At 41.0% G+C, this 191,116-nt stretch carries 189 protein-coding genes, 8 tRNA genes, 1 rRNA gene and 4 pseudogenes (1 of these 202 only partly in view); 50 read left to right on the plus strand and 152 right to left on the minus strand.

Features of this window, described 5'->3' with window-relative positions; all coding sequences use genetic code 11:
- On the plus strand, positions 1-29 hold the 3' end of the coding sequence (locus tag ACZYRN_RS13445) for a hypothetical protein (protein WP_488912112.1). It extends 196 nt beyond the left edge of the window; 29 of the gene's 225 nt are visible here — the last part of the coding sequence; the start codon falls outside the window, past its left edge; its stop codon occupies positions 27-29.
- A 15-nt stretch (positions 30-44) separates the two neighbouring features.
- Here the strand turns inward: ACZYRN_RS13445 and ACZYRN_RS13450 are convergent, their stop codons facing one another.
- The 6 genes from ACZYRN_RS13450 to ACZYRN_RS13475 all read right to left on the minus strand — a co-directional run bounded on the left by ACZYRN_RS13450 (position 45) and on the right by ACZYRN_RS13475 (position 4,713).
- Positions 45-1,022 (minus strand): bile acid:sodium symporter family protein, encoded by a 978-nt coding sequence (locus tag ACZYRN_RS13450; protein ID WP_488912113.1) that lies wholly within the window; start codon positions 1,020-1,022, stop codon positions 45-47.
- Between the two features lie 92 nt (positions 1,023-1,114).
- Positions 1,115-1,726, minus strand: a complete 612-nt coding sequence (gene wrbA / locus ACZYRN_RS13455; protein WP_488912114.1) for an NAD(P)H:quinone oxidoreductase — start codon at positions 1,724-1,726, stop codon at positions 1,115-1,117.
- Positions 1,727-1,861: 135 nt separating this feature from the next.
- The gene (locus ACZYRN_RS13460) at positions 1,862-2,260 is read right to left on the minus strand and encodes a DoxX family protein (RefSeq protein WP_488912115.1); all 399 of its coding nucleotides are present in this window, start codon (positions 2,258-2,260) and stop codon (positions 1,862-1,864) included.
- Between the two features lie 56 nt (positions 2,261-2,316).
- A complete protein-coding gene (locus ACZYRN_RS13465) occupies positions 2,317-3,258 on the minus strand; it encodes a ring-cleaving dioxygenase (RefSeq protein ID WP_488912116.1) in 942 nt (313 codons plus the stop codon).
- Positions 3,259-3,319: 61 nt separating this feature from the next.
- Positions 3,320-3,745 (minus strand): MarR family winged helix-turn-helix transcriptional regulator, encoded by a 426-nt coding sequence (locus ACZYRN_RS13470; RefSeq protein WP_488912117.1) that lies wholly within the window; start codon positions 3,743-3,745, stop codon positions 3,320-3,322.
- A 431-nt stretch (positions 3,746-4,176) separates the two neighbouring features.
- Positions 4,177-4,713: a GNAT family N-acetyltransferase gene (locus ACZYRN_RS13475; RefSeq protein ID WP_488912118.1), complete on the minus strand. Its 537-nt coding sequence runs from the start codon at positions 4,711-4,713 to the stop codon at positions 4,177-4,179.
- Positions 4,714-4,927: 214 nt separating this feature from the next.
- On the opposite strand from ACZYRN_RS13475, the gene ACZYRN_RS13480 reads away from it, so the two are divergent.
- Positions 4,928-5,968 (plus strand): potassium channel family protein, encoded by a 1,041-nt coding sequence (locus tag ACZYRN_RS13480; RefSeq protein WP_488912119.1) that lies wholly within the window; start codon positions 4,928-4,930, stop codon positions 5,966-5,968.
- Here the strand turns inward: ACZYRN_RS13480 and ACZYRN_RS13485 are convergent.
- The 5 genes from ACZYRN_RS13485 to ACZYRN_RS13505 form a co-directional block, all read right to left on the minus strand.
- Entirely contained in the window at positions 5,941-6,738 is a 798-nt protein-coding gene (locus tag ACZYRN_RS13485; RefSeq protein ID WP_488912120.1) for a DUF2705 family protein, read from the minus strand. The two genes, ACZYRN_RS13480 and ACZYRN_RS13485, sit on opposite strands and share 28 nt — an antisense overlap.
- Complete coding sequence (locus ACZYRN_RS13490) at positions 6,735-7,625, minus strand: ABC transporter ATP-binding protein (RefSeq protein WP_488912122.1); 891 nt, start codon at positions 7,623-7,625, stop codon at positions 6,735-6,737. The genes ACZYRN_RS13485 and ACZYRN_RS13490 overlap by 4 nt, the downstream gene beginning before the upstream one ends.
- 223 nt (positions 7,626-7,848) lie before the next feature.
- The gene (locus ACZYRN_RS13495) at positions 7,849-9,300 is read right to left on the minus strand and encodes a nicotinate phosphoribosyltransferase (protein ID WP_488912123.1); all 1,452 of its coding nucleotides are present in this window, start codon (positions 9,298-9,300) and stop codon (positions 7,849-7,851) included.
- Positions 9,301-9,855 carry a cysteine hydrolase family protein gene (locus tag ACZYRN_RS13500; protein WP_488912124.1) on the minus strand — a complete coding sequence of 185 codons (555 nt, stop codon included), beginning with the start codon at positions 9,853-9,855 and terminating at the stop codon, positions 9,301-9,303.
- 21 nt (positions 9,856-9,876) lie between these two features.
- Positions 9,877-10,641, minus strand: a complete 765-nt coding sequence (locus tag ACZYRN_RS13505) for an NUDIX domain-containing protein (protein WP_488912126.1) — start codon at positions 10,639-10,641, stop codon at positions 9,877-9,879.
- Between the two features lie 455 nt (positions 10,642-11,096).
- Here ACZYRN_RS13505 and ACZYRN_RS13510 point away from each other — a divergent pair, with 455 nt between their 5' ends.
- Complete coding sequence (locus tag ACZYRN_RS13510) at positions 11,097-12,047, plus strand: LacI family DNA-binding transcriptional regulator (RefSeq protein WP_488912128.1); 951 nt, start codon at positions 11,097-11,099, stop codon at positions 12,045-12,047.
- 123 nt (positions 12,048-12,170) lie between these two features.
- Here ACZYRN_RS13510 and ACZYRN_RS13515 read toward each other — a convergent pair whose 3' ends face one another.
- The 3 genes from ACZYRN_RS13515 to crcB all read right to left on the minus strand — a co-directional run bounded on the left by ACZYRN_RS13515 (position 12,171) and on the right by crcB (position 13,749).
- Positions 12,171-12,995 (minus strand): aldo/keto reductase, encoded by an 825-nt coding sequence (locus tag ACZYRN_RS13515; RefSeq protein WP_488912129.1) that lies wholly within the window; start codon positions 12,993-12,995, stop codon positions 12,171-12,173.
- 77 nt (positions 12,996-13,072) lie between these two features.
- A complete protein-coding gene (locus ACZYRN_RS13520; RefSeq protein ID WP_488912130.1) occupies positions 13,073-13,384 on the minus strand; it encodes a fluoride efflux transporter FluC in 312 nt (103 codons plus the stop codon).
- A complete protein-coding gene (crcB, locus tag ACZYRN_RS13525; protein ID WP_488912131.1) occupies positions 13,381-13,749 on the minus strand; it encodes a fluoride efflux transporter CrcB in 369 nt (122 codons plus the stop codon). Before crcB ends, ACZYRN_RS13520 begins: the two co-directional genes overlap by 4 nt.
- A gap of 118 nt (positions 13,750-13,867) precedes the next feature.
- On the opposite strand from crcB, the gene ACZYRN_RS13530 reads away from it, so the two are divergent.
- The gene (locus ACZYRN_RS13530; RefSeq protein WP_488912132.1) at positions 13,868-14,746 is read left to right on the plus strand and encodes a DMT family transporter; all 879 of its coding nucleotides are present in this window, start codon (positions 13,868-13,870) and stop codon (positions 14,744-14,746) included.
- 15 nt (positions 14,747-14,761) lie between these two features.
- On the opposite strand, the gene ACZYRN_RS13535 is transcribed toward ACZYRN_RS13530, so the two are convergent.
- On the minus strand, positions 14,762-15,502 hold the full coding sequence (locus ACZYRN_RS13535; protein ID WP_488912133.1) for a YwaF family protein: 741 nt from the start codon (positions 15,500-15,502) through the stop codon (positions 14,762-14,764).
- Positions 15,503-15,890: 388 nt separating this feature from the next.
- Between ACZYRN_RS13535 and ACZYRN_RS13540 the strand changes: the two genes are divergently transcribed.
- From ACZYRN_RS13540 to ACZYRN_RS13555, 4 genes are all read left to right on the plus strand, one after another.
- The gene (locus tag ACZYRN_RS13540; protein ID WP_488912134.1) at positions 15,891-17,168 is read left to right on the plus strand and encodes an ammonium transporter; all 1,278 of its coding nucleotides are present in this window, start codon (positions 15,891-15,893) and stop codon (positions 17,166-17,168) included.
- Between the two features lie 63 nt (positions 17,169-17,231).
- Positions 17,232-18,212 (plus strand): DUF294 nucleotidyltransferase-like domain-containing protein, encoded by a 981-nt coding sequence (locus tag ACZYRN_RS13545; RefSeq protein ID WP_488912135.1) that lies wholly within the window; start codon positions 17,232-17,234, stop codon positions 18,210-18,212.
- A 6-nt stretch (positions 18,213-18,218) separates the two neighbouring features.
- Entirely contained in the window at positions 18,219-18,920 is a 702-nt protein-coding gene (locus ACZYRN_RS13550) for an exonuclease domain-containing protein (RefSeq protein ID WP_488912136.1), read from the plus strand.
- 88 nt (positions 18,921-19,008) lie between these two features.
- Positions 19,009-20,907, plus strand: a complete 1,899-nt coding sequence (locus tag ACZYRN_RS13555) for a DUF2207 domain-containing protein (RefSeq protein ID WP_488912137.1) — start codon at positions 19,009-19,011, stop codon at positions 20,905-20,907.
- A 98-nt stretch (positions 20,908-21,005) separates the two neighbouring features.
- Here the strand turns inward: ACZYRN_RS13555 and ACZYRN_RS13560 are convergent, their stop codons facing one another.
- The 9 genes from ACZYRN_RS13560 to ACZYRN_RS13600 all read right to left on the minus strand — a co-directional run bounded on the left by ACZYRN_RS13560 (position 21,006) and on the right by ACZYRN_RS13600 (position 30,570).
- Positions 21,006-22,220, minus strand: a complete 1,215-nt coding sequence (locus tag ACZYRN_RS13560) for a multidrug effflux MFS transporter (protein WP_488912139.1) — start codon at positions 22,218-22,220, stop codon at positions 21,006-21,008.
- A 134-nt stretch (positions 22,221-22,354) separates the two neighbouring features.
- Entirely contained in the window at positions 22,355-22,867 is a 513-nt protein-coding gene (locus ACZYRN_RS13565; RefSeq protein ID WP_488912300.1) for an isoprenylcysteine carboxyl methyltransferase family protein, read from the minus strand.
- Positions 22,868-22,884: 17 nt separating this feature from the next.
- Positions 22,885-23,973: a type III polyketide synthase gene (locus ACZYRN_RS13570; RefSeq protein WP_488912141.1), complete on the minus strand. Its 1,089-nt coding sequence runs from the start codon at positions 23,971-23,973 to the stop codon at positions 22,885-22,887.
- 220 nt (positions 23,974-24,193) lie between these two features.
- On the minus strand, positions 24,194-25,528 hold the full coding sequence (locus ACZYRN_RS13575) for an RNA-guided endonuclease InsQ/TnpB family protein (protein WP_488912143.1): 1,335 nt from the start codon (positions 25,526-25,528) through the stop codon (positions 24,194-24,196).
- 328 nt (positions 25,529-25,856) lie between these two features.
- Positions 25,857-26,015, minus strand: a complete 159-nt coding sequence (locus tag ACZYRN_RS13580; protein WP_488912144.1) for a hypothetical protein — start codon at positions 26,013-26,015, stop codon at positions 25,857-25,859.
- Positions 26,016-26,138: 123 nt separating this feature from the next.
- Positions 26,139-28,040: an ABC transporter permease gene (locus ACZYRN_RS13585; RefSeq protein WP_488912145.1), complete on the minus strand. Its 1,902-nt coding sequence runs from the start codon at positions 28,038-28,040 to the stop codon at positions 26,139-26,141.
- Entirely contained in the window at positions 28,027-28,791 is a 765-nt protein-coding gene (locus tag ACZYRN_RS13590; RefSeq protein WP_488912146.1) for an ABC transporter ATP-binding protein, read from the minus strand. Before ACZYRN_RS13590 ends, ACZYRN_RS13585 begins: the two co-directional genes overlap by 14 nt.
- Positions 28,792-28,882: 91 nt before the next feature.
- Complete coding sequence (locus ACZYRN_RS13595) at positions 28,883-29,893, minus strand: sensor histidine kinase (RefSeq protein WP_488912147.1); 1,011 nt, start codon at positions 29,891-29,893, stop codon at positions 28,883-28,885.
- Positions 29,890-30,570 carry a response regulator transcription factor gene (locus tag ACZYRN_RS13600; protein ID WP_488912148.1) on the minus strand — a complete coding sequence of 227 codons (681 nt, stop codon included), beginning with the start codon at positions 30,568-30,570 and terminating at the stop codon, positions 29,890-29,892. The genes ACZYRN_RS13595 and ACZYRN_RS13600 overlap by 4 nt, the downstream gene beginning before the upstream one ends.
- A 218-nt stretch (positions 30,571-30,788) precedes the next feature.
- On the opposite strand from ACZYRN_RS13600, the gene ACZYRN_RS13605 reads away from it, so the two are divergent.
- Positions 30,789-31,598: an alpha/beta fold hydrolase gene (locus ACZYRN_RS13605; protein ID WP_488912149.1), complete on the plus strand. Its 810-nt coding sequence runs from the start codon at positions 30,789-30,791 to the stop codon at positions 31,596-31,598.
- Positions 31,599-31,755: 157 nt separating this feature from the next.
- Here ACZYRN_RS13605 and rbsK (ACZYRN_RS13610) read toward each other — a convergent pair whose 3' ends face one another.
- The 10 genes from rbsK (ACZYRN_RS13610) to ACZYRN_RS13655 form a co-directional block, all read right to left on the minus strand.
- Positions 31,756-32,652: a ribokinase gene (rbsK, locus tag ACZYRN_RS13610; RefSeq protein WP_488912150.1), complete on the minus strand. Its 897-nt coding sequence runs from the start codon at positions 32,650-32,652 to the stop codon at positions 31,756-31,758.
- A gap of 212 nt (positions 32,653-32,864) precedes the next feature.
- A complete protein-coding gene (locus tag ACZYRN_RS13615) occupies positions 32,865-33,623 on the minus strand; it encodes an inositol monophosphatase family protein (protein WP_488912151.1) in 759 nt (252 codons plus the stop codon).
- A 102-nt stretch (positions 33,624-33,725) separates the two neighbouring features.
- Positions 33,726-34,382, minus strand: a complete 657-nt coding sequence (locus ACZYRN_RS13620; protein ID WP_488912152.1) for an ABC transporter ATP-binding protein — start codon at positions 34,380-34,382, stop codon at positions 33,726-33,728.
- Positions 34,382-35,359, minus strand: coding sequence for an ABC transporter permease (locus tag ACZYRN_RS13625; protein WP_488912153.1), 978 nt, complete (start codon positions 35,357-35,359; stop codon positions 34,382-34,384). The genes ACZYRN_RS13620 and ACZYRN_RS13625 overlap by 1 nt, the downstream gene beginning before the upstream one ends.
- A gap of 69 nt (positions 35,360-35,428) precedes the next feature.
- Complete coding sequence (locus tag ACZYRN_RS13630) at positions 35,429-36,808, minus strand: sensor histidine kinase (RefSeq protein WP_488912301.1); 1,380 nt, start codon at positions 36,806-36,808, stop codon at positions 35,429-35,431.
- The gene (locus ACZYRN_RS13635; RefSeq protein ID WP_488912154.1) at positions 36,808-37,482 is read right to left on the minus strand and encodes a response regulator transcription factor; all 675 of its coding nucleotides are present in this window, start codon (positions 37,480-37,482) and stop codon (positions 36,808-36,810) included. The genes ACZYRN_RS13630 and ACZYRN_RS13635 overlap by 1 nt, the downstream gene beginning before the upstream one ends.
- 84 nt (positions 37,483-37,566) lie before the next feature.
- Entirely contained in the window at positions 37,567-38,583 is a 1,017-nt protein-coding gene (gene moaA, locus ACZYRN_RS13640) for a GTP 3',8-cyclase MoaA (RefSeq protein ID WP_488912155.1), read from the minus strand.
- Positions 38,584-38,608: 25 nt separating this feature from the next.
- Positions 38,609-38,842: a molybdopterin converting factor subunit 1 gene (moaD, locus tag ACZYRN_RS13645; RefSeq protein ID WP_488912156.1), complete on the minus strand. Its 234-nt coding sequence runs from the start codon at positions 38,840-38,842 to the stop codon at positions 38,609-38,611.
- A gap of 2 nt (positions 38,843-38,844) precedes the next feature.
- Positions 38,845-39,294 (minus strand): molybdenum cofactor biosynthesis protein MoaE, encoded by a 450-nt coding sequence (locus ACZYRN_RS13650; RefSeq protein WP_488912157.1) that lies wholly within the window; start codon positions 39,292-39,294, stop codon positions 38,845-38,847.
- Positions 39,279-40,538: a molybdopterin molybdotransferase MoeA gene (locus tag ACZYRN_RS13655; RefSeq protein ID WP_488912158.1), complete on the minus strand. Its 1,260-nt coding sequence runs from the start codon at positions 40,536-40,538 to the stop codon at positions 39,279-39,281. Before ACZYRN_RS13655 ends, ACZYRN_RS13650 begins: the two co-directional genes overlap by 16 nt.
- Before the next feature lie 69 nt (positions 40,539-40,607).
- Between ACZYRN_RS13655 and moaC the strand changes: the two genes are divergently transcribed.
- Positions 40,608-41,102 carry a cyclic pyranopterin monophosphate synthase MoaC gene (gene moaC, locus ACZYRN_RS13660; RefSeq protein ID WP_488912159.1) on the plus strand — a complete coding sequence of 165 codons (495 nt, stop codon included), beginning with the start codon at positions 40,608-40,610 and terminating at the stop codon, positions 41,100-41,102.
- Positions 41,103-41,163: 61 nt separating this feature from the next.
- On the opposite strand, the gene ACZYRN_RS13665 is transcribed toward moaC, so the two are convergent.
- From ACZYRN_RS13665 to ACZYRN_RS13675, 3 genes are all read right to left on the minus strand, one after another.
- A complete protein-coding gene (locus ACZYRN_RS13665; protein WP_488912160.1) occupies positions 41,164-41,664 on the minus strand; it encodes a MogA/MoaB family molybdenum cofactor biosynthesis protein in 501 nt (166 codons plus the stop codon).
- A 19-nt stretch (positions 41,665-41,683) separates the two neighbouring features.
- A complete protein-coding gene (locus ACZYRN_RS13670; protein ID WP_488912302.1) occupies positions 41,684-42,703 on the minus strand; it encodes a ThiF family adenylyltransferase in 1,020 nt (339 codons plus the stop codon).
- Positions 42,704-43,136: 433 nt separating this feature from the next.
- Positions 43,137-43,307, minus strand: coding sequence for a hypothetical protein (locus ACZYRN_RS13675; protein ID WP_488912161.1), 171 nt, complete (start codon positions 43,305-43,307; stop codon positions 43,137-43,139).
- 992 nt (positions 43,308-44,299) lie between these two features.
- Here ACZYRN_RS13675 and iscB point away from each other — a divergent pair.
- Entirely contained in the window at positions 44,300-45,574 is a 1,275-nt protein-coding gene (gene iscB / locus ACZYRN_RS13680) for an RNA-guided endonuclease IscB (protein ID WP_488912162.1), read from the plus strand.
- A 129-nt stretch (positions 45,575-45,703) separates the two neighbouring features.
- Here iscB and ACZYRN_RS13685 read toward each other — a convergent pair whose 3' ends face one another.
- From ACZYRN_RS13685 to ACZYRN_RS13720, 8 genes are all read right to left on the minus strand, one after another.
- A complete protein-coding gene (locus tag ACZYRN_RS13685; RefSeq protein WP_488912303.1) occupies positions 45,704-46,162 on the minus strand; it encodes a nucleoside deaminase in 459 nt (152 codons plus the stop codon).
- 178 nt (positions 46,163-46,340) lie between these two features.
- A complete protein-coding gene (locus tag ACZYRN_RS13690) occupies positions 46,341-46,634 on the minus strand; it encodes a DUF2325 domain-containing protein (protein ID WP_488912164.1) in 294 nt (97 codons plus the stop codon).
- 83 nt (positions 46,635-46,717) lie between these two features.
- The gene (locus ACZYRN_RS13695) at positions 46,718-47,791 is read right to left on the minus strand and encodes a sulfate/molybdate ABC transporter ATP-binding protein (RefSeq protein ID WP_488912165.1); all 1,074 of its coding nucleotides are present in this window, start codon (positions 47,789-47,791) and stop codon (positions 46,718-46,720) included.
- Positions 47,792-47,809: 18 nt separating this feature from the next.
- Positions 47,810-48,673 (minus strand): sulfate ABC transporter permease subunit CysW, encoded by an 864-nt coding sequence (cysW, locus tag ACZYRN_RS13700; RefSeq protein WP_488912166.1) that lies wholly within the window; start codon positions 48,671-48,673, stop codon positions 47,810-47,812.
- Positions 48,674-48,685: 12 nt separating this feature from the next.
- A complete protein-coding gene (gene cysT / locus ACZYRN_RS13705) occupies positions 48,686-49,519 on the minus strand; it encodes a sulfate ABC transporter permease subunit CysT (protein WP_488912167.1) in 834 nt (277 codons plus the stop codon).
- Between the two features lie 76 nt (positions 49,520-49,595).
- Complete coding sequence (locus tag ACZYRN_RS13710) at positions 49,596-50,657, minus strand: sulfate ABC transporter substrate-binding protein (RefSeq protein WP_488912168.1); 1,062 nt, start codon at positions 50,655-50,657, stop codon at positions 49,596-49,598.
- A gap of 105 nt (positions 50,658-50,762) precedes the next feature.
- Positions 50,763-50,954, minus strand: coding sequence for a YezD family protein (locus tag ACZYRN_RS13715; protein ID WP_488912169.1), 192 nt, complete (start codon positions 50,952-50,954; stop codon positions 50,763-50,765).
- A 246-nt stretch (positions 50,955-51,200) separates the two neighbouring features.
- Positions 51,201-51,626, minus strand: a complete 426-nt coding sequence (locus ACZYRN_RS13720) for an RrF2 family transcriptional regulator (protein ID WP_488912170.1) — start codon at positions 51,624-51,626, stop codon at positions 51,201-51,203.
- 327 nt (positions 51,627-51,953) lie between these two features.
- Here ACZYRN_RS13720 and ACZYRN_RS13725 point away from each other — a divergent pair, with 327 nt between their 5' ends.
- Positions 51,954-53,288, plus strand: coding sequence for an RNA-guided endonuclease InsQ/TnpB family protein (locus ACZYRN_RS13725; RefSeq protein ID WP_488912171.1), 1,335 nt, complete (start codon positions 51,954-51,956; stop codon positions 53,286-53,288).
- Positions 53,289-53,413: 125 nt separating this feature from the next.
- Here the strand turns inward: ACZYRN_RS13725 and ACZYRN_RS13730 are convergent, their stop codons facing one another.
- From ACZYRN_RS13730 to ACZYRN_RS13740, 3 genes are read right to left on the minus strand one after another with little or no spacing between them, the layout of a single operon-like run.
- Complete coding sequence (locus tag ACZYRN_RS13730; RefSeq protein WP_488912172.1) at positions 53,414-54,040, minus strand: flavodoxin family protein; 627 nt, start codon at positions 54,038-54,040, stop codon at positions 53,414-53,416.
- A gap of 57 nt (positions 54,041-54,097) precedes the next feature.
- A complete protein-coding gene (locus ACZYRN_RS13735) occupies positions 54,098-54,448 on the minus strand; it encodes a GIY-YIG nuclease family protein (RefSeq protein ID WP_488912173.1) in 351 nt (116 codons plus the stop codon).
- A 14-nt stretch (positions 54,449-54,462) separates the two neighbouring features.
- Positions 54,463-55,209, minus strand: coding sequence for a DUF2087 domain-containing protein (locus tag ACZYRN_RS13740; protein ID WP_488912174.1), 747 nt, complete (start codon positions 55,207-55,209; stop codon positions 54,463-54,465).
- Between the two features lie 250 nt (positions 55,210-55,459).
- Between ACZYRN_RS13740 and ACZYRN_RS13745 the strand changes: the two genes are divergently transcribed.
- Positions 55,460-56,431, plus strand: a complete 972-nt coding sequence (locus ACZYRN_RS13745) for a carbohydrate kinase family protein (RefSeq protein WP_488912175.1) — start codon at positions 55,460-55,462, stop codon at positions 56,429-56,431.
- Between the two features lie 26 nt (positions 56,432-56,457).
- On the opposite strand, the gene ACZYRN_RS13750 is transcribed toward ACZYRN_RS13745, so the two are convergent.
- On the minus strand, positions 56,458-57,471 hold the full coding sequence (locus ACZYRN_RS13750; RefSeq protein WP_488912176.1) for an MBL fold metallo-hydrolase: 1,014 nt from the start codon (positions 57,469-57,471) through the stop codon (positions 56,458-56,460).
- Positions 57,472-57,822: 351 nt separating this feature from the next.
- Here ACZYRN_RS13750 and murB point away from each other — a divergent pair, with 351 nt between their 5' ends.
- Positions 57,823-58,734 (plus strand): UDP-N-acetylmuramate dehydrogenase, encoded by a 912-nt coding sequence (gene murB, locus ACZYRN_RS13755; protein WP_488912304.1) that lies wholly within the window; start codon positions 57,823-57,825, stop codon positions 58,732-58,734.
- Between the two features lie 127 nt (positions 58,735-58,861).
- Here the strand turns inward: murB and ACZYRN_RS13760 are convergent, their stop codons facing one another.
- Both ACZYRN_RS13760 and ACZYRN_RS13765 read right to left on the minus strand, forming a co-directional pair.
- Entirely contained in the window at positions 58,862-59,779 is a 918-nt protein-coding gene (locus ACZYRN_RS13760) for an MBL fold metallo-hydrolase (RefSeq protein ID WP_488912177.1), read from the minus strand.
- Between the two features lie 30 nt (positions 59,780-59,809).
- Positions 59,810-60,412 carry a Crp/Fnr family transcriptional regulator gene (locus ACZYRN_RS13765; protein ID WP_488912178.1) on the minus strand — a complete coding sequence of 201 codons (603 nt, stop codon included), beginning with the start codon at positions 60,410-60,412 and terminating at the stop codon, positions 59,810-59,812.
- 218 nt (positions 60,413-60,630) lie between these two features.
- Between ACZYRN_RS13765 and ACZYRN_RS13770 the strand changes: the two genes are divergently transcribed.
- From ACZYRN_RS13770 to ACZYRN_RS13780, 3 genes are read left to right on the plus strand one after another with little or no spacing between them, the layout of a single operon-like run.
- Entirely contained in the window at positions 60,631-61,476 is an 846-nt protein-coding gene (locus ACZYRN_RS13770) for an ABC transporter ATP-binding protein (protein ID WP_488912179.1), read from the plus strand.
- Positions 61,409-62,197, plus strand: coding sequence for an ABC transporter permease (locus tag ACZYRN_RS13775; protein WP_488912180.1), 789 nt, complete (start codon positions 61,409-61,411; stop codon positions 62,195-62,197). The genes ACZYRN_RS13770 and ACZYRN_RS13775 overlap by 68 nt, the downstream gene beginning before the upstream one ends.
- 18 nt (positions 62,198-62,215) lie before the next feature.
- A complete protein-coding gene (locus ACZYRN_RS13780) occupies positions 62,216-63,232 on the plus strand; it encodes an aliphatic sulfonate ABC transporter substrate-binding protein (RefSeq protein WP_488912181.1) in 1,017 nt (338 codons plus the stop codon).
- 243 nt (positions 63,233-63,475) lie between these two features.
- Here ACZYRN_RS13780 and ACZYRN_RS13785 read toward each other — a convergent pair.
- Positions 63,476-63,889, minus strand: a pseudogene (locus tag ACZYRN_RS13785) (cation transporting ATPase C-terminal domain-containing protein); the annotation flags it as partial.
- 36 nt (positions 63,890-63,925) lie between these two features.
- On the opposite strand from ACZYRN_RS13785, the gene ACZYRN_RS13790 reads away from it, so the two are divergent.
- Both ACZYRN_RS13790 and ACZYRN_RS13795 read left to right on the plus strand, forming a co-directional pair.
- Positions 63,926-64,435, plus strand: coding sequence for a LysR family transcriptional regulator substrate-binding protein (locus tag ACZYRN_RS13790; RefSeq protein WP_488912182.1), 510 nt, complete (start codon positions 63,926-63,928; stop codon positions 64,433-64,435).
- Positions 64,436-64,704: 269 nt separating this feature from the next.
- Positions 64,705-65,595 (plus strand): DMT family transporter, encoded by an 891-nt coding sequence (locus tag ACZYRN_RS13795; protein ID WP_488912183.1) that lies wholly within the window; start codon positions 64,705-64,707, stop codon positions 65,593-65,595.
- On the opposite strand, the pseudogene ACZYRN_RS13800 reads toward ACZYRN_RS13795, so the two are convergent.
- The 3 genes and pseudogenes from ACZYRN_RS13800 to ACZYRN_RS13810 form a co-directional block, all read right to left on the minus strand.
- Positions 65,552-65,665: pseudogene (locus tag ACZYRN_RS13800) on the minus strand (radical SAM protein); the annotation flags it as partial. The gene ACZYRN_RS13795 and the pseudogene ACZYRN_RS13800 overlap by 44 nt on opposite strands.
- Before the next feature lie 3 nt (positions 65,666-65,668).
- Positions 65,669-66,205, minus strand: coding sequence for a methylated-DNA--[protein]-cysteine S-methyltransferase (locus ACZYRN_RS13805; protein WP_488912184.1), 537 nt, complete (start codon positions 66,203-66,205; stop codon positions 65,669-65,671).
- A gap of 7 nt (positions 66,206-66,212) precedes the next feature.
- Complete coding sequence (locus tag ACZYRN_RS13810; protein WP_488912306.1) at positions 66,213-66,791, minus strand: bifunctional transcriptional activator/DNA repair enzyme AdaA; 579 nt, start codon at positions 66,789-66,791, stop codon at positions 66,213-66,215.
- 205 nt (positions 66,792-66,996) lie between these two features.
- Between ACZYRN_RS13810 and ACZYRN_RS13815 the strand changes: the two are divergent.
- Positions 66,997-67,634 (plus strand): annotated as a pseudogene (locus ACZYRN_RS13815) (DNA-3-methyladenine glycosylase family protein).
- Between the two features lie 166 nt (positions 67,635-67,800).
- Here ACZYRN_RS13815 and rbsK (ACZYRN_RS13820) read toward each other — a convergent pair.
- The 7 genes from rbsK (ACZYRN_RS13820) to ACZYRN_RS13850 all read right to left on the minus strand — a co-directional run bounded on the left by rbsK (ACZYRN_RS13820) (position 67,801) and on the right by ACZYRN_RS13850 (position 75,006).
- Positions 67,801-68,682, minus strand: coding sequence for a ribokinase (rbsK, locus tag ACZYRN_RS13820; RefSeq protein WP_488912185.1), 882 nt, complete (start codon positions 68,680-68,682; stop codon positions 67,801-67,803).
- A gap of 38 nt (positions 68,683-68,720) precedes the next feature.
- A complete protein-coding gene (locus tag ACZYRN_RS13825) occupies positions 68,721-69,314 on the minus strand; it encodes an XTP/dITP diphosphatase (protein ID WP_488912186.1) in 594 nt (197 codons plus the stop codon).
- 27 nt (positions 69,315-69,341) lie between these two features.
- Positions 69,342-70,271: a nucleoside hydrolase gene (locus ACZYRN_RS13830; protein ID WP_488912187.1), complete on the minus strand. Its 930-nt coding sequence runs from the start codon at positions 70,269-70,271 to the stop codon at positions 69,342-69,344.
- A 23-nt stretch (positions 70,272-70,294) separates the two neighbouring features.
- Positions 70,295-71,476 (minus strand): NupC/NupG family nucleoside CNT transporter, encoded by a 1,182-nt coding sequence (locus tag ACZYRN_RS13835; RefSeq protein WP_488912188.1) that lies wholly within the window; start codon positions 71,474-71,476, stop codon positions 70,295-70,297.
- Positions 71,477-71,628: 152 nt separating this feature from the next.
- Positions 71,629-72,546 (minus strand): pseudouridine-5'-phosphate glycosidase, encoded by a 918-nt coding sequence (locus tag ACZYRN_RS13840; protein WP_488912189.1) that lies wholly within the window; start codon positions 72,544-72,546, stop codon positions 71,629-71,631.
- Complete coding sequence (locus ACZYRN_RS13845; RefSeq protein ID WP_488912307.1) at positions 72,547-73,641, minus strand: carbohydrate kinase; 1,095 nt, start codon at positions 73,639-73,641, stop codon at positions 72,547-72,549.
- A gap of 465 nt (positions 73,642-74,106) precedes the next feature.
- A complete protein-coding gene (locus tag ACZYRN_RS13850) occupies positions 74,107-75,006 on the minus strand; it encodes an EamA family transporter (protein WP_488912309.1) in 900 nt (299 codons plus the stop codon).
- A 552-nt stretch (positions 75,007-75,558) separates the two neighbouring features.
- On the opposite strand from ACZYRN_RS13850, the gene ACZYRN_RS13855 reads away from it, so the two are divergent.
- Positions 75,559-76,650 carry a carbohydrate kinase gene (locus ACZYRN_RS13855; RefSeq protein ID WP_488912190.1) on the plus strand — a complete coding sequence of 364 codons (1,092 nt, stop codon included), beginning with the start codon at positions 75,559-75,561 and terminating at the stop codon, positions 76,648-76,650.
- Between the two features lie 454 nt (positions 76,651-77,104).
- Here ACZYRN_RS13855 and ACZYRN_RS13860 read toward each other — a convergent pair whose 3' ends face one another.
- From ACZYRN_RS13860 to ACZYRN_RS13895, 8 genes are all read right to left on the minus strand, one after another.
- Positions 77,105-77,878 carry a DeoR/GlpR family DNA-binding transcription regulator gene (locus ACZYRN_RS13860; protein WP_488912191.1) on the minus strand — a complete coding sequence of 258 codons (774 nt, stop codon included), beginning with the start codon at positions 77,876-77,878 and terminating at the stop codon, positions 77,105-77,107.
- The gene (locus ACZYRN_RS13865) at positions 77,871-79,058 is read right to left on the minus strand and encodes a saccharopine dehydrogenase family protein (RefSeq protein ID WP_488912192.1); all 1,188 of its coding nucleotides are present in this window, start codon (positions 79,056-79,058) and stop codon (positions 77,871-77,873) included. Before ACZYRN_RS13865 ends, ACZYRN_RS13860 begins: the two co-directional genes overlap by 8 nt.
- Positions 79,055-80,158 carry a 2-aminoethylphosphonate--pyruvate transaminase gene (locus tag ACZYRN_RS13870; RefSeq protein WP_488912193.1) on the minus strand — a complete coding sequence of 368 codons (1,104 nt, stop codon included), beginning with the start codon at positions 80,156-80,158 and terminating at the stop codon, positions 79,055-79,057. Before ACZYRN_RS13870 ends, ACZYRN_RS13865 begins: the two co-directional genes overlap by 4 nt.
- A complete protein-coding gene (phnX, locus tag ACZYRN_RS13875) occupies positions 80,137-80,949 on the minus strand; it encodes a phosphonoacetaldehyde hydrolase (RefSeq protein ID WP_488912194.1) in 813 nt (270 codons plus the stop codon). Before phnX ends, ACZYRN_RS13870 begins: the two co-directional genes overlap by 22 nt.
- The gene (locus ACZYRN_RS13880; protein WP_488912195.1) at positions 80,949-82,682 is read right to left on the minus strand and encodes an ABC transporter permease subunit; all 1,734 of its coding nucleotides are present in this window, start codon (positions 82,680-82,682) and stop codon (positions 80,949-80,951) included. Before ACZYRN_RS13880 ends, phnX begins: the two co-directional genes overlap by 1 nt.
- Positions 82,679-83,683: an ABC transporter ATP-binding protein gene (locus tag ACZYRN_RS13885; RefSeq protein ID WP_488912196.1), complete on the minus strand. Its 1,005-nt coding sequence runs from the start codon at positions 83,681-83,683 to the stop codon at positions 82,679-82,681. The genes ACZYRN_RS13880 and ACZYRN_RS13885 overlap by 4 nt, the downstream gene beginning before the upstream one ends.
- 13 nt (positions 83,684-83,696) lie before the next feature.
- A complete protein-coding gene (locus tag ACZYRN_RS13890) occupies positions 83,697-84,758 on the minus strand; it encodes a putative 2-aminoethylphosphonate ABC transporter substrate-binding protein (RefSeq protein ID WP_488912197.1) in 1,062 nt (353 codons plus the stop codon).
- A 286-nt stretch (positions 84,759-85,044) separates the two neighbouring features.
- The gene (locus ACZYRN_RS13895; RefSeq protein ID WP_488912198.1) at positions 85,045-85,455 is read right to left on the minus strand and encodes an Rrf2 family transcriptional regulator; all 411 of its coding nucleotides are present in this window, start codon (positions 85,453-85,455) and stop codon (positions 85,045-85,047) included.
- 140 nt (positions 85,456-85,595) lie between these two features.
- Between ACZYRN_RS13895 and ACZYRN_RS13900 the strand changes: the two genes are divergently transcribed.
- Complete coding sequence (locus ACZYRN_RS13900; RefSeq protein WP_488912199.1) at positions 85,596-86,231, plus strand: NAD(P)-dependent oxidoreductase; 636 nt, start codon at positions 85,596-85,598, stop codon at positions 86,229-86,231.
- A 36-nt stretch (positions 86,232-86,267) separates the two neighbouring features.
- Here ACZYRN_RS13900 and ACZYRN_RS13905 read toward each other — a convergent pair.
- The 15 genes and pseudogenes from ACZYRN_RS13905 to ACZYRN_RS13975 all read right to left on the minus strand — a co-directional run.
- Positions 86,268-86,458, minus strand: a pseudogene (locus ACZYRN_RS13905) (acetyl-CoA C-acyltransferase); the annotation flags it as partial.
- Between the two features lie 112 nt (positions 86,459-86,570).
- Entirely contained in the window at positions 86,571-87,641 is a 1,071-nt protein-coding gene (locus ACZYRN_RS13910; RefSeq protein ID WP_488912310.1) for a toxic anion resistance protein, read from the minus strand.
- 5 nt (positions 87,642-87,646) lie between these two features.
- Positions 87,647-89,254 carry a YceG family protein gene (locus tag ACZYRN_RS13915; RefSeq protein ID WP_488912311.1) on the minus strand — a complete coding sequence of 536 codons (1,608 nt, stop codon included), beginning with the start codon at positions 89,252-89,254 and terminating at the stop codon, positions 87,647-87,649.
- A gap of 74 nt (positions 89,255-89,328) precedes the next feature.
- Entirely contained in the window at positions 89,329-90,138 is an 810-nt protein-coding gene (locus tag ACZYRN_RS13920; RefSeq protein ID WP_488912200.1) for an HAD family hydrolase, read from the minus strand.
- Positions 90,135-91,235 carry a cysteine protease StiP family protein gene (locus tag ACZYRN_RS13925; protein ID WP_488912312.1) on the minus strand — a complete coding sequence of 367 codons (1,101 nt, stop codon included), beginning with the start codon at positions 91,233-91,235 and terminating at the stop codon, positions 90,135-90,137. Before ACZYRN_RS13925 ends, ACZYRN_RS13920 begins: the two co-directional genes overlap by 4 nt.
- Positions 91,236-91,264: 29 nt before the next feature.
- Positions 91,265-92,641 (minus strand): phosphoribosyltransferase family protein, encoded by a 1,377-nt coding sequence (locus ACZYRN_RS13930; RefSeq protein ID WP_488912201.1) that lies wholly within the window; start codon positions 92,639-92,641, stop codon positions 91,265-91,267.
- Positions 92,592-93,791 carry an HpcH/HpaI aldolase/citrate lyase family protein gene (locus tag ACZYRN_RS13935; protein ID WP_488912202.1) on the minus strand — a complete coding sequence of 400 codons (1,200 nt, stop codon included), beginning with the start codon at positions 93,789-93,791 and terminating at the stop codon, positions 92,592-92,594. Before ACZYRN_RS13935 ends, ACZYRN_RS13930 begins: the two co-directional genes overlap by 50 nt.
- Positions 93,792-94,003: 212 nt before the next feature.
- A complete protein-coding gene (locus ACZYRN_RS13940; RefSeq protein ID WP_488912203.1) occupies positions 94,004-94,582 on the minus strand; it encodes a TerD family protein in 579 nt (192 codons plus the stop codon).
- Between the two features lie 35 nt (positions 94,583-94,617).
- Positions 94,618-95,196, minus strand: a complete 579-nt coding sequence (locus ACZYRN_RS13945; RefSeq protein ID WP_488912204.1) for a TerD family protein — start codon at positions 95,194-95,196, stop codon at positions 94,618-94,620.
- 34 nt (positions 95,197-95,230) lie between these two features.
- Positions 95,231-95,833: a TerD family protein gene (locus tag ACZYRN_RS13950; protein WP_488912205.1), complete on the minus strand. Its 603-nt coding sequence runs from the start codon at positions 95,831-95,833 to the stop codon at positions 95,231-95,233.
- 224 nt (positions 95,834-96,057) lie between these two features.
- Positions 96,058-96,999, minus strand: a complete 942-nt coding sequence (locus tag ACZYRN_RS13955) for a carbon-nitrogen hydrolase family protein (protein ID WP_488912206.1) — start codon at positions 96,997-96,999, stop codon at positions 96,058-96,060.
- Complete coding sequence (hisC, locus tag ACZYRN_RS13960) at positions 96,996-98,102, minus strand: histidinol-phosphate transaminase (RefSeq protein ID WP_488912208.1); 1,107 nt, start codon at positions 98,100-98,102, stop codon at positions 96,996-96,998. Before hisC ends, ACZYRN_RS13955 begins: the two co-directional genes overlap by 4 nt.
- 222 nt (positions 98,103-98,324) lie before the next feature.
- Positions 98,325-98,627: a hypothetical protein gene (locus tag ACZYRN_RS13965; protein ID WP_488912209.1), complete on the minus strand. Its 303-nt coding sequence runs from the start codon at positions 98,625-98,627 to the stop codon at positions 98,325-98,327.
- A 136-nt stretch (positions 98,628-98,763) separates the two neighbouring features.
- Positions 98,764-100,221, minus strand: a complete 1,458-nt coding sequence (pdxR, locus tag ACZYRN_RS13970) for a MocR-like pyridoxine biosynthesis transcription factor PdxR (RefSeq protein WP_488912210.1) — start codon at positions 100,219-100,221, stop codon at positions 98,764-98,766.
- Positions 100,222-100,235: 14 nt separating this feature from the next.
- On the minus strand, positions 100,236-100,433 hold the full coding sequence (locus tag ACZYRN_RS13975) for a hypothetical protein (RefSeq protein WP_488912211.1): 198 nt from the start codon (positions 100,431-100,433) through the stop codon (positions 100,236-100,238).
- Between the two features lie 497 nt (positions 100,434-100,930).
- On the opposite strand from ACZYRN_RS13975, the gene chrA reads away from it, so the two are divergent.
- The gene (gene chrA, locus ACZYRN_RS13980; RefSeq protein ID WP_488912212.1) at positions 100,931-102,115 is read left to right on the plus strand and encodes a chromate efflux transporter; all 1,185 of its coding nucleotides are present in this window, start codon (positions 100,931-100,933) and stop codon (positions 102,113-102,115) included.
- 42 nt (positions 102,116-102,157) lie between these two features.
- Here the strand turns inward: chrA and ACZYRN_RS13985 are convergent, their stop codons facing one another.
- Positions 102,158-102,382, minus strand: coding sequence for a YczF family membrane protein (locus ACZYRN_RS13985; protein ID WP_488912213.1), 225 nt, complete (start codon positions 102,380-102,382; stop codon positions 102,158-102,160).
- Between the two features lie 123 nt (positions 102,383-102,505).
- Between ACZYRN_RS13985 and ACZYRN_RS13990 the strand changes: the two genes are divergently transcribed.
- The 4 genes from ACZYRN_RS13990 to ACZYRN_RS14005 all read left to right on the plus strand — a co-directional run bounded on the left by ACZYRN_RS13990 (position 102,506) and on the right by ACZYRN_RS14005 (position 107,725).
- Entirely contained in the window at positions 102,506-104,134 is a 1,629-nt protein-coding gene (locus ACZYRN_RS13990; protein ID WP_488912214.1) for a spore germination protein, read from the plus strand.
- Between the two features lie 16 nt (positions 104,135-104,150).
- Positions 104,151-105,350, plus strand: a complete 1,200-nt coding sequence (locus tag ACZYRN_RS13995) for a Ger(x)C family spore germination protein (protein WP_488912215.1) — start codon at positions 104,151-104,153, stop codon at positions 105,348-105,350.
- Between the two features lie 7 nt (positions 105,351-105,357).
- Positions 105,358-106,455, plus strand: a complete 1,098-nt coding sequence (locus ACZYRN_RS14000; RefSeq protein WP_488912216.1) for a GerAB/ArcD/ProY family transporter — start codon at positions 105,358-105,360, stop codon at positions 106,453-106,455.
- 172 nt (positions 106,456-106,627) lie between these two features.
- Positions 106,628-107,725: a GerAB/ArcD/ProY family transporter gene (locus ACZYRN_RS14005; RefSeq protein WP_488912217.1), complete on the plus strand. Its 1,098-nt coding sequence runs from the start codon at positions 106,628-106,630 to the stop codon at positions 107,723-107,725.
- 236 nt (positions 107,726-107,961) lie between these two features.
- Here ACZYRN_RS14005 and ACZYRN_RS14010 read toward each other — a convergent pair whose 3' ends face one another.
- The 4 genes from ACZYRN_RS14010 to ACZYRN_RS14025 all read right to left on the minus strand — a co-directional run bounded on the left by ACZYRN_RS14010 (position 107,962) and on the right by ACZYRN_RS14025 (position 111,228).
- Complete coding sequence (locus tag ACZYRN_RS14010; RefSeq protein WP_488912218.1) at positions 107,962-108,297, minus strand: YflT domain-containing protein; 336 nt, start codon at positions 108,295-108,297, stop codon at positions 107,962-107,964.
- Between the two features lie 82 nt (positions 108,298-108,379).
- A complete protein-coding gene (locus ACZYRN_RS14015) occupies positions 108,380-108,745 on the minus strand; it encodes a hypothetical protein (RefSeq protein WP_488912219.1) in 366 nt (121 codons plus the stop codon).
- A 407-nt stretch (positions 108,746-109,152) separates the two neighbouring features.
- Positions 109,153-109,875 (minus strand): glycerophosphodiester phosphodiesterase, encoded by a 723-nt coding sequence (locus tag ACZYRN_RS14020; protein ID WP_488912220.1) that lies wholly within the window; start codon positions 109,873-109,875, stop codon positions 109,153-109,155.
- A 156-nt stretch (positions 109,876-110,031) separates the two neighbouring features.
- On the minus strand, positions 110,032-111,228 hold the full coding sequence (locus tag ACZYRN_RS14025; protein WP_488912221.1) for a class I SAM-dependent rRNA methyltransferase: 1,197 nt from the start codon (positions 111,226-111,228) through the stop codon (positions 110,032-110,034).
- Between the two features lie 115 nt (positions 111,229-111,343).
- On the opposite strand from ACZYRN_RS14025, the gene ACZYRN_RS14030 reads away from it, so the two are divergent.
- Positions 111,344-112,648 (plus strand): purine/pyrimidine permease, encoded by a 1,305-nt coding sequence (locus tag ACZYRN_RS14030; protein ID WP_488912222.1) that lies wholly within the window; start codon positions 111,344-111,346, stop codon positions 112,646-112,648.
- An 83-nt stretch (positions 112,649-112,731) separates the two neighbouring features.
- Here ACZYRN_RS14030 and ACZYRN_RS14035 read toward each other — a convergent pair whose 3' ends face one another.
- The 8 genes from ACZYRN_RS14035 to ACZYRN_RS14070 form a co-directional block, all read right to left on the minus strand.
- Positions 112,732-114,888 carry a type IA DNA topoisomerase gene (locus tag ACZYRN_RS14035; protein ID WP_488912223.1) on the minus strand — a complete coding sequence of 719 codons (2,157 nt, stop codon included), beginning with the start codon at positions 114,886-114,888 and terminating at the stop codon, positions 112,732-112,734.
- Between the two features lie 180 nt (positions 114,889-115,068).
- On the minus strand, positions 115,069-116,184 hold the full coding sequence (locus tag ACZYRN_RS14040) for an RNA-guided endonuclease InsQ/TnpB family protein (RefSeq protein WP_488912313.1): 1,116 nt from the start codon (positions 116,182-116,184) through the stop codon (positions 115,069-115,071).
- Positions 116,185-116,199: 15 nt separating this feature from the next.
- Complete coding sequence (gene tnpA, locus ACZYRN_RS14045) at positions 116,200-116,598, minus strand: IS200/IS605 family transposase (protein ID WP_488912225.1); 399 nt, start codon at positions 116,596-116,598, stop codon at positions 116,200-116,202.
- Positions 116,599-116,722: 124 nt separating this feature from the next.
- A complete protein-coding gene (locus ACZYRN_RS14050; RefSeq protein ID WP_488912226.1) occupies positions 116,723-116,929 on the minus strand; it encodes a hypothetical protein in 207 nt (68 codons plus the stop codon).
- A gap of 67 nt (positions 116,930-116,996) precedes the next feature.
- Positions 116,997-117,569 (minus strand): TetR-like C-terminal domain-containing protein, encoded by a 573-nt coding sequence (locus ACZYRN_RS14055; RefSeq protein WP_488912227.1) that lies wholly within the window; start codon positions 117,567-117,569, stop codon positions 116,997-116,999.
- Positions 117,570-117,579: 10 nt separating this feature from the next.
- On the minus strand, positions 117,580-118,287 hold the full coding sequence (locus tag ACZYRN_RS14060) for an MBL fold metallo-hydrolase (protein ID WP_488912228.1): 708 nt from the start codon (positions 118,285-118,287) through the stop codon (positions 117,580-117,582).
- A 126-nt stretch (positions 118,288-118,413) separates the two neighbouring features.
- Complete coding sequence (locus ACZYRN_RS14065; protein WP_488912229.1) at positions 118,414-119,805, minus strand: N-acetylmuramoyl-L-alanine amidase; 1,392 nt, start codon at positions 119,803-119,805, stop codon at positions 118,414-118,416.
- A gap of 127 nt (positions 119,806-119,932) precedes the next feature.
- Positions 119,933-120,844 carry a catalase family peroxidase gene (locus ACZYRN_RS14070; RefSeq protein WP_488912230.1) on the minus strand — a complete coding sequence of 304 codons (912 nt, stop codon included), beginning with the start codon at positions 120,842-120,844 and terminating at the stop codon, positions 119,933-119,935.
- A 214-nt stretch (positions 120,845-121,058) separates the two neighbouring features.
- Here ACZYRN_RS14070 and corA point away from each other — a divergent pair, with 214 nt between their 5' ends.
- The 3 genes from corA to ACZYRN_RS14085 all read left to right on the plus strand — a co-directional run bounded on the left by corA (position 121,059) and on the right by ACZYRN_RS14085 (position 123,413).
- Positions 121,059-122,003 carry a magnesium/cobalt transporter CorA gene (corA, locus tag ACZYRN_RS14075; RefSeq protein ID WP_488912232.1) on the plus strand — a complete coding sequence of 315 codons (945 nt, stop codon included), beginning with the start codon at positions 121,059-121,061 and terminating at the stop codon, positions 122,001-122,003.
- A gap of 103 nt (positions 122,004-122,106) precedes the next feature.
- Complete coding sequence (locus tag ACZYRN_RS14080) at positions 122,107-122,562, plus strand: hypothetical protein (RefSeq protein WP_488912233.1); 456 nt, start codon at positions 122,107-122,109, stop codon at positions 122,560-122,562.
- A 107-nt stretch (positions 122,563-122,669) separates the two neighbouring features.
- On the plus strand, positions 122,670-123,413 hold the full coding sequence (locus tag ACZYRN_RS14085) for a YqjF family protein (RefSeq protein ID WP_488912234.1): 744 nt from the start codon (positions 122,670-122,672) through the stop codon (positions 123,411-123,413).
- Between the two features lie 10 nt (positions 123,414-123,423).
- On the opposite strand, the gene ACZYRN_RS14090 is transcribed toward ACZYRN_RS14085, so the two are convergent.
- Entirely contained in the window at positions 123,424-124,395 is a 972-nt protein-coding gene (locus ACZYRN_RS14090) for a Gfo/Idh/MocA family protein (protein ID WP_488912235.1), read from the minus strand.
- A gap of 147 nt (positions 124,396-124,542) precedes the next feature.
- Between ACZYRN_RS14090 and ACZYRN_RS14095 the strand changes: the two genes are divergently transcribed.
- Positions 124,543-125,661, plus strand: coding sequence for a zinc-dependent alcohol dehydrogenase (locus tag ACZYRN_RS14095; RefSeq protein ID WP_488912315.1), 1,119 nt, complete (start codon positions 124,543-124,545; stop codon positions 125,659-125,661).
- A gap of 73 nt (positions 125,662-125,734) precedes the next feature.
- Here the strand turns inward: ACZYRN_RS14095 and ACZYRN_RS14100 are convergent, their stop codons facing one another.
- The 4 genes from ACZYRN_RS14100 to ACZYRN_RS14115 form a co-directional block, all read right to left on the minus strand.
- Positions 125,735-127,075 carry a VWA domain-containing protein gene (locus tag ACZYRN_RS14100; protein ID WP_488912316.1) on the minus strand — a complete coding sequence of 447 codons (1,341 nt, stop codon included), beginning with the start codon at positions 127,073-127,075 and terminating at the stop codon, positions 125,735-125,737.
- A gap of 183 nt (positions 127,076-127,258) precedes the next feature.
- On the minus strand, positions 127,259-127,933 hold the full coding sequence (locus ACZYRN_RS14105; RefSeq protein ID WP_488912236.1) for a DUF2642 domain-containing protein: 675 nt from the start codon (positions 127,931-127,933) through the stop codon (positions 127,259-127,261).
- A gap of 71 nt (positions 127,934-128,004) precedes the next feature.
- Positions 128,005-129,135: a DUF2642 domain-containing protein gene (locus tag ACZYRN_RS14110; RefSeq protein ID WP_488912237.1), complete on the minus strand. Its 1,131-nt coding sequence runs from the start codon at positions 129,133-129,135 to the stop codon at positions 128,005-128,007.
- Positions 129,136-129,283: 148 nt separating this feature from the next.
- Entirely contained in the window at positions 129,284-129,790 is a 507-nt protein-coding gene (locus tag ACZYRN_RS14115; protein WP_488912238.1) for a hypothetical protein, read from the minus strand.
- A 280-nt stretch (positions 129,791-130,070) separates the two neighbouring features.
- Here ACZYRN_RS14115 and ACZYRN_RS14120 point away from each other — a divergent pair, with 280 nt between their 5' ends.
- Together ACZYRN_RS14120 and ACZYRN_RS14125 are read left to right on the plus strand one after the other, a co-directional pair.
- On the plus strand, positions 130,071-130,865 hold the full coding sequence (locus ACZYRN_RS14120) for a TIGR00266 family protein (RefSeq protein WP_488912239.1): 795 nt from the start codon (positions 130,071-130,073) through the stop codon (positions 130,863-130,865).
- Between the two features lie 324 nt (positions 130,866-131,189).
- Positions 131,190-132,143: an L-lactate dehydrogenase gene (locus ACZYRN_RS14125; RefSeq protein ID WP_488912240.1), complete on the plus strand. Its 954-nt coding sequence runs from the start codon at positions 131,190-131,192 to the stop codon at positions 132,141-132,143.
- A 73-nt stretch (positions 132,144-132,216) separates the two neighbouring features.
- Here ACZYRN_RS14125 and ACZYRN_RS14130 read toward each other — a convergent pair whose 3' ends face one another.
- Entirely contained in the window at positions 132,217-132,426 is a 210-nt protein-coding gene (locus ACZYRN_RS14130; protein ID WP_488912241.1) for a YwbE family protein, read from the minus strand.
- A gap of 259 nt (positions 132,427-132,685) precedes the next feature.
- On the opposite strand from ACZYRN_RS14130, the gene ACZYRN_RS14135 reads away from it, so the two are divergent.
- Together ACZYRN_RS14135 and ACZYRN_RS14140 are read left to right on the plus strand one after the other, a co-directional pair.
- On the plus strand, positions 132,686-133,786 hold the full coding sequence (locus tag ACZYRN_RS14135; protein WP_488912242.1) for an SLAC1 family transporter: 1,101 nt from the start codon (positions 132,686-132,688) through the stop codon (positions 133,784-133,786).
- Between the two features lie 133 nt (positions 133,787-133,919).
- The gene (locus tag ACZYRN_RS14140; protein ID WP_488912243.1) at positions 133,920-135,026 is read left to right on the plus strand and encodes a CAP domain-containing protein; all 1,107 of its coding nucleotides are present in this window, start codon (positions 133,920-133,922) and stop codon (positions 135,024-135,026) included.
- Between the two features lie 142 nt (positions 135,027-135,168).
- Here ACZYRN_RS14140 and ACZYRN_RS14145 read toward each other — a convergent pair whose 3' ends face one another.
- The 7 genes from ACZYRN_RS14145 to ade all read right to left on the minus strand — a co-directional run bounded on the left by ACZYRN_RS14145 (position 135,169) and on the right by ade (position 142,816).
- Positions 135,169-135,369 carry a cold-shock protein gene (locus ACZYRN_RS14145; RefSeq protein ID WP_018395257.1) on the minus strand — a complete coding sequence of 67 codons (201 nt, stop codon included), beginning with the start codon at positions 135,367-135,369 and terminating at the stop codon, positions 135,169-135,171.
- 225 nt (positions 135,370-135,594) lie between these two features.
- A complete protein-coding gene (locus ACZYRN_RS14150) occupies positions 135,595-136,419 on the minus strand; it encodes an STAS domain-containing protein (protein ID WP_488912244.1) in 825 nt (274 codons plus the stop codon).
- Positions 136,420-136,743: 324 nt separating this feature from the next.
- Positions 136,744-137,931, minus strand: a complete 1,188-nt coding sequence (locus ACZYRN_RS14155) for an acyl-CoA dehydrogenase family protein (RefSeq protein ID WP_488912245.1) — start codon at positions 137,929-137,931, stop codon at positions 136,744-136,746.
- A 331-nt stretch (positions 137,932-138,262) separates the two neighbouring features.
- Entirely contained in the window at positions 138,263-139,384 is a 1,122-nt protein-coding gene (gene ssuD / locus ACZYRN_RS14160) for an FMNH2-dependent alkanesulfonate monooxygenase (protein WP_488912246.1), read from the minus strand.
- Between the two features lie 33 nt (positions 139,385-139,417).
- Positions 139,418-140,602: an acyl-CoA dehydrogenase family protein gene (locus tag ACZYRN_RS14165; RefSeq protein ID WP_488912247.1), complete on the minus strand. Its 1,185-nt coding sequence runs from the start codon at positions 140,600-140,602 to the stop codon at positions 139,418-139,420.
- Between the two features lie 157 nt (positions 140,603-140,759).
- On the minus strand, positions 140,760-141,044 hold the full coding sequence (locus ACZYRN_RS14170; protein ID WP_488912317.1) for an MGMT family protein: 285 nt from the start codon (positions 141,042-141,044) through the stop codon (positions 140,760-140,762).
- 47 nt (positions 141,045-141,091) lie between these two features.
- Positions 141,092-142,816, minus strand: a complete 1,725-nt coding sequence (gene ade / locus ACZYRN_RS14175; protein WP_488912248.1) for an adenine deaminase — start codon at positions 142,814-142,816, stop codon at positions 141,092-141,094.
- 355 nt (positions 142,817-143,171) lie between these two features.
- Here ade and ACZYRN_RS14180 point away from each other — a divergent pair, with 355 nt between their 5' ends.
- Together ACZYRN_RS14180 and ACZYRN_RS14185 are read left to right on the plus strand one after the other, a co-directional pair.
- On the plus strand, positions 143,172-144,305 hold the full coding sequence (locus ACZYRN_RS14180) for an MFS transporter (RefSeq protein ID WP_488912249.1): 1,134 nt from the start codon (positions 143,172-143,174) through the stop codon (positions 144,303-144,305).
- A 135-nt stretch (positions 144,306-144,440) separates the two neighbouring features.
- Positions 144,441-144,833 (plus strand): thiol-disulfide oxidoreductase DCC family protein, encoded by a 393-nt coding sequence (locus ACZYRN_RS14185; protein WP_488912250.1) that lies wholly within the window; start codon positions 144,441-144,443, stop codon positions 144,831-144,833.
- A 142-nt stretch (positions 144,834-144,975) separates the two neighbouring features.
- On the opposite strand, the gene brnQ is transcribed toward ACZYRN_RS14185, so the two are convergent.
- Together brnQ and ACZYRN_RS14195 are read right to left on the minus strand one after the other, a co-directional pair.
- Positions 144,976-146,304, minus strand: coding sequence for a branched-chain amino acid transport system II carrier protein (gene brnQ, locus ACZYRN_RS14190; protein WP_488912252.1), 1,329 nt, complete (start codon positions 146,302-146,304; stop codon positions 144,976-144,978).
- 294 nt (positions 146,305-146,598) lie between these two features.
- Entirely contained in the window at positions 146,599-146,838 is a 240-nt protein-coding gene (locus tag ACZYRN_RS14195; protein WP_488912253.1) for a hypothetical protein, read from the minus strand.
- A gap of 225 nt (positions 146,839-147,063) precedes the next feature.
- Here ACZYRN_RS14195 and ACZYRN_RS14200 point away from each other — a divergent pair, with 225 nt between their 5' ends.
- A complete protein-coding gene (locus ACZYRN_RS14200) occupies positions 147,064-147,366 on the plus strand; it encodes a DUF3817 domain-containing protein (protein ID WP_488912254.1) in 303 nt (100 codons plus the stop codon).
- A 148-nt stretch (positions 147,367-147,514) separates the two neighbouring features.
- Complete coding sequence (locus tag ACZYRN_RS14205; RefSeq protein WP_488912255.1) at positions 147,515-148,036, plus strand: type 1 glutamine amidotransferase domain-containing protein; 522 nt, start codon at positions 147,515-147,517, stop codon at positions 148,034-148,036.
- A gap of 51 nt (positions 148,037-148,087) precedes the next feature.
- Here the strand turns inward: ACZYRN_RS14205 and ACZYRN_RS14210 are convergent, their stop codons facing one another.
- The 3 genes from ACZYRN_RS14210 to ACZYRN_RS14220 form a co-directional block, all read right to left on the minus strand.
- Positions 148,088-148,927 (minus strand): carbohydrate ABC transporter permease, encoded by an 840-nt coding sequence (locus ACZYRN_RS14210; RefSeq protein ID WP_488912256.1) that lies wholly within the window; start codon positions 148,925-148,927, stop codon positions 148,088-148,090.
- On the minus strand, positions 148,928-150,103 hold the full coding sequence (locus tag ACZYRN_RS14215; RefSeq protein WP_488912257.1) for an ABC transporter ATP-binding protein: 1,176 nt from the start codon (positions 150,101-150,103) through the stop codon (positions 148,928-148,930).
- A gap of 208 nt (positions 150,104-150,311) precedes the next feature.
- The gene (locus ACZYRN_RS14220) at positions 150,312-151,640 is read right to left on the minus strand and encodes an FAD-dependent oxidoreductase (protein WP_488912258.1); all 1,329 of its coding nucleotides are present in this window, start codon (positions 151,638-151,640) and stop codon (positions 150,312-150,314) included.
- 169 nt (positions 151,641-151,809) lie between these two features.
- Here ACZYRN_RS14220 and ACZYRN_RS14225 point away from each other — a divergent pair, with 169 nt between their 5' ends.
- Complete coding sequence (locus ACZYRN_RS14225; protein WP_488912259.1) at positions 151,810-152,085, plus strand: YiaA/YiaB family inner membrane protein; 276 nt, start codon at positions 151,810-151,812, stop codon at positions 152,083-152,085.
- Between the two features lie 290 nt (positions 152,086-152,375).
- On the opposite strand, the gene ACZYRN_RS14230 is transcribed toward ACZYRN_RS14225, so the two are convergent.
- From ACZYRN_RS14230 to ACZYRN_RS14250, 5 genes are all read right to left on the minus strand, one after another.
- Positions 152,376-153,014 carry a superoxide dismutase family protein gene (locus ACZYRN_RS14230; RefSeq protein WP_488912260.1) on the minus strand — a complete coding sequence of 213 codons (639 nt, stop codon included), beginning with the start codon at positions 153,012-153,014 and terminating at the stop codon, positions 152,376-152,378.
- Between the two features lie 136 nt (positions 153,015-153,150).
- Complete coding sequence (locus ACZYRN_RS14235; RefSeq protein WP_488912261.1) at positions 153,151-155,745, minus strand: YfhO family protein; 2,595 nt, start codon at positions 155,743-155,745, stop codon at positions 153,151-153,153.
- Positions 155,746-155,750: 5 nt separating this feature from the next.
- Entirely contained in the window at positions 155,751-156,140 is a 390-nt protein-coding gene (locus ACZYRN_RS14240) for a GtrA family protein (RefSeq protein ID WP_488912262.1), read from the minus strand.
- Entirely contained in the window at positions 156,079-157,080 is a 1,002-nt protein-coding gene (locus tag ACZYRN_RS14245; RefSeq protein WP_488912318.1) for a glycosyltransferase family 2 protein, read from the minus strand. The genes ACZYRN_RS14240 and ACZYRN_RS14245 overlap by 62 nt, the downstream gene beginning before the upstream one ends.
- A 447-nt stretch (positions 157,081-157,527) precedes the next feature.
- Positions 157,528-158,292 carry a MerR family transcriptional regulator gene (locus tag ACZYRN_RS14250; protein WP_488912263.1) on the minus strand — a complete coding sequence of 255 codons (765 nt, stop codon included), beginning with the start codon at positions 158,290-158,292 and terminating at the stop codon, positions 157,528-157,530.
- Between the two features lie 246 nt (positions 158,293-158,538).
- Here ACZYRN_RS14250 and ACZYRN_RS14255 point away from each other — a divergent pair, with 246 nt between their 5' ends.
- Positions 158,539-160,272 carry an ABC transporter ATP-binding protein gene (locus tag ACZYRN_RS14255; RefSeq protein WP_488912264.1) on the plus strand — a complete coding sequence of 578 codons (1,734 nt, stop codon included), beginning with the start codon at positions 158,539-158,541 and terminating at the stop codon, positions 160,270-160,272.
- 112 nt (positions 160,273-160,384) lie between these two features.
- On the opposite strand, the gene ACZYRN_RS14260 is transcribed toward ACZYRN_RS14255, so the two are convergent.
- From ACZYRN_RS14260 to ACZYRN_RS14275, 4 genes are all read right to left on the minus strand, one after another.
- Positions 160,385-161,839, minus strand: a complete 1,455-nt coding sequence (locus tag ACZYRN_RS14260) for an MDR family MFS transporter (RefSeq protein WP_488912265.1) — start codon at positions 161,837-161,839, stop codon at positions 160,385-160,387.
- A 481-nt stretch (positions 161,840-162,320) separates the two neighbouring features.
- Positions 162,321-162,971 carry a TetR/AcrR family transcriptional regulator gene (locus ACZYRN_RS14265; protein WP_488912266.1) on the minus strand — a complete coding sequence of 217 codons (651 nt, stop codon included), beginning with the start codon at positions 162,969-162,971 and terminating at the stop codon, positions 162,321-162,323.
- 18 nt (positions 162,972-162,989) lie between these two features.
- Positions 162,990-164,018, minus strand: a complete 1,029-nt coding sequence (locus ACZYRN_RS14270; protein WP_488912267.1) for an ABC transporter permease — start codon at positions 164,016-164,018, stop codon at positions 162,990-162,992.
- 1 nt (position 164,019) lies between these two features.
- Positions 164,020-164,745 carry an ABC transporter ATP-binding protein gene (locus tag ACZYRN_RS14275; RefSeq protein ID WP_488912268.1) on the minus strand — a complete coding sequence of 242 codons (726 nt, stop codon included), beginning with the start codon at positions 164,743-164,745 and terminating at the stop codon, positions 164,020-164,022.
- Positions 164,746-164,967: 222 nt separating this feature from the next.
- Between ACZYRN_RS14275 and ACZYRN_RS14280 the strand changes: the two genes are divergently transcribed.
- Positions 164,968-165,408: a YtoQ family protein gene (locus tag ACZYRN_RS14280; protein ID WP_488912269.1), complete on the plus strand. Its 441-nt coding sequence runs from the start codon at positions 164,968-164,970 to the stop codon at positions 165,406-165,408.
- A 103-nt stretch (positions 165,409-165,511) separates the two neighbouring features.
- A complete protein-coding gene (locus tag ACZYRN_RS14285; RefSeq protein WP_488912270.1) occupies positions 165,512-166,285 on the plus strand; it encodes a TatD family hydrolase in 774 nt (257 codons plus the stop codon).
- Between the two features lie 93 nt (positions 166,286-166,378).
- On the opposite strand, the gene ACZYRN_RS14290 is transcribed toward ACZYRN_RS14285, so the two are convergent.
- The 5 genes from ACZYRN_RS14290 to tnpB all read right to left on the minus strand — a co-directional run bounded on the left by ACZYRN_RS14290 (position 166,379) and on the right by tnpB (position 172,853).
- Entirely contained in the window at positions 166,379-167,131 is a 753-nt protein-coding gene (locus tag ACZYRN_RS14290) for an EcsC family protein (protein ID WP_488912271.1), read from the minus strand.
- Positions 167,132-167,279: 148 nt separating this feature from the next.
- The gene (locus tag ACZYRN_RS14295; protein WP_488912272.1) at positions 167,280-169,136 is read right to left on the minus strand and encodes an ABC transporter ATP-binding protein; all 1,857 of its coding nucleotides are present in this window, start codon (positions 169,134-169,136) and stop codon (positions 167,280-167,282) included.
- The gene (locus tag ACZYRN_RS14300) at positions 169,133-170,857 is read right to left on the minus strand and encodes an ABC transporter ATP-binding protein (RefSeq protein ID WP_488912273.1); all 1,725 of its coding nucleotides are present in this window, start codon (positions 170,855-170,857) and stop codon (positions 169,133-169,135) included. Before ACZYRN_RS14300 ends, ACZYRN_RS14295 begins: the two co-directional genes overlap by 4 nt.
- Entirely contained in the window at positions 170,854-171,261 is a 408-nt protein-coding gene (locus ACZYRN_RS14305; protein ID WP_488912274.1) for a MarR family winged helix-turn-helix transcriptional regulator, read from the minus strand. The genes ACZYRN_RS14300 and ACZYRN_RS14305 overlap by 4 nt, the downstream gene beginning before the upstream one ends.
- Positions 171,262-171,704: 443 nt before the next feature.
- Positions 171,705-172,853, minus strand: coding sequence for an IS200/IS605 family element RNA-guided endonuclease TnpB (gene tnpB, locus ACZYRN_RS14310; RefSeq protein WP_488912319.1), 1,149 nt, complete (start codon positions 172,851-172,853; stop codon positions 171,705-171,707).
- Between the two features lie 60 nt (positions 172,854-172,913).
- Here tnpB and ACZYRN_RS14315 point away from each other — a divergent pair, with 60 nt between their 5' ends.
- Entirely contained in the window at positions 172,914-173,066 is a 153-nt protein-coding gene (locus ACZYRN_RS14315; RefSeq protein WP_488912275.1) for a hypothetical protein, read from the plus strand.
- An 87-nt stretch (positions 173,067-173,153) separates the two neighbouring features.
- Here ACZYRN_RS14315 and ACZYRN_RS14320 read toward each other — a convergent pair whose 3' ends face one another.
- The gene (locus ACZYRN_RS14320) at positions 173,154-174,041 is read right to left on the minus strand and encodes a LysR family transcriptional regulator (RefSeq protein WP_488912276.1); all 888 of its coding nucleotides are present in this window, start codon (positions 174,039-174,041) and stop codon (positions 173,154-173,156) included.
- A gap of 135 nt (positions 174,042-174,176) precedes the next feature.
- Here ACZYRN_RS14320 and ACZYRN_RS14325 point away from each other — a divergent pair, with 135 nt between their 5' ends.
- A complete protein-coding gene (locus ACZYRN_RS14325) occupies positions 174,177-175,145 on the plus strand; it encodes a DMT family transporter (RefSeq protein ID WP_488912277.1) in 969 nt (322 codons plus the stop codon).
- Between the two features lie 211 nt (positions 175,146-175,356).
- On the opposite strand, the gene ACZYRN_RS14330 is transcribed toward ACZYRN_RS14325, so the two are convergent.
- Positions 175,357-175,674: a thioredoxin family protein gene (locus tag ACZYRN_RS14330; protein WP_488912278.1), complete on the minus strand. Its 318-nt coding sequence runs from the start codon at positions 175,672-175,674 to the stop codon at positions 175,357-175,359.
- 94 nt (positions 175,675-175,768) lie between these two features.
- The gene (gene ypfJ / locus ACZYRN_RS14335) at positions 175,769-176,599 is read right to left on the minus strand and encodes a KPN_02809 family neutral zinc metallopeptidase (RefSeq protein WP_488912279.1); all 831 of its coding nucleotides are present in this window, start codon (positions 176,597-176,599) and stop codon (positions 175,769-175,771) included.
- A gap of 222 nt (positions 176,600-176,821) precedes the next feature.
- Between ypfJ and ACZYRN_RS14340 the strand changes: the two genes are divergently transcribed.
- Both ACZYRN_RS14340 and ACZYRN_RS14345 read left to right on the plus strand, forming a co-directional pair.
- A complete protein-coding gene (locus ACZYRN_RS14340; RefSeq protein ID WP_488912281.1) occupies positions 176,822-177,403 on the plus strand; it encodes an LOG family protein in 582 nt (193 codons plus the stop codon).
- Between the two features lie 157 nt (positions 177,404-177,560).
- A complete protein-coding gene (locus ACZYRN_RS14345; protein WP_488912282.1) occupies positions 177,561-178,622 on the plus strand; it encodes an S-layer homology domain-containing protein in 1,062 nt (353 codons plus the stop codon).
- A gap of 204 nt (positions 178,623-178,826) precedes the next feature.
- Here ACZYRN_RS14345 and ACZYRN_RS14350 read toward each other — a convergent pair whose 3' ends face one another.
- Together ACZYRN_RS14350 and ACZYRN_RS14355 are read right to left on the minus strand one after the other, a co-directional pair.
- Positions 178,827-179,168 carry a zinc ribbon domain-containing protein YjdM gene (locus tag ACZYRN_RS14350; protein ID WP_488912283.1) on the minus strand — a complete coding sequence of 114 codons (342 nt, stop codon included), beginning with the start codon at positions 179,166-179,168 and terminating at the stop codon, positions 178,827-178,829.
- A 198-nt stretch (positions 179,169-179,366) separates the two neighbouring features.
- A complete protein-coding gene (locus tag ACZYRN_RS14355; RefSeq protein ID WP_488912284.1) occupies positions 179,367-180,479 on the minus strand; it encodes an RNA-guided endonuclease TnpB family protein in 1,113 nt (370 codons plus the stop codon).
- 85 nt (positions 180,480-180,564) lie between these two features.
- Here ACZYRN_RS14355 and ACZYRN_RS14360 point away from each other — a divergent pair, with 85 nt between their 5' ends.
- The gene (locus ACZYRN_RS14360; protein WP_488912285.1) at positions 180,565-180,705 is read left to right on the plus strand and encodes a ribbon-helix-helix domain-containing protein; all 141 of its coding nucleotides are present in this window, start codon (positions 180,565-180,567) and stop codon (positions 180,703-180,705) included.
- A gap of 389 nt (positions 180,706-181,094) precedes the next feature.
- Here ACZYRN_RS14360 and ACZYRN_RS14365 read toward each other — a convergent pair whose 3' ends face one another.
- From ACZYRN_RS14365 to sigW, 8 genes are all read right to left on the minus strand, one after another.
- Positions 181,095-181,466 carry an iron chaperone gene (locus ACZYRN_RS14365; RefSeq protein WP_488912286.1) on the minus strand — a complete coding sequence of 124 codons (372 nt, stop codon included), beginning with the start codon at positions 181,464-181,466 and terminating at the stop codon, positions 181,095-181,097.
- Positions 181,467-181,611: 145 nt separating this feature from the next.
- On the minus strand, positions 181,612-181,764 hold the full coding sequence (locus ACZYRN_RS14370; protein WP_488912287.1) for a hypothetical protein: 153 nt from the start codon (positions 181,762-181,764) through the stop codon (positions 181,612-181,614).
- Between the two features lie 453 nt (positions 181,765-182,217).
- Positions 182,218-184,020 (minus strand): glutamine--fructose-6-phosphate transaminase (isomerizing), encoded by a 1,803-nt coding sequence (gene glmS / locus ACZYRN_RS14375; protein ID WP_488912289.1) that lies wholly within the window; start codon positions 184,018-184,020, stop codon positions 182,218-182,220.
- A gap of 683 nt (positions 184,021-184,703) precedes the next feature.
- A complete protein-coding gene (glmM, locus tag ACZYRN_RS14380; protein ID WP_488912290.1) occupies positions 184,704-186,050 on the minus strand; it encodes a phosphoglucosamine mutase in 1,347 nt (448 codons plus the stop codon).
- A gap of 34 nt (positions 186,051-186,084) precedes the next feature.
- A complete protein-coding gene (locus tag ACZYRN_RS14385; RefSeq protein ID WP_488912291.1) occupies positions 186,085-187,047 on the minus strand; it encodes a CdaR family protein in 963 nt (320 codons plus the stop codon).
- Entirely contained in the window at positions 187,040-187,879 is an 840-nt protein-coding gene (gene cdaA, locus ACZYRN_RS14390; RefSeq protein ID WP_488912292.1) for a diadenylate cyclase CdaA, read from the minus strand. The genes ACZYRN_RS14385 and cdaA overlap by 8 nt, the downstream gene beginning before the upstream one ends.
- A gap of 113 nt (positions 187,880-187,992) precedes the next feature.
- A complete protein-coding gene (locus ACZYRN_RS14395; protein ID WP_488912293.1) occupies positions 187,993-188,589 on the minus strand; it encodes a zf-HC2 domain-containing protein in 597 nt (198 codons plus the stop codon).
- 19 nt (positions 188,590-188,608) lie between these two features.
- Positions 188,609-189,172 (minus strand): RNA polymerase sigma factor SigW, encoded by a 564-nt coding sequence (sigW, locus tag ACZYRN_RS14400; RefSeq protein WP_488912294.1) that lies wholly within the window; start codon positions 189,170-189,172, stop codon positions 188,609-188,611.
- Between the two features lie 158 nt (positions 189,173-189,330).
- Between sigW and ACZYRN_RS14405 the strand changes: the two genes are divergently transcribed.
- On the plus strand, positions 189,331-189,480 hold the full coding sequence (locus ACZYRN_RS14405; protein ID WP_488912295.1) for a Spo0E family sporulation regulatory protein-aspartic acid phosphatase: 150 nt from the start codon (positions 189,331-189,333) through the stop codon (positions 189,478-189,480).
- Between the two features lie 490 nt (positions 189,481-189,970).
- Here ACZYRN_RS14405 and ACZYRN_RS14410 read toward each other — a convergent pair.
- The 9 genes from ACZYRN_RS14410 to rrf form a co-directional block, all read right to left on the minus strand.
- A tRNA-Lys gene (locus ACZYRN_RS14410) sits at positions 189,971-190,043 on the minus strand.
- Between the two features lie 4 nt (positions 190,044-190,047).
- Positions 190,048-190,122, minus strand: a tRNA-Gln gene (locus tag ACZYRN_RS14415).
- A 68-nt stretch (positions 190,123-190,190) separates the two neighbouring features.
- Positions 190,191-190,274, minus strand: a tRNA-Tyr gene (locus ACZYRN_RS14420).
- A 32-nt stretch (positions 190,275-190,306) separates the two neighbouring features.
- Positions 190,307-190,382, minus strand: a tRNA-Thr gene (locus ACZYRN_RS14425).
- Positions 190,383-190,394: 12 nt separating this feature from the next.
- Positions 190,395-190,470 (minus strand) — tRNA-Val (locus tag ACZYRN_RS14430).
- A 6-nt stretch (positions 190,471-190,476) separates the two neighbouring features.
- Positions 190,477-190,548, minus strand: a tRNA-Glu gene (locus ACZYRN_RS14435).
- 37 nt (positions 190,549-190,585) lie between these two features.
- Positions 190,586-190,658, minus strand: a tRNA-Thr gene (locus ACZYRN_RS14440).
- A 7-nt stretch (positions 190,659-190,665) separates the two neighbouring features.
- Positions 190,666-190,740: transfer RNA gene (locus ACZYRN_RS14445), tRNA-Asn, on the minus strand.
- A 19-nt stretch (positions 190,741-190,759) separates the two neighbouring features.
- Positions 190,760-190,875: ribosomal RNA gene (gene rrf, locus ACZYRN_RS14450) — 5S ribosomal RNA — on the minus strand.
- Between the last annotated feature and the right edge of the window lie 241 nt (positions 190,876-191,116).

Here is a 191,116-nt window from a genome sequence, read left to right on the forward strand (position 1 = left end):
AAAGACAGGAAGCAAAACGAAAAAAATAAAGAAACGCCTGTCCATTATGAGGATAGGCGTTTTTGCTTAGATTTCTTGAATACTTTTTTTTCATACACGAGCGTGATTAAATAACCATGAAAAGCAGCAAGTAATTGTTGGAACAACATACAAACGATGACGGGAACTGCGACTTTTGGCGGAAAAAAGTTAACAGCAATGACCGCACCGGCACTAAAATTACGCATGCCGCTTGTATAAACGATGGCAACTGTATTTTCTTTGTTTTGTTTAAATACATATGCAATTCCCCATGAAAATAAATAAACAGATAATACAATAAGAAAGATCGTCACCAAAATCCCCAAAATTTCTAAATCGATATTTTTCACATAGGGAGCAATAACGGAACTATTGATTGCCACAACGACCGGCAATGATAGTTTTGAAAATGGCGATAATTTCTGGCCAATGCGGCTTGCCCTTTCCGCCTTTAGCCATTGATTGACACCCATCCCCACTAGTGATGGAATGACAATCATCCAGAAAAGTCCGTTCATCACATCCATAAAGCTCATTTCAACGTTACTTCCAACTAAAACAGATAAACTGAACGGTACGATAATAGGCGACAGCATCGTATCAATTAAAATAACCGCCAGCGACAGCGGTACACTTCCTTTATACATCGTTACCCAGATCATACTCGTAATCCCCGTTGGAATGACAAGGGCTAGAGTAATTCCGGTTACGGTCAATGGATCATGTGGAAAAATGAGCTGCCCAACAACGAGCGCCCACACCGGTGCAACAATATGCAATGTCACAAGTGCTATTACAATTGGAAACGGATGGGTCATCGTATGATGAAGCATATTAAAATTTGAATTCACACTGCCCGCAAACGTCATAAAAGCAAATAGCCATGGGACAATAAACACCCACGAATGCAAGTATTCGGCAGCGATGATCCCTGTTACGACACTAATCGGTGTCAAAATAGGCATCCATTTCCCGAGCAATGCATTCAATAATTGCAGCATAAATAAGAACTCCATTCAACTTTTTAAAAACATTGTATCATTTTGTCGACAAAAAAAGCGAACCGGCCTAACACCGGTTCACCGTTATCCACTTATTGATTCCCTTTTTTTACCCATTCCGCTACTGTCGCTGTCCGCTTTGCTTGATGTTTAACAGCAGCCTGTACATCTTCTACCATTTTGCCATTTTGGTCAACACTTACACTTGTACCATACGGATTGCCGCCAGCCGCAAATGTTGCCGGGTCTGTGTAACCAGGTGACGCAACGAGCGCCCCCCAATGATGCATTGTTGTATAAAGAGCCAAAATCGTTGCTTCTTGACCGCCATGCGCATTTTGTGCGGAGGTCATCGCGCTAACTACTTTATTTGCAAGCTTTCCGTGGAACCAAAGGCCGCCTGTTGTATCTAAAAATTGTTTTACTTGTCCTGGCATATTACCGAATCGTGTTGGTACGCTGAAAATAATGGCATCTGCCCATTCAAGATCATTCAGTGTTACTTCAGGAACACTTTTCGTTTCCTCTACATGCGCCTTCCAGGCTGGATTTGAATCAATCGCTGATTGTGGAGCCGTTTCAGGTACTTTTAATACTTTCACTTCAGCACCTGCCGCTTTTGCTCCTTCTTCTGCCCATTTCGCCAGTTGATAATTCGTTCCTGTTGAACTGTAATAAACCACCGCTAATTTTACATTTTCCATCGTTTGTTCCTCCTCATGATTAGATGATTTTCCAAATAATTTACTTAAAAACCCCATTTACTTCACCGCCGATTTGTTTTTGAAAATTTGCCTTACTTATTATGCTCATTTTTCTGAAGAAACAACCTTTTTTGATTAGTCTTTTCTTATTAGTCGGCCAAGAGAATACTGCTTACTGCCATTGATCGCAAGGTATAAGGCAATAGCCAATAATGCCACATCTAATTCATATCCCGCCATTTGCCCATTACCAAGAAACCCGACAGCCAATTTTACTTTCAACGTAGCACCGATCAAAAGCAACGCCAACAAAGCTGACACAATTTTCGTTCCAAATCCTACGATTAAGGCCATACCGCCGACCAATTCAATGATCGCTACAACGTAAGCAAATCCTCCCGGAATGCCGATACTGTCAAACCACCCTGCAGTATTTTCAATTCCCCCTTGAAACTTTACTAAACCATGAACAAAAAAGATAATCCCTAATACAACCCGTAAGATAAGGGCTCCAGCTTCTGTTTTTACTGACATTAAACATTTCTCCATTTCAGTTTTATTTATGATTTTTTCAAGCGTACTGAAATATATCAGCCGTTAAGTTCCCTAACTTCTACAGGGATCATCGTTTTCTCAAGCTTCTCTCTATGAATTTCATATTGCGCGGGCAGTTTTAAGTTCTCACCCATTGTGTCCCGCGGCTCATCATGAGCAAATCCCGGTGGGTCTGTCGCAATTTCAAATAAAATTTCTCCACGTTCTCTGAAATAAATGGCATTAAAATAATTTCTGTCTCGTACAGGCGTCACTCCATACCCATGCTGCTCAACGTGTTTTTTCCACGCTAATTGATCTTCGTCATCATCAGCACGCCAGGCGATATGATGAACGGTGCCGGTACCCATTTGACCACGGCCGCTTCGTGTTGTCTTTACGTCAATCACATTGCCGATATCTCCAGAAGAGCGAAAACGAACCAAATCCCCTTCTTGACCAATCAACTCCAGTCCCATTACTTTTTCCAACATTGCAGCTGTCTGTTCAGGCTGCGCAGAGAATAATGTAGCACCGCCAAATCCTTTAATCGCTACTTCCGGTGTCACACCGCCAAATGCCCACTCGCTTCTTTCTCCTGCTGCCCGTTCAACGATTTCCAAATGAAGACCATGAGGATCATCAAATTGTAAATACTGTTCACCAAAACGTTCTGTTTTTATGAATGAAACATTAAATTTTGCCAACCGCTTTTCCCAAAACTGAGTGGCTCCTTCCGGGACAACATACGATGTGACGCCTACCTGTCCATCGCCGATCGCTCCACGACGAGCACCGACCCATGGGAAAAATGTAATAATAGTTCCCGGCTTTCCACCATGATCACCGAAATAAAGATGATAGGTCCCTGGATCATCAAAATTGACCGTTTTTTTCACTAAACGAAGGCCTAAAACACCGGCGTAAAAATCAACATTTTCCTGTGGATGACCAACAATCGCTGTAATGTGGTGAATACCTACTGTTTTTTTAGTCACCTTTCTCCTCCTATTCCTTAAATTCATATATTTTTAATTCAAGATACATAAGCAAAAAAAATTATTTTTTGCTTGCATGAATCCCTATTTTCTTTAATAATTGAGTGACTTTTTCTAGCTCTTCTTCTGACAACTCTTCAAAAATTGAATCAACAGTTTTTACGTGCTCAGGAAATACTTCATCTATAAACTTTTTTCCTGAATGAGTAATTACGGCATAGGTGACACGGCGATCTTTCGGGCAATCTTTCCGAACAATCAGCCCCTTTTGTTCCAGTTTGTCGACGACATACGTAATACTGCCGCTTGAAAGCAATATCTTTTTGCCGATATGCTGAATGGGCTGATCGCCTTTATGGTATAAAAGTTCAAGTACCGCAAATTCTGTTGTATTTAACCCATACGCTTTAATATCTTTTCGCAATACATCCTGAACCGACTGTGAGGCACGCATTAACACGACTAACGCCTTTAATCTAGCATTCATTTTCTATCACTTCCAGTTCTTTATCTCAATTTAAATAATCTTTAATTCAAGATAATAATATCATGTCTTATTTCATCTGTCAATAGAAAAAGCAGCGCGTCATATTGACTCGCTGTTTTCCCTATTGGCTGTGTTCAACACCATCTTTTTGATTTATCTTCTTTTTTACACCTATTCAACGTACCATTCTCGTAAGCATGACGACAAATAGAAGCGTAACTCCTTCTCTTGGAGCAAAGATGGTCTGGGAATTTCTCATGTCAGCCATCGTTGCTTTTTTACTGACTGGCGAGTGAGCTCGGAGCATTACAACCTACCTCACTCGTCTCAGCACTTCCGTTCACCATTGTAAACGACTTGAAAAGGCAGTGAAAAAAGACCAAACTTAAGACCTAAAAGACCGAAAAAACACATCGCTTTTCAGTCTTTTTTTAATTTGTGTACTCAACCAGCCAGCAGTCATCTTTCTTTCCTTCATGCAATGTATGTTCAGGAAGAAGCTTCACTTTTTTAAATCCGCACTTTTCATAACAACGAATCGCTCGCTCATTCCACGACTGCGGATTCATGACAATTTTTTGTGCTTGCTCTTCTTTTGCTAAATATTCAACGATCGCTTTGACAAGCACTTTTCCGATCCCTTTATTCCAATGGTTGACTTCTCCGATTAATTGATCGGTTCCGTATATAACAGATTCGTCATCTGCATAGCCATATAGTTCTCTTTTTTGTTTACATAGCGGATAATACTGCGCATAGCCAATTTCATCACCATCAAATTCGATAATACAACGAGTGATATCTTGTTCATCGTTATAAAAATGCGCTTTCACTTTTTCTAAATCAAACGAGTTGTCACGCCCTTCATAAAATTCCAAGACGATTGGGTCAGACAACCATTTCACCAGCAGATCCTGATCCTTTTCTTCCAACGCGCGAACTTTCAGTTTCCCTTTTTGAAACAGCATGTCAATTTCCCCCCTGTTTCATATTGTCCTTATCATAAAAATACATAATATTCAGACAAAAGTAAACTAATTCGCACGACAGGAATAAAGGATATTCGCTATTCTTTGCAGAAATCAAGCTAATAAATTAGATTGAATTGATGAAGTTTGTCTAACAAAAGATTGAATATTGCGAAAAATTGTTTCATATGAAACATTTGGAGGTGAAGACTTTATGATTTTCTTCCGCAAAGTATTTTTCAAAGCCATTCATATGAGCAGCTGGACCTTATTTTTTGCTACATTTACGCTCATTTTGTTCAGTAGTTTTTTCATGTATTATATCGAACCGGAAACATTTAGCTCACCATTTGAAGGGTTATGGTGGACAATGACAACAGTCGTAACAGTTGGCTATGGAGATGTCTCGCCTGCTACACTCTCTGGCAAACTCTTTGCGATGTTTTTATACGTTATTGGCATTGGCTTGATGACAGTGTTGATTGGAAAAATTATTGACACATTAAGTGTCCGAAAACGGATGAAGGAGGAAGGACGATTGCACATTACACGTGAAAATCATATTTTACTTATTAACTGGACGAACCGGGCGAAAATTGCGTTAAACGAATTGCTTGAATCCTTCCCTGATGTTCAGGCTGTCATTATTGATGAAACGACTGAAAAAATTCCTTTTCTACATGAACGTGTTGATTTCGTGAAAGGCCCACCGGCAGCGGAGCCAACATTTATACAGGCCAATTTATTAAAAGCAAAATCGGTGATGATTTTTTCTCCAGATGACGCACCTAACTCATCAACTGCCGATGGGTTAACACTGCTCATTGCTTCAAGTGTGGAAGCAACAGCGAAAAAACACGGTCAAAACATATATACGATCTGCGAGGTAGCTGACTCTAAACATATTAGCGCCTTTACTCATGCCAATGTTGAAGAATTTATTACACCGAATGATACAGCAGCCCATCTCGCTGCACGCTCCATACTATTTAATGGTTCGAGCGAAATTATTCGTCAGCTGACAAGCAACGACGGACATGATTTGTATCATATTCCGAAACAGCCAGATTGGACGACATACCGTGATGCAAAAAAGGCACTCGCTGAAAAAGGCATTCTTCTCGTTGCGAATCACCAAGACTTATCTTTGATGTCTAAGCTCGATGAATCTATTCCAAACGACGCGCGATTGTTTATCATTTGTGATGACGAAGCCTATAACCGTCTTCAAACCGATAAATCTTTTCGTTTATAAATGACATAGGCAATCAAGACGCATATAACGATAATGCAAACCATAAGACTAGCATACAGCGGCTGTATAGCCGCGTGCTCGATAATGTAAGCCGAATCCACGTATTCAAATGGTGTCACATATTTCAGCAGCTCGAACTTTTCTGCAATACTCTGTATGATATCGAAAAAGTATGAGAGAAGCACAATCGACAGTGAAATTGATGTGACTGCTCGGCTTTTTCGCATGATTGCTGAGAGGGCAAACGCAAGTGCCGCAAACGTCAAATGAAGCAAAAATGGTGCAAACGAGATCATAAAAAAGATCTTCATATCTATTGTTTCGTCTCCCGCATAGCGGAACCCGGCATAATTGATTACAGACAAGACAGCATTGAACAAAAGTAAATTTGTGAAAACAGCGAGTGCTTTTTCCGCTACAACCTGTCCTCTGCTAACCGGTTTTGAAAGCAAAAACTCAACTGTTTTCTCGCTCTCTTCTTTTACGATCATGCTCCCCGCCATCATCGTTGCGTAAATGCTGCCGAACAACGTGACAAATAGATATCCTTCAATCGCATAAAATCCAAGTGGTGTATCAAAGCCAAGCGATTCTATATTAAATGCTTTTAACATCGCTTCCGGGTATAGTTTCATCAAATCGTCCAGCTGTTCTTTATTGGCCGCAAACTGCGGATACACACTCATCATTAAAAATGACATGCCACCGAGTGCAATGATCCAGATCCATAATGCTTTCTGTGCTTGCCTTACTTCACGCTTGTAAATCACGATTCCACACCGCCTTTCTCATAATAATGAATAAACACTTCTTCAAGCGAAGGTTCTTCAATGAGAATGTCATCAAATGGCACCGTTTTTAATTGATCGAGCAGAACCCGGCTTGATCCACTGTATAAAAAACGAATGCCATTCGGGGTGCGTTCTTTCTGCAGCATTCCTTCGATGTTCACATTTGCTTTGTTTGCATCACGAAAATGCAGAGAGACATTTTTAAATTGATTTTTACGTATGTCTTCCATATTTTCAACTTTAATGAGGCGCCCTTCTTTTATAATGGCGACACGGTCACATAGTTTCTGCACTTCGCTTAAATAGTGAGAAGAAAAGAATATCGTCGCCCCCTTGTCTTTTGCTTCCCGAAGCAAATCAAAAAAAACATTTTGCATAAGTGGATCAAGACCCGATGTTGGTTCATCTAAAATAAGCACCCTCGGCTCGTGCAGCATCGCTTGAATAATGCCAACTTTTTTTCGATTGCCGAATGACAAATCTTCAATTTTCCGACTTGTGTCAAGCTCCAGCCGATCAGCCAAATACGATGCGTTCCTGGCATAGTCTTTTTTATAAAATCCACTGCAATACACAAATAACTCTTTCACTTTCATGTCTTCATAATAATGCACTTCAGATGGCAAGTAACCGGTGAACTTCCGTATTTTCCGTGAGTCTTTTACCACATCACGTCCCATAATGACCGCATTTCCTTTTGTCGGGTAAATGAAATTAAGCAGCATCCGGATCGCTGTACTCTTACCTGCACCATTCGGTCCGATAAAACCGAAAATCTCCCCTTCCTCCACTGAAAATGTGACATCTTCAATTCCGCGGTTTTTCCCATAATATTTTGTCAGCCCATTCAGCTCAATAATCGCCATATGTATCCTCCATTCTTTTATCCTATAGCCTATATTCGACAAAATGCCTAAATACCCTGTCATTCTGTCTAATCTCTAAGCTGTGTCTATTGGCACAGATGATTTGATTTATTATCAGGCTTGATGATTATCTAGTAACATCCTAAAAGAGTACAAAAAAGCTCTCTTCTCAAAAATAGAAGAAGCTGTCTGAAGTCAGTAATTAACTTCAGACAGCTTCTTCCTATCTTTCGGACTGCGGCAGCATTTCTTCAATTTTGCGCATTTTATGATCCCAGCATGCTGGACTTAAATCAACCGGATACTGCTCTGGATTAACCGGACGCTTGTATTCATCCCAAAAAACTTCCAGACCCTTTTTAACGTGCTGACGAATATCTTCAAGCGAAGGCAGCTCATATACTCGTTTTCCGTTTAGAAAAATATCTTCATGTAAATTGCGCGCCGTAAAATTCGTTACAAATTTGCTAATATACGTGTGAAGCGGATGAAACATTTTCAACTTTTCTTCCTTTTGCGGATCTTCGTTTTCTAACGCAATATAATCGCCTTCCGCCCGGCCGCTCGCATTATTAATGATACGGTAGACATTCTTTTTGCCTGGTGTCGTCACTTTTTCTGGATTACCGGAAATTTTAATCGTATCGACCATTTCACCTTGCTCATTTTCAATTGAAACAAGTTTAAATACAGCTCCAAGCGCTGGCTGATCAAATGCAGTAATGAGCTTCGTCCCAATTCCCCAACCGTCAATTTTTGCTCCTTGGGCGTTTAAACTCATAATCGTTTCTTCATCAAGATCGTTGGAGGCCATAATTTGCGCATCTGGAAATCCCGCTTCATCTAACATTTTCCGCGCTTTTTTTGATAAATAGGCAAGATCGCCGCTGTCAAGTCGGATACCTTTAAAATTAATTTTTTGACCAAATTCTTCTGCTACGCGGATGGCATTTGGTACACCAGAGCGCAGTGTATCATACGTATCCACAAGGAACACACAATCGCGGTGTGTTTCCGCATATTTTGTAAAGGCCACATATTCATCCTGATACGCCTGCACCATTGCATGAGCATGTGTTCCCGATACCGGAATTCCAAATAATTTACCCGCACGAACATTACTTGTTCCTGCAAAACCCGTGATATACGCCGCCCGAGCCCCCCAAACCGCAGCTTCTGTTTCATGTGCTCTCCTTGTCCCGAATTCACTTGCGATTCCGTTCCCGATTACTTGCATCATCCGAGATGCTTTTGTCGCAATAAGCGTTTGATAATTAATAACATTCAAAAGAAGCGTTTCAAGCAACTGTGCCTGCGCAAGCGGCGCTTCAATGCGCATCATCGGTTCATTGCCGAATACAATTTCTCCTTCCCGCATGGATCGAATCGTACCTGTGAATGTCATATTTTCTAAAAACTCAAGAAAGTCTTCCTGATAACCTGCCGAACGCAAATATTCAATATCACTTTCTGTAAAACCAAATTGCTCAATGAACGATACAACTCGTTCAAGGCCGGCAAACACCCCGTATCCATTACCGAAAGGCAGTTTCCGAAAATAAATATCGAATACGGAATTGCGATTATATGTACCGTCACGCCAGTACGTTTCTGCCATATTAATTTGATATAAATCTGTATGCAGCATAAAACTATCATCAATGTACGTCTTCATTTATTCTTCCCCCTTTTTCGCTCCGAGCGTATTTGTAAAGTGGCCTAGTGCCCATGCGTGACCCGCTTCGTTAAATGAAGCAACGGCCTTTTCATGTATGACAATTTCGTATCCTTTGTTATACGCGTCAACGGCTGTATGCAAGATGCAAATGTCTGTGCAAACTCCAACAAGATGCACTTCCGTAATTCCTCGGGCGCGCAGCTTCATATCAAGATCAGTACCCGCAAAAGCAGAGTAGCGCGTTTTATCCACATAATACACGTTGTCACGGTCTTGATTTTTCTCATACACATCTTTCAGCTTTCCGTACAGACTGCGTCCTGTTGTACCGCGAATATTATGCGGGGGAAATAACGTTGTTTCTGGATGATACGGATCATTTTCCTCATGAACATCTACCGCAAAGACAACGTAATCCCCATTTCCGATAAACTGTTCCGTCAGCCGGACAATTTCACCTTCCAATGCTTGGCCTTTTTCCCCGCATGTCAATTTCCCGTCTGGGGCAACAAAATCATAGGTGTAATCAATATTGAGAAGTGCTCGTTTCATTTGAAACCCATCCCTTCCTTTTTACCCATAAATGGATTCAATCATCTCTATTTCATTAAATGTGTAAAGACGTGACGGCCGGTATGAATGACGTGTCGTTTTTTTCGGCTGTCCCGATTCATCCAATACTAACTCAATAAATGGCAGTTTCGGTGCTCTCGCGAAAAAGACCGGATCAGAAGAAATTTTCGGATCCTTTGTTACTGTCAATAGCACCCGCTGCAATTCAGATAGTGTAAACTCTTTCGGCAAAAAGTTCTTCGCTGCCGTTGTTTGGATCATTTCTGAACGGATCATCGCCAGTGCATCTGTAATAATATCACGATGATCAAACGCTAAATCCAGTTTTAATACGTCTTCGATGCTGAATAATCGGACGTCCGCCGCATCATCAGCGGCACGCCGGCTGGCAAGTGCTGATTCCGGTACAATGGCATAAAATGCATTCGAAATAATCCAGCCGCGCGGATCACGACCCGGTGTATCATAAACACCAAAATGACGAATGTGAAGCCCTTCAACTCCCGTTTCCTCCACTAACTCCCGTGCAGCAGCTTGGATGCCCGTTTCGTCCGGCTGAATAAAGCCGCCTGGAATCGCCCATTTGCCTCCTTCGAAATTCGGACGGCCCTCACTGTCTATTTCGGCACGTTGAATGAGCATCATATGAAGCGTCATATTCGGCGGTGCTTTTTCTTCTTTTTTTTCGGACAGAATCGTGAAAACGGCAATATCTGCTGTATAGCCATCCGGTGTCCGATATTTTGAGGAATCATAATCGTTCATTGGCCCCTCCTACTAATTATTAATTTTATAATTACTAATTATATGCGAAAATATTGTATTTTGCAAGTAATCTTTAAAAATAGTTGCACTCAGCCGATCGGTCATCATTATGATTTTTGTTCCCTTTCAAAAAATTCCTCAAACTGCTGTATCTTAACTTCTTCTCCGCCCGCTGTCAATGCAGCACTGGCTGCCACCACTTCAACTATGCTAAGTACTAACAACATAAAAACCCCCAACATATTTGCCACTCCCTCTTTTGTTTTTTAAACTATAAAGTATGAAACGCATTTCAGAGCAAGTACTTTTTTAAGGATCTGTTATGGAACATCGTTGATTTTGGGCTTATTTTAGCTCTAGCTTGAAGAAATCGCGGTTTCGGATGAAATGTGCCAAAAATCGTTTAATCAGCAATAGGGTTTGTTTAACATCATTTTTTAAAAAGAGGGATGACAATGGGAAATATTCACGATATTGCCCGGATCGCCGGGGTGTCACCTGCTACAGTTTCGCGCGTCTTGAATAACCACCCTTATGTAAGTGAAGAAAAAAGACTGGCAGTACTCAACGCTGCCGAACAGCTTCACTACGAAAAAAATATTAATGCCGTTCATTTATCACGTGGAAAAACGGAGACAATCGGCATCATTTTGCCATTTATAAGCCATCCTTACTTCGGAACCATTTTAAATGGCATAGCATCCGCTGCTGAAAAAAGTGGCTTTAAATTAATGATTGTGCAGACGAATTATGGCATTGCTCAAGAACTTAGTGCACTTAACATGCTGAAATTAAAGCAGGTAGATGGGATTATCATAATATCGCGGGAGTGTCCGATTGAACGAGTAGAAGACTACAGCGCCTATGGAAATATCGTCTTATGCGAAGCTGGTTCCAGTGAACAGATGTCATCTGTTTTTGTGAATCAATATGAAGCGTTCAAAGAAGCTATTTCTTTTTTTATTGAAAGAGGGCATTCAAAAATTGGCTACACCGTCTTCCGAATAAATGGAAAAAGCAGTCAAGCTCGTAAAAAAGCGTATGAAGAAATATTCGGGCATGTGCAAGATAAGTGGATTTTTGATCAAGCGTTGACGATTGAAGATGGCAAACGTGTCGCTGGTGAATGGGCTGCACTCGATGAACGCCCTTCTGCCATGCTGATCACAAATGATTTGGTTGCGGCAGGATTTATACTAGAGTGTAAGCGATTAGGCTTTAATGTGCCGGAAGATGTAGCCGTCATCGGATTTGACAATCATGCTATCGCTGCTCCGCTCGGCATTACGACGATCGAACTTCCCCTGGAACAGCTCGGAACAATCGCTTTTCAGCTGGCCATTTCAGAGGATACTGTTTCACATCGTGAAATAGCACATAAATTAATCGAACGAAACAGTGTGTGAACGCGAGAACGTTTTAATAAGCTTAGTTAGATCACCCAAGTGTTACTAAATTCCAACCGGTGCGAACGATAGCGGCTTTTCAATCATGAAAAAAGCTGCCGAAAAAAATTCCGGCAGCCTTCTTTATTTACCTTTAAATTCAGCTGGCACTGGGCCTGTTCGTTCACTGCGGTCAAGGGCTGTAATTTGATCCATATCCTCTTGCGCCAATTCAAAATCGAAGACATCAATGTTTTCTTCAATGCGGGATGGTGTCACCGATTTTGGAATGACGATGGAGTCGTTTTGCAAATGCCAGCGCAAAATAACTTGTGCGGGTGTTTTGCCATGTTTTTTTGCAATCGACTGCACGGCTTCATTTTCCAAAACAACGCCGCCCCGCATAAGCGGACCCCATGATTCTACATATATATCATTCTCTCGGCAGAATGCTTTCAATTCTTTTTGAACAAGATGCGGATGGCATTCGATCTGATTCAAAACGGGCTTCACTTCGCATTCATTCAATAAACGCTGCAAATGATCAATATTAAAATTACATACGCCGATTGCTTTTACACGCCCGTCTGCATACAGTTTTTCAAGCGCTTTGTACGTATCTACATAGGTATCTTCAGTTGGCATCGGCCAGTGAATCAAATACAAATCAAGATAATCAAGACCAAGCTTCTCCATGCTTTCATCAAAAGCTTTCAGCGTATTCTCATACCCATGATCGCTATTCCATACTTTTGTTGTAATGAATAACTCTTCACGCGGTACACCGCATTCCCGGATCGCTTTGCCCACACCGCGTTCATTTTTATAAAAGGCTGCCGTATCGATTGAACGGTAACCCGCTTCAATCGCTTTTAAAACCGCCGGCGTCGCTTCCTCATCTTCCACCTTGTATACGCCGTATCCAAGCTGCGGCATTTTCACTCCGTTATTTAACGTAACCATTTGCATTTCCCTGCATCCTTTCTATCGTTTACTTTACTTAGAAAGTATAGCACAGCATACGTTTCTCTTTCCTTAATGACAGCTTACAGACTGACCCAGGAACCGAAGAATCCAGCGGCGCATGTTAGGATAATATAAAAAACTGCTTTTTTCATTTCCATTTTACTTGCTTCCAACATCCACGTTGAAAACGTCGTAAACGCACCGAGAAAGCCTGTTCCACATAGAAGCAGCCTGTTCCCTTCTATCCCTTGTCCAATTAGCTGACCGAGCAAAAAGGCACCACCGACATTCACAAACAGCGTTCCATACGGAAATGATTCTTTATTTAAACGATGTCCAACCCAAAAACGCGCGATTGCCCCGAAAAAACCGCCTATCGCAACGAAAATCATACAAGGCGCCCCTTTCTGTCACCAAGCCGCACAAAAACGAGCCCGCCTATAATACTCAAACAAAGATACAGCCCTCCTTCAACTAGTTTACCGGATTCAAACAACTCAATCGTTTCGACACTAAATGCAGAAAACGTTGTAAAAGAACCAATCACACCGGTGGTGACCGCTTTTTGCACATCCGGTGACACCACATTGCTTAATTTGAACGCGAGAAATGACAATGAAAAACAGCCTATGTAATTAGCTAAAAGCGTCGCAACCGGGAATGAGCCGCTCCACCATAAAGCAGTGAATATGCTGACGCTATACCGCAAAACTGCTCCAATCATGCCGCCGATTCCGACGAGTATGTATATGTTCAAATGAAAGCCTTCTTTCCGTCAATAAGTCTCTTTTATCATTATTTTTAGTAGCAATTTTGTCAAGAAGCACTCATAATTGATTAGGTTGTTTTAGCATGAAAAGAAAGAAGGGAAACACATGCAGCGTTCCATCATACTACCACTTACAATTGCGATTATTGCGATATCGTTTTCAGCAATATTCGTCAAATGGTCAGACGCACCCGCTTCTGTTTTGAGTATGTACCGCATGTGTCTGGCGAGTTTGTTTTTAGTACCAATCGTCTGGACAAAGCGTGCGGACTTTCGAAAAATCACAAAAAAAGACTGGCTTTTATTATGTTTCTCCGGCCTCTTTCTCGCTTTACATTTTGTTCTTTGGTTCGGTTCTCTGAAGCTGACAACGGTCGCAAGTTCGACTATCATTTTGACCCTGCAGCCGATTATATCTCTTATCGGAGGCTTTTTTCTGTTTAAGGAACGCACAACAGCTGCTGCCTTCATAACGATGGGCATCGCCATCATCGGTGCTGTTATGATCGGATGGGGCGATTTCGGCTTAAGCAGTGAAGCGATTTTAGGAGATATTTTATCCTTTTTAAGTGTCATTGCGGTTGTTGGCTACTTATTAATCGGCCAAAGCATCGTCCGAAAAATATCGCACTGGATTTATAGTTTTTGCGTATTTGCCTTTGCATCGATTTTCTTAATTGTGTATAACCTTGGGACAGATGTTGCTTTTGGCGGCTACGACACGCAGGAATGGGGCATTTTTCTATTGCTCGCTATCGTCCCGACAGTGGCTCATGTCATTAATAACTGGCTCTTAAATTACGTTAATGCGACAACCATTTCGATGAGCATACTTGGGGAACCCGTAGGTGCAACACTGCTGGCTGTTCTCTTGCTTGGCGAACATCTCATTGGCTGGCAAATCGCTGGCGGTTTTCTCGTCCTGCTCGGCGTCTTTTGTTTTTTAATGCAGCAAAAGCAAAGAACATACAAAAAAGCGGGGTAAATATACCCCGCTTTTTCAAGCACGGCGGCGGAACGGTTTCTCCACCGGCAAATTTCTTTCTCTTTTCCGTAACAACAGCCAGATCATGATACTTAAACTGAACGCGAGCAGCTCTAATGAGACGATATACCACGGATAGGGGCCGAGCAGATCAAGCAGGCTTGCGCTTTCAGGTTTATGGCTTAAGTACAAATAATTGCCGCCTGTGAGCCAGTTCACGATCATCACAAACGGCATCAATATATTTAAAAACAGCATCGTTTTACCAACGGAATAAATGGACGGTCTGTATCCCTTTACCCACGTAAAATAAAGCGGAATACAGAAAATAAGCAGGTGCGTTATAAAGAAATGAAAAAAGCGAAAATGCGGAAAATCAAAATGTAAATACGGCGTAAAAAGCGCCTGCGATGCACCAAGCAATCCTGTAAACAGCAAAATTTCATACACTAGTTTCTTTTCACTAATTAACAAAATAACAGCTAGGAACAAGCTAATGCTGCACAGTTCCAGTGGGATGGCATGGCTGAGCTGCCAGTTGCCATTCACGACCATCCAGACGTGATACACCGTTTCAAGCAATAACAAGAAAACAGCTGTTCCTATTTCAGCTTTTTTCCATTGTGATGACTTCAGCTGTTCTTTAAAAATATATAGACAACCGACAAGCATCATTAAAATGGCCAGTACAGTAAAATGACTTGCTGAAAACATATTGAAGTCATACTCCCCATAGCTTTCCCCAAACCAGCTCATTCCTGAAACCCCTTTCTGCCGGCTCATACTAAAATAGGCGGCCAGTATCGTTCCTTTTCTATTTTCACAATAATGAACAAAGTACACGTTCGTCGATTTCCAATTTAATTCCAAGTGTACCATATAAGAATAGGACTGGAAGCGTTTTTTTATCTCCTCTATACTTACGTTTTCATTTGACAAATCATACAATAAACTTTTCAGAAAATCTGTCTTTATTTAAAACACTTTTAACAGTTCTGTTTTTTATGTTAGGTTTCATAACATTAAATTAAAAAATATTCAGAAAATGATTGACTAATCTTTACTTACCACATATCATAAATATATGTTATAAAACATAACATTATAAAGTTATTATAAATAACAATCAAAGGAGTTGTTGAAGATGGATGATATGTTGTATTTAATGAATAGTATGTGGGTTATGTTAAGTGCCATTTTAGTTGTTTTTATGGCTGCCGGGTTTATTATGCTGGAGGCAGGGTCAACACGCATGAAAAATGCCGGACACATCGCCGGCAAAACTGTTTTTACATTTGGGCTTGCCTGCCTCGTTTTCTGGGCTGTCGGATTTGCTTTCATCTTCGGGGATAACGCCAACTTTTTCATCGGATTATCGAACTTCTTTTATTCCGGTTATGAACTTGAAAATATGAATTTATCATCCTCCGTCTTCTTCCTATTCCAGATGGCATTTGCAGGAATCGCAGTCACTATTGCACTTGGCGGTTTTGCGGAACGTGCAAAGCTCTCTGTATACGTCCTCTTCACCATTTTATTCTCAGCACTCGTTTATCCAGTTATCGCTCACTGGATCTGGGGCGGCGGTTGGTTGGCTGAGCATGGTAAACAAGATTTTGCCGGCTCGACTGTCGTTCATTTAACAGGGGCGATGGCCGCACTTGCTGCAACCATTTTGCTTAAACCACGTATTGGCCGTTTTAATAAAGATGGTTCTGCTAATGCCATTCATGGTCATAATCAGGTTTTCACATCACTTGGCGTTCTTATTCTTTGGTTTGGCTGGTTCGGTTTTAACGCAGGAAGCACGTTGTCAGTCGATGGTGGTTTCTTCGGATACGTTGCACTGAACACGAATCTTGCTGCTGGTGCCGCTGCTGTTTCAGCCTTAATTATTTCATGGATTGTTCTAGGCAAGTCTGATATTCCAACGATTTTAAACGGTGCACTAGCTGGACTTGTTGCGATTACCGCCTCTTGTGCATTCGTGGATACGTGGGCAGCGGTTGTCATCGGTTTAATCGCTGGTATACTCGTATTCTACAGTGCACGTTTAATTGAAAAATTGGGCATCGATGATCCAATTTTTGCCCTTTCTGTTCATGGTGTTCCAGGTATTTGGGGTACGTTATCAACTGGTCTCTTCGCCACACCTGAACTTGCAACTGTCGGTCAACCTGGTCTTTTCTACGGCGGCGGTTTCACACAGCTCGGCGTACAGGCAATGGGTGTACTCGTCAGTGGCGCTTTCGCTTTTGCGGCATCATTCATTCTTCTTTTCATCATCAAAAAAGCACTTGGCGGACTTCGCGTTTCAGAAGAGGAGGAAATTATGGGCCTTGATATAAGCGAACACGGCAGCTACGGCTATCCAGAAGTGTTCACTGATCATACAAACCAAGCCATATCTGGAGAAAAATAATATAATTCATGCGCAAAGCGGCCTCGCTTTGCGTATTATTAGTTAAAAAGGATGTGTTTAGGTATGACGATGCGTGCTGAAACATACGCAGACATCCGCCTTGCAAAAGACTCAAGTATGGAGCAATACCTTCATTCAACACAGCGGCTAAATGCATTTCACGATGCGATTATGATGAAGGTGTTTTTAACAGCCTTGCAAACACACAAAGAAACATACGGAGCTCCGCCTTGCCTATTCACATTGTTTTTACTCGGCAGTGCTGGTCGGTGTGAACAAGGAACACTTAGCGATCAAGATCACGGCATCATCTATGAGCTTTATACAGAGGATATAGCTCATTATTTTTTAACTCTCGGCCAAACATTTTCAGATGGCTTATACGAGGCAGGCTATCCGTATTGCGAAGGCAAAGTGATGAGTTCGAACCCGATGTGGTGCCGATCGATTGAAGGATGGGATACACAGATTCATTCGTGGATCAAAGAAGAAACACTTGATACAATGCGCTCGCTTCATATGATATGCGATGCGCGTGCGCTTTACGGAGAGAAAACTTATATTTCTTCATTAAAAAAAGAAATATCGGCATTATTGAAAGGTGATCGGCATTTATCGAAACGTTTTTTCGAAAACATTCAATATATGAAAAAATCGGTTGGGCTATTCGGACAGATTTTCACTGAACAAAATGGCCGACATACAGGTGCACTCAATTTAAAACAGGCAGCCTTTTTTCCGTATGTCAATGCAATCCGTGTGCTAGCCGTCAAAGAGGGCATTGAATCTTCCTCCACATTGATGAGAATAAAAGCATTAAAACAAATTCCCGCACATGCAGGCCGAATGGATGAATATGAAGAGGCATACCGGATGCTATTGGACTTTCGGCTTCGTGCTCTCAAAAAGGCACCCGATTATGATAGCTCTCATTACATTCAGATTGATCTGCTCGGACCGGTGCGAAAAAAAGAACTACGCCACATTTTAAAAACAGCAGAGGCACTTCATCATTACGTACAGCGACTTGTAGAAAAAGGATGATCAATCATGGGCTTTAACGATTTTATGAAAAATTTAGGCGGCAACCGATTTACTGGTTTACAGGGTGGCCGACAGGATATGGCGTTTATGCGACGCTTACAGCGAGATTTGCGAACGAAGCAGACAACATCGATTCCGCTTGATGAATTGCAAGTGATTATCTTTGATTTGGAGACAACTGGCTTTCACCCTGATAAAGGGGATCAGATCTTGTCCATCGGTGCCGTGAAAGTGACCGGTTGCAAAGTAGAAGACGAATATTATACACCTGTTCGTTATGAAAAGATTCTTCCTCCTTCTATTAAAGAGCTGACCGGCCTTGATGAAGACGAATTAAAAAAGGCACCCCAGCCCGCTATTGCGCTCGAACATTTTTTTAAATTTAGCGGAGCATCTCCGCTCGTTGCCCATCATGCAAGCCATGAAAAAGCGTTTATGCAGCACGCAAGCCGAAAATACTTTCGCACCTCTTTTTCTCACCGGCTCATCGATACGTCATTTATGTACCGTATTGCCGAACCAGATAACCGATGCGTTCGGCTAGAAGACTGCTGCACACATAATCAAATTGCTGTTACCGGGCGCCATCATGCCCTCGGTGATGCCCGACTGACGGCCGCTTTATGGGCTGTTTATATTGACAAACTACAAAAACTAGGAATTTATACGCTATCACAAGTGTACGAAAGACTCGCTGCCATTCGATAAGCAGCGGGTCTTTTTCATTATCTTTCCTACTCTATGAATCTTTTCTTTTTAAACAACCGTAACATCTTGTATAAGGAGGCGGCTTCTATTGAAAAAACAACTCGCACTTTTCGTTCTTTTTCTCTTTTTATTTGCACCCTCGGTTCACGCCAGGTCCTATTCTATGGATGAAGTAAACATTCGAGCCTGGATTCAACCGGATGGAGACGTACTGATAAATGAAATTTTCCAATATACATTTAATGGAGAATACGGTCGGGTGAGGCGCTCCATTCATAAAGCGGTTCATGACGGTGTGAAATATTTTGAAGCATATGAATTAATGAATACGAGTGCAAAGCCCGGCTTTGTTAGTCAAAATGATTTGCGCGCTTTGCCTGTAGAACAGGAAGACAACACATTTTACGCATCCCTTCCCGCAGCAAACACAACAAAATCAGTATTTTACATTTATGAACTTAAAAACGCCGTCCACTCGTACGATACATACAGCGATCTCACTATTCCTTTTTTCGGAACAGACGAGAATCACGATGAAACATTGAATAATGTCACGATTGATATCGTCTTTCCTGAACAAATAAAATCCTCTCAATATTATGCCTTTTTTCACGATCGGCTCGGAATGGTAGATGAAAAAGGATCAGAAGTGGTCCGTTTTACAACGCCCGCTTCCGTGCTTTATTCGCTGACCGAAGTTCGTGTTTTGTTTCCTTCATCCGTAATGACCGGACAAACAAAAAGGGCCGAACCGATGACAATCATGGAAGCGGTCGATGCGGAAAATACACTCGCCCAATCCTTTTCTGAAAAGGAAGAGCAAAAAGACACCCTCGAGATACTACTGATGGTATTATCCGTAGCTGTTTTCACGGGATTAATCGGCGTCATATTCGTAAAATTTTACAGAGGACGCGGCGATTCATCGTCGCTGATCTACCATGATCCTCTTTATTTGTATATGATTGATCGAGCCGGGAATACGGATCATTATGCCTTTTTAGCCGGACTTTATTCACTTGTTGAAAAAGGAATCGCATCTGTGCAGGTAAGCCGGACGCACAGCCGTTTTTATAAAGATCCAAATTCCCCGGACAATACGTTGCATTTCACATTGACCGGAGATCGAAGGCGATTGTCTGACTGTGAAAAGAAGCTGGTTATGATTCTTTTTAAAAGACGCAACACCTTCACCGTCCATGATTTAGCCGGTGCAACAAAAAATGAAAAAACGCGAAATACTGCTCTTCACAATTACCAGAAAAAAGTGCAGACATTTAAACAGCGCGAACAAGAATGGGTGAATAATGTCATTGATGAGATGAAAGAAGACGGCGTTATGAGTGATCGGCTGCCGCGGTTTTTAAAAGGATGGATACTGCTGGCTGTATTCGGGTTAATGTTATACACGTATATGATTGATTCATTGGAAATGTCTACGATGACTGTCTATGGAACTATCGGATTTGTACTCATGATCACCATCTGGCGAAAGCCCAAAAAACGCTGGCCCGCACCTGTTTTCTTTACATGTTCAATCCTTGGGGCTGCTATGCTGTACGATGTCGATGCAGCATTGTGGCTCGTATTGTTTACATTGCTCAGTGCCGCCCTGTATTTCTTAACACCACGCTTCTTGTTATCAAGCGAGGCTGCTTTTGTGAAAGCAGACATTAGGAAGTTCCGGAAACAACGGAATATGCCGGACAGCTACATCGAAAAATGGACAGTACGGTCACTGCTTCTGCGGGCAAAAAAACCGGTATCGCATAAAATACTGGATACGGAACTCGCAACTGTTGCGCCGCTTACGTTTTTAATCCTATCAGACGAAGAGCCTGTTCGTTACGTTTCAGAAACATGGAAATGGAGCGTACCGCGGGGCAGCAGTTCTTCTTCCTCGGACAGCGGAGGCGGTTTCTTTGGAGATAGCAGTAGTGGAGGGGACAGTGGAGGTGGAGATGGCGGCGGTGGCGGAGGAGACTGATTCTCCTCCGAACAAGGAGCTATTCCTAAAAGTCAATTGATTATTCCCATTAGAAAAGGGGCTTATAATACAGCCCCTCTTATTGTAAACACTCGATCTCAAGTTCTTCGCCGGCACAGTAAAAAGTATGATGCAACAGCTGCCAGATGACACGATACCATAATCATTCCCATTGGAAGCGGTGTGCCACTGCCAGCAATTCCAGCAAGCGGCGCAACTGTTGCCCCAAAAATATACGGCATTAAACCGAGCAGCGCAGATGCTGCACCAGCCGTCTTTTCTTTCCCTTGCATCGCAAGAGAAAAGCATGCTGTCGCTACAACGCCGACACTTGCCACAGCGAAAAATAACGGGATGAGTACAGCGATTAAATGAGCGTTAACAAGGAGCATTAAAAACATCATACTGCTTCCGCCAAGCGCCATCGATAAACCAGCCACGAGCAATTTAGATTCGTTCACTTTCCCTGCAAGGCGCCCGGTTACTTGCGACGCGATAATAATTCCGACCCCATTTGCGGCAAAACATAAACTGAACTCTTGTGGTGTCAGTCCAAAATAATCTTGCAGAACAAAAGGTGAACCTGAAATGTACGCGAACATTCCACCCATGACAAACCCTTGAGCCAGACAGTAACCCATAAACACTTTATCAATGAGTAATGTTTTAAATGTCATGAGTGTATTTTTTAATCCGCCCGTCGATTTCCGGTCTTCCCGAAGCGTTTCCGGCATCCCAAAAAAAACAGCCATGACCATCATGATACCTATAACCGCAAGTACACCGAAGATGCCCTGCCAGGAAACAAATTCCAATAGTTGTCCACCAACAACAGGGGCGGCAATCGGCGCAACACCATTAATTAGCATTAAAAGCGCAAAAAACTTTGTCAATTCCGGCCCATCGTACATATCACGTACAACAGCGCGCGCGATCACGATTCCAGCTGCAGCAGATGCACCTTGCACGAATCGCATCGCAATCAAGCCCCAGATTGATGGCACAATCATACATAACATAGAGGCAATTGCAAATACAGCAAGACCTGCTAAAAGCGGCCTCCGTCTGCCCTGTACATCACTGAGCGGTCCCATTACAAGCTGACCCGCTGCAAGGCCAATTAAAAAAGCAGTCAAACTAAGCTGGGTCATCGACGCTGTCGTTTGCAAATCATTCGCTAAAATCGGCAATGACGGCAAATACATATCAATCGACAACGGACCAAATGCTGACAATGAACCGAGCAGCAGTGCCATCCATAACCGTTTCGAACGGCTGTGTACTTGTTGCTTTTCCAAAACAGTCTCTCTCATATTTTCCCCTGCCAATCTATTTCTCTGATTTTCCCATCATACCGCATTTGAAGATAGAAGAAAATGCCTGTTTCCAAAGTGCACCTAGTGCATTATGGAAACAGACATTTTATTTTATTCCTCATATCTCGTCTTCAGTCCGTTTTAAATACTTTATGATAATCAGTTGCTTCAATAAGCGCTTTTTCCTCTACCTTAATCCGGATCGATAATATCATCATGTTTAACACTGAAAAGATAAGAGCTGTGTAGTATGCTTGAAAGAGAAGCGGCAAAACGAGAATTTCAACAGCAACAATGAGATAATTCGGATGCCGGATCCACTGGTAAGGTCCTTTCTTTATAACGTTCGCACCTGGTAAAACAATGATTTTCGTATTCCAAAAACGGCCGAGAGAAGCAAGACTCCATATTCTTCCGGCCTGCGCAAGTAAGAAAAAAGACATCCATACTGGCCACCATTCGCTTATTGATCTTTCCAACAAGATCACTTCAGCTGCTAAACTAATAAAAAAGCCCATATGAAGAGAAACAATTAACGGGTAATGCCCCGCACCCACTTCATAGGCTCCCTGTTCACGCATCCACTTTTCATTTCGTTTTGCAATAATCAGTTCAACGAGCCGTTGCAGACAAACGATAGCCATTACGATTGTAAATAGTGTCACGTTTCTTTCCCCCATTCTAAAAGAACCAGCTCCCCGCAAAACCCTGGGCCAAGTGCCGCCATTAATCCGTAATCCCCTTTTCTTACCTCATCTAGCATAAAGCGTTCGAGCACATATAAAACAGTGGGTGAGGACATATTACCAAACTCCGATAAGACGTCTCGAGCATGTCCTGTTTTCTCTTTTGTTAAATGGAGCGTATCTTCATATGCATCAAGCACTTTTTTGCCACCTGGATGGGCAACAAAATGCTCGATTTTGTCAATAGAAAGATTTTGTTTTTGTAAAAATCCGCCGACAAATCCGCCGAGCCAGCTGCGAATGATCGACGGAATATCACGGGAAAAAATAACATGAAGACCGCTGTCTTTCATATCCCACCCCATTACATTTTCCGAATCCGGCATCAATTTCGATTCCGTGCGCAAAATGGATGGCGTAAGCCGCTTTGTCTTCACATTCGCCCTATCACCGGCGATGAGTGCACAAGCAACACCATCAGCGAACAAGGATGTTCCGATTAGATTGCTTTTGGACCGATCATTTCGTTGAAAAGTTAAACTGCATAATTCGACTGAAAGAACGAGCACTTTCGCTTCCGGAAACGCTAAACAGTATTCATATGCCCGGCTGACACCCGCTGCTCCTCCCGCACAGCCAAGACCCCAGATGGGAATCCGCTTTGTATCGGCTGAAAATGGCAGCCGGTTCATAATTCTTGCTTCAATGCTGGGTGTTGCCATACCGGAGCTGGAGATAAAGAAAATAGCATCTATCTCTTCAAAGGACACTGGTTTTTGTAAAAAACGATCGTCTTTTAAACAGCTCTCTACTGCTTTTGCTCCATAATCTGTCGCTAATTTAATATATAAATCGTTCCTTTCCTTTAGACTATGTTTATGACGAAACCATTCAAGGGGCATAGATAAATGGCGCTTCTTAATTTGGCTGTTTTGAAAGACAGGCAGCAGCCGTTCAATATCTTGAAAATCTTCTCGAAATAATTCGTGCACAAAGTCCATCACCTTTTCTTGCATGAGTTCATACGGTGGATGAAATGTGCTGACTGAGACAATTTTCGGCATAAGAAATCCTCTTTTCGTTTTTTACTAGTTTGCCCTGTTTTTTCCCAATTATTCCATTGCTATATTACTATTTGTCTGACCACTCCCACGGCTGAAGCCACGGGGTTCTTTTTCGCAAACATCCCACTTACATTCTTTCATCGAAAGAGGCAGAGGCGGAACTTGGGCGAACAACTCTTGAGAGAAAAACACTCTTTCAAGAGGGCAAGGTCTGTGCCGACTACGCCATCCGACTGGCGATACGTTTTTCTTTTTTCGGTGGATCGTTTCGGTGTTTCGTTTTTTGTCGCTGTTCTTCTAACAAAAAACGTTTATACCAAACGGGCTGCTTGTAGATAACCGATAATAGAGGTTTGACGGCCATGTGGTGTTGTTTACGGGCAATGTTTTGCGCGCCGTTTACATCACGATGGATTTCTGTTTGGTGAACAGAACAAGTGAAATTTCGTCCTTTGGCATGGTGCCGGCCGCCGCAAAACGGACAGTCTTGTGACGTATAGCTTTCTTCTGTTTCTTCCACTTCGATGCCTTTTAATGCTGCTTTATATATTAATTTTTGTTTGATTTTCCCCTGATTCCATAAAGATAGCTGTTGTCTTCGTCTTTTGTTTGCTTTTTGTTTCTTTTGGCTATGTTTCTTTGTGTTTTTTTCGATGCCAGACACATTCCCAATCACAAAATGAGTGACGTGTTCTTCTTCTAAAAACGCCACAATCTCTTTCGTTGTCTTGTGTTCCAATTGTTCAAGCTGATGTTTACTTTTTTGACGGACGCGAATTCTTGCTTGCCGATATTTTTTCCATTGGTTCGATCCTTTTTTGCAGCGAGACATTTTCTTGTTCAAATCGGCTAATGCCTTGGCACGGAATTGAGTAAGACTGCGCATCGCACGTCCGGACACTAATAAGGCTTTATCTTCCGTTGCCACCGTAACCGCATGAATTTCCCCTAAATCCCCGCCTGCCGCTTTAAAAGCATAGGCAGAAATGTCTTTCTTTGGCACGGAAACCGAATAACAAAACCAATACGCCCCGTTTCTCCACACGATTTCCGCATAATTGCACGTTTCAAGGTTTTCTTCGGATCGATTTGGAATAACAACGGCCTTATTTTTCTTCAGAACCTTTTCCGTCCACTTTTTCTTTTTCTTTTTCGTCAACAAGTCTGAAAGGGCGTGTCCATACTCTGCTTTTTTAATCGTGATCGTGTCTTTGGAAATGTTCATAGACGCTTTTTTTAACGGGATACAATAATAATATTTTTTTCGCCACGGATAGTTGGCTTTTTTATCCGTTTTTCGCAGCTGTCGGATGGTCTCACGGTTCGCTGCGTATTTATCCGCAATCGCTTGAACGGTTTGAGAATGAAGATCGTAGGTTTGTTTTCGGATGGCTTGAATCTCTGTTTTACTCAGCCACTTTTTACACGTGACATAATAAGAAGTCGCTTCCCGAACAATATCATTCCAAACAGAAGCGGCTTCCCGCTGCATGATCCTTAATTCATCGTATACATGTTGATCATAAGGAATTCGAAAGGAATGTGTGACAAACATAGTGGTGCCCCTTCCTCGCTTGATATGCTCATCATAACAGAATATATGTTCTATACACAAGAGATAAGCGTTGAAAAAACAAAAAATTAGAACGATTAATATGTCAAAAGACACACCTCGTTCGACCTCACTCTCATCCCATGTCTAAAGACGATGGGCTTTTCCGTTCGGAAAATCTGTAAAGCGGCAATTCAGGCACGAAAAAATTCGAGAAAAAGCTACTATCTCTCTCTTTATCCACGCTATTCCATTAAATTGATTTCCTCGTCAACTTCTCTCTGTTTATAAGAAATGCACGCTCATCATTTGAAATGCCAGCCAGTCGATATTAAACGTGTTTAAATATCTGCAACAATCGTGTGTCGCCAGATATTTCATCCGTCTGCCGGTCAATCTCTTTAAATGTATACATAGAAAAAATACGAGTCGATGCCATCGCTGCGATTAGGACAGCTACCAAGATGATTAACTTTGACTTAATTTTCATTGTTTCCCCCATAATTACTATTTTTGACCTCTTTATAGTAATTATGGTTTCCCATTAAAGTCAATCATTTATTTAATACAAAGAAACACCTTCAAAAGAATTATTTTGAAGATGCCTCTGTGTTTATAAAACTTCTTTCATTATTTTCCGGTAGTAGCCTATCGTAAACGCCGCGAAAATAGCATAAATAGCAGCGTATACGATAAAAGCAACTGTTGCTGGCAATAAAATGCTTGTTGAAAATAAGAAAGTTGATGCTGATTTAATTGCAAAAATACCGTGCAGAATACCAATGGCGAGCGGCAACCCGAAAATAAATAGCTGCTTCCATACAATGCTGTTCATCATATCCGGAATGGAAAAACCGAGCTGGCGCAGTGTGCGGAATGTCTGTCTTTCCTGTTCGGCTTCCGTCATTTGGCGGAAATACAGAATACTGCCTGTTGTTATTAGGAAAACAAGACCGAGAAAACCGGTAATAAAGATCATCAGTCCATTCGCTTCAAATTGCTGTGCCAGTCTGTCGTAGTAAACAACCTGCCGTTCCTCTTCCGGCACTACTTTTTTATAAATGGCTGTTGCTTTTTCACTGCCTTCTTCCTCAAGTGTGAACACCTGGTACGATACTACTTGTGCACCTGACGCTAATTTTTCATAAGTGGTGCGATCAACTGCCAGCTGATAAAAACTCGTATCGGTATTCACGGCAAGTTTTTCTTCGACTTCTTTAATCGTAATATCCAGCTCATTATTCGGCATTTTAAGCGTGACATCATATCCGATATTCGACCCAAACATGTCACTATTGGCAAATGAATCAAATAAAACCGCACCGCCTGCCGGATCTACAATTGTCATCCCTGCCTGCTCAAGTGAATCATTTGAAAAAACAGATGCTTTTAAATCAGCCCAATAAGCGCTCGCCTGACTGGGCAACTTTACTACATCGACAGGAAGTTCCACAGAGGTTAGTTCTTTCTGTTCAAAAGAGAGGCCAGCTTTCGTTAATTCATTTTCAAATGAAGAAGCCAATTCTGCTTGGTCTTGAAAAGCAAAATCGTATGGAAACATGCTTCGCGTCGAATTTTCAACAGAGTAATAAAGGGAATACGCGACGCCGATCATGCCTAATGTCATGGCAGACAACGTTGTAATAAGCGTCAATGAACGCGCATTGCTTTTCATCCGATGCATAATCGACGCAGTGGAAAGCGTATCGCGAAACGCCAAGTGACCATCTTTTCGTTTTCTCCATAAGTAGAGAAGCCATCCGACTGTTGCGCGGAAAAAGAAAAATGTACCGAGAATGGTTGAACCGAGCACGGTAAAGGCATTTAAAATAAAATAGCTGTTCACCATACGCCCTGAATACCAGTAGCCAAATACAATCAACACAATGCCGAGCACACCAAATAGCAACTGACTAATTTTACCCGGTTGTTTCGGCAATTCGGTTGTCCGTCTTGCGGTAAACAAATCAATCAATGTACTTTTATACACAATCCGCAATGATTGAAGGGATGTCACCGCAACGAGAACAATAAAAACGATAGCGGTTTGCACAATCGCTGGAATGGAAATCGATAATTCTATAAATGCTTCTTTTCCCATCAGCTTGACGAGCAAAAGCAAAAAACCGCGCGAAACGATGATGCCTGTTGCAATCCCGACTAAAAGTGCACCTGTGCCAAGCAACATATTTTCAATCATGAGCATGCGGGCAACTCCGCCTTTTGTTAGCCCAATCAACTGATACAACCCGATTTCGTTGCTGCGCCGTTTCAAGAAAATGGAATTGGCATACAAAACAAACACTGCAACAATAGCCAGCAGCAAGTACGCGGCCACTTTAAAAGACTGATCCAAGCGAAGCGATAACTCTGCTCCTTTTAAGACCGACTCATCATGCTGAAGCGTAGCAAACACGAAATACAGCATGACGCTGAAAATGAACGAGAAAAAGTACAAATAATAATGTTGTATATTTTTTCGCATGCTGCGCCGGACGAGGTCAAACAGCGTCATAGCCGTCACCTCCGAGTGCACTTTGCACGCGCATAATGTCCCCGAAGAAATCTTTCCGCTCCTTATCTCCACGATACAATTCCGTATACAACAGTCCGTCTTTTAAAAAGACAACGCGGCTGCAGTAACTCGATGCGACCGGATCATGTGTCACCATCATAATGGTCACATTCCGCTCCCGATTAATCCCTTCCAAGTTGCCAAGAAGCGAGGAGGCTGATTTTGAATCAAGCGCTCCGGTGGGCTCATCCGCAAAAACAAGTGACGGATTGTTAATAAGTGCCCGCGCCGCAGATGTACGCTGCTTTTGGCCGCCGGAAATTTCATTCGGGTATTTATCCGACAATTCCATAATACCTAGCGCTTTCGCAATATCAATGAACCGGTGCTCTGATTCCATCCTGTTTTGCTTTCCAAGTGACAGCGGCAATAAAATATTTTCTTTCACTGTTAACGTATCTAACAAATTATAATCTTGAAAAATAAAACCGAGTTTCTCACGGCGAAAGTTGGACAACTCACGGTCTTTCATATTTGCAATGTCCGAGCCGCCAATTTCGATTACGCCTTCTGTCGGCCGGTCAATCGATGCCAGCACATTTAAAAGCGTTGTTTTCCCGGCACCCGACGGCCCCATAATACCGACAAATTCTCCCGCACGTACGTTGAGATCAATACCTTTCAACACTTGATACACTTGATTTCTCGACCCAAATGATTTTCTCACCTGTTTTGCCTCTAAAATGTTCATCATGTGTCCTCCCTGTTTTCTTCTGCTTTCATCATACATCGCAGCTATACTCCCAATCGTTCGATTCACATGACAAAACAGGGAGTGAATGTTACATTTTCGTCACGTCATCAAAAGGATTTCTTAGGAAATAAGTAATCGTCACAGTTGTCCCCTTTTTAGATTCAACGTGAATATGGTGACCCAATTTTTCCGCGACCACAGCCGCCAAGTACAAACCGAGTCCGGTCGCCGCATTCGATTTCCTTCCGGCGTCACCGGTAAACCCTTTTTCAAACACTCTCGGCAAATCAGCGGGATTGATTCCGCGGCCTTCATCGGTGATGCGGAGCAAGATATGTCCATTTTCACCATCCACACCTTCAATATGAATCATTCCGTCCACCGGGCTATATTTAACAGCATTCGAGAGAACTTGCCTGATTAAAAAACGGCACCACTTTGGGTCGGTTGTGACGGTTTTATCCATACTAACTAAGTGAATTTCAATATTTTTTTCAATGCACCATTTTGCGAGTTCCTGTATTTCTAGCACAACCATCGACTCCAATGTAACGTCTTTTAACATAAAATCGTGCTGCAACTCCGGCAAGCGGGCGATATGCAGCTGCTGATCAACGAGTGCATGAATACGGACCCATTGATCAAGTACACCATCAAGCTCCGGTTTCTCGTCTAAAATTAATTTCATCGCCGTCAATGGTGTTTTTACTTCATGTACCCAGGAGGTGACATAATCAAGATGATCTGCCTGCTCCGCTTTTAACTGTGAAAGCTGTGTCTGCAAGGAGCGGGAGGCATGGAGAATGGCTTCCCGTGCAATATTCTCTGCTCCCGAATCAGCTTCCGGGACCGCTTCATTCCAGTCACGCACCTCATGTGTCTGCATCATCTTTAACGAACGGAAAAAGGCCGTTTCGACCATATAGCGCCACGTTAAAAAAAGAAAAAATAACAGTAACTGGAATCCGTTCCAGTAAACAAGTGATGCTGTTTCAATAATTATTCCGTCATCCAGTAAAATAAGAGCGTCTCCTGCCGCAATCCATATGATAAAAAAGAAAATCCAGCTCATCCGATCCTTTAAAAACACCTTAATCATGAAAGTGTCACAGCCATGTAGCCCTGTCCTTTTTTCGTGATGATTGATTCTTCCAACCCAATACCGGCCAGCTTTTGCCGTAATCTTGTTACGTTCACCGTCAGCGTATTGTCATTCACAAATTGTGCGTCATCCCAAAGTTTCTTCATTAACGTTTCTCTTGAAATAATGCTGTCACGTGAGTCAACGAGTACTGTTAAAATAAACAATTCATTTTTCGTTAAATCCACTTCTTTTCCATCATGACGGATCGTTCCTTTTTTCAAATCAATCACCGCCCCGTTCCACTGCAGTGCATCCGCCGGCTCATCGCCATATGCATACACCCGCCGGAGCAGTGCCTGCACTTTTGCGACGAGCACATCCATGTGGAACGGCTTTTGTATGTAATCATCCGCACCCATTTGCATCGCCATTACCATGTCCATCGGATGATCCCTTGATGACAAAAACAGAACCGGAACCGTCGACAACGCCCGAATTTCCCGGCACCAATGAAAGCCATCAAAAGCAGGCAGCTGTATGTCGACAATAACTAAATGAGGTTCTTCCTTTATAAATGTCGCCATCACATCTTGAAAAGACGCAGGCAGTACGGTTTGAAACGACCATTGTCCAAATCTTGCTTCCATCTGTCTAGCAATCGTCAGATCATCCTCAATGATCATAATTTTCATTGCCCTCACACCTGTCTTTCTTCCATATTATGAGATCATCTTATCATACGTTTTCCATCGAAAAGAAAAAAAGCCCCTGAGAAAATATCATCAGCTTATGTGCATTCATTATATAAAATTAGCAATTGATCATTGGAAAACATTTTTTCCGGAAAAGTTATTTACCTTATCCAAAGTGAATAACTTTCTAAATGATAACTTTTTAAGGGGGGATTCGAGTGGGCTATTACTTAAGAGTTGAACCCGATGTGAATATTTATGTAGAAGATGTGAATCGGGAAAGTGAGAAAACAATCTTATTTATACATGGCTGGCCGGCAAATCATAAACTGTTTGAATATCAGTTTGACCACCTGCCTTCTCTCGGCTATCGATGCATCGGTATAGACTTGAGAGGGTTTGGCAACTCCGATAAACCGTCGAGCGGCTACTCTTACGATCGGCTAGCCGATGATGTGCGGGCAGTAGTGGATGAACTTTATTTACAAAACTTCACACTCGCGGGCCATTCTGTAGGTGGAGCGATTTCCGTACGTTATATGGCACGTCACAACGGGTATGGGGTCTCCAAACTCGCTTTAATCGCCGCTGCAGCGCCTAGCTTTACGGTACGTCCTGATTTCCCGTACGGACTCTCAAAAGAAGCAGTCACGAACATCATTCAGAATACGTATAACGACCGTCCTAAAATGCTTCAAGATTTTACAGACGAATTTTTCTTCCAGCATATCACCCGGCCTTTCTCTGATTGGTTCTTCCAAATGGGCTTACAGGCTGCCGGCTGGTCTACCGCAGCAGTTGCGGCTTCGCTTAGGGACGAGAGCTTATTCTCTGATCTCGGACAAATACGTGTACCGACTGTCATTCTTCATGGTGTTCATGACAAGGTTTGTGTGTATCCTCTTGCCGTAGCACAAAATAAAGAAATTAAAAATTCCAAGCTTGTTCCGTTCGAAAAAAGCGGTCATGGCTTAGTCTGGGAAGAACGCGAAAAATTGAATCAAGAATTAGCGCAATTTATAGGATAGGGATGAATCTTAAGGTTACTCATTTATTAGATGAAAAGTACTTTCCTGTTACTTAGTACCTTTAGAGAATCACCTTAATGTTATATATCATAGGTTCACAGAGATAATAAAAAATGTATGATTGACCTCATTATCTCTGTGCTGTACTACTTAAATTTTATAGAAGCTCATGGCTTTCTTTAGTTATAAACGCCTCAACCTCTTCTTTCAGAGGCATTCCTGTTTGTGCTCCGAGTTTCATCGTTGATAAAGCAGCCACTGCATTTCCGTATTGACAAGCTGCGCTGAGTCCATATCCTTTGCTTAATGCAACGGCTAAACCACCGTTAAACGCGTCGCCTGCTCCTGTCGTATCCACTACCTTTACTTTATAGGCAGGGATGTTGATTTCCATGCCATTTTCATAAAAAGAAACGCCCTTACTTCCTTTTGTCAAAATCATTTTCTTCTTTAGATCTTTTCCATTTCTTCCTTTTCGTAAAAGCTCTTCCTCATGTTCATTTGGTGTAACATAATCAATCTGTTCAAGAAGACGATTCGGAAGATCTCGAATCGGTGCTGGATTCAAAATAACTGTCACTTGGTTTTCCTTTGCAATCTCAGCCGCCTTTTGCACTCCCTCTAACGGGATTTCCAATTGTAGAATAAGAATATCACTAGCAGCAATGATCTCTCGTTTGGATTCCACAAACGGCGCCGTCACATGATTATTGGCCCCTGGCACCACAATAATGTGATTATCTTGATTGGACACATTGATAGCAGCTGTTCCGGTTGAATCTGTAACCGATTCCACATTGCTTACATCCACACCGTTTTCACTTAAATGTTGAAGAAGATCCTCGCCAAAATGATCCTTGCCGACGCAGCCAATCATTTGGACCTGTGCACCTAGTCTTGCCGCTGCTACAGCTTGATTGGCTCCTTTTCCTCCTGGATTCATTTGAAACTGTTGACCGATAAGCGTTTCACCTTTTTTAGGAAGCCGATCTGCAATTGTTACTAAATCCATATTAATACTTCCGACAACCGTTATTTTTGGTATGTTGGCCATTTCCTATTTCTCTCTCCTTCTCTATGTTAAATACTTCTTAACCAGCTGCACATCTCAGGACAGCCGCTCTCTATTTATCATTGCATTTCTTTACTAAGTCTATTGCTTTATTTCATAATAAAGTAAAAGCTCCTGATCACGTCAGGAGCCTTCTCTTCCGCGATGCTTTGCGGTATTTTAACAATGTTTCGACCATCTTAAGTGCAATGATTTCATTTTGAACCTTCCAGTATGTTTTGCAGACCAGCGATTGCTTGTTTTTGTCCAAATAGTGTATATGGACCGGCTGCTGTCATAACACCACCTGCTTCCGTGACGAGTAACTGTCCGGCTGCTACATCATAAAAGGCAGGACTCATGTAAAGTGCCGCATCAAAACGGCCAGCTGCAATGTACGCTAATGTTACAGCCGCTGTCCCAATAATTCGAACCCGATATACGTCGTTCACTATTTTAGCAAGCAGCTCGAGACGCTGCGTATTTGCTTCTCTATTTCCGTCTTTTGCAAAATCGCTATGGGAAATAATTGATTCGGCAAGACTAACATCACGCACATGAATCCGCTCACCGTCTTTAAACGCACCGCCGCCTTTTGAAGCCCAATAGACTTCATTTAATCCTGGAAACGAAAGAACCCCTACAACTGGATCGTTTTTATATGTTAAGGCAATCGATACACCATATAAAGGAACCCCCATGCTGTAATTAATCGTGCCATCGATCGGATCAATCACCCATTCAAAATCACTATCACCCTCGATTGCCCCTGCTTCTTCACTAAAAATGTGATGATCCGGATAAGCGGCCTGAATGCGTTCAATGATCAGTGCTTCCACTTTTACATCCATTTCTGTTACAAAATCTTTCGCTGCTTTTAACGTCTGCCCGCCCGCTTTACCTTGCTGGGGTAAAATAAACTGACCCGCCTCTTTTCCAAGCTCAATCGCAAATGCTAAATAATCTTTATACATATAATCGCTCCCCATATCTATGTATTCTTCCCTTTCTATCATACAGCATCCAAACAGATGGGTCATTTAAAAAAAGGATCAGTCCCAGACGGACTGATCCTCTCATCTGATTTTCCCGTCTTCAATCCGCACAATACGGTCACATACATCAAGCATTCGTTCATCGTGTGTCACCATGATGGCTGTTTTATTGCGCCGTTTCACTTCATCGGCAATCATTTCAACAACGTCCCGGCCACGTTTTGAATCAAGGCTTGCAGTCGGTTCATCCGCAAGTAAAATGTCTGGATCATTCATCCAGGCCCGGGCAATCGCCACACGCTGCCGCTCGCCGCCTGACAGCTTTTCTGGATAATGACCGGTCCGGTCCGATAACCCAAGCTGTTCCAGCAGCTCATCCGCCTTTTTTTCACCTGCTATCCGTTTTCCCGACAACTCTGCAATCATAAGAAGCTGATCGCGCACTGTTAAATAGGGAATTAAATTAGACGTTTGAAAAATGAAACCGATTTTCTCTAAACGAATACGATGGCGTTCTTTTTCAGACAAATAGCTAAGATCTTCCCCGCCCACCAAAACACGTCCAGACGATGGTGTCAACAAAGCACCCGCAATCGATAAAAAAGTACTTTTCCCCGATCCGGATGGTCCGACGACGGCCACAAATTCGCCTCCTTTCGCTTCAAATGAAATATCGTTCAATGTATTTGTATTTCCGAATGACTTATTTACATGATCCAGTATTAGTTTCTCTCCCATTAAAATGATCCTCCCATCGCGTCAAGCGCATCCACTTTCGCTACTTTATACAACGACAGCAAAGAACCAAGTACCGAGACAGCCAAAAAAAGAAGCGAAGTGCCTGCAGTAAGCGATGGCGTCAAATAAAATGGTAAATCCGTTGGCAAGACAAAAGCGATTCCATAAACGAGCGTAACACTAATGAGTAAGCTCACGATTGAGACGATGATCACCTGGGAAACTATGGTCCGTGCTAGATAGGCGGAATGCGCACCAATCGCCTTTAAAACGCCAAATTGATGCATTTTTTGAATCGTCATGACATAAAAAAATACCGCAAGCACAATTGCTGCAATCATAAACAAAAAGACAATCATCATCATCAATGATCCTTGCTCTTCTTTATAACCAGGAATACTTTGTAACGCTTCTTTTTTTGTCAGCAATTCGACACCATCTACGTGTATACTCTTTGATTGAACGGCCACGGCACTGACAGGCCCTTCTATCACAAAGATCGCAGGCGTATGACTGAATGACTGTCCTTCTGTTAAGCCGGTCACCGTCATCACTTCCCTAGTAATAGAGTCCGTGAATTGATCACCAATTGTCATTTGCAGCGACTGATCTGCGACAACACCTGACTTACCTTCTACAATTCTTGGCATAATCTCACTTTCCGGATTCATCGAAAACACCGTTACATCGACTTTTCCAGTATGCTCAATCGTCATCATCCGAACACCGAACGGTTCGCCGCCAATCGCATCTACCTGTCCAGCCGATAATTCGGAACGATTCAGCCGGTTATCTGCTCCTTCCTGCAAAACAAAATAGTCGGCGTCCATTTTTTGAATCACTGCTGCATTATCAGAAGCAAGCCCATTCGCAAGACCTGTCACAAACAGAACAAGCCACGCCACAAGCACCATAATGAGCCCGATCAGCGTATAACGGAGCTTCGCGTATGTCATTTCTCTAATCGCTAAAAACATCATTTATCCACCTTTCTTTTCTGTCCTGTACACAGTGTAAGAAAGAAAGATGAACGCGATATGAACGGATTATGACAAAATCGGCAGACTGACTGAAAATGTTGTTCCTTCGCCAGCTTTACTTTCTACTCTAATCGATCCATTATGCAAATGAACGATCTTTTGTGCAATCGAAAGACCAAGTCCCGTGCTGCCTTCTTTTCGATTTCGCACTTTATCAGCCCGATAAAAGCGATCAAATATAAAGGGCAGGTCTTCTGGTGCAATTCCATGCCCTGTATCCCCGATCGTAACGATACACATCCATTCCTTTTTCGATACATCAATTGAAATCGTACCGCCCGCTTCCGTATATTTAATACTGTTTGTAATCAGGTTCACCCATACTTGATGAAACAATTTCTCATCTGCTGTAATGGAGGCAGGCGTGATATTCAAACTGAACGCCAGATCCTTTTCCCGCCAGCTCCATTCTGTCATTAAAATAACTTGCTTTAGTTGCGCTGCGACATCGTATGATTTTTTCTCAAGCGTCGTGTCTTCCTTGTCAAGCATGGCGAGAGTCAGCAGCTGCTTGCTTAAGCTGGACATTCGCTGACTTTCTTCTTCAATGATCGTTAAATAACGTTCGCGTTCGGCATCTGATAGCTTTTCAGCCCGAAGTGTTTGAGCGAAACCTTGAATAGAAGCAAGAGGCGATTGTATTTCGTGCGATACGTTTGAAACGAATTCCTGACGCATCTCATCAAGCTGCGATAAACTTTTCGCCATCTTAGCAAAATGATTAGTAAGCGTTCCGATTTCATCTTTCCGCTTTACATTCAAGTCGACATCATACATGCCTTGCGCGATTTTCTTCGTCGCATCGGTCAATGTCACAATGGGTTTGACGATGTAACGCGTACTCATAATCACGAGCACTATACTTATCAGAATCATCAGCAACACGAGCACAGAGAAGAAAAGGCGGAGTTCACCAAACTGCACTTTTGTATTCGGGCGCATAAACAGCGCATATCGATCACCATTTATCATCACCGGTACGCCAATTGTGTTGACTGCTTCATTGTCAAAAAAACCGGTCACAAACGCGTTGCCGGCAAAATGCGAAATGCCATGGTATGTTTCACCAGCTTGAACGCGCCTGATAATGTCTGCACCTAAGTTACGATCGCGAAATGCACCGCCATAGTCATTCCCACCCTGTTCATTAACGAGATAGATTTGGTAACCAAGCGCCCCAATGTGATTCAAATAGTTATCTTTATTTAATGAAGGATTATTCTTTGTAAATGCTGCAATGTTCTGTGCCATTGCCGTTATTTTTTCATCATTATACGGCTTTAAAAATTGTTGATAATACACATTTGAAGCGATAAAGGCGATAAAACTGCTCACGAGCATGACAAAAATTGTTGTCCATACGATACGTAAATAGAGCGTCTTCATCATTGCTTTAACTCCATTTTATATCCTACACCCCTCACGGTTTTGATCAAAAAATCATCGGTTCGCCCTGAAAATCGCTCACGAAGCCGCTTTATATGAACATCTACCGTTCGATCGTCTCCCGAAAAATTGATGCCCCAAATGAGATGAATCAACTCTTCTCTCGTAAAAATCCGTCCCGGAAAACTCGCCAGCTGAGCCAATAATTCAAACTCTTTCATCGGCAGCATCATGAGCTGTCCTCCACACTCTACTTCATAACTGCGCCGGTCAATCGTCGTGCCGTTCATGATGATTTTTTCTTCATTCACCTTTTGATACCGGCGGAGCAACGCCTTTATTCGAAACAGTAATTCCTTTGGAGCAAAAGGTTTCGTCAAATAATCATCCGTTCCGACTGCGTACCCTTTTTCTTTATCCTCAAGCTGATCTTTGGCTGTCAATAAAATGATCGGCACATCATAATGACGCCGAATTTCTTCGCATAACTCATATCCGTTCTTATTTGGCATCATGACGTCGACAATCGCTAGATGAATCGTCTTTTGCTCAAGGAGAAGAGACGCCTTCGCTCCATCGTCTGCTTCAAACACAACATACCCTTCTTCCTGCAGCGATCGCCGGACAAGTTCGCGAATATACACGTCGTCATCCGCTACTAAAATATGAATCATTCGCTCACATCCTTTTTTCATTCATCATAACGCAAACAGCCTGCAGAGAAAAATCTCTACAGGCTATTATCTATTTTCAACTACTTAGCCGCCAATGTACGACATGCCAATCTTCTTTCGGTTCTTCGCCGTCTGCTCTGTCCGTTCATCAGAATAACGATCATGCCGATTTTCCCAAACATCTCTAATGGCAGAGGCAAGTTCTTCATCCGAAGCGCCAGATCGGATGAGCGTCCGGAGATCGTGTCCTGCTGATGCAAACAAACATGTATAAAATTTGCCGTCTGATGATAGCCGCGCTCTCGTACATGAGGAGCAAAACGATTCGGACACCGATGTAATAAACCCGACTTCTGCATCACTGTCTGCATATTGATACCTGCCCGCGACCTCTCCAAAATAGTCTGCTTCTATGGGTACAAGCTGCTCGGTTTCCTGAAGCCGTTCTACTATTTCCTTTTTTGCGACCACTTGACGGAAGCTCCAGCTATTATCATTGCCGACATCCATAAACTCAATAAACCGAAGCGTAATGCCCCGCTCTTTAAAATAAGCCGCCATTGGCACCACTTCCTGGTCATTCACGCCTTTTTGTACAACCATATTGACTTTCACTTGAAAACCAAGTGCCTTCGCATAATCAATATTCTCAAGAATCGGCTCCGGTCCGATGCCCCGTCCATTCATTTTCCCGAATGTTTCTTTAGACAACGAATCGAGGCTTACATTCAATCGTTTTAACCCCGCTTCAAATAGGGCTTGGCCGTGCTGTTTTAACAGCAGTCCATTCGTTGTTAATCCAATATCTTCAAGTCCGTCAATTGCATGTAACATCTGAATGAGTTCCGGCAAATCTCTTCGCAGGAGCGGTTCACCGCCTGTTATCCGAATTTTCTTCACACCAAACGCAACGAATTGTTTTGCCAATCGTGTCATTTCTTCAAATGATAACAGCTCGCTTTTCGGCATGAAAGCGTAATCATCGCCAAAGACTTCTTTCGGCATACAGTATGTGCAGCGAAAATTGCATCGGTCAGTGACTGAAATACGCAAATCGCGCAGCGGTCGCTTTAGCTGATCAGTTACTTGGAGATTCGTCATAGCAATCCATCCCTTTTACTTATCGTTATCCTCCGCTAACTGGTGGAATAAAAGCAACATGGTCCCCTGATTTTACGGATTCAGTTTCCAGTACATACTCCTCGTTCACTGCCACTTGGACAGCCGAAAAATCAAATGCAGGATAGGAATCCGCTGCCCACTTAATAATATCTGCCACTGTTCCTTCTGTCCATTGAATGTCTTCCTCTGCTTTTCCAGCTGCTTCTTTCAACCCTGCAAAATAATGAAGATGAATCATCGTCATTCACTCCCTGGTTTATACGTTTGGTCACCAATCCACTCTTCGCCGTCTTCCCAAATTTCTTTTTTCCAAATAGGGACAACCTTTTTGATTTGTTCAATCGCATATTCATTCGCCTCATAGGCCGCTTTCCGGTGCGGAGATGATACCGCGATCACAACCGCAAGATCTGAAATCATGAGTTCCCCGATCCGGTGAACGATCGCTACACGTGAATTTGGCCATTTATCTTCTATTTCAGCGCCAATTTCCGCTAGTTTCTTCTCCGCCATCGGTACATATGCTTCATATTCTAAATGCATCGTCCGCTTGCCGTTCGTCCATTCGCGCACTGTCCCCGCAAATAAGGTAACTGCACCCGCTTCGGGATGTGTAACATATTCCATATATCGCATCGGTTCAAGCGGTTCGGTCGTCACTTCAAATAGCTTGATCAATCGAGCATCCATGATTCCACTCCTTCTTCTGTTCCAATGAGCAGGACATCGACTTCATCACCTTTTTGAAAGCCTCTTGTTCCACCCCGCAGCACAATAAAGGCATTGCCCCGAGCGATCGATGTCACTGCGTTTGATTTATTAAATCCAGCCGGTTCGATAAAAGAGCCTTTCGGTGTCGATTCATAGACCGCCCGGATAAAACGGTTAAACGGATTCGCTTCTGCAAAATTGGCTGTCAGCACCGCTTTTGTATAGGCCAAATACGGCTTATTATTGCCCATCATCGATAATAGAGCTGGTCTTGCAAACAGTTCAAAGCCGACAAAGCAGGCAGATGGATTTCCGGATAAACCAAATAAGAAAGTATCATTCACATGTGCAACCGTTGTTACGCTTCCTGGGCGCATCATTACTTTATTAAATAATACTTCGGCGCCAAGCCGCTTATATATAGATGGCAAATAATCAAAATCACCCACCGATACACCGCCTGTCGTAATGACAGCGTCACATTCGTGGACTGCTTGTCTCACCATGTTAAAACAAGCATCCTCATCATCCGGCAGTTTGCCAAGTAATCGGCAATCAATCCCCATTCGTTTTAGCTGGGCTGCAATCATCGGCCCGTTTGAATTGCGAATTTTACCTGGTTCGAGCGGTTCATTTACGTCAAGCAGTTCTGTTCCTGTCGCTAAAAGCCCGACGACTGGCTGCTTTGCCACCCGTACATTTGCGTAGCCAAATGTTGCTAGCACTGCAATGACCCCGGGCTGAATAAATGCGCCTGCTTCTACAATGACTTCTCCTTCTTTTGCATCTTCACCTTTTGACGACACGTTTTCCATTGGCACAAACGGCTTACGAATGGTAAACGTTTGCCCGTCAATCACAGTCTGTTCAAGCATGACGATCGCATCCGCACCTTCTGGCAGCGGCGCCCCCGTCATAATTCGAACGGCTTCTCGTTCGCTTAACGTATGTGATGACACCGCACCTGCACCTATGTGATCCACGACGGTAAATTCGATTCGTGATTTTCCAGACGCCCCTTCCGTATCAGCCGATCGCACTGCAAATCCGTCGTAAGGAGAACGATCAAACGGAGGAACGTGGTGGCTTGCTATAACCGGTTCGGCTAAAATGCGCCCATACGCTTCTTCAAGCGGCACCGACTCGCTTTTTACATGTGTCACCCGTTTCATCACTCGATCTACTGCTTCTTTTACTGGAATCGGCTTCCGTTTTTCGACCACGATAAACGCCTCTCTTTCTTTTTCTCATGATATACTACTTTCATAATGCACTTAGAAAGGATGAAACTTATGTCTGAGTTGACTCATTTTAACGAACAAGGACGAGCGAAAATGGTGGACGTATCCGATAAATCAGAAACCGTTCGAACAGCGATCGCGCACTCGTCTATCGAAGTAAATAAAATCATTTACGATCAGATTGCCTCGGGTCGAAATAAAAAAGGGGATGTATTTGCGGTCGCACAGGTTGCTGGTATTATGGCAGCCAAACAAACTTCAACTATTATCCCTATGTGTCACCCTATTCCGCTCACCGGCGTCAACATAACGTTTGAATGGGACATTGACGTCCAAAACAGCCATTATGCTGTGCTGATTCATGCCGAAGCGAAAACAAAAGGCGTCACCGGCGTTGAAATGGAAGCATTAACGGCTGCATCCGCCGCAGCTTTGACAATTTATGATATGTGCAAAGCAGCTGGCAAAGAAATGGTGATCGGTCCAACATTCTTGCTGAAAAAAACCGGCGGAAAAAATGGTGACTACGAACGCGCACGCGATTAAGCGGCGTGTTTTCTTTCATCTCTCTAGTGGCGGATGAAGGCTTGAATCCTGAAGACGGAAATCATTTTTTCACTTCATGAAGCAAATGTGCTGCTTCTGGCAAAATCAGCCGCTTCATAGCTAAATCCACAGCTCCCCGTGATCCTGGAAGCGCAAATAAAAGTTTATCTCCACCGGTTGTTCCAGCTGCTGCCCTTGATAGCATCGCCTTCGTGCCAATATCTTCGGTGAAGCTCAAATAGCGGAAAAGTTCCCCGAATCCTGGAATTTCCTTTTTAAAAAACGGATAGACCGTTTCAATTGTCACATCTCTAAGGGCAATACCCGTCCCACCTGTTACAATAATGAGATCAATCTCGTTATTACAAAGCCATTTTTGTATCCTCTCGGCAATCGCTGTCTGATCATCCGGCACGATGGCGTAATCAATTGTCGTATGCCCGGCCTGTTTGAGCAGCTTTTTTATATGAATACCGCTTTTGTCTGTTTCTTCTGTTCTCGTATCGCTTACAGTTAATACTGCAGCAGAAACAAGTAGTTCATTTGAAAAGTCGACTGACATGGCCCGTTCCCCCACTTTTTCAGCTAAATAATTGATTGTACAGCTTCATCGCTTTGTTTACATCCTGCATATCATGAAAAAAGAGCCGGCCGTTTGCGAATAAGACAATCCTGTTTTCTTCATAGATCATTTGCAAAAAATAAGGTGTCCGTTTCCGCTTAAGATCAAGCCTTTCGGCAATTTGTTCACCGTCATCAAGCGTCAATTGCCGGCCTGCAGCAGGTGTCAGCTGAATCGTATCTCGACCGCATAAAACAGCGGCTTTCGTTTCTTTCGATTGATTTAATGATGGATACGTTCGCTTTTTGCCGCATGACGGGCAGTCTGGTCTCTTCATTTTACGAAGACCAAATTGATTTTGCTCATTCATCCACACATCAACCCGGAGCAGCTCTTTTCGCATCGCCTCCCGATTTCCGGTCAGCCATTTCATCACTTCGGCACATTGATAGGAAGCCGTAATCTGTACAGCAGGTGCAATCACTCCTACCGTATCACATGTTTCCCCGGATGATGGAAGAATCGGGAGAAGACAGCGGAAGCAAGCACCTTGATCTGGAACAAACGGCATGACAACACTTGATCCACCAACACACGCTCCATATACCCACGGAATGCCATATTTCAAGCTTACATCATTGATGGCCAGTCTCGTTTCAAAATTATCTGTTCCATCTACTAGAATATCACTTGTTGCAGCTAGTTTTTCAATGAGCGCAGCATCCGCGTGATCCATCCATACGTCAACTTTCACATCGCTGTTTACCTCTGCAAGCCGCTTCTTCGCCGCCACCACTTTGGGAATCATATCACGCGCATCTTTCTCCGTATAAAGGGGCTGTCTATGCAAGTTAGATGCTTCGACGTAATCCCGGTCAATAATAAGCAGCCTTCCGACACCTGCACGGGCAAGCAAGTCAGCGGAAGCAGAACCGAGCGCGCCGCAGCCAATAATCGACACAGTTGAACCGGCAAGACTTGTTTGTCCCTCAGCCCCAATCGGACGAAATAATTGCTGCTTGTTATACCGGTTTTCCATCTCAATCCCCGCTTTCTTCATCTTTATAATCCGCTTGAACTGCTTTTTTAGCATCCGGTTTCTTCTTTTTACTTTTAGTACCGTTCTATACGCTCATTTTTCAAAAAATTCAAATAGATGTTTCTCTAATTTTAACATACTTGTTTGTTTTTTTTTGATAGTTCTTTGTTCGATTGTCCAAACATCACTTGAAATAACTGGAATAATACATATGTGCAAGTGGCAAAACCTTTTTGTTTCTTTTGCATAAAAAATCATTCGTAAGAGGGCAAAAGGGCTCTTTTACGAATGATTCAAGTAATCGACAAAATCATTGCCCTTTTGTGTACCAGGCTATAGATTAAATATTCAGCTTTAACATACGACAACATGACCTTAACATGACTTATGACTTTAAACTGCAGAAGAACTCGGATACCCCGTCGTTATATTGTTAACCTACCGGTGTAATATCCACTTCTATCGAATGGACCGCACTGCTTTCCCCTACGTCTGTTTTTTGTCCCGAGTTGAGCACATTTACATTGGCACGAGAGCGTTCGTGCTTGAGCCAGTGCCCTTTATACGCCAATGCCACTCCGCGAGGCACAATACTCGAAACCATAAAAATCCTCCCTTTCGTATTATAAAAGCTTATGCCAAAGTCGAATGAAGTGAATAGTAATAGCTTTACAAACAGCTAAAACAAAACTAACATCTTAAGGTTATCGCTTTACAATCTCACTATAATTGTAATATTCGTAATTTTTAATTATTTAAGGCACATAGATTAATCCACTTATTCTACTTTTAGTATACATAACAATGTTGATAGATAAATGATCTAGCCATATAAAAGAATATAAGAGCAAGATAACGTAATTATCTGATTTGTAAACACTGCTTTATCATTTCCCGACAGAAGACCCCACCTCAGAGAATGTGCAGGGCAAAACCTAAGGAGTAGGTAGGAGATGAATGTCGGTAGGCGTAAGTCTAATTTGTTGAATAAATCGAACAAATGTACTACAATAGATTTGTATGTTGTTCTTTGAAAACTGAAGATATAGGGTTGTTGCAGGAAAAACGTCTGCAACGTAAAATCTTCAACGTTCTAATCGCCCTACACGTACCGAATTGGCGAAAACCAAGCTAAAGTAAGGCGTGTGGCGAGTCCAACGTACAAGTTACTCAAAGTGTTCACCGTAGGGACTACGGGTAGAGCCTGCTAAAATAACGGGCGGATACACTCGTGTTCGCAGGAATCCCCCACTTCAAGCGTTAGCTAAGTGGGGGGAGTTCAAAAAGCTAATTTGATCAAAAGCATACAATCAATACAAAAAACAAACCCGTCTCAAAGTCAACTACCCACCACTTAACGACCTTTCAGTCTGTTTGAAGTGGGGGCTTCAAAAGCCTTTAATTGTCTAGCCTACGTTTTTCGCAAACGACGTTGGTCCGGTTATCACACCCTCGGATGATACCCTAGTCCGTTGCTCTGTGCAGGCGCTGTAAAAGCTCTGAATGGGTAGGAGCGGTCAACCTGATTGGGCGGTATAACCGCAAAGCCTTACCAACATTGGCGAAGGGTAACAAACTCTAAGGAGGGAACACGTTATGCTCGTGTTCGTTATGAACAAACATGGTGAAGCATTGATGCCGTGTAAGCCAAGAAAAGCAAGATTGTTACTCAAACAAAAGAAAGCAGAAATCGTATCATACAAGCCGTTTACCATCCAGCTGCTCTATGGAAGCAGTGGCTACAAACAGGATGTACATGTCGGTGTCGATTTAGGGACGAAACATGTCGGCATCGCTATGACGAGTGAAGATCGAGTGCTGATCAAAGGTGAAATCGAGTTACGTCAGGATGTAAAAAGCCTGCTTGACACAAGACAGATTTACAGGCGTTCCAGACGAAACCGAAAAACCCGTTACCGGAAACCGCGTTTTCAGAACCGCACCCGTCCAGCAGGGTGGCTACCGCCAAGCATTCAAAGTCGGATAGAGAATACGTTCTTTTGGATTGACAAGTTCTGTTCGTTTGTACCTAATCCAGTATTGACGATTGAAGTAGGAAAGTTCGATGCTCAAAAGATGATGAATCCCGACATACAGGGAGTGGAGTATCAGCAAGGGCAAACACACGGCTATTACGATGTTCGATATTTTGTGCTGGCAAGAGACCACTATACGTGCCAAGTATGCAAGAAAAAAGGACAAATACTGAACACGCATCATATCATTTATCGTTCTCATGGTGGAACAGATCGGGCAGACAATCTCATTGCGGTTTGCACGGATTGCCATACGTACGATAATCATCAAAAGGGCCAAATTTTATATAAGTGGATGACAGAAGGAAAGAAGCTGCCGCATTATAAAGAAGGCACCTTCATGAATGTATTTCGCAGGCGGGTATTCACCAAGTATCCGGATGCAGCGTTCACATACGGCTCGATCACCACACCGAAAAGAAAAGAACTAGGATTAGAAAAGACTCATGCAAATGATGCGATTGCGATTAGCGGAATACTTGCAATCAAGAAGGATGCCGATGCGTTGTTCAACATCAAACAGTTCCGTAAAAAGAAACGCTCCTTGCATGAAGCAACAGCAAGGAAAGGCCGTAAAACGAAGAATATCACAAGTAAGCGAAACGAGAAGAATACGAAACAGCTCAAAGGTTTTTATCTGAATGACAAAGTGAGATTATTTGGGAGAACAGGCTATATTACTGGATTCACGGGAACAAGCGGTGCGTATGTCAAGACAATTGAAGAGGACTATATCACGGTTCCGGGCAAGAACTACAAACAAGTCGGCCTAAAGGAGTTGACGTTGATTAGTCATAACAGCAATTGGCAGTATGAACAAAAAGCCTCTGTCTAACGCCAGCCGACATTCATCTCCCACTTTCACTGGGCTGCGCCCGTACCATTTAGAAGTGGGAGACTTCTTTCGGAAATCATGTTAAAAATTTGAAAAGCGGGTTTGTTGACGGTTTGAGATTAGTTATTTTTAATACGTGACCTTCTTCGTTGATACAGTCCAGCTTTCAAATGGATCTTTCCGATAATCAAACGGCAGCTTTTTCATCACGATAGATCTTTCATGAATGGGCAAGGCCAGTTCTTCATAAATAAATTGGTCATCAAATCCTATTGCAGCAGCTTCTTCTTTCGTACAAGCATAATAAACCGCATCCGGCCGTGCCCAGTAAATCGCACCGATGCACATCGGGCACGGTTCGCAGCTTGTGTAAATCTCACAGCCTGTCAACTGAAAAGACTCTAGATGCTGGCATGCTTCGCGGATGGCCTGCACCTCTGCATGGGCCGTTGGGTCATTTGAAGCGGTTACCTCATTGCAGCCTTTTCCTATGATCTCTCCGTCTTTAACAACAATGGCGCCAAAAGGGCCGCCATGTCCGGTATCAACATTTTCTTTCGCCAGCTGAATCGCCTTTTTCATCCACATTTCCTGCTTATTCAATTATCCATCGCTCCCTTAAACATTTTCTGTTGAATGAATCATTCGTTCTGCATTACATCATTCCCTTTGTATACTTATCTTAAATCTTTTTGACTTTATTGTGATCTTTTTAATTCAAAACGGCCTTAACGATTTAACGTATAAGGCCGTTTCTTCATTTTATTTAAACTGATTTCACGAATGTCTTTTCTACCTCCTTGTAAATGGAGCTCCATGATCGTTTGGCAAAACAGATAGGAATCGACTGCTCGTTCGCTTTTCGTTTAATAACACTGGAAAGATTATGATTAATATAGTCTGTCAAGATAAGAATGAGTTCGACTTTTGGAGGTATGCTCGTTTTGACCATTTTAGCTTTTCGACCGCTTACATGAATTACTTCATCAAATCCATGATCCTCTAGTTTTTCTGCGAGTTTGTCAATTTTGTCTCCGCCTACAACTAATAATGAAGTCATGTAGATTTCTCCTTTCCTTTTTAAAAATAAAAAACTGCCTATCTTTAAAAGATAAGCAGCTTTCAGTCGCCTGATCAGCTTGTTTATATCGAATAATCTTCTGGAATGAAAACACGAAGCTGGTTTGGTTTAACGAAAACGTCCTCACCTACTTTGAGCTCCAGCTCCCGGTATCGCTCTCTCGTTAATTCCGCTTCTAAAAATTGCTCGGTATCTTCTCGTTTCAACTCGATGTGAACAGACCGGCCGACGGCGTGAACGTGGACAACCTTTGCCTGTACGGCTCCACTGGATGTACCTTCTCTGTCAATGGTTACGTCATGCGGACGAACGTAGCCGACTGCCTGCTGGTTTTCTGCGCTTTCAAAGCCCGGTGCATCCATTTCCACATTTCCATAAAGCAGCTTTCCATTTTGGAGCCTGCCTTGAAATAAATTTACATTTCCCAGGAAGTCATATACAAATGGACTGTTTGGATGATCGTACACCTCTTCCGGACTGCCGATCTGTTCAATTTTCCCTTCATTCATCACAACAATCCGGTCAGCTACATCGAGTGCTTCTTCCTGATCATGTGTCACAAAAATACTGGTAATATGAAAATTATCATGTAATCTTCGCAGCCAGCGCCGCAACTCTTTTCGCACTTTTGCATCAAGCGCGCCGAACGGTTCATCAAGAAGCAGTACTTTCGGTTCAACGGCGAGTGCCCGTGCTAGTGCAACACGCTGCCGCTGTCCACCAGACAGCTGAGACGGATAACGGTCCGCAAACGCGTCAAGCTTTACAAGCCCGAGCAGTTCCTTCACTTTTTCTTCAATCTCTTTTTTCGACGGCCGCTCTTTTTTCGGACGCACTTTCAATCCGTAGGCGACGTTATCAGACACGGTCATATGCTTAAACAACGCATAATGCTGAAATACGAACCCGACTTTTCGCTCTGTCGTACGAATGTGAGTCATGTCTTCTTCACCGAATAAAATGACGCCATTGTCTGCTTCTTCCAGACCCGCGATAATGCGGAGCAGCGATGTTTTTCCTGATCCGGATGGACCGAGCAGCGCCACAAGCTCTCCGGTTTTAATATCAATATTTATATCATTCAGCGCGTTAAATGAGCCGAATGTTTTCGATACTTCCTTTATTTGAATACTCATACGAAAGCCTCTCCTTTCTTATCCGTGCTGACTTGTTTTCCATTCAATGAAATTTTTCAAAATGAGTGTAATGATCGCCAAAATCGACATAAGCGAGGCGACAGCGAACGAAGCGGAAAATTGATATTCATTGTATAAAATTTCAATATGAAGCGGCATCGTATTCGTCAAGCCGCGAATATGTCCGGAAACGACCGAGACGGCGCCAAATTCGCCAACTGCCCGGGCATTACAAAGAATGACCCCATATAATAAGCCCCATTTAATATTCGGCAGTGTGACGAGAAGAAACGTTTTAAACCCACCTGCACCGAGCGTCAAGGATGCTTCTTCTTCCGCTGATCCTTGCGCCTGCATGAGCGGAATCAATTCACGAGCAACAAACGGGAACGTGACGAACAGCGTAGCAAGTACAATACCCGGCACAGCAAAAATAATTTTAATGTCGTGTTCAAATAAAAATTCGCCGAACAAACCGTGTGCGCTAAATAATAAAACGAATACGAGACCTGCAATAACAGGTGAAATGGCGAATGGCAAATCGATAATGGTAATTAAAAGGCTTTTTCCTTTAAAATCAAATTTTGTCACCGCCCACGCAGCGGCTACACCGAAAAGAGCGTTAAGCGGTACCGTCAGCAAGACGACGATCAATGTCAATTTAATTGCTGACAGTGCATCCGGGTCTGTAATGGATGCGAAATAGACACTCGCTCCCTGTTCAAATGCTTTTATAAAGATGGCAATGAGCGGCAAGACGAGAAAGATAAGCAAAAACCCGAGTGCAAGTGCGATAAGCAGGACGCGAATCCAGAGCGGTTCTTCTGCTGTCCGCTTGCCTGTTTTTTTACTGCCATGCTGCATTGGAATATGTCCAGCCATGAAAACCCCTCCTTAATTATGAACAAACTTCCGATTCGTCCACCACTGCAGCCCGTTAATGAACAGAAGCAGGACGAACGAAATGATAAGCATGACCGCCGCAATCGCTGTCGCTCCGGCATAATCATATTGTTCCAGCTTTGTCATAATAATGAGCGGTGTAATTTCTGTTTTCATCGGCATGTTTCCTGCAATGAAAACGACCGAGCCATATTCACCGAGCGCACGTGCAAACGCAAGAGCAAAACCAGTAAGCGCTGCAGGCAAAATCTCTGGAATGATTACCTTAGAGAATGTTTGAATTCGGTTCGCTCCTAAAATGGCAGAAGCCTCTTCCATTTCCTGATCGAGGTTTTGAAGAACAGGCTGTACCATACGTACAACGAATGGCAAACCGATAAATGTTAAAGCGATCGTAATACCAATAGGAGTAAACGCAACTTTAAACGATAAAAACTGACCGATCCAGCCGTTTTCCGTATACAGTGTTGTTAATGCGATACCCGCTACGGCGGTAGGAAGCGCAAACGGTAAATCTACCAGTCCGTCTATTACGCGCTTGCCGGGGAACGAATACCGAACGAGCACCCAGGCAATAAGCACGCCGAATATCACATTTATACAGGCTGCTGCAAACGCGGCTCCAAAGCTTAGTTTGTAAGATGCGACAACACGCGGTTCTGTCACCGTCGCCCAGAAATCCGCCCAGCCCATTGATGAAGTATTAATAAATATCATCGATAGCGGCAGCAAGACGAGCATGCTGACATACAACATCGTAAACCCGAGCGACAGCCCGAATCCCGGTAAAATGCTATGTTTCTTAAATCTCCATTTCTTCGCCATGACATCACCTTCATTTCTATAAATAAACGATACGGTTTAAAAAATAACGGCGGGAACGAACCCCACCGTCTTCGTCTTATTTTGGCTGATAAATTTCATCAAACGTGCCGCCATCATTAAAGTGTGTTTCTTGGGCTTTTTTCCAGCCGCCGAAATCATCGTTAATTGTGACGAGATTAATGTCCGGGAATTGATCAGCGTATTTTTTTAATACTTCTTCGTTACGTGGACGATAGTAGTTTTTCGCGGCGATTTCTTGACCTGTTTCCGTGTACAAGTATTCAAGATACGCCTGTGCGACTTCTTCTGTGCCTTTTTTCTCTACGATTTTATCCACGACTGCAACTGGCGGCTCTGCTAAAATACTAATTGACGGAACAACAATTTCAAATTCGTCTTTTCCAAGTTCGTTCAGTGAAAGAAATGCCTCGTTTTCCCAAGCAATTAGAACATCGCCAATGCCGCGTTCCACAAATGTCGTCGTTGAACCGCGTGCACCTGTATCAAGTACTTCCACATTTTTATAAATATTTCCGACGAATTCTTTTATCTTTGCTTCATCGCCATTAAACTGCTGATCTGCATATGCCCAGGCAGCTAAATAGTTCCAGCGTGCACCGCCCGATGTTTTCGGATTTGGCGTAATAACCGATACGCCTTCCTTCGTTAAATCTTTCCAGTCTTTAATACCTTTTGGATTGTCTTTACGTACTAAGAAAACAATCGTTGACGTGTAAGGAGTTGAGTTATCTTCCAATCTTGTCTGCCAGTCTTCAGCAATTAAATCACGGTTCGCGGCAACTTCATCAATATCCCCAGCAAGAGCCAGTGTCACAACATCTGCTTCCAAACCGTCAATTACTGCCCGGCCTTGTTTCCCGGACCCTCCATGCGATTGCTGGATGGTAACTTCCTGACCTGTTTCTTCTTTCCAATGTGCAGCAAATTCTTTATTAAACTCTTCATATAATTCACGCGTTGGATCATAAGACACGTTCAATATTTCAACCGGTTCTTTTTCGGCAGAAGACGCTGTTTCTCCGCTCCCGCTGCTTTCTTCTGAGCCACAGCCCGCTAAAATAGCCGCTGTCGCTGTAATCGCAACTAAAAATTTGGATGCTGTTTTCTTTTTTTGCATCGTGTAAAACCCCTCTCACCTGTTTGTTTTCATATAAAAAAGGCAGACTTCAATTAACAATCATTTGTTAATCGTGGTCTGCCTTCAGTATGTCTGATCGGCTTTTTATTGAATTCTTATTTGTTTTGGCCTTTCGAATGTCTGGATTTTCTTCAAAGGAAACCGCTGCTTTTCAAGCCTGTCAATTTGTGTAATTTGCGAATCATGTATGACAATTTCCACCGATCCGTATTCAATTCCTTTTAGCGACTGTACAATACGCTCAATCCACTGATCATCAATTCTTTTTTCTGACATGTCGTTCCCCTCCAATTTTTTAATCTTGACTATATCAGTCGACTTTTGCACAAAAAAGGCTCCCAGTAATCTACATTCAAAAAACATTTAGATTGCAAGGAGCCTTCAGTTGTCTGATCGGCGGTCTTTTGTATGTAGTTTTTTTATAACCAAGTATTTAGGTTTGTTTTATTTGATTAATTGGATTATAGCGTATCCGCTCTAACCTGTCTAGACGTTTTTTTCAAAAAATTAAATTTATTTAAATTAGATTGGTACAACCGGCCGCAAGTTGCCTTGAAGTAAATCATCCAGCGTTGTTTGTTCTAATACGTAGGCGATTGTGTCTCTTACAAGTGTCCAGAGCGGTTTCAACAGGCATCCCTCTTCAAGCGGACACGGTTCATATGCTGTAATGCTTGCACATTTCATTGGCGAAAGCGGTCCTTCAATTTCACGAATGACTTCTCCTAAATTAATGTGTTCCGGTAATTCTTTCAGCAAGTACCCGCCTTGAACGCCTCGTTTACTTTCAACATATCCAAGCTTTTTCAGCTGAAGCAAAATCTGCTCAAGGTAACGCACTGTTACAAGCGTCTTTTCAGAAATTTCACTGATCGACATGAGTTCTTTCTTTTGTCCAAGAATGATTAGGGCACGCAGCGCATACTCTCCACGACTAGATACTTTCATGTTGAACCCTCCTCCTCTAAAACCAACTATTTAAATATGATTTATATGAATTATATGCGAACTTATGTATAATTGTCTATACAAAATAAAAAAAGCGATCTACATTTGATCGCTTTTTTCATTCTGTACTCTATTCTATTAAATTACAGATTTTCCGAATGGGAAAGCCCTTTGTCTTTAGACAGGGGATGAGATGGAGGTCGAACGATGTGTGTCTTTTGGCACGTTAATCGTTCGAATTTTTTGTTTTTTCGACACTTATCTCTTGTTTTAGGAACATACATTCTGTTATAATGAACGGACCAAGCGAGGAAGGGGGGCGTCACTATGTTTGTCACACATTCCTTTCAAATTCTTTATGATGAAGAGCTCTATAATGAATTGAGAATGATGCAGCGGGAAGCCGCATCCGTATGGAATGACATCGTTCGAGAAGCGACTTCCTATTCTTTCACGCGTAAAAAGTGGCTGAGTAAAACAGAGATTCAAGCGATTCGAAAACAAACCTACGATCTTCATTCTCAAACCGTTCAAGCGATTGCGGATAAATATGTGGCGAACCGTGAAACGATCCGGCAGCTACGAAAAACGGACAAAAAGGCCAACTATCCGTGGCGTAGAAAGTACTATTATTGTATTCCGTTAAAAAAAGCCTCGATGGACGTTTCTAAAGACACGATCACGATTAAAAAAGTGGAGTATGGATACGCCTTTTCGGACTTGATAACGAAAAAGAAAAAGAATACGTGGACGGAAAAGGTTTCGAAGAAAAACAAGGCCGTTGTTATTCCGAATCGGTCCGACGAAAACCTTGAGAGCTGCAATTATGCGGAAATTGTGTGGCGAAACGGAGCGTATTGGTTTTGTTATTCCGTTCAAGTTCCTGAAAAAGACCTTTCTGCGTATGATTGTAAAGTGGCCGGCGGCGATTTAGGGGAAATCCATGCGGTGACGGTGGCAACGGAGGACAAAGCCTTATTAGTATCCGGACGGGCGATGCGCAGTCTTTCTCAATTTCGCGCCAAGGCATTAGCCGATTTAAGCAAGAAAATGTCCCGCTGTAAAAAAAGATCGAACCAATGGAAAAAATACAAACAAGCCAAAAATCGGATTCGTCAAAAAAGCAAAAACCAACTCCATGAACTGGAACATAAAACAACGAAAGAGATTGTGACCTTTTTAGAAGAAGAGCACGTCACGAATTTTGTGATCGGGCATGTGTCTGGGATCGAAAAAAACACGAAAAAAAACAGCCAAAAGAAACGAAAGACAAACAAAAAACGAAGACAACAGCTTTCTTTGTGGAATCAGGGAAAAATCAAGCAAAAACTCACGTATAAAGCGCAGTTAAAAGGCATCCAAGTAGAAGTAACAGAAGAAACCTATACGTCACAAGACTGTCCGTTTTGCGGGGGAAGGCACCACGCGAATGGACGAAACTTTCGTTGTTCTGTTCACCAAACAGAAATCCATCGTGATGTCAACGGCGCGCAAAACATTGCCCGGAAACAACACCACATGACCGTCAAACCGCTTGTGTCGGTTGTCTACAAGCAGCCCGTTTGGTATAAACGGTTTTTGTCAGAAGAACAGCGACAAAAAACGAAACACCGAAACGATCGACCGAAAAAAGAAAAACGTATCGCCAGTGGGATGGCGTAGTCGGCACAGACCTTGCCCTCTTGAAGGACTGTTTCTCTCTCAAGAGTTGTTCGCCTAAGTTCCGCCTCTGCCTCTTTCGATGAAAGAAGGTACGTGGAATATTTGCGAAAAAGAACCCCATGGCTTCAGCCGTGGGAGTGGTCAGCTTGAGCTGGAATAGGATGGTCTTTAAACATTTTCGCTAAATGCATTGTATTGTACGCCAGCATTTGCACATGTTTTTTCGTGAACTCATTATCCCGGCCGCTTTCCATATAAGAAGGTCCCGGACCCGCTTCTCCAACCCAGTACGTATCTACATTCGGCGGGATGACAAAACCAATGTGCGATAAGCCATATAGAATTGAAGCCGATGCATGCTTGGCTCCATCTTCATTTCCTGTGACGACGACACCGCCCACTTTGTTATAATAAATGGCCTGTCCTTTTTCATTCGTTTCGCTGCTGCTTCCATACAGCCGTTCAATCGCTAGTGTCGCAATACTGCTTTTTTCGCCGAGCCATAAAGGTGTGCCGATAATCACAATGTCTGCTTCCTTCACTTTTTCAAAGACAGCCGGCCACTCATCATCGCCGCCCATATCACCACTGATCCCATAAGCAATGTGATAATCCGCCAGCCTCACAATTTCAGATTCTACTTGCTCCTGTTGAAAAACAGCTTGAACTTCTTTTAAAAGGGCCTCTGTATGTGATGGTTCACCGGAGTCTTTCAAGGAAGCATTCAACATAAGTGCTTTTATATTCATCATCGAATTCCTCCATTTTGCTTTCATACAGTGTCTACCCTTTTTCCAGAAAACTAGTCTTCACTTCACTTTATTATATCCGGTCTCTCCATAAGGCTGTAATTTTTCCAGCCACTTCTCTTCCAGCTTTTCCAGTTCTCTTTTTTCATCAAAAAAGCCATTTTCTTTCTTTTTCAGCACTTCAAGCACGTCAAATTCAAATGAATCCTTTCCAAACTCTTCCCATTCTTTTTGCAGCTCTTTATGTGTGCTTGAACCTGCTTCAAGTTCAAATCTGCGCCCGTTTATTGTTTTTATATTGCGTGTACTCGCAATAAATATCTTACCGTTTACTACATTTTTAATTTGATAAACGCCTGCTTCTATTTTTGTCTCTTTATATTGCTGTTTCAATTCTTTTTTGCGATCCATTATCCGGTCCCCCTTTATTCATTCACCCAGTAGGCGCTGCCATCGGGTTTTCTTTTTAAAAATCCATATTCAATTAAATACCGTCTTACTTTGACATAATCATCAAAAATCGCAGCAATGATTTTATTTACTTCTTTTTCGCCATACATCTGCCCCGCAGAAAACTGTTTAGCTATTTTTCTCATAACAATAAGTCGCTGTTTCTCTTTTGGTGGAAACGTCAGCAGCACACCATCCGGCATAAATTTTGCAATCGTCTTTGCCTGTTCTTCTTCTGTTACATCATAGCGGCTGTCAATCAGCTTTGCTTTTTGATGGGGCGGCACGAGTGCCGGCGCATGAGCATCTTTTTCTTTTAGCAGCTCCATTAGTGCTAAAAACATTTTCGCCTGGCGTTCTTTTTCTTTCAGCACAAAACGATGATTCCGGATCGTCGACGCACTGCCAATTCCCATCTCTTCCTGTACGGCTTTATCACTTTTCCCCTCATAAAAAAGGCGTATTAGTTTATTTTGATGATCCGTTAAGCCAGTCAGTTTTTTATCCATGCTTATAATATAATCAAATACCGATTCATGCGACTGCTCTATATGAAGCCGCATATACCGCTCTGCTTCATATAAGGCTTCTTTCTCCTTATAAATAAGTCCCTTTTCCACCTTCGTTCCGCATAGCAAGCAAAGAAAGTGCTGTTTTTCGTCCACATAGCCCCGTTTTAATTCGTCCAGCGGCGCATTCCAAAAGCGCTCCGAAAGATCCATAAACTAAACACAACCTTTTAAAGTTTAATTATTTATAGATATATTATATATTTGTTTATTTAATGTCAAATTTTCTAAATGATCTTACTTAGAGTTGGTCATACTTTAGGCAAACGTCATTCTTTCTAGTGAAAAATGATTTTCGTAACTTGAATCGTGTATAATTTAGACAAAAGAGAGTCTCTAACAATTGCACGTATTGCTGGATAAACTCGTGTCACAAAATAGATGGATGATTGGAGAATGAGAGATGGGTACGTTATATTCAATTGGTGAAGTATTGATTGATTTTATTCCGCTTCAAAAAGGACGTGCATTGAAAGATGTCATGTCATTTGAGCGTGCTCCCGGCGGCGCGCCGGCGAATGTAGCGGCAGCTGTCGCCAAACTAGGTGGCCGCTCTGCGATGATCACGAAGCTCGGAGCAGATGCATTTGGCGATTTTTTATTAGAAAAATTAGAAGAAACGGGCGTGGATACAAGCCATGTCATTCGCACAAATGAAGCAAATACAGGCCTCGCGTTCGTTTCGCTTCGTGAAGACGGCGAACGTGACTTTTCATTTTACCGAAAACCGTCTGCCGATTTGCTTTTGACCGCGGATGAAGTGGATGAGTCGCTCTTTGAAGCAGGCGATATTTTGCATTTTTGCTCGGTTGATCTAGTTGAAAGCCCAATGAAGCAGGCCCATATAAAAGCGATTCAATCGGCAAAAGAAAGCGGAGCCTTAATCAGCTTCGATCCGAATGTGCGCCTTCCGCTCTGGAATAGCCCACATGCATGCCGAGAAACGATTCTTGCGTTTATTCCTAAAGCACATATCGTGAAAATTTCCGATGAAGAGCTGACTTTTATAACAGGGATAGAGGACGAAGATCAAGCGATCGCATCGCTGTTTGTTGGTGATGTAGAAACGGTTATTTATACGAAAGGGGCTGCCGGTGCAACACTTTATGTACGAGACATAACGATTGATTCCGGCGGTTATTCTGTTGACGTACAGGACACTACTGGAGCCGGTGATGCTTTTATTGGGGCTTTGCTGTATCGTTTAATTGAGGCCGGCACGAATCAGCAAACCTTACAAACTGTGCTTATACGTGATGGACAATCCATTCTATCATTTGCCAACGCGGCCGGAGCGATAACGACAACAGGGAAAGGGGCTATTTCCTCTTTACCTTCAAAAAAACAGATTGATGATATAATGAAAACCCGTTAAGCTGCATTGCTTAACGGGTTTCTGCCTTATTTCCGCTTTTCTGATTGCGTATGTAAAGCAGCCTTTTCACAAGTAGTGTATTGCCACACACCGTCTACCTTTGTTTTCGCAACACGTCCCCTGTGTTCCAAATAGTCCAAGTGGCCAATCACTTCTGACATGACAAGCGAAAATTGATCATAATAAACGTTTTTATAATAGCTTAAAGCAATGTCAGCTGCTGTAGCAGAACCTTCTCCAATAGCTGAAACAAATTTTTCCGCTTTTTTATCCATTCGTCTTAACCGGTTTTGAATCAATGATTTCCCGTTTTCAATTAACGTCCCGTGTCCCGGGAAAACGATACTCATATTTAATTCCAGACATTTTTTCATTGAATTTCTATGCTCGACAAGTGTCATCATTCGATTGCCTGAAGAATCCGGTTCAACTAGCGCATTGCTTGATAGATGGCCAATCAGCAAATCACCACCGAACAGCCACCCTCTTTCCTCATCGTAGAGCGCTATTTGATCCGCGGAATGTCCAGGCGTTTCGATTATACGTAATGACAGACTGGTCAAAATGTCTTCTTCGATCGTGGTTAAACAGGCTTTCAGCGCGTTGTCTTTGTTTTTTTCAATGGCCTCTCGAACAAAACGGGCCTGCCGTTCACCCGCTTCCCCGCATCCCATCTCTTTATACAGCGTTTCAAAGAAATTGGCTCTTCTCTCTAAAAATACTCGATCCCGCTTTAAACGCAAAACAGCTTCCTTGTGAACGTAAACAGGCATTTGCTTGTGTGACACAATTCGATTGACAAGCCCTACATGGTCAATGTGATGATGTGTCAATATAATACCGGTTAAATCACCTAGTGAAAGATTATTTACTTCGAGCGTATGTAGGAGTGCATTCCAGCATGATTCATCGTTCATCCCGGCATCAATCAAATAAAGTGCTTCTCTTTCCTTGATCAAAAAGAAATTCACGCTTTTTAAACTGGAGGCGTTTGAGACGATGACCGGAAAAACAGCCCGCCCATCCCGTTCTATTTTCATTGTTATCCATCCTTTCGCTTTTTCTTGACACATACATATGTACAGACGAACGCATCATCCATATCGCAGAGTACCTCCACCGACACTTTTTCCATTTTCTATAGTCATTATTTTTTTGTTATTACTATGTATTCTTTCATCGATAACGGACCTCTACATCCGTAACGGGTTGTATATAAAAAACGGGAATCCCCTTCTTCCATACTACCATCTCTTTTTTGAAAAGGCTCGTACCGGCGCATAAGCTGTCATAATTGTGTCAAGTCTAATTATTATTCGCCATATAATTAACGAATGGCGCCATATCCTTTATAATAAAGAATGATCACATAAAAAGGATGGTGAGCAGCTATCGATGCGCTGCAGATTGTAAATGAATTAAAAACGAAAATAGATGAACAAACGATTGACTTGTTCTTCCCTTTATGGAAACACACTTATACAAAAACAGGCGGTACGGCAGATATTTTTATTAAGCCAAAACATATACAGGACCTTCAAGCGGTCATCGAATATGCACAGTCAAATCGCGTCCCACTTACTGTTTTAGGAAATGGTTCGAACGTGCTCGTCCGGGATAAGGGGCTACGCGGAATCGTTATTGCACTTGAGCATTTTAATACGATTTCTGTAAAAGGGAACCAAATTATTGCCGGCAGCGGCGCAAAAATTATTGATGTATCACGTATGGCATTAAAGCATCATCTGACTGGCCTCGAGTTTGCCTGTGGGATTCCCGGCTCTGTTGGAGGGGCACTTGTGATGAATGCCGGTGCATATGGCGGCGAAACATCGACCGTTTTAAAAAAAGCGACCGTTTTTTCTCATTCGGGAGAACTTATTACTCTAGAAGAAAAAGACTTTCATTTCGGGTACCGTAAAAGTGTCTTTACCGAGAAAGATTACATTATTGTAGAAGCTGTTTTTGAACTGCAGCCTGGTGAGTATGCAAAAATTAAAGAAGAGATGGATACGTTTACGGCACTTCGCGAAGCAAAACAGCCGCTTGAATACCCATCGTGCGGAAGTGTCTTTAAACGGCCGCCCGGTTATTTTGCCGGTAAATTAATTCAAGACAGCGGCCTTCAAGGGACACGGATTGGGGGTGCCGAAATTTCAACGAAACATGCCGGGTTTATTGTGAATGTGGACGGTGCTTCCTCGACCGATTATTTGAAATTGATTCAGTATGCCCAAGATAAAGTACGGGAAAAATTCGGCGTTGAGCTGGAAACAGAAGTGAAAATTATTGGTGAAGACTAAGATTGATCCGCTTCAAAAGGACACAACTTTTGAAGCGGTTTTTTATTAAACACATAAAAAAGCGGATGTGTTTGAACACTCCGCTGCTTTCACTTAAATACTGATAATCATTCATTTTATAAAAAGTCTACAAATCAAAAGACATTAAATCTCTGCCAACCGTAATTTTCCCTTCATAAATTTCGTTCATTCCCTCAATATACGATTGTTCCCCTTCCTCATTCGCTGTAGGCGCAGGAATATGGTGAGTTAAAACAAGATGCTTTACAGAGGCCTTTTTAGCAATTTCCGCTGCTTCTAATGTTGTCGTATGATATTTAGCTGGATTGGATAGTGCTTTTGCATGATCCGGATTTTGTTCAATTAAATAATCCAACCATTTTTTATTATAAGCTTCATGTATGAGTAAATCGGCATTTTGGCTATGTTTCACCATATTGTCTACAGGGATCGTGTCTCCTGAAATAACAATGGATTTATCGTTGTATTCAAATTTATAAGCGATTGCCGGGTAAACAGGTCTGTGATCCACTTCAAAAGCGGTGACTTTCATTCCGTCTTTTTCGTAAACGACCCCCTCATTCGATTCAAAACAGTTAATATTTGCGCCTTGGTCAGATGAAAGGTTGTAATTAATGCGAAGTGCGACATCAAAATCGAATGAGTCACGCATTTTTTGAATGATTTGTTTAGTCGTCGTCGGACCATATACATTCATAGGTCCTTTACGTCCTTCAAATACATGGTTTTGTGTAATATGCGTTCGCCAGCTAGTAATAAATAAATCGAAAAAACCGCTATTATGATCATAGTGATGGTGAGTAATAAAGACATCTGAAATTCTTTGAGGCATAACCCCTGATTGAATGAGTTGATCTACTACTGCTCCACCGCAATCCACGAGAAATGCTTTGTCGCCTGCTAAAATAACTACTCCTGATTTCGCTCTTCCATAAAATGCTCGAGGCGTACCAGTTCCAAGCAGAATCACTTTCATGTTTTCATGAAACTCTGGTAATAAGTTTTCTTGTGGCTGAATAAACATAATGTCCTCCAATTCAATCTATTCATTTTTCTAAAATAAAGACTCCGATTTAAATATAGTGATTTTTCTTCTCTTATAATCGATCAACCCTTGATCCTTCCACTTATTTAAAATCTCTGTCACAGTCTGTCTGCTGCATCCAATTAAGAATGAGATTTCTTCATGTGTAATGGGTATATTAACAAATAAGCGGCCATCCTCTTCCACAGCTAGTTTTGTTAATAATGAGGCCAGTCGCCATGAAACAGGCTTGCTCATTAATGTTCCAACAAAATTTTGTGTATCTATAAGGCGATGTGCCGTTATAAATGCAATCTGAAGAAGCAGTTCAGAATGTTCCTTACAAAGCGAAAAAAACTGCTGAGAGGTTAACCAGTAAACGTGACAACTGGTTAAGCAACGAGCATATCTTTTACGCTGTGGTAAATGAGCGAGCACTTCTGCTGTAGCAAATATTTCGCCAGCTTGGCGGAGAAACAATGTAACACCCTGTCCCTCTCCACCATCTTGAGAGATTTTAACCCAGCCTTCATCCAAAAAATAAACATGATCTGCCTGCTCATTTACATGAAAGATAAAATCATTCCTTTTATAACTTTTAAATTTACCAAATGATTTAAGGACCGCTTCCACGTCCGCAAAATTAATGGATTCGATCGTCTCACCGCCTTCAGCTAAAATGGATGGTCAAAAGGATGATCTTAGTATATATTCTATAGTGTAGCAAGGACAACATTTTAAAAATGTCGTCTATCCGACAGAAAAAAGGAATATCATTCTTTACTATTAAGAATATTACATAATCCTTATAGATTAACTAGGTTTTATGCGAAGTAAAGGAGCGTGAGAAAATGCCGCAAGTGGCGTTAAGAAACATCAATAAACAATTTCCAAAAGGAAAAAAAGATTCTTTGCGTGTATTGGATCAAATCAATTTAGAGATAGAAAAGGGAGAATTTTTATCTATACTTGGTCCATCGGGTTGTGGGAAATCAACGATTTTAAATTTGATCGCGGGTTTAGAAAAGCAAACATCGGGTGATCTACTGGTTAATGATGCACCCATTAAAGGACCTGGAAAAGATCGGGTAGTCGTATTTCAAGAATCAGGTCTCTTTCCCTGGATGAGCGTATTGGACAATGTTATGTACGGATTGCTGTTGAAAAATTTAAGCAAAGCTGAAGCAAAAGAAAAAGCCATTGAGGGATTAAAAATGGTTCATCTGACAAAGTTTATCCACGCCTATCCTCATGAGCTGTCAGGTGGGATGAAGCAGCGGGTTGCAATTGCAAGAGCGCTTGTGATGGATCCAGATATTTTATTAATGGATGAACCATTTGCTGCCCTGGATGAGCAAACAAGAATGGTTCTTCACAAAGAGCTGGAAACGCTCTGGATAAAGACAGGAAAAACCGTTATTTTTATTACTCATAATATTAGGGAAGCGTTAATACTTTCTGATCGAATTATCTTGATGGGAACAAGGCCAGGCACAATTAAGAAGCAATATAATGTTCAAGCGGCAAGACCCCGTATTTCTTCTGACAGTGTACTAACGCACCTCGAAAGTCAAATATTGAATGAGCTCGAATATGAAATGGAAAAAGTACTAAAGGAGGAAATGGGCAGTGACTACAATCTTAAGAAGGATCATTTTCATCACGATCCTCGTAACGATATGGGAAGTGATATCTAAATCAGGATGGTTCCCCACATTTTTGTGGCCACCGCTTCTGATTCCAATTGAACCAGGAGGCATTACTGTATTTAAAACTTTAATTAGCGGGTTTATGTCAGGACAAATTTTGGAAGCAACCGTTACAACATTAGGACGGTTGATCCTCGGCTTTATCATGGCCATTATATTTGGCTTTATCATCGGCTATCTCATAACCAAATATAAACTTTTAGATGACACGATCGGTTTTTTAGTCACCGCTTTACAGTCAATCCCGAGCATCGTATGGTTCCCGCTCGCAATCGTTTGGTTTGGCTTGGGACTTACATCCATTATGTTTATTGTCACAATAGGTGCTACGTGGACGATGACAGTATCATCTAGTACTGGATTCAAAAATGTGCCTCCTCTTTATTTAAAAGTAGCGAAAACGATGGGCTCTTCAGGATTTCATCTATTTCGTACAGTCGTTCTGCCTGCGTCTGTCCCACATTTAATATCAGGAATGCGCGTAGCCTGGGCTTTTGCTTGGAGAGCCATTATGGCTGGGGAACTGCTCGGCGGAAGCGGAGGACTTGGACAGTTGCTAGATATGGGACGTTCTTTACAATCAATGGATTTAGTATTAAGCATTATGATTATCATCGGTGTGATCGGAACAATTATGGACAACCTTGTTTTCCTCCGTCTGGAACGCACGATAGCAACACGATGGGGAGCACAAGGCAGCAGCATCTAAATATAAGGAGGAAGAGAATTGAAAAAGTTAAAGATAAGTATACTCGCATTTTTAGTGGGAATAAGCGCTGTTTTGGCAGGGTGTGGCAATAACGATACAGCAGAAACCGGGGCCGACACAGTGAGAATCGGCTATTTCCCAAACCTTACTCATATCTCAACGATTGTTGCACTTGAAAAAGGCTTTTTTGAAGAAGAATTAGGAGCCGATGTTACGATCAATACGCAAACCTTTTCGAATGGCGGCTTATTTATGGAAGCAATGTCAACAGATAATATAGATGTAGGCACAGTAGGTCCTACCCCTGCGATGAATAATTATATGAAAAATCCGGCTCATGAAATTTTGGCTGGCGCAGTCAATGCAGGTGCTGTGTTAGTCGTGAGGGAAGATACAGATATTAAAAGCATCAAAGATTTAGATGGAAAAAAAGTAGCCATACCTACTATAGGCAGTACACAAGAGATTATGTTAATGAAAGAATTAAAAGAGGCAGGACTTTCTATAAAGAGCAGTGGTGGTACAGTTGATACACTAGCTCAAGCACCAGCCGATACAGCTACACTGTTTTTACAAAAAGATGTAGACGCTGCAGCTACACAAGAACCTTGGGGTGTTAACTTGGAGACAAATGCAAATGCAAGGGTATTGTTAGATGCCAATGAATTTGCATGGGGGAATGAATCAACCAATACTGTTTTCACAGGAACAAAAAAATTCACTGAAAACAATCCTGAATTAACTAAGAAAATACTGAAAGCCCATGTGAGATCCATTAATTTTATCAACCAAAATCCCGATGAGGCAATTCAGCTATTTATTGACCATATTAAAGAGATTACAGGTAAAGAACTATCATTAGAAGAAGTGACAAAAGCAATGGCACGTACAGTTCCAACTTACGATATTAACGAAGATGTGCTGCAAGAAATGGCAACAATCAGCAAAGATGCGGGCTATGCAACTCAAGACAATATCGATGGGCTTGTAAATACAAAAGCAGTGGAAGAAGTATTGAAAGAAGAAACAAAATAATTTCCCCATAATCATACGTACTTATTAGGAGTCAACTTTTGATTAAGTACGACTAAAAGAAAATGGAACAAAAGGAGCACGGATGTAGTTGTTTATCATTCGTGTTCCTTTTCATTTGTCCTTGGATTCTTTCTAATTGAATTTTATAAAGTGAAACTTCATTCAGTGGGGGTTTTACTGCCCGTTAATCTGCGATAAACATGTTAAAATCCCCTTTTGCTTTACAAACAAAAGGGGTACCCATTAACTATTTTTGTTAAATTGATTTTGAATGAGCTTCATCATTTCCATCAACGTTACAGCGGCTAATGAAAGTCCGGCTGCGATAAGCCATTCATGAAAGCCAAATGACGCCGGAATCATGAAAATATCACGGGCGATGGGCAAAACGGTGATACTATAAAACACGAAACATAGCGTCACAGCTCCAATCACATACTTATTGCTGAAGAGACCCGCACTAAATGCAGTCTGCACATTCGAGCGTGCCGCAAATGTCTGAAGTGTTCGGCCTAAGATTAACGTTGTGAATGCCATCGCGACCCCCATCTCCGCTGATATTTGCAAACCGATATGGTGGGATATGATGACGGCAATTCCAATTAATGTCCCTCTGGTAATGACTGCTTTTAATGTTCCTCCTGAAAAAAATCCCTTCATTTTAAAACCGGTACATCAAAAGAGTTAATGGACATGTTAATTGAATCTCAAATCGACATGGCGCTTTGTAATCAACCGGAACCTCATATTGAGCTGGAGTTTCACCCGCTCGGTCACGAGACCATTGTGCTTTTACTTCCTAAAAGCCACCCTCTTGTGGACAATAAAAATATTAAATTAAACGATTTGAAAGACGAAAAATTTTTGTTCACTCCAGGTACATGCCCGTTCCGGATCCGAATTGAAGAAATGATCACTTCAGAAATAGGCCGTTTGCGCAATAGTGCAACCGAAATAGCCAGCATTACAGTGATTAAATACTTTGTTCAGGCAGGGCTGGGGATCGCCTTAACACCTATTATCGCTGCATTTCCTCCCATTCCCGGGACCGTTATCAAATCTGTAACCGATGTTTCCAAAGGTCCATCACTTGGCATTCTTGTCAAAAGGGATAGCAAATCATTAAGCAGCATGACTCAGGAATTCTTAAAAAACATGAAACAAACATCGATCGTTTATCATTCCGTTTCTGAATCAATCTAAAAACCTAGAGGCCAGCAACGCCTCTAGGTTTGTTTGAATGTTCACCAGCTTCTTTATTCGAATTATTTTCGGGTTTTTATATAACAATTGAGTATTCGTCTTTGTTTTCACTGAGTCGAAAGAAAAACGGACTAAAGAAGAGATTCTTACATTTGGCCGATAACCAGCAGCAATGGCTTTGCCCTCATCGAATAGTGTGCTCTTTACTAGGAATATTGTATCCGTTAAAATAGCGTAGTTGTCATTCATTACAAAAGAAGGTGGTAGTTTTGTTTAAAGTATATGCTTGGTTAACGTTCTGTGTAGCAGTCTGGGGAAGTAATTTTGTCTTTGGTAAAATATTAGTTCAGGATTTTTCATCTGCTATGCTAACCATGTTAAGATTATTATTTATTGTGATCTGCTTACTCATTTACTCTTACTTTAAGAGATCCTTTAAAAGAGTGAATATAAATGAGTTTTTGATGATTGGTATATTAGGTATTGTCGGCGTATTTATAAATCAATGGTCTTTTTTTGAAGGCTTACAAACAGCTGATCCGACAACATCTGCGCTAATTTTAGCTACTACCCCCATATTAACGGGATTTTTAGCAGCTGTTTTTTTGAAAGAAAAATTAACTATACGTATGTGTATAGGTTCTATTGTAGCCATTCTAGGAATTTATTTTGTTGTAACCAAGGGCGGCTCTACATCCTTCCAGTTTGATAAAGGGTTGTTATGGATCATCGTAACAATGGTCACGTTTTCTATTATGATTATCATGACAAGAACATTGTCACTGAAATTAGATTCATTAACGGTCACTTTATATTCAAACGTAACAGGTTTTATAATTTCCATCCCATTTGTCTTCTTGCTAGATAAACCTATTCGTGTTAGTTCAGAATTTCCAACTTGGCTCTTTTTAATTGCTACTGCTATTGTTGTACATGGAATCGCTACATTAGCATGGAATAGCAATATTCGATATGTTGATGCTTCGAAAGCTTCTATGCTTTCAAACTTAGAACCATTTATCGCTATGCTCATGGGAGTAGCTTTACTATCTAAAGCCATTACAAGTATAGAAATCTTAGGCGCACTATTGATTGTTGGAGGTGTCGTATTGTCTACGTTTCAACGAAAAGAGTTATCCAATCCAGTAAAGAACGTGTAATTTTTTCCTTGTACTCGGCCGACTGGTAAGGATCGGTGCTTGAAAATATGAAAATGGTCACCTTGCCTTTTTATTAGACATTAGTCATCCCACCCTTTTGAGCTTCTAATTGAAGCAAATATTGCTTTAAATCCACGCCTCCCCGGTAACCGGTTATCGCTCCATTCTTTCCAATGACACGGTGGCATGGCACGGTGATCAGTACTGGATTCGCACCAATCGCTGTTCCGACGGCTCGAACAGCTTTAGGTTTTTGAATGAGTGCGGCAATATCGGAATACGAATATGTTTTTCCATAAGGAATCTGCTTTAACGCCTCCCAAATTTCTTCCTGAAAGGGTGTTCCTTTTACCTCTACAGGCAGTGAGAACGATTGTCTTGTCCCTGCAAAATACTCGTGCAGTTCCTTTACATATGGCGTTAAAGCTTCTTCATTTTCTACAAGACTCGCTTCTGGAAAATGTTTTTGTATCCAATTTTCAAACTCTTCATATAATTGCCCGGGTGAGCCTATATAACAAAGTCCCTTTTCCGTCTTTGCCATATATAGTTTCCATCGATCGTATTCCAAAATGGACCATTTGACCAGTTTCTCTTTTTTATTTACCATGATTTCCTCACCTCTTCTTCCCGTTTTGCTGATAGGCTTTTCGATAGCTCGATGGTGTGTTTCCCATCTTCTTTTTAAACAGTGTAATGAAATAAGGCGTGTTCAAGAACCCGACAGCCATTCCAATGTTAGCCACAGATTGTTCAGTTGTCCTAAGCGCATGGATTGCTTTTTCAAGACGAACTTGTTGAATATACTCTGTTGGCGAGATACCTTTCACACGCTTAAACAATCGTTGCAAATGATAAGGGCTGCCATGGGAAATATCCGCCAATATATGCAGCGTGAGTGGTTCAGTATAATGTTGATCAATCCATTCAACAATTTGCTCGATCCACTCCTCTGCAGGCAAATGTAAGCCATCGGGTTTACACCGTTTGCATGGCCTGAACTTTTCTTTTAAAGCGATGTAAGCATTTTTAAAGATGCGCACGTTTTTTTGATTCGGTACTCTGGATTTACAAGAAGGACGGCAAAAGATGCCTGTCGTTGTTACACCGTAAAAAAATGTGTCATCATATGCTGCATCACAATCTATAATCGCTTTCCAGTATGCATCAGGAATCTTTGACTTTTTCACTTTCACCACGTGTTCACCTCTATTTTTATTCTACACGTTAGCACTTATAAATAAACAATTCACCAATTAAAAAGCAAGATAACGTAATTGTTTTTCTTAATTATGCGATTAAAATAGAAAGGCTGCGTGATTGAGGAGAAACAAAAGTGAAAGAACAAGATAACTTGATCAAATAATTTCCTAAAAAATACAAAAATAGTCTTCAAACAAATTGATCAGGGGGAGTTGGGAAGATCATATAGATGAATTGGTCATCCATACGCCAAAAGAATTTAGCTTTTCGGAAAACATGCGTTACTTGTCACGCTCTCCAAATGAATGCCTTTTTGAAATCGTTCTTGCTTGGGGGATTCTTGGACAGCAAATCAACCTGACGTATGCCTATACATTCAAACGGCGGCTTGTGGAGATGTTTGGTATACATATTGAATATGATGGAAAGAAATATTGGCTGTTTCCTACACCTGAAGTGATTGCCGATTTAACGGTGGAAGATTTAGCTGATATGAAGATGACGGTCAAGAATAGTGAATATTTAATTGGCGTTGCCGGACTTCTTGTTCGCGGTGACTTACAAAAGAAGCATTGTTGAATGCAAAAGATGTAAAAACGGCCGAGAAAATGCTAACTAAAATCCGGGGAGTCGGTCCTTGGACAGCGAATTATGTATTAATGCGCTGCTACGTTTCCCTGCTGCCTTTCCCTGCTGCCTTTCCGATCGATGATGTAGAGTTGCATAATTCGATGAAATTGGTCTTGGAAACGGAAGCAAAACCGACGAAAGAAGAGATTCTTATATTGTCTACAGCATGGGCCAATTGGGAGTCCTATGCGACTTTTTATTTGTGAAGACTAATTTATTAATAACTGACATTCCATTAGAAAAAACACCTCCAAGTTATTTCAGGTAGCCAATACCCGTTTTTCAACTTGAAGGTGTTTTTATTTGTCTCACTCTATGGGGTCAGTCCCATCATATGAGAGGGTTTTCAATAATCTTAATTAATAATGTTTACTATATTTCTAAATTCAACCTATTTAAAACTCTTTCTAATGAAGGCATACCACTTTGAGCACCTTTTTTCTCAACTGATATAGAAGCACTTGCATTTGCAAATCTTACTGCTTCCTCAATGCTTTTTCCTTCTGTTAATGCAACAGCAAAGCTCCCATTAAAAGTATCACCAGCACCTGTTGTATCAACAGGATTCGTATTAAACCCTTTAATAAATACATGCTTTTTACCGTCATAAAAACGGGCACCTTTATCACCTAAAGTTACAATTAATTTATTGGGATAACGTTCTAATGATTGTTCAATATTTTCACCAAAAATACTAATACATTCAGATTCATTTGGCGTAATATACGTTGCTAAATCAATAAATTCATTTTTAAAATTATCGATTGGTGCAGGATTCAATACAACAGGAATGTCATGGTCCTTACATATTTTCAATGCTGCATGAACTGTATTTGATGGTATTTCTAACTGTATGACTACCATTTCACTTTTAATAATCTCATTTTTAACAAGTTCTATTTCATTGGATGTCAATAGATTATTCGCACCAGGAACGACAATAATTCTATTATCAGCATTGGAAACAATGATTGAAGCGACACCTGTTGTTTCATCGGGAAATAAAAACACATGCTCTGTATTTATGTTTTCTTTTTTTAATGAAGTCAACGCCATCTTGCCATATTCATCAGTACCGCAAGCTCCAATCATTTGAGCTTCCTTCCCTAATCTCGCAATAGATACGACTTGATTTGCACCTTTTCCACCAAAAAAAGTTGAAAAAGAGTTTCCTAGCGTAGTTTCTCCTTTTTTAGGTACGTGATTTGTTTGAACAACTAGGTCCATATTGATGCTTCCAATTACGGTAATCACATTATCACCTCTAGTAAAAGTTTATACAATTATAGAAGTTAGAATAAATCGTATAAATTATTTTTTAACTGTTTTATAGCATTTCCACGATGGCTAATTTTTGATTTTTCGGTTTTAGTTAAATGAGCCATTGTTGTATTGACTTCTGGTAAAAAGAATATTGGATCATAACCAAAACCATTTGTACCAGATGCTTCAAAAGCAATTTCTCCTTCGCACGTTCCCTTAAAAAATACAGGTTCATGGTTTGGTCTTGAAATAGCTAATACACAAATAAACCGACACGTTCTTTTCTCTTTGGGAACGTTTTCAAGTTCATCTAATACTTTTTTTATATTATCAGCATCTGATTTATGATTACCAGCATATCTTGCTGAATATACGCCTGGTGATCCGTTTAATTGATCAATCATCAAACCGCTATCATCAGCTAAAACAGGTTCATTTACCATCTTTGATAACGTTTCTGCTTTAATTCGTGCATTTTCTTCAAATGTACTACCATTTTCTTCAATTTCAATAGAATCTTCTAAACCATCCAACGTTTTTATTTTATAACCTAAATTCGCGAACATCTCTTGAAATTCTGAAGCTTTACCTACGTTATTCGTTGCAATCCAAATAGTTTTCATTAAACTTACTTCCTTCAATATTAGGTTCTAGTATTTTTTAAGTGCTTCAATCATTAGTTCCCAAAAACCTTCTACATCAAGTTCTAACCCAAACTTAGCATTAACTTTTCTACCAGTGACCCCATGTAGATCAATTAACGTCGTTCCTGCAGTAAACTCTCCTTTTGTTTCCACCGTAATGTTTACATCTTTCGTCTTAAACAATTCTGGTGCAACACAGTATGCCACAGTTAATACATCGTGTACTGGCGCCCCATCAAAATCGAACATTTCTTTATATGTTGATGCAAAAAACACTAATAATTCGCCAACTATTTTAGCAACATTGTTATCAATTGTATTCACTTGTTCGATAACTTCTTTTGTTGCTAAGGCTTGATGTGTTATATCTAGTCCCATAACTACTATTGGAATCCCACTATCAAATACTTTTTTTGCAGCTTCTGGATCAGCCCAAATATTAAATTCAGCAGTTGGCGTCCAGTTACCAAATGTTCCACCACCCATAAGTACAATCTCTTCAATATTGTCCTTAATTTCTGGTGCTTTCGATAAAGCTAAAGCAATATTTGTTAATGGTCCTGTTGGAAGAATTGTAACAGGCTCATTTGATTCTTTTACAAGTCTTATGATTGTATCAAAACCATGTTCCTCACTCCAGCTGCGAGAAGGTTCAGGCAACTCTGGACCATCTAAACCTGAGTCTCCATGAATACCAGGGGCAGTTTCTCGTAATCGAACCAATGGCTCACTCGCCCCTTTTGAAACAACAACATCTGTTAATGAAACTAAATCACAAATTTTTAATGCATTATTAGTCGTTTTTTCGATTTCTGCATTTCCTGAAACCGTTGTTATTCCTAAAATCTCTAATTCCGGTTGTACAGCAGCTAATATAATTGCAATTGCGTCATCGTGTCCTGGATCACAATCCATAATAATTTTTCTTTTAGTCATCCTATTTCACCTCTATATAATATTTACATGACAAGACCCATGATTGTGCCTGAAATGACAGATGCTAATGTCGCACCTAACAATAATTTTAAAGAAAATTTTGCAACATGATTCCCTTGTTTTTCACTGATTGACTTGATTGAACCAGCAACAATTCCCACAGTTCCAAAGTTTGCAAAACTAACTAAATAAACAGATACAATTGCAATTGTTTTATCGGAAAGATGGTTTGAGATCTCACCAAAATTCAGCATTGCAACAAATTCATTTGTTATAAGTTTTGTAGCCATAATTCCACCTGCTTGTACAGTTTCAGCCCATGGGACACCCATTAAGAAAGCGATTGGTGCAAAAATATAACCAATAACTGTTTGGAATGAAATGTGAAATACGCCTAAGAAAATCACATTTATCAATTCCATCAAGGAAATAAATCCTAATAGCATAGCGGCAACAATAATAACAATTTTAAATCCATCCATTACACTTTCTCCAACCATTTGGAAGAATGGAAGTCTTTCTTTTTCTTCAATTTCAATTAAATCTTCACTATCGTCTAAATCATATGGGTTTATAATGTTAGCAACGATAAGTGCACTAAAAATGTTCAATACAACAGCTGTTACAACATACTTTGGCTCTAACATTGTCATATAAGACCCAACCATCGCCATACTTATTGCACTCATTGCTGAAGTACAAATTGTGTAAAGTCTTTTTTGTGATAATAGGGGAATTTGTTTGATAATTGTTAAGAACACTTCTGGTTGTCCAAGTGCAGCTGTAGATATAGCAAAATAGCTTTCTAGTTTTCCCATTCCAGTTATTTTACTTAAAATTAAACCTAAATATTTGATTATGAATGGCAATACTTTTATATAATTAAGTATCCCTATTAAAACTGATATAAAAACAAGCGGTAATAAAACTGCAAGGAAAAATGAAAATCCCCCTTCATTCAACATACCACCAAATACAAATTCGATTCCTGAATTAGCAATCTTCATTAAATTTTCAAAAAACAAGCCCACTTTAGTAATTGCAATTAGACCTATACTAGTATTCATCATGAAGTACACTAATATGATTTGCACAGCCAACATGATAAGAATACGTTTATACTTAATTTGTTTTCTATTATTACTAACTAAAAATCCAATACCAAACACTAGCAAAAGTCCTGTTAGTAAGAATATAAAATTCATGTGAACCCCCCCTTTTGTTGTTAGCGTTTACATTACTTTGGGAAAAACAACTCCTATAAAGTCTAATTATGTCAATACTGTAGAAAACAATATTTTGAGAAATTTAACTTTATAGAAGTTGAGTTTACGCTAATTACAAGCTAATTTTCATCTTATTTCGTTTTATTGTTGAAACTAACTGCAATTTGACTTCCTACTTTAGCATTGTGTTTTACTAATTCAATATTGGCATCAAGGCTTTTTCCGCCAGTTAATTCTTTAATTTTTCCTAGCAAGAATGGTGTACTATCTTTACCAATAATATGATTTTCTTCTGCTTCTTTGATTGCTTGAACGATAATTCCATTGATATAGTCTTCATCCATAGCATGTTCTTCTGGGATTGGGTTAGTGATTACAGCTCCACCTTTAAGGTTTAATTCCCATTTCGTTTTTAATGTTTCAGCAATTACATCGATGGAATCAGTAGAGAAGTTTAATTGATGCTCACTTCTTCTTGTGTAGAATGCTGGCAGGACCTCAGTTTCATATCCAATGACAGGAACCCCTTTTGTTTCAAGGTATTCTAGAGTAAGACCTAAATCTAGGATTGATTTAGCACCTGCGCAAATGACAGCTACATCTGTTTGAGCTAATTCATCAAGGTCAGCTGAAATATCCATCGTAGTTTCGGCACCTTTATGAACGCCACCGATACCGCCTGTTACAAAGATTTTGATATCTGCTAATTCAGCACAAATCATTGTTGTTGCAACAGTCGTTGCACCTAGTTGTTTTGTAGCAATAATTTGAGCTAAATCACGTCTTGATACTTTTGCAACACCTGAACTTTTACCAAACAACTCTAATTCATCATCTGTTAAACCAACTTTTATTTTCCCATCAATGATCGCAATTGTTGCTGGAACAGCACCGTTATCACGAACAATTTGTTCAACTTCACGGGCCATTTTTACGTTTTGAGGATAAGGCATACCATGAGAAATAATAGTAGATTCTAATGCAACGATTGCTTTTCCTTCCTCTTTTGCTTGTTGTACCTCTGCCGATAATTCAATATACTTTTTCATTTAAATTGCCTCCATATCTAATGTAAATTGTTTTTGTGATAATTCTTGTCTAACTGTATACTTTGACATAATTGTTTTGTGGGCATTAACCATGCCAGCTTTAATAATGTAATCAAATTCTTTCTTTTGCAGCCAAGAATAAATAACTCCTGAGCAAAATGAATCCCCTGCACCTGTAACATCAACAACCATTGGTGTTTCGACAGCCGGAAAATAACGAGTCTCGCCGTTTTCTAAACCTGACATTACACCTTTTGATCCATTCGTTACAATTACATTTTTGACCCCTAACTCTAACCACTTCTTAACTGAATCTTCCCAATCTTTCTCATCATTGATTTTAATATTCATAAAAGTTTCTGTTTCATCTTTATTAACGATGAGCCAACTCACTGCATTCAACGTTTTCGGAAGCCTGTTCATTTTTGGAGACGAGACAGGGATAATAACTAATGGAATATTATATTTAGATGTGAAAGAACAAAGAAAATCAATTGTTTCACTCGGACAATTCAAATCCACTACGATACATTTAGCTTTTCTAAGAATATTACTGTTTTTTATCATCAACTCAGGAGTAATATTTTCAAAAACGTCCATGTCTGCTAACGCAATTGATAAATCCCCATTCTTATCTAAAACGGCTGTATAGGAACCCGTTGATGAATTTTCAAATCGAGCAATATGTTCTAAATTCATAAAAGGTGACGATAAATCATAAATCTCTTGCCATTCTGAATCGTAGCCACTTGTTGAAATTAATGTAACTTCCTCACCTAATCTGCCTAAGTTTTCAGCAATATTTCTTGCTACTCCTCCAACTGATGTAGAGGATTTTACTGGATTAGACGTTTCATTAGTAATTTCACACTTCGCATAGAATTTTCTATCTACGTTAGCTCCCCCTATGCAAATAATAGGGCTTGTTTCATTTAAAACATAAGCCTTGCCCAGAACATACTCTTTTTTGATTAGTTCGGAAATAGTATTAGCAATTGCCGACATTGATAGTCCTACAATTTCTGATAACTCCTGTTGAGAAATAAATGGATTTTCTCTAATCATGCCTAAAATTAATTCTTCATTTCCATTAATATCATTGTTCATTTTTACACCTCACTCTCGAAACAAATGTTTATTAATTAAACATAAGTTTAGTATACGCTTTCAATCCGGATTGTCAATAGTATTTTAAATAAAAGTTAAACCATTATTTGGAAATTTATTAACTTTATTGATGGCAACATCACCCCAACCAATATAAGATCCATATCAAATACCCGTACTAAATTTTCACTTTCATGTAATAACAAAACAGAAACTGTAACAATAAATAGTCACTCAATAGCACTTAAAATTGATGCTGATCCTGAACCAATTTTTGATACAGCAATCGGGAATAATACTACTGGTATAATCAATCCTAAAGTTGAGCCTAAACAAAAAAATGCCTCATCCGCTTTATCTTTTGGATGAGGCATTGTCTATGAGCAATATTTTCATTTAATGTATTTTTAAAATTCATCAAACATCATCAAGCATGTAAGATTGATTTTTTGCTTATTGTTGTGCAACTTTATTTTTAGTTAACAATATATTTCTATTTAGTATTGTTGGTAAACTTATACCGAGAATAATGGTTACAATACCTACTATTTGCAGCGTAGTAACAGTTTCACTTAGTAATATGACTGACACCATTACCGCGATTGGCAATTCAATAGCACTCAAGATTGATGTCATACCTAATCCAACTTTAGGAACTGCTATAGTGAATAAGAAAACCGGAATAATCATCCCAAATAACCCCAATGCCAAACCATACATCCAAAGTCCTTCGTTAAACAAAGTCCCATTCCAAATAATTTCTGGAGACTGAAAACCAGCCGACATCATAAAAGCAGTGAAAGAAACAATTACTAACCGATTAGAGGTTGTCATACTTGTAGTTGCCTTACCATTAACAAATAAAAATAGGGAATAACAAAGAGCGGCCGCTAACCCCCATAACCACCCTTGAAAAGGTATTTGAGATAAATCAACATCAATCAAACCAGCTGCTGGTATGGATCCCATAACCAAGATTATTATAGAAAAAAATTCAATTCGACTGGGAAGTTGGCGTTTTGTTATACAAGAAATCAACATGCCTATCCATGTAAATTGAAACAGTAGTACAACTGCTAATGAAGCAGGTAAATAGTTCAAAGACTGACCGTATACAATATTTGTTAACCCCGTTAAAACGCCTGCAAAGATAAGAATTTTAACTCCATTAAAGCTTAATTTCGCTCTATTTGTAAGAAGGTAAATACACACAGCAATGCAAAAACCGATAAAAAATTGACTTGTAACGGCTTCCGAAGCCGAAAAATCACTATGCATCGCTAGTTTTATAATGGTTGAAACTACACCATAACTACTAGCTGCTATAACTACCAACAGGGGGTACAGATACATTTTCATCATTCTACTTCCTCCTATAATTTATAATTATTATGATTTTTCAAAATTTGTATGGCAAAAAAATCATAGTCTCCAATATAAATCACAGATAGACTTTTTTGCAATCTATTTTTTGTTTATAATAGATTTGACTATATTATCTGTCTGTAATATTTAGGTCTCGTACAATGTATCTATCACTAGTAAAGAGAATAATAAAAAAATTTAAAAATTTTATAGTTTAAGCGGAATTTTAGCACGTTAGGAGCAGTACTATTTGAATTGAAAGCAAAGAAATGAGATGGCTCAAGAGTATGAATTATCCTGAAAGTATTTTAGTTGTATAATAAATTGGGGAGCAAGAGTAAAAAACGAGAATTTTGTACGCTAAGCAATTTTGTTTCCTTAGCATACGAACTATCGGTTTTCTTTATAAACAAACAGAAGGAAAAAGTTATTATTATCACCAATCTATAAAAATAATATCAAAATTGTCTATACTATTAAGCGTTTACAAACATTTGTTTATGCGTTAAACTATTGTTTAAAGAGAGATGAGGTTGTTTAATGGATAAGGAGAAACAAATTTTATATTACATAAGAATGAATCCTTTCATTTCACAGCAAGAATTATCAAGTAAAGTTGGTTTATCACGACCTGCTGTTGCTAATTATATTGCTAACCTGACGAGACGCGGTGAAATTAAAGGACGTGGCTATATTCTCCAAGAAGAATCCTCGATCGTATGTATCGGAGGAGCAAACACAGACCGAAAAGCGCGAACAAATCAGAAGGTGCGTTTATATTCATCCAATCCAGTAAAAATTACTGAAGTTTGTGGCGGTGTAGCACGTAACTTTGCCGAAAATTTAAGTCGGCTTGGCTGTAGCACTTCTCTTATGACTTGTGTCGGTGACGACAAAGAAGGTAACTGGATACTGAAGCAAACAAAAGGTCAAGGAGTTGATGTTAGTCAAGTATGGGTGTTCCCAACTGAACGTACAGGGACTTTTACCACCTTGTTAGATATTAATGGTGAAAGTATTGTCTCCATGGCTGATATGAATATATACGAAAAAATAACAACTTCCATGATTGACGAAAAATGGTCCTATATTGTTGCCTCAAAAGCTGTTTTTTTGGATACGAATATTCCTAAGGAATGTATCAGTTATTTAATTAAACGCTGCAAAGATGAAAACATCCCTATTTACATTGACCCTGTATCTTCAGCCAAAGCTCGAAAACTTCCTTTACGTCTTGATGGTGTAGAACTGCTGATGCCTAACCGAGAAGAAGCAGAGATGCTTGCTGAAATAAAAATCGACTCAATCAAAGATTGTCAATCAGCATGTGAAAAAATTAGACAGCGTGGTGTTCGAAAAGTTATTATCACGCTTGGTGATCAGGGGGTTTATTATTTCTCTACTGAGGAATCTGGGCATTTGCCTCCTTTCAAAGCTGATGTTGTTGATGTCACAGGGGCTGGTGACGCATTTGCCTCATGTGCAATATATGGAATCATGAACGAAGAATCGCTATTTAGTGCCTGCCAATTAGGGCTTGCTGGTGCTGCTCTTACCCTTCAAACTGAAGAATCTATATCATCATTTTTAAAACCTGAAAAACTTCATGAAATAGTACAGGAATTTTCGTGATGAAATCATATTTGACTTTTACCGAAGAAATATTTCCTTTTTGTTGCTTTAGAAATGATTATCTCTCATAAAATACCAAATCCATAAAATATTATTCCCCCCTTTCGTTGAAAGAAGCATCTGCTCGCCGGTAGATGCTTCTTTTTTTGATATGTTATGTATTCAAATCAGCTTTATATAGAAGACTTGAAGTTTTAACGAAAGAATTTTAAATGATAGTAACATTCACATATTTTTTCGCCGTCATGCCACCCTCTTGATAATGTTTTACTGCATAATTCATTCCAGCATGCTTTCCATGGTATTCCCTTCAATCGTTTAATAAACACACTGCTGTATGAAAATTGGTTCGCGGTCACACACTGTTGTTCATGATAATCCCCTTTTCTCCATCGTCATGCCTGTATCATAATCAAAGCAAAAAACTCCGGTGATCTCTCACCGGAGTTTTTATTTATGACCGCGCAACCACCCAGTTATCATTCGACCAGCTGCCTTCTGCCGGACGGTCGGTGACAATGAAATCCACCTGCTGCAAAGGCGCGATACAATGCGTGGCCCGCATGTTCATTTTTGAGTGATCCGCGAGCGCATAACTCATTTCCGCCTGCTCCATATACATCTGGCCGAGCACGGCTTTGTCGCTGTCGTAGCAGGAAAGGCCAAATTCCGGATGAACCCCATCAACGGCAATAAACGCTTTGTCGGCATGAAGTTCCCGTACCACTTTCGTCGTCAAGCTGCCGGCCGTCCGCCAGTGATCTTTTTGTACGAGTCCACCGAGGAAAATGATGTCGCCTTCAAAACCCGTCTGCATTAACCGGTTGGCGAGCGGAAACGATGTGGTCATCACAGCGATCTCTTTAAACCGGCTCAGCCCGTCTGCCATTTGCAAAGTTGTTGTTCCTTCATCGATAAACACAACATCGCCCTCTAAAATAAATGAGACGGCCTGTTCGGCGATAAGCTGCTTTTCCAGCCGGTTTTTCGTTTCCCGGTTTAAAATCGGCGGCTCCTCTTTTTCACTGAGACGGACCGCACCACCATATACCTTTTTTAGTTTGTGGTCTTTTTCCAGTTCATCCAAATAGCGGCGGACCGTTTCTGTCGACACGATAAATTCTTCGGCAAGATCCGAAACCCGCACACTTCCATATTCCGTGACGTACTCCATAATCTTTAATTTCCGTTCTTCCGCCAGCATCGGCGCCCACCTGCCTTTATACATACAATTCTTCAGGCAAAGCAGCTTTCTTTTCGATATGAACATGAATGCCGCGTTTTTCAAACAACGGGAAAAATAATTCTGGATGGGCGCCAAATGCCTCTTCCGGCGTCAGCACACCCGTTTCCCCCACGTCGCCTTTCGCTATACGTTCCGCCGCCACTGCAAACGGAATCGCCACATTACGCGTATACGCACGCAGCCCTTCCCAACCCGGCACGGACCCATCGCTTTTCGGGTGCGTATGCGTCAGCTCATAACAAACCGCCTCGCCATCTTTTTCCCCAATCACTTCTACATGAAGCGCATAACCGTATAGTTCAGTCGACTGTCCTTCTTCCGACTGAAGCAAATATGCACTAATGATATCCATTATACCCTCTTCTGCGCCGCCGACACTTACTTTTTCATTTCGTAAAATGCCATACTCATATAGCGCACGCACGAGACGCATATTTTGCTCCGGCCATGTGCCGCGTGTTTCAATTAACTGAACGCCTTTTTCTTTCAATGCTTTGGCGAGCGTCGCCGTTTCGGAATGTGGAATAATATACTGTACCGTATGACCGTATGGCTCCGGCAGCTGAATATCACGTGGACGGGCAAACGGCTTTACCTGAACAAATTCCCCGTTTTCAAACACGACACGCCCCGGCAGCTCTGGGTCATATTCATACGTCGTCGTTTCCGCAATGGATTTGGAAAATGCAATCGGCCGGAACGACCCGTGGCTCACCCGGACGGACTGCACCGAATCCAGACGATTCGCTGCGTACATTGCCATCATTTGAGTCAGGCCCGGCGTCATTCCGAAGCCCGGCAGCATTGTTTTTCCGTTTGCTTTAAACGTCTCTTCATAGGCAAACTCTTCCCCGAATCCATTCAAATTAATCCCATGGCAGCCCGCCGCTGCAATCAATTTCGTTGTTTGGCCATTCAATTGAATCGTCGTCCCGTCTAGCACAATATCAAACCCGGTCATCTTAGCTATCGTATCTGCTTCGTCAAACACATTTACTTTCACAAACGACACACGCGGATCATTCAGCCACTCTACCACACTGGAGCCTTCTTCTTCATTATAATCGCCAATCACAATTTCTTCGAATGAAGAGTGCTCCACCAAATCAAGAACAGCTTCTCTGCTGATTCTTCCTGCTCCACCTAGACAAAATATTTTCATATACGTATCGCTCCTCTCACAGTCATGTACCTTTTAATAGATTCAAGCAGTCGCTGAATATCCGAAATGTGTATATCGCCAATAATCCCGATCCGGAACGCAGAAAGATCTGTTAATTTTCCTGGGTAAATGACAAATCCATCGGCTTTTAACGCCTTATAAAAAGCGGCAAATGAAAATGTGTGATCTGGATACAAAAACGATACGATAAACGGTGATTGAATCGATTTCGAGACAGCCGTTTTAAAACCAAGTGCTTCCATGCCGGCAATGAGCGTTTCTTGATTTTTACGGTAACGTGCCTCCCGCACCGGGACACCGCCTTCTTCTATGAGTTCAGCGAGCGCCTGAGAAAACGCATGAACCGCATGTGTGGGCGAAGTAAATCGCCATTTCCCACCGTCATTTTCCATCGTTTCGAACTGATCGTACACATCAAGCGAAAGCGACGGTGCACATCCTTTTCGTGATTTTAACAGCGCGCGGTTTGCCAATACAAAACCAAAACCTGGCACACCTTGCAGGCATTTATTTGAACTAGAAACGAGAACATCCATGTTCCAGTCAGTCATTGACATGTCCATGCCGCCAAAGCTCGACATCGCATCAACCATCGTCGTTTTGCCAAACTGTTTCGCAGCACAGCAAATGTCTTGGGCGGGATTCAAAAGCCCCGAAGTCGTTTCCGAATGAACGAACATCACGTGTGTGATTGATGAATCAGTCCGCAGTTTTTCTTCAAATGAAGCAACTTCAAGCGCCATTGTGTCATCTGCCGTCACCGTGCTGTATGGAATATGTAGACGTTCAGCAATTTCCACTATCCGCCGGCCATACGCGCCGTTTACGCCGATGAGCACATGATCTTCTTTTGATATAAACGTACCGATCGCCGCTTCCACTGAAAATGTACCGCTGCCCTGCATCAAAACAGCGGTATACTGATCCCCGCCACCAGCCAGTTCCACGAGCTGGCTGCGAATGCCGCGCGTCAGCTTTTTGTATTCTTCTTCCCACGTACACCAGTCACCCATCATCGCTGTTTTAACGGTATCTGTTGTTGTTAGTGGACCTGGAGTTAAAAGGAGAGAACGGACCATGCTGATTCCTCCTTTTCTGAAAGAGTACGATCAAGTTCGCGAATAAACGCCGGCAGCTCGCCAATGGATAACAGCACCGCATGTGCGCCTGCCGCCATTAGTTTTTCACGTACAGCGGCTTCACGAACGGCGCGTTCGCCTTCTGTCAGCTGTGATACTTCCTCTATTGATAAGCCAAGTTCACTTGAGCCATAAATCAGCCCGACTGTCCATGCACCTGCATTCCGGCCTTCTTCCATATCGACGGTCGTGTCGCCCACTTTCACAACCCTGTTCATCGGATACACACCGAGCTTCATCGCCGCATAATACATCATCCATGGATACGGACGGCCTGCATCCACATCATCCGCTGTCACAGTCACATCCGGCTCATAGCCTTTTTCCGCCGCACCCGCACGCACAATGTCGATCATCTCCCGTGTATAGCCTGTTGTCGTCCCAATGACTAATCCCATTTCCCGCAGTGTCTCGACTGCTTCCATCGCACCCGGCACTGGATCCGTGTATTCGCCAAGACTTTCAAACAAACACGCTTCAAACCGCTCATTCAGCTCACGAACATCCGCTTCTGTTGGTTCTCCTTGCCACTGTTTTCGAATCGACGGCATCTCAAGCATCGTCCGGATATGATCGATTTTCGCCATGCCCATCGGCTCGCGTGTTTCATCCATCGTGACCTGAATCCCTTTTTCTTCAAATATTTTCACAAAACTTTCAACCGGCGCCATGCAGCCGTAATCCACTGTCGTTCCCGCCCAATCAAGAAATACACCTTGAATTGTTTTCATCACGCAATCTCTCCTTTTCGTTTTGTTCTTTTTACTGCCATACGCAGCAGCTGTTCATATAGAAAACGCACGACAACATTCACAAGGACAATTAAAAGCCCCATCGCCGCTGCTGCTTCGATATTGCCTGCATCATCCAGACTGACAATCGAAACTGCCGCTGTTTTCGTATCCGGCGTGTACAAGAAAATAACCGCCGAGATCGTGACCATCGAATTGACGAAAAAATACATCACCATTTCCAAAAGCGCCGGTGCACACGATGGTAGTGTGTAATGAAGAAACGTATCGATCCGCGTCAGCCCCAGTGTTTTCGCGGCCTGCTCACATTCCGCATCCAGCTTCTTCAAAGCCGTCCGCGCCGTCATATAGGTAACGGAGAAAAAATGAAGAACTGTCGATACAATCACGATCGCCATCGTTCCATACAACCCGTGCAGCATATTTGGCACCACCAGTCCGAAGAATGACCATTCGGGACGGCTGAAAAACAGCACGTAGCTGATCCCGATCACAAGACCCGGTACCGCCATCGGAAGCAGGCTCATAAAATGACCCATTTTTGCGAGTGCAGCCGGCAGTTCCCCATTTTGAAGCCAGTACGCAAACAAAAAAGCAAAAAGAGTACCGAACACCGCCGTACCAGTCGCTGCAATCAAACTGTTTAAAAAGACTGTAAATCCGTCTCCTGTGTAACTGTTAAACGTGAAATACTCAAGTGAAAACCCGAATGTATACGGCCAAACCGGTGTCACGGACGCCACAATCATCATCAAAAACAAAACCGCAACAACGAGTGCCATGCCGTATGCGAATGAACCGAACAACACATCACGGACCCGATGTATGCCAATCTCAAGCGCTTTTGCTTTTGCATTCAATGAAAACGACGGCTTTCGTGACGCAGCTTGGTCAACCACAAATGCGATCAGTGCCGGTGTCATTAGTAAGATCCCGGCTACTGCGCCGAGCGCAAAATTCTGCTGACCGACGACCTGCTTGTACACATCGGTCGCGAGCACATTGTACTGTCCTCCAACAAGTTTCGGTGCACCGTAATCCGTGAAGCTGAGCGTGAATGCCACCATCCCGGCGCTCACAAACGCGAGCCGAATGCTGGGAATCGTAATGCCGAACAGCCGGCCCGCTGAACTGATCCCCATCGTTTTCGCGGCATCATACAATCCTTGATCCGATTGACGAAGCGCGACGTACATAAGCAAAACGACTTGTGGGAAAGTATACATAACCTCCGCCATCACAATGCCGACTGGGCCATATAATCCGATGTCAACACCCGGAAAGAGACCAAACAAACCGGTCGTCACAACCCCCTGCCGCCCAAATAAATAAATGAGCGCAATCCCGTGCATCATCGTCGGGGCAAAAAGAGGCAGCATCGCAAACCCGAGCAACACGCGCTTCCCTTTCACATTCGTACGCGAAATGGCAAATGCATACACAAACCCAAGCGACAGTGCAAAAACCGTCGTCCAAAGAGCAATCGTCAGCGAATGCTGAAAGCTTGTTAACAAAGTCAGATTGGACAAATAGCTGATTGCCTGGCCAAACCCGGCCCATCTGCCTTCTTCATCTTTGGCCACTTCGAGAAACAACGTCGAAATCGGCATAAAAAGCAGACAGCCAAATGATAAGAAAATAATCGTTAATTGAAGCGGGCGCCACAATGAAACATTTCGCTCCGATATTTTCACGCGAGAAAGTGTCGTCATGCCATCACCACTTCTTTTGAAGGCCGTGCTTCATGGTCATGCATGGATAAATAGACAATCTTCCTTGGACAAATGTTTCGGCTATCCACGACGTTTGCCGGCAAATCCACAATGAGTTTTTCATTAAAAAGTGGCGATGTTCGGTCTGTGACACTCACTTTCAGGCGGTAATATGCGCCTTTAAACATCATGCTGTCCACATATGTCTCCATGCCGGATTGGGCGTCAGCAGCGGAGAAATGCTCGGGACGAATCACGCGTGTTTCTCCTAATTGTTCGATCTGGTTCGACGTTCCGATAAAAGATGCGACGAACGAATCGGCAGGATACCGGTACACATTTTGTGGCGTATCGTACTGGGCAATGCGTCCGTTGTTCATCACCGCAATCCGGTCAGCCATGGTGAGCGCTTCATCCTGATCGTGCGTGACCATAATCGTTGTCATGCCAAATTCGTGATGAATGCGGCGAATTTCCTGTTGTAGCTGGTAGCGCACATTCGCATCAAGCGCCGATAACGGTTCATCAAGAAGAAGAAAATCCGGTTCGATCACAAGCGCGCGCGCCAGTGCCACCCGCTGTTGCTGGCCGCCTGACAATTGCTGCGGTGCCCGGTCTGCGAGTGCCTCAAGTCCGACAAGGTGAAGCATATGCATCGCTTTATCGGTACGCGTCTTTTTTGACAGCTTTTTCGGCTTGAGGGCAAACTCAATGTTTTTGCGCACAGTCATGTTCGGAAACAGCGCATATGACTGAAACACCATGCCAATGTTTCGTGAAGAGGCAGACGAAGCTGTAATATCAGCTCCATCGACGTTCAATCCTCCCGATGTCGGCTGGTCGAGCCCCGCAATGATCCGGAGCAGCGTTGATTTCCCGCATCCGCTCGGTCCTAGTAAGCTGACAAACTCTCCTTTTTTAATGTCGAGATGAATTTCTTCAAGTGCGGTCGTCTGGCCGAATGTTTTCATTACCGATTTAATTTGAAGTGATTTTGCCATCATGATCTCTCCTTTATTCTTCCGGTTCAGCTTTCGTTCCATATTTTGATTCCCACTCTGTTAAAATCGCGTCCCGGTTTTCCGCCGCCCAGTACAAGTCATTTTTTTTATACATCTTTTCTTCTACGTTTTTCGGGAACGATGCCGGCAGCTCAAATTCCTTGTTCATTGTCGTAAATCCATTTGCGTCAAAATATTTTTTCATCACATCTTCTTCTATCGCCCAGTCCAAAAAGGCGTGTGCCGCTTCTTCATTACCAGCATCCTTTTTATTAATTAACGCATTGGCTTCCACTTCCCAGCCGAGTCCTTCTTCCGGCAGGATTACTTCAACCGGCGCGCCGTCTTCTTTCATTTGAACCGCTGTGTACACAAGTGAAATGCCGATCGGATATTCACCTGCCGCTGCCATTTTTGCCGGCTTTGATCCTGAATGCGTATACGTACCGATATTTTTATGAAGCTTGTCCATGTAAGACCAGCCTGCTTCTTCGCCCATCATCTGCAGCCATCCATTGACTGTTAAATAGCCCGTTCCGCTTGACGCCGGGTGAGGCATGACTATAAGTCCTTTATATTCTGGTTTCAGTAAATCTTCATATGTTTTTGGAACCGGCACATTCAGCTTTTTCAATTCTTCCGTATTCACCGCAATCCCCGTCATAAACGCCGTGTTGCCTGTCCATTTAAGAGGTTCATTTTTGTCTTTAAAAGCCGGTTTAATATTTTCCGCACCTGCCGGCGTGTATTCTTTTAACATGTCTTTTTGATCCAATGCCAGTAAACTTGACGCCGCAAGACCCCATACAACATCCGCGCTTGTATTTTCCCCTTCTGCGAGAAGCTTAGCTGTCATAATACCTGTTGAATCACGTACGATTTTGACATCCACCTCTGGATACTTTTCTTCAAAAGAAGCCATATAGTCAGGGATCAATTCTTCTTCCACCGCCGTATACACGGTTAAATCGCCCGACACCCCGCTTTGTGCATCCGCCGGAACACTTTTTTCTCCTGAACAAGCTGATACGAATAATAAACTAGAAAGCACGGAAAACCACATGCGTTTTTTCATTTTTTAAGCTCCTTTTATATTGTTTTGATTGTGATTTCATTGTATCTTGTGATTGTTAATGAAATATTAACGAACGGTTAAGTTATTATTGTGGTTTTATATGGTTTTATGTAGCTTTTTAAATAGTTGCTTGTTTTTATGAAAGGAGGGGCAGGCACAAAAGCAATATTTTGTGACTCATAGGATATGCTAACAAAAGTGTTGCGCCAAGACATCGCATTCTTAGCCTTTGGAAACTCCATTCAATGGGATTTTATGCCCATTAATGCACGCTAAAAAAACCACCTCAATTAAAGAGATGGTTCATCACATCTTTTAGCGATTGATTCGCTAATTCGTTTTCCATTGCCTTTTGCACACGATCAAACGTCACATCAAGCGATGATTGAATATTTTTTCCAACTTCGCAATTCGGATTCGGCTTTTCATGTACCGCAAACAATTCATCTTTCGGCTGTACCGCTTTAAAAATATCGAGTAACGAAATATGAGCAGGATCTTTCGTTAATTCGGAGCCAGTAATCCCTGCCCGCGACGTAAGCAATCCCGCTTTCTTCAGCATACCGCTTATTCGCCGGATGACAACCGGATTCGTATTCACACTGCCTGCAATCCTGTCTGATGAAAGCGGCTCACGTGAATTGGATGCCACAAGCACCATAATATGAATCGCCACGGCGAAACGACTATTCATCATTTTTCTCCACCACCATTTGTCATTATTGTAGTTACAATTAAAATGTCTGTCAAATGAGTTGACAAACGACTTCAAATGTAACTATAATGGTTACATACTAAGTGTAACAAAGTAAGTTACATATGAGGAGGAACTATTTTATGAAAATCGCCATTATCGGAGCTTCAGGAAAAGCAGGAAGCCTTATTTTGAAAGAAGCAAAAGAACGCGGTCATAACGTCACAGCCATTGTCCGCAATGCTGCAAAAATAACAGCTGCGGATATAAATATATTCGAAAAAGACATTTTTGATTTAACAGCTGCGGATGTTCAATCCTTTGACACTGTTGTGAATGCATTTGGTGCTCCTGCCGGACAAGAACACTTACACGTTGAAGCAGGACAAAAATTAATCGATGTGTTAAAAGAAGCACCGAATACAAAATTAGTCGTTGTTGGCGGCGCCGGCAGCTTATTTGTAGACGAAGCCAAAACAGTACGCGTTCTTGAAACACCTGATTTCCCGAAAGAATACTTGCCAACAGCTCAAAATCAAGGAGAAAATCTACTTGATCTGCAAAAGTCAGAGGGAATCCAATGGACATTTATTAGCCCTCCAGCATTCTTTGATCCGGAAGGCAAAAGAACGGGTGCTTACCAATCAGGGAAAGACCATCTTCTTGTGAACGCGGAAGGACAAAGTTATATTAGCTACGCAGACTATGCGATTGCAGTTCTTGATGAAATTGAACATCCGAAACATTTAAATGAGCGTTTTACTGTCGCTTCTAACTAATAAAAAAGGACTCGCCTTTTTCAGGCGAGTCCTTTTTTATTTCTTCACTTCAATCATAATCGCATCGCCTTGCCCGCTGCCGGAGCAAATCGCTGCAATCCCGATGCCTCCGCCGCCGCGGCGCAGTTCATACGCTAACGTTAAAATAATGCGCGCAATTTTCGTACTTGCAAGCACGGCAGCGCGAATGCTTCGTTGATTTCAAACACATCAATGCGGGTTAAGGAAGAAAGCAGACCGCCAAATTTACGAATCGGTGTCCGTGCGCCTTCTATAATAACTGTTTGGACCATTTCCTTCACTTCCGTACGATTTAGTGAAACGGCAAGTCTTCTTCAGTTATTTTCCATAGTTTTTCATTGTATCCTGCAGCTGAGCAATTCTCTTCATGCCATCTTCTCTTGCTTTTTTATTTTCTTCTTCAATCGCTCTCGTTTCATCGAGTCCTTTTACAATTGTATTCCAGCTTTCTTCTATCGTTTCAATTTTGATGCTTGGTCCGCCGGCAAGGCGGGCAATTTCAGTACTCTGGTTTGCAATGTTTTGCGAATTTCGCAGCAGCATTTCATTTGTCCGTTTATCTAATTCACTCATAGAATCCGCTACAAGCTTTTGGCGCTTCGCTGCGACTGCTTGAATAATTCCATTTTTAAAAATCGGGATTGTCGTAATAAAAGCAGAGTTGATTTTCCCGATCAGTTTCGTATTCCCCCGCTGCAATAGACGAATTTGCGGTGCTGTTTGCAGTGCGACCATTCTAGCCATTTCAAGGTCGTATACTCGTTCCTCAAGCGATTGAACAGCATTATTCAACGTATCCAGTTCCATTTGTGCCAGCTGATCACCGCCTGCCGACCGCTTTTCTAAACCCGGAAGAAGACTTTTCAACTCTTCTACTTTTATTTGTCCAGCTACTACATATTTTTCAAGCGCCATGTAATATTGATAGTTTTGCTGATACATTTCATCCATATTATTCGTCGAACGGATCATTTCATCTTTGTATTTAGAGATTTCAATATGAATTTTTTCAATATCTCGACCGAGTGTTTGATATTTGCCAAATATTTTTTCAATCATTTTTTCGCCGCGATTAAACAATTTGCCTAAAAATCCTTTTGGCTCTGCAAAATCATTTTTGTCAAATTGATCCATTGTTTTTCCAAGCTGTTTTAATAAAGTTCCTGAATCGGTGACGCTTGTGGAGCGCATGGATGCCAAAATCCGATCGGAAAATTGAGAAATTTCTACCGCTGGTTCTTTTCCGAATTCCAGGAGACCTGTTTGATTTCGTATATCAATAGAACGGGCTAAATCCAGCACTTCCGGTTCATTACGCAGCTGAAAACGCATGGTTTCTGCTTTATTTTCTGTTATTAGTTCCATTTCATTTTCTCTCATTTCCTGCATCTCACTCATTTCCTCCCCTTTAAAAATTTAGATAGGAATCCGCTTAAAATCGAATTTTCTTTTTGATAGTGTTCAAATGGCAGCTCAAATACCATATCTTCAAGCAGATGGTGATCAAAATATTTTTTATTAATAAATGATTCTAGATCGTTCAAGCCTGGCGGATTATATAAAATAAGATCAAGACCGAATTCGTTTAACAATAAGAGTAAAGCAGCATCTGCTCTGGATAACTGACCATTTTTTTCATTGTTATATAAAATCAATTTCGGTACTTCTTGAGAGTAATCAAATGTCTGCAATAATTGAAGGATTTCTTCCGGTATCGACATCGAGTGCGTAAATAAAAACAGCTGAACATCTTCATTTGTTTCTCCTGATGATTTCTCCATTTTTGGATCATCACATATCCGAGAGATTGCCGCTGCAATTCCTTTTTGCACTCCACCATGCAAGTGACCATATTGCCACCAGTTGCTTTTCACCATTTTTTCTGGATCAAGAATGTTCCGGCCGCCAAGAGCATGCTGATAATGAAACTGATTGTTCGCTTTTTTTTCTTTCATGTAAGGAAATTTTGTAATCGTTAATGTACTTTTTTGAGTGCGCAACCGCTGCATATTTTCCCAGTATTCTTTTCGATTTTTGGAGACGCCTGACACTTTAGCGAACAGCGCAGGAATTTTCACTTCTCCATCTTGTACAGAAAACCCTGGCCGAATAAACGAAGGCTCTTTTGCTAACAAAAAGATTTCATCATAGGTCGTCTTTAGTGTGACAGAAACGGGTAAGTGATCTCGAAATTGCCACGGTTTATAAAAAGAGGAGCCTTCATGGTTTAGCACTTGTTCAATTTCTTTCGACGCACGATAAGCAACCGTTCCCTGCTGCTTCGGTTCCTCTTTTGGAAAAGGTTGTATCTTCATCTTTGAAGGATACTGTACGATAACTGTCTGCTTGTTTTCTGGATCAATCTCTTTGAAGTCATCCTTTCCTTCCGGATGAATGAGTACAACGTCCATTCCTAAAAGAAGCATATAATAAAGAAAATAAATCTGGCTTTTGCTCGCATCCCCGTACCAAACAATATGAGGGACATCTTGTTCCCTATCGAGTTCCTTCACCCATTGATCCAAATGGTTCCATGTCCATTTGATCAAATCAAGAAAAACTCGTCTAAATTCAGGATGGCCAAATGCTCCTGAATGATTGGATTGAAACAGCTGCAACACGTTTATGAGCGCCGAACGAACAAGCCGGTTAAAATCAGGATCTTTTGGGTATTTAGGAAGCAAACGCTCTCCGTCTAAAAAAGCGACAAAACGGTTCACTGAAAGACTTGGTTCATTCTGGATAATATGATAGATGCGCTGCACCGATTGAAAGCGGCCAGGCGGCATTGATTTATCAAGTGTTTCAGACAAAATATATACATTTGGCTGCTGGCTAATAAAATAAAGCGTACTCATATAAGCTGTTTCATCAAAGCCGGCACCGAGTATGCGTGCGGCTACCTGACTATATTGCATGTCGTCCGTTTCTTTTTTATATCCAGGCCGTTCTATAATCGGACAGCCAAGTTGCTCGTTCCAATTTGTTTCATCAATGGGCATGAGAATCGATTTTCTTTTCAACTGCGCTCCCTCCTTTAGTCATCTTTATAAAAAGTAAGGAGTGTGAGCTGGTGTTATGAACGGAATTTGACGGTAGGCTCCAGGCTTTTAGACAGCATTGTTTCAAGTATTTCCTCTGCCGCGATCACGCCTTCTGTTTGTGTCAACGGCAGATGAGCATTCCTTGCAGCTGCTTCCCCATGTTTTGGAATTAAGCCAAATACCGCTTTTTCGACTAAACAGACATCCAGGTTAGAATCTCCTGCTGTAAATACCGTTTTCCTTCCCTCTTTTTCTGAAAGATAGTTCACCGCGTCCCATTTGTTCACAAATCCTGGGATAAAATATACTTTTCTTCCTTGTAAGGAAAAGAACCAGCCGCGCTCCGCTGCCCACTCCGAGTATTCATTCATCCGTTCCGCCGGAGCAAGTTCAGGTTTAATAAGTAAATAGATAAAAAAGTTGTCCACCACTCGAATGGAATCCAGCCAGACAGGATCTGCCGTTTTTTCTATTTTTCTCTTTACTTCTTCTAAAGACGTATGGTTGTTATTAATCTTTTTTTGAACAATTTCTTCCCAATAACGATCTACTTTTCCGTCTTTCAGTATGACACCACCGTTACATGTGATCGCATAGGCGGGCCGAATCTCTTCCTGGAAAAGTGAAATTCGGCTATATTGTTCGACTGTTCTCGTTGTCACCGGGATAAACATCATTTGTTCCGACAGTTCTTTCAAAAGCTGAATGGCCTTTTCTGTCATGTAAGAGATCTCTCTTCCATTATATACTTCCACATTCCGAACAGACAGATCTGTTTGTTTCGGATCGAAAAACTTGTTTGAATAAATGAGTGTGCGATCTAAGTCGCTTGCAAAAATCATTGGTCTCGCTCCAATGGCTTGATTAATCCGCAGCATGTATACGTCATTTCTGTAAATTCCTCCACCGGGACACCCCGTTCTTTCGTTAATTGTAAAATATGTTTCAAGCGCGGGTCTTGCCGATCTTTCACAAGTATTTTCCAAGGCATACGGCGCAACAGAACACGCGTTGTCTCTCCTACACCCGGCTTGATCAGATTAATATCTTCTAGTCCATATTTAGTTTGAATCTGATGAATGGATTTAAGCCCTTCCCAAGTTAAAGAGCGATCGCTTGTTTTCAGCGTTTTTACGGTCTCCTGAATGAGATTCGCCGCTGAATCAAACTCATCTGCAATAACCTCAATGTAATGAGTTGATACATCTTGATCTTGCAGTTCTTTATATACCTTTGCCCCGTGAAAATCTGTTTCGCTTATCCACTGTTTATTCAATATCGTTCGGCTAACAAGCCCTGAAACCGTCGAATTTAAACAGGCATTTGGAATAAGAAAATCTTCTCTCGTGCCATATAAAGAAGAGCAGTAGCCGGGGTCAGCCAGCACAGCTAGTTCATCATCTAATTTTATGCCATGTTTTTTTTCAAAGCCGTGAGTGGAACGTGTTAATTCTTTCGTAATGGCTCCTTTTCCAGTCCATCCATCAATAAACACGAGCTGGCGGCCTGGATGTTGATGAAGCATGTACAGCAATGCATTTTCATCTATCCCTCGTCCACGAATAATGGATACGCTGTAATGAGGCGGCGCAAAACCAAACGTCTTTTTTATATACCGCTTTATTAAAATACCGATTGGCGTACCCGCCCTCGCAAGAGAAACGAGAACAATGTCTCGTCCTTTTTTTTCAATAATAAGCTCCGCAACCGTTCCCACTGCCACCGCTACTTTTTGTTTATATGTATCAAGTGATTCATGAAATAACGCCAAATAGTCTTTTGTCGGCTCGTATTCAACCGGAAGCATCTCCGAATAATGCACGCCTTGCTGAATGGCTCGTTCCCGCTCATCCGTCTTTCTTTCAAGGTTTACGTCTGATAAATCTTTTAATAAAAAGACAACATCTTCTGATGAATAACTTCCTTTGACCATTTGCATGTCTTGTTTAATCACCTGAAAATCCCCTTTCAAATGAAATCAACTACGTGAATGTGCGGTATATGATAAAACTGACGCAAAAGCGATTGTCTTCTTTCCTTACTCGCTGTCCGTTCAAAAAAGAAAAATACTTCGTCATATTGCTGACTCACAATGTTATATGCATATTGAACAATGCCAGGATCATCCGGACTTTCAAACACGAGCCTGTTTTTAATTGGATATCCTTCCTTGTTTAATGGAAAGATGGGGCTTCTCGTTGTCGAGTGGTATGATACGCCTTCTCCCATATAAACAGAAGCTTTCATCGGTAAATGCATAAATTCCCCTGTTCCAAGACAGAGTGTTTTCTTTCCTATCCTTTTCGCTTTCAAATACTGACCTATTTTGCGGCAATAGTCTTCAATCGACTGTCGATGTTCTGAAGATAGCCCGAACCTTCCTGTTAATGCTGAATAAGGTGTATCGTTTTTTACGCCGCGTGAATCAACAGACGAATATGGATAATGCGCAATAGGAGATGGAATATCACGAAGAGGAATCGAATGTTCATTTATTTTTTCAAGTGGTACTTGTTCATCAGCATCTCTTTTTTCTTTTAGATCAGGTGTGCCTTTCACTTCAATTGAACCAGATAAGAGAGAATACGTTTTAATTTGAATTCCCCATCTATCCTCAAAATTCTTTAAACGCTGCCGGTTTTCTTTCGTCCGCCAATCGAGAAGAGAGAGCACCGTGTACTCTTTGCGCGGGTATTTCTTTTGAATCGACGATATAATGTTCAAAGCTGTTTTCCCCGTTGTGATTTCATCATCCACCAGACAAATAGGCTTGTCATGATTAAACAATTCTTCAGGCGCATAACAAAGCTGGTCTGTCGCATGCGAATGCTCTTCTTCAAAATACAGAGTCACTTCTTGATCCACAATCCGCTCCCTCGTAGAATGAATGTACGATGCATTCGTAAAGCAATCAAACACGCCGTGACCAAGTGCGGTCGCCGTTTCCGCAAATCCAATAAACACAACAGGCTCTTTCATTGCCAAGCGCAGCTCTTTTACAACTAAATAAGCCGCTTCTATATTATCCCTTGACCCGTCTTTCAACGCTTCAATAAGCTGCTCTTTTTCAGGCAGCGTTTGACCCATTTCTTCTTCATAATACATCGAGGCGAGCAGCGCAGATGAAATAAATGGGATGCATGGATGAAGCGGAAGATGTTTTCCCAGCACTTTACTCACAAATAAAAAAGAACGTTTTTTATTTATTCTTGCCGCCATTTCATACAGTGATTCCACCGGGATATGATATGGATTCGCCGCTATTCGTATCTCTGCTTCTAAAGAGCCGCTAATGTTATGTGTATACTGGCTCGGATAATAAATCGATGAATGTGTGGTTTTCATGAAACACCCCGTATATGTCTGACTTTATTAACGTTTTTTGTGCCCACTTTAAATGTGGCTTTATTTCATTCATTTTGTTTTGAAACTCACTTTTAAATACGCCCTTTTCACCGTCTGCTTGCCTGACAATACTTACCGCATCCACATATTCTTCTTTCGTTACAACGTGCAATGCCTGTACAGGTAAAAGATGCGTCGGATGAATAATGGTTTTCCCGACTAACCCATTTGCTTTATCAAGCAGTGTTTCTTGAATTAACCCGTCGAAGTTTTTACGAATTAATTCTTTTCTCAGAATAATTCCATCCGAACCAAGCTGTTTCAAGAAGGGGGTCTGACGCAGCTGCGGCTTTAAAATCCGGTTATTTGCTGAAAAATGTTCCCACACTGGACCCGATATAACAAACCCATTTGGTTCCCGGCCGAATATGTTTACGATATCGGTAATCAGTTCATTGACGAGCGAAATTTCATAGACAGTTGTCTGGCTATTTCTTCTAATCCCATACAATCCGCATAAATCCGTAGCCCCGATCCGGATGTTTAATATAAACTCCTTATAATGATCAGCGATTTCTTTTAATCGAAGCAATTCTTCTATACGCTTTTCCTTATAAAGAACGTCTGGTGACTCTAAAATGGGCATTCCATACAAAATGGTTCCTGATTTATCCACGATTGACTGCAGCGTCAAAAGAAAATCTTCTGCGTTTTCTGATGAAAATTTCGGAAAGACGAAACCTGTCAAAGCGGGCAATGAACGATGCAACCGAGCCGCCAATTGGGCCATTTGCTGGGCACTTCTTACTCGAATAAAAATAAGCGGCATTCTATCCTCCGTGAGAAGCCCCTCCTCTAAAGCTGCTGAAATGGTGCTCATATGAGAAATAAGCTGTTCTTCCGCCCTTTCTACTTCTAGATCCCCAACAGCATCTTCCAAACAAATCACAACCGTGGAAAGCTCTTTAAATTTATTATGAATAATTAATTCAGCAATGTCCCCTCTTGTTGCTGGCATATACAAAACCGGGCCGAGGCTGTAGGCAAGCATATGTTTAGGTGAATGTTTGTGAATCACTTTTGGTTTTTGATAGAAAAATCCTTCTAATTGAAACTCGGGTAAATGATGGAAATACTTCAAATTCAGCACCTTCTTACATCAACTTTGTCATTTTTGTAAAAAGAAAGAAGGAGCTGGCCCCTTCTTTCTTTTTTATCCATTCTTTCTCGTTCAGTCCCGTTCATATCGGATGAACAGAGATGTATGTATCTATCATACTTTACTATCTTAATTTATCTCTATTTCTTCTTTTAGCAAAAAAGCCAATAAAAGGATTATAACCTTTTATTGGCCTCTAGCACTTACACTTCCAAACCATAGTTTTGGCAAAGCGACATGAGGCCGCCAGAAAAACCGCTGCCTACCGCACTAAATTTCCAATCGTTCCCGTGTTTGTACAATTCACAAAACACGACAGCTGTTTCAATGGAAAAATCTTCTCCTAAATCAAAGCGAAGCAATTCCTGTCCTGTTGCTTCATCCGCAAGTCGAACAAACGCATTTGACACTTGTCCAAAATTTTGATTGCGCAATTCCGCATCATGAATGGTCACCGCAACGCCAATTCGCTGTACGTAAGAAGGGATTGCAGAAAAGTCGACAATAAGCTGCTCATCATCCCCGTCACCTTCTCCGGTCCGGTTATCTCCTGTATGCACAACCGCTCCACTTGGGTGCTGGAGGTTGTTATAAAAAATGAAATCATGGTCATTTTGACATCGATTGGCTGCATCAACTAGAAACGCTGATGCATCAAGGTCAAATGCTTGACCTCCCGAATATTTATTCGTATCCCAGCCGAGACCAATGACCGCTTTAACGAGACCAGGGTTCGTTTTCGTTAAATCAATTTTTTGGCCTTTTGACAATTTAATCGACACAGTGAAATCACTCCCAAATGTGTGGTATTGCGTGATTAAGCTTGCAAGCCGTAATCGTTAACGAGTGATGCTAACCCGCCTTGGTATCCGCTTCCAATCGCGCTGAATTTCCACTCGCCATTATGTCTGTACAACTCGCCTACAACGACCGCAGTTTCAATCGAGAAATCTTCTCCAAGATCATAACGGATCAGTTCTTCTTTGCTGTCATCACTTACGATACGCACAAAGCTGTTCGATACTTGTCCAAAGTTTTGGCTCCGCTCTTCCGCTTCATGAATCGTGATCGTGAACGCAATTTTTTCAATTGATTGCGGCACGTCTGAAAGATTGATTTTCACTTGCTCGTCGTCTCCGTCGCCTTCGCCTGTCAAGTTGTCCCCTTTGTGAACAACAGAACCATTGCCGCCCTCAAGGTTATTAAAGAAAACAAAGTCTTTTTCACTTTCACATTTGCCCGCTGCATTTAAAAGGAAGACAGATGAATCAAGGTCAAACGATTTGCCGCCATCATATTTATTTGTATCCCAGCCAAGACCGACTGTAATTTTTGATAAACCAGGATTACCTTTTGTTAAATCCACTTTTTGACCTTTACTCAATGAAATTGCCATGTAAAAACCCTTCTTTCTTATTCTTTATTTTGATTTAAGCAAATTTTTGCACGATTTCACTTAGTCCTGCGTCCTGTGTTCCTGTACCAACTGCCGCAAATTTCCAATCTGTTCCATTTCGATAGATTTCAGCAACAAGCAAGCTTGTGGAACCGGAATAATCTTCTGACAAACTGAATTTAAGCAGTTCTTCTTTACTAGCAGAGTTCACGACACGAATAAAGGCATTTTTAACCATACCAAAGTCTTGTTTTCGTGCTTTGCAATCATAAATATTTACAACGAACACAAGTTTATTAACAGAAGCAGGGATTTTTTTCAAATCGATTAAGATTTGTTCGTCATCTCCGTCACCATCGCCTGTTAAGTTATCACCTGTATGTACAATACTTCCACAGCTGCTTTTTAAATTACCAAAGTAAATGAGATTTTCTTTACCGGCAAATTTGTCGTTTTGAAGCATGATCACCGAAGCATCAATGTCAAAGCTTGAACCGCCGCCACCGCTAAACATCCCACGTAATCCGCCCGCTTTTTTCTGTACAGGATCCCAGCCAAGACCAACCATAATTTTTTCTAATCCTGGATTTCCTTTTGTCAAATCAATTCTTTGCCCTTTCTGAAGGACAATAGCCAAATCAATCACTCCTTAACAGTTAGTAAATGGAAAATCCTCCTCATTATTCGGATGACTCCTTCCATCTTCTACAAGCTTTATCATACTACATCCGTCTTCCTCATTACAAAAAAAAGCCTTTCAAAATGTTAAAAATAATTAATATGGCAGACGAGTGTCCATGTCAAAAAGAACCACAACTTATTTTGACGTCGTGGTCTTTCTTATTCTATTCGGTGAAGAAGTTATTTATTCCACTTCACGTTTTTCTGCTTTTCTTCGTTTACTGTCAGCTGAAATATATCCGGCCTTGAATAGTGGCCTGTGACATCAAAATCAAACTGGCTAAGTGCTATGTCCTGCAAATGTATATCTGCTATGATCATGTCTTCACGCCCATAAACAGGTTGTGCTATATAATCACCAAGAGGACCAACAATCGCACTTCCACCTGTACACATTTCCTCAGGAGACGAAGCGAGTTCATCATAGCAAACGAGATCGGACGGATACATATCTTTTGTCACATATTGGTTGCATGATAGGACGAAACAGCGTCCTTCCGCAGCAATGTGACGAATCGTTGACTGCCATAGCTCTCTTGAGTCCGCTGTCGGCGCAATATAAATTTGCACACCTTTCGCATACATCGCTGCCCGTGCAAGCGGCATATAATTTTCCCAGCAAATGAGCGCACCAATTCTCCCATATGGTGTATCGAAAACGGGCAATGTACTTCCATCGCCCTCTCCCCAGACGATTCGCTCCGCTGCAGTCGGCTTCAGCTTCCGATGTTTCCCTAGCATTGTTCCGTCCGGACCGAAAAATAACACTGTACAGTACAGTGTCCCTCCACTCGTTTCTTGGTCCCGTTCAATGACCCCAATTATTAAGTAGACTCCTGCTTTTTGCGCTGCTTCACCAAGTCGATCGGTCGCTTCACCAGGGACTAGAATCGAATTTTCTAAATAGCGCAGCCAATCTTGTCTACCTTCAACAGAACGACTGCCTATTTTCGTACCGAATGAAAGACCGCGTGGGTAAGCAGGAATAAATGCTTCAGGAAATACGACAATTTTCGCGCCTTTTTCAGCAGCTTCTATCGTTAAATCAATCGCCTTTTGCGTTGACGCTATCCCATCCATAATGACTGATGCCGCTTGTACAACAGCTACTTTTACCGTCATACTGCCAATCTCCCTTCATCCAAAATGGTAACCATTTCTTTTATAAATTCGGCATTTTCTTCAAGTGTACCGACTGACACGCGAATATAATCAGGCAGTCCCCAGATTGCCCCATACCGAACAATGATCCCTTTTGCGAGCAGCTTCTCATAAAACTCTTTCGCAGCGGAACCTATTTGAACAAGCACGAAATTACTCATACTTTTACTATAACCGATGTTCATTTTTTCCAATGCTTCATACAATTGTATCCGTCCTTTTTCGTTCACTATTTGCGAGTTTCGTACATGCTCATCATCATTGATTGCAGCCGTTGCCGCTGCCTGTGCAAGAGCATTAACGTTAAACGGTTCTTTCACTTTTAAAATTCGCTGAATAATATCTGCTCGGGCTACACCAAAACCGACTCTTATACCGGCAAGCCCGTAAATTTTCGAAAACGTCTGCAAGGCGATAACCGGATAACCAGATGCAATGTATTCGATTCCATCTGTGTAATCATCAGCTGCGGCATAATGCGAGTATGCCCCGTCAAACACAACGAGTATATGATCCGGCAATTTGTTTAAAAGCTGTTCGAACAGATTCTTCGGCAAATAGGTACCGGTCGGATTATTCGGTGAACAAAGATAAACGATTTTCGTCTGGTCCGTTACCGCATCTAAAATTACGTTAATATCATATTCAAAATCTGGTTCTAGTTTTGCAAGAACTACAGTTGCCCCCATTAAATGAGCACCAAAATCGTATTCGCTAAAAGATGGAGACGGGACAATAATTTCGTCACCATTTTCAAGAAATGTTTCCGATAAGAGCGTGATCAGTTCATCCGCTCCATTTGTAATGATTAACTCGGACGCAGTGACATTCAGTTTGTCGGCAATAGACTGTTTTAAGTGTACAGCGTCCGCATCCGGGTAGCGATTCAACGTTACAAGCTGCTGCATAATCGCTTCAACTGCTCTACTCGAAGGACCGAGTGGATTCTCATTCGATGCCATTTTAATAACACGTTCGAGTCCGAGTTCTATTTGTACTTCCCATATTGGTTTCCCCGGTGAATACGGTTGAATCTTTTCCAATGCTTTTCGTGATTGAATCATTTTCTCTAACTTCCTTTCTAAGAAATTGAAATAATTAATTTCTTCTATCATAATTTTTATTTCAAAAAAGAAACCATCCAATTACGAGGCAATATACCGATCCAATTGAAATCATTCAGGACTCTTCAACAGAACTCAACCTTTTAATGCAAAAAAAAGATAGAGCTGTCCCCCGCGTCAGTTGTTCACTAACTTTTGGGACAGCTCTATCTTGTCTTTTATTTAATACAACCGATTTTTAATCCAGAACCCTTGTGTTGCTGAAGCAAGTTCATTTTCAAAATAGTGCATAATCTGTTCTTTTGCTTCTTCTTCTGTATCGAATCGATTGAATTTCATACGTTCTTTAGCAAATTGTTCACGATTTAAGTAATAAATATGATCCGTTTCAAATACATATTTCTGATCAAGATCTTTTTTCAAACGAAACTTGATCTTCTTTTTCCCAACCATGATTTCCCATTGGCCACATATTTCAAATACGTCTTTTACATAACTAATTTCACTCAATGAATGTATCATCATATAAATTCTCCCTTTGTTGACTGTTTGTTTAAAATATATTACTTGATTCAGTCGATTCTGTAAATAAAAAGAAGAAAATTACATATATTCATAAAGAAATGATCGCTGAAAGAAAAAATAAAGCACCGGCCTTGTATTATGGAACCGGTGATTGGTCATTTTGTTGACAATAGCGAAGTGCTTCTGTAAATCTTGCTATTCCTTCGTTTATAACTCCTGTTTCTTCCCTTCCAAATGTAAAACGAATATAGCCTTTTTCCGAGCCGAAGACACTGCCTGGCACGAATGAAACGCCGCGTTTCATCGATTCCTCCAAAAGCTGATTTTCGTTGACTGATTTTTTTGGCCGACACCAAATATGAATGCCCCCTTCTGGAACAAAATAATCAATCTCTTCTTTTAAATAGCAATCAAAACTTTTGACAATTTCATCCCGACGTTCCTTTAATTCTTGGCGAATCCGATAAACATGCTCATCAAATGACGATGATTTCAAAAATTCATTCGCCGCCCATTGCGGAAAAATACTATGGCCAAAATCGACCTGTTGTTTTGCATCCGCAAGACGCTCGATGACATTTTCTGGTCCGATTACCCAGCCAATCCGGAGCCCCGAGGCAACAATTTTTGATAACGAACTAATATAAAGCACATTTCCGTTTTCATCCATCGCCTTTAGCGTCTTGCTCACTTTCCCATTAAAAGAGGTTAATGAATACGGATCATCTTCAATAATCGGAATACCAAGTTCAGTTGAAATTTCAAGAATTTTTTTTCGTCGGGCCATACTCATTTTCACACCCGTCGGATTATGATAATCTGGATTTAAAAAGATCATGCGGATGCGATGCTTTTTATGCAAGGCAATGACATCGTTAGGATTGATACCGTGCTCATCCACAGGCAACAATAGCGTATGTAAGCCCGCCGATTGGAAAACCGGTAGTGAATAGCAATAAGACGGATCTTCAATCGCAATCGTATCCCCAACTTTAAGCAAACATTGAATAATGAGGTGCAGTGCCTGCTGTGCACCGGACGTAATTAAGATCGACAACGGTGACGTGTGAATGTTTTTGTATTTTTTTACATGTTCTGTAATCGTTTCCCGCAGCGATTCATTCCCTTGCTGATGGTCGTAGCCGAGATGACCGAGAAACGGGATTTCCCCCATGATCGTTTTAAATTGTTCACTCGGCAACAGACTAGGCGATAATTCACCGCTCGATAAATTAATAAGGTGCCGGTTCTGATTTTCGGTACGAATGCGTTGGACGAGCGGCAGATTCGGCAAAAAAGAGCCATCTTCCATATAACGGCCCCAGTTTGGAATACGTTTATGTGATACTCCCCAAATATCGGTGCTGACGCGGGTACCGCTTCCTTTTTTTCGCTCGACAATGCCTAGCGACTGCAGTTCATCATACGCCGCGACGACCGTACTACGGTTCACACCGATCTCTTTCGCAAGAAGACGTTCTGATGGCAGTACACTTTCCGGTGAGAACAGACCGATGGAAATTCCATGTTCAATATAATCCGCAATTTGCTTATATACGGCTTTTTTTGCATTCCGGTCCGGTCTCCATTTCATATGATCACCTTCTTTTATGAAGTAGCCTCTACGATAAACCAAATGGTACCGACGGTGAATACGACAAACATGATCACATAAATAATCGTTAAATTAATGGTATTGCGCTTCGTTGATTCCCCGTATTTTGCCTCTTCCCGTCTCGTTACCAAAAAGGTACCGAATAGTGAAGCAGCTAAAATAATAATGATGATGGCAATCGCTATACTCATTTTTCATCTTCCTTTCCTTGATTATAGTTCCCCTATTAGCGCTCCTTTTTTCTAACAAGCCTGTCACTGACAAAATGCGTAACAAATAGATGGCCAAGGAACACAAACAGTCATACTAACCATCCACTTAATGGCTATATCCTCATCCTTTATCATAGAAAAGATCGACCAAAAAGGGCCATCCAATTTTATGGTATTTTCCCCATCCAATTTAAAAGCCTTTCCTTTATCATAACAGGAAAGGCTTTATTAATTATTACAAATTTTCGAACGGTGCTTCATGAAGACGACACAAGTGGCCATTCTCTTTTATTTTGTAACTATTCTATTAATGTTCTGTAAAGATCCATTGAATCAATTGTATTACATCAGAAACGAATGTTAAAATCAAGGACGACATTTAATAGTGATCATGGCTATAAGATCATGTCGTATTGTTGAAGCGCGTAAAAAAGTGTATGTATGACTCAATGAAATAACTGAATAAGAGGATGATTATGCGAAAAGTAGACTTCAAGAAATTAATAGAAATTTTGATTGTATCAACAAAGCTTGGTTTGACGTCATTTGGCGGACCGATTGCCCATTTAGGTTATTTTCATGAGGAGTATGTGCGAAGACGCAAATGGATGGATGAAAAAAGCTATGCTGATTTAGTAGCGCTCTGTCAGTTTTTACCCGGGCCCGCCAGCAGCCAGGTTGGAATTGGAATTGGTGTTATGCGCGGCGGTGTCATGGGCGGGATCATGGCCTTTATCGGTTTTACCATGCCATCGGTTATTGCACTCATTGTCTTTGCCCTCTTGTTACAAGGGCTTGATATAGGGGATGCCGGATGGATTCACGGGTTAAAAATTGTCGCAGTTGCGGTCGTCGCTCACGCTATTCTTGGTATGGCGCAAAAATTAACACCTGACCTTCAGCGAAAAGCGATTGCACTTGCTGGACTTACGATTACATTGCTTTGGCCGACCGTATTTACACAGGTTGGTGTCATTCTGTTAGCCGGTGTCTTCGGGTTTCTTCTATATAAGGAGGACACGCCAGACAAATCTGTCTCTTTCTCATTTCCGATATCCCGCCGATTAGGTACTTTCTGTCTCGCTCTCTTTTTCGGACTACTTATCGTCCTTCCAATTTTGCGTGAGATAACATCCGTGAGCTGGATCGCAATGTTCGATAGCTTTTATCGTGCTGGTGCACTCGTTTTTGGTGGAGGACACGTCGTTTTGCCGCTTCTCGAACGCGAATTTGTGCCAACAGGCTTGTTACAGGCAGAAGAATTTTTAGTCGGTTACGGGGCAGCACAAGCTGTGCCAGGTCCATTGTTTACATTTGCGGCTTATATCGGTGCCGTTATAAACGGCTGGCAGGGCGGCTTAATGGCAATACTCGCTATTTTCTTGCCAGCTTTTCTGCTCATTTTCGGTGCTCTTCCGTTTTGGGATGCGCTTCGCCACAACCCGAAAATTCAAGGAGCCCTTATGGGTGTTAATGCAGCCGTCGTCGGTATTTTACTTTCAGCGTTTTACACGCCCATATGGACAAGCTCTATTTTAGAGCCGATTGACTTCGTTTTTGCTGCGATCTTGTTCAGTATGCTCGCTTACTGGAAACTGCCGCCTTGGATCGTCGTTGTAACAGGAGCTGTTGGCGGAATGCTTATTTTCTCTATATATTGACTAGAGTAACGTTTAAGGAACAGATCAAATCTGTTCCTTTTTTTATTTATTTCCCTTTCTTTTATGGTGAAAATCAAGAAAAGGGCGTACTAACAGCATCGCAATCAGCACACAAAACGCGATCATTTCCCCTACAGGCATGACGTAAAAAGGATTTATTGTACTTCCAATCGCATCTCTCCAACTAAGGCCAACCATTTTATGTATGCCTATTGTAAAAGAAAGTAAACAAATGAGTATAAATATCGCAATGGCCAGGTTTTTCATTTAGATCACACTCCATATTACATAGTGTGTCCTTTCCCTATCTGTTTAAACAATCAATATGTATAGACTTGAAAGTACTCGGACAGAATGGTTAAAAAAAAGAAAGAAAGGTAATTTAATCCAATGCTTTCATTCTTCAAACAGAAGAAAAATAGAGGGATTCAACAGCAGCCAAAGGAAGAGATCTATGCAAATAAGTCTTCTGTCACGATGGATCGTTCTCTCTCCAAAAATCTGGAGGACATCAAACAAATGACAGGTAACAGTTCCGATATTGTGATTCGAAAACTCAAAATCGGCTATCAGGCAAAAATAGAAGCCGCTGTTCTTTTTGTGAAAGGACTTGTAGACAGTCGAGCCGTGGATGACTTATTTATTGAGTCGATGATGAAGAGCAGCCAGTTGCATGAAAAACTGAATCTTCAAGACATGATGGATCTGATCACACATGAAGTCATTCCTCTCGGTCAAGTTGAATCGATGCGGAATCTGGAGGATGTCGTTGACTCCTTACTGGCGGGCAATACCATTATTCTAATCGAAGGCATAAACGAAGCGCTCATAGCCAGTACACAGGGCGGGGCAAAACGATCCATTCAAGAGCCGACGACACATGTTTCGATCCGCGGATCAAAAGAAGGATTTACAGAAACGAATGAAACAAACATCGCCATGGTTCGCCGGATTATTAAAAGCCCGGATGTACGGGTGGAATCAATGACAATCGGGAAAATGACGAAAACAGACGTTTCGATTATGTACATAAAGGACGTAGCGAAAGAGGACATCGTTCAAGAAGTACGTGCACGATTAAAAAGAATTGACATTGACGGCATCATAGAATCAGGCTATATCGAACAATTGATTGAAGATCAGACCATGACACCCTTCCCGACGATTGATAACACGGAAAGACCCGATATGGTTGCAAGCAACCTTCTTGAAGGAAGGATAGCGATTTTTGTCAACGGGACGCCTTTTGTGCTTCTCGTTCCCGCTATTTTCGTTGGATTTTTCCAGATGTTTGAAGATTATAGCAGCCGTTTGGATATTGCAAATGGCCTCCGCTTTTTACGCGTCATTGCTTTCTTCATTTCGCTTGTAGGACCCGCTCTTTACGTAGCGGCAACGACGTTCCATCAAGAGATGCTCCCGACCCAATTGGTCTTTATTATTGCGGCACAAAGGGAAGCAGTGCCTTTTCCGGCCGTTTTCGAAGCGCTTCTGATGGAATTAACATTTGAAATTTTACGTGAAGCAGGGATCCGAATGCCGAAAGCGATCGGTTCGACGATTTCGATCGTAGGTGCTCTCGTCATCGGACAAGCGGCCGTGCAGGCGGGGATTGTCTCCCCGGCCATGGTCATTGTTGTTTCCATTACCGCCATCGCCAGTTTTGCGACGCCGGCTTATGGGATAGCCATTTCAGCACGCTTGATTCGATTTGTCTTTATCATCAGCGCAGCAACATTTGGCCTTTTCGGCTTAGTTCTTGCTTTCTTTATGATGATTGTCCATTTGTGCAGCTTGCGTTCATTCGGGGTTCCCTATATGACCCCGTTCGCCCCATTCTTTCCGTCCAATTTCAAAGACACGTTTTTCAGAAGACCTGTCTGGGCGATGAACGAAAGACCACGGATAGTCACTGGGGACAATGTAACTCGTCAAGGCGAAAACCAGAAACCGCAGCCTCCGATCTCTCGTGAAATGATCATGACAGACAAAGAAAAAGGTGACAAGCATGAATCGTAAAAGGGTTTTTCTTTTTTTGCTGACAATAAACGTTTTTTTGCTTTCTGGATGCTGGGGCAAAAGAGAATTAACTGATCTTGCCTTTGTCTCTGCTTATGCCCTTGATCTAAATGAAGATGGAAAATATGTGGCGACGTTACAAATTGCTAATCCCGGAAGCGTAGCCGGCGGACTTCAAGGCGGAGGCGGACAATCCTTTGCACCAATTATTGTTTATTCGGTCGAAGGGGAAAACTTGAGTGATATGGACGCTCGCATCACAAAAAAGCTCTCGCGAACGCCTTATTACGCTCATACAAACTTGTTCGTCATCAGCGATGAGCTGGCAAAAGAAAAAGGGCTCCCGCCAGTCCTGGATGAGCTTAGCCGTGACATTGAATTTCGGACTACAACGAGAGTCATTATCGCAAAAGATACAAAAGCACGAAATTTACTTACAACATTGACGGACATAGATAAAATACCTTCTACACAAATAATCCAAACAATGGAGACGACAGAAGAAAATCTAGGTGAAACCTTAAATATTCTTTTACGTGATGTAATGAACGACATCGTATCCACTGGGAAAGAGCCGGTCATTACTGGTTTCACGCTGAATGGGGATCCAGAACAGGGAAAAAAGATGGAAAACCTTCAATTATCCGGGCTTGATATATTTCCTGAAGCCGATGGATTAGCTGTTTTTAAAAATGGAAAGCTGATTGACTGGATCCATGGGGAAACCGCACGAGGAACGCTGTGGGCACGGAATGATATCAAAACGACAACGACAAGCATTAACTGGGAAAAAGAACAAAAAGCCATTGCCTATAAAGTGATGCGTCAAAAAACAAAGGTCTCTGCAACCATTACAAAAGGGAAGCCTAAAATCTCGATTTCCACTCGAGCAGAAGGAGACATTGCGGAAGTAAAAGTTCCGATCAATCTTACCGATTTGCATGTCATCGATAACATCGAAAAGGAGTTGGAAAAAGAAATCAAAAACGAAATTAAAAAAGCGGTGCGGCAAGCGCAAAAAAATAAATCGGACGTTTTTGGGTTTGGCGAAGTCGTGCATCGTACCGATCCAAAAGCGTGGAAAAAGCTTGAAATGGATTGGAATGACCGTACGTTTGCCGAATTAGAAGTCGACGTAAAGGTTAATGTCTTTATACGCCGCACGGGATTACTAAACAACTCACATCATACAACACTGAAAAAGGAAGGAGAGTGATCACCTGATGGAAAAAGCAAAAATTAGTGCCTATCAGCTGTTCACACTCATCCTTTTATTTGAACTTGGCAGCGCCTTGGTGCTTCCGCTTGCCCTTGAAGCGAAACAAGACGCTTGGCTGGCAATTCTCATCGCGATGGCCGGCGGTTTTTGTCTGTTTTTCATTCATTACGTCCTTTACCGCTATTATCCGGATCTTCCGCCGACGGAATATATGCAAATTTTACTAGGATCCGTTTTAGGAAAAATAGTCGCCTTCCTTTGTGTCCTTTATTTTTTATATGAAGCCGCAGTCATCTTGAACGTTTTTGGGGAATTGCTGGTCACCATTGCTTACCCGGCAACGCCTATATTTATTATCAATGCTCTCTTCATTGTGGTAATTGTTTACATGATTTATAAAGGTGTTGAAGTCATCTCCCGAACAAGTGAATTATTGGTTATTGCCATGTTGCTGCTTCTTTTGAGCGGCTCCATTTTAATAACGATTTCAGGAATTATTCATATCGAAAACGTAAGACCGGTACTGGAAGAAGGGCTTTCGCCTGTGATCAAAACCGCTTTCACAGACACACTGTACTTCCCCTTTGGACAAATCATCGTCTTTGCGATGATTTTCCCTTATGTCAAGGAACGTGAAAAAGTGAAACGCACCGGATTATGGGCAATGGGCATAAGTGGCCTCGTATTGGCACTTTTCGCCGCCATTAACATAAGTACGCTTGGCGTTGATTATACTTCCCGTTCACAATTTCCTCTTCTAGCGACGATCCAAACGATTCAAGTAGCCGGATTTTTGGAGCGTTTAGATATTTATTTTATCCTTTTTGTGATGATCGGCGGTTTTTTTAAAATAAGTCTATTTCTCTATGTGGCGGTGATGGGAGCATCTTCTTTATTTCATGTGAAATATCCTTCCCGTCTTGCTTATCCGATGGGCTTTGTCGTTTTACTTGTATGCATGGCCAACGCAAGCAGCTATGTGGAATATATTCAAGTTTGGATAAAGGTTGAATCGCCGTATATCAGTCCCTTATTTCAAGTCATCATTCCGATTCTTCTTCTCATTATTGCTTTTTTCAAAAACAGAAAGAAAGCAGCATAAGAAGAAGAAGATCCTTTTTATCGTTTATTCATTATCGTCACTCAGATGTTTACTTTTGATTACAGAAAGAAAGTTGATATTCAGTATGACATAATAAAACAGAACTTACCTCTTTAACTAGCCGAAGGAGACAGTGCAAAAATACTCTTTATAGAAGGGAAGAAATCACTCCTTGGAAAAAGCGAAAATTAGTGCCTATCAGCTGTTCACACTCATCCTTTTATTTGAACTTGGCAGCGCCTTGGTGCTTCCGCTTGCCCTTGAAGCGAAACAAGACGCTTGGCTGGCAATTCTCATCGCGATGGCCGGCGGTTTTTGTCTGTTTTTCATTTATTACGGCCTTTACCGCTATTATCCGGATCTTCCGCCGACGGAATATATGCAAATTTTACTAGGATCCGTTTTAGGAAAAATAATCGCCTTCTTTTTTGTCCTCTATTTTGTGTATGTAGCCGCAGGCATATTGCGCGCTTTTGGGGAAATGCTGGTCACCATTGCTTACCCGGCAACGCCTATATTTATCATCAACACTCTCTTCATTCTGGTAATGGTTTATATAGTTTATAAAGGAATTGAAGTCATTTCCCGAACAAGTGAAGTGTTGTTTGTCGCCCTGTTGCTGCTTCTTTTGAGCGGCTCCATTTTAATAACGATTTCAGGAATTATTCATATCGAAAACGTAAAACCGGTACTGGAAGAAGGGCTTTCTCCGGTAATCAAAGCCGCTTTCACAGAAACGCTGTACTTCCCCTTTGGACAAATCATCGTCTTTGCGATGATTTTCCCGTATGTCAATGAACGTGAAAAAGTGAAACGCACCGGATTATGGGCAATGGGCATGAGTGGCCTCGTATTGTCATTTTTCACAGCCATTAACATAAGTGCCCTTGGCGTTGATTATACTTCCCGTTCACAATTCCCTCTTCTAGCGACGATCCAAACGATTCAAGTAGCCGGGTTTTTAGAGCGTTTAGATATTTATTTTATCCTTTTTGTGATGATCGGCGGTTTTTTTAAAATAAGTCTATTTTTTTATGTGGCGGTGTTGTCAGTGTCCCATTTATTTCATGTGAAGCATCCTTCCCGTCTTGCTTATCCGATAGGCATTGTCATTTTACTTGTATCCATGGCCATGGCAAGCAATTATACGGACTATACTCAAGTATGGGCAACGGTTGTCACGCCGTATGTCGATGCCTGGTTTCAAGTCATCATTCCGATTCTTCTTCTCATCATTGCTTTTTTCAAAAACAGAAAGAAAGCAGCATAGGAAGAAGATCCTTTTATCGTTTATTCGTTATCGTCACTCAAATGTTTGCTTTTGATTAAAATTCGTCTTTTAAAGTTAACGTTATAATGAATAAGATTAAGGATATTGTTTAGTTCCTTTATGAATAAATAGCTAGATACACAATAAAAACAGAACTTATCCTTGATTATGGATAAGTTCTGTTTTTATAAAATATACGAAATGCAACTTAATTTTTTTATGTTGCGTTTTGACTATTACATTACGGTCTTTTCATCTTTAGAGATTAATAAAATTTTGCCTGCATCAAGCCTTTGTTCATACGCCTGTGCCTCGGCTGAGCTTAAACCAATCTCCTCCATTTTAGAGCGGAGTGTATCCCCTTTGCTGCGAAACATATTTTTCATAGCTGTTCCTAGGCCCGTTTCATCGACCCCGATTTTTTCTGCATCCGATCTGTCGGCCACTTCCTCCGTTACACGATTGTCATGAGCAAGCACAAATACTTCCTCTTCTGCTACTCCTCTAGTATGCAGACTGTTCGCTGCCTGAACAGCTTCCTCAATTGTATTGTATTCCTGTACTGTTGCCATTTCTATCTCTCCTTTTTAAATCCTTTATATCCATTCAATTGACTAAACACAGAGTGTTTAAACCTAAAATCAACTTATTTTATTATTTCTTTTCCTCATCTTGAGGATTATTTTCAGGATCTAGCTGATCGTCTACTTCGCCATCATCAATCCCGTTATCTTGATCTACACCATCATTTATACCACTGTCCGTATCTTCAGGATTGTTTTCCGGATCCAGTTGATCATCTGTTTCGCCGTCATCAATCCCATTATCTTGATCTTCTCCATCGTTTATACCACTATCTGTATCTTCAGGATTGTTTTCCGGATCTAGCTGATCGTCCACTTCGCCATCGTCAATCCCATTATCTTGATCTTCTCCATCTGCACATCCGGCTAAGCCGCCAAGTGTTAATGTCGCAGCCATCCCACCAGCAAGTAATTTCTTTTTCCAATTAGAATCCATTGTTACATCCTCCTTTGAACTGACTGAATATTCTTATGTACATTACCCTTTCCTTTCATGTGGCAAACAAAAGAATGATAGTCTGCCACTTAATAAAGTAAGACTTTATCTCTTTAACTTGAAGCAACCTTATCTATCGCTCTCTCTATACTTTATAATCATTATAAACAGATATTGACTTTCGTGTAAGAAGTGTTATTATTACGTTATCAACTAAAAATAAAAAAGAGAGATCCAACCGAAGCAGGATATCTCTTTTGTCTCAAAAGGAGAAAAAACATGAGCATTAAAAAAATTTGTCCGCATTGCCATACACAGTTAAAAAAATTAAAGCACAGCACCATTTGTGGATGCGGAGTTAAATTGACAACTGTTGCACGAACCAAAAAGTAATGATTATTCCTTACTCATAAAAATCGTTCTGGAAAATCAGTCATAATTGCTTCTATAGGAACACCACTTCTTTTTACACGATTCCACTCTTTCATGTCGTTAACTGTATAGAGCCGGAGCAGCATCCCGCTGTCAATTGCTTCCTTCCCGTAATTACTGATTGCAAATGATACTTGCGTATGCAGTGCAGTCAACCCTAGCTTTTTCGCAGTCTTTACGGCTTCACGCGGAATTCGCCAAACGAGACCAGCCGTTGCAATATACGGATCCAATTTAATCACACGATCTATACTGTCTATATTAAAGGATGAAATAATCACCCTTCCTCTCATCTTATACATATCAATCAATTTAAGAACTTTTTGCTCGATACCGTAATAAGGTACTTTGTTTGTTTTTAATTCAATATTAATCTGTAAATTGTTTCCTGTTGCCCACGTGAAAAATTCACCCAGCGTTAAAATTTTTTCACCTGAAAAGTGGGGATGAAACCAACTTCCTGCATCAAGCTCCGCCATTTCGGCGTATGTCATTCGCTCAATGGCCCCTTTTCCATTTGTCGTTCGGTTGACCGTCTCGTCGTGAATGATCACAATTTCACCGTCTTTCGTCATTTGCACATCAAGCTCAATGCCATCTGCACCTAAACGAACCGCCGCTTCAAAAGCCGCCATCGTATTTTCCGGATGCGTACCGCTCGCACCCCGATGAGCGAAAATAGCCGGTTTTTTATTCATGTATTCACATCCCTTTCACATACATATCTATACGGTCATCTTACGTGAAAAAAGAAAAGAAGTCACAATTGTGTCTCTTGGCGAAAATGGCTTGACCACTCTTACGATAAAAGAGATCTTACAGACGTACACTGCAAGATCTTTTTATTCAATAATTCATTTTTTTATTTTGACAAAAAGCACTTTTAAATAATTGCCTTCTGGAAACTCGTCCACTGTCTGAAAATCATCCGGCAGTGTATACTGCTCTAAAATAGAATAGGCCACTCCTTTTTCTTTGCATGCATCTTTAATAAATCCTTTAAATCTTTTCAAATCAACGTTACTGCTATTCGTCGATGCCACGATCACACCATTGTTTTTCGTTAAATCAATCGTTTCTTTCAACAGTTTTACATAATCTTTTGCTACGCTGAACGTACGCTTTTTCGTTTTCGCAAAACTTGGCGGATCAACAACAACAAGGTCAAATGTCCGCTCTTTCCGTGCTGCATACTTAAAGTATTGAAACACATCCTCTACCACAATTTCATGTTCACCGGCATTTAAATCATTTGCTTCAAACTGCTCGATTGTTTTGGCACGGCTTCGGTTTGCAACATCGACGCTCGTTGTCTTTTTTGCACCGCCAAGGGCGGAGCACACAGAAAATGCACCCGTGTATGAAAACATATTGAGCATTTCTGCGTCTTTTGAATAGCGTTCCCGGATCGCTTTTCTTACATCACGCTGATCAAGAAAGATTCCTGTCATGGCACCGTCATTTAAATCAACCGCAAAATTCACGCCATTTTCCTTCACAATAATTGGAAATTCTCCTCGTTCGCCTGCAACAAAATCATCGTCTTCTATATATTTTCCTTTTTGATCAAATCTCTTTTTCTCATAAATGCCTATATAGTCAATCTTCTCTTTCATTGCAGCGAGAAGATCCTCTCGGAATGAATAGATCCCCAGGCTGTACCAGTGAATAACGTAAAAACCGGCATAATAATCAATAATGAGCCCGCCAATACCGTCTCCTTCTCCATTAAAGACACGAAATGCTGTCGTATCCGGATCTTTAAACAAATGCTCGCGCTTCTTCAATGCCGTTTCGATCTTTTTGGCAAAAAAAGCAGCGTCAATGCACTCTTCTGGCTCACGGGTAATGATCCACCCCACCCCTTTATTTTGCACACCGTAATAACCCGTTCCAATGTAGTTTTTCTTCTCATCAAGAATACGGATAATCATTCCTTCTTTTTTGAGTACTTTACTGTTTTCCACCGCGTCTTTTTCAATAAGCGGGTATCCTTTTCGGAGCTTTACTGCCGCCTGTTTATTCACTTTTACATTTACAATTGTTTTCATCAAGGCCCCTCACAAGCTTTTTTCTTTATCTTATCAAAGTTCACATAAAAACGGCATCTATTCTTCTTATGTTACAATGAAAAAAAACGGTATCGAAGGGATTTGGTGAGCCTTGATGAAAATAATAGCAGGTTCCTTGCAATGGGCTGTGTTTTTAATTGCTTCATCTATCGCTGCACCAGTCGCCATTGCAGCGCTTTTTCACCTAGACGGTGCAGATACAGCTTCTTTTGTTCAACGAACGATATTTGTTCTCGGCGTCGCCGGGATTTTGCAAGGCCTTTTTGGTCATAAACTCCCTATTAATGAAGGACCGGCCGGATTGTGGTGGGGAGTGTTTACCATCTACGCTGGATTTATTGGTGTACTATACACAACCGCAGATGCTACGCTGCAAGTATTGCAAAGCGGTATGCTTTACAGCGGTGTGCTCTTTATTTTATTCGCTGCTACAGGTCTGATGAACCGCATGAAAGAGCTGTTTACACCAACGGTCACATTCGTTTATTTACTGCTGCTCGTTCTTCAGTTAAGCGGTACGTTCGTCAAAGGGATGATGGGGCTGCCAAATGAATCAGGTAAAGTCGATGGTCTCGTTATTTTAGGAAGTGTCATTACAATGGCCTTCACGTTTTGGATAAGTGGTCATCAGCATACTCTGCTAAGAAGATACTCTGTTTTAATCGCTATTTTTGCAGGCTGGCTTGTGTTTCTTCTTCTTCAAAAAACAGAAGCACCCGTTTTCACTGGGCAAGCGGTTCTATCTATTCCGGATGTTTTCATTTTTGGTCCGCCCGTCTTAGAACCTGGTATGATGATCACATCCTTTTTTATTACTCTTTTATTAATTGCTAATATGATGGCCTCGCTCCGTGTCATGGAAGGGACCTTAAAGAGAGAATTTCACGAAGAAGTGCCGAACCGGGTGAGACAAGCCGGTATTTTCGCCGGGATTAATCATTTTATCGCTGGAGCCTTTTCTGCTGTGGGACCAGTCCCCATTTCCGGGGCTGCTGGTTTCGTATCGGCAACGAAAATGCGTGCGTTGCTGCCTTTTATTTTCGGTTGCCTGCTCGTCATCATCATCACCATTTTTCCGGCTGCCATGCTGTTACTCTCATCACTGCCTGCTCCTGTTGCGTATGCCGTTACATTTGTTATTTTCACTGGCATGGTTCGCATGGCTTTTCAAGAACTCTCCGGCGCGAAAAACACCGAACAATCGCTTAAAGTCGCGGCAATCGGCCTCATGATCGGGGTCGGCTTTATGTTTCTGCCGCCCGATAGCGTCGCTGAACTGCCGGCTGCAATCACCGCTACACTTTCAAACGGGCTGATCACCGGAACCGTTGTATCCCTCCTGTATGAACAATGGCTGATCTGGCGCGCGTCGAGAACGAACGGGCAGAAATCCGTTTGAGTGGGCAGAAAAAGCGACCTTGCACAGAATGCAAGGTCGCTTTTTTGCCTATAATGAACCGTTTTAAAATCAGATGACAACTACTATTTAATGAATTCCATTTTCCAACTGTAGTACTCATTCTCGTCATTTTTTTCGTACCGCATATTCGCATCAAATTTATTCCCTTTTTTGCTTTTTAATCCCTTCACCGTCACGACCCCATTTTTCAACAGTGATTTTACCATCGTTTTCGTCGGCTTTTTCTTCATTGCTGCTAAAAACTTGTCATTCTTCCAAATAACAAACTTACAGCCGCTTTTCCAATTGCTGCAGCCAAACCCTTTTTGGCCTTCAATGACAGCATGTCCGCAAACCGGGCATTTTCCGAGCACTTCATTGGTCTGGCGCTGTGCTGCAACTTCTTTAATGGTTATTTCTTCTTCACTTTTGATGGTCTGAACGGATCTCGCAGTAAAATCAAAGATGACCTGTAAAAATTCTTCTTTGCTGCATCTTCTTTTTTCGATATCGAACAGCGATTTTTCTAAGCGTCCTGTAAATTCTAAGTCAAACAAATCTTTAATTGGAAATGTCTCAACTAGCTTTCTGCCTAATTGTGTACACAACAGATTTTTATTTTCAGCGGTAATATAACCAACATCTTTTAACTTTTTAATGGTTTCAGCTCTTGTCGCTGGCGTTCCTATGCTAAAACCACTTAAAATTGTATTTATATTTTCTTCATTTTCCTCATGGGTATCATAATTTTTACCGCAGGTCTCCATCACCCGCAGCAACGTTCTTTCCGTGTGCTGTTTTGGCGGCTTTGTTACATGTGATGTTATTTCGTGACTAATCAAATCAACATAATCATTCATCTGAACGAGCGGCAAAATAACATCTTTAGATTGAACACTCTCTACCTTTTTCCAGCCTTCTACAAGCTGTACTTTTCCTTTAGTTATAAATAAACCCTTTAGATCTATGTTCTTCATTTTTGTTTCAATTCTCGTTTCTTCATACTCTGCTACAGGCATAAACTGCATAATCAACCTGTTTTTTATAGCCGTATATACTTGCTCTTCATCCATAGTCAGCTTTTTCGGTTTTACATAGGTAGGAACAATAGCGCTATGACTTTCTACTTTTGAGTTATCAAATACTCTTTTAGACTTTACAAATTTAATTTCATTTTTATATGGCAAGTCTTCCGATAACGTTTCTACTACCTTTGCTGTTTTACTAACGAGGCTTTCTTCTAGAGCGATACTCGAAGTCCGCGGATACGTAATAAATTTTTTCTCATACAAAGATTGGGCCACTTTTAATACTTTATCCGATGTCCACCCCTTATATTTATTCGTAATATACCCTTGCAAATTAGAAAGGTTAAATAAATAAGGGGGATATTCGTTTTTCTTTTGTACTTGCTTATCACTAACGGTTGCTGATGGATCTGTTAACATCTTTTGAATCGCTTCTAACGTTTCTTTGCTCTTAAACTTCTCTTCTTTACCTTCAACGTATGTTCCTTCATACTCTTGCTCATCTTTTGTTTTAAAAATAGCTTGAAGTTTAAAATAATGTTCCGGAACAAAGTTCTCAATTTCTTTATCCCGATCATAGATAATCTTTAACGTTGGCAATAACACTCGGCCAATATTTAAAGCCTTCCCCTTCCCTTTTTGATATTTAAGAGTCGCTACTGATGTTAAGTTTATTCCAATTGTCCAATCCGCCCATTGACGGCTCACTCCTGCATCTTGTAAAGGCTTGAGTTCTGAATTCAGCTTCATATTTTCCAGCCCTTTTATCACCTCAGCCGCTGTCCATTCATTTAATAATAATCGGTAAACATTTTTATCTGTCCCAAGGTTATAAATGATACTGTCTCCTATTATTTGGCCTTCTCGATCATAGTCACACGCAGAAATAATAGTGTCTACATCTTGCCTTTTCATCAAACTTTGAATAATCTTTAATTGCTTTCTCGCACCTCCGTCTGGCTTTGCCCTGTTTCTTGGATCTTCTTTTACTTTATATTTAAAATTTGGGGGAATAAATGGAAAATTATTCATTTTCCATGTAGACATTTTGTCATCATAATCTTTTGCATCGTATAGTTGAAGTAAATGGCCAAACGCCCATGTAACAATATAACCGTTTCCTTCAAAATAACCGTCTTGACGGCCTTTTATCTTTAGTGCATCTGCAATATTCTTAGATACAGATGGCTTTTCCGCAATAATTAACTTCATTTGATGAACCACCTCACATGTGAACAACTCACCACTTAACGCTCTTGCGAGCAGTTTGAAGTGGGAGCTTCCTGCTTCGCAGATCACAGCATAACAGGGTTCCTGATACGTCTTACATGATTTCCACAGGCGTAGTTTATACTGTTTGGACATGACCCTGCCCTACAGTTTAGTTATGTTTTATTCAGCCGTCGCCAATTGTTCCAATCCTTTTTTGGGTATATTCAGGCTGGCATTATAGTCACGATCCAGTACAACGCCGCATTTTGTGCAGACATGTGTGCGGATAGACAGGGATTTCTTTACACGCTCGCCGCAAGAAGAACAGTCTTGTGATGTATATTTCGGCTCTACTTTGATCAGTAAGCCACCCTCCTTTTCGCATTTGTAGGCCAGCATGTTTCTGAACATGCCCCAGCCAGCATCAGAAATGGATTTGGATAGCTTTTTGTTCTTCACCATGTTTCGGATATTCAGATTTTCCACAGCAATAACTGAATAGTCCTTTGACAAATTATAGCTTAGTTTATGGAGAAAATCACGGCGCTGGTTCGCCACTTTTTCATGAAGCTGGTGGACACGTTGTACTTGCTTAACATAGTTGGCAGAACCTCTTTTCTTTTTTGAGAGTTTGCGCTGCGCTTTCTTCAGTTGTTTCTCTTTCTTACGGAGAAATCTTGGATTCTCATATTCCGTTCCATTCGAAAGAACCGCATACTTATTTATTCCAACGTCAATACCAACCGCTTTATCTGTATCAACAGATAATGGCAGCGCTTGTCTTTCGACACAGAAAATAGCGTACCATTTGCGGCCTTGACGTTTGATGGTAAGCTGCTTGATTTTGCCTTCAATTGGACGGTGAAGAAGAATATCTATTTCACCCAACTTTGTATTATGCAACTTACCGTTGTCTGAAAAGGACATAGCAAATTTGTAACCTTTATTATTCAAGCCAAACTGAGGGAACGTTATGCTGTTATAATCCTTGTATTTCTTCACTTTTGGATACTTTGAGTCCTTGCGGAAGAAGTTCTCGAAAGCCTTTTTTAAGCGCAAGAATACATCCTGAACAGATTGAGAAGGAATTTCTTTTAAGAATGGATACTTCTCTTTGTCAATCTTCATCTGTTTTCTCATATCGTACATGTCATAACTTTCTTTGGACTGACGGTATTTTCGCTGCTTATCCAAAAGGGCAGAATTATAGAGCTGACGGCAGTAGTTCAACCAGCGGTCTAACGTGTCTTTCTGTTCTTCTGTTGGAAAGATTTCGTATTTCTGATTCAGTAACATGGCCGTCACCTCCAATTATTTCTGACCTTGGCTTTCCATGTATTTCTTAATGACTTCTATGGGTGCGCCGCCAGTCGTCAGCAGACAGAAGCTTTTCGACCAAAACATTTCTTTCCACAGGCTTTTTCTTACTTGTGGAAAATCTCTTTTGATCAGCCGAGAACTAGCGCTTTTATAGGCATTGATAAATTTTGATAGTTCTGTATTCGGATAAGCCTTGAACAGAATATGAACATGATCACTATCATGATTCCACTCCATCAATGTGATATTGTAATTCAGGCCGATACGCATAAACGTTTCTTTTGCATAATCAGACATATCATCATTGATCACTTTTCTTCGATATTTTATAGATAAGACCAAGTGGTAGTGCATCAAGAATACTGAATGATTATTGTTATCTAGTTCCATTGATATATCAACCTTTCTTACTTATAAGACTGATTATTTCAAAAATGGAAGAAAAATACAAGAGCTTTCAGCTAACGTCAACCGACATTCATCTCCCACTTTCACTGGGCTACGCCCGTAACATTTAGAAGTGGGAGGCTTCTTTTGGAAAGCATGCTAAAATTTCCAATCCTAACTCACCTAACTTATTGTATACATGCTTACAGCAACGCAAATAGACAGATGTGCATTCGGCAATGAAAAAGGGCAGAGAAGTGAAACCTTTCGAATGACGATACGACGCTGCCAGTACTTGTGCCTGCAAAGCTTTTTCTGCCACAATCGCCTGCATTCTCTTTCCCGCCGCCCGGATAAAACAAGTGTTCGTTAATGCCTATTATAATCAGATCATGTGTGTTTTACAAATTATTTTTAACTGGAAATCCTTTCAAAAACGTTTTAATCATCATATGAAAACTTTCATTAAGGTTGAGCGGCAAACCGAATCCGCCTGTCTGCTCAATGGACGTGAAACCGTGAAGCATGCTGCGTAATCCCCGCACCATATGGAGAGTTGTTTCGTCATCTAGTTTATATGCAGCCATCACTTGAACAACAATCTGGACAACTTTTCCCTGCGCTTCTCTTAAATCAGGTGCATGAAGGTCTGGTGCGTGAAATGTCGCTTCATACAAACCTGGGTGCTGACGCGCAAAGTGGATATACGCCAGGCTGAGCGCATATACCGCTTCATCGCCGGAGAGTCCAATGGCGGCTCCAATCATTTGTTCATATAATTTCCCACAGCCAAATACAGCCAGTCTCTGTTTCAACTCGGATAGACCGCCTATATGGTTATATAAAGAGGGAGGGCGAATCGATAAGGCTTCGGCCAATTTTCCAATTGATAAGTCTTCATAACCATCTCGATCAATTATTTCAACTGCTTTTTGCAAAACAATCTCTGCATCTATACCTACTCTTGATGCCATTATAACGTCCTCATTTCATCCTTTTTTCTGCATTCGTTATTGCCCGTTCTAGTGCTTTCATTGGCTGCTCTAGCATCTTTCCATGGCCAACTGCCAGAATGGATGGCTCAAACGAATATAACTTCTTTGCGCTGTCAATCGCGGTTTGCTTATCCCATGTCGCAAGTGCCGGGAATGGGAAGAACGGTTTTACTGTACCGCTCACTGCCATGCCTCCTCTCGTTTGAAAAGCATCGCCCGCAATTAAACTGCCGTTCCGCCTGTCGATAAACGACATCGAACCGGGCGTATGTCCCGGAGAATAAATCGCTTCAAGTGAGCCTATCCGGTCTCCTTCTTTCAACAGAATATCCGGCCTTGTCTTCATTTTTTTCGGCACACCGCCCTTCACTGGCTTCTGTGGTTCTTTTGGATCTATCGATACGTCACCGCCAAGCAGCCGTGCATCCCGCTCAGATATATAAACGGGCACATCCGGTAAAAAACCTTTTAATACGTCAACTGCTCCAATATGATCTTCATGCGCATGTGTCAACACGATATGTTTGAGCGGCTTTTCAAGTTTTTTCACCATTTCCATAATGCTTTTCGCACTGTAGGGCAGCGCCGCATCGACAAGTGTCAGCGATGTTTCTTCTTCAACAATATAACAATTAACAGGAAAAAAACGCGGCATGAATGACAGCTGATAGAGCGATCCGATTTTCGTCAGACGCATACTTTTTCACCTTTCTTCCATTTAACTAATTTAATTACTATATTAACTAATATGATTAGTTTATACAACTAAAAAAACGAACCTCCATTGACTATAGAATTATTGGAGGTTCATTTTATGTATAATTTACCCGGCTACTTTGTAAAGTGGGTCTACGTCATAGCCTTTCGCTTTATAGTAATCGAGAATACCGTAATAAATCGCATTTGACATGAGTTTCATTGAATAATCCGATTTCATTTTGGCTGCATCCTCTGCATTGGAAATAAACCCAAGCTCGGCTAATGCCGCTGGCATATTATTCTCACGAAGAACGGAGAAATTGCCTGGTTTTACTCCGCGATCTTTTAAATCCCATGCGGCCAACATACGTGCCTGAATTTTCGCTGCGAGTAATTTGCTGTCTGCTACATGAGGATTTCCTGCTGAATAATAATACGTTTCCGTCCCGCTTGCACTGGCTGATGCAGAATTTACATGGATGCTGACGAAAATATCACCGCCATTGTTTTTAGCAAAAGCGGACCGGTCTTTCAATTGAATGAATGTATCAGTAGAACGGGTCATTTTCACATTAAATGGTGTTTGCTTCAATAAGTTATTCACTTGCAGTCCCATTTTCAGCACAACATCTTTTTCTTTCAATCCGTTTCCAACCGCTCCTGAGTCTGTGCCCCCATGTCCCGGATCAAGAATAATTGTTTGACTTGAAAGCCGTCCATCACTGCTTTCTGTTACAGGAGGTTCCGGAACATCCGTTCCTGTACTGCGTAAATAAGAGGAGCTGATGAATCCAACCTCACTGCCTGTTTTCACATATGTCCATCCACCAATCGAATACGCCCCGGCCACTTCTGTATTCGCAGCAATTTTCCCTAATGAAGGGTACGAAGTAGAAGGACCTGAACGAATGTTTAAATTCCCTGTTGTTGACCATAGTTTGCTAGTAAAACCACCGAATGATTTCAATCGAAATTCGGGATTAATGGCCCGCGCCAGAAAAACAGCAAAATCTGCCCGGGTAATCGTTTGATTGGAACCAAATGTCCCATTTGAAAGACCGCTTGCGATACCTAAATCCATCAATGCTTTTTCAGCATTCGATGAATAGCCAAATGCCTTTGCAAGCATAACGGCCATTTCTCCTCGCGTAACTGCTTTGTATGGAAGAAATCTCTTGCCTTCATAACCCGACATTATTCCCTTTGCCGTCACTGCTTGTACATAACCTGACGCAAAACTGCTAGAACTCAAATCCGTAAAGCCCGTCGACCGCTGTGTTCCATCAAGCTGAAGCGTTCGCCCAATGAAAACAGCGGCTTCTGAACGGCTAATTGTTTTATCTGGTGTAAATGTCGTAGCAGATGTCCCACTGACAATTTTGCCTTCCACCAAGTAATTAACTTCCTTCACTGCACGAGAAGGTACATCGATAAAAGCAGCAGCTTGAACAGGTTTTATTCCAAAAAGAGTAACAATCATAAGAAATGACAGAGCAGCAACCCAAAACCTTTTCACCTTTTTGCCTCCATTCACTAAATATTCCACTTAATCTACTATTTAGTATATAGGAACTTACAAAAAGTTTTTATCATTTTTTAAAATATTTTGACATATTATGAATAATAATAAGGCTTACTTAGCCTCACTTCCCTTTTGAGCGTCTGTCAAATGACACCGAGTATACATGACGCCGGAAATGCAGAACAGGGTCGTCCGTGCACGCAATCCCATTCGTCATAACGGTCGGATCAAATACGACATCATCTGCCTGATTTTCCAGTTTTTTCATGATCGATAAATGTCCAATCGTAATTTTTTCCCGTTCACCCGCCCACATAACGGTTGAATCATTAACCGAGTCTCCCTCCTCACCAATTAAGACGTTTAAATGAAATTCTATCGGCCTTTCTGCCATTCTATTCTCGAGTTCTTCCTCTAAATAATCGCCCGGATGCACAACTGCTTCTTTTTTCGCTTCTATATTTACTTTATCGGCCGGTTCCCATTCATATTTAATCGCCTGCCGGTTCCCTTTTTCATTTATAAAATAAAACGCATGAATTGGGAAATAGCGGCTCGTTGAATAGCTGATAAATGGGCGCAATTTTTTCATAATGTGAAAAGCCGCTTTGCTTTCGGGATTGCTGATCAACACTTTTACGATATCACGAAGGCTTGATTTATCTCCTAGCGCACGAAGTATCTCAACGAATGCTTCCGGTGTTTTCGTAATGAAAACAGGCACTGTTACACTGACCAGATTCGTTACGTTTCCATCAGGCAGCTGAAACTGAACAGACATTCCTTTTACCGGCGAAAAGATATCGACCATGTTCGGATTTGGTGAACTATCAGAAAAACGAACGAGCGCCTTCACTTCTTTTTTCTGCAAATGAGCAGCTGTCGTGTACGATGCCGCATTTCCATTCGGTGTAAAGAGAGCTTCACAATACACACCTTTTGCATGTGCCCGCCGATACCCTGGAAATGTTCCTGCCGTATCTTCAATTGAATCAACCGCCTGTCTCGCTAACTCAGGTTTATTTATTTTCATCTTTTTACCTCCAATTTTTATTCTTTCTTTACCCTTTTCCTAAAAAAAAAGCCATTATTGATCAGTTATAATCAATAATGGCTTTTCTCATTCAAACACCTTCCTACAGCAAACACATTGTATTTTCACATAGATATTATCGTTTTTCAGTGCCGTTTACCATTCATATTGTTTATAATGATAAAGGCTCGATACAAGGAAAAAAGGTGATAACATGATAAGAACGGCTGCAATGACAATCGATCAGACGATTTTGCGAAATGTACCGCTTGAGGAGCTGCGGGGGGAACATATTCAGTGGTACTGGGTGGACTTCAATGTACCGACAGACGACGAAACAAACATATTAAGCGACTTTTTTAATTTTCATCCGCTTGCTATTGAGGACTGCCTGCACTTTATTCAGCGGCCAAAGGTTGACTATTACGACGACCACAATTTTATGATCATTCAATCCGTTAATCAACAAACACTTTTGCCGGAAGAACTAGATATATTCTGGTGTTCAAATTACATTGTAACCTTTCACAGGAAACCGTCTGTTGAAGTTGATACCATCTGGGAACGGCTGCTTGAGTCGAAAAAAATCAAACAGCCGGTTAATATTTTGTATCACCTTATTGACAAAGTCGTTGATCACTTTTTCCCGAGTGTGTACCAAATTGAAGACAGCCTTATTCAATTAGAAGCAGAAGATGCGGACAATTATAAAACGGATGATTTATTTGACATTCGAAAAGAATTATTAAAGCTGCGGCGTATTATTTTTCCGATGCGTGAGCTGCTGTATCGCGTTTTAAACTCGGAGCGTGTTCAAATTCCTAAGAAAAACAAAGTGTACTTTAAAGATATTTACGATCATTTAATCATGCTGACAGAGATTGTTGAGTCAAACCGGGAACTAACAAAAGATATGCGTGACAGCTATTTATCCATCAACTCAAACCGGATGAACAGTATTATGATGACGCTCACTGTTATTACGACGATTTTCATGCCGCTCACCTTTATTGCAGGTATATATGGGATGAATTTTACTCATATGCCTGAATTAACATGGCATTACGGTTACTTTATCGTACTCGGTTTAATGGGTGGCATCGCCCTTTCCATGTTTGCGTTTTTCTGGCGGAAAGGCTGGTTTAAACAAGACGATTGACGATAGCTTGCCGCTTATGCCGCCTGCTATTATTTACTTAAAACATGTTTATAAATTTTTAAAAAGTAAATAATATAGACAAACAGTCTAAACGGAGGCACTTATGAAAAAACTTTCTTATGTTTTAACACCTATCGCACTGACAGGCTTACTAGCAGCTGGCTGTGGTACGGATGAAAGCGAACAGCCTGTCAGAGACAATCAAACAGACACTATTGAAGAACATGCCCGAACTATGCCGAACAAACTAGACAACGTTATGGAGACCTTAAAAGAACTGAAAGCAAATGTGGAAACTCCTGATAGCGCGGAAGAAATTCAAGAAACCGGAAAAGTATTGGAAGAACATTGGGATCTTGTTGAGAAAGAAGTAGAAGAGCAGTATCCGGATGATTATGAAAATATCGAGGAAAGCTTATATCCACTTATGGAAGAAGCGAAAAAAGAAGAACCTGACGTAGAAAAAATGAAGACATTAATTGATGAAACGAACGGAAAATTAACAGAGTTTCTGAAAAAGGCTGAAGAGCCGAAAAAATCGCCGGAAAAATCATACTAATATGATTTAATTGCATCGAGTAATAAACAGACTAAATCCATTAAACGAGTTTAGTCTGTTTATTATTTCCCGGGAAATAATAAAATTACTTGAAAGGACTGTACACTTTGTATAAAGAATTTATGGAAGTCGAACAGCGCCCATATCCATTGCCTTCTTCACCGTGGATTATGACACAAACATGGAGCAATATGCTGTTTGCCCACTGGCCCGTTTCTACTAATTTTTTAAGGGCATACATTCCTTCAGTACTGGATATTGATGCACGGGACGGTACTCCATGGATTAGCATCATCCCTTTTCAAGTTCATCACACAAGACTTCACGGCATGCCGAAATTTCCGTTCTATCATGCTTATCTGGAACTAAATGTCCGCACATATGTTACATACAAAGGAGTTCCTGGCATCTATTTTTTTAGTTTGGATGCTAATAAATGGCCGGTTGTCGCCGGTGCGAAAATAGGAGCGGCTCTTCCCTATAAATATGCCAACATGAAGATGACGGTAAAAGATCCCATTATACATGTCAAAAGCCAGCGGCAGCATCCTGGAAGCCCGAGTGAATCCTTTAAGGCAAGTTACCAACAATCATCGAGTATTTATATACCGGACAAACAAAGCCTTGAATACTGGCTCCTTGAACGTTATTGTTTTTGGACTTTAAAAGGAAATACTCTTTATCAGGGCGATATTCATCATGACCGCTGGAGAATTACAAAAGCAAAAGCTGATCTTTATTTCAATACAATGGCTTCTTTCTTACCGCGGCATTCCTTTCAAAACGAACCGCTTCTACACTTCTCAAGTAATAAAAATGTGTTTACCTGGCCTTTAAAAAAGGTTCGATAAACACATTTTTTTACTTTTCTACATCAAAAACAATACCGCTCTGTCTACGTGCTTCTTCCGTAATTTCAATCACAATTTCACTTACGTTACGGAAATACTGATATTTTTCTTGGTCGTTTGATTCAATGATCTCGGCTATCACTTTTGCCTCGTAGATCATATCGTTCTCTTCTTCTGATACTGCAAGCTGCTCTTTTTCACCTGTCCGGCGGTTTTTGAACTCGATACTCGTAATCGGTGCGATGTGATCAATAACAATCGTGCCCTCTTCTCCGCCAATTTCACCTGGCAACTGTGAATCTGTAATTTTTGAGTACATTGCTGTACACGTATGATCTCCGTAATCGAGAACGACTGATCCGCTTCCATCTACACCCGTTGGCAGCATGATTACATGGCAGGATATATTTTTCGGTTTTCCGAACAATGATACAGCAAAACTGATCGGATAAACACCTAAGTCAACGAGTGCACCTCCAGAAAACGCCGGTGAAAAAACATTTGGCTCTTCACCCGCAAGGACGTTATCATACCGCGATGAATACTTGATAAACTGGAAAATTGAATGGCGCACAGGGCCTACTTTTTCAATCGCTTCTCTCAAACGTGCGTGGTTTGGTGTGTACAGATTGCGGAAAGCCTCAAATAAAAAGACACCATTTTCATCAGCCACTTTAAATGCTTCTTCAAGCTCTTTTGTCGTTGAAAACATTGGTTTTTCACAAATAATATGCTTCTTATTTTTCATAAATAAGAGAGCCTGCTCGAAATGAAGAGAATTCGGTGACGCAATATACACAACATCAATCTCTTTATCGGCCGCTAATTCATCTAAGTCTGTAAACACGCGCGGCGCTCCAAGTGCATCTGCTTTTTCTGCAGAGCGGGAATATGCACCCGCAAACGTCATTTTCTTACTTTTCTTCACTGCATCCACAAATTGTTCTGTAATCCAACCTGTTCCGATTGTTGCTATATTCATGTACTATCCCTTCTTTCCTATCATCTTTCATTAATCTACCATATTGTTTCAATTGATTAAAGGATTTCAATTAGACATCCGAATGAATTCTTTCTTTTCTAGGAGGATTTGATAAATAAATGGTTGTTGTTCCTCTTTATCGGTAACATCAGAAATAACAAAATTAGAAATGTAAAGGACCCTACTATCCAAAAAAAGGAAGATATTGTCGTTCGCATTACTTCAACGGCTATTTGCGGATCAGATCTGCATATTTATCAAGGTTCATTGCCGCCTGCTGAACAAGATTATGTAATCGGGCATGAGCCAATGGGGATTGTCGAAGAAGTCGGTTCAGACGTAACAAAAGTGAAAAAGGGTGACCGTGTCGTGCTTCCGTTCAACGTTTCATGCGGACACTGTTTTTACTGCGAAAATGATCTGGAAAGCCAGTGTGACAACTCTAATGCGAATCCCCATTCAGATACCGGCGGCTACCTCGGTTTTACCGAGCGATATGGAAATTTCCCAGGTGGTCAGGCTGAATTTTTGCGTGTTCCTTATGGAAACTTTATGCCATTTGTTATTCCGGAATCATGTGAATTGGAAGATGAGGCTCTTCTTTTCTTGTCAGATGTGCTGCCCACTGCTTATTGGAGTGTGGAAAATGCCGGCGTCAAAGCAGATGACACCGTTATTGTGCTTGGATGTGGACCAGTGGGATTAATGGTGCAGAAATTCGCCTGGATGAAAGGGGCTAAACGAGTTATCGCTGTTGACCATGTCCCTTATCGCTTAAACAAAGCCGTCCAAATGAACAAAGTAGAAGCATTTAACTTTGCCGATTATAAAGATATGGGCAGTCATTTAAAAGAAATCACAAATGGCGGTGCCGATAAAGTCATTGACTGTGTCCGCATGGACGGCAAAAAGTCTGCTATTGAAGCAATCGAACAAAAACTAAAGCTTCAAGGCGGAACACTTAGCGCCATTCAAATTGCGATAAAAGCCGTTCGTAAGTTTGGTACCATTCAGCTTACCGGCGTATATGGTTCTTTGTACAATATGTTTCCACTGGGCAGCCTCTTTGAGCGAAATATCACACTGAAAATGGGGCAGGCGCCGGTCATTCACTACATGCCGGAGCTGTTCAAAAAAATTACAGCCGGTGAATTTGACCCGACTGAAATTGTTACGCATAAAGTGCCGCTTGACCAGGCAAGTGACGCCTATAAAACCTTTTATGAACATGAAGATGAATGCATTAAAGTCGTGTTAAAGCCGTAAAAAGAGGCTGATGTGAGTATTTACGTTTACTCACATCGGCCTTTTCCTAGTAAAAAAATATATAGTATCACAGTTAATTACTACCTTCTAGCAATCCTTTTAAGCGCGCTTCCTTTACCCATGCCGGATATTCTTGCATAAGCAAATTGTATAATTCGTCATCTGGTATAGAAGAAGGGTCTTCAATACTGAAGAAGTCAGCATTGTCAATAAAGCGGCCATCCATGTCATCCAATGCTTCTAGAAAACGAAAATCAGATGCAAAAAAAGAGTTGAACGCCCCCTTTTTCTTTTTCAAAGATTTATTTGATTTACCTATAGCCATGAATTGCCAAAAGAGCGGCTCATAAGAAGCGCTTTGCAGCATGCTTTTTGTTAATGATTCATCCATTGTTGCGCCATCTGTCACAAACATAATATAGGTGGGCATATTTTTAGAAATCATTGTTTTGCGTTTTTCTGATGAACCGAGGTAATGCTCGCGCACGATTTTCATTACTTTTCCGTAATAAGTGCCGCCTTCAAGTGGATAAGATCGAAGCATTTGATTAACGTAACCGGGAAAGTTATCAATGGACAGCTCGCCTGCACTATATGCATTTCTGCCGAAAAGGAATATATCGATGGCACCGTCATCATCAAACCGGGTGCCAAGCGCTAAAATCTTTTCAGCCAAGTCTTGGATCTTTCCAGATTGATACAAGCTGCTCATAGAGCCTGAAATGTCTAGACATAGAGCAACTTTCGCCTCGTGCGATTGCAGTCCAACTTTTTCAAGTGATATCGTTGCTTTTTTAGCCAAGTTTAGCAACTGCGGTGCTTTTTCAGCCATCTTTTTTTCAAGGTTAATTTTCTTTTCATTTGTTGGATGAGATGGAGCTGCTGGGGGCGTATCCGGTTCTTCTTCGGCTACTTCTCCGCCAAAATGAGTGAGCAGTGCTGCTAATCCACCATCAAACCCTTGTCCTACGGCAGCCATACGCCAAATATCTTTTTGATATAATTCAGCGATGATAATTGCTTTTTCATTTTGAAAGTCAGTACTTGTGAATGAATAATGGAGAACGTCTTGTCCACCCGCTTTCACGGTTAAAACGCCCGATTCTATACCAGACATCGTTCCGCCGCCGTCTATTGTTGCTGTAAAAACGAGCTGCTGAATGTCTGCTGGCAATTGACTTAGATGAATGGAAAATTCAGCTTGTCCATTGCTATGGGACAGCATATTTATTTCATTTTTAGGGGAAGAAGGCTGATTATAAAAAATCATAAATTCTTCATCAGAGAGTTTTTTAGAAGAATCCAGCCCGAAACAAGTAATATCGATAGCCATTTGTGATTGTACGTTAACCTGTACGTGCAAATCAGTCGCTTGAGATACGTCTGACAGTTTTATTTTTTGTCCTCTTACCATCTTCACTTTATTTTTCTCTCCTCTTTTGTTTTAACATATTGCTTCGTTAATGTATTCGACAGGAAACGTCAATACCCCTATAATTTCTATAAAATCCCTTTCCATTAAAAAGACTGTTCCCTCTCTCTGCCGGAAACAGTTTTGTTCACTTTCGTTATTCTCATTTTTTAACGCGTCAAGTCGCTATCTGTATACAATTGATTTTATATGATGTACATTTACATGAATATCTTGTTCTTTTACAGTCATTATATCAAGAAAATGCATTTCTTTATGGATAAGTTTTCCACTTATGCTTTCTTTATCTCCAATATTGCATGTAATAAATGCGCCGCGCATGCTTTCGATTTGTTTATCAAACGTTCGGGCAAATAATTTCACTGGAGCATTAGGTTCTTGACGGATCGATTGACTAAATCCATAAGGATGTGAAGAAGCAGGATAAGGAATGAGCCATTTTATATGTTTAAATGGAATTATCATTGTTTGATAAAGAGGAGAGAAAAAGACAATATAATCATCCATCGCATGTGTAATATGACCGTGGACTGGCTGATTGGTTGTAACATTTAATTCAACAAAGATCCCTTTCTCAGCTGCACGCAATACCTCTGTTAAAGATAACTTATCAGCGAGCGGCGGCGATAGAATAGCAGCAAATTGTATGATCGAATCTGCTTCTTCTTTTGATAACAGCCGTATCTCTCGAATATGAAATAAGGGAATATAATAAAATTCATCTTGTTTACGCAGGACAAGAACATCACTGCCAAGATCAACTAATACACCCGACACTTCTCTTTTCCCTATAAGTTCCAGGTGAATGAACTCTCCCATATATGTTTTGAGTAACTTCATGAACTAACCTCCTTCTTGCCCCTTTCTTAAAGCCATATATTCAAAAAGAAAGAAAAAAACACAGCCTGCTATTACTGCTTTATTCGTTCCCGCTGCATTCTTTTTTCTTTTAACTTCATGTAATCCCTTTGTGCCTGTTTCATGAGTGAATAATTTTGAGACTTTTCCGCATGCTTCATCAGTGAATAATATTGTGTTTCAAGAATTTTTTCTTTTTCTTCCTGTGTCAAAACAGGCTGTACGAACTCTTGTTTTTCTTCTACTTGCAGTCTTTCCTTCTTTTTGCTGTATTTTAATTTTTTGTTCTTTTTAGCAGACGAATTACTCTCTTCTTCTCGAGGCATTTGTGCCCTTTTTTTACGGGCAATTAGGTTTGACCGAAGTTTTCGATCGAACAAAGTATAGTCCATTTCCTCTATTTCCTTTTCTCTGAATGTAGATTTTTCTGTACGACTTTTTCGGAAAGTAGATTCAGCAGTAAGTGAATTCGCTTCGTTTGCTGCTTCCTCCACGGCTTCAAAAGATGGATTCACCAGCTCTACTTGATCATCGTCCAACTCTTCTTTTTGTTCCATTTCATCTTGATGTTGCCGTACCTCTAAGCGAACTGTTGCTTCTGTCTCGTTAGTTACAGCTGTTTCGTCTTTAGTCGCATCATCCATTGCTTCCGCCTCACTAATTACAACTATTTCGTCTTTAGCTGCATTATCTGCTAATGCCTCGTTAGTGGCAGCTGCCTCATTTTCATTGGACTTGTTCGTTACGTTAGAATTAATTTCTTCATAACATCCTGAAAAAACAGTGGATATATAAGAATTTTGTATAATAACCTTTTCTTCACCACTAATTAAAATAAGATGGTCATCAAAGACGTTGCTAAGAAAACCAGTCAGTACTTGATCTTGATAACAGTTAATTGTGACCCATCTTCGTTTACATAGTTCTAAAATTTCCTGTAACTTCTCTGCCTGCATATAATTATGATTTATTTTATTTATCTGAAAATCTTTTGTGTTTTTTGAAATGGACTTTATTTGATTAAGATGATGATAAAAGTGCTCTTCTTTCTCGTTCTGCAAAATAAGATAATCCTCTTTAACGTCAACCAAACTTCCTTTCAGTAAAACGCCATCCTTTGAAAAAATGCCGATTGAATACCCGATAAGCTCTCTAAGTGTCTCTGAAAAATAAGGGCTCGACATGACTAACCCCCTCACAGGTTTTATCCCTTTTTTTAAAAAAATTGAGAAAAGCCACTTTAAATGAATTTAAGAACATGAAACAATTCCTTGTCTCTTCCCCTAATTCAAAAGTGGCTGTACCGGTCACACAGTCTATACGAAACGATAATTATTCGCTTTTATTTTCCTTTTTTCCCTCTTTATTTTCTTCATTTTCTTTTTTATCTTTATCTTCTTCATCTTCACAATCTTCAACTTTCAGATTATAACTAATATTGCGAATATGGAACATGGCGATGCGAATAACTTCTTCGTTTGCAACCACTGTAATATACTCATCATGCACATCATCCAGCACACCTTCATATTTCTCATGACCGCCACGATTAACTGTAACCCAGTGATATTTTAAACCGCACAGTACATCTTGAAAACAATGGCCCTCGATATATTCAAAATCTTCCGGTACATCCAGTTTGAAATCGAGACCTTTTTTCAAATTGTTTGTCAAACTTTTGACGTGGTGGCCTTTATAATAAAGAACACCGTCTTCTTTAGTGAGTAGTACAAAGTAATCTTCCTCAACTGCCAGCAATAGTCCAACTCTCGAATCATGACCGCCACGGTTTACCTTTACAGCTTTGCCAACTAAAGAACATAGTATTTCTTTATCCATTCGTTCTTCTCCTCCTGTTTAGAAAGTCTCTGTAATTATATGCGGGAAGCAAGATGTTGTACTGCTTCATTCGCCCATTTGGAGATATTGTCCGCGCTATTGTCCAAATAAAAAAACAGGAATCTTTGATACACGACCCTGATTGTACATCCATCATGGAGCTAGATGCCTTTATTTTGCAATGTCCTATACTTCTTTCTGTTTATCATTTTTCAATTATTCTGAAACCTTTTCCTTTTTTGCTCGTACTACTATTTGACAATAAAGGAGGCTTGACAAAATGAACAACCATGAAATTGATTATGAGCTTTTTGGCGATGATATGCAGTTTGTTCAAGTAGAGCTCGATCCGAAAGAAACGGTTATCGCTGAAGCAGGCAGTTTAATGATGATGGATGACGACATTAAAATGGAGACGGTTTTCGGAGACGGGTCTTCGAAGAGTGGCGGTGGATTGATGGGCAAGCTTTTGGGGGCCGGCAAACGGGTGCTGACGGGCGAAAGTTTATTTATGACAACCTTTACGAATGAAGGTCACGGGAAAAAACATGTTTCATTCGCTTCTCCTTATCCAGGCAAAATTATCCCAATGGATTTAAGTGAAATGAATGGAAAAATCATCTGTCAAAAAGATGCATTTTTAGCCGCAGCAAAAGGCGTCTCTGTTGGCATTGAATTCCAGCGTAAACTCGGCACTGGTTTTTTTGGCGGTGAAGGTTTCATCATGCAAAAGTTAGAAGGCGACGGCATGGCATTCGTTCATGCTGGCGGAACAATTTACAAAAAGACTCTGGCACCGGGCGAATTGATCCGCATCGACACAGGCTGTCTTGTCGCGATGACAGGTGAAGTTGATTATAATATCGAAATGGTTGGCGGAGTGAAAACAGCATTATTTGGGGGAGAAGGTCTATTTTTAGCTACATTACGCGGACCAGGAACCGTGTGGGTACAATCCCTTCCGTTTAGCCGTCTCGCCAGCCGTGTCTTTGCTGCAATGCCACAAAATGGCGGTTCCAAAGGTGAAGGCGGACTTGGAGGTATGTTTGACTTTCTTGGCGGCGACAGAGACTAAATTTTTTATCCCGCATTAACGGGCAGTAAGACCCTCCACTTCAAGATTTCTAAAAGAAAAGAACGCTTCGTTAGGGATCAACTGCCCGTAAAAGCCCGATTGGTTCAACTAACATTCAGTGAGGGATGAAGAAACCCCCCACTGAATGAAGTTTCACTTTATTGGAAGTAGTATTTCTCGGCTTTTGGGCCATTTCACTCCATTTCCAAACACTTTACTCAGTTTGAAACGCGATGGCAATCTGATAATTAACGTTCTATAATCAACTTTTGAAATCTTGCACATTTATAAGTCAACTTACTTTAAAAATTGAGGAGTGTTTGGATGATCGATATTAAAGGCAATAAAGTCGTCCTTATCGGTACAGGTGCAGTTGGCTCAAGTTATGCATTCTCTATGCTGAACCAGGGTGTATGCGATGAACTTATATTCATTGATTTAAATAAAAAAAAATCAATAGGCGATGTAATGGACTTAAATCACGGCGTCCTTTATGCACCGACTACAACAAAAGTAAGATTTGGTGATTATACGGATTGTAGGGACGCAGCACTCATCGTTGTTTGTGCCGGTGCGAATCAAAAACCTGGTGAAACACGTCTTGAGCTTGTCAAAAAAAATATGGTAATCTTTAAAAATATTGTTGAACAAGTAATGGATTCTGGCTTTGATGGTATCTTCCTCATCGCCACCAATCCCGTCGACATCTTGACATATGCGACATGGCGATTTTCCGGTCTGCCGAAAGAGCGGGTCATCGGTTCAGGTACTATTCTCGACACTGCCCGCTTTCGTTATTTGCTTGGTGATCACTTCGGTGTTTCTCCAACAAGTATCCATGCATCTATTATCGGGGAGCACGGCGATACAGAAGTAGCAGTCTGGAGCAGCGCCAATATTTCCGGTATTCCATTGAAAGATTATGCAGCTCGTGATCATACTGAAAATCTAGAAGACAAAATGATTGAAATTGCTGTCCAAGTTCGTGATGCGGCCTACAAAATCATTGAAGCAAAAGGCTCTACGTATTATGGGATTGCGATGGGTTTAACCCGTATTTCCCGTGCAATCCTGCAAAACCAAGATGTGATTCTAACCGTTTCTGCTCTGCTAGACGGCGAATTCGGTCATAAAAATGTGTACATCGGTGTTCCTGCTGTTGTAAACCGTCAAGGTGTGCGCGAAGTCATCGAAATTCCACTAAGTGAACGTGAAAAAGAATTATTTGATATTAGTGTAAACACATTGAAAAAAGTACAGGAACCATTCTGGATTTGAACAAAAAGAAACGATCTCGCTGCTTTGCGAGATCGTTTCTTTTTTATATGCTATGTTAAACAATGCGCGGATCTTACTGCTCGTTAATTTGCGATAAAATGTCACACACGCGTCCGACCTGTCCATCCTGTAATCGTACTTTAATTCCATGCGGATGAAAACCTGAGTTTGTTAAAATATCTTTCACAATTCCACGTGTTTTTGTGCCGTTCCGTTGATCCTTTTTCAGTATAATGTTTACTTCAATTCCTGGTTTAATGTCATTTCTGTTTTGTCCATTCATATTCATTCCTCTTTTCTATTTTGAAACGCTTGCTTCTCACTAGTATGATGTTAGATCCTGTTTGCTTCTCTTATTTTAGAATAAAGAAAACAAAATAGAAAGAAAGTAAAAAGATTACTTGATTCTAAACGATAGAGTAACTTCATCTTGACGCCTTTTTTTTCGGTTGATATGATAGGTCTATTCTATTAAACATGTATTTTAAATACTTATTTATCTAAAAACAAGTAAAGTCATCTGTACATAGGAGGTTTTTTGGTTGCACCGAGTCATATTCGCGCTTTTTTTGTTTTCCGTCCTGCTCATTGTTAAATCACCGATGTTTCGCGGCAACCGTATTGATGCGTCATATGGCGCAATGGTTATGGCCATCGGTATTTTCCTTATAGGTGTCACACCGCAATTTAACATCCCTTTTGTTATCCCAACTTATCTTGTTGATTTTTTACTTTTTACCATCTGGCTGTTCCTTATCGGATCATTTATGAAGGCTGCATTTAAAGGCGTATTTCGAAAACGATATTTAACGCACCCTGTCCAAAGCTTTGCGGTTGGTACGTGGGTTGCCTCTACATCTATTTTATGTCTCGTCCTGTATCATCAATATCCTTTTTTCAAAAATATCATTTTTACGGTAACCTTATTAAATACTGGACTCTGGGCTTTTTACTTTTTTTTATGCATCAAAAGCTACAAAGTTATTTTTTCAGCAAAATACTATGAGCGTGTACACGGCATCGTTTTTCTATCGACTGTCAGCACTCAATCGCTTATTATCGTCTTTAATACTTTATTTCATAATCCTATTTTACAGCACATAAGCCAGGCAGGGATTTTCATCGGTCTCACCCTGTATTTTATTAACTTTGCGTTAATGATGATTCGCTTTAAGTCTTTCCAGCAGCATCAATTATCCGATGGATGGAAAAACACGAATTGCATCGTTCATGGGGCTATGTCTATTACCGGTATAGCCTCCATTATATCCGGTACATTCCCTGCTACTATTATTTTTCTGATGTGGATTTGGGCTGCTGCTCTCTTTATTATCATTGAAGGCATCGAGGTCTGGCGAGTAGCCATACGGTTAAATAAATACACTCTTAATGAGGCCATTGGCCGTTATCACGTGTCTCAATGGGCTCGTAACTTCACATTCGGAACATTTTATGTCTTTACACTTAATATCGATTTATCCGGATATCACTCGGTCCTTTTATCCATTCAACGTATCGTCATTGAATCGGGTGTGCCTGTGCTGATCAGTCTTCTCCTGATTGAAATATTTCTCTTTTTCAAAGATGCACTGCCTTGGCAAGAAAGTCGGCAGCATGTTATTGAAAAAAGACGCGCTTCATAACCTGTCTATTAAAATGTACAAGTAAAGTAAAAATAGGTTATTTTACCATTTCATTTTCCGCTCCGTTGCTATCGATTTACGTGAAATTTCAAGCTGTTTTCGGTACAATGAAAGAAGAATGGAGAGTGAGTGATTGAAAAGGTTATTTCAACTTATATTGCTGCTCGTAGTGATTTATAATACAAGGCCGCTTTGGGATGATTTCGTAGAGTCTTATATTGATTTATCATTTATGGATGTAATTGGCGAGCAAATGGAACAGATTCGGGAAAGCCCTATGGTACTTGATGCGGTTGACACAGTGAAAAGCAAAGTTGAAAACTGGGTTGGGGTTGGAGCCGAATCTATTGTACAGGTCAAAAAACCAACGCTTACTACGCCGGATTCACAGACGTTTTCTATCTACAATGTACAAGTTGGGGATACGCGAGCAGATGTTGAGCAAAAAATCGGTCCGCCGAAACGCCATTCGCAAAATGAATATGGGACAGACTGGTATGCCTATCACGAAAACTATCAAAATTTCATGATGGTGTCTTACGATGAGAAAGATCAGGTAAACGGTCTCTATACGAACCATGATTTAATCTCATCCACTGTTGATATTGCACTGAATACGCCAAAGGAAACCGTTCGTGCGAATTTAGGTGAACCGATGGATAAACTGCGTAAAGGATTAACACATTATATTTTAAATGAAACAGACGAGTATGATTACTTCCAGCTTGATGATAATTACGTGACCGTTTTTTATGACATTCATGAAGACAGCACGGTGACCGCCATTCAAATTATCGATAAAAAGCTAGAAACAACGAAAGATTCCATGTACGCAGATGGAAGTGCTTCTTTAAAAGAAGGACTTGAATATCAGCTGTTCGATGTGACAAATGCTGCACGCGTTATGCACGGATTGCCCGTATTAACATGGGATGATCACGTAAGAGAAACAGCCCGTGATCACAGTCTTGACATGGCAGAGAATAACTATTTTGATCATACAAACTTAAAAGGCGAATCTCCTTTTGATAGGATGGGAGACGATGGGATTCACTTTATGGCCGCCGGAGAAAATTTGGCTTATGGACAGTACAGCAGCGTCTTTGCCCATGAGGGATTAATGAATTCAGCCGGTCACCGGAAAAATATTTTAAGCAATGATTTTGGCTATTTAGGTGTCGGAGTGGCATTTAATGAAGAATCACAGCCGTATTATACAGAGAACTTTTTCAATAATTGAACTCTCACTGTGCTTGATGCAGTGGGAGTTTTGTTTATAATTACCGGCTCATTTATTATGTACTCTTATCTGTTAGCATCCATTTACATACACCAAAAAGGCAATCTCAAATGAGATTGCCTTTTTACGAAGTTTATATGGATTATGCTTTTTGTACGTTAGTTGCTTGTGGTCCACGTTGGCCTTGTTCAACTTCAAACGTAACTTCTTGACCTTCGTCTAAAGATTTGTAGCCTTCGCCTTGAATAGCTGAGAAGTGAACGAATACATCGTCTCCAGCTTCGCGCTCGATGAAACCGAAACCTTTTTCTGCGTTAAACCATTTTACTTTACCTTGTTCCATGTTATGTTGCCTCCCGATGTGCGATGTGCACAATATAATACTATTCCTGCTCAAAGCAATATCAAGACAATAAGCTTTACAGCACTTGTACTTTTCGAACAAAAATAATTCTTCTTTAGAATAACAGCTTTAAATAAAATAAGCAAGCCATTACATTTTTTTTTTCATTTCACACTATCGTCTCGCTCAATTACATTGAAGCTCCCTACAAAAAAATGTGAATTACTATTTCAATGCTTGCATTAAATTGCCAGTAATATCAAGGTCGTTAAAATTCAGTCCGAGTTGAATGGATGTCATCGCTACTTCCGGTCGAATACCGGATAATGTCGTTTTTACACCGATTAATTTCAATGCATCAATCAAGCGGAAAATTTGCATCGCAACCATTGTATCAACGATCGCTACACCAGATAGATCAATAAATAAATGCTTAATTTGTTTTTCTGCACATTGACTAAGGCCCTGTTCCATCAAGTATTGTGCCCGTTCCGTATCGATAGAGCCTACAATAGGGAGCAGCCCTTTGTGATTTTCCAGCGCGATGACTGGTGTACTCAATTCATGAATAACCTCTTGCTGACTGCGAAGTTTTACGTGTGAAAATTTGTGTTCTTCCTTTATGAAGCGCTTCATTACTTTTCCAAACGCTTTAATGATCATCCGTATCCAGCGGTTCACTTCTTCATTCGAGTAGATTCCTTCGTTCTGCTGTACAAATTTATCTATGTAATTGAGGTATTGTTCCTGCGTGTTTAAAAACTCGCCAAGAATAATATAATTTGGTGTATTCAAATGCTCAGGATCTTTTGCAACTTGAAGTATCCAATCGTTAAAACCTTCAAAGAATTCCTGTTCTTCTTTAATAAAGACTTCACATAAATGCTCGTGGAAAGCAAAGTTTTGCTGTTTTAATTGCTGGATGGCAAGCGGATCCGTCGAAGCGTATATACCGGCAACTTTTGATCGATCAAGAGACGCATACCACTCTTCCGTTAAGTCCCATGCCCGCTCTCGTAAAAATTGGTGCAATGCTGGATTTCTATGCATCTTTTCAACTCCCGTGTTCAAATTCACTATACTTTTTCATTATTGTATCGAAACGAAGAAGCTGTGTCGATTTTAATGAAACAAAAGAGTTGTCTCAATTGTTGAGACAACTCTTTTGTTTATTGATTGATGCCCTGTATATAAAAGCTTTTTTAAATGGCGCTCATTTCGTCCGGGGGACCACGGTTCCTTTACGCCTTTTAGCCTTCGCTGAAAGACTGCTCTAGCTCTATGAAACGTAGGAGCAGGTTCCTCTAAACGTTTCATAGAGCTAGAGCTAACGTGGGCCCAACATCAACAACATTCTACAGCTGAGCCTCAGGATTAAGAATAACCACTCGGTATTGGATACTCCCCGGTTAATACCCAATGTCCAATATTTTTTCGTTTATATTCTATTGGATTGTGGAGAGAATGAGTCCGTACATTTCGCCAAAAACGATCAAAATTATTTTTTCTTGTCGCAGACCGCGCTCCCATAACCTCAAACATACTGCTTGTAAGATCAAGAGCCACCTTTGTTCCAAACGCATTGGCTGCGCCTGTAAAAATGACGGTTTCCCCACGTTCTTCTTCCGTTAATTTCCTGTCTTTCGCCCAAGCTTCATCCACCTTTTTCCCCGCATGTTCTACTAATTGAATTGCTGCCTGCACATCGATCCAAAAGTCACCGTATCTTCGTTGAATATAAGGATCGTCAATGGCTTTTTCATAATCAGACATAAACCAAGGCCGTGATTTCTTTAATGTATATTCGCGTGCTTCTGCTAATGCTCCCTCTGCACTTCCAACAAATACATTCGCTAAAACAATTTGTGAGATAATCGCATCAAATGTAGTGAACGGCACCTTGTTTGATTCCGTGTCATCAAAAATTTCGTCTGCTTCTACTACTACATTTTCAAAGGTGACAGAGCCACTGTCTGTTTGCCTTTGACCCATTCCATCCCAGTCATCATTTACTGTTATGCCTGCCCGATTCGTTGGGATAACGCCTACATACGCAATTTTATCGCCAGGATCCTCCACCCATGAAATTAACAATCGATCGGAATCCTGAGCGCCTGTGCTAAACGTATTGTAGCCATTGATAATAAATTGATCGCCCTTCTTTCTTCCCACTAAAGTAGGCTCGATTGGATTATAGGAATTTCCCCAAAACCAATTGTTTTTGGCTGATTCTGTATAATAATATGTTTTCTGTTTTTCTGAGCCTTCGACATGGGGATTGGTCAAATGTAAGAAATGATAGCCATATAAATGAGCAAGAGCAGCATCCGCTTTGGCCAACTCTCGAACGATTCGAAGAACGACAGACCAAGGCTGGCCTTCGCCGCCATACTCAGCAGGAATTAAAATCGTGAGCAATCCACTTTCCCGTAAAGCATCCCGTTGTTTTTTAGCCGTGCCGCCGATCTTATCGCGTTCTGCTGCGTCCTTTGCAAATTCTTTGGCTAGTAAGACAGCCGTTTGCAAAAAACCGGTTGGGTCATTTCCATTCTTTTTTTTCATATTTCTCCCTCTTTCATGTAATTTTGGCGGTTCTTCTCTTCGTTTTCAATCGCCGCCATTTCACCAAAAGGACTAAGAAAGAGCATTCTATCTGCTTGAATATGCTTTCATTAAAGTATGATTATTTGTTCAGTAGTGTCCATTCGACTCTTTAAAAACATGTGCTGCTCCAACTAAAGGATTGTGTTTCCAGTAACTGCTCTGATCGTGTATGAAAAATTATATATTGGGTAAAGGTTCAAAACACTAGAGGATAGCAGAAGTTATTTCGGTGATTTCGATCATTTCCGGCTTTCTTAGCTGTTTCAATTTAACTATAATCTTCTTTGCATTACGTTTGTTTTTTTACACTCATTTCTCCAAACGGACTCATGTAAGTTCGCTCATTTGGATCGTTCTTTTTATTTAAGGGCAGTTTCGGAAAAAGAAGTTCTGCTGTCCGGTACGCTTCTTCGAGATGGGGATAGCCTGACAATATAAATGTGTCAATACCTAGGTCTGCATACTCTTTCATTCGTGCGGCTACTGTATCCGGATCGCCGACAAGGGCTGTACCTGCCCCTCCTCGAACAAGTCCAACACCTGCCCACAAATTCGGACTGATTTCTAACTTAGATCGATCTCCGTTATGAAGCTGGCTCATTCTTTTTTGTCCTTCAGAGTCCATTCGGGCAAATACTTTTCTGGCAGAGGCAATGGCTTCATCATCAACATGTTTGATTAACTCTTCCGCTGCTTCCCAGGCGGCTTCTCCTGTTTCTCTCACGATAACATGAAGACGGATGCCGAATTTTATTTTTTTACCCGTTTGTTTTGCAAGGTTTCTTACCTTTGTTATTTTTTCTTTTACCTGGTCTGGCGGCTCCCCCCACGTTAAATAAACATCAATGTGATCGGCAGCTATTTTCATTGCTGCGGGAGACGAACCGCCAAAATAAAGCGGCGGATATGGATTTTGGACAGGCGGATAAAGGACGGTGCCTTTTTCAATTTGAATGTGTTCTCCCTCAAAAGTAACCACTTCCTCTTGTAGCAGTTTTCGCCACACATTTAAAAATTCATCTGTTAGTTCATATCGTTCATCATGGTTTAAAAACAAGCCTTCTCCGGCCAATTCAACTGGATCTCCGCCTGCTACAACATTCATAAGCAGTCTTCCCTGAGAAAAACGGTCAAGCGTCGACGCCATGCGGGCAGCCACAGCTGGTGACATTAGCCCCGGTCTTACCGCCACGAGAAATTTTACGCTTTTTGTAACAGGAACAAGCGTTGAAGCAACAATCCAAGCATCTTCACATGATTTCCCGGTTGGAATCAATACACCACCGTATCCCAATTCATCAACCGCCTGCGCAATTTGCTTGCAATACGCATAGCTTGCAGCCCTTGCACCCTCTCCGCTGCCTAAATAACGGCCATCTCCATTGGTAGGAATAAACCAAAATACTTCCATGATCCATAACACCCTTCCAAACGTTCACTATTTTTATGAATACGGTGTAATTTCAGGCAGCTGATCGTTTAAAATAAAGTTCCCAATATCACGTAATTTGTATTCAATCGGATCATGCAATGTAAGTGTTCGAATATTTCTCCAGTAGCGGTCAAATCGATATTTTACCGATACCGACTTTGCGCCCATTACATCAAAGATCCGGTTCGTTACTTCTAAAGCCGTCCTTGCTGTCATGACTTTTGCCGTTGCGATCGCAATACTGCATTCTCCGCGTTCCTGTTCCGTCAAAGACCATTCCTTCTCCCACGCAGCCTGCAAGACATCACCTGCTTTTTCAGCAAGAGCAGCCGATGCCTTCAACTGTACATATAAATCACCATATTGGCGCATTGTATATGGATCGCGGGCAGCTTCAACGGTATCGGATGTAAGCCATGCGCGACTGCTATGTTTCGTATATTGTTTCGCTTCTTCCAATGCCCCTTCTGCCATTCCAAGCAGAACGTGAACAAGAATCATTTGAGCGATATGTGTACGTATTGTTGGGAATACACTGTCTGGAAACTGAAGATAATGTTTAAGAATCTCCCTCTCTTTCAATTGAACATTTTGAAAGCGGACGGTCCCACTGTCCGTTTGACGTTGGCCAAACCCATCCCAATCACTTTCTGCAGCAACGCCTTTCCTGCTCGTTGGAATGACAGCCAAAACAGTCTGATTGCTTTCGATATTCTTAGCAGAAATAAGAAGTCGGTCGGAATCTGTTGCGCCTGAACAAAAACTTTTTTCCCCTTGAAGCAGCCATTCATGATCTGCCTGTTTGATCATTAAACGACCGTCACGAGGGTTGTATGCATTTCCCCAAAACAAGTTTTTTTCTGCCGTTTCTTTATAAAGGAATTCTTTCTGCCGCTCGGAACCGAATAACTGTGTAGATACAAGTGATAAAAAGTGATAGCCAAATATATGTGCAATTGATCCGTCTACCCGGGCAAATTCATGGATAATCTGAAAAATGGTTTTCCAGTTTTCACCGCAACCCCCGAACTCAGCCGGGATGATAAGAGCCAAAAGCCCGCTTTCACGAATAAGATCACGCTCTTTTTTTGCCGTCCCGCCTCGTTCATCGCGTTCGATGGCTGTTTTATCAAACTCTGCTGCGAGTATTCTTACTTTTTCTCTATACGAGCTATTGATTTTTTTTTCTATACTCACCATCCTCCCATCTGTGAAGTTTATATAATATACGCTTCATTTTCTTTTTCTTGTATAAATTGACGTATTAAATAGGATAAAGATTAAAAAAGCTCTCACTTTAAGGTGAGAGCTTCCAATTATTAGCTTTAGCGCTGTAACCGTCACGCAAAGGAACCTATTTCTCAAACTGTGCCAAATCCACGCGTCCATCCTTTGTAAATGATACACTTTCCGCTTTAAGCAGCATCCTTTGCTTTTCACGTGAATCATCGTTTGGAACAGCGATTTCCCCTTTTGCATTGACAACTCGATGCCACGGCAAACCGTATTTCTGACTCATTGAATGCAAAATACGGACAACTTGACGGGCAGCACGTGGACTGCCTGCCATTCGTGCAACTTGTCCGTACGTGACGACGTATCCTGGAGGAATTTCTTTTAAAATCCGTACGACTTCCATAGTGAATGGGGTTAAACCATCTTCTGTTTTTCTACTTTTTCTATCCACTAACCTTCACATCCCACATCAATATGCTCAAACGAGTCAACATCAAACAATCCTTTATCCGTCAGCTTTACATGCGGGATGACCGGCAAGCATAAAAACGATAAAATCATAAAAATATTTTGTGATCCTTCTGCCACAACGTAAAGCTGTTCATTCAAATGATGCAATTCCTTAACGACTTCTTCGTAAGGCTTTTCCGACATAATGCCGCCGACACGAAGTGGAACGGCAGCCAGTACTTTCCCCTGATCCACAACAATGAGACCCCCTTGCATCTGTTCAATTGCTTCAATGGCTATGAGCATATCCTCATCATTTGTACCTGCGACAACAAGGTTATGAGAATCATGTGCAACCGTTGAAGCAATCGCACCACTTTTCAAACTCAATCCTTTCACTATTCCCACGCCGACACTGCCCGTCGCATGATGCCGTTCGCACACCGCGATTTTCAGCTGATCCCGTTTCGCTTCAGCTTCAAAAAAGCCATTGTTTACCTTTACCTTTTCAACTATCTTATTCGTGATTAATTTCCCTGGCAATACTTCAATAATCCTCGCTTTTTGTCCTTCTTGAAGTGGAATTCGCAACGACTTTTTATCTACCTTTTTCATGTTGATTGATTGCTTAACCGAAGCCGGAATCGCTGCCCGCTTCGTCTGCCGCGTATTTGCATCAACGACCTTTCCACCTTTTAAAATGACCGTTGGACGCAATTCCTTTATATCTTCCACAATCAGCAAATCTGCCGCATAGCCCGGTGCCACGGCTCCTTTATCAGTCAGCTGATGACAGACTGCATTATTGATCGTCGCCATTTGAATCGCAATAAGCGGATCTAGCCCGTGCTTAATCGCGAGCCGTGCCGCATAGTTGACTGTTCCTTCTTCCACTAGCTCATCCAGATGCTTATCATCTGTACAAAATGAAAACCGCGTGCTGTTTCTCTCGTTAATACTCGGTAAAATAGCCAGCAAGTCTTTTGCTGCAGACCCTTCCCTCACAAGGACATGAATGCCTCTTCTCACACGGGACTTTGCTTCAATGGCCGTCACTGCTTCATGATCATTGCGGATCGACGCTGTACTGTATACATTTAGCGCCTCATCTGACAAACCCGCCGCATGTCCATCCACTGTCAGATTATGATCAATCGCCATTATGATTTTGTCTATCATTCTATCCTCTGCTTTCAACACGGACGGATAGTCCATTACTTCTGCCAATCCGATCACGTTATGATGGTTAAGAAACGGGCGTAAATTATTCACCGTCAATGTGGCTCCATTTTGCTCAAATGGTGTCGCTGGTACACAAGATGGCAGTTTTATCATAATATCAATCTCCGCATTTTCTGCATCGTCCAGCATATATTGAATGCCTTTCGTTCCTGCTACATTGGCAATTTCATGCGGATCTGTTACGACTGTAGTCACACCGTGTCTTAATAGTGCCCGTGAAAATTCTGTCGGCGTCACCATCGTCGATTCAATATGAATATGTCCGTCGATAAAGCCCGGCATAACATACTTGCCTGCTGCATCAATCATCTTTTTTCCTTTTTTATATGTACCAATGCCGACAATGTATCCGTCTTTAATAGCAACATCTGCATCAAATGTTTCAAGAGAAAACACATCGACAACTTTGCCATTTTGAACAATAAGATCTGCTTCTTCCGGGTGCTGTGCTGTATGGATAAGCGTTTTAAGTGATTGCTTCATATTCATCCCTCTTTCCTTTTTATCCCGCATTAACGGGTCAGGCTGAGCCTAGTCACTCAGGTATTGCCTCGAGGACTCGGCGCTCTTACCTGAGTTCCTCTTTATTCAATGGGGAAGCAGAGCGCAGACTAAAACCGTCACGTCCTGTGACAACGTCTGCATGACCCACATCCTATGGGCCTAAACCCCCACTGAATGACATTTCACTTTATCATCCGGTCATTTTTCACATAGTTTACTTGAATCTCGTCGATAAACAAACTAAATTCACTGAATTCTATGAAATTAGTTGACACTTGCTCATTATGTAACAGATGATAGTTTTATATCATTTTATATAAAGGCGGCTATGTTTATGCACAAATTCGTCTATCTCATTGTCTTTTTTTCATTTTTTGATTTATTCACCCAGCTGCCGATTATGAGTCCTTTTGCGGAATCAATTGGTGCAACTCCTTTTTTAACTGGGCTTGTCGTCGGGATGTACTCCTTCTCCAACACAATTGGAAATTTATTATCTGGTTTTTTAACGGATAAAAAAGGACCGTTTCTTGTTCTAGTAACGGGGCTTTTAGCAACGGGAACCGCTCTTTTGTTTTATCAGACAGTGGAGAATGCTTGGTCACTTCTAGCGATTCGCTTTGTGCACGGTTTGCTGGCAGGTTTTATTACACCCGCAGCATTTACCTATTTGGCTAATGTAACTGCAAAAGAAGAAAAAGGGAAAGGCGCTGCAATCTCAGGGGCTTTTGTCGGTCTTGCTGCCATTATTGGACCTGCATTCAGCGGCATCGTAGCCAGTCGAACGAGTGAGACAACGGTGCTGAGTATCACAGCCTGCGCCATGCTTCTTTTAGGTATACTCGCTCTTTTCTTTTTGCGCAAACCGGTTACGCTTGCTCTGCCACACGATCAAGAAAAAGAAAAAATGGCACAGACCCTTTTCCAAAACACGGATGTGTTAAAATCGTTTACGGGCGCATTTTTGCTTATGTTTTCGCAAGGGGTGCTTGCTTACATGCTGCCGCTTAAAGTCATCCATCTCGGGCATGACACACAAACAAGCGGCCTTCTTTTAAGTACATTTGGCATTGTAGCGATTCTTGTGTTTCTTTTGCCGATCAACTCACTCTTTGACCGATTAAGGCCCGAATCAACATTTTCATTTGGCATTGCGACGATGGGAGCAAGCTTGCTTCTTATCAGTCAAAGTGAAAGCATCGCTTTTCTTTATGCACTAATGGGCTTATACGGTGTCGGTTTTGCCTTTTTATTTCCTTCAATTAATTCATTATTAGTCGGCGCAGTTGAACCGGAGCATCGTGGCAAAGCATACGGCTATTTTTACGCATTTTTCTCTTTAGGTGTCGTTGCGGGCTCGACTGCAGTAGGTATCCTTTCGCTTTCTCCAGCAGGAGGCTTGCTTTTGACCGGGCTTTTGTTACTATCGGCGGGGGCTTTTGTCTTTTTGAGAAAAAATAAAAAATAGCGTTCAGCCTTTCCTTTATAGCTGAACGCTATTTTCTTATATACAGTCTATTACAAATAACAATTTTGTTTCAAACTGTACAAAAGCGGTTAACTTAAGTAAGAAGATACTCTTGTGAAGAGGAGGCCATAATAAATGAGTGCCATTGTACTATTTGACGGAGAATGTAACTTTTGTGATTCCAGTGTACAGTTTATTATAAAGCGTGATTCGAAAGGCTACTTTAACTTCGCATCGCTGCAAAGCGATGTCGGTCAGGAATTGTTGATAAAGTATGATGTACCAGCTGATATGGACAGCATTATGCTGATTGAGGATGGAAAAGCATATTTCAAGTCATCAGCGGCTCTGCACATTTGCAAACATTTAAGCGGTGGATGGAAGCTATTGTATGCGTTTCTAATCCTCCCGGCTCCAATTCGAAACGCCTTTTATGACTTTATTGCCCGAAATCGTTACAAATGGTTCGGCAAAAAAGAAGATCACTGTATGCTGCCGTCACCGGACGTACGAAGACGATTTTTATAAGTTCAAAAAAGAGCCTGAAGAAACGTTTATCTGTTCTTCAGGCTTTTCTTGATTTATTGTACGTTTAACATCCACCGGTTAAGGAACTGTACACCTCTCACGGATGAATGTTGTCACTTATCAAAGTCAGTCCCTTGCTCAATTAGAAGACTGTCTTTTTTTTGCTTATCCCGCTAAACAAATACCCGATTATACCTCCCACGATGGCCGGAAAGATCCAGCCTAATCCCACTGCTTGTAAAGGAAGAATAGCTGTAAATAACTCATTAATTGCTTGAATTTCTATTCCGGCTGCGTTTAACCCGTCAAAGAAACTGACAATGAAAGTTAATAAGAGGCTACCAAGATAAACTTCTGATTTTCCTTTAAACAATGTGTGAATGAATGTTAAAAACATTAAACAAATAGCTAACGGATAAATAGCTACTAATACGGGAACAGAAATGCTAATTAATTTCATTAAGCCAATATTAGCAAAGATCGTGCTAAATATAGACAAATAGATCGTTAATTTATTATAAGAAATTTGAGGAATCAATTTATGGAAAAAGGAAGCACTGGCCGTGATTAAACCGATACTCGTTGTTAAACAAGCAGCAATCACAATTAAGCCGAGTAATATTCTGCCGGAGGGACCAAAGTAATAATTGGATACACCTGCTAAAACTACTCCGCCGTTTTCTAAATAGCCTAACTTTTCCACACTTCCCGCACCTATATAGGTAAGAGCTGTGTAAATGATTGCTAAAAGTCCTGCAGCGATTAATCCTGCCTTAAAACAAGTGATCATGACTCGTTTCTTGTCTGTAATCCCTTTTTCTTTAATTGCATTAATCACAATGATTCCAAAAACGAAAGAAGCAAGAGCATCCATTGTTAAGTAGCCCTCTTGAAAACCTTTAAAAAATGAATGTTCCATATAATTTTCAGTAGGCGCACTAAAATTCCCGATTGGATTAATGATTGCTGTTACAATAAGTATTCCGATAAAAATTAATAAAAGTGGAGTTAAAATTTTCCCTACAATGTCTACAATTTTTGAAGATTTCATCGAAAAGTAACAGGTAATCCCGAAAAATAAAATGGTGAATATTAATAAAGGAAGAAAGCCAGCATCTTCACCTAAAAAAGGCTTCACACCTATTTCATAAGAAACACTTCCTGTTCTCGGTATAGCAAATAGCGGACCGATCGCTAAATAAAGGACTGTCGTAAAAATCAAGCCAAATAGAGGATGAGCTCGACTAGCCAGTGACTGTAAATCACTTTTACCTGAAAAACCAAATGCTAATACACCAAGTAACGGAAGACCTACTCCAGTCGCGACGAATCCGGCATTAGCTGCCCAAGCGTTATCGCCTGCTAATTGACCAAGCATTACTGGAAAAATTAAGTTCCCTGCTCCAAAAAATAAAGCAAACAGCATAAAACCAACTGCAATCACAAATGAAAATGATTCTTTTTTCGACAAAATTGTATCACCCTTCCAAAAAATAAAATGAACCTACTTATTATTCAATCAATACCTATCTTTTTTTAATGATAAACATAAACACAAATAGTAATATTACTACTGTCACGGTCTTCCTGTCTATAAGAATAAGTAATCTATTGATTAGTAAAATATCTTTTATATGTAATTTAAAGTAATTTAAATTGCATAATACCATCATTCAACCCGTACGAGCGGTTTTATAAGATCAAGAAGAGGGCTCTCCCTGTTTAGTGAGTAATTGAACGGGAGAGCCCTTTCTCAACGGATTACTTAGCGCCGGGAGCGGAATCGCAGGTGACCCGCTTCCCGGGAGGTCATTGCTCCAACACCACGTGCAACATCCGAGGCAATTTCTTGTTGAACCTCAGCAGGGTCTGTTCCAGCATATCCAGGTTCCATAATAGAGGCCTGGTCTGGAATGCTGCTGAACTCTTGATCAAATGGCTGCTGAGCAATTGACTGTTGGCGCTTTAGGACGTACTGAACAGGTGGATATGGTCGTTTTTGCATAGCTTCTTCCCCTTTTTGAATAATTGGCACCAGCTTTAACATTTATCTGTTTTATTTTTATCATTCCCTGTTTTCAGATAGTTAAAAAGGTATTTGTATCCAATTGAATACATAAAGGGTACTGATCATCTTTTGACAATGTCGTGAACGGCAGCCGAAAAAGAGGAGTTTCTTCATCATTTCAGTTATATTAAAAGAATAATAATGGTTCCTCAGGAGGAAACAATGCTTAAAACGACGATTGGTAAGCTGCGATTTATGGGTTATTTTGAAGGGATATCTCTGCTCGTCCTGCTTTTTATTGCGATGCCGTTAAAATACGGGCTCGACATTCCGGAAGCAGTTCGCATCGTTGGTTCAATTCACGGTGCGTTGTTCGTTACATATTGCATCGTCATTGCCTATGTAACAATGAAAACAAGATGGAACATTGTTTGGCCTATTTTGGCCATTGTCGTGGCTTTTATTCCATTCGGCAACTTTATTTTGGATAAACAACTGCACCGTCTGGAAAAAACATATGGATAACTTAAACGTCAAAATTGAATAATCGCTGAACACTCCTTCGTTACTGAAATATATTTGTTCCATTTATCTAACAAAATAGTGAGGTTATTCCTTTTGATTCGACAACACCTCTGTTACACTTAAGTAAATGATTTTAGGAGGGGATTGTATGCGTTTAACGGACAAAAAAGTCATTGCTCTTGTAGAAGATGAATTTGAAGATTTGGAATTGTGGTATCCGATCTTACGTTTGCAGGAAGAAGGAGCAACTGTTCATCTAGTCGGCAAAGAAGCCGGGAAAAAATATATTGGAAAATATGGGGTTCCAGCTGTATCCGAATATGCTTTTACAGATGTTCAAGCGGATGAATATGACGCCATTCTCGTTCCCGGCGGCTGGGCACCTGATAAATTACGACGTTATCCTGAAGTAATTGAATTCGTCCGTAGCATGAACGACGCCAAAAAACCGATTGGGCAAATTTGCCACGCTGGATGGGTATTGATTTCAGCGAATATTTTAGACGGAGTAAACGTGACGAGTACACCTGGCATTAAAGATGATATGACAAATGCCGGTTCAACGTGGCACGATGAACCAGTTGTTACAGACGGACACATTATCTCAAGCCGCCGTCCGCCAGATCTGCCGCCGTATGTTAAAGCATTTGCCGATAAGCTAGCTGAATAATAAAAAGAAATCCCGCCAATAATTGACGGGATTTCTTTTTTTGAATGCTCACTAATAATGCAGTTTTCTTTCATTGAACTTAAACTGCACAATCGTGATAAGTAAAATGCAGAAAAAAAGAATGACTGCCGGTACGCTTTCGAAACCGAAATTATAGATGAATGCATCTTTATAAAAAGGATAATGGATAACATTTGTTGATTCGATCGGGCCGCCCTTTATCAAAAGCTTAATTTGACTGAACGTTTGAAATGCATTAATAAACGCTGCCGTTATAACGTAAAATAGTGTCGGTGAAAGCATCGGGATGATAATTTTCCATAACTTATATGCACCACTTACCCCAGCAATACTTGCACTTTCATACAACTGTGAATCAATTTTTTGTAAGCTGCCTAACAAAATAATAAAGCACAGCCCCGCATTCATCCAAATCGTTACACTAGAAACAACAAGCAACGCTGTCGATGGATCAATCTCAAAATAACCTATCGCTATTAAAATATAGTTTATTATGTTAATTGGTGTATTGTATATAAACAGCAAGATGATAAAGGATGCCGCGATACTCATGCCTATTGTCGATGAAAATAGTTTGCGAAAAAAACGATTTTCCTGCAGCTTTGAATTTGTGAAAAGTGCCAAACAAAGCGCAAGAATGACACCGATCGGAACGGTTAAAAAAAGCGCTTTTGCACTTGTCAGAAAAGCCGGTGATGTGAGCACATACGTAAAGTTTTCAATATCGACGAATGTGGCAGGTGTTCCTTGCACATTGGTTACATACTTGCTTAAATAGAACGTCCGGAGCAATGGATAAATTAAAAACACCATACATAACAAAAGCGATGGCACTAAATAAAAAAAAATGACCTTTAGGAAACAATACATTTACTCTCTCCAGACTGCCTGCTCAAGCCCCGCCACTCTATTTCCATGCGCAGGGCTATACCCATTGGATAAATCTCCCCGGAAATTAGCAAGCTTTTCAGCAGGACTAATAATACGCTGGCTGCTAGTTATGTCAAAAAAACATACGTGCTGACTTTCAATATAGATTGAAAATAGGTTGCCTGCTTCAAGATTCCATTGCCCTGCTAAGCGAGCAATCCATTGATCGCTGCTTCCCATATGAAACGTAATGAGCGTTTCTGTTCCTCTTACTTTTACATCAGCGATCATCACGTTAAAACCGCTTTCATCCTGTCTAGCGATACGAATATTCTCTGGGCGAACTCCAACTATGACCCTTTTCCGTTTTCCAATCAAATCACTCATATCCGGCAATGGAACAACCCTTCTATTAACGATTAATGACGAACCGCTCACTTCCGCTTCAATGAGGTTCATCGGCGGTTCACCAATAAATGAAGCAACAAATGTATTCACAGGATAATTATACATATAAAACGGCTGACCAATTTGTTGCACTTCACCATTGTCTAAAATCAGCAGCCGATCAGCCATTGCCATCGCCTCGGTTTGATCATTCGTTACATAGATCACTGTCATACCGAGCTTTCGCTGAATTTGACGGATTTCAGCGCACATTTTCCCCCTCTGCGTGGCTTCTAAATTCGACAGCGGTTCATCCATAAGACAAATGGGTGCGTGCGTTACAATAGCTCTTGCTAGAGCGACACGTTGGCGTTGCCCGCTCGATATTTCTTTTGGTTTACGCTTTAAATACTTAGTCAGCCCAAGTATTTCAGCGGTTTCCAAGCAGCGCTGTTTCTGCTCCGCTTTCGATAACCTTTTCACGTGAAGCCCAAACATTATATTTTGCTGTACTGTTAAATGCGGGTATAGTACACCATTTTGAAAAACCATTGATACGTTACGCTGACTTGGCAACAAGTGAGTTGCTCTTTTTTCGCCAATGCGCAGCTCGCCGCTTGTCACACTTTCTAATCCAGCGATTATTCGCAAGATTGTGCTTTTTCCGCAGCCGGAAGGACCGGCAAGAACGAAAAATTCCCCCGGTTCAATCGTTATATCAATTCCACTTAATATATCCATTCGGCGATCATATGATTTCCGAACTTCTTTTAATTCCACTCGCTTCATCGAACAACCAGCTCCTTCATAGAACCCGTTTTTCCATTTTACCAAAGGAATGTAAAACAGCCGTTAATATGAATGGAGATAATTGTAAAGTTATATAAAAAGGTCGAACGATTGACGTGCCAAAAGCCGCGTCTCGTTCGACCTCGCTCTCATCCCAACTCTAAAGACCATGGGCTTACTTCCTTCGTTCATTAATAAAATTTCTTTGTTATTTAGGGACCTGTTCAAACAAATCATTCAATGCTTCGCTCATGGATGGATGCGTGAAAATGTTGTCTTTTAAAAACGTGTAGTCCTGTCCAGTCTGCATAGCGAGTTGAATGTTATTAATGATTTCGCTCGATTGAGCACAAAATAATGTACAACCAAGAATATGGTTCGTTTTAGCATCGACAACGGCTTTTAACAATCCTTCTGTCTGCTCTAAAATGCGTGCTCTTGGAATTGCAGCGGCCGGCAGTTTAGCGATTTTCACATCATACCCTTGGTCAATTGCTTCCTGTTCACTGAGTCCTATGCGTGAGAGTGGCGGATCGATGAAAACGGAATATGGAATGAACTGCCGATCTTTCGTCGTCCGTTTTTTCGCTCCAAACAATTGATCATTAATAATCCGGTAATCATCAAGTGATATATACGTAAACTGCGGTCCGCCCTTTACATCTCCGATTGCCCAAATATGCGGCACATTCGTCCGAAGTATTTCATCGACCTGCACCGCACCCCGATCGGTTATATTCACACCAGCCGCTTCTAGATTCAGCCTTTCTGTACTCGGTTTTCGTCCAGTTGCCAGGAGCACTGCATCCGCTTCGATTTTATGCTCGCCGTTGCCATCCTCATATGTGATAATCGATTCTTCAACTGATTTTACTTTTACATTTAGCTTAATTTGAATCCCTTTTTTCTCGAGTGTCTGCTGAACCTCTTCCGCAATATCCCGATCTTCACGAGGAATAAACGTTTCTCCTCTATCCAGCACAACGACGTCGGAACCGAAATTCGCATACATCGACGCAAACTCAAGCCCGATATAACCACCGCCGACAATGACAAGTCGTTCTGGCAGCACGTCTATCTCCATCAATGTAGTGCTCGTGTACACATGCTTACTTTCTTTCACACCTGGAATGTCCGGAATAATAGACTCCGCACCTGTATTAATAAAAATATGCTCCGCAGATAATGTCACCGTTTCATGTTCCATTTCAACTTTTACTTTATAAGGCGAAACGAACGACGCTTCACCTGTTAAAACGGTAATTCCATCATTTTGATCAAGGTTATTAAAATTTTTCTTACGCAAAAAGGCCGTTAAGTCATCTTTTTTTGAAATCGCTTCTGTGTAATCCACTGATTTTTTCGCCTGTTCCGCAAGTGATTTCGTCGGAATACAAGCGATATTAATGCATGTTCCGCCATACATAGAGGAAGACCGCTCAATAATGGCTACGTTCATGCCCTGCTTTACAAGAGCCGGAGCCAGTGTTTTACCGCCTTTACCGAATCCAATAATAATCGCATCAAATTTTTTCATCATCTCCACCTCTTTCACGGTAACCATAAAATACATCATTTAAAATTGCAAAAGAAACGAGTTTTTGCATGTCCATAATATTCTTTTTATGGAATTTATGGTATGATCATAGGAGCTTCTATTAAAAAAGAAATTGAATACACTTAAAATAAACGAAGGAGGAATGACGATGCAACGGTATAGAAAAAGAAATACGCCCGCTTTCACCGTACTGGCCTACTTCACATTTTTTGCCGGCGTCTTTTTATTTTCAATCGGTCTTTATAACGCGGATAATTTGCAGTTAAATGAAAAAGGCTACTACATTGCTGTCATGATTTTAGTAGCGGTTGGCGCGATCTTAACCCAAAAAGTAACGCGCGACAATGCAGAAGACAATGAAATTATTGCTCAAGAAGAAGAAGAAAGAAGACGGAATCTGCCTCCGACAAACAAGGCTGAATGATAAAAAAGAAGGCACTCCTACAGTGCCTTCTTTTTTATGTTTCTTTTTCAGCCCATCTTCACTTTGCTGATTGCTTACTCAACTTCCAGCAAATGCTTCAATTTCTCCGGTTCGTCTACCCGAAAAGCGAGTTCTGAAACCTTTTTTTTGCGCCCCATAAACATCGTTGCTTCATTATGTAAAACATTATATAAAAAAAAAATCACCCTAATTGTTAAATTTTGTCTAACAATTGGGGTGCATTTCATATAAGGAGTGCTCTTTTTTTGTTGTGGGTTATCACACCGTCATTATTTATCTGGTAATGCCTCACTAATAACGCCGCATGCAATACGGCCACCGGCATCACCGGCTGGCTGTGATGTATTGTCGTCCGCTTTCGCGTGAATGACAAGCGCCGTCCCCGCTTCACTAAGTAGTGAGTTTTTTTCCCCTTGTTTTAATGTCACCTGATTAGCTGTCGCTTCTGTTTGAGCTGCTCCGTCTGCTCCCACTTCAAGATTAGGAAGATCGCCCGCGTGTGGCCCTTTTTCATGGTCAACACCATGGCTGGCGTCGGACGGATTAAAGTGTCCACCAGCAGATTCAAAGTCCGGTGCTTCACATTTCCCAGTTTCATGAATATGGAATCCGTGATTTCCCGGATCCAGTCCTGAAGCTTCAAAACGGATTAAAACGCCTGCATCCGTTTCCTCCAATTCAGCGGTTCCTACTGTTTGTCCTTGCCCGTTCTTTAATTCCGCTATTGCCATTTCAGCTGGTTTTTTGTCGGCATTTACTGTCTCCGTTTCTTCTTCGTTCACTGTCACGTCTCCAGCCGTTTCTTCACTGCTGCCCGTTGTTCCTGTGCCATTTTCATTGCCACTTCCGCAAGCAGCGAGTACAAAAACGACCATTAGAACGAAAGATAAAAATAACCAACGCTTCATCTTCTCTCCCCTTTCTTTTATACATACTACACAGCACTATACACGGATTGTCCGGGAGTTAAACCTAAAAATGTTTATTCAGCGCCAGTCAAATTCCAAAATCAGCACTATGCATGCAACCTGCACATTATCCTGATCATAAACGGATATTTTTTCGCTTATCGAAAAATAATATAAGCACCACCGCGGCAAGAAGCCCAGCGAGCGTTATAAAAAGTGACAGCCTAAAATAAGGAGGATAGTAAATAAGACGGATCGTATTTTTTGCTTCTTTTAATGCAAAAGATGTAAAACCATAGTTGGCTTTTTCGATTAGCTGTTTTTCACCGTTTATTCGCAGTTCCCACCCTTTTTCATAAGGAATGGGCAATATCATATATTTTTCTCCGGACTCATTGTCAAAGTCGATAGATAGTTTGTTTCGTATCCATTCGAATTTTAGACTTTGCGCTGGTTTTTTTGCCGCCTTTTTAAGTTCAAAATAATCTTCTGTATAAAACGCTAGCTCTTTTACGATATAGGACCCTTTCGGCAAACGAATGGACACTTTGTCACTTTGCGGGACCCTGATCATCAAATCATTTACCCCTGTTTTGTATATAGAATCCCTGTGTTTTCTCGATGTACGGTAGTCGTTTACTTGAAGGTAAAACCCTTCTCCGCCTATATTTTCAAGGTAAAAGCTAATATAAAAATCGCCATCCCCTGTTGCCTGCCAGTTAGGGATCAGGTCTAGCCCTCCTGTTTCTTCTGTAACCGTCAACACGTTATCTTCATAGCTTGCGCCTTTTGATTTAATCTGAACATCATCGATAAAGTTTTTTTCTTTTGTGTAATCGTTCTCCTGTTGATTTTCTCTTCTCAATATGACCCCAGAAAGCATCGCATGTTCCCTTTCGAGGGGAGAGGCGCCCTGTAAATCTCGTTCAGAAAACACATTTTTCGTTGTTCTTATAAAAGGAAGCGGCATTGTATTTTTGTACACAGCATAGTGTTTGGATTCCGCAAATTTTTCAAAACCGTATGGTGCATTTATATGTTTGTTTTTCTCTCTCAACCAGTAATTTGCCTGCAGCAAGCCATGCAGATTAGCTCTATTGCCAAGCGTAGCATAGCGGCTGACACTTTCTCTGCCCATATCAATTTTCAAATGATGCCAGTAAAAATACAATAACTCTTGATTGAAAATACTGGAATACAAACTCGTCCCATTAAAATTTTGCACAATGGGCGTGTTATTACGTACTCCATTCATCCAATCAATTCGAAACAGCTGATGCCCTTCCTCTTTTTTTATTTTTTCCAGCAGCTGCTGCTGTTCCATGCTATTGTATTCCGTACTATTCAAAAACTCACTGGAGACGGTATAAAGAGGCCCTTTTTCAGACATCATATATTTCCCATAAACATTCACTGCAAGAATACTTGACACCAAAATCCATCCTTGCAGCATTAGCATAGCGCCATTCTCTTTTTTCCCGATGAATACAAGAAAAAGCACAATTGTAATGGCTAACATCATAAGCAGAGCACTCATTTGTACAGTAAACATCAGCATACTTTGTTTAGAATATGCGCTAAAAGTATACAGACCAACAGCACCTGCCACAGAAGCAAGAACCAAACGAACGTTCATTTCCTTTAGGTAATGCAAGCCTGCTGCCACCATCCCCCCTGCTGTGAAAGAAAGTAAATACTCCCAGCGGTATTGAGGAGCTGAAAAACCATTAAAAGCACTTCCCACCAATGGGCTGAAATGCAGGACAATAAACAATAAACTGAGATAGGCAAATAATTTAAACACATGATACCGATAAAGAGAAACGGTTAATAGGAGTAAAATAAAAATAGCCGGCAGAATAATATATCGGCTTGAAAACAAAACATTATCGCTAAAATCAAATAATGGTATCTCTTTTTCGTAAGTAGGACGATGATTATTAACGTATCCATAAATAGCCGGTATAAAAGAAACGGCACTTATACAAAGACTGATCAAGCCGCTTACAAAAAATAGCTTTAGTTGTTTCCACTTATGTAATTCATCTTCTGTTAATGGAATCATCCACCGAAATAATATAAAGATTATTAAAAAAATTAAATTTATGTAAGCGAAGTAAAAATTACTGATCAGCATAAGTGAAACAGTCAATATAAACCAGAATGGCTTTTCTTCTCGAATGATTTTTTCGACGCCCAATACAAGAAGGGGAATCCAAAGCATCGCATCCGCAAAAAACTCCCAAAAAATCACATGCCGAAAATACATAACAGATAATCCATAAACAGCCGCTCCTGTAAAAGCCGTTATTGTATGAATGTTCATGTAACGATACACCACTGTGGCTGCCATTAAAATAAAACTTAATCGAAGAATGCTGACAATGATAGTGGCATTCATCCAGAAACGGAGATCCGGAGGACTAATAAGATGAACAGACTCCATAAAAAAAACCGCACCTGCTGTTACTAAAAAAACAATAGATGTTGAAAAATAGTACGCTAACTGACTATAAAACCCGCCTCCAAGACCAAATTGCCAGGAATAAAAAAAGTTACCTTGTTTATAGTTTTCATAAATGAATGTTTTAAATGGAATCATTTGTGAAAGTCCATCATTAGGCCCTACCATAAAGCGGCCGTTAAACCATTCCTGCAAAAAAAAGAAATGCGCGGCTGCCGACAAAAGTATACTGCTGATTAATATACGTATTATCAACTTTTTACTCATCTTACTCATCCACTGACACTCTCTTTTTTTAAGATTTTTCCTGTCACAACAAACGTCATCGGCACCGTTATACATACAGCGAGAAGCGGTGTAATCGTACTGCTGATGTGAAAGTATTCAACGAACACATACATGAAAAGAGAAGAAATGGAAAAATTGAAAGCTTGAGACAAAGGAAACGTTAAAAACTTTACTAGCGTTGGCCTCACTTTAAACGTAAAGTAAGAATTCAAGAAAAAAGAAAGAACAAAACTAAATAAAAAAGCGATGACATGAGAAGACATATAGCTGAATGCTGCCACGGCATGAAGCAATAAATAAATCAGGTAATAATTAAAGGTATTGATTACGCCGATTACGATGAATCTGATAAATTCTTGGCCGGTTCTTCTCATGAGGCACTCCATTCATAATATTTGTTTCTTGAATTAAATAAGTCGGGCGCTTTTTCGTTTCGTAATAAATCCGGCCAATATATTCACCAATGACGCCGAGGCTTAAAAGCTGAATGCCTCCGAGTAAAAGAATGGCTGTAATAATGGTGAAATAGCCAGGAACCTCAACCCCATTTTCCATGATTTGAATAAATGTAATAACGCTGTACACAACAGAAAGCATTAAAATAAAAGTACCGGTATAAAAACAGGCGCGGAGGGGTCTGTTATTGAAAGACACCATTCCATCCAAGCCGTAATTCAGCAATTTTGAAAAAGACCATTTCGTTTCTCCCTTTTCCCGAATCACATTGTCATAATTAATTATTTTTTGTTCCATCCCAATCCAGGAAAACAGTCCCTTAGAGAAACGCTGACCTTCGTTTAACGATAATGCCGCTTGAACCGCTCTTTCACTAAGAAGCCTAAAGTCTCCTACGCCATCCTTGAGTTCCACATCAACCACTTTATTGATCACCTTATAATAAGTGGCAGAGCAAACCCTGCGGAAAATACGTTCTCCTTTTCGGTTGCGGCGAGCAATAACTTGATCATACCCCTCTTCATATCCCTTCATTAATTTGGGGATTAGAGATGGAGGATGCTGCAAATCAGCATCCATTATAATAACCGCTCGGCCGCTAACATGCTGCAAACCGGCAAAAATAGCCGCTTCCTTTCCAAAATTCCGGGAAAAAGAAATATACTTGACATGTGGCGCTTTAGCAGATAATTGTTTAATTTGCTGAAGCGTCCCATCTGTGCTGGCATCGTTAATAAACAGCACTTCAAAATCATAGGAAAGGGTTAAAAATTCTTTTTTAATCCTTTCATATACTAACTGAATATTCTCTTCTTCATTGTAAGCTGGAATAATGACAGAAATTAAATCCATATCCATCGGCACCTTCTTTTTCATAATGGCATTCAGCATTCCTGTTTCCTCATTTTTGAATGGCTTTTTCATTTAATATTTTGCCTGTCTTTGTTTTAAACATGTAGGAAAGAATGAAATTATAAAAAATTCTTTTTAAATCCCTTGTAAAATGGCCCTAATAAGCACGCACTAATCCGCTGAACAAGTTACACGAATTCACTAAAAAGGCTGTTACGTCATTATTGATTTTAAAAGGAATTAAAGAAATAGGCTATGTTAAACAAGATTGTTGATAAAACGATTTTTGGCTCATTTCATCGAGCTAGAGCCAAAATGAGCCAAGAAATAAACAAAAAAGATTGAGGATTTCCCCCAATCTTTAAATCCATATCCCCTATTTAACTAATGCTACCCGTTATTTAAACAACCTTTATTTTTTATGATTATGCTATCCTTTCTTCATTCACTAACCTATCCTTTCACGCCTGTATAAATATGAATGGCATCTCTTAAAAACTCGGCTCCACCTGGCTGTTTTTTATCATAATAGGCTTTAAATCTTTCGTCATCTACATACATTTGGGCTAAACCCGCATGTGCTTCTTTGCTGTAGTCGCTCCAATAGTACGTGAGCCATTTTTTATGCAATTCAGCTGCCTTTTGGCCCAGCTCGCCAGCTGGATCACCACTTTCAAAAGCTTTTACCAATGTTTCTAATACTTGTTTCTCCAGATTGGTTACCACCTCGTAGTCTTCTTCGGTCATATTCATTACTTTTTTATTGGATTGATCAATTTTTTCATTCCCGTATTTTTGCCGAATTTCTTCACCATATTTTTTTTCATTCTCATCAATCATTTTTTGCTTAAACCCTGTAAACTTTTCTTTATCCGTCATGCTCGTTCTCCCTTCTGTTAAAGCAATGGTTTTCTCCACATTTGCCAATAACAAATCTAATTGTTCCCTTTTTGCAAGAAGCTTTTCGCGGTGTTCCCTAAGTGCGGCTGCGCGATCAAAGGAAGATGCCTTTACAATTTCTTTGATGCTGTCTAAATTTACGCCTAATTCCCTGTAAAAAAGAATTTGCTGTAACTTATCAACTTCTGATTGCCCATAAATTCGATAGCCCGATGAATTGATTCTTGCCGGCTTCAGGATATCCATTTCATCATAATACCTGAGTGTTCTAGCACTGATACCTGCTAAATTAGCCAGCTTTTGCACAGTATACTCCATCCATGCCCTCACCCCCTTACGATGTAACGATACACCTTTACGCAACGTCAAAGTCAATCGCTTTTTGCCTATTTTATTGATTAATGATTATTATCACCACTAAAAAATAGCCTAAGTATTTACTTTAATATATGATTTATTTACTAGAATAACGGAATCCTAGCCCTTACATTAATCAGAAGCAGTCGGGTTCTCTCCACTTCCCCACTGTCAAAAGAAAAATAACATTGATAGGAGTTATGTACATTGGCCAAACAACAAGGCGGCTTAAAGCCCTTTATTTCCCTCATTTTATCAACCAAAATTCCGAAGCTCGCGTTAGTTGTCGGTTTATCAGCAAGTGTTCTTACAACAATTGCTGGATTAATCGTTCCATTACTCACAAAAAATTTAGTGGATGGTTTCTCAGTGTCATCGTTAAGCATTCCCCTTATCATCACGATTGGGCTGGCCTTTATCATTCAAGCGATTATTAGCGGAATATCTATTTACTTATTAAGTTTAGCAGGTCAAAAGGTTGTTTCCAGTCTACGGGACCGTATGTGGGTAAAGCTAATTCGTTTACCCGTAAGCTATTTTGATAAACAATCAAGCGGTGAAACCGTAAGTCGGCTCGTTAATGATACAAGCGTTGTGCGGGATTTAATTTCAAATCATTTTCCACAATTCACTACCGGTATTATTTCTGTGATTGGCGCCATCATTATCTTGCTTGTGATGGATTGGAAAATGACACTTCTCATGTTAATTTCTGTCCCCATTACGCTTGCCATTATGATTCCACTCGGACGAAAAATGGCAAAAATCTCACGTGGTTTACAAGATGAAACTGCCACTTTTACAGGACACATCCAACAAACACTTAGTGAAATCCGATTAATGAAAGCCTCTACTGCTGAACAAAACGAAGAAGCAAAAGGGTTAACCGGAATCGAAAAGCTGCTCGGCTTTGGATTGAAAGAAGCACGCATTTTCGCTTTAATCGGACCACTCATGTATCTTGTCGTCATGGTCGTTATTGTGATGATTATTGGTTATGGCGGTATACGTGTAGCTAATGGGACGATGTCAACAGGTTCACTTGTTGCCTTTTTGCTTTATCTGTTCCAAATTATTATGCCAATTACGTCCTTTGCGATGTTCTTTACTCAATTACAAAAAGCGAAAGGAGCAACAGAGCGGATTATCGACATTTTAGAATTGCCGCCCGAAGAGGGGCAAGATGGCATAGAGATGGATATTAAAAACAAGTCGATTCATGTCTTAAACGTGTCGTTTTCTTATAATGAGGATGAACCTGTACTCAAAAATATCTCATTTGAAGCACAGGCTGGTGAAATGATTGCCTTCGCCGGACCAAGCGGGGGCGGGAAAACGACGATGTTCGGATTGCTCGAACGATTTTATGAACCAACGACAGGTGAAATACGAATCGGTCAAACGCCTATTAACAAATTATCGCTTGCCTCATGGCGCAGTCAAATTGGTTATGTCTCTCAAGAAAGTGCCATGATGGCCGGGACAATTCGTGAAAATTTATGTTATGGCTTGAAGAATCCTGAAAAAATAGCGGATGAACGTCTATGGGACGTCGCAAAAATGGCATACGCGGACCAATTCATTGAAAAATTCCCGAAAGGACTAGACACAGAAGTTGGAGAGCGCGGCGTGAAATTATCAGGCGGGCAAAGACAGCGCATCGCCATTGCGCGCGCTTTTTTGCGGGACCCTAAAATTCTCATGATGGATGAAGCAACGGCAAGTTTAGACAGCCAATCAGAAAGTATCGTCCAAGAAGCTCTCACACGATTAATGGAAGGCCGCACGACATTCGTCATCGCCCATCGATTATCAACGATTGTCGACGCGAATAAAATTGTTTTCATTGAAAAAGGGCAAGTAACAGGCATCGGAACCCATCGTGAATTAGTACAATTACACGAATTATATCGTGAATTCGCTGAACAACAATTAACTTAAATGATAGTATGAAAGACAATTAAAAAAGAACAATAAAAAACGGATTTCTCTCTTACAGCGAGAAATCCGTTTTTTATTATCTTTAATAGAAGGCTAATCGAGCGATTTGATACTAAAACTCCTTTTCGATCAATCTATTATCATCTGTATCAAAATCCGGGGCAATCGCTTTTTTAATAGATAAAGCGATAACGAAAGCAACGATGCTCAAACCTAATGCAAACCAATAGGCATGATGGATACCGACAGTCATCGCTTCGTTCATTAATTGTTCTGTTATTGGAACAGTTTGTTCTTCCATATGGCTTTTACTGCCTTGCGTCATAATACTGACGAAGATCGAAACGCCAAGTGCCCCTGCGACAGGCTGCAATGTGTTTGAAATGGCTGTCCCGTGCGGATATAAATGCTTTGGCAATTCATTTAACGCATTCGTTTGAGCCGGCATCATGATTGCTGAAATGGATAGCATTAATAAGATATAGACAATAATGAAAGACCATATCGGCATCGAAGGGTTGATATTGCTAAAGAATATCATGACTCCGACTAACACGATCATTCCAGGTATAATTAATTTCCTAGGTCCATACTTATCAAATAACGTACCCATCACCGGTGACATTAGGCCATTTAATAGTGCGCCCGGTAACAGCAATAACCCTGCTACCTTCGCTGTATATCCAAGAGGCCCTTGCAAATACATTGGCATCACAATTTCAGAAGCGAACATCGCCATAATAACAATGACAAAAACACTGACTCCTTGTGCATAACTTTTATATTTAAATACACGAACATCTAACAAAGGCTCGTCCAACTTTAATTGACGCAATGTAAATAAAAGGAGACTGATCAAACTGATGAAGATAATGAAAATAATCGTTGCCGATAGAAACCCTTCTGGATTCTCCCCCGCACTGCTAAAGCCATAAACAATTCCGCCTATGCCAATTGAAGAGAGGATAATAGATGGAACATCTACTTTAGGACGTGTGACCTCACCGACATTTTGCAAATACTTTAACGCAAATACTATTGAAAATAGTGTAAACGGAATAACGGATATGAATAGCCAGCGCCAGCCTAACATATCAACGATAACTCCTGATAAGGTAGGACCCATTGCTGGAGCAAACATAATGACTAAACCAAAGGTTCCCATAATTTTCCCGCGAACTTCTGGCGGATAAAGCAAGAGCAGAGCATTCATAATAACGGGTATTAACAGTCCAGTACCGACAGCTTGTATCATACGGCCGGTTAATAGCATGGGAAAATTCACTGCACAAGCAGCAATAATGGTTCCGATTAAAAAAACAGTCATGACCCCAATAAACATTTGTCTTGTCGTAAACCATTGAATTAATATGGCTGACATAGGCATTAAAACGCCCATAACAAGCATAAATCCAGTCGCTAACCACTGGACAGTGGGAGCATCGATATTAAAGACAACCATTAACTTTGTTAAAGCAATATTAAGCAGTGTTTCATTTAATATGGCAAAAAATGCACCAATCATGAAAGTAATTAATATGGCTTTCGTATTTATTTTAGGTTTCATATAATTCCTCCGCATTGATTTTTTATGAAAACAAAAAACCTCCTATTCATTTTTATGAATAGGAGGCAATGAGTATAGAGCAAAAAGAAACGTAATAACCATCATCAAAGTTTCTTATTTTCTATATAAGTACATTACGAATCCTATTCGGAAAAGGCATCGTTAAAAATGACAGTTTTCTGAATAGGAAAAGATCGCACTACACTCAGCTATTTTCAGGCATAGCTATAGTAAAAAGCACAGATATATCCCGTTCAGAAAATGATTTCGCAAATAATAACGAATGTTTTTTCTCTTAACAGGATTATAAAATCATGTACTTTTCCACCTTCCGTTTTTTGTTATCTTTATTTAAACAATTATTTCTGCATAAGTCAAACACGGAATGATACGTGACCTTAAAAGTGTGTATTTCCGTTGTTCATGCCCATATTCATTTAGACTTATATGATTCGATTTGTAGAATCTCAGAATTTTACCTCTATTTTTCGAGAGATAATCCGCTCATTAAAAATTGGATCGTTCTTCCAATCTCTGCATCGTCATCCCACTCTGCTTCCGGCGCGAGCAAATAACGGGCAATGATATAGCCGAAAATAGTCGATAACGTCACTCGTATAATCGTGTCAGACGGCATTTCAATGATTTGCCCTTTTGCTTGGTAATGTTCAACACTCTGTCTAAGCCGTTGAATTATTTTCTGGGCAATATGCTCTTTAAATTGTTCCCTTAACTCTGGTTGAAAAGGAATTTCTTGAATGAGTATCCGAAAAAGCGGCATGTTATTTTTAAGAAATTTTATTCGATTCTCGATAATCGCTTTTATAAAGTCTTCAAAGTGATCATAGTCATGATTCAATACTTTATTAAAATCTTTTATTACAAATGGAGCGATCAGCTTTGCCATCGTTGGAGCAACAATAGCCATAAGCAGATCTTTTTTCGTTTTGTAATGTCTAAAGATGGTTCCTTCCGCCACACCTGCTTTTTTCGCGATTTCACTTGTAGACGTTGCGGCAAACCCTTTTTCCGCGAACGACTCAATGGCAGCTGCTACGATTTTCTTCTGTTTTTCTGTTAACTCATCCGCATTGCGGAACAATTCTTCTATCATTTTATCTTGTTGAGACATTTCGAGCTCCTTCACGTCTTATATTTTTCGGTATTTTCTAAGTGCCAAGATGTTTACTATCATAAACAAAATGGAGAAGCCCAACAAGACAAAGACATCCCTGTAAATTTCATCCCACCCATAGCCCCTGACCATGATATCTCTTAATGCATCGGCAGCATAATACAGAGGAGTGAAAGGTCCAATCCAACTTAGCCATTCAGATATAGTTTCTAAGTTAAACAATCCCGAAAAGAAAATCTGCGGCACGACGACGATCGGGATAAACTGAATCATTTGCAGCTCATTATTAGCGAATGATGATAATAATATTCCGAGTGTGAGAGCTGTAAAAGAGAGAAGCAAGATGACTAACAGCACATACAAAAATGCGCCTTCCATAAGCATATCTAATACATAAATGGCATACGCGGCAATAATCGTTGTTTGAATCATTGTGAAAATTCCAAAGCCGAGTACATAGCCTGTGACAATTTCCCATTTGCGCAATGGCGTAGAAAGAAGCCGTTCAAGCGTTCCAGTTGTTCGTTCCCTTAAGAATGAAACGCCTGCAATCAAAAACACAAAGAAAAATACAAAAAATCCAAGTAATACGGGTCCAAAATAATCAAACTGTCCCATCTCTGCAGAACCATGAAGAAAGTCCACTTTGGGCTCTACAGCATGTTCGTTTCCCTGCAAAGGTTTGAGTGCCGTTTGAATCCATTTAATAGCAGCTCCGTTGACAGTCGGATCGCTGCCTTCCAAAAAGATAGCAGGTGATTGATTGTTAAATACTAAATAACCGTCTATCTCTTGAGAGGTTAAGTCTTCTTTTGCATCTTTTTCATTCTTATATTCAATGATTTTCGCATCAGATACATCGATTTTATCAACAATGGATTCAGGAATATGAACGAATCCAATTTTAGGCGTATAATCATTGCCGTTAAAAACTAAATGCAGCATGGTTAATACAAGAATCGGAGCAAAAATAAGCAATCCTATCGTTCTTTTATCCCGGACGATCTGCCGCAAAATCCTGATAACTAACGCCGTAATCCTCATATTAAGCACCTCCATAGACAAGAAACGCTTCTTCAATCGTCGCGGAATTTGTTTTTTGTTTTAACTCTTCTGGAGTACCTACTGCAATTAGACGGCCATCCCGAATCATTCCTAACCGGTCACATTTTTCCGCTTCATCCATGACATGTGTTGTAACGATAAGAGTCGTTCCTTTATTCTTTAATTCATTAAAAGCTTCCCAAATACTTTTCCGCAGCACTGGATCGATGCCGACAGTCGGTTCATCAAGAATCAAAATTTCAGGCTCATGAAGAAGTGCAATCGCTAACGACAGCCTTCTTTTCATTCCTCCAGAGTAATTGGAGACGAGCTTATGAAGATGATTTGAAAGGTGAACAAGCTTCATCACTTCTTCTATTCTTTGTTGCTGCTTTTTCCCTTTCAACCCGTACAAAGCTGAAAAAAACTGAAGGTTTTCTTTGGCTGACAGTTCTCCATAAAGAGCATCGGATTGAGCCATATACCCCACTTTTTCAATCAGCTTCAAGGACGGCATTTTTTCTTGAAGCAGAAAACTCTCCCCTGATGTTGGAATGTCTAATCCAGCTAGCTGCTTTACTAACGTAGTCTTCCCGGCACCTGATGGGCCTAACAAACCAAATATTTCACCCTTCAGGATTTCCAAGCTGATCTCTTTTAGTACTTGCTGCTTCCCAAATTGTTTTGAAACGTGACGAATCGAAATACACGCTTTTGTCGCCTCCACTATTTCCCCTCCTTCTTAAGTGAGTGATTACTCACTTTTATATTATGCGGTAACTTGTCATTTATCAACTTAAAGTGTTACCACCGAGGAATGTTCGGCAGTCATATCAGCAAAGACTCTGACGCTATTAAAAAGATGTAAATCAAAGATGGGGGCTATACTTACAGCAAGGAAATGAAAACGATGCTATACTGAAGGAAATATATGTTAGGAGGATGAATGATGAGATTAACTGTTTACTTGGCTGGAGAAATTCACAGTTCGTGGCGTGAAGAAATTAAGCAAAAAGCAGCGGCGCTCAAACTTCCTATAGACTTTGTTGGAGCAATGGAAGACCACGGCCGTTCCGATGATATTGGCGAAGAGATTTTAGGCAAACAACCCGACGCCATCTTCCGCGACGCGGCCGCCTCAAGTTTCAATAATTTGCGCACAGAAGTGCTGATGAAGAAAGCGGATCTTGTCATCGCGCTGTTCGGTGAGAAGTATAAGCAGTGGAACACGGCCATGGATGCGAGCGCAGCCGTCTCTTTTGGCAAACCGCTCATCCTAATCCGCCCGGAAGTGCTGCATCACCCATTAAAAGAATTATCCAGAAAAGCGAACGCCACAGTCGTAACCGTCGACCAGGCTATTAAAGCGCTCGCTTACATATTTGAATAAAACAGCAAAAGGGCTGTCCCGAAGATCAGTGAGTAACTGACTTTTGGGCAGCTCCTTTGCTAATTAGAGAAATTGATTGATTGACTGTGAATGGAGGATTCCAATGGAGCACTCAATTATTGATGCCCACATTCATTTAGACTTGTATCATGCGGACGAACAGGCCATCATTTTAAAGGATATGAAAAAATACGGCGTACAAGCACTCATTTCCGTGTCACAGCATCTTGCTTCTGCTCAAGCCAACTTATCATTGTCCCGAAAAGACAATCGGATCAAGCCAGCTTTCGGATTTCATCCGGAACAAGCGCTGCCCAGAGAAAAAGAATTGAATGAACTAAAGCTTTTTATCGAGAAGCATCATGCAGAAATGGCGGCCATTGGAGAGGTAGGGCTGCCCTATTATTTGAGAAAAAAAGACCCCCGCATTCCGATAGAACCGTATATTGAAATACTAGAACTGTTCATCCAGCAGGCAGCAGCGCTGAATAAACCAATTGCACTTCACGCTGTTTATGAAGATGCGTCTATCATCTGTACACTACTGGAGAAATACTCAATCACTAAAGCCCATTTTCATTGGTTTAAAGGTGACCAGAAAACGATGGAACAGATGATCAGCAATGGCTATGTTATTTCCATTACGCCAGACATCTTGTACGAACTGGAAATTCAACAGCTCATCAAACAGTATCCATTGTCACACATGATGGTTGAAACGGATGGGCCTTGGCCATTTGAAGGCCCCTTTAAGAGAAAAATGACCCATCCCAAAATGATTCATCACACAATAGAAAAAATCGCTTCCGTCAAAAAGATGGAAGCGCAGGAAGTATACGATATACTATATGAAAATACGAAACAAGTTTATTTTTAGTCTTCAGATGATTTAGGATGAAAACTAAATCATCTGTTCCGTTTCAACTACAAGAAAAGTGGAAACAAATACTTTGGCAATTCATTTAACGCATTAGTTTGAGCTGGTATCGTCAGCAAGCTGCCAATCAAGCGGAGTTACTTTTAATAATCGCAGCCGATAGGCATTCATCGCTGTTTCTCCTAATCGATCGAGAAGATTATAGTTTGCATACGCTCCTATAACGGCCCCAACTCCCGGAATTAATTGAAGCATTTTTACGAAATCGATATAATCCCGATATTCCTGCTGAAATTCCCTCCAGTCCATATCAGCAAGGATCTTCCGCTGTTCTTCCCAATTTTCAATAATGTACAGCGTGTCTTTTCGTTTTTCATCACTTGAAAACGCAAGCTGAAACACATGAAGAATAAATAGACGTTCCTCATAATCATTCGTATCAAATCCATAAACAGTAGCTGCTTCAAACAAAAACTTCATTTTGATGGATAAAAGCAACGGGAAATCAGCAAGACCTAGCAAAATACCACCTGCACCTGTTCCAGCTCCCTCAATAACCGCTGTTTTTCGAAAATTTGATAGCTTTTTCTTCAAAAGTTCATCCCGTTCATAAAGGCTCAGCTTCGCTGCCTGCCGTTTGTTCGTCGTTATATTTGAGCCGACAAGTGTCGTCTTTACCATGCTTTTAATACTCTCTGTCACAATTTTATGAACTTTTTCCGGAATAAGCCCGTTTACTTTCGTTTGCGCTTTCTTTGATACTCGTGTTAGGAAGCCTGAATGCTTGACCATTGTTCTTTTCCAAGCTTGTAGCTCATCATGTACCTTCATGTTATAGTCAGTCATTTTCTCACCATCCTCTGTCCTTTCATTAAAGTATACAAACGAATGCGGTAATGTTTCCATTCATTTTGACGAAGACCATAAAGAAAAAAGGCTGATCATTCAAAATAAAAGAGGCTCGATTTCCATTTGGAAACGAGCCCCTTTCTATTTATCCTACTTTTTCAGAGAACTGACTGTTATAAAGATCTGCGTAGAAACCATTTTCCTCTAATAGTTCTGAATGTGTTCCTTGCTCAATCACTTTTCCTTGATCCATCACAAGAATCAAATCGGCATCCTTAATCGTTGAAAGCCGGTGAGCAATGACAAAGCTCGTTCGCCCTTCCATCAACCGGTTCATCGCCTGTTGGATAAAGACTTCCGTCCGCGTATCCACACTCGATGTTGCTTCGTCTAATATCATGATTGGCGGATCTGCGAGAACAGCCCGCGCTATGGTCAGAAGCTGCTTTTGTCCTTGCGAGATGTTCGATGCTTCTTCGTTTAAAATGGTTTCATATCCATCGGGCAGCGTTCGAATGAAATGATCGGCATGAGCTGTGCGAGCTGCTGCGAAAACTTCTTCGTCTGTTACGCCGCTTTTTCCGTAAGCAATATTATCTTTAATCGTTCCATTAAAGAGCCATGTATCTTGAAGCACCATTCCAAAGCTCTCCCTTAGATCATGTCGGGACATCTCCCGTGTATCTAGACCGTCGAGCTTAATCTTCCCGCCATTCAATTCATAAAACCGCATTAAAAGATTAATCATCGTCGTTTTTCCAGCACCAGTCGGCCCAACGATCGCGACCGTCTGTCCTGGTAAGACCTCGATGTTCATGTCCTTAATTAACAAGTCTTCTCCATATCCAAAGTCCACATGCTCGAAAGTAACAGCGCCTTGTGCTCTCGTTAAGCTAGCTGTCGTTGTTTCTTTCGTTTCTTCTTCTTCGTCGAGCAGTTCAAAGACGCGCTCAGCTGCTGCGACGGTTGACTGAATGATGTTTGCAATGTTAGCCGTTTGTGTGATCGGCTGTGTGAACTGCTTTGAATAGGTGATAAACGCTTGAATATCACCTATTGAAATAGCACGTTGTGTCACTAAAATCCCGCCGACTACACTGATTAAGACATAGCTTAAATTCCCAATGAAGAACATCATAGGCATGATAATCCCCGATATGAACTGAGCTTTTCGTCCCGCTTCATATAATTCTTCATTGACCAGATCAAACTGAGCGCCAGCCTTTTTCTCATGTCCGAATGCTTTCACAACTTGATGGCCGGTATACATCTCTTCAATATGCCCATTTAATTGACCAAGTGTACGCTGTTGATCCGCAAAATGTTTTTGAGACCTTTTCAAAATAGGCCGGATCACAAAAATGGAAATCGGCAAGCTGACAATTGAAATTAACGTTAGTATCGGACTGATCGACAGCATCATAATGATAATCCCAACGATCGTAACAATAGATGTGATAAACTGCGTCAAGCTTTGTTGGAGTGTGCTCCCGATTGTATCAATGTCATTTGTCATGCGGCTCAGTGTTTCTCCGTTCGGACGTCCGTCAAAATAGTTAAGCGGAAGTTTCTCAAGCTTTTTATTAACGTCTTCTCGAAGGTCATACACCGTCTTTTGTGCCACACTGGACATAATGTACTGCTGCACGTAGTTGAATAGACTGCTGAATACGTACAGCCCAGCCAGTATGAGAAGAATCTGGCCAATTTTATCAAAGTTAATAGCCGCTCCCGGTATTCCTTGAAACTTCCCATAGGCGCCTTCAAATAATTCCGTAATCGCCGTCCCCATGATTTTAGGACCAACAATCATAAAGACCGTACTCAAGATGGCGGCGAAGAAAACGGCGATCAACTGGTTACGGCGCGGTTTTAAATAGGTTAACAGACGTCTCAGCGTCCCTTTAAAATTTTTTGCTTTTTGTCCCATCATCATCATGTTGCCGCCGCCTGGACCATGTCCCATCGGTCCGCTGCTTTGAGGTTTTTTTTGATTACTCATGCAATCTCCTCCTCTGAGAGCTGGGACAGAGCGATTTCACGGTAAACGTCATTTGTCTGAAGCAACTCTTCGTGTGTGCCTATGCCTGCTATACGTCCTTTGTCTAACACGATGATTCGGTCAGCATCGACGACCGTACTCACACGCTGGGCAACGAGTAACACCGTCGCATGTTTTGTTTCCTCTTTCAGCGCGGCGCGAAGTTTAGCGTCTGTTTTAAAATCAAGGGCAGAAAAACTATCATCGAATATATAAAGATCTGGTTTTCGAATAAGAGCCCGCGCAATCGACAGCCGCTGTTTTTGTCCTCCCGATAAATTCGAGCCGCCTTGTTCGATGTTTGCCTGATAGCCATCTTTCATTTTACGAATAAAATCTTCCGCTTGTGCAATACGGGCCGCATGTTCGATTTCATCCTGTGTGGCATTTTGTTTTCCAAAACGAATGTTGTCAGCAATCGTACCTGTAAAGAGCATCGCTTTTTGTGGCACGAAGCCAATTTTCGAACGAACTTCCTCTTGCGATGCCGTGCGGACGTCAACACCATTGACGCGGATGGCTCCACCTGAAATATCATAAAAACGGGGAATCAAATTGACGAGCGTTGATTTCCCTGAACCTGTTCCGCCAATGATGGCCGTAATTTCACCGGGACCTGCGGTAAAGCTAATATCCGATAAGGCGGGTTCCTCTGCTCCCGGGTAACTGAACGTCACATGGTCAAATTCAAGCGTACCGCGTTCACGATCTGCCTTTGCTGTTCCTTCATCTCGAAATGCCGGTTCCATATCAAGAACCTCGTTAATCCGTTTTGCCGACACAGCCGCGCGCGGCACCATCATGAACATCATAGAAGCCATGACAAGCGCAAACATAATTTGCATCACATATTGGATATACGCCATCAAGTCCCCGATCTGCATGCCGCCGTTATCAATGCGAATCCCGCCGAACCAGATGATACCGACAACCGTTAAGTTCATGATGAGCATCATCACAGGCATCATGAACGCCATGACTTTATTCACTTTAATCGAGATGTCAGTCAGTTCTTTATTCGCTTGCTGAAGACGTACTTTCTCTTCCGATTCACGATTAAAGGCACGAATGACACGAATGCCCGTTAGATTTTCTCGTAGTACAAGATTTAACCGATCCAATCGTTTTTGCACCGTTTGAAACATAGGCACCCCTTTATACAAAATAAGCAGGATCGAACCAATCAAAAAAGGCATTGTGACGACAAGAATGAGCGATAATTTAGCGTCTTTTGACACAGCCATAATAACGCCGCCGACTAACATAATCGGTGCGCTAATCACCATACGAAGCATCATAATAACCACTTGCTGAACTTGCGTGATGTCATTCGTCGTCCGTGTAATAAGTGACGCCGTTCCCACTTCGTCAAATTCTTGCAGTGAAAACTTTTCAACGTGATTAAACACTTTCCGGCGAATATCGCGCCCGAGTCCCATCGCCGCTTTAGAAGAATAATAGCTTGCGACAACAGAGGCAAAAGCACCTAATGCTGAAACTAGCAGCATCCATCCGCCAATTTTCCAAATGTAAGGAGCATCTCCTACTACGACTCCTTTATCGATAATATCCGCCATTAATGTAGGCAAAAAGAGGTCGGACATGGATTGAACGAACACAAGGACAAAAACCGCGGCAATAATCCACTTATAAACAGATAAGTGTTTCAGTAATTTAATCACTTCGTATCCTCTCCTTGTCCTATTGCTTGCGCTTCTAAATAAGTGGCAATTTGCAGATGTGTTTCAAGCAGCTCTTCACATTGCTTTTCAGTAAGCGATTCAACGGCGGATTGGAATATTTGATGAATGCTTCCTTCCTGCAAATGAATCGTTTTAATAAACGTTTCTCCTTTTTCGCTGAGCGACAACTGCATCTCCCGCCGATTGCCTTCCACTTGCTGGCGATTAAGCCAGCCTGCTTGAACAAGTCCGTCGACTGCTTGGCTCAATGTGCTTTTTGGAAGAAATGTTTTCTCTCCGAGGCTCTTTTGTATCATTTCCTTATGAGGGGCAATCGTCATCAAAATGGAATATTGCGGAACGGATAAATCATTTTCTACTGCGGTCTTTTGAACGAATCGCATCAAATTCTTCTGCACATTCCAAAATGAACGCAATAGTTGTGTTGAACGCATGATTCTTTGATTTTCACTCTCCATTCAAACATCACACTCTTTCATTTATGAACCGTTCTAAAATGAACAGTTCTTTTTTGATCGGTTTTGAGTTTATCTCTTTTTTCTTCCACAGTCAAGCTGAACACACAAAAAAGCACCTATCCTCTGGCACTTGAACGCACTGGGGACAGGCACTAAAATTCAGCTTTCTTCAATAATAAATATTTTAAACATTACTGGGATGTTTGCGAAAAAGAACCCTATAGCTTCAGCCGTGGGAGTGGTCAGCAATCTCCTTCTGCTTATTTAGAAAATACTAACTCAATTGAACTTACCCACCACTTATCGATCTTACAATCTGATTGAAGTGGGGGATTCCTAAGAACACTAGCGTAACCGCTAATTATTGGTTAGGCGATCCCCGCAGTCCCTGCGGTTAGAAGTCTTATTGCTTCATTTTTGAGATTCACACTTGCATTAATATCTCGATCGTGATGTTTGCCACAAGAAGGGCAAACCCATGTGCGTAGGGCGAGATTCTTAACGGCTTTATTTTGGTATCCGCAACATGAACAAAGCTGACTGGAAGGAAAGTTTTTTGCAACAGTAACCACTTGTTTCCCGTACCATGTAGCCTTGTACTCAAGCATGGTTCTAAATTGCGACCAACTTACTTCACTGATGGCTTTCGCTAGTTTGTGGTTCTTGAGCATGTTGGAGACTTGCAAATCTTCAATCCCGATCACATCGTGGTTTTTGATGATCTCCGTGCTGATCTTATGCAAGTAGTCCGTACGTGCGTTTACGATGTGTTCGTGAATGCGAGCCACTTTTATGCGTTGTTTTTGATAATTCTTTGCTTCGGACAGTTTACGCTCTTGTCTGATGGCACTTTCTTTTCTTCTTGAGAGAATACGTTGTTCTTTCGCCAGTTTCTTTTCAAGTGAACGGAAAAACTTTGGATTTTTATATACAGTTCCGTCTGAAAGAATCGCAAAGTCTTTGAGTCCAACGTCAACGCCAATGGAAGAACCTGTTTTATCTAACGGTTGTACGTCTGTTTCAACAAGAATGGACACAAAGTATTTCCCACTTGGATTTCGTCTAACAGTAGCGCTTAAGACACGCCCTTCCACTTCTTTGCTTTTTGCAAAGCGGACAAGTCCAAGTTTGGGTAATTTAACATGCTTATCCAAAACAGCTATATTACCGTTCGTATGCTTTGTCGTGTACGATTGTACGTTATTCTTTTTCGATTTGAAGCGTGGTGCTTTGTTTTGTCTCTCAAAAAATCGTGCATACGAATCAGCCAGATTTTTAAGTGAGGATTGAATCGCAATGCTATCGACTTCTTTTAACCAAACGAATTCTTTCTTTAATTGGGTTAATTGGGCAGAGCATGAGCTGTACGTCAATCCTTTTCCCGTTTCTTTGTACGTATCATTCCACTTTGCTAAAAAGTGATTGAATACAAAACGGGAGCAGCCGATTGTTTTCGCGATTAGAATTTCTTGTTCTTTGTTTGGATAGAGACGAAACTTATGTGCTTTGTGGACGATTATTGATTTTCACCTCCTTTTGAGATACACTAAATGTACACTGGATGGGAGGTATTGTAAATGGAACGGATCCCGAAACATATCAAATTTCCCGCTGATTTAGTAGCGGAAATCGAAAAGTACCAAGCAGAAAATTATATTTCTAGCTTTGCTGGGGCTGTATATGAATTGATTCGCAAAGGTTTACAAGTGTCGGACAATCGAGACCGCTAAAGCGATCCCTTGTCCGAAGGCGATTCATCCCCTACCTACTCATTGGGCGAACGCCCTTCACATTCCTTGAGGTAGGGGTGTTCTCGCCTATTTTTTGATAAAAGACAAAGGATAATCCGTGTCTTCTTTACAAAAATCAATCGTTTCAATAAATTTTTCAACGGTTGATGTTAAGTACATATCCGCGCGTCTAATAAAAATGGTGTTGATTTTACTATACTTTTCGGGGATAGAATGACATTGAATGAGTCCTCTTTCTTCTAAATAAGAAACGGATGATTTAGGAACAAATGTGATGCCAAGCCCTGCGACTACACTGCCTAAAATTGTTTCTAACGTTCCGAATTCCATAATTTTTTTGGCCGTGATTTTTTCATCTTTGAACCATTCCTCTAATTTTGCCCGGTAGCCGCATCCTTTACTAAAACATAAAAATGGTTTGCTTTTTAATTGTTCAAACGTTTTCGTTGTCTGGTCTGATATTAAAACAAGTTCTTCCTGAAAAACATTATGATAAACCAAGTCCGGATGGTGACTTACTTCCGTCACAAAAGCTCCATCTAGTCGATAATTCAGCACTTCTTCTTGCAATTGCTCGGTGACACCTGTCACAAGTGATAAATCAACATGTGTATATTTTTTATTATAGGCAGATAAAATAATCGGTAATTTAATAACCGTTTCAACGGACCCAATCTCTAATTTACCCGAAGGTTCTTCCGAATTCCGGATGATTTTTTTCGCTTCATTTGCTAAAGACAGTATCTTTTCACTATATATTAATAGTTTTTTTCCTTCAGGCGTTAAAATCATTCCACGATTGTGACGGTTAAACAGTGGAGTATTTAGTTCCGCTTCGAGCTTTTGAATTCTGGATGTGACGTTGGATTGTACATAATTGAGCTCTTTAGCAGCTCCCGTCATCGTCCCCTTTTCTGCGACCATTTGGAATACTTGCAAATCTTTAAACTCCATTTTCCCATCCCCTTATTCATTGCTACTTTTATGATATCACTAAAATTGATTTCAAACATCATTATTAATCATTTTACAAGATGTCGATTTATGTAGTTTAATGAATGTTGATGATGAATAAAGGTGGAGATTTTTTTGAAAAACAATGTATTAATAGGTGCTTTATTATGCTTAGTTGCCAGTGTTTCATGGGGAGCGATGTTTCCTGTAGCCAATCATGCGTTCCAATATATTGATCCGTTTTATTTTACGATTATTCGTTATGTATCTGTAACCGTGCTCTTAATCGCTATTCTTTTGTGGAAAGAAGGAAGACAAGCGTTTCGATTAGAAGGAAAAGGCTTGCCATTATGGTTCTTTGGCTCAATGGCTTTTGCCGTTTATAATTTACTTATTTTTTGGGGTCAAGATTTATTAGGTGAATCGGGTGTGATGCTTGCATCGATTATGGAATCGTTAATGCCAATGATATCAATTGTTTTACTTTGGGTTTTTAAAAGAAAACGCCCTCATGTATTCACACTTTTATGCGTTTTTGTCGCTTTTATCGGTGTTTCTCTCGTCATAACGAAAGGAGATATTCAAACGTTCGTGACTGCAACGAGTGATTTCATCCCTGCATTGTTCATATTTATCGCTGTCGTTGGCTGGGTTATTTATACGATCGGCGGAAATCACTTCGGCGATTGGTCGGCGCTTCGATATTCAACATTAAGCTGTTTACTAGGTACAGCAACAGCTCTAGCCATCGTTTTAGTGGCTACTTTTTTAGGCCATATTTCTGTACCGACAGTTGAAACAATCAAAATAGTAAGTCCAGATTTATTATTTATGATTATTTTTCCTGGTCTCATCGCTTTACTCGGATGGAACATTGGAATCGGTATCCTTTCGCCTTTAAATGGAATCCTTTTTATTAACTTTGTTCCGGTCACTACGCTCGTTATTTCGATCGTTCAAGGTTATAAAATAACATCCTTTGATATAATTGGAACTATTTTAATTATCGTTTCTTTACTCTCTAATAATCTGTTTTTAAGATTACACCAGAAGAAAAGGATCGCTTTCTCTCTCAGAAAGCAATCAGAAATAAACGTCTCTTAATAGCCCATATTTTATCACGTAAAATAATCCTTTGTAATGAAGCGAGACAGAAACCATCTGTTTCTCCATTACAAAGGATTTTTTTGGACTTATGATGAATTAATTAAAAAAGAGGATAAAATTTTTAATAAGCAACATGCATTGGTTTACAACTTTTTCAAAGCAATAAAAAAGGAATATCTCTAATGAGATATTCCTTTAACAAAAACAATTAAGCAGACAAACTATTCAAAAATGCTTCAATTTCTTCTTTTGTTTTCCGGTCTTTGCTAACAAAACGGCCTGTTTCTTCCCCTTCATGAAACGCCACAAAACTCGGAATGCCGAAAATACTCAGTTCGCCGCATAAATCGATGAACTTGTCTCGATCTACATGAATAAATTGATATTCCGGATAGTCCGCTTCAATACTAGGTAAAACCGGCTCGATGACACGGCAGTCCCCGCACCAGTCCGCAGAAAACATAAAGACAATACGCTCGTTCTTTTTCAGTTGTTCAAATTGTTCTTTTGATTGCAGTTTTTCCATTTCAATTCCTCCAATATATTCAGGTACGATCTATTATACGTTTTTTTCCGGACAAAGAAAAAGAAGAGGCTTCTGGTCCTCTTCTTTCAAAAAGTTATAAGTCGCTAGCGTTAAAGGTATCACCGTTTTCCATATTTCCGGACTCGAAGCCGCGGTGAAACCATTTTTTCCGCTGTTCTGCCGAACCATGCGTAAAGCTGTCCGGCACGACATGTCCCTGTGCCCGTTTTTGAATGGTGTCATCGCCAACGGCACTCGCGGCGGTTAATGCCTCATCCAGATCGCCTTCTTCAAGAAGACCCATTCCTTGTGCATGATGAGCCCAAACCCCAGCATAATAGTCCGCTTGAAGCTCAAGCATCACCGAATACCGGTTATATTCCTTCTCACTCACCTGGTTGCGCACCGCATTCACCTTCTGCGACGTACCAAGCAATGTTTGAACGTGATGGCCAACCTCATGTGCCACTACATAAGCCATCGCAAAGTCGCCCGGTGCCTGGAACTGATTTTGAAGCTCTTCATAAAAGCTTAAATCAATGTATAGTTTCTGGTCGCCCGGACAGTAAAACGGGCCAACCGCCGCTGTTGCTGTTCCACAGGCGGAATCCACACTTCCTGAAAACAGAACGAGCACCGGCTCTTCATAAACCATGCCTTCTTCGCGAAAAACCTCCGCCCATACTTGCTCTGTATCTGCCAGCACAACCGACACAAACTCAGCCAGCTCCTGGTCCTGCTCTGTTTCCTCGTAGGGCTCGTTGCTGCCTGTTCCAAGCAGCTGCGATGGATCACCGCCCATTAATGTGAAAATTAATACAAAGATAAGACCAAGGCCGCCCATGCCTCCGCCGATCACTGCTTTACTGCCCATGCCGCGCCGGTCTTCTACATTCGAGCTTCCTCTTCTGCCCTGCCACTTCATAGCTTATCCCCCTCTCGAGCACTTCTTATTGTATTAATGTTATACCCAGAGGCACGGATCGTTAGACTGTTAAGAAGGAATTATTTTTATCGTTTTGTTACGGCAAGTGCACGCATTCAAAAACGCTTTATAAATTTTCCGTAAAATCTCTTTCATTTCGTTCTTTTCTTTAGAAAAAAAAGTATACTTAAAGAAAACAAACAGTGAAAATGGGGTTACTGAATGAAGAGAATAGCAGTTTTTTGCGGCTCAGCAGATGGTGCCTCGCTAGCGTACAGACAAGGCGCTGTACAGCTTGGTCACACACTGGCATCCCACAACATCAGCCTCGTTTACGGCGGCTCCGATGCAGGAGTGATGCGTGCGGTTGCCGATGCCGTTTTGGAAAAAGGCGGTGAAGCCATTGGTGTCATCCCAACCGTGCTTCAGGAACGTGAAATCGCCCATAAAGCGCTGACCGAGCTTTATATTGTTGACTCTATGCATGAGCGCAAAGCGAAAATGGCTGAGCTCGCCGATGCGTTTATTGTCCTTCCGGGCGGAGCTGGCACAATGGAAGAGTTTTTTGAAATGTTTACGTGGGCGCAGATCGGGCTGCACCAGAAGCCGATTGGCCTGTTAAACACAGCGGAATACTTTAACCCGCTCATTACGTTTTTCGACCATATGACACAAGAGAAATTTTTGCAGGAATCCTACCGCGCCATGCTGCTAGTGGAAGAATCACCGGACAGACTGCTTGAGGCATTCCAGTCCTATACACCGCCATCTGTGAAAACCTATCGAAAAGAAACGATAGTATAAGTGTAAATAAAAAAGGGCTTCTTCAAAGGAAACACAGGCAAATTTTGAAGAAGTTCTTTTTATTATTTTTTCAAAATAAACGGGAAATATATTACGTTTTTATTACACCAATATGGAAAAGGAAAAGAATTGGGTTAGAACAAGGAGGCGCTTTACCGTGAAGAAATTGGCTTTTCTGGCCATATTGCTTGTTCTCGTTTTTAGCACATTTGCCACCGAATCAACCGCAGCGGGTTTTACCGACCTGAAGACAACAAACCGCTTTTATGAAGAAATGATGTTTTTAGAAAATGAGGAAATTATCAATGGGTACCCGGATTCAACATTCCGCCCACACGAACCGGTTACACGGGCTGCCGCCGCAATTATGATTGGCAAAGCCTTAAACCTTGATGGCACACAGCGGGCGACACCTTTCTCGGATGTAGGTGCGGGCCAGGCGGCCAGCGGCTATATTGATTCTGCTATCGATGCGGGTATTATCAGCGGATACACAGACGGAACATATAAGCCTTATCAAGCTGTCACACGCGGCCAAATGGCCATTTTACTAGCCAGAGCCTTTGACTTAACAACAGAAGCAAATGCACCTTTTTTTGATGTCTCAGTAAATATGGCGGCCTATAAATACATTCAGCGAATCTACGCCGCCAAAATTACAGCCGGCTATCCGGACGGAACATACCACCCGAATTCGAATATTACGCGTGCTCAATTCTCCGCCTTTTTAGCACGGGCACTGGATGACCGCTTTAAAATTGGATTGCCGAGCTATGCGATGGATCAAAGCAAAGTCTACACATACAGCGCAGACGAAGTCGGCACAATTAAATATGTTTATGATAAAACAGAACCGAACGGCTGGAATGTATGGACTACGTATGAAGGTGGTGTTCAAGCAAAGAATCCGATGCTTGAGCGTGAAGACGACGATGGCTATTACTTCAGCTACTTAACATCTGAAGGACCTGATTTAATCGTGCAGCTGCTGAAATATCCGGCTGTTGTCGGCCAAAAGTGGTCATTCGATCCGGGCGGAACAGGAATAATGACCATTACATCAACGACTGAAACCGTGACGACACCAGCTGGCACCTTCCATAATGTTGTAGAAGTAACAGGGGAAGGCAATGTAAAAGTGTACTATGCGCCAAACATTGGCCGGATTAAATCAAGCATTAACGGAGCCGTTATGCTCCAACTGGAAAAAGTAGAATAACAGAAAAAAAGAGGAAGAGGGCTTTTTAGCACCTTTTCCTCTTTTCCAATCATCTGTATATGTGTCAGAACCGGCTCTTCCTTCGTAACGAATTCTAGCAGCCGTATCGTTTCATATTCGTCGAATCCATAAAACGACCGCCAGAATAAGCAGCAATTCGGCGGCCGCTGCCTTTTTTCCGACGGTCTTATTCGCAAATTTGAATTAAATCTTTTTAACAAACTCCGATTTCAGCTTCATCGCTCCGAACCCGTCAATTTTGCAGTCAATATCGTGATCTCCATCAACCAAACGAATATTTTTCACTTTTGTCCCTACTTTTATAACGGACGAACTGCCTTTTACTTTAAGATCTTTAATGACTGTTATAGAATCACCATCGTTTAAGACATTCCCATTTGCATCTTTAATTATCTTTCTATCTTCACTATTTTCCGTTTCTACTTCTAACGTCCACTCATGCGCACATTCTGGACAAACAAAAAGGCTGCCATCTTCGTACGTGTATTCGGAATTACATTGTGGACAATTTGGCAAATCAGACATAATTTCATTTCCTCCATTTGTTATTGTTTATTTTACTATATAAGTATTATTGTAAATTCCCTTTTTACACCCCGTGAACTACCCGCCACTTAACGCTCTTACAAGCTGTTTGAAGTGGGGGCTTCTCGACTTATCGCTGCTTTTACTAGCCAACGAAAACGGACCGAGCTAACCCTCTTGTTCCAAGAGTTTTTGCCTTTATACTAGCGATAACAGGCGCATTGCTTCATTTTTGATATTGATTGAAGAATTATAGTCACGGTCTGCTGTATATCCACAAGAACAATCGTAGATGCGTTCAGATAAGGGCATGTTCTTTTCCGCTCCACAATTCGAGCACTTTTTTGTAGAAGGAAACCACTGATCAATTTTGATTAGTGGTTTCCCCTGCTCTTTTAGTTTGTAGTCTAGATAGGTAGTGAACATGCCCCATCCGTTGTCCGATACACTTTTACCAAAGCGAAGTGCTTGTGACATCCCTTTCATGTTCAAGTCCTCAATGGCTACGGCATCAAAGTTCACGGCTAATTCTTTAGACTTGTGATGGAGAAAGTTTTTGCGTTGGTTCGTTACTTTTTCATGCAATCTTGCTACACGTATACGTTGCTTATTCCAACGTTCAGAACCTTTTGTGCGTCTTGACAATACTCGTTGAGCTTTCGCCAATTGGTCTAACATTTGACGATAGAAACGAGGATAATTGGCTCTCTTACCCTCGCTATCGACATATAGTTCTGCCATTGCAAAGTCTAATCCAACGACAGTTCTCACTTCTTTTTGTGCGATTTCTTTTTCGTATTCAGTCAAAATAGACACATAATATTGACCAACAGGTGTCATAGAAATCGTGCATGACTTAATAACATGGTCTGTTGGTATATCTCTATGTTGTTTGATCTTCACCATTTTAAGTTTGGGCAATTTGATACGACCGTCCTGCAACATAATATTTCCATTAACCGCATTCGTTGTATACGATTTTCTATCTTTTTTACTTTTGAATGTTGGAAACGTAGCATGGCCACTAAAGAAATTTTTGTAAGCAGTCTGCAAGTTCAATTGAGCGTTTGCCAGTGCCAACGAATCCACTTCTTTTAGCCATTCAAATTCTGTCTTGTATTTAGCAGGAGTAGGAAATTTTTGCTTTTTTAGTTCTTCCTTATTGCCTTTATATTTTTCATACGTTTCTTTTCGTTCTGCTAACATTTTGTTATACACAAATCGAACGCAGCCGAACGTTTTACGCATAAGAAAGGCTTGTTCCTCTGTAGGATATAAGCGGAATTTGTACGCCTTATTATGCTTAGTCATATCATTTCACCTCCTGTATGGAAGACTATCGTATAGATTGATTATACCGTAAAAATACCGTACAATAAAGTGTGAGGTGATCACGATGTCTAACGAAAAAGAACGAGTAGAAATTCGTATGCCTAGAGCAATCGTAGAAAAATTAGATCAATATCAAAAGGAGAATGGCATTGCTACAAGAACGGCAACGATTCTTGAATTATTGAGAAAAGGCTTAGAGAAATAACGTAGTCGAACGCCTGCCCGAAATTCATCTCCCCCTTATCGTTGGGCTACGGCCTTCACACGATTGAAGAGGGAGACTTCTTTCGGGGAAATCTGTTAAAAATAGCCAGTCCGAACTTGAAATTTACAAAAAATATATAGGGGTTCCTTATATCCTTATATACTGTCATGTTCTTTTCACATTGACAAACCTTTTTTCAATATTTATTCCAATTATATAGTTCATATGACTTGTTCCAAATAATATTCTTCTCTATATACAAAATACCCCTTTAGACAATCTCGTCTAAAGGGGTAAAAGGATTCAACTTTAGTTTAAGCCTAACCAAGTTTGTAGCTTTTAAAAAAAGTTTGATTAAAATTAATTGAACCCTTAATAATCTGATTTTTTTATTTCCGCCAAAAAGTTGAACAGTCTACCTTATCCAAAATATTAAACTCGATCATTTTCTCAAGTAATGAGAAATCAACTGGACTATCCCACTGGATACGTACCAACTGCTTGGTGTGATCATAGCCAGCCTGCACAATTTCATCAGAAAAATGATTAATCCCTGCACTTTCAGGGGCAACAGCCAAATGATGTTTGGCTACGCTAAAGCCAATAATAAATGTGCCGTGATCGGTAAACATAGGCTGATTCCACGCAATTTTCGGCTTTAAATTTGTAAATTTCCTAGTTACCCAAGCCAAAACTTCTTCCGTTCGGTCCTGATGTTGTGGGTTATCAATATGCGCTAAATATTCCGCAAAAACTTCCATGTCGTTCTCTCCTAAAATAAAAAATTATTTTTGAACGATGTAATTTTTCATGCCAATACGCCATGACATCAATTACACCATTCGCAACCTCATCCGTATCATCATCAATATGAATTAAATCGCCATCTTCCACATCTTCTAAATTTCATGCCTTATGGATTTCTTTCAACAATCCACCATAGGAAATCAATCGTTTATAAGCCAGCGACTTCTCTAAATCTTTAACCGTCTGAATATTTTCTGGTGTCACTCGGTTACCTTGAATGACATCCGTATCTTTGACAGGATACTTAGACACCTCAAAAATCGCCTTTTATTCAGCCATAGTTTTTTACTTCTTCTTCAATTTCGACAAAGTCCGCAGACTCTTTTTTAGGTTTAACTTTTTCTATATGCACAATCGGTTTGTAATCTAACCTCATTGTGTGCATAGATAATAAAGTTGTTCAATTTTGCTCTTAAAAATGCAGCAATTACCTAACGATAGATTTGATAGGTGATATTAAACGACTTTATTGTAAATCAAACAACTTTATTGTTACTGCACACTAATTCCTATTCCTCGACCTTCTTTAATTCACTTATCAACTTTAGATGTTCTTATTCTTTTAGACATAAAAAAACACCCCTTTAGATAATCATATCCAACGGGGTGAAACGGTGCAAATTTTTTAAAAACAGTTAATCTTTTTTCAAAACGGTCAAACTTTATTTCAAATCTACAACAAACAGTTACATTCGACTTTTTTTATTATTCAACTGTTACTGATTTTGCCAAGTTGCGCGGTTTGTCTACATCGCAGTTGCGGTGCAGTGCTGCGTAATAGGCGATAAGCTGGAATGGAATGACAGCTACGAGTGGTGCGAGCAGTTCGTGTACGGCTGGCAACACGAAGCGGTCTCCTTCTTGATCCAGACCTTTCATTGAAATCACGCATGTTTTGGCGCCGCGGGCTGCAACTTCTTTCACGTTGCCGCGGATGTTCAAGTTCACAGCTGCCTGCGTGGCAAGAGCTATCACCGGAGTACCGTCTTCAATCAGCGCGATTGTACCATGTTTTAATTCTCCGCCGGCAAACCCTTCTGCCTGAATGTATGAAATTTCTTTTAGCTTCAATGCGCCTTCAAGAACGGCATAATAATCGATGGAACGGCCAATGAAGAAACAGTTGCGCGTTGTTGACAAATAGTCGCGTGCAATTTGTTCAAATTCTTCTTTGCCATCGCAAAGCACTTCTATCGCATTTGCCGCAATACCAAGTTCTTGTACAAGGTCAAAGCTTATGTTGATGCCTGCTGATTTCGCAATATTGGCTGCTAGAATAGACAGTACGGCAATTTGAGCTGTGTAAGCTTTCGTTGATGCAACCGCAATTTCCGGACCCGCATGAAGAAGCAATGTGTAATCCGCTTCACGTGACATTGTAGAACCGGGTACATTTGTAATCGTTAATGCTTTGTAGCCCATTTCTTTTACTTTTACTAAAACAGCACGGCTGTCTGCTGTTTCGCCGCTTTGTGAAATAAAAATAAAGAGCGGTTTTTTTGATAGTAGCGGCATGTTGTAAACAAATTCGCTTGCGACATGTACTTCTACTGGAATGTTTGCCATTTGTTCTATATATTGCTTTCCAACAAGACCAGCATGGTAGCTCGTGCCGCACGCAACGATATACAAACGGTCTGCTTCGTTTAATGCATTCAAAATGTCCGTTTCAATGGCCAATTCGCCGTTTGCATTTTGATATGATTGCATAATTTTACGAATAACGAAAGGCTGCTCATCCACTTCTTTTAACATATAATGCGGATAAGTGCCTTTTTCAATATCGCCGGCATCTAATTCTGCTTTATATGAGGCACGTTCAATAACTTCGCCATTTGTATTTTTAATTGTCACACTCTCACTCGTTACGAGTACCATTTCTTTGTCCATCAATTCAACAAATTGATCGGTTACTTGGAGCATGGCCATCGCATCCGATGCAATAACATTATAGTTTTTGCCAAGACCGACAAGTAGCGGGCTTTTGTTTTTTGCCACATAAATGGTACCGGCATCTTCTTTATCAAGAAGTGCAATTGCGTAAGAGCCTTTTAAAAGAGACAAGGTTTTACGAAAGGCATCTTCAGTGGTCATGCCATCTTTTGAAAATAAACCGATCAACTGCACGATCACTTCTGTATCTGTATCGCTTTGAAGCGAAACATTATGCAAGTATTCTTGCTTCAGCTGCTCGTCATTTTCAATTACACCGTTATGAACAAGTGTAAAACGGCTGTCTTCATTTTGATGTGGATGCGCGTTGTAAACGCTTGGTGCACCATGTGTCGCCCAACGAGTATGTCCAATTCCTATACGCGATTGAACATTTTCATCAACAACTGCCCGCAAATCAGCGATACGACCCTTTTCTTTGAAAATGTGCACACCCTCTTCGTTGCGCACAGCAATACCGGCAGAATCATAACCTCGGTATTCGAGCTTTTCAAGCCCTTTCAATAAAATTTCTTTCGTATCTTCGCTTCCAATATATCCTACGATTCCGCACATATATATTTTCCTCCTGGTTTGGAGACGTCGGCAAAAAAGCACTGGTCAAGCACATTGCCTGCCGGGCCTCTACTGTTTTATATGGTACACGTTTACTCCCTTTGTCCATCCGGGTTACCCCGCTGTTTTAAGGAGAAACATAACAGTTGTGTACCGCAACCGGGAGGCATCCGCCGAATCATCGATAAACCTCCTCCTCGTCAACTAAGCGTATTGTCGTCCCGCTCAGTTCAGGCGCTTTAAATTAAACTAGTAAACCCTACTCTACTCCTTTCTTTGTGTACGTAAAACACAGTAATCATACCTTTTTTTGCTCCTCTCGTCAACAAAAAACCTAATTCCCCCTGTTGTAAAACGGGACAACCATGCTAACCATGGGAACTGATATGCTGTAAACAAATGATGCAAATTACTCCTTTCTATCTGTATGAAGCAAAAAAGGCTATTGCTGATCAAACTGCACTTAACAGAGTTAAACAGATAAATCGAAGGAACAATAGCAGCCTGTATACTACTAATAGATGCATGCAAAGAGGAATATGATACCATCGATCATCAGAAAGTGAAACTTCATTTTTGCAGATGCGAAAATGGATTTTCAGCTTATGGCACAAGCAAAAAAAAACAGGCTAGGCGTTCAGTTTTTACTGAATGTCTAGCCTGTCCCACACTGTTTGTATAACTTAAAGACCCAATTCTTCTTGTACAATTGCTGCAATGCGATCTGTATATGAATGGCATTGCTCTTCTGTTGCAGCTTCCACCATCACACGCACAAGTGGTTCAGTACCTGATGGACGCACAAGCACACGTCCATTTCCGGCCATTTCGGCTTCTACTTTTTCAATTTCAGCTTTTACCTTTTCATTATCCGCCACATGATGTTTATCCGTCACGCGAATGTTTACAAGCGTCTGCGGAAACTTCTTCATGTCGGCAGCCAGTTCTGATAATGATTTTTTCGTTGTTTTCATAATATTCACAAGCTGAAGACCGCTAAGCAAGCCATCTCCTGTTGTATTATAATCAAGGAAAATAATATGGCCGGATTGTTCACCCCCAAGATTATAATTGTATTTTTTCATCGCTTCAACAACATAACGATCGCCGACAGCTGTCTGCTCACTTTTAATGCCCAATTCTTCAAGTCCTTTATAAAAACCAAGGTTACTCATTACTGTTGATACAATCGTATCATTCGTCAGCTTGCCCTGTTCTTTAAAATAACGCGCGCAAATAAACATAATTTGGTCGCCATCAACAATATTTCCTTTTTCATCAACAGCAATTAAACGATCGCCATCGCCATCAAATGCAAGCCCTAAATCAGCTTCTTTTTCTTTCACAAACTGTATTAGTTTCTCGGGATGTGTAGAACCAACACCATCATTAATATTTAAGCCATTTGGCGATGCACCCATTGTCGAAATATCTGCTTCAAGATCAGCAAATAAATGTGTAGCAAGTGCAGATGCAGCGCCGTGTGCGCAGTCAAGCGCTACATGAATGCCGTCAAAATCTTCATCAACAGACTGCTTTAAATATTGAAGATACTTTTGCCCTCCTTCGAGGTAATCATTCAAGGATCCTAATTCACGTCCAGAAGGACGGGGCAATGTATCTTCTTCCTGATCAAGAAGTGCTTCAATTTCTAATTCCTGCTCGTCCGATAGTTTAAAGCCATCTGATCCAAAAAACTTAATACCATTATCCTGAACAGGATTGTGAGAAGCTGAAATCATGACACCTGCTTGCGCATCCATCGCTTTCGTCAAATACGCTACACCCGGTGTCGTAATAACGCCAAGACGCATAACCTCAGCACCAATTGATAAAAGACCCGCTACAAGCGCACCTTCAAGCATCGGTCCAGAAATACGTGTATCGCGCCCGATTAATACTTTTGGCCGACGATCCGTATTTTTCGTTAACACATACCCACCAAAACGGCCCAATTTAAACGCAAGTTCCGGTGTCAATTCTGTATTCGCTACGCCTCTGACGCCATCTGTACCAAAATACTTACCCATCTATTGTTTTCTCTCCTTTAATAAAACTGCTCATTTATTGTTCTGCAGTTGTTTTTTCCACTGTTACTTTCACTTTTACTACTTGTGGTGATGTAAAATTAATTCCGTTTCCAAGTTCAATAGGGACTGTCATCGTTGTATCTTTTGTTATCCCACCTACATTAACAGGAATTGAGAGCTCTACTAGTTCTTCCAATACTGCTTCTTTTCCGTAAACAGTAACTTCCTCAATATCTGGTTCGAGTGATACAATTTTTATTCCAGTCGGCGGCTCTCCTTTTGGCACGGCTTTAACTTCAACTTTTTTACTTGGGTTTTTAACGGAGATGGACATTTGTACTGTTTCCGGTTCGACTTTCACATCAAGTTTATTTAAGTCGCCATCCATCACCTGCACATTGGCAGTTGCCGTTGTTTCTTCATCAATTTGCTGTCCGCTTGTTAACGCCGCTTTTACAAAAGCAATTTTCTCAATATCCGACTGCGAACCGCTTACTTTTACTTCCTGAGGGGCGATCGTTACTGTATCAACTTGATAGCCTTCTGCAAGAGCCGAATCATTAAATTCCGGTTTAACAGAATATGTATCGGTCACTCTTTCTTCAATGACTACTTCTACAGCAGCCGGTTGAATGGCCACCTTCAACTTTCCCGAAAAATTTTCATGTTTAACTGCAACACGGTGGGTACCTAGTTCTAAACCCGTCATATCAACATACAGCCTAAAATCGCGTAAACGCTTTGCTGATTCAATTAAGCTCTTTGGTCCTGACAATTCAACACGTACCTGCTCAGGCAGACCAGAAACATATAAATTTTCTGTATCATAATAGGCTTGTATAGGCACATTCGTCAAAACCTCTACTGTTTCCTGCCCGGAGCTGTCTATACGCTGTGCCAGTTCAAAATCATCAAAATTTAAGGTTACATATAGTAAAAAGGCCAGTAAAAAGGCTACAATGCGAACAAACCATTTACTTTCAATAAATTTATCCATTGCTTCTCCGCCCTTTCCATATCCAGCGGTTAGAAGTTTCATTTTTTTCAATATCCGATAACAATTGATGCTCTAAAATCCCTTCAAATTCCTCTTCTGTCAAATTACGATACAAATCACCGTTTCTTGTTACGGAAATCGCACCCGTTTCTTCTGAGACGATAATGGTTAAACTGTCCGTTACTTCACTGATACCAAGTGCCGCTCTATGACGAGTACCAAGTTCTTTTGAAATAAATGGGTTTTCCGACAAAGGTAAATAACAAGCCGCTGCGGCAATTTGGTCTTTTTGAATAATAACAGCTCCATCATGAAGCGGTGTATTTGGAATAAAAATATTAATTAATAACTCGGATGTAATTACAGACTGCATCGGAATCCCTGTTTCAATGTAGTCATTCATGCCTGTCTCTTTTTCAAGAGAAATAAGTGCACCAATTCTCCGTTTGCTCATGTAGCGAACCGATTTGAGAAGGGCTTCAATTATTTTCCTTTGCTCTTCATCTTCCTGAATCGCACTTCGGGAAAAAATTCGCCCGCGCCCTAACTGTTCAAGAGCACGCCGTACTTCTGGCTGAAAAATAATAATGACTGCAAGAAAACCCCATGTGAGCGCTTGCTCCATAATCCAGCTTAGCGTACTAAGACCAAACAGTCCACTAACCGCCCGCACAATAACGATCACAAAAATTCCCTTTAATAACTGAACGGCTTTCGTCCCTCTGATCACCATCAGTAATTTATAAACAACATACCAAACAAGTAATATATCAAACGCATTCGATATATAATCAATAAATGTAAAATCTTCAAAATAATTGATAAACGGCATACTTCATCCTCCAGGTTGGAATTACGGAGCCGTGAAGAAAATCGATTTCTTCTTTAACCTGTCTATTATAGCATATGAAGCGGAAAGAAGCAGATGTTTGCCAGCTGCTTCTTTTAGTTAAATAAAGATTTTATTTCATACCAAAGACGGCCGAATACACGGTCAATCTCTTCAACTTCACCTGTTACGCTTCCGGCGGCTGCCATATATCGTTCGCCATTAATGACAGTCACATTTCCATCAACTGCCCCTTCAATTCGAATGTTCCCGTTTTCCACAAAAACATCCTCTTCAATTACTGTACCAGCGGGAACAATTACCGTCTCATTCTCTACTTTTAATTCACTATTTTTTGTAAAAGCAAATTGATCGTCTGTTTGTTCGAGCATTGAGAAAAAACCACCGCCCATCAAAAGAAGAAATAAAGCAGCTGCTGTAAAAAATGGATGATTTCTAAACCATCGTTTGACACCCATTTTCTTTGTCTCTCTTGGAAGCAGCTCCATTACTCTAGCCACAAAACCAGGCGGTGCTGTTATATGAGATGCACTTTGAACAAATGCAATTGTTTTTTTCAATTCAAGATAATGACGCTTACAGTCTTCACATGTTTCAAGATGAATCTTTAACTCCTCTTTCGCATCTTTTTCAATTTCCCCATCCAGATACGCATGCATATAATGAACAATCTGTTTCGGACAAGATGTCATCGTTCATCACACCCCTTCATTACAAATGACGCAAATTCTTTCTTAATGCTTCTCTACCTCGATGTACACGTGTTTTAACTGTTCCAAGCGGAAGCTCCAGTATATCCGCGATCTCCTGAAGCGGTAATTCTTCTATATATTTTAATACAATAACCGAACGATATTTTTCCGGGAGACGCAAAATGGCCTGGTGAATCGTTTCCTGCACTTCCAAACTCTCCACTTCTTCTTCAGGTAGCCGATTGCCAGATGAGAGGTGAGAGTACATATTTAATCCATCTGTTCCTGCAATTTCTGCATCAAGATGATAATCCGGTTTCTTTTTGCGGATTTTATCAATGCATAAATTTGTTGCAATGCGATATAGCCATGTCGAAAACTTTTTATCTTGATTGTATGTGTGTATGTTTAAAAATGCCTTTAAAAATGCTTCTTGAGCCGCATCCTCTGCTTCATGCCGATCCCAAAGCATTCGATAACAAATCTGGTACACTTTGTCTTTATATAATTCAATAATTTCACCAAATGCATTTTGATCACCTTTCAATACTTGTTTGATTCGTCTCTGTACCATTAAATCCATTTTTTCTCCCTCCGCCCTGGCGGTATATGTCTATACGGATGCATTACATAAAAGTTTCAACAAAGTAATAAAAAAATGATAATTAATTGTTTACATTTATTTGAAAGCAGGTATGATTAATATATGTAAGCCTTTATGAATTAGGGGGGTATCAATATATGCAATTAATACACCTTGAGAATGAAATTGAAAGCTGCCGATACGAAATGATTTCACTTGCCGTGAAGACATCTCTTTCTAATATTGATGTAGTAGAATTAAGTAAAAAGCTTGACTATCTGCTAAACGAATATCAACAAATCAAGTAAAATAGTAACATCACTATATTGATAATGCTTCCATTTTATATTTATTATAACAGTTTTTCACCAAATAACGAACTGATCCATGCAACTGTCTCTTCAAACATTTAATTTTTCTTTTCTAACATTTCATTAATCTCCACACTTTATTAAGCCCGCTTGCAGCAGGGGGTGACATGTCTATGTATAGATTTATTTTTCCCTTTTGTATGCATCATGTAAGATGATCAGTCTGTGTTTTGATCACTGCTGCCTGAACATGGGCAAGTTTCTCTTTTTATCCTGCATAGCAAATGGTACGTATACCTATGTTAACACTATGTTTTATCAGACCCAATTCTGTTAAATAGCAAGAAGACACAGTTTGCTTTGCACTGAAGTCTTATTCCTTTCTTTTAGATAAAACAAGGTTCTACGTTATCTTTTTGGACTAGAAATAAAAAAAAAGCTGACAACAAAACCAAAATTAGGTTTGTTGTCAGCTTTTTATTCGGAGTGAGCCATGAAGGATTCGAACCTTCGACCCTCTGATTAAAAGTCAGATGCTCTACCAACTGAGCTAATGGCTCAAAATGGCTGGGCTAGCTGGATTCGAACCAGCGCGTGACGGAGTCAAAGTCCGTTGCCTTACCGCTTGGCTATAGCCCAATAATATTTTTCTTTAGTTTGACAAGCAATGAGAAAAAGAACATTCTACTCATGTTCCTTTAAGTAAATGGTGGAGGGGGGCAGATTCGAACTGCCGAACCCGAAGGAGCGGATTTACAGTCCGCCGCGTTTAGCCACTTCGCTACCCCTCCGCTATATATCTGTTCTTAAAATCATAAAAAGATGGTGCCGGCAAGAGGACTTGAACCCCCAACCTACTGATTACAAGTCAGTTGCTCTACCAGTTGAGCTACACCGGCACAAAAAAATAATGGTGGAGGATGACGGGATCGAACCGCCGACCCTCTGCTTGTAAGGCAGATGCTCTCCCAGCTGAGCTAATCCTCCAAATGATGACCCCTACGGGATTCGAACCCGTGTTACCGCCGTGAAAGGGCGGTGTCTTAACCGCTTGACCAAGGGGCCTTATCTAAATTATAAATTAATCGTTTTGAATATGATAAGCTTCCAACCGGGCTCGAACCGGTGACCTCTTCCTTACCATGGAAGCACTCTACCTGCTGAGCTATGGAAGCAAAGCAATGGCTCCGCAGGCAAGACTCGAACTTGCGACCGATCGGTTAACAGCCGATTGCTCTACCACTGAGCTACTGCGGAATAACTTGATTTTATTTTTGCCAGGCGGCGTCCTGCTCTCACAGGGGGAAACCCCCAACTACCATCGGCGCTGAAGAGCTTAACTGCCGTGTTCGGGATGGGAACGGGTGTGACCTCTTCGCTAATGCCACCTGACTATGAAATTGGAAAGAAGCCTGTTCTTTCAAAACTGGATAGAAGCGTGTCGTATGATCCGTGTTACACCAAGTGTTATTTTGTGTTGTCCAGCTCCAGTCGGCCAGTCCCTCGGGTCATAAGCCATCACGCTTCTGTGACAAAGAACGTCACGACAGCGGTCTGTCTTATGCCTGCCGGGCCTGAGCGGCCGACTTGCGCATTTCTATTTGGTTAAGTCCTCGATCGATTAGTATTCGTC

The organism is Domibacillus sp. F004, assembly GCF_057814295.1.

What these genes read in the sequence shown, in the direction of transcription:
- ACZYRN_RS13450 (WP_488912113.1), bottom strand. Translation starts at nt 1,022, where the DNA reads ATGCTGCAATTATTGAATGCATTGCTCGGGAAATGGATGCCTATTTTG.
- wrbA (WP_488912114.1), bottom strand. Translation starts at nt 1,726, where the DNA reads ATGGAAAATGTAAAATTAGCGGTGGTTTATTACAGTTCAACAGGAACG.
- ACZYRN_RS13460 (WP_488912115.1), bottom strand. Translation starts at nt 2,260, where the DNA reads ATGTCAGTAAAAACAGAAGCTGGAGCCCTTATCTTACGGGTTGTATTA.
- ACZYRN_RS13470 (WP_488912117.1), bottom strand. Translation starts at nt 3,745, where the DNA reads ATGAATGCTAGATTAAAGGCGTTAGTCGTGTTAATGCGTGCCTCACAG.
- ACZYRN_RS13475 (WP_488912118.1), bottom strand. Translation starts at nt 4,713, where the DNA reads ATGCTGTTTCAAAAAGGGAAACTGAAAGTTCGCGCGTTGGAAGAAAAG.
- ACZYRN_RS13480 (WP_488912119.1), top strand. Translation starts at nt 4,928, where the DNA reads ATGATTTTCTTCCGCAAAGTATTTTTCAAAGCCATTCATATGAGCAGC.
- ACZYRN_RS13490 (WP_488912122.1), bottom strand. Translation starts at nt 7,625, where the DNA reads ATGGCGATTATTGAGCTGAATGGGCTGACAAAATATTATGGGAAAAAC.
- ACZYRN_RS13495 (WP_488912123.1), bottom strand. Translation starts at nt 9,300, where the DNA reads ATGAAGACGTACATTGATGATAGTTTTATGCTGCATACAGATTTATAT.
- ACZYRN_RS13500 (WP_488912124.1), bottom strand. Translation starts at nt 9,855, where the DNA reads ATGAAACGAGCACTTCTCAATATTGATTACACCTATGATTTTGTTGCC.
- ACZYRN_RS13505 (WP_488912126.1), bottom strand. Translation starts at nt 10,641, where the DNA reads ATGAACGATTATGATTCCTCAAAATATCGGACACCGGATGGCTATACA.
- ACZYRN_RS13510 (WP_488912128.1), top strand. Translation starts at nt 11,097, where the DNA reads ATGGGAAATATTCACGATATTGCCCGGATCGCCGGGGTGTCACCTGCT.
- ACZYRN_RS13515 (WP_488912129.1), bottom strand. Translation starts at nt 12,995, where the DNA reads ATGCAAATGGTTACGTTAAATAACGGAGTGAAAATGCCGCAGCTTGGA.
- ACZYRN_RS13520 (WP_488912130.1), bottom strand. Translation starts at nt 13,384, where the DNA reads ATGATTTTCGTTGCGATAGGCGGTTTTTTCGGGGCAATCGCGCGTTTT.
- ACZYRN_RS13530 (WP_488912132.1), top strand. Translation starts at nt 13,868, where the DNA reads ATGCAGCGTTCCATCATACTACCACTTACAATTGCGATTATTGCGATA.
- ACZYRN_RS13535 (WP_488912133.1), bottom strand. Translation starts at nt 15,502, where the DNA reads ATGAGCTGGTTTGGGGAAAGCTATGGGGAGTATGACTTCAATATGTTT.
- ACZYRN_RS13540 (WP_488912134.1), top strand. Translation starts at nt 15,891, where the DNA reads ATGGATGATATGTTGTATTTAATGAATAGTATGTGGGTTATGTTAAGT.
- ACZYRN_RS13545 (WP_488912135.1), top strand. Translation starts at nt 17,232, where the DNA reads ATGACGATGCGTGCTGAAACATACGCAGACATCCGCCTTGCAAAAGAC.
- ACZYRN_RS13550 (WP_488912136.1), top strand. Translation starts at nt 18,219, where the DNA reads ATGGGCTTTAACGATTTTATGAAAAATTTAGGCGGCAACCGATTTACT.
- ACZYRN_RS13560 (WP_488912139.1), bottom strand. Translation starts at nt 22,220, where the DNA reads ATGAGAGAGACTGTTTTGGAAAAGCAACAAGTACACAGCCGTTCGAAA.
- ACZYRN_RS13565 (WP_488912300.1), bottom strand. Translation starts at nt 22,867, where the DNA reads ATGGCTATCGTTTGTCTGCAACGGCTCGTTGAACTGATTATTGCAAAA.
- ACZYRN_RS13570 (WP_488912141.1), bottom strand. Translation starts at nt 23,973, where the DNA reads ATGCCGAAAATTGTCTCAGTCAGCACATTTCATCCACCGTATGAACTC.
- ACZYRN_RS13575 (WP_488912143.1), bottom strand. Translation starts at nt 25,528, where the DNA reads ATGTTTGTCACACATTCCTTTCGAATTCCTTATGATCAACATGTATAC.
- ACZYRN_RS13580 (WP_488912144.1), bottom strand. Translation starts at nt 26,015, where the DNA reads ATGAAAATTAAGTCAAAGTTAATCATCTTGGTAGCTGTCCTAATCGCA.
- ACZYRN_RS13585 (WP_488912145.1), bottom strand. Translation starts at nt 28,040, where the DNA reads ATGACGCTGTTTGACCTCGTCCGGCGCAGCATGCGAAAAAATATACAA.
- ACZYRN_RS13590 (WP_488912146.1), bottom strand. Translation starts at nt 28,791, where the DNA reads ATGAACATTTTAGAGGCAAAACAGGTGAGAAAATCATTTGGGTCGAGA.
- ACZYRN_RS13595 (WP_488912147.1), bottom strand. Translation starts at nt 29,893, where the DNA reads ATGATTAAGGTGTTTTTAAAGGATCGGATGAGCTGGATTTTCTTTTTT.
- ACZYRN_RS13600 (WP_488912148.1), bottom strand. Translation starts at nt 30,570, where the DNA reads ATGAAAATTATGATCATTGAGGATGATCTGACGATTGCTAGACAGATG.
- rbsK (WP_488912150.1), bottom strand. Translation starts at nt 32,652, where the DNA reads ATGGCCAACATACCAAAAATAACGGTTGTCGGAAGTATTAATATGGAT.
- ACZYRN_RS13615 (WP_488912151.1), bottom strand. Translation starts at nt 33,623, where the DNA reads ATGTATAAAGATTATTTAGCATTTGCGATTGAGCTTGGAAAAGAGGCG.
- ACZYRN_RS13620 (WP_488912152.1), bottom strand. Translation starts at nt 34,382, where the DNA reads ATGGGAGAGAAACTAATACTGGATCATGTAAATAAGTCATTCGGAAAT.
- ACZYRN_RS13625 (WP_488912153.1), bottom strand. Translation starts at nt 35,359, where the DNA reads ATGTTTTTAGCGATTAGAGAAATGACATACGCGAAGCTCCGTTATACG.
- ACZYRN_RS13630 (WP_488912301.1), bottom strand. Translation starts at nt 36,808, where the DNA reads ATGAAGACGCTCTATTTACGTATCGTATGGACAACAATTTTTGTCATG.
- ACZYRN_RS13635 (WP_488912154.1), bottom strand. Translation starts at nt 37,482, where the DNA reads ATGATTCATATTTTAGTAGCGGATGACGACGTGTATATTCGCGAACTT.
- moaA (WP_488912155.1), bottom strand. Translation starts at nt 38,583, where the DNA reads ATGACGAATCTCCAAGTAACTGATCAGCTAAAGCGACCGCTGCGCGAT.
- moaD (WP_488912156.1), bottom strand. Translation starts at nt 38,842, where the DNA reads ATGATTCATCTTCATTATTTTGCAGGGTTGAAAGAAGCAGCTGGAAAA.
- ACZYRN_RS13650 (WP_488912157.1), bottom strand. Translation starts at nt 39,294, where the DNA reads ATGGATGCTCGATTGATCAAGCTATTTGAAGTGACGACCGAACCGCTT.
- moaC (WP_488912159.1), top strand. Translation starts at nt 40,608, where the DNA reads ATGTCTGAGTTGACTCATTTTAACGAACAAGGACGAGCGAAAATGGTG.
- ACZYRN_RS13665 (WP_488912160.1), bottom strand. Translation starts at nt 41,664, where the DNA reads ATGTCAGTCGACTTTTCAAATGAACTACTTGTTTCTGCTGCAGTATTA.
- ACZYRN_RS13670 (WP_488912302.1), bottom strand. Translation starts at nt 42,703, where the DNA reads ATGGAAAACCGGTATAACAAGCAGCAATTATTTCGTCCGATTGGGGCT.
- ACZYRN_RS13675 (WP_488912161.1), bottom strand. Translation starts at nt 43,307, where the DNA reads ATGGTTTCGAGTATTGTGCCTCGCGGAGTGGCATTGGCGTATAAAGGG.
- iscB (WP_488912162.1), top strand. Translation starts at nt 44,300, where the DNA reads ATGCTCGTGTTCGTTATGAACAAACATGGTGAAGCATTGATGCCGTGT.
- ACZYRN_RS13685 (WP_488912303.1), bottom strand. Translation starts at nt 46,162, where the DNA reads ATGTGGATGAAAAAGGCGATTCAGCTGGCGAAAGAAAATGTTGATACC.
- ACZYRN_RS13690 (WP_488912164.1), bottom strand. Translation starts at nt 46,634, where the DNA reads ATGACTTCATTATTAGTTGTAGGCGGAGACAAAATTGACAAACTCGCA.
- ACZYRN_RS13695 (WP_488912165.1), bottom strand. Translation starts at nt 47,791, where the DNA reads ATGAGTATTCAAATAAAGGAAGTATCGAAAACATTCGGCTCATTTAAC.
- cysW (WP_488912166.1), bottom strand. Translation starts at nt 48,673, where the DNA reads ATGGCTGGACATATTCCAATGCAGCATGGCAGTAAAAAAACAGGCAAG.
- cysT (WP_488912167.1), bottom strand. Translation starts at nt 49,519, where the DNA reads ATGGCGAAGAAATGGAGATTTAAGAAACATAGCATTTTACCGGGATTC.
- ACZYRN_RS13710 (WP_488912168.1), bottom strand. Translation starts at nt 50,657, where the DNA reads ATGCAAAAAAAGAAAACAGCATCCAAATTTTTAGTTGCGATTACAGCG.
- ACZYRN_RS13715 (WP_488912169.1), bottom strand. Translation starts at nt 50,954, where the DNA reads ATGTCAGAAAAAAGAATTGATGATCAGTGGATTGAGCGTATTGTACAG.
- ACZYRN_RS13720 (WP_488912170.1), bottom strand. Translation starts at nt 51,626, where the DNA reads ATGAAAGTATCTAGTCGTGGAGAGTATGCGCTGCGTGCCCTAATCATT.
- ACZYRN_RS13725 (WP_488912171.1), top strand. Translation starts at nt 51,954, where the DNA reads ATGTTTGTCACACATTCCTTTCAAATTCTTTATGATGAAGAGCTCTAT.
- ACZYRN_RS13730 (WP_488912172.1), bottom strand. Translation starts at nt 54,040, where the DNA reads ATGATGAATATAAAAGCACTTATGTTGAATGCTTCCTTGAAAGACTCC.
- ACZYRN_RS13735 (WP_488912173.1), bottom strand. Translation starts at nt 54,448, where the DNA reads ATGGATCGCAAAAAAGAATTGAAACAGCAATATAAAGAGACAAAAATA.
- ACZYRN_RS13740 (WP_488912174.1), bottom strand. Translation starts at nt 55,209, where the DNA reads ATGGATCTTTCGGAGCGCTTTTGGAATGCGCCGCTGGACGAATTAAAA.
- ACZYRN_RS13745 (WP_488912175.1), top strand. Translation starts at nt 55,460, where the DNA reads ATGGGTACGTTATATTCAATTGGTGAAGTATTGATTGATTTTATTCCG.
- ACZYRN_RS13750 (WP_488912176.1), bottom strand. Translation starts at nt 57,471, where the DNA reads ATGAAAATAGAACGGGATGGGCGGGCTGTTTTTCCGGTCATCGTCTCA.
- ACZYRN_RS13760 (WP_488912177.1), bottom strand. Translation starts at nt 59,779, where the DNA reads ATGTTTATTCAGCCACAAGAAAACTTATTACCAGAGTTTCATGAAAAC.
- ACZYRN_RS13770 (WP_488912179.1), top strand. Translation starts at nt 60,631, where the DNA reads ATGCCGCAAGTGGCGTTAAGAAACATCAATAAACAATTTCCAAAAGGA.
- ACZYRN_RS13790 (WP_488912182.1), top strand. Translation starts at nt 63,926, where the DNA reads ATGTTAATTGAATCTCAAATCGACATGGCGCTTTGTAATCAACCGGAA.
- ACZYRN_RS13805 (WP_488912184.1), bottom strand. Translation starts at nt 66,205, where the DNA reads ATGGTAAATAAAAAAGAGAAACTGGTCAAATGGTCCATTTTGGAATAC.
- ACZYRN_RS13825 (WP_488912186.1), bottom strand. Translation starts at nt 69,314, where the DNA reads ATGAAAACTATTTGGATTGCAACGAATAACGTAGGTAAAGCTTCAGAA.
- ACZYRN_RS13830 (WP_488912187.1), bottom strand. Translation starts at nt 70,271, where the DNA reads ATGACTAAAAGAAAAATTATTATGGATTGTGATCCAGGACACGATGAC.
- ACZYRN_RS13835 (WP_488912188.1), bottom strand. Translation starts at nt 71,476, where the DNA reads ATGAATTTTATATTCTTACTAACAGGACTTTTGCTAGTGTTTGGTATT.
- ACZYRN_RS13840 (WP_488912189.1), bottom strand. Translation starts at nt 72,546, where the DNA reads ATGAAAAAGTATATTGAATTATCGGCAGAGGTACAACAAGCAAAAGAG.
- ACZYRN_RS13850 (WP_488912309.1), bottom strand. Translation starts at nt 75,006, where the DNA reads ATGTATCTGTACCCCCTGTTGGTAGTTATAGCAGCTAGTAGTTATGGT.
- ACZYRN_RS13855 (WP_488912190.1), top strand. Translation starts at nt 75,559, where the DNA reads ATGGATAAGGAGAAACAAATTTTATATTACATAAGAATGAATCCTTTC.
- ACZYRN_RS13860 (WP_488912191.1), bottom strand. Translation starts at nt 77,878, where the DNA reads ATGTATAAAGGCAGGTGGGCGCCGATGCTGGCGGAAGAACGGAAATTA.
- ACZYRN_RS13865 (WP_488912192.1), bottom strand. Translation starts at nt 79,058, where the DNA reads ATGAAAATATTTTGTCTAGGTGGAGCAGGAAGAATCAGCAGAGAAGCT.
- ACZYRN_RS13870 (WP_488912193.1), bottom strand. Translation starts at nt 80,158, where the DNA reads ATGGTCCGTTCTCTCCTTTTAACTCCAGGTCCACTAACAACAACAGAT.
- phnX (WP_488912194.1), bottom strand. Translation starts at nt 80,949, where the DNA reads ATGAAAACAATTCAAGGTGTATTTCTTGATTGGGCGGGAACGACAGTG.
- ACZYRN_RS13880 (WP_488912195.1), bottom strand. Translation starts at nt 82,682, where the DNA reads ATGACGACACTTTCTCGCGTGAAAATATCGGAGCGAAATGTTTCATTG.
- ACZYRN_RS13885 (WP_488912196.1), bottom strand. Translation starts at nt 83,683, where the DNA reads ATGGCAAAATCACTTCAAATTAAATCGGTAATGAAAACATTCGGCCAG.
- ACZYRN_RS13890 (WP_488912197.1), bottom strand. Translation starts at nt 84,758, where the DNA reads ATGAAAAAACGCATGTGGTTTTCCGTGCTTTCTAGTTTATTATTCGTA.
- ACZYRN_RS13895 (WP_488912198.1), bottom strand. Translation starts at nt 85,455, where the DNA reads ATGATGAATAGTCGTTTCGCCGTGGCGATTCATATTATGGTGCTTGTG.
- ACZYRN_RS13900 (WP_488912199.1), top strand. Translation starts at nt 85,596, where the DNA reads ATGAAAATCGCCATTATCGGAGCTTCAGGAAAAGCAGGAAGCCTTATT.
- ACZYRN_RS13910 (WP_488912310.1), bottom strand. Translation starts at nt 87,641, where the DNA reads ATGCAGGAAATGAGAGAAAATGAAATGGAACTAATAACAGAAAATAAA.
- ACZYRN_RS13915 (WP_488912311.1), bottom strand. Translation starts at nt 89,254, where the DNA reads ATGCCCATTGATGAAACAAATTGGAACGAGCAACTTGGCTGTCCGATT.
- ACZYRN_RS13920 (WP_488912200.1), bottom strand. Translation starts at nt 90,138, where the DNA reads ATGATTTTTGCAAGCGACTTAGATCGCACACTCATTTATTCAAACAAG.
- ACZYRN_RS13925 (WP_488912312.1), bottom strand. Translation starts at nt 91,235, where the DNA reads ATGCAAATGGTCAAAGGAAGTTATTCATCAGAAGATGTTGTCTTTTTA.
- ACZYRN_RS13930 (WP_488912201.1), bottom strand. Translation starts at nt 92,641, where the DNA reads ATGAAAACCACACATTCATCGATTTATTATCCGAGCCAGTATACACAT.
- ACZYRN_RS13945 (WP_488912204.1), bottom strand. Translation starts at nt 95,196, where the DNA reads ATGGCAATTTCATTGAGTAAAGGTCAAAAAGTGGATTTAACAAAAGGT.
- ACZYRN_RS13955 (WP_488912206.1), bottom strand. Translation starts at nt 96,999, where the DNA reads ATGACGGTAAAAGTAGCTGTTGTACAAGCGGCATCAGTCATTATGGAT.
- hisC (WP_488912208.1), bottom strand. Translation starts at nt 98,102, where the DNA reads ATGATTCAATCACGAAAAGCATTGGAAAAGATTCAACCGTATTCACCG.
- ACZYRN_RS13965 (WP_488912209.1), bottom strand. Translation starts at nt 98,627, where the DNA reads ATGATGATACATTCATTGAGTGAAATTAGTTATGTAAAAGACGTATTT.
- pdxR (WP_488912210.1), bottom strand. Translation starts at nt 100,221, where the DNA reads ATGAAATGGAGACCGGACCGGAATGCAAAAAAAGCCGTATATAAGCAA.
- ACZYRN_RS13975 (WP_488912211.1), bottom strand. Translation starts at nt 100,433, where the DNA reads ATGAGTATAGCGATTGCCATCATCATTATTATTTTAGCTGCTTCACTA.
- chrA (WP_488912212.1), top strand. Translation starts at nt 100,931, where the DNA reads ATGCGAAAAGTAGACTTCAAGAAATTAATAGAAATTTTGATTGTATCA.
- ACZYRN_RS13985 (WP_488912213.1), bottom strand. Translation starts at nt 102,382, where the DNA reads ATGAAAAACCTGGCCATTGCGATATTTATACTCATTTGTTTACTTTCT.
- ACZYRN_RS13990 (WP_488912214.1), top strand. Translation starts at nt 102,506, where the DNA reads ATGCTTTCATTCTTCAAACAGAAGAAAAATAGAGGGATTCAACAGCAG.
- ACZYRN_RS14000 (WP_488912216.1), top strand. Translation starts at nt 105,358, where the DNA reads ATGGAAAAAGCAAAAATTAGTGCCTATCAGCTGTTCACACTCATCCTT.
- ACZYRN_RS14010 (WP_488912218.1), bottom strand. Translation starts at nt 108,297, where the DNA reads ATGGCAACAGTACAGGAATACAATACAATTGAGGAAGCTGTTCAGGCA.
- ACZYRN_RS14015 (WP_488912219.1), bottom strand. Translation starts at nt 108,745, where the DNA reads ATGGATTCTAATTGGAAAAAGAAATTACTTGCTGGTGGGATGGCTGCG.
- ACZYRN_RS14020 (WP_488912220.1), bottom strand. Translation starts at nt 109,875, where the DNA reads ATGAATAAAAAACCGGCTATTTTCGCTCATCGGGGTGCGAGCGGTACG.
- ACZYRN_RS14025 (WP_488912221.1), bottom strand. Translation starts at nt 111,228, where the DNA reads ATGAAAACAATTGTAAATGTAAAAGTGAATAAACAGGCGGCAGTAAAG.
- ACZYRN_RS14030 (WP_488912222.1), top strand. Translation starts at nt 111,344, where the DNA reads ATGAAAATAATAGCAGGTTCCTTGCAATGGGCTGTGTTTTTAATTGCT.
- ACZYRN_RS14035 (WP_488912223.1), bottom strand. Translation starts at nt 114,888, where the DNA reads ATGAAGTTAATTATTGCGGAAAAGCCATCTGTATCTAAGAATATTGCA.
- ACZYRN_RS14040 (WP_488912313.1), bottom strand. Translation starts at nt 116,184, where the DNA reads ATGTTACTGAATCAGAAATACGAAATCTTTCCAACAGAAGAACAGAAA.
- tnpA (WP_488912225.1), bottom strand. Translation starts at nt 116,598, where the DNA reads ATGGAACTAGATAACAATAATCATTCAGTATTCTTGATGCACTACCAC.
- ACZYRN_RS14050 (WP_488912226.1), bottom strand. Translation starts at nt 116,929, where the DNA reads ATGCAGGCGATTGTGGCAGAAAAAGCTTTGCAGGCACAAGTACTGGCA.
- ACZYRN_RS14055 (WP_488912227.1), bottom strand. Translation starts at nt 117,569, where the DNA reads ATGGCATCAAGAGTAGGTATAGATGCAGAGATTGTTTTGCAAAAAGCA.
- ACZYRN_RS14060 (WP_488912228.1), bottom strand. Translation starts at nt 118,287, where the DNA reads ATGCGTCTGACGAAAATCGGATCGCTCTATCAGCTGTCATTCATGCCG.
- ACZYRN_RS14070 (WP_488912230.1), bottom strand. Translation starts at nt 120,844, where the DNA reads ATGAAAATAAATAAACCTGAGTTAGCGAGACAGGCGGTTGATTCAATT.
- corA (WP_488912232.1), top strand. Translation starts at nt 121,059, where the DNA reads ATGATAAGAACGGCTGCAATGACAATCGATCAGACGATTTTGCGAAAT.
- ACZYRN_RS14080 (WP_488912233.1), top strand. Translation starts at nt 122,107, where the DNA reads ATGAAAAAACTTTCTTATGTTTTAACACCTATCGCACTGACAGGCTTA.
- ACZYRN_RS14090 (WP_488912235.1), bottom strand. Translation starts at nt 124,395, where the DNA reads ATGAATATAGCAACAATCGGAACAGGTTGGATTACAGAACAATTTGTG.
- ACZYRN_RS14100 (WP_488912316.1), bottom strand. Translation starts at nt 127,075, where the DNA reads ATGGTAAGAGGACAAAAAATAAAACTGTCAGACGTATCTCAAGCGACT.
- ACZYRN_RS14105 (WP_488912236.1), bottom strand. Translation starts at nt 127,933, where the DNA reads ATGAAGTTACTCAAAACATATATGGGAGAGTTCATTCACCTGGAACTT.
- ACZYRN_RS14110 (WP_488912237.1), bottom strand. Translation starts at nt 129,135, where the DNA reads ATGTCGAGCCCTTATTTTTCAGAGACACTTAGAGAGCTTATCGGGTAT.
- ACZYRN_RS14115 (WP_488912238.1), bottom strand. Translation starts at nt 129,790, where the DNA reads ATGGATAAAGAAATACTATGTTCTTTAGTTGGCAAAGCTGTAAAGGTA.
- ACZYRN_RS14120 (WP_488912239.1), top strand. Translation starts at nt 130,071, where the DNA reads ATGAACAACCATGAAATTGATTATGAGCTTTTTGGCGATGATATGCAG.
- ACZYRN_RS14125 (WP_488912240.1), top strand. Translation starts at nt 131,190, where the DNA reads ATGATCGATATTAAAGGCAATAAAGTCGTCCTTATCGGTACAGGTGCA.
- ACZYRN_RS14130 (WP_488912241.1), bottom strand. Translation starts at nt 132,426, where the DNA reads ATGAATGGACAAAACAGAAATGACATTAAACCAGGAATTGAAGTAAAC.
- ACZYRN_RS14145 (WP_018395257.1), bottom strand. Translation starts at nt 135,369, where the DNA reads ATGGAACAAGGTAAAGTAAAATGGTTTAACGCAGAAAAAGGTTTCGGT.
- ACZYRN_RS14150 (WP_488912244.1), bottom strand. Translation starts at nt 136,419, where the DNA reads ATGCATAGAAATCCAGCATTGCACCAATTTTTACGAGAGCGGGCATGG.
- ACZYRN_RS14155 (WP_488912245.1), bottom strand. Translation starts at nt 137,931, where the DNA reads ATGAAAAAAAAGAATGGAAATGACCCAACCGGTTTTTTGCAAACGGCT.
- ssuD (WP_488912246.1), bottom strand. Translation starts at nt 139,384, where the DNA reads ATGGAAGTATTTTGGTTTATTCCTACCAATGGAGATGGCCGTTATTTA.
- ACZYRN_RS14170 (WP_488912317.1), bottom strand. Translation starts at nt 141,044, where the DNA reads ATGGAAGTCGTACGGATTTTAAAAGAAATTCCTCCAGGATACGTCGTC.
- ade (WP_488912248.1), bottom strand. Translation starts at nt 142,816, where the DNA reads ATGAAGCAATCACTTAAAACGCTTATCCATACAGCACAGCACCCGGAA.
- ACZYRN_RS14180 (WP_488912249.1), top strand. Translation starts at nt 143,172, where the DNA reads ATGCACAAATTCGTCTATCTCATTGTCTTTTTTTCATTTTTTGATTTA.
- ACZYRN_RS14185 (WP_488912250.1), top strand. Translation starts at nt 144,441, where the DNA reads ATGAGTGCCATTGTACTATTTGACGGAGAATGTAACTTTTGTGATTCC.
- ACZYRN_RS14195 (WP_488912253.1), bottom strand. Translation starts at nt 146,838, where the DNA reads ATGCAAAAACGACCATATCCACCTGTTCAGTACGTCCTAAAGCGCCAA.
- ACZYRN_RS14200 (WP_488912254.1), top strand. Translation starts at nt 147,064, where the DNA reads ATGCTTAAAACGACGATTGGTAAGCTGCGATTTATGGGTTATTTTGAA.
- ACZYRN_RS14205 (WP_488912255.1), top strand. Translation starts at nt 147,515, where the DNA reads ATGCGTTTAACGGACAAAAAAGTCATTGCTCTTGTAGAAGATGAATTT.
- ACZYRN_RS14210 (WP_488912256.1), bottom strand. Translation starts at nt 148,927, where the DNA reads ATGTATTGTTTCCTAAAGGTCATTTTTTTTTATTTAGTGCCATCGCTT.
- ACZYRN_RS14215 (WP_488912257.1), bottom strand. Translation starts at nt 150,103, where the DNA reads ATGAAGCGAGTGGAATTAAAAGAAGTTCGGAAATCATATGATCGCCGA.
- ACZYRN_RS14220 (WP_488912258.1), bottom strand. Translation starts at nt 151,640, where the DNA reads ATGAAAAAATTTGATGCGATTATTATTGGATTCGGTAAAGGCGGTAAA.
- ACZYRN_RS14225 (WP_488912259.1), top strand. Translation starts at nt 151,810, where the DNA reads ATGCAACGGTATAGAAAAAGAAATACGCCCGCTTTCACCGTACTGGCC.
- ACZYRN_RS14230 (WP_488912260.1), bottom strand. Translation starts at nt 153,014, where the DNA reads ATGAAGCGTTGGTTATTTTTATCTTTCGTTCTAATGGTCGTTTTTGTA.
- ACZYRN_RS14235 (WP_488912261.1), bottom strand. Translation starts at nt 155,745, where the DNA reads ATGAGTAAAAAGTTGATAATACGTATATTAATCAGCAGTATACTTTTG.
- ACZYRN_RS14240 (WP_488912262.1), bottom strand. Translation starts at nt 156,140, where the DNA reads ATGAGAAGAACCGGCCAAGAATTTATCAGATTCATCGTAATCGGCGTA.
- ACZYRN_RS14245 (WP_488912318.1), bottom strand. Translation starts at nt 157,080, where the DNA reads ATGGATATGGATTTAATTTCTGTCATTATTCCAGCTTACAATGAAGAA.
- ACZYRN_RS14250 (WP_488912263.1), bottom strand. Translation starts at nt 158,292, where the DNA reads ATGGAGTATACTGTGCAAAAGCTGGCTAATTTAGCAGGTATCAGTGCT.
- ACZYRN_RS14260 (WP_488912265.1), bottom strand. Translation starts at nt 161,839, where the DNA reads ATGAAACCTAAAATAAATACGAAAGCCATATTAATTACTTTCATGATT.
- ACZYRN_RS14265 (WP_488912266.1), bottom strand. Translation starts at nt 162,971, where the DNA reads ATGTCTCAACAAGATAAAATGATAGAAGAATTGTTCCGCAATGCGGAT.
- ACZYRN_RS14270 (WP_488912267.1), bottom strand. Translation starts at nt 164,018, where the DNA reads ATGAGGATTACGGCGTTAGTTATCAGGATTTTGCGGCAGATCGTCCGG.
- ACZYRN_RS14280 (WP_488912269.1), top strand. Translation starts at nt 164,968, where the DNA reads ATGAGATTAACTGTTTACTTGGCTGGAGAAATTCACAGTTCGTGGCGT.
- ACZYRN_RS14285 (WP_488912270.1), top strand. Translation starts at nt 165,512, where the DNA reads ATGGAGCACTCAATTATTGATGCCCACATTCATTTAGACTTGTATCAT.
- ACZYRN_RS14290 (WP_488912271.1), bottom strand. Translation starts at nt 167,131, where the DNA reads ATGACTGACTATAACATGAAGGTACATGATGAGCTACAAGCTTGGAAA.
- ACZYRN_RS14295 (WP_488912272.1), bottom strand. Translation starts at nt 169,136, where the DNA reads ATGAGTAATCAAAAAAAACCTCAAAGCAGCGGACCGATGGGACATGGT.
- ACZYRN_RS14305 (WP_488912274.1), bottom strand. Translation starts at nt 171,261, where the DNA reads ATGCGATTCGTTCAAAAGACCGCAGTAGAAAATGATTTATCCGTTCCG.
- ACZYRN_RS14315 (WP_488912275.1), top strand. Translation starts at nt 172,914, where the DNA reads ATGGAACGGATCCCGAAACATATCAAATTTCCCGCTGATTTAGTAGCG.
- ACZYRN_RS14320 (WP_488912276.1), bottom strand. Translation starts at nt 174,041, where the DNA reads ATGGAGTTTAAAGATTTGCAAGTATTCCAAATGGTCGCAGAAAAGGGG.
- ACZYRN_RS14330 (WP_488912278.1), bottom strand. Translation starts at nt 175,674, where the DNA reads ATGGAAAAACTGCAATCAAAAGAACAATTTGAACAACTGAAAAAGAAC.
- ypfJ (WP_488912279.1), bottom strand. Translation starts at nt 176,599, where the DNA reads ATGAAGTGGCAGGGCAGAAGAGGAAGCTCGAATGTAGAAGACCGGCGC.
- ACZYRN_RS14340 (WP_488912281.1), top strand. Translation starts at nt 176,822, where the DNA reads ATGAAGAGAATAGCAGTTTTTTGCGGCTCAGCAGATGGTGCCTCGCTA.
- ACZYRN_RS14350 (WP_488912283.1), bottom strand. Translation starts at nt 179,168, where the DNA reads ATGTCTGATTTGCCAAATTGTCCACAATGTAATTCCGAATACACGTAC.
- ACZYRN_RS14355 (WP_488912284.1), bottom strand. Translation starts at nt 180,479, where the DNA reads ATGACTAAGCATAATAAGGCGTACAAATTCCGCTTATATCCTACAGAG.
- ACZYRN_RS14360 (WP_488912285.1), top strand. Translation starts at nt 180,565, where the DNA reads ATGTCTAACGAAAAAGAACGAGTAGAAATTCGTATGCCTAGAGCAATC.
- ACZYRN_RS14365 (WP_488912286.1), bottom strand. Translation starts at nt 181,466, where the DNA reads ATGGAAGTTTTTGCGGAATATTTAGCGCATATTGATAACCCACAACAT.
- glmS (WP_488912289.1), bottom strand. Translation starts at nt 184,020, where the DNA reads ATGTGCGGAATCGTAGGATATATTGGAAGCGAAGATACGAAAGAAATT.
- glmM (WP_488912290.1), bottom strand. Translation starts at nt 186,050, where the DNA reads ATGGGTAAGTATTTTGGTACAGATGGCGTCAGAGGCGTAGCGAATACA.
- ACZYRN_RS14385 (WP_488912291.1), bottom strand. Translation starts at nt 187,047, where the DNA reads ATGGATAAATTTATTGAAAGTAAATGGTTTGTTCGCATTGTAGCCTTT.
- cdaA (WP_488912292.1), bottom strand. Translation starts at nt 187,879, where the DNA reads ATGCCGTTTATCAATTATTTTGAAGATTTTACATTTATTGATTATATA.
- ACZYRN_RS14395 (WP_488912293.1), bottom strand. Translation starts at nt 188,589, where the DNA reads ATGACATCTTGTCCGAAACAGATTGTTCATTATATGCATGCGTATCTG.
- sigW (WP_488912294.1), bottom strand. Translation starts at nt 189,172, where the DNA reads ATGGATTTAATGGTACAGAGACGAATCAAACAAGTATTGAAAGGTGAT.
- ACZYRN_RS14405 (WP_488912295.1), top strand. Translation starts at nt 189,331, where the DNA reads ATGCAATTAATACACCTTGAGAATGAAATTGAAAGCTGCCGATACGAA.